General features: G+C 68.9%; 200 protein-coding genes and 2 pseudogenes (2 of these 202 only partly in view). 87 read left to right on the top strand and 115 right to left on the bottom strand.

All coding sequences use genetic code 11. The features are described from left to right. Window positions 1-604: the 5' portion of a TIM barrel protein gene (locus tag FB390_RS14525; protein WP_141809434.1), read on the bottom strand. 299 nt of this gene lie to the left of the window's left edge; 604 of the gene's 903 nt are visible here — the first part of the coding sequence; its start codon is at window positions 602-604; its stop codon lies beyond the left edge, outside the window. Between the two features lie 278 nt (window positions 605-882). Between FB390_RS14525 and FB390_RS14520 the strand changes: the two genes are divergently transcribed. Then, window positions 883-1,884, top strand: coding sequence for a LacI family DNA-binding transcriptional regulator (locus FB390_RS14520; protein WP_141809433.1), 1,002 nt, complete (start codon window positions 883-885; stop codon window positions 1,882-1,884). Window positions 1,885-1,926: 42 nt separating this feature from the next. Continuing rightward, complete coding sequence (locus tag FB390_RS14515; RefSeq protein WP_141809432.1) at window positions 1,927-2,940, top strand: Gfo/Idh/MocA family protein; 1,014 nt, start codon at window positions 1,927-1,929, stop codon at window positions 2,938-2,940. 74 nt (window positions 2,941-3,014) lie between these two features. Here FB390_RS14515 and FB390_RS14510 read toward each other — a convergent pair whose 3' ends face one another. Continuing rightward, complete coding sequence (locus FB390_RS14510; RefSeq protein WP_141809431.1) at window positions 3,015-3,602, bottom strand: dihydrofolate reductase family protein; 588 nt, start codon at window positions 3,600-3,602, stop codon at window positions 3,015-3,017. A gap of 429 nt (window positions 3,603-4,031) precedes the next feature. On the opposite strand from FB390_RS14510, the gene FB390_RS14505 reads away from it, so the two are divergent. The 6 genes from FB390_RS14505 to drmB all read left to right on the top strand — a co-directional run bounded on the left by FB390_RS14505 (window position 4,032) and on the right by drmB (window position 14,755). Beyond that, on the top strand, window positions 4,032-5,060 hold the full coding sequence (locus tag FB390_RS14505; RefSeq protein WP_141809430.1) for a DNA cytosine methyltransferase: 1,029 nt from the start codon (window positions 4,032-4,034) through the stop codon (window positions 5,058-5,060). A 126-nt stretch (window positions 5,061-5,186) separates the two neighbouring features. Further along, on the top strand, window positions 5,187-6,080 hold the full coding sequence (locus FB390_RS34250; protein ID WP_246124022.1) for a hypothetical protein: 894 nt from the start codon (window positions 5,187-5,189) through the stop codon (window positions 6,078-6,080). Next, entirely contained in the window at window positions 6,077-7,600 is a 1,524-nt protein-coding gene (locus FB390_RS14495; RefSeq protein WP_141809429.1) for a hypothetical protein, read from the top strand. Before FB390_RS34250 ends, FB390_RS14495 begins: the two co-directional genes overlap by 4 nt. Beyond that, the gene (locus FB390_RS14490) at window positions 7,597-9,297 is read left to right on the top strand and encodes a nuclease-related domain-containing DEAD/DEAH box helicase (RefSeq protein ID WP_141811767.1); all 1,701 of its coding nucleotides are present in this window, start codon (window positions 7,597-7,599) and stop codon (window positions 9,295-9,297) included. Before FB390_RS14495 ends, FB390_RS14490 begins: the two co-directional genes overlap by 4 nt. Before the next feature lie 278 nt (window positions 9,298-9,575). Then, window positions 9,576-12,788, top strand: a complete 3,213-nt coding sequence (locus FB390_RS14485) for a helicase-related protein (RefSeq protein ID WP_246124021.1) — start codon at window positions 9,576-9,578, stop codon at window positions 12,786-12,788. Next, window positions 12,719-14,755: a DrmB family protein gene (drmB, locus tag FB390_RS14480; RefSeq protein WP_342780405.1), complete on the top strand. Its 2,037-nt coding sequence runs from the start codon at window positions 12,719-12,721 to the stop codon at window positions 14,753-14,755. Before FB390_RS14485 ends, drmB begins: the two co-directional genes overlap by 70 nt. Here the strand turns inward: drmB and FB390_RS14475 are convergent. The 4 genes from FB390_RS14475 to FB390_RS14460 all read right to left on the bottom strand — a co-directional run bounded on the left by FB390_RS14475 (window position 14,670) and on the right by FB390_RS14460 (window position 19,362). Further along, entirely contained in the window at window positions 14,670-15,188 is a 519-nt protein-coding gene (locus FB390_RS14475) for a very short patch repair endonuclease (protein WP_141809426.1), read from the bottom strand. The genes drmB and FB390_RS14475 overlap by 86 nt on opposite strands. Window positions 15,189-15,444: 256 nt before the next feature. Continuing rightward, on the bottom strand, window positions 15,445-16,866 hold the full coding sequence (locus FB390_RS14470) for a vWA domain-containing protein (RefSeq protein ID WP_246124019.1): 1,422 nt from the start codon (window positions 16,864-16,866) through the stop codon (window positions 15,445-15,447). Window positions 16,867-17,011: 145 nt separating this feature from the next. Continuing rightward, entirely contained in the window at window positions 17,012-17,893 is an 882-nt protein-coding gene (locus FB390_RS14465) for an AAA family ATPase (RefSeq protein WP_141809425.1), read from the bottom strand. 104 nt (window positions 17,894-17,997) lie between these two features. After that, the gene (locus FB390_RS14460; protein WP_141809424.1) at window positions 17,998-19,362 is read right to left on the bottom strand and encodes a DUF2252 domain-containing protein; all 1,365 of its coding nucleotides are present in this window, start codon (window positions 19,360-19,362) and stop codon (window positions 17,998-18,000) included. A gap of 481 nt (window positions 19,363-19,843) precedes the next feature. Between FB390_RS14460 and FB390_RS14455 the strand changes: the two genes are divergently transcribed. Then, a complete protein-coding gene (locus FB390_RS14455; protein WP_141809423.1) occupies window positions 19,844-20,137 on the top strand; it encodes a hypothetical protein in 294 nt (97 codons plus the stop codon). 64 nt (window positions 20,138-20,201) lie between these two features. On the opposite strand, the gene ilvC is transcribed toward FB390_RS14455, so the two are convergent. The 3 genes from ilvC to FB390_RS14440 are packed head-to-tail and all read right to left on the bottom strand — an operon-like array spanning window position 20,202 to window position 23,689. Next, complete coding sequence (gene ilvC / locus FB390_RS14450) at window positions 20,202-21,203, bottom strand: ketol-acid reductoisomerase (protein ID WP_185757241.1); 1,002 nt, start codon at window positions 21,201-21,203, stop codon at window positions 20,202-20,204. Between the two features lie 51 nt (window positions 21,204-21,254). Beyond that, window positions 21,255-21,758: an acetolactate synthase small subunit gene (ilvN, locus tag FB390_RS14445; RefSeq protein WP_067781857.1), complete on the bottom strand. Its 504-nt coding sequence runs from the start codon at window positions 21,756-21,758 to the stop codon at window positions 21,255-21,257. Next, the gene (locus FB390_RS14440; RefSeq protein ID WP_141809421.1) at window positions 21,755-23,689 is read right to left on the bottom strand and encodes an acetolactate synthase large subunit; all 1,935 of its coding nucleotides are present in this window, start codon (window positions 23,687-23,689) and stop codon (window positions 21,755-21,757) included. The genes ilvN and FB390_RS14440 overlap by 4 nt, the downstream gene beginning before the upstream one ends. A gap of 348 nt (window positions 23,690-24,037) precedes the next feature. Here FB390_RS14440 and FB390_RS14435 point away from each other — a divergent pair, with 348 nt between their 5' ends. The 3 genes from FB390_RS14435 (at window position 24,038) to FB390_RS14425 (ending at window position 27,280) form a co-directional block, all read left to right on the top strand. Then, window positions 24,038-24,619 carry a PH domain-containing protein gene (locus FB390_RS14435; RefSeq protein ID WP_141809420.1) on the top strand — a complete coding sequence of 194 codons (582 nt, stop codon included), beginning with the start codon at window positions 24,038-24,040 and terminating at the stop codon, window positions 24,617-24,619. Between the two features lie 478 nt (window positions 24,620-25,097). Continuing rightward, window positions 25,098-26,939, top strand: coding sequence for a dihydroxy-acid dehydratase (ilvD, locus tag FB390_RS14430; RefSeq protein WP_141809419.1), 1,842 nt, complete (start codon window positions 25,098-25,100; stop codon window positions 26,937-26,939). A gap of 86 nt (window positions 26,940-27,025) precedes the next feature. Then, entirely contained in the window at window positions 27,026-27,280 is a 255-nt protein-coding gene (locus tag FB390_RS14425; protein WP_141809418.1) for a hypothetical protein, read from the top strand. A gap of 221 nt (window positions 27,281-27,501) precedes the next feature. Here the strand turns inward: FB390_RS14425 and FB390_RS14420 are convergent, their stop codons facing one another. Further along, complete coding sequence (locus FB390_RS14420; RefSeq protein WP_141809417.1) at window positions 27,502-28,344, bottom strand: DoxX family protein; 843 nt, start codon at window positions 28,342-28,344, stop codon at window positions 27,502-27,504. Between the two features lie 113 nt (window positions 28,345-28,457). Here FB390_RS14420 and FB390_RS14415 point away from each other — a divergent pair, with 113 nt between their 5' ends. Beyond that, window positions 28,458-29,561, top strand: coding sequence for a PQQ-dependent sugar dehydrogenase (locus FB390_RS14415; protein ID WP_141809416.1), 1,104 nt, complete (start codon window positions 28,458-28,460; stop codon window positions 29,559-29,561). 109 nt (window positions 29,562-29,670) lie between these two features. Here the strand turns inward: FB390_RS14415 and gatB are convergent, their stop codons facing one another. From gatB to FB390_RS14375, 8 genes are all read right to left on the bottom strand, one after another. Next, complete coding sequence (gatB, locus tag FB390_RS14410; protein WP_141809415.1) at window positions 29,671-31,176, bottom strand: Asp-tRNA(Asn)/Glu-tRNA(Gln) amidotransferase subunit GatB; 1,506 nt, start codon at window positions 31,174-31,176, stop codon at window positions 29,671-29,673. Window positions 31,177-31,241: 65 nt separating this feature from the next. Next, on the bottom strand, window positions 31,242-32,621 hold the full coding sequence (locus tag FB390_RS14405; protein ID WP_141809414.1) for an alpha/beta hydrolase family protein: 1,380 nt from the start codon (window positions 32,619-32,621) through the stop codon (window positions 31,242-31,244). Between the two features lie 103 nt (window positions 32,622-32,724). Next, complete coding sequence (locus FB390_RS14400; RefSeq protein WP_141809413.1) at window positions 32,725-33,153, bottom strand: hypothetical protein; 429 nt, start codon at window positions 33,151-33,153, stop codon at window positions 32,725-32,727. A gap of 32 nt (window positions 33,154-33,185) precedes the next feature. Next, on the bottom strand, window positions 33,186-34,220 hold the full coding sequence (locus FB390_RS14395) for an ATP-dependent 6-phosphofructokinase (RefSeq protein ID WP_141809412.1): 1,035 nt from the start codon (window positions 34,218-34,220) through the stop codon (window positions 33,186-33,188). 93 nt (window positions 34,221-34,313) lie between these two features. Beyond that, on the bottom strand, window positions 34,314-35,201 hold the full coding sequence (locus FB390_RS14390) for a serine hydrolase (protein WP_246124018.1): 888 nt from the start codon (window positions 35,199-35,201) through the stop codon (window positions 34,314-34,316). Next, entirely contained in the window at window positions 35,191-37,227 is a 2,037-nt protein-coding gene (locus tag FB390_RS34855) for a serine/threonine-protein kinase (RefSeq protein WP_425465864.1), read from the bottom strand. The genes FB390_RS14390 and FB390_RS34855 overlap by 11 nt, the downstream gene beginning before the upstream one ends. Window positions 37,228-37,278: 51 nt before the next feature. Continuing rightward, window positions 37,279-37,968, bottom strand: a complete 690-nt coding sequence (locus tag FB390_RS14380) for a response regulator (protein WP_141809411.1) — start codon at window positions 37,966-37,968, stop codon at window positions 37,279-37,281. Beyond that, complete coding sequence (locus FB390_RS14375) at window positions 37,965-39,371, bottom strand: sensor histidine kinase (protein WP_141809410.1); 1,407 nt, start codon at window positions 39,369-39,371, stop codon at window positions 37,965-37,967. The genes FB390_RS14380 and FB390_RS14375 overlap by 4 nt, the downstream gene beginning before the upstream one ends. A gap of 190 nt (window positions 39,372-39,561) precedes the next feature. On the opposite strand from FB390_RS14375, the gene FB390_RS14370 reads away from it, so the two are divergent. Genes FB390_RS14370 through FB390_RS14360 form a run of 3 tightly spaced genes read left to right on the top strand, consistent with a single transcriptional unit; the run spans window position 39,562 to window position 43,155 of the window. Next, on the top strand, window positions 39,562-39,882 hold the full coding sequence (locus FB390_RS14370; protein ID WP_141809409.1) for a hypothetical protein: 321 nt from the start codon (window positions 39,562-39,564) through the stop codon (window positions 39,880-39,882). A 34-nt stretch (window positions 39,883-39,916) separates the two neighbouring features. Then, window positions 39,917-40,666 carry an ABC transporter ATP-binding protein gene (locus FB390_RS14365; RefSeq protein WP_141809408.1) on the top strand — a complete coding sequence of 250 codons (750 nt, stop codon included), beginning with the start codon at window positions 39,917-39,919 and terminating at the stop codon, window positions 40,664-40,666. Further along, window positions 40,663-43,155, top strand: coding sequence for an ABC transporter permease (locus FB390_RS14360; protein WP_141809407.1), 2,493 nt, complete (start codon window positions 40,663-40,665; stop codon window positions 43,153-43,155). Before FB390_RS14365 ends, FB390_RS14360 begins: the two co-directional genes overlap by 4 nt. Before the next feature lie 21 nt (window positions 43,156-43,176). Here FB390_RS14360 and FB390_RS33950 read toward each other — a convergent pair whose 3' ends face one another. Next, window positions 43,177-43,845 (bottom strand): hypothetical protein, encoded by a 669-nt coding sequence (locus tag FB390_RS33950; RefSeq protein WP_221639420.1) that lies wholly within the window; start codon window positions 43,843-43,845, stop codon window positions 43,177-43,179. A gap of 1,824 nt (window positions 43,846-45,669) precedes the next feature. Then, window positions 45,670-46,329 (bottom strand): annotated as a pseudogene (locus FB390_RS33945) (serine/threonine-protein kinase); the annotation flags it as partial. 310 nt (window positions 46,330-46,639) lie between these two features. Between FB390_RS33945 and FB390_RS14350 the strand changes: the two are divergent. Further along, on the top strand, window positions 46,640-47,536 hold the full coding sequence (locus FB390_RS14350) for a serine hydrolase (protein WP_246124017.1): 897 nt from the start codon (window positions 46,640-46,642) through the stop codon (window positions 47,534-47,536). On the opposite strand, the gene FB390_RS14345 is transcribed toward FB390_RS14350, so the two are convergent. After that, window positions 47,537-48,202, bottom strand: a complete 666-nt coding sequence (locus FB390_RS14345; RefSeq protein ID WP_141809406.1) for a response regulator — start codon at window positions 48,200-48,202, stop codon at window positions 47,537-47,539. A 195-nt stretch (window positions 48,203-48,397) separates the two neighbouring features. Then, complete coding sequence (locus tag FB390_RS14340) at window positions 48,398-49,618, bottom strand: sensor histidine kinase (RefSeq protein WP_246124016.1); 1,221 nt, start codon at window positions 49,616-49,618, stop codon at window positions 48,398-48,400. 169 nt (window positions 49,619-49,787) lie between these two features. Between FB390_RS14340 and FB390_RS14335 the strand changes: the two genes are divergently transcribed. From FB390_RS14335 to FB390_RS34620, 4 genes are all read left to right on the top strand, one after another. Continuing rightward, window positions 49,788-50,561, top strand: a complete 774-nt coding sequence (locus tag FB390_RS14335; protein WP_141809405.1) for a hypothetical protein — start codon at window positions 49,788-49,790, stop codon at window positions 50,559-50,561. 131 nt (window positions 50,562-50,692) lie between these two features. Then, window positions 50,693-51,982 (top strand): alpha/beta-hydrolase family protein, encoded by a 1,290-nt coding sequence (locus FB390_RS14330; RefSeq protein WP_246124015.1) that lies wholly within the window; start codon window positions 50,693-50,695, stop codon window positions 51,980-51,982. 97 nt (window positions 51,983-52,079) lie between these two features. Then, window positions 52,080-52,526, top strand: coding sequence for an SRPBCC domain-containing protein (locus FB390_RS14325; protein WP_141809403.1), 447 nt, complete (start codon window positions 52,080-52,082; stop codon window positions 52,524-52,526). 91 nt (window positions 52,527-52,617) lie between these two features. Then, complete coding sequence (locus FB390_RS34620; RefSeq protein WP_141809402.1) at window positions 52,618-53,862, top strand: SGNH/GDSL hydrolase family protein; 1,245 nt, start codon at window positions 52,618-52,620, stop codon at window positions 53,860-53,862. Between the two features lie 85 nt (window positions 53,863-53,947). Here the strand turns inward: FB390_RS34620 and gatA are convergent, their stop codons facing one another. Together gatA and gatC are read right to left on the bottom strand one after the other, a co-directional pair. Next, window positions 53,948-55,420: an Asp-tRNA(Asn)/Glu-tRNA(Gln) amidotransferase subunit GatA gene (gatA, locus tag FB390_RS14315; protein ID WP_141809401.1), complete on the bottom strand. Its 1,473-nt coding sequence runs from the start codon at window positions 55,418-55,420 to the stop codon at window positions 53,948-53,950. Next, entirely contained in the window at window positions 55,417-55,716 is a 300-nt protein-coding gene (gatC, locus tag FB390_RS14310; RefSeq protein WP_067781792.1) for an Asp-tRNA(Asn)/Glu-tRNA(Gln) amidotransferase subunit GatC, read from the bottom strand. Before gatC ends, gatA begins: the two co-directional genes overlap by 4 nt. Before the next feature lie 364 nt (window positions 55,717-56,080). On the opposite strand from gatC, the gene FB390_RS14305 reads away from it, so the two are divergent. Then, window positions 56,081-56,731 (top strand): ACT domain-containing protein, encoded by a 651-nt coding sequence (locus tag FB390_RS14305; RefSeq protein WP_141809400.1) that lies wholly within the window; start codon window positions 56,081-56,083, stop codon window positions 56,729-56,731. Window positions 56,732-56,810: 79 nt separating this feature from the next. Here FB390_RS14305 and FB390_RS14300 read toward each other — a convergent pair whose 3' ends face one another. The 3 genes from FB390_RS14300 to FB390_RS14290 all read right to left on the bottom strand — a co-directional run bounded on the left by FB390_RS14300 (window position 56,811) and on the right by FB390_RS14290 (window position 59,224). Beyond that, window positions 56,811-57,320, bottom strand: a complete 510-nt coding sequence (locus tag FB390_RS14300) for a GNAT family N-acetyltransferase (RefSeq protein ID WP_141809399.1) — start codon at window positions 57,318-57,320, stop codon at window positions 56,811-56,813. 46 nt (window positions 57,321-57,366) lie between these two features. Continuing rightward, window positions 57,367-57,711, bottom strand: coding sequence for a hypothetical protein (locus FB390_RS14295; RefSeq protein ID WP_141809398.1), 345 nt, complete (start codon window positions 57,709-57,711; stop codon window positions 57,367-57,369). A gap of 268 nt (window positions 57,712-57,979) precedes the next feature. Continuing rightward, window positions 57,980-59,224, bottom strand: coding sequence for an AAA family ATPase (locus FB390_RS14290; RefSeq protein WP_141809397.1), 1,245 nt, complete (start codon window positions 59,222-59,224; stop codon window positions 57,980-57,982). A gap of 288 nt (window positions 59,225-59,512) precedes the next feature. On the opposite strand from FB390_RS14290, the gene FB390_RS14285 reads away from it, so the two are divergent. Next, entirely contained in the window at window positions 59,513-59,866 is a 354-nt protein-coding gene (locus FB390_RS14285; protein ID WP_141809396.1) for a hypothetical protein, read from the top strand. Window positions 59,867-60,091: 225 nt separating this feature from the next. Here the strand turns inward: FB390_RS14285 and FB390_RS14280 are convergent, their stop codons facing one another. The 7 genes from FB390_RS14280 to FB390_RS14250 all read right to left on the bottom strand — a co-directional run bounded on the left by FB390_RS14280 (window position 60,092) and on the right by FB390_RS14250 (window position 68,377). Beyond that, a complete protein-coding gene (locus FB390_RS14280) occupies window positions 60,092-61,153 on the bottom strand; it encodes an S-adenosylmethionine:tRNA ribosyltransferase-isomerase (RefSeq protein WP_141809395.1) in 1,062 nt (353 codons plus the stop codon). Continuing rightward, window positions 61,150-61,842: an SDR family NAD(P)-dependent oxidoreductase gene (locus FB390_RS14275; RefSeq protein ID WP_141809394.1), complete on the bottom strand. Its 693-nt coding sequence runs from the start codon at window positions 61,840-61,842 to the stop codon at window positions 61,150-61,152. Before FB390_RS14275 ends, FB390_RS14280 begins: the two co-directional genes overlap by 4 nt. Before the next feature lie 158 nt (window positions 61,843-62,000). Then, window positions 62,001-64,115, bottom strand: a complete 2,115-nt coding sequence (gene ligA, locus FB390_RS14270) for an NAD-dependent DNA ligase LigA (protein WP_141809393.1) — start codon at window positions 64,113-64,115, stop codon at window positions 62,001-62,003. A 70-nt stretch (window positions 64,116-64,185) separates the two neighbouring features. Further along, a complete protein-coding gene (locus FB390_RS14265; protein ID WP_141811762.1) occupies window positions 64,186-65,235 on the bottom strand; it encodes a methionine synthase in 1,050 nt (349 codons plus the stop codon). 227 nt (window positions 65,236-65,462) lie between these two features. After that, window positions 65,463-66,581, bottom strand: a complete 1,119-nt coding sequence (mnmA, locus tag FB390_RS14260) for a tRNA 2-thiouridine(34) synthase MnmA (RefSeq protein ID WP_141809392.1) — start codon at window positions 66,579-66,581, stop codon at window positions 65,463-65,465. Beyond that, window positions 66,581-67,810, bottom strand: a complete 1,230-nt coding sequence (locus FB390_RS14255; protein WP_141809391.1) for a cysteine desulfurase family protein — start codon at window positions 67,808-67,810, stop codon at window positions 66,581-66,583. Before FB390_RS14255 ends, mnmA begins: the two co-directional genes overlap by 1 nt. A gap of 99 nt (window positions 67,811-67,909) precedes the next feature. Continuing rightward, entirely contained in the window at window positions 67,910-68,377 is a 468-nt protein-coding gene (locus FB390_RS14250; protein WP_221639262.1) for a MarR family winged helix-turn-helix transcriptional regulator, read from the bottom strand. A 113-nt stretch (window positions 68,378-68,490) separates the two neighbouring features. On the opposite strand from FB390_RS14250, the gene FB390_RS14245 reads away from it, so the two are divergent. The 7 genes from FB390_RS14245 (at window position 68,491) to frdD (ending at window position 75,478) form a co-directional block, all read left to right on the top strand. Further along, window positions 68,491-69,618 (top strand): NADH:flavin oxidoreductase, encoded by a 1,128-nt coding sequence (locus tag FB390_RS14245; protein ID WP_141809390.1) that lies wholly within the window; start codon window positions 68,491-68,493, stop codon window positions 69,616-69,618. Window positions 69,619-69,699: 81 nt separating this feature from the next. Beyond that, a complete protein-coding gene (gene ligA, locus FB390_RS14240; protein ID WP_141809389.1) occupies window positions 69,700-71,691 on the top strand; it encodes an NAD-dependent DNA ligase LigA in 1,992 nt (663 codons plus the stop codon). A gap of 294 nt (window positions 71,692-71,985) precedes the next feature. Continuing rightward, on the top strand, window positions 71,986-72,219 hold the full coding sequence (locus tag FB390_RS14235) for a hypothetical protein (RefSeq protein ID WP_141809388.1): 234 nt from the start codon (window positions 71,986-71,988) through the stop codon (window positions 72,217-72,219). Between the two features lie 25 nt (window positions 72,220-72,244). Further along, the gene (frdA, locus tag FB390_RS14230; RefSeq protein WP_141809387.1) at window positions 72,245-73,987 is read left to right on the top strand and encodes a fumarate reductase (quinol) flavoprotein subunit; all 1,743 of its coding nucleotides are present in this window, start codon (window positions 72,245-72,247) and stop codon (window positions 73,985-73,987) included. A gap of 5 nt (window positions 73,988-73,992) precedes the next feature. Next, window positions 73,993-74,736, top strand: a complete 744-nt coding sequence (locus FB390_RS14225; protein WP_141809386.1) for a succinate dehydrogenase/fumarate reductase iron-sulfur subunit — start codon at window positions 73,993-73,995, stop codon at window positions 74,734-74,736. Then, window positions 74,733-75,128: a succinate dehydrogenase/fumarate reductase transmembrane subunit gene (locus FB390_RS14220; protein ID WP_141809385.1), complete on the top strand. Its 396-nt coding sequence runs from the start codon at window positions 74,733-74,735 to the stop codon at window positions 75,126-75,128. The genes FB390_RS14225 and FB390_RS14220 overlap by 4 nt, the downstream gene beginning before the upstream one ends. Beyond that, window positions 75,125-75,478: a fumarate reductase subunit FrdD gene (gene frdD / locus FB390_RS14215; protein WP_141809384.1), complete on the top strand. Its 354-nt coding sequence runs from the start codon at window positions 75,125-75,127 to the stop codon at window positions 75,476-75,478. The genes FB390_RS14220 and frdD overlap by 4 nt, the downstream gene beginning before the upstream one ends. 39 nt (window positions 75,479-75,517) lie before the next feature. Here frdD and FB390_RS14210 read toward each other — a convergent pair whose 3' ends face one another. The 6 genes from FB390_RS14210 to FB390_RS14185 all read right to left on the bottom strand — a co-directional run bounded on the left by FB390_RS14210 (window position 75,518) and on the right by FB390_RS14185 (window position 82,946). Further along, the gene (locus FB390_RS14210) at window positions 75,518-76,825 is read right to left on the bottom strand and encodes a UDP-glucose dehydrogenase family protein (RefSeq protein ID WP_141809383.1); all 1,308 of its coding nucleotides are present in this window, start codon (window positions 76,823-76,825) and stop codon (window positions 75,518-75,520) included. Beyond that, window positions 76,818-77,762, bottom strand: coding sequence for a glycosyltransferase family 9 protein (locus FB390_RS14205; RefSeq protein WP_246124013.1), 945 nt, complete (start codon window positions 77,760-77,762; stop codon window positions 76,818-76,820). Before FB390_RS14205 ends, FB390_RS14210 begins: the two co-directional genes overlap by 8 nt. 31 nt (window positions 77,763-77,793) lie before the next feature. Next, window positions 77,794-79,287, bottom strand: a complete 1,494-nt coding sequence (locus FB390_RS14200) for an HAD-IIIA family hydrolase (protein ID WP_141809381.1) — start codon at window positions 79,285-79,287, stop codon at window positions 77,794-77,796. After that, a complete protein-coding gene (locus FB390_RS14195) occupies window positions 79,284-80,906 on the bottom strand; it encodes a carbamoyltransferase family protein (protein ID WP_141809380.1) in 1,623 nt (540 codons plus the stop codon). Before FB390_RS14195 ends, FB390_RS14200 begins: the two co-directional genes overlap by 4 nt. A gap of 100 nt (window positions 80,907-81,006) precedes the next feature. Beyond that, complete coding sequence (locus tag FB390_RS14190) at window positions 81,007-81,972, bottom strand: NAD-dependent epimerase/dehydratase family protein (RefSeq protein WP_141809379.1); 966 nt, start codon at window positions 81,970-81,972, stop codon at window positions 81,007-81,009. Further along, window positions 81,969-82,946 carry a glycosyltransferase gene (locus FB390_RS14185; protein ID WP_141809378.1) on the bottom strand — a complete coding sequence of 326 codons (978 nt, stop codon included), beginning with the start codon at window positions 82,944-82,946 and terminating at the stop codon, window positions 81,969-81,971. Before FB390_RS14185 ends, FB390_RS14190 begins: the two co-directional genes overlap by 4 nt. Window positions 82,947-83,053: 107 nt before the next feature. Here FB390_RS14185 and FB390_RS14180 point away from each other — a divergent pair, with 107 nt between their 5' ends. Beyond that, window positions 83,054-84,439, top strand: coding sequence for an aldehyde dehydrogenase family protein (locus tag FB390_RS14180; protein ID WP_141809377.1), 1,386 nt, complete (start codon window positions 83,054-83,056; stop codon window positions 84,437-84,439). Further along, window positions 84,421-85,365, top strand: coding sequence for a glycosyltransferase family 2 protein (locus tag FB390_RS14175; protein ID WP_221639261.1), 945 nt, complete (start codon window positions 84,421-84,423; stop codon window positions 85,363-85,365). The genes FB390_RS14180 and FB390_RS14175 overlap by 19 nt, the downstream gene beginning before the upstream one ends. Before the next feature lie 27 nt (window positions 85,366-85,392). Here the strand turns inward: FB390_RS14175 and FB390_RS14170 are convergent, their stop codons facing one another. From FB390_RS14170 to FB390_RS14160, 3 genes are all read right to left on the bottom strand, one after another. After that, window positions 85,393-86,526, bottom strand: coding sequence for a lysophospholipid acyltransferase family protein (locus FB390_RS14170; RefSeq protein WP_246124012.1), 1,134 nt, complete (start codon window positions 86,524-86,526; stop codon window positions 85,393-85,395). Then, window positions 86,523-87,350, bottom strand: coding sequence for a GNAT family N-acetyltransferase (locus FB390_RS14165; protein WP_141809376.1), 828 nt, complete (start codon window positions 87,348-87,350; stop codon window positions 86,523-86,525). Before FB390_RS14165 ends, FB390_RS14170 begins: the two co-directional genes overlap by 4 nt. A gap of 229 nt (window positions 87,351-87,579) precedes the next feature. Next, window positions 87,580-88,851, bottom strand: coding sequence for an NAD(P)/FAD-dependent oxidoreductase (locus tag FB390_RS14160; protein WP_141809375.1), 1,272 nt, complete (start codon window positions 88,849-88,851; stop codon window positions 87,580-87,582). 112 nt (window positions 88,852-88,963) lie between these two features. Between FB390_RS14160 and FB390_RS14155 the strand changes: the two genes are divergently transcribed. After that, window positions 88,964-89,821 (top strand): LysR family transcriptional regulator, encoded by an 858-nt coding sequence (locus FB390_RS14155; protein WP_141809374.1) that lies wholly within the window; start codon window positions 88,964-88,966, stop codon window positions 89,819-89,821. A 36-nt stretch (window positions 89,822-89,857) separates the two neighbouring features. Here FB390_RS14155 and FB390_RS14150 read toward each other — a convergent pair whose 3' ends face one another. The 4 genes from FB390_RS14150 to FB390_RS14135 form a co-directional block, all read right to left on the bottom strand. Then, window positions 89,858-90,997: a hypothetical protein gene (locus FB390_RS14150; protein ID WP_221639260.1), complete on the bottom strand. Its 1,140-nt coding sequence runs from the start codon at window positions 90,995-90,997 to the stop codon at window positions 89,858-89,860. Continuing rightward, window positions 90,994-91,563 carry a DUF4365 domain-containing protein gene (locus FB390_RS14145; protein ID WP_221639254.1) on the bottom strand — a complete coding sequence of 190 codons (570 nt, stop codon included), beginning with the start codon at window positions 91,561-91,563 and terminating at the stop codon, window positions 90,994-90,996. Before FB390_RS14145 ends, FB390_RS14150 begins: the two co-directional genes overlap by 4 nt. 140 nt (window positions 91,564-91,703) lie before the next feature. Further along, complete coding sequence (locus FB390_RS14140) at window positions 91,704-92,660, bottom strand: electron transfer flavoprotein subunit alpha/FixB family protein (RefSeq protein WP_141809373.1); 957 nt, start codon at window positions 92,658-92,660, stop codon at window positions 91,704-91,706. A 38-nt stretch (window positions 92,661-92,698) separates the two neighbouring features. Then, on the bottom strand, window positions 92,699-93,484 hold the full coding sequence (locus FB390_RS14135) for an electron transfer flavoprotein subunit beta/FixA family protein (protein ID WP_141809372.1): 786 nt from the start codon (window positions 93,482-93,484) through the stop codon (window positions 92,699-92,701). 193 nt (window positions 93,485-93,677) lie between these two features. Between FB390_RS14135 and FB390_RS14130 the strand changes: the two genes are divergently transcribed. Genes FB390_RS14130 through FB390_RS14120 form a run of 3 tightly spaced genes read left to right on the top strand, consistent with a single transcriptional unit; the run spans window position 93,678 to window position 97,329 of the window. Beyond that, the gene (locus tag FB390_RS14130; RefSeq protein ID WP_246124011.1) at window positions 93,678-94,487 is read left to right on the top strand and encodes a class I SAM-dependent methyltransferase; all 810 of its coding nucleotides are present in this window, start codon (window positions 93,678-93,680) and stop codon (window positions 94,485-94,487) included. Then, window positions 94,484-96,070: a 1,4-alpha-glucan branching protein domain-containing protein gene (locus FB390_RS14125; protein ID WP_141809371.1), complete on the top strand. Its 1,587-nt coding sequence runs from the start codon at window positions 94,484-94,486 to the stop codon at window positions 96,068-96,070. Before FB390_RS14130 ends, FB390_RS14125 begins: the two co-directional genes overlap by 4 nt. Continuing rightward, on the top strand, window positions 96,067-97,329 hold the full coding sequence (locus tag FB390_RS14120; protein ID WP_141809370.1) for a glycosyltransferase family 4 protein: 1,263 nt from the start codon (window positions 96,067-96,069) through the stop codon (window positions 97,327-97,329). The genes FB390_RS14125 and FB390_RS14120 overlap by 4 nt, the downstream gene beginning before the upstream one ends. A 49-nt stretch (window positions 97,330-97,378) precedes the next feature. On the opposite strand, the gene FB390_RS14115 is transcribed toward FB390_RS14120, so the two are convergent. Further along, the gene (locus FB390_RS14115) at window positions 97,379-98,710 is read right to left on the bottom strand and encodes an outer membrane protein assembly factor BamB family protein (RefSeq protein WP_246124010.1); all 1,332 of its coding nucleotides are present in this window, start codon (window positions 98,708-98,710) and stop codon (window positions 97,379-97,381) included. Between the two features lie 210 nt (window positions 98,711-98,920). On the opposite strand from FB390_RS14115, the gene FB390_RS14110 reads away from it, so the two are divergent. Then, window positions 98,921-99,670 carry an acyltransferase gene (locus tag FB390_RS14110; RefSeq protein WP_141809369.1) on the top strand — a complete coding sequence of 250 codons (750 nt, stop codon included), beginning with the start codon at window positions 98,921-98,923 and terminating at the stop codon, window positions 99,668-99,670. A gap of 41 nt (window positions 99,671-99,711) precedes the next feature. Next, complete coding sequence (locus FB390_RS14105; protein WP_141809368.1) at window positions 99,712-100,251, top strand: DUF1697 domain-containing protein; 540 nt, start codon at window positions 99,712-99,714, stop codon at window positions 100,249-100,251. Here the strand turns inward: FB390_RS14105 and FB390_RS14100 are convergent. The 9 genes from FB390_RS14100 to ctaD all read right to left on the bottom strand — a co-directional run bounded on the left by FB390_RS14100 (window position 100,248) and on the right by ctaD (window position 110,147). Next, window positions 100,248-101,441, bottom strand: a complete 1,194-nt coding sequence (locus tag FB390_RS14100) for a THUMP-like domain-containing protein (protein ID WP_141809367.1) — start codon at window positions 101,439-101,441, stop codon at window positions 100,248-100,250. The genes FB390_RS14105 and FB390_RS14100 overlap by 4 nt on opposite strands. Then, entirely contained in the window at window positions 101,442-102,419 is a 978-nt protein-coding gene (locus FB390_RS14095; protein WP_067781591.1) for a class I SAM-dependent methyltransferase, read from the bottom strand. It abuts the gene before it with no gap. A 202-nt stretch (window positions 102,420-102,621) separates the two neighbouring features. Next, window positions 102,622-103,398: an enoyl-CoA hydratase-related protein gene (locus tag FB390_RS14090; RefSeq protein WP_141809366.1), complete on the bottom strand. Its 777-nt coding sequence runs from the start codon at window positions 103,396-103,398 to the stop codon at window positions 102,622-102,624. A gap of 208 nt (window positions 103,399-103,606) precedes the next feature. After that, window positions 103,607-104,377 (bottom strand): NUDIX hydrolase, encoded by a 771-nt coding sequence (locus FB390_RS14085; protein ID WP_185757240.1) that lies wholly within the window; start codon window positions 104,375-104,377, stop codon window positions 103,607-103,609. 280 nt (window positions 104,378-104,657) lie between these two features. Further along, window positions 104,658-105,491 (bottom strand): ABC transporter ATP-binding protein, encoded by an 834-nt coding sequence (locus FB390_RS14080; RefSeq protein WP_141811754.1) that lies wholly within the window; start codon window positions 105,489-105,491, stop codon window positions 104,658-104,660. Window positions 105,492-105,751: 260 nt separating this feature from the next. Then, window positions 105,752-106,528 (bottom strand): aminoacyl-tRNA hydrolase, encoded by a 777-nt coding sequence (locus tag FB390_RS14075; RefSeq protein ID WP_141809364.1) that lies wholly within the window; start codon window positions 106,526-106,528, stop codon window positions 105,752-105,754. Next, complete coding sequence (locus FB390_RS14070; protein WP_141809363.1) at window positions 106,529-106,978, bottom strand: protease inhibitor I42 family protein; 450 nt, start codon at window positions 106,976-106,978, stop codon at window positions 106,529-106,531. 103 nt (window positions 106,979-107,081) lie between these two features. Beyond that, on the bottom strand, window positions 107,082-108,308 hold the full coding sequence (gene serB / locus FB390_RS14065; RefSeq protein WP_141811753.1) for a phosphoserine phosphatase SerB: 1,227 nt from the start codon (window positions 108,306-108,308) through the stop codon (window positions 107,082-107,084). A gap of 96 nt (window positions 108,309-108,404) precedes the next feature. Next, complete coding sequence (gene ctaD, locus FB390_RS14060; RefSeq protein ID WP_084482625.1) at window positions 108,405-110,147, bottom strand: aa3-type cytochrome oxidase subunit I; 1,743 nt, start codon at window positions 110,145-110,147, stop codon at window positions 108,405-108,407. A gap of 263 nt (window positions 110,148-110,410) precedes the next feature. Here ctaD and FB390_RS14055 point away from each other — a divergent pair, with 263 nt between their 5' ends. The 3 genes from FB390_RS14055 to FB390_RS14045 all read left to right on the top strand — a co-directional run bounded on the left by FB390_RS14055 (window position 110,411) and on the right by FB390_RS14045 (window position 113,439). Beyond that, the gene (locus FB390_RS14055; RefSeq protein ID WP_141809362.1) at window positions 110,411-111,211 is read left to right on the top strand and encodes a VOC family protein; all 801 of its coding nucleotides are present in this window, start codon (window positions 110,411-110,413) and stop codon (window positions 111,209-111,211) included. A gap of 72 nt (window positions 111,212-111,283) precedes the next feature. Then, complete coding sequence (locus FB390_RS14050; RefSeq protein WP_141809361.1) at window positions 111,284-112,351, top strand: ABC transporter substrate-binding protein; 1,068 nt, start codon at window positions 111,284-111,286, stop codon at window positions 112,349-112,351. A 242-nt stretch (window positions 112,352-112,593) separates the two neighbouring features. Next, a complete protein-coding gene (locus tag FB390_RS14045) occupies window positions 112,594-113,439 on the top strand; it encodes a dioxygenase family protein (protein WP_141811752.1) in 846 nt (281 codons plus the stop codon). Between the two features lie 88 nt (window positions 113,440-113,527). Here the strand turns inward: FB390_RS14045 and nrdF are convergent, their stop codons facing one another. After that, window positions 113,528-114,490: a class 1b ribonucleoside-diphosphate reductase subunit beta gene (gene nrdF, locus FB390_RS14040; RefSeq protein WP_141809360.1), complete on the bottom strand. Its 963-nt coding sequence runs from the start codon at window positions 114,488-114,490 to the stop codon at window positions 113,528-113,530. Between the two features lie 480 nt (window positions 114,491-114,970). On the opposite strand from nrdF, the gene FB390_RS14035 reads away from it, so the two are divergent. Both FB390_RS14035 and FB390_RS14030 read left to right on the top strand, forming a co-directional pair. Beyond that, on the top strand, window positions 114,971-115,945 hold the full coding sequence (locus FB390_RS14035; RefSeq protein WP_141809359.1) for a hypothetical protein: 975 nt from the start codon (window positions 114,971-114,973) through the stop codon (window positions 115,943-115,945). Between the two features lie 284 nt (window positions 115,946-116,229). Continuing rightward, a complete protein-coding gene (locus FB390_RS14030; protein ID WP_141809358.1) occupies window positions 116,230-117,159 on the top strand; it encodes a peptidase in 930 nt (309 codons plus the stop codon). Between the two features lie 4 nt (window positions 117,160-117,163). Here the strand turns inward: FB390_RS14030 and mgtE are convergent, their stop codons facing one another. The 3 genes from mgtE to FB390_RS14015 form a co-directional block, all read right to left on the bottom strand. Beyond that, window positions 117,164-118,528, bottom strand: coding sequence for a magnesium transporter (gene mgtE, locus FB390_RS14025; protein WP_141809357.1), 1,365 nt, complete (start codon window positions 118,526-118,528; stop codon window positions 117,164-117,166). Window positions 118,529-118,804: 276 nt separating this feature from the next. Then, window positions 118,805-119,329, bottom strand: coding sequence for a hypothetical protein (locus tag FB390_RS14020; protein ID WP_141809356.1), 525 nt, complete (start codon window positions 119,327-119,329; stop codon window positions 118,805-118,807). A 76-nt stretch (window positions 119,330-119,405) separates the two neighbouring features. After that, window positions 119,406-119,618, bottom strand: coding sequence for a type II toxin-antitoxin system VapB family antitoxin (locus tag FB390_RS14015; RefSeq protein ID WP_141809355.1), 213 nt, complete (start codon window positions 119,616-119,618; stop codon window positions 119,406-119,408). Between the two features lie 171 nt (window positions 119,619-119,789). Between FB390_RS14015 and FB390_RS14010 the strand changes: the two genes are divergently transcribed. From FB390_RS14010 to FB390_RS14000, 3 genes are all read left to right on the top strand, one after another. Continuing rightward, the gene (locus FB390_RS14010) at window positions 119,790-120,566 is read left to right on the top strand and encodes a response regulator (protein ID WP_141809354.1); all 777 of its coding nucleotides are present in this window, start codon (window positions 119,790-119,792) and stop codon (window positions 120,564-120,566) included. A gap of 44 nt (window positions 120,567-120,610) precedes the next feature. Beyond that, window positions 120,611-121,069 carry a hypothetical protein gene (locus FB390_RS14005; protein ID WP_141809353.1) on the top strand — a complete coding sequence of 153 codons (459 nt, stop codon included), beginning with the start codon at window positions 120,611-120,613 and terminating at the stop codon, window positions 121,067-121,069. A gap of 341 nt (window positions 121,070-121,410) precedes the next feature. After that, entirely contained in the window at window positions 121,411-122,403 is a 993-nt protein-coding gene (locus FB390_RS14000; RefSeq protein ID WP_141809352.1) for an LLM class F420-dependent oxidoreductase, read from the top strand. Window positions 122,404-122,595: 192 nt separating this feature from the next. On the opposite strand, the gene nrdE is transcribed toward FB390_RS14000, so the two are convergent. The 4 genes from nrdE to FB390_RS13980 form a co-directional block, all read right to left on the bottom strand. Beyond that, the gene (gene nrdE, locus FB390_RS13995) at window positions 122,596-124,677 is read right to left on the bottom strand and encodes a class 1b ribonucleoside-diphosphate reductase subunit alpha (protein ID WP_246124287.1); all 2,082 of its coding nucleotides are present in this window, start codon (window positions 124,675-124,677) and stop codon (window positions 122,596-122,598) included. A gap of 65 nt (window positions 124,678-124,742) precedes the next feature. Further along, window positions 124,743-125,204, bottom strand: coding sequence for a class Ib ribonucleoside-diphosphate reductase assembly flavoprotein NrdI (gene nrdI, locus FB390_RS13990; RefSeq protein WP_141809350.1), 462 nt, complete (start codon window positions 125,202-125,204; stop codon window positions 124,743-124,745). A gap of 45 nt (window positions 125,205-125,249) precedes the next feature. Next, the gene (gene nrdH, locus FB390_RS13985) at window positions 125,250-125,483 is read right to left on the bottom strand and encodes a glutaredoxin-like protein NrdH (RefSeq protein WP_141809349.1); all 234 of its coding nucleotides are present in this window, start codon (window positions 125,481-125,483) and stop codon (window positions 125,250-125,252) included. A 530-nt stretch (window positions 125,484-126,013) separates the two neighbouring features. Continuing rightward, complete coding sequence (locus FB390_RS13980) at window positions 126,014-126,583, bottom strand: NAD(P)H-dependent oxidoreductase (RefSeq protein ID WP_141809348.1); 570 nt, start codon at window positions 126,581-126,583, stop codon at window positions 126,014-126,016. 96 nt (window positions 126,584-126,679) lie between these two features. Between FB390_RS13980 and FB390_RS13975 the strand changes: the two genes are divergently transcribed. Both FB390_RS13975 and nadE read left to right on the top strand, forming a co-directional pair. After that, window positions 126,680-127,348: a TetR/AcrR family transcriptional regulator gene (locus tag FB390_RS13975; protein ID WP_141809347.1), complete on the top strand. Its 669-nt coding sequence runs from the start codon at window positions 126,680-126,682 to the stop codon at window positions 127,346-127,348. A gap of 6 nt (window positions 127,349-127,354) precedes the next feature. Continuing rightward, window positions 127,355-128,179, top strand: coding sequence for an ammonia-dependent NAD(+) synthetase (gene nadE / locus FB390_RS13970; RefSeq protein ID WP_141809346.1), 825 nt, complete (start codon window positions 127,355-127,357; stop codon window positions 128,177-128,179). A gap of 2 nt (window positions 128,180-128,181) precedes the next feature. Here the strand turns inward: nadE and FB390_RS13965 are convergent, their stop codons facing one another. The 5 genes from FB390_RS13965 to moaA form a co-directional block, all read right to left on the bottom strand. Further along, window positions 128,182-129,405, bottom strand: a complete 1,224-nt coding sequence (locus FB390_RS13965; RefSeq protein ID WP_141809345.1) for an RNA polymerase sigma factor — start codon at window positions 129,403-129,405, stop codon at window positions 128,182-128,184. A gap of 2 nt (window positions 129,406-129,407) precedes the next feature. Further along, window positions 129,408-130,118 (bottom strand): YciI family protein, encoded by a 711-nt coding sequence (locus FB390_RS13960; RefSeq protein ID WP_141809344.1) that lies wholly within the window; start codon window positions 130,116-130,118, stop codon window positions 129,408-129,410. Window positions 130,119-130,224: 106 nt separating this feature from the next. Next, window positions 130,225-130,593 (bottom strand): iron chaperone, encoded by a 369-nt coding sequence (locus FB390_RS13955; RefSeq protein WP_141809343.1) that lies wholly within the window; start codon window positions 130,591-130,593, stop codon window positions 130,225-130,227. A gap of 155 nt (window positions 130,594-130,748) precedes the next feature. After that, entirely contained in the window at window positions 130,749-130,991 is a 243-nt protein-coding gene (locus tag FB390_RS13950) for a MoaD/ThiS family protein (protein WP_141809342.1), read from the bottom strand. Continuing rightward, window positions 130,984-132,042, bottom strand: coding sequence for a GTP 3',8-cyclase MoaA (gene moaA / locus FB390_RS13945; protein ID WP_141809341.1), 1,059 nt, complete (start codon window positions 132,040-132,042; stop codon window positions 130,984-130,986). The genes FB390_RS13950 and moaA overlap by 8 nt, the downstream gene beginning before the upstream one ends. A gap of 114 nt (window positions 132,043-132,156) precedes the next feature. Between moaA and FB390_RS13940 the strand changes: the two genes are divergently transcribed. From FB390_RS13940 to FB390_RS13925, 4 genes are all read left to right on the top strand, one after another. Beyond that, a complete protein-coding gene (locus tag FB390_RS13940; protein ID WP_141809340.1) occupies window positions 132,157-133,362 on the top strand; it encodes a molybdopterin molybdotransferase MoeA in 1,206 nt (401 codons plus the stop codon). Between the two features lie 43 nt (window positions 133,363-133,405). Then, window positions 133,406-134,422 carry a bifunctional molybdenum cofactor biosynthesis protein MoaC/MoaB gene (gene moaCB / locus FB390_RS13935; protein WP_141809339.1) on the top strand — a complete coding sequence of 339 codons (1,017 nt, stop codon included), beginning with the start codon at window positions 133,406-133,408 and terminating at the stop codon, window positions 134,420-134,422. Continuing rightward, window positions 134,409-134,843 carry a molybdenum cofactor biosynthesis protein MoaE gene (locus FB390_RS13930; RefSeq protein WP_141809338.1) on the top strand — a complete coding sequence of 145 codons (435 nt, stop codon included), beginning with the start codon at window positions 134,409-134,411 and terminating at the stop codon, window positions 134,841-134,843. The genes moaCB and FB390_RS13930 overlap by 14 nt, the downstream gene beginning before the upstream one ends. A gap of 94 nt (window positions 134,844-134,937) precedes the next feature. Further along, entirely contained in the window at window positions 134,938-135,942 is a 1,005-nt protein-coding gene (locus FB390_RS13925; protein ID WP_141809337.1) for an AraC family transcriptional regulator ligand-binding domain-containing protein, read from the top strand. A gap of 4 nt (window positions 135,943-135,946) precedes the next feature. Here the strand turns inward: FB390_RS13925 and FB390_RS13920 are convergent, their stop codons facing one another. The 5 genes from FB390_RS13920 to FB390_RS13900 all read right to left on the bottom strand — a co-directional run bounded on the left by FB390_RS13920 (window position 135,947) and on the right by FB390_RS13900 (window position 140,106). Continuing rightward, entirely contained in the window at window positions 135,947-136,138 is a 192-nt protein-coding gene (locus FB390_RS13920) for a hypothetical protein (protein ID WP_141809336.1), read from the bottom strand. 182 nt (window positions 136,139-136,320) lie between these two features. After that, a complete protein-coding gene (locus tag FB390_RS13915; protein ID WP_141809335.1) occupies window positions 136,321-137,373 on the bottom strand; it encodes a CobW family GTP-binding protein in 1,053 nt (350 codons plus the stop codon). A gap of 74 nt (window positions 137,374-137,447) precedes the next feature. Beyond that, window positions 137,448-138,914 carry an N-acetylmuramoyl-L-alanine amidase gene (locus FB390_RS34850; protein WP_141809334.1) on the bottom strand — a complete coding sequence of 489 codons (1,467 nt, stop codon included), beginning with the start codon at window positions 138,912-138,914 and terminating at the stop codon, window positions 137,448-137,450. Between the two features lie 211 nt (window positions 138,915-139,125). Then, window positions 139,126-139,536 (bottom strand): QcrA and Rieske domain-containing protein, encoded by a 411-nt coding sequence (locus FB390_RS13905; RefSeq protein WP_141809333.1) that lies wholly within the window; start codon window positions 139,534-139,536, stop codon window positions 139,126-139,128. 81 nt (window positions 139,537-139,617) lie between these two features. Further along, the gene (locus tag FB390_RS13900; RefSeq protein WP_246124009.1) at window positions 139,618-140,106 is read right to left on the bottom strand and encodes a sigma-70 family RNA polymerase sigma factor; all 489 of its coding nucleotides are present in this window, start codon (window positions 140,104-140,106) and stop codon (window positions 139,618-139,620) included. Between the two features lie 292 nt (window positions 140,107-140,398). On the opposite strand from FB390_RS13900, the gene FB390_RS13895 reads away from it, so the two are divergent. From FB390_RS13895 to FB390_RS13885, 3 genes and pseudogenes are all read left to right on the top strand, one after another. Then, complete coding sequence (locus FB390_RS13895; RefSeq protein WP_246124008.1) at window positions 140,399-140,761, top strand: Rv1352/Rv1906c domain-containing protein; 363 nt, start codon at window positions 140,399-140,401, stop codon at window positions 140,759-140,761. Between the two features lie 114 nt (window positions 140,762-140,875). Beyond that, window positions 140,876-141,277, top strand: a complete 402-nt coding sequence (locus FB390_RS13890) for a PaaI family thioesterase (protein ID WP_141809331.1) — start codon at window positions 140,876-140,878, stop codon at window positions 141,275-141,277. A gap of 608 nt (window positions 141,278-141,885) precedes the next feature. Then, a pseudogene (locus FB390_RS13885) lies at window positions 141,886-143,052 on the top strand (transcription termination factor Rho, short form); the annotation flags it as partial. A gap of 29 nt (window positions 143,053-143,081) precedes the next feature. On the opposite strand, the gene FB390_RS13880 reads toward FB390_RS13885, so the two are convergent. Together FB390_RS13880 and FB390_RS13875 are read right to left on the bottom strand one after the other, a co-directional pair. After that, on the bottom strand, window positions 143,082-144,152 hold the full coding sequence (locus FB390_RS13880) for an MAB_1171c family putative transporter (protein WP_141809329.1): 1,071 nt from the start codon (window positions 144,150-144,152) through the stop codon (window positions 143,082-143,084). A 230-nt stretch (window positions 144,153-144,382) separates the two neighbouring features. After that, complete coding sequence (locus FB390_RS13875) at window positions 144,383-144,820, bottom strand: DoxX family protein (protein WP_141809328.1); 438 nt, start codon at window positions 144,818-144,820, stop codon at window positions 144,383-144,385. A gap of 103 nt (window positions 144,821-144,923) precedes the next feature. Here FB390_RS13875 and FB390_RS13870 point away from each other — a divergent pair, with 103 nt between their 5' ends. Both FB390_RS13870 and FB390_RS13865 read left to right on the top strand, forming a co-directional pair. Then, a complete protein-coding gene (locus FB390_RS13870) occupies window positions 144,924-145,493 on the top strand; it encodes a TetR/AcrR family transcriptional regulator (protein ID WP_141809327.1) in 570 nt (189 codons plus the stop codon). A gap of 92 nt (window positions 145,494-145,585) precedes the next feature. Further along, window positions 145,586-145,954, top strand: a complete 369-nt coding sequence (locus FB390_RS13865) for a hypothetical protein (protein ID WP_141809326.1) — start codon at window positions 145,586-145,588, stop codon at window positions 145,952-145,954. A 114-nt stretch (window positions 145,955-146,068) separates the two neighbouring features. Here FB390_RS13865 and FB390_RS13860 read toward each other — a convergent pair whose 3' ends face one another. From FB390_RS13860 to FB390_RS13830, 7 genes are all read right to left on the bottom strand, one after another. Next, on the bottom strand, window positions 146,069-147,340 hold the full coding sequence (locus FB390_RS13860) for an MFS transporter (protein WP_141811750.1): 1,272 nt from the start codon (window positions 147,338-147,340) through the stop codon (window positions 146,069-146,071). Window positions 147,341-147,661: 321 nt separating this feature from the next. Further along, window positions 147,662-148,471, bottom strand: a complete 810-nt coding sequence (locus FB390_RS13855; protein ID WP_425465863.1) for a 3-oxoacyl-ACP reductase — start codon at window positions 148,469-148,471, stop codon at window positions 147,662-147,664. A 13-nt stretch (window positions 148,472-148,484) separates the two neighbouring features. Continuing rightward, entirely contained in the window at window positions 148,485-149,846 is a 1,362-nt protein-coding gene (locus FB390_RS13850) for an aldehyde dehydrogenase family protein (protein ID WP_141809324.1), read from the bottom strand. A 14-nt stretch (window positions 149,847-149,860) separates the two neighbouring features. Next, window positions 149,861-150,610 carry a gamma-glutamyl-gamma-aminobutyrate hydrolase family protein gene (locus FB390_RS13845; protein ID WP_141809323.1) on the bottom strand — a complete coding sequence of 250 codons (750 nt, stop codon included), beginning with the start codon at window positions 150,608-150,610 and terminating at the stop codon, window positions 149,861-149,863. Beyond that, complete coding sequence (locus tag FB390_RS13840; RefSeq protein ID WP_141809322.1) at window positions 150,591-151,955, bottom strand: glutamine synthetase family protein; 1,365 nt, start codon at window positions 151,953-151,955, stop codon at window positions 150,591-150,593. Before FB390_RS13840 ends, FB390_RS13845 begins: the two co-directional genes overlap by 20 nt. A 98-nt stretch (window positions 151,956-152,053) precedes the next feature. Continuing rightward, a complete protein-coding gene (locus tag FB390_RS13835; RefSeq protein ID WP_141809321.1) occupies window positions 152,054-153,550 on the bottom strand; it encodes a bifunctional phosphatase PAP2/diacylglycerol kinase family protein in 1,497 nt (498 codons plus the stop codon). Window positions 153,551-153,574: 24 nt separating this feature from the next. Continuing rightward, complete coding sequence (locus FB390_RS13830) at window positions 153,575-154,480, bottom strand: NADP-dependent oxidoreductase (protein ID WP_141809320.1); 906 nt, start codon at window positions 154,478-154,480, stop codon at window positions 153,575-153,577. A gap of 247 nt (window positions 154,481-154,727) precedes the next feature. Between FB390_RS13830 and FB390_RS13825 the strand changes: the two genes are divergently transcribed. Continuing rightward, window positions 154,728-157,442: a discoidin domain-containing protein gene (locus FB390_RS13825; RefSeq protein WP_141809319.1), complete on the top strand. Its 2,715-nt coding sequence runs from the start codon at window positions 154,728-154,730 to the stop codon at window positions 157,440-157,442. An 8-nt stretch (window positions 157,443-157,450) separates the two neighbouring features. Here FB390_RS13825 and FB390_RS13820 read toward each other — a convergent pair whose 3' ends face one another. Beyond that, window positions 157,451-158,347: a bile acid:sodium symporter family protein gene (locus FB390_RS13820; RefSeq protein ID WP_141809318.1), complete on the bottom strand. Its 897-nt coding sequence runs from the start codon at window positions 158,345-158,347 to the stop codon at window positions 157,451-157,453. A gap of 214 nt (window positions 158,348-158,561) precedes the next feature. Between FB390_RS13820 and FB390_RS13815 the strand changes: the two genes are divergently transcribed. The 9 genes from FB390_RS13815 (at window position 158,562) to FB390_RS13775 (ending at window position 165,233) form a co-directional block, all read left to right on the top strand. Next, entirely contained in the window at window positions 158,562-159,731 is a 1,170-nt protein-coding gene (locus FB390_RS13815) for a thiolase family protein (protein ID WP_141809317.1), read from the top strand. Then, on the top strand, window positions 159,728-160,510 hold the full coding sequence (locus FB390_RS13810; RefSeq protein ID WP_141809316.1) for an SDR family NAD(P)-dependent oxidoreductase: 783 nt from the start codon (window positions 159,728-159,730) through the stop codon (window positions 160,508-160,510). The genes FB390_RS13815 and FB390_RS13810 overlap by 4 nt, the downstream gene beginning before the upstream one ends. A 154-nt stretch (window positions 160,511-160,664) precedes the next feature. After that, complete coding sequence (locus tag FB390_RS13805) at window positions 160,665-161,189, top strand: YbaB/EbfC family nucleoid-associated protein (protein ID WP_141809315.1); 525 nt, start codon at window positions 160,665-160,667, stop codon at window positions 161,187-161,189. After that, a complete protein-coding gene (locus FB390_RS13800; RefSeq protein WP_141809314.1) occupies window positions 161,179-161,520 on the top strand; it encodes a WXG100 family type VII secretion target in 342 nt (113 codons plus the stop codon). The genes FB390_RS13805 and FB390_RS13800 overlap by 11 nt, the downstream gene beginning before the upstream one ends. 6 nt (window positions 161,521-161,526) lie before the next feature. Further along, entirely contained in the window at window positions 161,527-162,480 is a 954-nt protein-coding gene (locus FB390_RS13795; protein WP_141809313.1) for a WXG100-like domain-containing protein, read from the top strand. A 186-nt stretch (window positions 162,481-162,666) separates the two neighbouring features. Further along, window positions 162,667-162,912 (top strand): microaggregate-binding protein 1, encoded by a 246-nt coding sequence (mbp1, locus tag FB390_RS13790; protein WP_141809312.1) that lies wholly within the window; start codon window positions 162,667-162,669, stop codon window positions 162,910-162,912. Between the two features lie 139 nt (window positions 162,913-163,051). Then, entirely contained in the window at window positions 163,052-163,582 is a 531-nt protein-coding gene (locus FB390_RS13785) for a DoxX family protein (RefSeq protein WP_141809311.1), read from the top strand. Between the two features lie 163 nt (window positions 163,583-163,745). Further along, the gene (locus FB390_RS13780) at window positions 163,746-164,333 is read left to right on the top strand and encodes a TetR/AcrR family transcriptional regulator (protein ID WP_141809310.1); all 588 of its coding nucleotides are present in this window, start codon (window positions 163,746-163,748) and stop codon (window positions 164,331-164,333) included. A gap of 30 nt (window positions 164,334-164,363) precedes the next feature. Further along, window positions 164,364-165,233, top strand: a complete 870-nt coding sequence (locus tag FB390_RS13775) for an NAD-dependent protein deacetylase (RefSeq protein ID WP_141809309.1) — start codon at window positions 164,364-164,366, stop codon at window positions 165,231-165,233. 106 nt (window positions 165,234-165,339) lie between these two features. On the opposite strand, the gene FB390_RS13770 is transcribed toward FB390_RS13775, so the two are convergent. Beyond that, window positions 165,340-165,876 (bottom strand): SRPBCC family protein, encoded by a 537-nt coding sequence (locus tag FB390_RS13770; protein WP_141809308.1) that lies wholly within the window; start codon window positions 165,874-165,876, stop codon window positions 165,340-165,342. Between the two features lie 110 nt (window positions 165,877-165,986). Here FB390_RS13770 and FB390_RS13765 point away from each other — a divergent pair, with 110 nt between their 5' ends. Beyond that, window positions 165,987-166,574: a TetR/AcrR family transcriptional regulator gene (locus FB390_RS13765; protein ID WP_141809307.1), complete on the top strand. Its 588-nt coding sequence runs from the start codon at window positions 165,987-165,989 to the stop codon at window positions 166,572-166,574. On the opposite strand, the gene FB390_RS13760 is transcribed toward FB390_RS13765, so the two are convergent. Next, window positions 166,571-166,897 (bottom strand): plasmid stabilization protein, encoded by a 327-nt coding sequence (locus FB390_RS13760; protein WP_141809306.1) that lies wholly within the window; start codon window positions 166,895-166,897, stop codon window positions 166,571-166,573. The two genes, FB390_RS13765 and FB390_RS13760, sit on opposite strands and share 4 nt — an antisense overlap. A gap of 71 nt (window positions 166,898-166,968) precedes the next feature. Next, on the bottom strand, window positions 166,969-167,580 hold the full coding sequence (locus FB390_RS13755; protein WP_141809305.1) for a flavodoxin family protein: 612 nt from the start codon (window positions 167,578-167,580) through the stop codon (window positions 166,969-166,971). Between the two features lie 191 nt (window positions 167,581-167,771). On the opposite strand from FB390_RS13755, the gene FB390_RS13750 reads away from it, so the two are divergent. Both FB390_RS13750 and FB390_RS13745 read left to right on the top strand, forming a co-directional pair. Beyond that, a complete protein-coding gene (locus FB390_RS13750) occupies window positions 167,772-168,917 on the top strand; it encodes an AI-2E family transporter (protein ID WP_141811749.1) in 1,146 nt (381 codons plus the stop codon). A gap of 37 nt (window positions 168,918-168,954) precedes the next feature. Next, window positions 168,955-169,785, top strand: a complete 831-nt coding sequence (locus FB390_RS13745; RefSeq protein ID WP_141809304.1) for an SDR family oxidoreductase — start codon at window positions 168,955-168,957, stop codon at window positions 169,783-169,785. A gap of 37 nt (window positions 169,786-169,822) precedes the next feature. Here FB390_RS13745 and FB390_RS13740 read toward each other — a convergent pair whose 3' ends face one another. Beyond that, window positions 169,823-170,875, bottom strand: coding sequence for an alpha/beta fold hydrolase (locus FB390_RS13740; RefSeq protein WP_246124007.1), 1,053 nt, complete (start codon window positions 170,873-170,875; stop codon window positions 169,823-169,825). 105 nt (window positions 170,876-170,980) lie between these two features. Then, on the bottom strand, window positions 170,981-171,757 hold the full coding sequence (locus tag FB390_RS13735; protein WP_141809302.1) for an ABC transporter permease: 777 nt from the start codon (window positions 171,755-171,757) through the stop codon (window positions 170,981-170,983). Window positions 171,758-171,940: 183 nt separating this feature from the next. Between FB390_RS13735 and FB390_RS13730 the strand changes: the two genes are divergently transcribed. Further along, window positions 171,941-172,477, top strand: coding sequence for a hypothetical protein (locus FB390_RS13730; protein WP_141809301.1), 537 nt, complete (start codon window positions 171,941-171,943; stop codon window positions 172,475-172,477). 87 nt (window positions 172,478-172,564) lie between these two features. Here the strand turns inward: FB390_RS13730 and FB390_RS13725 are convergent, their stop codons facing one another. The 3 genes from FB390_RS13725 to FB390_RS13715 form a co-directional block, all read right to left on the bottom strand. After that, complete coding sequence (locus FB390_RS13725) at window positions 172,565-173,917, bottom strand: cytochrome P450 (protein ID WP_141809300.1); 1,353 nt, start codon at window positions 173,915-173,917, stop codon at window positions 172,565-172,567. 111 nt (window positions 173,918-174,028) lie between these two features. Continuing rightward, window positions 174,029-174,583: a type 1 glutamine amidotransferase domain-containing protein gene (locus tag FB390_RS13720; RefSeq protein WP_141809299.1), complete on the bottom strand. Its 555-nt coding sequence runs from the start codon at window positions 174,581-174,583 to the stop codon at window positions 174,029-174,031. 104 nt (window positions 174,584-174,687) lie between these two features. Beyond that, window positions 174,688-175,728 carry an Lrp/AsnC family transcriptional regulator gene (locus FB390_RS13715; RefSeq protein ID WP_141809298.1) on the bottom strand — a complete coding sequence of 347 codons (1,041 nt, stop codon included), beginning with the start codon at window positions 175,726-175,728 and terminating at the stop codon, window positions 174,688-174,690. A gap of 114 nt (window positions 175,729-175,842) precedes the next feature. Here FB390_RS13715 and FB390_RS13710 point away from each other — a divergent pair, with 114 nt between their 5' ends. The 3 genes from FB390_RS13710 (at window position 175,843) to FB390_RS13700 (ending at window position 178,121) form a co-directional block, all read left to right on the top strand. Continuing rightward, the gene (locus FB390_RS13710; RefSeq protein ID WP_141809297.1) at window positions 175,843-177,006 is read left to right on the top strand and encodes an alpha-hydroxy-acid oxidizing protein; all 1,164 of its coding nucleotides are present in this window, start codon (window positions 175,843-175,845) and stop codon (window positions 177,004-177,006) included. A gap of 66 nt (window positions 177,007-177,072) precedes the next feature. Continuing rightward, the gene (locus FB390_RS13705; protein WP_141809296.1) at window positions 177,073-177,627 is read left to right on the top strand and encodes a class I SAM-dependent methyltransferase; all 555 of its coding nucleotides are present in this window, start codon (window positions 177,073-177,075) and stop codon (window positions 177,625-177,627) included. 44 nt (window positions 177,628-177,671) lie between these two features. Beyond that, the gene (locus FB390_RS13700; protein ID WP_141809295.1) at window positions 177,672-178,121 is read left to right on the top strand and encodes a MerR family transcriptional regulator; all 450 of its coding nucleotides are present in this window, start codon (window positions 177,672-177,674) and stop codon (window positions 178,119-178,121) included. On the opposite strand, the gene FB390_RS13695 is transcribed toward FB390_RS13700, so the two are convergent. Then, entirely contained in the window at window positions 178,108-179,286 is a 1,179-nt protein-coding gene (locus FB390_RS13695; RefSeq protein ID WP_141809294.1) for a cytochrome P450, read from the bottom strand. The two genes, FB390_RS13700 and FB390_RS13695, sit on opposite strands and share 14 nt — an antisense overlap. A 97-nt stretch (window positions 179,287-179,383) precedes the next feature. On the opposite strand from FB390_RS13695, the gene FB390_RS13690 reads away from it, so the two are divergent. Further along, a complete protein-coding gene (locus FB390_RS13690; RefSeq protein ID WP_141809293.1) occupies window positions 179,384-180,196 on the top strand; it encodes an SAM-dependent methyltransferase in 813 nt (270 codons plus the stop codon). Between the two features lie 53 nt (window positions 180,197-180,249). Here FB390_RS13690 and FB390_RS13685 read toward each other — a convergent pair whose 3' ends face one another. Continuing rightward, the gene (locus FB390_RS13685; RefSeq protein ID WP_141809292.1) at window positions 180,250-181,203 is read right to left on the bottom strand and encodes a DNA polymerase domain-containing protein; all 954 of its coding nucleotides are present in this window, start codon (window positions 181,201-181,203) and stop codon (window positions 180,250-180,252) included. A gap of 310 nt (window positions 181,204-181,513) precedes the next feature. Beyond that, a complete protein-coding gene (locus tag FB390_RS13680) occupies window positions 181,514-181,795 on the bottom strand; it encodes a hypothetical protein (RefSeq protein WP_141809291.1) in 282 nt (93 codons plus the stop codon). A 531-nt stretch (window positions 181,796-182,326) separates the two neighbouring features. On the opposite strand from FB390_RS13680, the gene FB390_RS13675 reads away from it, so the two are divergent. Further along, entirely contained in the window at window positions 182,327-183,898 is a 1,572-nt protein-coding gene (locus tag FB390_RS13675; protein WP_185757238.1) for an AIM24 family protein, read from the top strand. A gap of 63 nt (window positions 183,899-183,961) precedes the next feature. On the opposite strand, the gene FB390_RS13670 is transcribed toward FB390_RS13675, so the two are convergent. Together FB390_RS13670 and FB390_RS13665 are read right to left on the bottom strand one after the other, a co-directional pair. Further along, window positions 183,962-184,303 (bottom strand): DUF6766 family protein, encoded by a 342-nt coding sequence (locus FB390_RS13670; RefSeq protein ID WP_141809290.1) that lies wholly within the window; start codon window positions 184,301-184,303, stop codon window positions 183,962-183,964. A 52-nt stretch (window positions 184,304-184,355) separates the two neighbouring features. Next, window positions 184,356-185,309: an alpha/beta hydrolase gene (locus FB390_RS13665; protein ID WP_141811747.1), complete on the bottom strand. Its 954-nt coding sequence runs from the start codon at window positions 185,307-185,309 to the stop codon at window positions 184,356-184,358. A gap of 299 nt (window positions 185,310-185,608) precedes the next feature. On the opposite strand from FB390_RS13665, the gene FB390_RS13660 reads away from it, so the two are divergent. After that, window positions 185,609-186,643, top strand: a complete 1,035-nt coding sequence (locus FB390_RS13660; protein WP_141809289.1) for an alpha/beta hydrolase — start codon at window positions 185,609-185,611, stop codon at window positions 186,641-186,643. A gap of 33 nt (window positions 186,644-186,676) precedes the next feature. Here FB390_RS13660 and FB390_RS13655 read toward each other — a convergent pair whose 3' ends face one another. The 3 genes from FB390_RS13655 to FB390_RS13645 all read right to left on the bottom strand — a co-directional run bounded on the left by FB390_RS13655 (window position 186,677) and on the right by FB390_RS13645 (window position 188,728). Beyond that, entirely contained in the window at window positions 186,677-187,435 is a 759-nt protein-coding gene (locus tag FB390_RS13655) for an ATP-binding protein (protein WP_141809288.1), read from the bottom strand. A 56-nt stretch (window positions 187,436-187,491) separates the two neighbouring features. Further along, window positions 187,492-187,971, bottom strand: a complete 480-nt coding sequence (locus tag FB390_RS13650) for a Dps family protein (protein ID WP_141809287.1) — start codon at window positions 187,969-187,971, stop codon at window positions 187,492-187,494. 79 nt (window positions 187,972-188,050) lie between these two features. Beyond that, on the bottom strand, window positions 188,051-188,728 hold the full coding sequence (locus FB390_RS13645) for a PAS and ANTAR domain-containing protein (RefSeq protein ID WP_141811746.1): 678 nt from the start codon (window positions 188,726-188,728) through the stop codon (window positions 188,051-188,053). Window positions 188,729-188,832: 104 nt separating this feature from the next. Here FB390_RS13645 and FB390_RS13640 point away from each other — a divergent pair, with 104 nt between their 5' ends. Together FB390_RS13640 and FB390_RS13635 are read left to right on the top strand one after the other, a co-directional pair. After that, complete coding sequence (locus FB390_RS13640; protein ID WP_141809286.1) at window positions 188,833-189,084, top strand: hypothetical protein; 252 nt, start codon at window positions 188,833-188,835, stop codon at window positions 189,082-189,084. Between the two features lie 74 nt (window positions 189,085-189,158). Beyond that, entirely contained in the window at window positions 189,159-190,808 is a 1,650-nt protein-coding gene (locus FB390_RS13635) for an alkaline phosphatase D family protein (protein ID WP_141809285.1), read from the top strand. Between the two features lie 38 nt (window positions 190,809-190,846). Here FB390_RS13635 and FB390_RS13630 read toward each other — a convergent pair whose 3' ends face one another. Together FB390_RS13630 and sigK are read right to left on the bottom strand one after the other, a co-directional pair. Further along, on the bottom strand, window positions 190,847-191,566 hold the full coding sequence (locus FB390_RS13630; protein WP_141809284.1) for an anti-sigma factor: 720 nt from the start codon (window positions 191,564-191,566) through the stop codon (window positions 190,847-190,849). After that, window positions 191,563-192,225: an ECF RNA polymerase sigma factor SigK gene (gene sigK, locus FB390_RS13625; RefSeq protein ID WP_141809283.1), complete on the bottom strand. Its 663-nt coding sequence runs from the start codon at window positions 192,223-192,225 to the stop codon at window positions 191,563-191,565. The genes FB390_RS13630 and sigK overlap by 4 nt, the downstream gene beginning before the upstream one ends. A 105-nt stretch (window positions 192,226-192,330) precedes the next feature. Between sigK and FB390_RS13620 the strand changes: the two genes are divergently transcribed. The 3 genes from FB390_RS13620 (at window position 192,331) to FB390_RS13610 (ending at window position 195,460) form a co-directional block, all read left to right on the top strand. Beyond that, window positions 192,331-192,918, top strand: coding sequence for a TetR/AcrR family transcriptional regulator (locus tag FB390_RS13620; RefSeq protein WP_141809282.1), 588 nt, complete (start codon window positions 192,331-192,333; stop codon window positions 192,916-192,918). Beyond that, entirely contained in the window at window positions 192,915-193,931 is a 1,017-nt protein-coding gene (locus FB390_RS13615; RefSeq protein WP_246124006.1) for a DMT family transporter, read from the top strand. Before FB390_RS13620 ends, FB390_RS13615 begins: the two co-directional genes overlap by 4 nt. Window positions 193,932-194,230: 299 nt before the next feature. Continuing rightward, window positions 194,231-195,460, top strand: a complete 1,230-nt coding sequence (locus FB390_RS13610) for a cytochrome P450 family protein (protein WP_141809281.1) — start codon at window positions 194,231-194,233, stop codon at window positions 195,458-195,460. Window positions 195,461-195,524: 64 nt separating this feature from the next. On the opposite strand, the gene FB390_RS13605 is transcribed toward FB390_RS13610, so the two are convergent. The 6 genes from FB390_RS13605 to FB390_RS13580 form a co-directional block, all read right to left on the bottom strand. Further along, window positions 195,525-196,937 (bottom strand): amidase, encoded by a 1,413-nt coding sequence (locus FB390_RS13605; RefSeq protein WP_141809280.1) that lies wholly within the window; start codon window positions 196,935-196,937, stop codon window positions 195,525-195,527. 172 nt (window positions 196,938-197,109) lie between these two features. Beyond that, the gene (locus FB390_RS13600) at window positions 197,110-202,398 is read right to left on the bottom strand and encodes a non-ribosomal peptide synthetase (RefSeq protein WP_141809279.1); all 5,289 of its coding nucleotides are present in this window, start codon (window positions 202,396-202,398) and stop codon (window positions 197,110-197,112) included. Continuing rightward, on the bottom strand, window positions 202,395-210,920 hold the full coding sequence (locus FB390_RS13595; protein ID WP_141809278.1) for a type I polyketide synthase: 8,526 nt from the start codon (window positions 210,918-210,920) through the stop codon (window positions 202,395-202,397). The genes FB390_RS13600 and FB390_RS13595 overlap by 4 nt, the downstream gene beginning before the upstream one ends. A gap of 114 nt (window positions 210,921-211,034) precedes the next feature. Then, the gene (locus FB390_RS13590; protein WP_246124286.1) at window positions 211,035-211,757 is read right to left on the bottom strand and encodes an SDR family NAD(P)-dependent oxidoreductase; all 723 of its coding nucleotides are present in this window, start codon (window positions 211,755-211,757) and stop codon (window positions 211,035-211,037) included. Window positions 211,758-211,888: 131 nt separating this feature from the next. Further along, a complete protein-coding gene (locus FB390_RS13585) occupies window positions 211,889-212,329 on the bottom strand; it encodes an SRPBCC family protein (RefSeq protein ID WP_141809276.1) in 441 nt (146 codons plus the stop codon). Between the two features lie 15 nt (window positions 212,330-212,344). Continuing rightward, complete coding sequence (locus FB390_RS13580; RefSeq protein WP_246124005.1) at window positions 212,345-214,189, bottom strand: MMPL family transporter; 1,845 nt, start codon at window positions 214,187-214,189, stop codon at window positions 212,345-212,347. A 12-nt stretch (window positions 214,190-214,201) separates the two neighbouring features. On the opposite strand from FB390_RS13580, the gene FB390_RS34230 reads away from it, so the two are divergent. The 3 genes from FB390_RS34230 (at window position 214,202) to FB390_RS13570 (ending at window position 216,885) form a co-directional block, all read left to right on the top strand. Continuing rightward, window positions 214,202-214,699 carry a hypothetical protein gene (locus tag FB390_RS34230; RefSeq protein ID WP_246124004.1) on the top strand — a complete coding sequence of 166 codons (498 nt, stop codon included), beginning with the start codon at window positions 214,202-214,204 and terminating at the stop codon, window positions 214,697-214,699. Window positions 214,700-215,327: 628 nt separating this feature from the next. Further along, window positions 215,328-215,633 (top strand): zinc metalloprotease, encoded by a 306-nt coding sequence (locus FB390_RS34225; RefSeq protein WP_246124003.1) that lies wholly within the window; start codon window positions 215,328-215,330, stop codon window positions 215,631-215,633. A gap of 1 nt (window position 215,634) precedes the next feature. Beyond that, window positions 215,635-216,885, top strand: coding sequence for an MAB_1171c family putative transporter (locus FB390_RS13570; protein WP_342780404.1), 1,251 nt, complete (start codon window positions 215,635-215,637; stop codon window positions 216,883-216,885). On the opposite strand, the gene pgfA is transcribed toward FB390_RS13570, so the two are convergent. From pgfA to FB390_RS33505, 4 genes are all read right to left on the bottom strand, one after another. Further along, window positions 216,882-217,922, bottom strand: a complete 1,041-nt coding sequence (pgfA, locus tag FB390_RS13565; protein ID WP_141809274.1) for a cell envelope lipid trafficking protein PgfA — start codon at window positions 217,920-217,922, stop codon at window positions 216,882-216,884. The two genes, FB390_RS13570 and pgfA, sit on opposite strands and share 4 nt — an antisense overlap. Beyond that, the gene (locus tag FB390_RS13560; RefSeq protein ID WP_141809273.1) at window positions 217,919-218,086 is read right to left on the bottom strand and encodes a DUF2613 family protein; all 168 of its coding nucleotides are present in this window, start codon (window positions 218,084-218,086) and stop codon (window positions 217,919-217,921) included. The genes pgfA and FB390_RS13560 overlap by 4 nt, the downstream gene beginning before the upstream one ends. Before the next feature lie 28 nt (window positions 218,087-218,114). Continuing rightward, complete coding sequence (locus FB390_RS13555) at window positions 218,115-218,900, bottom strand: Rv1157c family protein (protein WP_141809272.1); 786 nt, start codon at window positions 218,898-218,900, stop codon at window positions 218,115-218,117. Window positions 218,901-219,271: 371 nt separating this feature from the next. Further along, window positions 219,272-219,424, bottom strand: a complete 153-nt coding sequence (locus FB390_RS33505) for a hypothetical protein (protein ID WP_185757028.1) — start codon at window positions 219,422-219,424, stop codon at window positions 219,272-219,274. A 54-nt stretch (window positions 219,425-219,478) separates the two neighbouring features. On the opposite strand from FB390_RS33505, the gene FB390_RS13550 reads away from it, so the two are divergent. After that, window positions 219,479-220,348: a class I SAM-dependent methyltransferase gene (locus tag FB390_RS13550; RefSeq protein ID WP_141809271.1), complete on the top strand. Its 870-nt coding sequence runs from the start codon at window positions 219,479-219,481 to the stop codon at window positions 220,346-220,348. 88 nt (window positions 220,349-220,436) lie between these two features. Next, the gene (locus FB390_RS13545; RefSeq protein ID WP_141809270.1) at window positions 220,437-221,195 is read left to right on the top strand and encodes a thioesterase II family protein; all 759 of its coding nucleotides are present in this window, start codon (window positions 220,437-220,439) and stop codon (window positions 221,193-221,195) included. Between the two features lie 67 nt (window positions 221,196-221,262). On the opposite strand, the gene FB390_RS33940 is transcribed toward FB390_RS13545, so the two are convergent. Both FB390_RS33940 and FB390_RS34220 read right to left on the bottom strand, forming a co-directional pair. Beyond that, a complete protein-coding gene (locus tag FB390_RS33940; RefSeq protein WP_246124285.1) occupies window positions 221,263-222,309 on the bottom strand; it encodes an alpha/beta fold hydrolase in 1,047 nt (348 codons plus the stop codon). Beyond that, window positions 222,192-230,686: the final stretch of a type I polyketide synthase gene (locus tag FB390_RS34220; RefSeq protein ID WP_246124001.1), read on the bottom strand. Its footprint extends 16,939 nt past the window's final position; only the last 8,495 of its 25,434 coding nucleotides appear in the window; its start codon lies beyond the right edge, outside the window — the gene reads right to left on this strand; its stop codon occupies window positions 222,192-222,194. Before FB390_RS34220 ends, FB390_RS33940 begins: the two co-directional genes overlap by 118 nt.

The raw sequence follows: 230,686 nt of genomic DNA, 5'->3' as shown, positions 1-230,686 counted from the left end.
TGCGGTGCGGGTATCGGCGGGCCAGGTCGACCGGGTCGGTTCCCCCGAGCAGCAGATGGCCGGTGTCGAGGCAGAGATCGAGGTCGGAGTCCGCCAGGAACCGTTCGACCTCGGCCTCCGTCTCCACGTGCGTGCCGACGTGCGGGTGCAGCACGGTGCGCAGGCCGTGCTCCGCCGCGAGGTCGCGGACGGCCGCGGCGGTGTCCAGCAGGGTTCGCCACTCGGCGCTGTCGAGTTCGGGCCGCGCGTCGTAGCCGTCCAAGCCGGTGGCGGCGGCCAGCACCAGGATCTCCGCGCCGGTGGCGGCGAAGAGCGCGGCCGCCCGTTGCGCGGCGGCCAGCGCGTCCTCCGGCGCACGGTGCAGCGGCAGGGCGAGGAACCCGCCAACGGCGCGGATGCCGAAGCCATCGAGCAATGCGCGCAGCACCGCAGGGTCGTCCGGGAGGTAGCCGGGTGGGCCCAGTTCGGTCGCGGTGATGCCCAGCCGAGCCATCTCGGCCAGCACGGTCCCCGCCTCCAGCACGTGGCCCCAGCCGGGGACTTCGCACACGCCCCAGGAAATCGGCGCGGCCGCGATGCGTAGCGGGTAGAGAGGTTCGGTCATCGTCTCTCCGACCTTCGAGGTGAACAGGTGCCCTCGCTTTGGAGCGCTCCAACTATGTAACGCAGGCCACATGGTGTCAAGGGGTGCGAATCCCGCGCGTTTCCGCGTCTCGACCTCGTATTTCTTTGCCAGCCATGACAACAGGGCGCGGGGCGACCGCCTGGCAATGTCCGATTAGAGCGCTCTATTGATGGCGCGCCGCACCCCGTGTAACGTCCGATCCGGCAGCCGGCGGACGAGTTCGGCGAGCCGGCTCTGGAACGGCGAACGGAGGCGAGATGGCGCGACCGACGATGGAGGACGTCGCCGCCCGCGCGGGTGTTTCCCGTGCGCTGGTCTCCCTCGTCATGCGGGATTCGCCCAAGGTCAGCGCGCACCGGCGCCGCGCCGTGCTGGAGGCCGCGCGGGACCTGGGCTATCAGCCGCACATCATGGCCAGATCGCTGGCCAGCCGGACCTCCAATATCGTCGGCGTCCTCGTCTCGGATCTGCGCAACGCCTTCTTCGCCGACGTGGTGGAGGGCATGGACGCCGCCGCCCAGCGCTCCGGGCTGGAACTGATCCTGAACACCGGCCGCCGCAGCGCCGCCCGCGAGCGCACCGCGCTGGAGAGCCTGCTGTCGTTCCGGCCCGGCGGGATCATCCTGCTCTCCCCCGTACTGCCCGCGGCGGCGATTCGGCAAGCGGCGCAGCAGGTTCCGGTCGTGCTGGTCTCACGCGGCTCCACGATCGCCGGCGTAGACACCGTCAACGACGACGGTGAACTCGGCGGGGCACTGGCCGTCGATCATCTTGTCTCGTTGGGCCACAGCCGAATCGTGCACCTCGACGGCGGCGCCGCGTTCACGGCGGCCGCCCGTCGCCGCGGCTACCGCACCGCGATGGCGCGACACGGCCTGGAGCCGATGGTGATCTCCAGCGAGCACACCGACTCGGCGGGCATCGCCGGCGTGCGCAAGCTGCTGAAGATCTTCTCCCCCTGCGACTTTCCCACCGCGCTGGTCTGCGGCAACGACTTCAACGCGGTCGGCGCCATGTCGGCGCTCGAGGAAGCCGGATTGCGTGTGCCGGAAGACGTCTCGGTCGTCGGCTACGACAACACCTCGCTCGCCGCGCTGCGCCACATCGCGCTCACCACCATCGACCAGCCGCGCGTCCGGATGGGCGGGCTGGCCGTGGAAGCGCTCGCCGAACGGCTGCGCGGCGACCGCACCGACCCCGTCCGCCGCAGACTCGAACCCGAGCTCGTCGTCCGCGGCACCACCGCCGCGCCCAGCTGAAACACCAAGGCACGCAATCGCATTCCTACCACAGGAGGATCGATGAGCAGCACCGTCACGCTAGGCCTCGCGGGCGTCGGCCGCATCGGCACGGCGCACGCCGAAACCCTGCACGGACTCCCCGGCGTCGATCGCGTCGTGGTCGCCGACATCGACACCACCCGCGCGCACGCCACCGCCGCCAAACTCGGCGTCGAGGCCGTACCCGACATCGAGACCCTCCTTGCCGCCGACCTCACCGGACTCGTCGTCGCCACCGCGACCGATTCCCACCCCGCGCTGATCGCGGCCGCCGTCGACCGCGGCATCCCGGTCTTCTGCGAGAAACCGGTCGCCACCGACATCGACGGCACGCTTGCCGTGCTGGACCGTGTGCGCAGCAGCGCCGTTCCCGTACAGATCGGCTTCCAACGACGCTTCGACGCCGGTTACCGCGCCGCCCGCGCGGCCGTCGCCAGCGGCGAACTCGGCTGGCTGCACACCCTGCGGGCCACCACGCTGGACCCGGCGCCGCCGCCCGCCGACTACATCCCGCGCTCCGGCGGCCTGTTCCGCGATTGCGGCGTCCACGATTTCGACATCATCCGCTGGGTCAGCGGCCGCGAAATCACCGAGGTCTACGCCCGCGGCGCCAACCTCGGCGACGAATTCTTCACCGCCGCAGGCGATATCGATACCGCCGCCGTCGTGCTAACCCTCGACGACGGCACCCTCGCGACCGTCAACCTCGGCCGCTACAACGGCGCCGGCTACGACGTCCGCCTCGAGGTGCTCGGCTCCCGAGGCAACGCCATCGTCGGCCTGGACGACCGCGCCCCACTCCGCTCCGTCGAACCCGACCACCCCGCCTCCCCCTACCCCGCCTACCCCGGCTTCATGGAACGGTTCCGCCGCGCCTACACCGAGGAACTCACCACCTTCGTCTCCGTCGCCACCGGAACCGCACCCAGCCCCTGCACCGTCGCCGACGCCCTCGAAGCCTTCTACATCGCCGAAGCCTGCGAACTCTCCCGCGCCGAGCGTCGACCGGTCATGCTGGCCGAAGTCCGCCGCTGAACCCGCCACCCCTTCTCTCGAATGTGCACCGAGATCGTGGGTCGGGTTGAGCTGCCGACGGGGAATGGGTGGGCTCAGACGTGCAGGGTGGGCCGGTAGACGAGCTCTTGGATGTTGCCGTCGAGCGTCCGTAGCTCGATCAGCTCGAGGTCGAAGTCGGCCGCACCCTGGAAAATCGGTTCCACCCCGGTTCGGCCTGTGATCACCGGAAAGATCGTCACCTGGACGCGGTCCACCAGACCAGCGGCCATCAACGACCGGTTCATCGACAGGCTGCCGTGCGAGCGCAACGGCACGTCCGACTCGTCCTTGAGCCGGGCCACGACGTCGACGGCGTCGCCCTCGACGACGGTCGCGTCCGGCCAGTCGAGGGGTTCTTCCATTGTGGTGGTCGACACCACCGTTGCCGGCAGGTTCCGCATCCGGGTGACCCACGGGTCGTACATTTCGGAATACTCGGCGCTAGCGGCCGTCATTTGCACGAACTGCCGAAACGTCTCGGCCCCGAACACCATCCGCTGCGCCTCGCCGTACAGGGCGAGACGGTGGTCGAGCAGCTCGGGACCTTGTTTGCCCCAGTAGCCGCCCCAGTCACCATCGGCACCATACGAGGCGAAGCCGTCGAGGGTGGAAAAGACGTCGAAGGTGTAAGTGGCGGTCATGATGCTCCTCGGGTGCGGTTGATCGGGTGTATGAATACAGACGAGGAACCCCGGCAGAACTCATCGCCGTTCGACGCCCGCGATCCGGTCGTCCCGTATGTGGCCCAAAACCCGGCCACGGCCAAGGCACGTGGTCGCCGGGCGACATGGCTCTGCTCGACCGCCCCCACTCGCGACTGCCCTACCTGACCAGCGCAACCAGGAGGCAGCCGCTACTCTCAGCAACCACGAACGCTCACAAGCTGCACTCGGCACCAAAGACGGTCCCGGGGCCCAGCATTTGGCGCCTTGGTCAACAGAGTTCTCGTTGAGAGCATCTGCTTGCACAGGCGAGGCTAGAGTGATCATGATCCGCAACCTATGGGGTCATTTGGACCGTGAAGATGCGAACGCTGGACGAGGTTGTGCACTGCATGAGAGGGAGGCCACTTGTCACCGCCAAAGATCGTAAGCCTGTTCTCCGGGGCCGGCGGGCTGGACTTGGGCTATCACCAGACTGGCTTTCCGATCGTGTTCGCGGTCGACAGTTCGCCGGCCGCCATCAAGACGCATCAGCGCAACTTCCCGCAGACCACCTCCATCACAGCCGATCTCGTTAAGCTAGGGCCCGCGGGAGTACTTCACCACCTTGAAGGACTTCTAAGGCCGCACGAACCGATAGGCGTCATCGGAGGACCTCCGTGCCAGGGGTTCTCTCGTGCCAATAGCGGATCAGCCGCCAACGATCCACGTAATAGGCTGCCGCTGCTTTACTTAGAGATCGTTGAAGCGCTCCAGAAGAAGTATCGGGTCCAGTTCGTGCTCTTCGAAAATGTCCTAGGTATCCGTGACACAAAGCATTCCATTGCCTTTAGAGGCATCTTGGCGAAGTTCGATGATATCGGGCTGAAGCCGGGTGTCGACGAGTACTCGGCTCTCGACTTCGGGGTTGCCCAGACACGGAACCGCGTTATCATTTCGGGCTTCTCCAACCCGGCTGTCGCAGCTGGTTTTACGCCCACCAAAATCACTGGGAAAGATCTTACTGTGCGTGGCGCAATCGGATCACTACCTCAACCCGCTTACTTCTCCCGGGATCTGAAACCAGAGGATATTCCCCACCACCCGAACCACTGGACGATGCGCCCGTTATCAAAGCGGTTCGCCGATCCTGAGGGCGCGACAAACGCGGGGAGAAGCTTTCGCCGCTTGGCCTGGGACAGGCCCAGTCCGACAGTCGCTTACGGCCACCGCGAGATACACGTGCATCCTGACGGAAACCGACGCTTGAGTATCTTCGAGTCGATGTTACTTCAAGGATTTCCTCCGGATTTTGTACTTGAAGGGACGCTTTCTGCACAAGTCGAGCAGGTATCCAACGCTGTACCGCCCCCGCTGGCAAGGGCTCTCGCGGAGGCGACGGCGAGAGCCCTTGTAACGGCCGCAGATTCACCCTTTAGCGGTATGCTGACTGCTTGACCATCGACGGGATTCCTTGCCGCGCTGACTCCAAGCTCTGTCAGCACTGCTCTGATATGGTGTAGCAAGGTCGGGACTCGGAAGTAATACGAGTAGGGGGACACCTGTGCTTGGGAGCCCCATCGCATGAGCGGCGCACTCACTCTGTCCGAAGGCGTCGGTCCGCACGTTGCTGCACCCTGGGCGAGTCGACTCCTGATGCTTGGAAGTAGGGCTGCGCATTGGTCCAGATCTCACTCGGGGCAGCAACTGGTAATTGCTGTTTCCGTTCCGGCTCGAGATTTCGCGGCAGTGCTGATCGGTTGTGGTTGGATGATGGCCTCGCCTGCACCCAGGCTTCCCCCCGTCCGTGAGGTTGCTACTTCTATTCAACCGGGCGCGCCGGTTCGCATCGTTACTCGGACGAGGATCATCACCGACTTCTTCGACTGGATCGGCACGAACCGCGACCGGCTGCGTGTCGGCCGCCAGTGGCAGCTGGACAAGGTCCTTGCGATGACACCGTTACGGAGTCTGAAAGTGCCGCAAGAGCAGCCGCTCCCTGAACCGGGTGTGATCAGCAGGATGGCAGGGTTGGATAAGGAGTGGGCCGCCCGATTGTGCCAGCCGCCCGCCGACCTTGCATTTGCCGGAACCCTCAAGTGGCTAAGACAAGACGTCAGCACCTTCCTCGGCCGCGGAAACGAGCGTGAGCCGATCGCACAGATCTTGCTGCCTGAAGCCCCCCGCGTTGCCACGTGGTCGACACGTCTTTACGCCGCGTCGCGCCTCGACATGCAACTCCCGCCCGCCGACGTACGAGCGGTTGTTCTGGATGGTGCTTCTGCGACAAGCTATTTGGCGGCGATCGAGGCCTCCGTTGTCATTGTGGTGCTAGACCGCAGCGTTGCCGACGAGTCGGCCCCCGAGCGGGTCCTCAACTATCGCAATACGCGGGGGCAGCCGCTGTCCGTCGAGCGAGAGGTCCGGTGGGCGCCGCCGCCTGGCGTCGAAACTCTCGGCTTTGTGGTGCCGCTATGAGTCGCATCGCTGCACTCAACACTCGCTACGAGCGCACCACTCGGCTTATGTCAACTGGCGTCGGGATCGTGGCCGTCGGAGACCCCATCAGCGCCCGGGTCGACGCCGCGGTGCGCCATGTCTATGTCCTGGTGCGGGACAATATTCCCGGCATCTGGGACGACCTACTCGGAGCCGCCAAGGCGCTCCGATGGCGACTGATGACACAGCCGCAGCCGCGCCAGTTCAACGCCGCGCTCCTGCAGGCGGTGACTGCTGTTATCGACGAATCCGTAAGGCTTCGACAAGTAGCCGGTCCAGTTGTTCAGCAGGCGATCGATGAGCTGGCTACCGCAGCCGAAGAAGCTGCAACAGCAGACCCCGCGGCCGGAGGAGTCCTACTTGAGTCACTCAAGGACGCTGGCTCAGACGGCTGTGTCGTAATTGCTGCAAGCGGGTCTGCCATGGTAGGGCTGGCGAATTGGCTGGCCCCGCAGGGGTTCACTGTGCGCCTCGCTAGTCAGGTGGTCCGCGACCAGCTGTTTGTGGGACAGGGCTACGCGATCGGACCACCGCGTTTCTTCCCGTCATCACTAGTAACATCCCCGACGACCGAGGCGCTGAGCTATATCATGCCCGGATGGTTCGGGGACCAGGCGATCCCAAATTCCCTCCTGGCCGAGTATGCCGAAAGCGCAGTACTGGTGAAGGGGCGACTTTCCGCAGTGGGAGAAACCTGGGAGGCGGCGACAGCTTCCCGCGAAAGTGCCGAGGATGAGGGAGAACTGCTCCCGCAGGCGACATGGATCATTCCGGAAGCACCCGCCAGGGAACCTGACGCTGACGAGATCGCTGCTCGACAGGTTCTGCTGAGTGGCGGCTACGCCATTTGGCTGGACGACGGAGAGTGGATCCGCGCTGTCGATCCCTCGCAACGGGGTGGCGGACGTGTGACGACAGTCGATGTACCTGACGTCCGTCCAGGCACATACCTGCTTCTTCGGGACGGCCAGACTGAGCGGCGAGCGCTATACGATGCGGCGCTTGAATTGCTGGGCTCGCCGGCCCAGGCTGTTGAGGCATCGCAGGCACGCTGGAAGGCAACCTTGCAGGCCCGGCTCAACCAGCTGGGCCGGACGGCAGTGGCGCGTGAACTTGCCGAACTTGGTATTCGCTCCTCCGAGCGCGTATACGCGTGGACCGACCCCATGCTTGCCAGGCCGCAGAACAACCAAGACTTCGAGCTTCTCCTGCAGTGGCTTTGCCTCCCAGTACATCCGACATTCGAACTTGCGACGGCGTTGCGGCGCATACGTGCCCAAGCAAGCGCCAAAATTGCCGAGCAGCTCGAAGACGCCGTCGGCACCGCCGACATGTCTGTGCTAGAGCGCGATGGTCATCTTCGACTTGAGCTCGAGGTAAATGGTTTTCGCGGCGTGATTGCGACCAAAGTGCTCGCCATCGCACCGCACGTGGAGATCGTCGCGCGCCATGATGTGCGGATTCTCATGAAGAATCGAGGTTCCAAGTGGCTCGAATGATGCCGCCGTATTGCCCTGATGATGCGCCGCCCGGAGAGAAGGCTCTCTTCAGGGCATTGGCGTCCAGCGCGGAAACCGACGGCTGGATCGTATTGCACTCCCAGGCAATCGCTTCGCATGTGAGCCAGGTCGAGGGTGAGGCCGACTTCGTCGTGATCACGCCGAAGCACGGCATGTTGGTCATCGAGGTGAAGTCGCATTCCTCGGTGAAGCGGTCGCCCGATGGCCAATGGAAGCTCGGTTCACAGCCGCCGACCAGCCGCAGCCCTTTTCAGCAGGCGAATGAATCTATGCACAGCATTCGCAACTATCTACGATCACGCAACGTCGACCTGCATTCCGTCCCGGTGCTAAATGCGGTCTGGTTCACCTCTGTCCGCGCCCGCACTATGCTTCCGCGGAGTCCGGAGTGGCAGGAGTGGCAGCTACTAGACTCAGAAGATCTACACACTGGCGCCGTACCAGCAATCCTGCGGGTCATAGTCGCAGGGATCAAGCATTTGGAGAGCCGGGTACCTGGGTTCAGCCACGACGTAGGCGGACTAGATGACGCAGCAGCCCTCCGGATCGCAAACGTCCTACGGCCGAAGTTCGAGGCCGCAATCGTGCCGGGGGACATCCGACGAGCACGGGAGACCCAGCTCGCAACGTTCACTGACGAACAATACGATGCGCTCGACAACATGCAGCACAACCAAGCGGTTCTGTTCGCAGGCCCCGCAGGGACTGGGAAGACCTGGCTGGCAATGGAAGCCACCCGACGGGAAGTCGCGGTCGGGCGAACTGGACGGGTGCTGTGCTTCAATCGTCTACTCGGCCAGCGACTGAAGCAGCAGTTGATCGGGGTCGAGGGCGTTCGGATCGCGACGTTTCACGAGGAGGCGCTCAGGCTCAGCGGCGGGCGAGCGCCGTCTCAAGCTGAGCCTGACTTCTGGGAAAGCGATCTTCCAGATCGCGCCATTGAAGCGCTACTCGATCATGGGGAAGATGAAGCCGCCGACTTCCTCATTGTCGACGAGATCCAGGATCTCGCCCGTGAGCCGTTCATTGACGTGCTCGAGTTCCTGGTCGAGGGTGGCCTTGGAGGTGGCCGAGTGCTCCTTTTTGGCGATTTCGAGCGCCAGGCAATCTATGAACGAGGCGACGGAAGGGCTCTGCTGCGCGATAGGATACCAGGCCTGACAACATTCGCGCTGACTGTCAACTGCCGGAATTTGCCGCGAATTGGGACAGTCGTAAAGAAGCTCAGCCATATGGCGCCCGGTTACCGTCGCTTCCGCCGTCCGGATGATGGTGCCGATCCCGAGTTCATCCCAGTCCCCCGTGGCACTGATCAATCGAAGGCCTTGACCGACGCGGTGCATATGCTGCGAGCCGATGGTTACAACCTGGATGAGATCGTAGTGCTAAGCCCTCTCCGGCACGGGGCAACTGCCGAAACAACGACGGATCCATGGCTTCGACAGATTTTGCAACCTGCTGATGGCCAAGTGCCTAAGCGAGGCCGACTTCGCTACAGCACAATCCATGCCTTCAAAGGGCTGGATGCCCCGGCAATCATCGCCACCGACCTCGACGCGGCATCCGCACCCAACTTCGAAGCGCTGCTGTATGTCGGATTGACGCGCGCGACGGATCGCTTGATCACTTTGATCGAAGTACAGACGCTTCGCGCCACCTATGGAGGCAATGCATGACAGGGGTTGAGGCACGCGCCATCCTTGAGGCAGCCGTCCGGCGAGAGCTTTTCGGCCCACCTACCGACGAGCCAGCCCGCGGCAAACCACTAGACTGTTCATCCGGAGTGGTGCATTTCGAGAAGCGCGAGGACAGTTGGGGCCTCTGGCACGAGAAAGCCACCAGTCAAGAGATTCTTACGGAATCCGACCCACTACGCCGGTACGGCGTTGGGATCCTCTTTGGAGGAGCCGTCCCCGCCCCCAGCACATCGATAGCGCCCGAGCCTCGCGGTGCCATGGACGACGATAGCGACGAGATCGTCGGAGTCACTGGACTGAGTACCAGCGAGGGGTTGTTGACCGAGCCGGTGTTGGCGATCGAGGTGAAGAGTACGTCGGCGGCTCGCGGCGAAGCCGATAGCGACGACTTCGATTTGACGGACGCCAATTCCTTCAAACCCGCAGCGATGGCGATCTCGTTCCAATGCGAAGTGCCACCAGGAAGCAGTTTGGCTGTCACGGTGACAGGCGCCTATTACGACCGAGTCTCGGTTTTATGGCCGGGACTTCGTAGGCCACGCACATGGTGGGTACGCCGCCCCTTCCAACTGTCTGGGGCTATTTCCCACCAGATGCTTCTGGCCGAGAATAACCAACTGATAACCGTCCCGCTGAGCCCTGCGGAAAACCTTAAGATCACGCCCACACTGCAGGTGTTCAGCCGCCGCGCGCCGAGACAGCCTGCGGATTCAACGCTTCGTCTTGTCACCATCGCCGCGCTCAACACCGCGTCGGGTCGTGGCCCATCTTCGGCGCTTTTCCAGATGAGATTCCACGCGAACCCTCAGGACGGCGCCCGCATCACGCCGTATCCAGATGTCGAACTGCGCGAGCCGGACACGGAGGAACAGTCGATTGCCTTGCTATACCGGAAACAGCGGACCTACGCCATCGGGCATGGCTGCGCCGCCGAATGGAACCTCAGTGCCGAGGAGCTAGTCGACGCTGTATGCGCCGAGCCCCTACCCGCGCACGAGGTCGTGAGCCTGACACCAAACGTCTATGTCAACGGACGGGACGGCAAACGCCAAGTGGTGACTGTCAGCATGGAGGAGCTCGCCAAAGGGAGCGATGTTGGCCGTGGCCAGGTTGACACCGTGCTGCGCCTATACGAAGAGTGGATTCGGGAGCGTGAAGTAGAGATTGATGGACTGCTCCCGCAGTTTCAACCCGCAGCCCGCCGTCACATGCGACTCTGCTGGGAGGCGCTTGAGCGCATGCAGATTGGCTGGCAATTAGCGACAACAGATCCTACTGCTCGCCGGGCATTTCGTCTCGCAAACGAGGCCATGTTCTACCAGCAACTTCGCTCTAGTTTCGAACGGAGAGAGGTAGAACGCCAGCGCGACGGGCGGCTCGTTGTCACCAGCTCCCATCCAGTGCCCAAGCGACTGCCAGGCAAGGGCAACTGGCGACCCTTCCAGATTGCCTTTTTGCTCGCTAGCTTGCCCGAACTCGTTGATCGAACACGAGCGAGCCGATCAATTGTCGACTTGATCTTCTTTCCAACTGGAGGCGGAAAGACCGAGGCCTACCTTGGTGCGTCTGCCATAAGCCTGTTGGCGCGACGCCTGCGCAATAAGGACGACTCTGGGACCGACACCCTCATGCGGTATACGCTGCGCCTACTCACAGCCCAGCAGTTCCTCCGCGCGGCTGTTCTGATTTGCGTGCTGGAGGACATCCGGTCGAGGAACCAGAACGAGCTCGGGACGGCACCCTTCGGCATCGGCATCTGGTTGGGCGGTTCATCGACTCCCAACAATTGGGATCAGGCAGTGACAAACTGGCGCCGACTTGGTAGCGACCCCGCTGCACAAAACAAATTCCTCCTTCTGCGGTGCCCGTGGTGTGGCACCGAGATGGGACCCAAGCCGAAGCCTCGTCGCGGCCAGGACATAGTCGGCTACGAACTCGTTGGCAAGAAGGTCGAATTCCGGTGCATCGACAACGCCTGCCGTTTCGGCGGGCGTCGGAAACTGCCGATCCACGTTGTCGATCAAGACATTTACGACAGCAAGCCCTCGATTGTGATCGGCACCGTGGACAAGTTCGCCATGATGGCTTGGCGTCCGGAGGCACGCGCCCTCTTCGGGCTGGACGATGATGGCATCCGGAGGGTCTCACCGCCCGGCCTAATTGTCCAAGACGAGCTACACCTGATCTCGGGCCCGCTCGGCTCGATGGTTGGCCTATATGAGCCCGTAATCGATGACCTTTGTACCGATAAACGCGAGAGCAAACCCAGTCCGCCGAAGATTATCGCCTCGACGGCCACCATTCGGCGCTACAGCGACCAGATTCGCAGTCTTTTTGGACGCGAGCAGGTGGCTCTCTTCCCACCGCAGGGCCTGGACGACGGGCATTCCTTCTTCGCTGAACCAGCAACGCGGGAAGATGGTGAACCTGAGCCGGGGCGGCGGTATTTGGGTGTCATGAGCGCCTCGCTCGGGTCGACTCAGACTGTTCAGGTAAGGGTGGCCGCGGCCACCCTGCAAGGGGCAGTCGCACTCCGTGATTCTGACAGGGATGGCTACTGGACGAACCTTATTTTTCTGAACTCTCTCCGGGAGCTTGGTAACACGGTCTCGTTGGTCCAATCTGACATACCGGACTATCTGGCAGGGCTTCGGCGACGAGAGGATTTAGAGTCGCTCCGATGGCCACGTATACCGATGGAACTTACAAGCCGTCGGCGTAGTGATGACATCCCAAAGGCAATCGAGCAGCTTCAGCTTCACTATGGCGAGCCCGGATGCGTCGACCTCTGCCTCGCCTCGAACATCATCGAGGTCGGCGTCGACATCGACCGGCTGGGACTGATCACGATAGTTGGCCAACCCAAGACCACCGCGCAATACATCCAGGTCAGTGGCCGCATCGGCCGTAGGCCGGACCGCAATCCAGGCCTTGTCATCACAATCTATGGCGCTGCCAAGCCTCGGGATCGTAGCCACTACGAGCGCTTCCGTACATACCATCAGCAGCTATACGCCCAGGTCGAACCAACCTCGTTGACACCATTCGCGGCGCCCGTGCTCAACCGCGCGCTACACGCCGCCGTGATCTCGCATATTCGTCAAACATCCGAACTCGACTTGCCGGTCTACCCATTCCCCGCTACGCAGTACGAAACTGCCGTCGATCTTCTGGAAAAGCGTGCCAAGATAGCTGATCGAGGCGAGCTGGCAACGCTGAGACGAGAGCAACACAGACGGGCAAACGAATGGGAGAAATGGGAGCGCACTGATTGGAGCGCCAACGCTGTGGGTGGCGATCCCAAGCAAGGCTTGATGCGCTACGCCGGCACCCTGCCGGATCTCAAGGCATCTGCAACTATGTGGGACGTACCCACTAGCATGCGTAACGTCGACGCCGAGTGCCGACTGGAGATCTCGCTCGATTACAACCGGGACGCAGCCGCCGCAGCCGAGGCGGCGGACGAGTGACTACAGGCAGCATCCGGCGTGCACAGTTGGTGACGCCTTTTGGCGTCGGTGCCATGAGTGTCCTGGTAAATGGAACCTCGGTAATCACAGCCGGCCTCGACCACTGGTACTCAGTGGATGACCCGACCCAACTTGAGCTCGATGAGTACCAAGCGCAGGACTGGCGCTTGGAAGCTCGCTTGCGGGTTCGCGAATTCCGGCTCCCGCCCGACTATCGGCCTCGACAGCGTGGAAAAGACTTGCGCAATACCAACCTGAGTGTTCCTGTGCTGCGGTTCCCGCGTTGGTCGTTCTGCATGTACTGTAAGCGGTTGGAACTCAGTCCCCTTACGATGGCTCAGCCCGTCGAATGCCCGGACTCGAAGCACAAGCAAGACGCCGACGGTCGCAAGAAGAGGCCGCCTCGTATGTCACAGGTGCCCTTTATCGCCATCTGCGCTCACGGTCACCTCGACGACTTCCCATTCAGGGAATGGGTTCACCGCAGCCACAGCCCGGGTTGCAGAGGAACGTTGCGGCTGGAGTCGCGTGGCGGCGGTGGACTGGAGGGCCAGGTCGTAGTCTGTGATCCCAGCAGTATGCCGAAGGGGTGCAGCGCAGAGCGGTCGCTCGATGGGATCATGAACTCGCACTGGGAAAACCAGGTAGAGCGTACCCATCTCACCGACCAGTTGGCCGCCGACGAAAGACCGTTCTATTGCACCGGTTCGCGGCCTTGGTTGGCCGAGCTCGACGGTAGCTGCAGTCAGCCGATACGCGGTGCCCTGCGCGGCGCGGGGAACGTCTATTTCCCGAAGGTCGAATCTTCGATCTACCTGCCTCGCCAGGTCGGAGCGGTGAGCGCGGAGCTGCACAAGCTGATGAACCGGGCCGATGTACGGCCGATACTGCGAATTCTGAATAGAATCGACGGTGCCGGTGTGACTGCTGCCCAGATCCGCGCTGAGCTGCCGCACGAACTGTTCAAGCCGATGACGGACCATGAACTGCTGGCGGGCTATCGGGACATGTTCGGGCACGGCAGTTTTGGGGACTCGGGCTCCTTGGATGACTCTATGGCGGGAGGCAACGAGGATGCTGAAGACGCTGTTGAGACGCTTACCGGGAACGATGAATGGCGCTACCCCGAGTATCAACTGCTCCGTGAGATCCCCGTCGATGACCTACTCACTTCAACCGATCCGGGCGTACATGAAGAACTCTCAAGCTTTCTCGACCGGGTACGACGACTGGAGACACTGACCGAGACGCGTGCACTGCGCGGCTTCACTCGCGTGCGCGATGAGGGCTTGAAGCTGACACGAGGGAAGAGGCTGCTGCGTCGCCGTCAATTACCAATCGAGCACGACTGGCTCCCGGCATACGTTGTCAAGGGCGAAGGCATCTATTTAGAACTAGACCAACAGCGCCTCGAAGATTGGGAACAGCGGCCGAAAGTGATAGCGCGGTCACAAAAGATCATCGATCACCATAGCAACGTCGCCCGGCAGCGAGGGTTGCAGCAGCGCCAGATCAGCCCACGATTTGTCCTGCTCCACACGCTCGGACACCTGCTGATGAATGAACTCGTCTTCGCCTGCGGCTACAGTTCAGCATCGCTCCGTGAGCGTCTCTACGTTTCCGAGAGACCAAACCACCGGATGGCTGGGCTACTTATCTACACGGCGGCTGGAGACTCCGAGGGAACCATGGGCGGGCTCGTCCGGATGGCACGACCCGATGCACTTTGGTCGGTCGTGGCCAATGCGCTCAGCGGGGCTAGGTGGTGTTCAACCGACCCCGTTTGCATGGACATGGGGGAAAAGGGCCAGGGGCCTGACTCATGCAACTTGGCCGCCTGCCACGGCTGCGCGCTCGTCCCCGAAACCAGCTGTGAGGAGTTCAATCGCTTTCTAGATCGCGGTCTGGTTGTGGGTACATTCCGAGACCCCGGGTTAGGCTACTTCGCGGACCTTTTGTTGGCCTAAGTTGTGCCTGGCGCACAATCCGCACGATATCTCGGGCGACCAAGTCAGCGTCCTCGTGTTCCCAGTACCTCAACACCGTCCACCCTTCAGACTTTAACCTGCTGTTGGTTTCCCTATCGCGAGCAACATTCATTGCTATCTTGGTCCGCCAATAATCGACGTTGCGCTTGAACGACTGTCGACCGTGCGCTGGGCAGCCGTGCCAAAAGCATCCGTCTATAAAGACAGCAATGCGGGCCCTCGTAAAAACGATATCGGCTCTCCGGCGCAGGCCCGGTACAGGTGCTACAGCAATGCGGTACCGAAGCCCCTCGCCATGCAGTCGTCGCCGGACCGCCAGCTCAGGCTGCGTATCTTGCGATCGGTTCGCCTGCATGTTCCGTCGGCGGCCGGGCGATGACGCCCACGACCCCTCGTTAGGGCTACGTGCCATGCCTCAAGCCTAGGGGTTTTGCTGTCGTCGTGGTCTGGCGGCAGACCATTCAGTAGCTTCGACAACGCGGCCGCCCGGGGGTCAGTCTCTCGAATCTGTCGCCAACTGTTCTCCATCATCAAGTCGCACGCGAGGATCAGCTCATCTCTAGTCCAGGCGGGATCCGACCCCAAGTGAATCAGAATAGCTTCGAACTCACTTGTGTCTCAACATCTCCACATGTGTCAGCACGTCAAACGACGTCGCGCGACCCCGGTTACAGCACTACGCAGGAGAGGCGGGAGATTACCTCGGTCAGCTGGCGCACGTTGCGGCACTCGTGCATGGTGACGTGCTCGGCGTAGGTCGATGCCGCGGAGTCGCCGGTGGACCAGGAGCGGGCGGGTTCGGGGTTCAACCAGTGGGCGTGTTTGGCTCGGTCGGTCATTGCTTGCAGGGCAGCAAGATTCGGGTCGGTGCGGTTGGTGCGGGCGTCGCCGAGGATGAGGAGGGAGGTGCGGGGGCCGAGGATGTCGAGCTGGGTGTCGGCGAAGGTGCGGAAGGCTTCGCCGTAGTTGCTGCTGCCGAAGCGGGAGACGCTGGCCTCGCGGATGATTCGGGCGGAGAGGCCGGGCTGCGGTGGTTCGCCGGGGGTGAAGAAGCCGGTGATCTCGTCGCAAGTGTCGATGAAGCCGAAGCTGCGGACTTTGCTGAATTGGTCTTGCAGGGCTTGGACGAGTTGGAGGGTGAACTCGGCGAAGCCGGTGACGGAGCCGGAGAGGTCGGCGAGGACGACGAGGTCGGGGCGGCCGTGTTTGCGGGCGCGCAGCACCGGGTCGACGGGGACGCCGCCGGTGGCCATGGAGCGGCGCAGGGTGCGGCGCATGTCGATCTGGCCGCGGACGGCCTTGCGGCGGCGGGCTGCGAGGCGGGTCGCGAGTTTGCGGGCCAAAGGGTTGACGAGGCGGCGCATCTCGGCGAGGTCTTGTTCGCGGGCACCGAGGAAATCGATTCGGTCCGTTGCCGTTTCGACGCCGCGGCGGGCGATGTAGTCGGTGCCGCGTAGGTCGGCGGAGCGGAGGCGGGCCTGGGTTTGGACGGCGGTGCGGAACGAGCGCAGCCTGCGTTGGGCCTCGATGGTGTGGACGGCGGAATCGAGTTCGCCCGCGCCACCCATGCCGGCGACGACACGATCCAGAAGTTCTTCCGGGCGAAGGGCTTTCATGGTCTGGTACGAAGACCAACCGGCACCCGACGCGGTGGTGACGGGCCGCGACGATTGACCCGCGCCGCCCGCGCCGCCGTAACCGCCCAGCTCGGTGAGGGATTGGCTCGCGAGTTCGGCGAGCGCGGCCTGATCGTCGGCGGCCAGCGCCGCGGCGAGCCGTTCGCGCAGCGTCTCGACGGACTCGGGAACCGTTGCGGGCTCTGGCCGTTCGGCGGTCAGGAAATAGAGATCGAAGAGCTGGTCGAAGACGGCGCGTTGGCCGTTGCGGCGCAGCAGGCAGGCGGCCAGACCGGAGCGCAGGCGTTCGCGGTTCTCGACGCCGAGAGCGACGATCGCCGACGCGGCGTCGACGGTTTCGCTGGGGCCCGCGTGGATTCCGTGTTCACGGAGGAGGCCGACGAAGTCGACGAGACGATCGGTCAGCGTTTCGCTCGACCCGGGTCGAAAGTCGTGTCGAGGGGACGCACTCACCCTGCCCGCCCTTTCCGCTGCGGACCGCCCGCTAGCGTACGGAAGGTCCCGCCTCGCTTCGAAGCCACGAATCTCCGGCCGCTGACGGCGATTCGACCAACCGGCTCCACACGTTGTCGGACAACGGCTTCGGCGCCACAACCGTTCATCGCCGGTCGCTCTCCGGTTCGGACAACGCCAGCCGCTCGACCGCGATCCGGTGGTCGGCTTGGTATTTCAGCAGCACGCCGAGCGTCGAGCGCACCACCCCGTTGGTCAGGTTCCGCGCCCCCAACGCGACCAAAGTCTTCGCCCAATCGACGGTCTCGGCGATCGACGGCGCCTTGCGCAGCGGCAACTCGCGCAGCGCGCCGACCACCCGCACCACCGGCTCGCCGAGCGCCTCGTCCAGCTCCGGCACCTTCATCCGGACGATCGCGCGCTCGAGCTCGGCCGTCGGGTAGTCGATGTGCAGGTACAGGCAGCGCCGCTTCAGCGCCTCGGACAGGTCCCGGTTGGCGTTGGAGGTAACGATGACGAACGGCTTGCGGACCGCGGTGACGGTGCCGAGTTCGGGGATGCTGACCTGGAAGTCGCCGAGCACCTCGAGCAGCAGACCCTCCAGCTCGACATCGGCCTTGTCGAGTTCGTCGATGAGCAGCACGGTGGGGTCGGGGTTGCGGATGGCGGCCAGCAGCGGGCGGTCGAGCAGGAACTCCTCGGTGAAGACGTGATCGCGGGTTCGGTTCCAGTCCGCGCTGTCGGCGGCGGTGATGCGCAGCAGCTGCTTGGCGTGGTTCCACTCGTAGAGGGCGCGCGCCTCGTCGATGCCCTCGTAGCACTGCAGGCGGATCAGTTCCGCCTCGGTCGCCGCGGCCACGGCCTTGGCCAGCTCGGTCTTGCCGACGCCCGCCGGACCCTCGATCAGCAGCGGCTTGCCGAGGTGCCCGGCGAGGAACACGGCCGTGGCGATGTCCAGCGACGGCAGGTAGCCCGCGTCGGTGAGACGCCGGGCCACCTGGTCGACCGAATCGAAAAACCTACTCATCGGTAGCCAGTGTAGAAGGGCGTCACGGCGTCGCTCGCACGGACGGACCCGGTCCTCAGGCGCTCGGATCAGCAGCCGATTTCACGCGCCGGGCCAGGCGGCTCTCACGTCCCGGGCGCGGCGGCGCGCACGCGACCGGTCTCGATCGCCGCGAGCAACGCCTTGTGGTCGTGGAGTGTCTGATCCGCGTAGGCGAGGGCGAACTCCACCATCGCCCGGTCGAACGCGTCACCGGTGCCGAGGTAGGCGGCGATGGCGACGCGATCGCCGGAGCGGGCGTGGGCGCGCGCCAAGCTCTGCCCGCACAGCCTGGCGTAGTCGGCGAGCACCGGGCGGGACATGTTCTCGATCACCGCGGAGCCCTTCATGTCTCGCAGCTGGCGCCAGTAGTAGTGCCGCCCCTCGGGTCCGGTGGCCCAGCCGAGGAAGATGTCGCTGGCCGCCTGCGTGAGTCGTTGGCCGTGCACCACCCGGTGACCTTGGTGCCGGAACCGGCTCGGCGCGAGATGCGGGCTGAGCACGGACTCCTCGGCCTCCTTGACCTGGAGGAACAGCGGACCCGCCGTGTCGCGGTCGGCGAGCAGGACGATGAAGCAGCGGGTGCCGACGCTGCCGACGCCCACCACCTTCCGTGCGACGTCGACCAGCCGGTGCCGGTCCAGCAAGACGCGGCGCTCCTCCGGCAGGCTGCCGCGGTAGTCGGCGAACACCGCCGAGACAGCGTTCGCTTCCCGCTCCGCCAACGGCGTCACCAACGGCGGATGGTGCCGGATGCGCGGGATGCCGTCGGCGTCGGGCTCGGTGAGCTTGGCCAGCGCCTGCAAACTGGTGCGGGCGCGGGCCGCGTCGAGGGTCCGCTCGACGCTCTTGCGCCGCTTGGGTTTGCGAATCAACGCCGCGACTTCGTCGGCGTCGACCCGTTCGTACCAGACGGTCATCCCGTCGAGCCTGGCCAGCCTGCGCATCGACTCGCGATAGCCGCGGGCCGCGGCGAGTACGGCCTGTTCGGCGTCGGTGTCGGCACGCCCGTTCGCGCGCGCGGCCACCGCGACGCTGGCGACCAAGCGCTGCACATCCCACTCGAACGGACCGGGCAATGTTTCGTCGAAATCGTTCAGGTCGAACACCAGCGAGCGTTCCGGCGAGGCGAACAGGCCGAAGTTCGACAGGTGCGCGTCGCCGCACAGCTGCACGGTCAGTTCGGTGATCTCCGACGCGGCGAGGTCGGCGGCCATGATGGCGGGCGCGCCGCGCAGAAACGGGAACGGACCCGCGGCCATCCGCGCGTAGCGAATGGGCACGAGCTCCGGGACGCGGGTGGCGGCCTGGCGTTCCAGGACGGTAACCGGATCGATGCGGTCGGCCGGAGCCCGCCAGGCGCCGAGCGCGGAACGCGGGACCCGTTTGCGCGCCGCGCGTCCGAACGAGGCGCCGGCCGACCCTTGGGCAGCGGCGGACGAGATCGTCATTTGCCCAGTTTGATGCGCTGCAGACAGGGTGGCAAGGTTCGCAGGACCCGGCGGCGCGTCCGGAGCCCGGCACGGACCAGTCCGCAAGCGATCGCAGTTGCTCGAAAATTGCTTGGCCGACAAAGAACTTCGTCAGCGGCACAGCTCGCCGAACGCCGGACAAGCGATGGATGCCACTGCGGCCCAATGCCTGCGCGCATCCGGTCCGGGCGCAACCCCGGCCGCGCCCTCAGGGTATCCCCCGATCGGCGTAGTACTTCAGGCTGAAACTTTTCTCGAATGCCGATCGCCCAGTGACCTTTCGGCCCGAGTGGTGCAGAGTGTAGGCGTGCGGTCGCCGACGCGGCGGTATGTCCAGGGGGTCGCATTCCCGCGACGACGACGGCACGTCCTATCCCGACCCGTCCGCCCAGCTCAGGCGGACGGATCTCCGCGAGGGGATGGCGAGCGAGCGGTTCGCCGCAGAGTGAAAGGATTCACGTTGTCGACCACACGCAAGTCCGCGACCGGACGCATGCTGGCCCGAGTGGCCGTCGCAGGCGCGGTCGCCGCAATACCTCTGGCCGCCTTGGCCGTACCCGCATCGGCCGAGCCGGGCGCCCCCACCATCACCGAGGTCCGCCACCACCACCCCAAGGATTGCCACGGGAACTGGGGCTGGGATTTCTGGGACAACGACTGGAACCAGTGGGATCGCTGCGACGGCTGGCACAACAACGGCTGGCACGGCAACGGCCACTGGGGCTGGCCGCGCGGCTTCTTCGGTAGCAGCTAGTACCGGCTGACAACAGAACGGCCCGGCACCAACCAGGTGCCGGGCCGTCGTGTGCGTACGGCGATTACGCGGTCTCGGTGATCGGCCGGTCGACCCAGCTCATCAGGCCGCGCAGCTTGGCGCCGGTGACCTCGATCGGGTGCTCGGCGTTCTTCTTCCGCAGACCCTCGAGCTCCTTGTTACCGCCCTCGACGTTCGCGACGAGACGCTTGACGAAGGTGCCGTCCTGAATGTCCTTCAGGATCGCCTTCATCCGCTCCTTGGTGTCGGCGTCGATGACCCGCGGGCCCGACAGGTAGCCACCGAACTCCGCGGTGTCGGACACCGAGTAGTTCATCCGCGCGATGCCGCCCTCGTACATCAGGTCGACGATCAGCTTCAGCTCGTGCAGCACCTCGAAGTAGGCCATCTCCGGCGCGTAACCGGCCTCGACCATGACCTCGAAACCGGTCTTCACCAGTTCCTCGGTGCCACCGCACAGCACGGCCTGCTCACCGAACAGGTCGGTCTCGGTCTCTTCCTTGAAGGTGGTCTTGATGACGCCCGCGCGGGTGCCGCCGATGCCCTTGGCGTAGGACAGCGCCAGCGCCTGGCCCTCGCCCTTCGGGTCCTGGTCGATCGCGATGAGCGCGGGAACGCCCTTGCCGTCGACGAACTGGCGACGCACCAGGTGGCCGGGGCCCTTCGGCGCGACCATGCCGATGGTGACGTTCGCCGGGGGCTTGATCAGGCCGAAGTGGATGTTCAGGCCGTGGCCGAAGAACAGCGCGTCGCCGTCCTTCAGGTTCGGCTCGATGTCGTTGGTGAAGATGGACGCCTGCGCGGTGTCGGGCGCGAGCACCATGATCACGTCGGCCCACTCGGAGACCTCGGCCGGGGTGCCGACGGTCAGACCCGCCTCCTCGGCCTTGACCCGAGACTTGGAACCCTCAGCGAGACCGACGCGGACGTCCACGCCGGAGTCGCGCAGGCTCAGCGAGTGCGCGTGGCCCTGGCTGCCGTAGCCGATGACAGCGACCTTGCGGCCCTGGATGATCGACAGGTCGGCGTCGTCGTCGTAGAACATCTCGACTGCCACTTGGTTTCCCTTCTAGTGATTCTTGATAGGTCTGTTTGTCTAGCGCGTCGCGGTGATCGACTTGGGTCCGCGACCCACCGCCACGACACCCGACTGCACGATCTCGCGGATGCCGTACGGCTCGAGCATGCGCAGCAGCGCGTCCAGCTTGGACCGGGTTCCGGTCGCCTCGATGGTCAGCGCGTCCGGCGAAACGTCGATCACCTTGGCGCGGAACAACTGCACGGCCTCGATCACCTGGGTGCGCACGCTCGCGTCGGCGCGCACCTTGACCAGGATCAGCTCGCGCGCCACCGAGGCGTCGGCGTCCTGCTCGACGATCTTGATGACGTTCACCAGCTTGTTGAGCTGCTTGGTGACCTGCTCGAGCGGCAGGTCCTCGACCGTCACGACGATCGTCATGCGCGAGATCTCCGGGATCTCGGTGCCGCCGACCGCGAGCGACTCGATGTTGAACCCGCGGCGCGAGAACAGACTCGCCACCCGCGCCAACACGCCCGGCTTGTCCTCCACGAGGACACTCAGGGTGTGGGTGCTGCTCATGCGTCGGTCCCCTTGTTCTTGTCGTGCGCCATCGCCTCGTGGATCACCGCGGGCTCGGCGGCCTGCTCGTCCTCGTCGAACAGCGGGCGGATGCCGCGAGCGGCCATGATCTCGTCGTTGCTGGTGCCCGCGGCGACCATCGGCCACACCTGGGCGTCCTTGCCGACGATGAAATCGATCACCACCGGACGGTCGTTGATGGACTGCGCCTCGCGGATCGCGGCCTCGACGTCCTCTTCCTTCTCCACGCGGATGCCGTGGCAGCCCAGCGCCTCGGCCAGCTTGACGAAGTCGGGGATGCGCAGGGTGTGCGTGCCCAGGTCGGTGTTGGAGTAGCGCTCCTCGTAGAAGAGGGTCTGCCACTGCCGGACCATGCCCAGGTTGCCGTTGTTGATCAGCGCGACCTTGATCGGCACGCCCTCGACGGCGCAGGTGGCCAGCTCCTGGTTGGTCATCTGGAAGCAGCCGTCACCGTCGACCGCCCACACTTCCTTCTCCGGCGCGCCCATCTTGGCGCCCATGGCGGCCGGGACGGCGTAGCCCATGGTGCCGAGACCACCGGAATTCAGCCAGGTGCGCGGCTTCTCGTACTTGATGAACTGGGCGGCCCACATCTGGTGCTGGCCGACGCCCGCGCAGTAGATCGCCTCCGGCCCGGCCAGGCGGCCGAGCGCGTCGATGACGAACTCCGGCGACAGCGAACCGTCCTTCGGCGGGGTCCAGCCGAGCGGGTACTGCTTGCGCACGCCGTCCAGGTAGGACCACCACTCCGAGATGTCCAGCAGCGGAGCCTCGCCCGCGGCCGGGTCGGCCTTGAGGGTCTCGATCAGCTCGGTGATGACCTCACGGCAGTCGCCAACGATCGGGACGTCGGCGTGGCGGTTCTTGCCGATTTCGGCCGGGTCTATGTCGGCGTGGATCACCTTGGCGCCGGGCGCGAACGAGTCCAGCTGACCGGTGACGCGGTCGTCGAAGCGGGCGCCGAGGGTGATCAGCAGGTCCGACCTCTGCAGGGCCGCGACCGCGCCCACGGTGCCGTGCATGCCGGGCATGCCCATGTTCAGCTGGTGGCTGTCGGGGAACGCGCCGCGCGCCATCAGGGTGGTGACCACCGGGATGCCGGTCAGCTCCGCCAATTCCAGCAGCTCGGCCGAGGCGTCGGCCTTGATCACGCCGCCGCCCACGTACAGCACGGGGGCCTTGGCCTCCATGATCATCCGCGCGGCCTCGCGCACCTGCTTGCCGTGCGGCTTGGTGACGGGACGGTAGCCGGGCAGCCGCATCTCCGGCGGCCAGCTGAAGGTGGTCTGCGCCTGCAGCACGTCCTTCGGGATGTCGACGAGCACCGCGCCCGGACGGCCGGAGGCGGCCAGGTAGAACGCCTCGGCGATCATGCGCGGGATGTCGGCGCCGTCGGTGATCAGGAAGTTGTGCTTGGTGATCGGCATGGTGATGCCGGAGATGTCGGCTTCCTGGAAGGCGTCGGTGCCGATCAGGCCGCGGCCGACCTGACCGGTGATCGCGACGATCGGCACCGAGTCCATCTGGGCGTCGGCGATCGGCGTCACCAGGTTGGTCGCGCCGGGGCCGGATGTGGCCATACACACACCGACCTTGCCGGTCGCCTGCGCGTAACCGGTGGCCGCGTGACCGGCGCCCTGCTCGTGGCGCACCAGCACGTGGCGGACCTTGGTGGAGTCGAAGAGCGGGTCGTACACCGGGAGAATCGCGCCGCCGGGAATGCCGAATACGGTGTCGACGCCGAGCTCCTCGAGCGACCGGACGACAGACTGCGCGCCGGTGACCCGCTCGGGCGGGACCTGGCGGCGGTTCGCCGTGGTCGTCGGGTTGCCAGCGGGCGATGCCTGCTGAGTAGCCGAAGGCGCTGACCTGCGGGCCGAGGGCCCGGGCCGTGCGGTTGGTGCGCTCACCGTCTTCGTTTCCTAACTTGTCGTTCTTGACCCCGGACAACACTGCTGTGCTGGACACGGCCGGTCTTCGCGACCCACCGCGCCGGAAACTGCCCGAACACAAAAAAGCCCCCGACCAGCGCATGGCTGTTCGAGGGTGGCGCGTCGCAACGCGAGCTGACGTATTCGACCTAGGTAGTCAGGCTCAACGCTGGACGCGCCGGCCGATTACGAGCAACTCGTTTCGATTCACGCGCACGACGTTAAGCGGGCGTGAAGCGATGAGTCAAACAGATGACCCAGTGCGTCCCATTATGTGGGACTCCAGTGGTTGCTTGTGTCCGATTACCAGGATGCGAGGATGGTGGTGTGTCATCACCGCATCAGTCCGTGCCACCGGCTAAATCGTCCCATACCTCCGAGTCGGGATCGGATACGGGTCGGCCGGAGGCCAAGGTCATCCGCATTCAGCCGCTCGCCTACCTCGGCGTGGTCGTGCTCGCGCTGTGCGTGTTCTTGTTCTTCGTCGGCTGGCCCGCCGCCCTGTGGTGGCTGCTGGTGCTGCCCGTCGTAGTGGCCGCCTGGGTGGCGCGCACCCGGACCGTCGTCTCCGACGCCGGGTTGGACCTGCGCACGCTCTTCGGTTCGCGGCACATCGACTGGGACCAGATCAAGGGTGTGAGCATTCCCAAGCGCGGGTTCGTGCGCGCGCACCTGACCGACGAGTCGGAGGTGCGGCTGCCCGCGGTGAGCTACGACCAGCTGCGCACGCTGATCGCCGCGTCGAAGGGACGGCTGCCCGATCTGTTCGGCGCGGCCGCGGCGGCCGAGGCCGAGCGGGACGCGGAGGAGCGGGCGAGCGCGGAGTCGGCCGGAGACGCGAGCGAGGGGCCGACCGAAGGCGCGGAGTCGGCCGAGGCAGCGGAAAAGGATCGCAAGTCCGACGACTGAAAGCGCCGTAGGCCGGAGTCCGTCCGCGGCACGCTCGAGCCCAGAGCGAACGCGGAGGTGCGTACGGCCGGAGCGAATGCCGCGGTGGACGGTCGCTCAGACGACACGGCGTGCGCAGGCCTGGGAGTTCGCGGACGGTACGAGATCCGCTCGCGCACTGGGTGCTCCCGGCGCTTCGGAATATCGGCTGGACACGCGGCGCTAGTCTTGGCGTAGCCGCGCCGACGACGGACAACCGCCCGCGCGGCTGGACGGTTCGGGTACCGACACACACTCGATGACACCGTCCGCGCCGACGACCACCATCCGCGGCGACACGACGTACACGCGACGCGCGACACATCGACTACCGCGACCGGCGAGATCGGCCCGGCACCCCCGGGAGTACCGTGGAACAGCCGCCGAGCGAGTTCCGGGCACGCCGAGCGAACTCCGCGCAGTCGCACCACAGCCCCCGCGACCCCTTCGAGGACCACCCATGCCACCGCTTCGTTCACGCACCACCACCGCCGGACGCAACGCCGCAGGCGCACGCGCGCTGTGGCGGGCCACCGGCCTCACCGACTCCGACTTCGGCAAGCCGATCGTCGCCATCGCGAACTCCTACACCCAGTTCGTGCCTGGCCATGTGCATTTGAAGGACGTCGGCGAGATCGTGGCCGAGGCGGTCCGCGCCGCGGGCGGCGTGCCGCGCGAATTCCACACCATCGCGGTGGACGACGGCATCGCGATGGGCCACGGCGGCATGCTCTACTCGCTGCCCTCGCGCGAGATCATCGCCGACTCGGTCGAATACATGGCCAACGCGCACACCGCCGACGCGCTGGTGTGTATCTCCAACTGCGACAAGATCACTCCGGGCATGCTGAACGCCGCTATGCGGCTGAACATCCCGGCCGTGTTCGTCTCCGGCGGTCCGATGGAGGCCGGTAAGGCCGTCGTGGTCGGCGGTGTCGCCCAGGCGCCGACCGACCTGGTCACCGCGATCTCGGCCAGCGCCAACAGCAGTGTCACCGACGAGGGACTGGACGAGGTCGAGCGCAGCGCCTGCCCGACCTGCGGTTCCTGCTCCGGCATGTTCACCGCCAACTCGATGAACTGCCTCACCGAGGCGCTGGGTCTCGCGCTGCCCGGCAACGGGTCCACGCTGGCCACGCATGCCGCGCGCCGCGCGCTGTTCGAGAAGGCGGGCCGGGTGATCGTCGACATCGCCAACCGCTGGTACCGCGAGGACGACGCCTCGGTGCTGCCGCGAAACGTGGCCAACGCGAAGGCGTTCCGCAACGCGATGACGCTCGATGTGGCGATGGGCGGTTCCACCAACACGGTGCTGCACACCCTCGCCGCCGCGCAGGAGGGCGAGATCGATTTCGATCTGGGCACCATCGACGAGATCAGCCGCAAAGTGCCTTGCCTGTCCAAGGTTTCGCCCAACTCGGACTACCACATGGAGGACGTGCACCGGGCGGGCGGCATCCCCGCCATCCTCGGCGAGCTGCGCCGCGCCGGGCTGCTCGAAACCGACGTGACCACCGTGCACACCGCGAGCTTCGACGAGTGGCTCGATACCTGGGACATCCGCTCCGGCAAGGCATCCGACGAGGCCGTCGAGCTGTTCTACGCCGCGCCAGGCGGGGTCCGCACCACCGAGCCGTTCTCCACCGACAACCGGTGGTCCTCGCTGGACACCGACGCCGTGGGCGGCTGCATCCGCGACAAGGAGCACGCCTACACCGTCGAGGGCGGTCTGGTCGTGCTGCGCGGCAACATCGCGCCGGACGGCGCGATCCTCAAGACCGCGGGCATCGACGAGGACCTGTTCTCCTTCCAGGGCCCGGCCGTGGTCGTGGAATCGCAGGAGGAGGCCGTGTCGGTCATCCTCGGCAAGCAGATCAAGCCCGGAGACGTGATCGTCGTGCGGTACGAGGGGCCCGCCGGCGGGCCGGGCATGCAGGAAATGCTGCACCCCACCGCGTTTTTGAAGGGCTCCGGCCTCGGCAAGCAGTGCGCGCTGATCACCGACGGCCGCTTCTCCGGCGGCACCTCAGGCCTCTCGATCGGCCACATCTCCCCCGAGGCGGCCAGCGGCGGCGTGATCGCTCTCATCGAGAACGGCGACCAGATCCGCATCGACGTCGCCACCCGCGCCCTCGAAGTGCTCGTCGACGACGCCGTGCTCGCCGAGCGCCGCGCCAAGATGGAAGCCTCCGAGCGCCCCTGGCAGCCCGCCAACCGCGAGCGCCCCGTCACCACGGCCCTCCGCGCCTACGCCGCCCTCGCCACCTCCGCCGACAAGGGCGCCGTCCGCCGCGTCCCCTGACCGCCCACACGACGGTGGCCCCGGTTTCGCACCGGGGCCACCGTGAGTTCGGAACCCAGCCTGGCCGCCACACCTGGAGGAAGCTGATGTCGTTGGACCTGACGTTCTTCCGCTCGGAAAGCTCCCAGCGCCTGCGCGCCGAAGGGCGTGCCGAGGGGCATGCCGAGGGCCACGCCGAAGGTGTATGTGGGAGCATTCTCCGGGTGCTCGAGCGCCGCGGTGTCGAGGTTTCAGCAGAGGCTCACGACCGCATCGCGGCCTGCACCGATCGGGAGATGCTGCTCACCTGGCTGGATCGGGCGTTGGTGGTCACCGACGTCCGGGACCTGTTTCACGACTGACTTTCCAACCGCGACGGCGATTCGGTCTGCTCATACCGCCGCTCAGCGGATGGGTCGATCCGGTGGACCATGAAGGCGGAAGGTGCTGGCGCTCCGAAATAGGGCTCGCGACCAGTCCAGCCGCCACAACCTCTGACCAGACTCTTCTACGCATGAACTGAACGCGGAAGGCCCCCGGTTTCGCGCCGGGGGCCTTCCGCATGTCTGTGTCTTGGGCCGGTTCAGGCGAAGGGGCCGATGCCGGTGAGGGGGTTGCCGCCGTGGAGGTACCAGTAGGTGGCTGCGGCGGCGAGGAGGGCGGCCAGGAGGGCGGCGGAGGAGCCCCAGGCGGGGCGGGTGGACCAGCCGCGGTTGCGGTCGAGGGACCAGCGGCCGGGGCCGGTGAGGATGAGGGCGGCGGCGGTGCCCGCGAGGATCGTCTCGAGTTCGACGCCGGAGGGGACCGAGCCCTTGTACTGGAAGCCGGGGATCATGCCCTGCTTCCACGCCCACGCGGTGAGGATCACGGCGAGCACCGCACCCGCGGCGAGCGGGGTGGCGAGGCCGAGGATCAGCAAGATGCCGCCGCCGAGCTCGCCCGCGACGAGGAGGACGGTGGCGAGACTGGGGTGGTCCCAGCCGCCGTCGGCCATCATGTCGCGGGTGCCGTCCAGGCCGGGGCCGTGAAACCAGCCGGTGAGCTTCTGCAAGCCGTGATAGATGAAGGTGCCGCCGATCACCAGCCGGAGCAGGAACAAACCGAAATTCAAAGTGCCGCGCCGGTTTTCGGCCGTGCGGCGGCGCACCGCCTTGCTCGGCTCGTTCGGCGGATTGGCGGCGGGCGGGATGCTGGCGTAGGAGTACGCGGGCTCGCCGGCCTTGGTCTGCTCGACACTGGGCACGTCGGGATCGAGGCCGAGCTCGTCGTCGGTGCGCGGCACGTCGGCGGGACGCGGCTTGGTCACGTCCACCACGGGGAGCTGCTGGGTCGGCGAATCGTACGGGCTGGTCACCGGTTGACGGCCGGTGGCGGGCTGCTCGCCCGTGACCGGGCCGGTGGGAAGCTGATTCGGCTTGTCGCTCACGGGTTCACACCCTATGTCGCGCCGCGCGACATAGGGGAGTCGAAAGCCCGACGGCGTGTCAACACGCCCCCCGGGAGCGGCGCGGGCGACGGTATTTCCGTAACGTCTGGGGCATGAGGTTGGTTGTCGTGGGGCGTCTCGCCATGAGTGTGGCGCTCGGATCCGCTCTGCTGGCCGGATGCGCCAGGTTCGACGATTCCGCGTCGAGCCCGTTCACCCCCGAGCCGACGTTCGAACCCGCGGACCCCAAGTCCCCGAAGCAGGCGCCGCCGTCGACGACCCGCCCGAGCGGGCCCTGCATCGACCCCGACCCGGCGGTGGTCGCGACCTGCCTGGACACCACCGCGGGCATGGTCGGCGTTGCCGAGGGCGCGCTGGTCGCCGAGCGCCGCACCGGGCGCATCCTGAAGGTGGTCGATCCGGATCAGCCGCCGATCGAGATCGCGCGCCTGGACGTGGACGGCTCGGCCGACGGCGGACTCAGCGACATCGCCCTCTCCCCGACCTACCGCGAAGACGGGCTGATCTACGCGTACATCACCACGGGCAGCGACAACCGGGTCGTCCGGATCGCCGAAGGTGGGCCGCCCAAGGACATCCTCACCGGAATCCCCAAGGGCGCCAGCGGAAATCACGGCGCGATCGAATGGGCGAGCCCCGACCGGCTGCTGGTACTGACCGGCGACGCGGGCAATCCCGGCCTCGCCTCGACCCCCTCCTCGCTGGCCGGAAAGCTGCTGCGGGTGAACTCCCCCGCGCCGGGCGGTGCGGCGGCGCCGGAGGTCGCGGCCTCGGGCATCGGCGTCGCGGGCGATCTGTGCCGCGACGGCAAGGACAACGTCTGGTTCACCGACCGCACCCCCGTCGAGGACCGGCTGCAACGACTGGGCGCGGACGGCGCGATCAGCGTCGCGTGGACCTGGCCGGACCGGCCCGGCGTCGCGGGCTGTGCGGCGGCCGCCGACGGTGTGGCGGTCTCGCTGACCTACGCCAAGGCGCTCGCCATCGCCGCCACCGACGAGAACACCCACGCCGTGACCGCGGCCCCCAGCCTGCTCGCCCAGGACCGCTACGGCCAGCTCGGCGGCGCGACGGTCGGACCCGACGGCAACATCTGGGTCGGCACCGTCAACAAGACCGACGGCCAACCCGGCCCCAACGACGACCGCGTCGTCCGCATCCCGCCGCAGAGCGCCAGCGGCACCGGACCGGACTGACCGACGTACGGCGCGCCCCTGAGCACGAGCGTGCGCAGGCCGCGCCGCGGTGCTCGAAAACGACCATGCCGCCCGCTACCAACGGTTGCGGGCGGCGCGGTGTGTTCGATCAGGAGCAGGCGGCGAGAACGAGTTCGCGGACGCGCGCGGCGTCGGCTTGTCCCCGGGTCGCTTTCATGACGTCGCCGACGATCTTGCCCGCGGCCTGGACCTTACCGGAGCGGATCTTCTCGGCGATGTCGGGGTTGGCGGCGAGCGCCTTCTCGACCTCGGTCTGCAGCGCGCTGTCGTCGCTGACCATGCCGAGACCCTTGGCCTCGACGATCGCGGCGGGCTCGCCTTCACCCGCGAGGACGAAGTCGACGACCTGCTTGGCGACCTTGCTGTTGACGGTCTTGGCCTCGACCAGCTTGGTCACCTCGGCCACCTGCGCCGGGGTGATCGGCAGGTCCTCGAGGCCGACCTCGCGCTCCTTGGCCTTCTCGGTGAGGTAGTTGACCCACCAGGAGCGCGCCTCGTTCGGCGGCGCGCCCGCCTCGACGGTGGCGATGATGGCGTCCAGCGCGCCCGCGTTCACCACGTCGCGCATGACCTCGTCCGACCAGCCCCAGTCGGCCTGGATCCGCGCCCGGCGCAGCCACGGGTACTCGGGGATGGTGGCGCGCAGTCCCTCGACCCACTCCGCGTCCGGCGCGATGGGCTCGAGGTCCGGCTCCGGGAAGTAGCGGTAGTCCTCGGCGGTCTCCTTGCGGCGTCCCGGCGAGGTGGTTCCGTCGGTCTCGTGGAAGTGCCGGGTCTCCTGCACGATGCTGCCGCCGTCGGCGAGCACGGCGGCCTGGCGGCGCATCTCGAAGCGCACCGCGACCTCGACGCTCTTGAGCGAGTTGACGTTCTTGGTCTCGGTGCGGGTGCCGAATTCGGTGGCGCCGATGGGCATCAGCGAGACGTTGGCGTCGCAGCGCAGCGAACCCTGCTCCATCTTGACGTCCGAGACGTCGAGCGCCTTCAGCAGATCACGCAGCGCGGTCACGTACGCGCGGGCCACCTCGGGCGCGCGTTCCCCCGCGCCGGTGATCGGCTTGGTGACGATCTCGATGAGCGGCACGCCCGCACGGTTGTAGTCGAGCAGCGAGTGGCTCGCGCCGTGGATGCGGCCGGTGGCGCCGCCGACGTGCACCGACTTGCCGGTGTCCTCTTCCATGTGGGCGCGCTCGATGTCCACCCGGAAAGTGCTGCCGTCGTCGAGCACCACGTCCAGGTGGCCGTTGGTCGCGATCGGCTCGTCGTACTGGCTGATCTGGTAGTTCTTCGGCTGGTCGGGGTAGAAGTAGTTCTTCCGCGCGAACCGGCCCCACGGGGTGATCGAGCAGTTCAGCGCCAGGCCGATGCGGATCGCCGACTCCACCGCCTGCTGGTTCACCACCGGCAGCGATCCGGGCAGCCCGAGGCACACCGGGCACACCTGGGTGTTGGGCTGCGCGCCGAATTCCGTGGCGCAGCCGCAGAACATCTTTGTCGCCGTGGACAGCTCGACGTGGACCTCCATGCCGAGCACCGGCTCGAACCGGGCGATGACGTCGCTGTAGTCCATCAGCTCGACGGTGGTTGTGCTCATGCCGATCAGTTTAGGGAAGAGGTCGGTGGACACCGCGCCGACCTCCGCGGTTCGGTTCCGCCGAATCACTTCGGCGGGAACCGCTGGGTCAGCCAGTTCGTCACGTAGGTGAGGACCTGCGGATCGATGGTCGTCTCGATGGCGGTGTACTCGCTGGGCAGGCCGGTCTGGGTGGGCTGCAGCAGGTGGTTGAGCCCCGGGAAGACGTGCACGGTGGCGTCCGGGCCCGCGGCCAGCAAGGTACGGGCGGGCGGCTCGTTCTGGGTGGCGAGGACCTGAAGATCCTTCTCGCCGAAGAAGGCGAGCACCGGAATCCGCAGCGCGGACAGCGAGGGCGCGGGATCGTGGGCGATCAGCGCGGCGAAGTACGGGGTGATCTCGGCGCCGACCTGGTCGTCGGGCACCCGCTCGCTCTCGGGCAGCGCGGCGTTGTTGCGCTTGGCCAAGTCCTTGGCCCCGGCCAGATCACCGGCCTTGAGCAGCGCCACCATCTCGGTGGTGTCGCGCACCTGCTTGTCGATCTCCTCGGGCGGCACGCCATTGGCGGCCAGGATCGCCCTGGTCTGTTCGATGAGCACATCGCCGCCGGGCACCGTCGGTCCCGCCATGAGGATCGCGAAGGCGACGCCGCTGTCGGGCCGCGCGGCGACCATCGGCGCCAGGTAGCCGCCCTCGCTGTGGCCGAGCAGGCCGACGCGCGCCGGGTCGATGTCGGGGCGGCCGCGCAGGTAGTTCACGCCCGCCGCGACGTCGTCGGCCAGCTCGGTGTAGTTCGACTGCGCCAGATCGCCGCCGGTGCCTCCGACGCCGCGGTCGTCGGTGCGCAGCACCGCGTAGCCGGCGCGGGTGAGGGTGTCGGCGAGCAGCAGGAAGGGCTTGTGGCCCATCAGTTCTTCGTTCCGGTCCTGCGGTCCGCTGCCGGTGACCAGCAGCACCGCCGGAAACGCTCCGGCGCCTTCGGGTTTCGTGAGGGTGCCCGCGACGGTGATGTCGCCGCTGGCGTAACTCACGTCCTCCGAGCGGTACGGGAACGGCGGTTTCGGCTCCTGCGGCCGGTCCAGCCCAGCGACGGCGCCGCGCTCGAGCGTCAGCGGGTACGACTGGCCGAACTGAGTGAAATCCCCGCTGATCCGGTCGGAGCCCGCGTCGTAACCGCCCTTGAACACGGGATCGCCGGGGACGTCCGGAATGGCGAAGGAGACGCCGGTCCGATCGGACTTCACGTCTTTCAGCGGTTCGTCCCGCACGCCTTGCTGCGGGATGTCGATGGTGGCGGTGCCGTCGCCCGCGAAGGTCACCCCGATGTCCAGCGGCTGGCCGGGGATCTGGATCGCGCCGTGCCAGTCACCGGTGGTGGGTTCCGGCGGGTTGGACTCCTCGGTGCAGCTCGCCACCAGCGCGGCGACCACGAACAGGACCACGGCGAGCACTCGACCGGTACGCATGCAGCGACAGTACCCACGACGCCCGCGGATCGGGATCAACCGCGAGTCGCACGCACCGTACGCCGCGGGAATGATCTGGGCTCCAGGGAATCCCGGAAGACGATCACTCCCCGCGCGCGTACCGCACGGCGGCCGCGACCGCCGCCATGTCCAGCCCATGGTCCGCGACCTGGCCGAACTCGAGCATCGCGTCCTCGACCGTGCTACGCCGCGCCGAGGCGATCAGCTCTCGCCGCGCGTAGTCGCCGAGCGGGTATCCGGCGGCGCGGGCCCGTCTGCCGAGCACGGTCAGCGTCTCGGCGGGCAGGTCGTAGACCGTGACGAGCGCCGAAGCGTCCGCATCGATCTCGGGCGCGGTGTCGCGCCCTTCCGATTCGAGGAACTCGACGACGGCATCCTCCGGTGCGCGCGCACCGACCCGCGCGACGAGCTCCGCGCGCAGGTAGGCGGCGACGGGGAGTTCGGCGGCGCGGGCCCGGCGGCGCAGCACGGCGGCGGTGTCGGCGGGCAGATCGTCGATGGCAAGACCCATGGCGGCCAGGGTAATTGCCGCGCGGACGGGTGTCAGCCGAAGAACGCCTCGGCCTCGCGGTAGCGGTCGGCGGGCACCCGCTTGAGCTGCTTGGTCGCCTCCGCGAGCGGTACGAGGCCGATCGCGGTGCCGTGCAGGGCGACCATCTGACCGAACTGCCCGGCGTGCACCGCCTCGGCGGCGTGCAGCCCGAACCGGGTGGCCAGCACGCGGTCGTAGGGAGTCGGGCTGCCGCCGCGCTGGACGTGGCCGAGCACCGTGGTGCGCACCTCCTTGCCGATGCGACGTTCGATCTCGGCGCCGAGCTGCTGGGCGACACCGGTGAACCGCTCGTGCCCGAACTCGTCGATGCCGCCCTCGCGCAGCGCGAAGCCGGAGTCCGGCGCCGGATGCGAGCCCTCGGCCACCACGCAGATGAAGTGCTTGTCCCCGCGCTGGAAGCGGCGCTTGATCATGGCGCAGACCTCGTCCACGTCGAACGGGACCTCGGGCACCAGGGTAAGGTGCGCGCCCGCGGCCATGCCGGAGTTGATCGCGATCCAGCCCGCGTGCCTGCCCATCACCTCGACCAGCATCACGCGCTGGTGCGATTCGGCGGTGGTGTGCAGGCGGTCGATCGCCTCGGTGGCGATGCTCAGTGCGGTGTCGTGGCCGAACGTCACGTCGGTGCAGTCGATGTCGTTGTCGATGGTCTTGGGCACGCCGACCACGGGGACGCCCTCGTCGGCCAGCCAGCTGGCGGCGGTGAGGGTGCCCTCGCCGCCGATGGGGATGAGTGCTTCGATGCCGTTGTCGTCGAGCGTCTGTTTGATCTGGCCGAGCCCGGCGCGCAGTGTGTCGGGATTGGTGCGTGCGGTGCCGAGCATGGTGCCGCCCTTGGTGAGCAGCCGGTCGGTGCGGTCGTCGTTGAGGATGTTGATCTTGCGGTCTTCCAATAGGCCGCGCCAGCCGTCCTGGAAGCCCACGATCGCGTCTCCGTACCGTCCGTTCGCGGTGCGAACGACGGCGCGGATGACCGCGTTCAGTCCTGGACAGTCCCCGCCTCCGGTCAAGACTCCGATGCGCATGGCCGATATCTTGCCCCGCTCGGCGAGGCCTGGCAGCCCCGCCCCCGTGAACCCTGGGTTACGTCCCGCTCAGCGCCGCATTCACCGCGCGGGTCAGGACGGGCACTTGCCGCCGGTCAGTTCGTCGAGGTGTTCGGAGACGAGCGTGGCCATCTTGTCGAGCACATTCATGCCGTCCGAGAACGCGCCCGAATCGGGCTGGGCGGCAAAGGCGATCGCGATCTTTCCGGTCGGGCCGTCGATGATGCCGAACTGACGTACCAGGTAGTCGCCGGAGGCGTCCGGCCCCCAGCCGCCCTTGAACTCCGCGCCGCGGAAGGCGCCGAGACCCCAGCGGTGGTTCGGGACGATCTCGGCCATCAGTTCCAGCACCGTCTCCGATTCCGGCAGGCACGGCAGCCGCGAGGCGAACCGCGCCTGCTCGGTCAGCGACCACTCCGCCTGGCCGAACGCCGAGTGCTCGGCGCGGCTGCGCGTCGCGGGCACCGCGGTCGTGCTGTCGCCGCCCTCGCGCAGCACCGCCTCGACGGCCTTGGCCGCCTCCTGCGGGCTGCCGAGACCCTGCCAGAGCGTGTCGGCGGCGGCGTTGTCGGAGGAGGTGATCGCGGCCGTCATCGCGTAGGTCGAGGTGGACGGATTACGGCGCTGCGCGGCGATGACCAGCGGCACCTTCATGGTCGACCAGGCGGGCCCGGTGGTCCAGTCGCCGAAGGTCAGCATTCGTTCTTTACCGCCCACCGGCATGATCGCCATGCCGAAGCGGCCGCGCACACCGGCGCGCAACTCCTGGAATCCGGCCGCCAGCGTGCCGGGCAGCGTGAATTCCAGATTCATCTGATCGCTGCGCGATGCCGCTTCGGTGATGGTCGTCGCCTCGGCGGCGTCCCCACTGGAGTCGGCGCCGCACGAGGTCAGCAACGCCAGAGCGAGCGTGCAGGCACCCAGCGCCTTACCGAGGCGCCCGATTCGATCAGTAAACATAAACCACCGCGTTCTCACCGCCGGTACAGACCACGAGCTGGCCTTCGGCTGCGCAATTCATCGTGTAGGTCCGGCCGGTGACCGGGCTCGTCGCCACCACCGACCGGGATCCGCCCGCGCTTCCCGCCGCGGAGTAGGCCCTCCGCACTTCCTCCGCGAACGGGCAACTGGTGACCGCGTTGCCGATCGCGGCCCTGGCGAAGGCTCCGGACGGTTGTGTGGCGCCGCAAGGCGTCGCACCGTCGGGTAGCCGGACCGGGGTCGCGGACGTCGAGGTCGGGGCGGTCTTGGGCGCGGCGGGCGTCGCGGTCGCGCTCGGCGCGCGCGCCGAGGTCAGGGACACATCGGTCCTGCCGTCGGCGGCGTTGTCGATGCCGGAATCGCGCGAGCCGATCGCCTGCCAGGCGACCGCGCCCGAGACGGTGACCACCACGATCACCAGCACTGCGAACAGCAGGGGCAGCACGACGGACCCGCGCCGCTCCTGCGGCGCGTAGGGATCGGGTCCGGCGTATCGGGCGTCGTAGGCGTCGGCGCCGTACCCGTGCGGCGGATACGGTTCGCCCTGCGCGACGTGGTCGGCGTAGGTCGGCTGCGGGACCGGTTGCGCGCCGTGCCGCGGCTGGGGCGGCGGGGCGAACGGCGATTCCGGGTAGCGCTGGGTTTCCGGCGCTGCTTGCTGCGATTCGGGCGTCGACGGAAACGGGTAACGCTGGGTTTCCGGTGCGGATTGCTGCGTCTCCGGCACCGGATAGCGCTGGGTCTCCGGCGCGGGCCGCCGCTCCTCCGGCACCGGGTAGCGCTGCGTCTCCGGCGCGGTGTACTGCGGCGCCGGATACTGCGGCTCCGCGTATTGGGCCTGGTTGAACTGGGTTTCGGCGTACTGGCTCTCGCCGTACTGAGGTTCGGCGTACCGCTGGGATTCCGGGTAGAGATGCGCGTCGGGAAACGGGCGCACCTGCGGCAACGGTCCGGTCGCCTGCGGCGCCTGCGGCTGCTGCGGCGGGAGCGGGGTGAATTGGAAGTCGGCGGGACGGATCTCGGTCGGCGCCGTGGGGTGGATGACCGCCGGCACCGATAGCTCCCCGGTGGATTCCGGCGGAACCGCCCCGCGCACGGTCGGATCCGATTTCCCGAACCTCGACGGGTCGGGCGCGCGCACGACGAACGTCGGCCCGGTCGCGGCGGGCGACGCCGAGCCCACCACGGCGCGGGCCGCGCGGGCCAACTCGGTCGCGGTCGCGAAACGGTCGGCGGGATCCTTCGCCATGCCGCGGGCGATGACGTCGTCGAGAGCGGGCGCGATGCCCGGGCGCTCGGCGCTCGGGCGCGGCGGCGGATCGGAAAGATGGGACTTGATCAGCACACTCATGCTCGCCGCCGGGAAGGGTGTTGCCCCGGTGAGGCATTCGTGCAGCACACAGGCCAGCGAGTAGATATCCGCGCGGCCGGTCACGGGGCCGACGTCGAAACGCTCGGGCGCCATGTAGATATAGGAGCCGACCGCCATGCCCACCTGGGTCACGGCCGAGTCGCCCTCGGTGTGGGCGATGCCGAAATCGACGAGGTAGGCGAAATCGGCGTCGGTGACCAGGATGTTCGCGGGCTTGACGTCGCGGTGCACCAGGCCGTCGGCGTGCGCGGCGTCCAGCGCGGCGGCGATCTGTTCGATGAGGAAGACGGCGCGTTCCGGGCTCATCGGCCCCTGCCCGCGCAGGATGGTGCGCAGGTCGACACCGTTGACCAGCCGCATGTCGATGAACAGGACGCCGTCGATCACGCCCCAGTCGTGGATCGGGATGACGTGCGGCTCGGCGAGCCGGGCGGCGGCCTGCGATTCCCGGCGGAAACGCACCTGGTACACCGGGTCTTTGGCGAGTTCCTCGGACAGCAACTTGACCGCGACGACGCGGTCCTTGACCGTGTCGTAGGCCTCGTAGACCTCGCCCATTCCCCCCTTACCCAGCAGCGAGCGCAACTCGTACGGCCCGAACCGACTGCCGACCCGCCATCCAGGTCCGTCCACCCCGTGCAACCTCCACATCCCGGGCGGCGACCCACTGCTCCGGGTTGCCCGTTAGAGAGTGGATTCTCCGGGTGAGACCACCCCGTGGTCAAACGCAAAGACGATCGCGGCGGCGCGATCTCGCAGGTCCAGCTTGCCGAATATGTGTCCGACATGGCTTTTCACGGTGACTTCCGAGATGCCCAGCTGCCTGGCGATTTCCGCGTTCGCGCGACCGCGGCCGATCAATTCGAGCACTTCGTACTCGCGCGCGGTCAAATCCGCTAGTCTGCTGTCGGCCCGAGTGGATACCGGACGGACGGTTCGATAGGCGGACAGCACCCGGCCGGTCACCGACGGGTCCAGCCACGCACCGCCCGCGGCCACCATCCGCACCGCGCGGATCAGGTCCTCGGCGGGCGAATCCTTGAGGATGAAACCGGCGGCGCCCGCGCGCAGCGCGCCGGACAGCAGCTGGTCGTCGTCGAACGTGGTGAGCACCAGCACCGGTGGCGCACCCTCGGTGGCGCGCAGCAGGCGGGTGGCATCGATGCCGTCCACGCGTTTCATGCGCAGATCCATCAGCACCACGTCGGGTTTGCCGGCGGCCACCGCGGCGGGCACCTCGTCACCGTCGGCGCATTCGGTCACCAGGAAACCGTCGCGGCGGCGCAGGATCCGGCGCAGTCCGCCGCGCACCAGTTCCTGATCGTCGACGACGAGGACGGCGATGGCGTCCGTGTCGGGGGCGGCGGCCGTCACGCGCCCTCCCGCATGGTGCGCCACGCCGGAGCGCCGAGCGAGGGCGGCTGCTCGGGCGGCGTCACGCCCTCGCGCACGGCGGTCGTGGCGTCGAGGAACAGGCCGGGCAGCGGACAGTGCAGCCAGGCCTTGGACGCGACGAGCGGGAACTCGGCGCGCACCGACCAGCCGTCCTCGGCGGGTCCGGCGGTCAGCCGTCCGCCGAGCAGTTCGGCGCGCTGCCACATGCCGGACAGGCCCATCCCGTTGCCGCGCTGCGCGGGCAGTCCGGCGGGCAGCGTGTTGACCACCGTCAGCGCCGCCGTGGCGTCGTCCACCGTGAGCAGGACGGTCGCCGTCGCGCCCGGCGCGTGCTTGACCACGTTGGCCAGCGACTCCTGGCCGATGCGGTAGAGCGCGAGGCCCACCGCCGCCGTCACCGGGGACAGGTCGTCGGTGCACCGGTAGCGCACGTCGAGTCCGGCGCGCACGAAATCGCCGACGAGATCCTCGATATCGCCGACGCTCGGTTCCGGAGCCAGCTTGGCGGGTCGTTTGTCCAGCAGTCCCACGGTGCGCCGGATGTCGGCCATCGCCTGGCGGCCGAGTCGTTCGGCGTCGACCAGGGCCTCCACCGCCTCGTCCACATCGCGATCGGTCTCCAGCGCGTGCCGCGCGGCGGTGAGGTGCAGCAGCGTGATGCTCAGCGAATGCGCGATCACGTCGTGGACTTCGCGGGCGATCCTGCGCCGCTCTTCTTCAGCCGCCTGGGCCGCGCGCATGTCCTGGTAGTGCCTTTCCCGGTAGAGGAACCGCCGTTGGTACTGGAGCATCAGCCCGCACATGAAGCCGAGCACGATGCCCATGCCGTACATCGGCAGGCCCGAGAAGCGTTCGGTGTCGGCGCTCCACAGCACGTTGCCCGCGATGTCGAAGGCCACCAGCTCGGCGATCGCCCCCACCGCCACCGCGGCGCCGACCCGCACCGACGCGAGCGCCGCGACCTCGCCGACGACGATGACAAGAACGAACGGCGCGAAATCCGCCGCGACCGGTTGCAGCAGGAACAACGCCGCCGCGCCCATCCCGCACAGCCCGAGGGTGGCCGGGTTGGGCACCACGCCGAACAGGCAGAACGCCGGGACCGAGAGGAACAGCAACAGCATGGCGATCAGCGGCACCGCGGTCGGGAAGTAGGCGTGCCGCTGCACGGTGGCCGCGACGCCGATCACGAAGGTCGCGATGTCGGCGATGACGATCACCTTCGGCGGATAGTCGAACGGCAGCTCCGTCAGACTTCGCTGGAAGGTGCCGATCGGATCGCGCGCGAACGCGGCGAGCCGGTCCCGCACGCGCCCGCGCTCCCGGAACGGAACCGCCTGTCGGGCGCCAGCGGGCGGAGGGATGGCCTGCGTCACATCCATCTTGTCAGGCTAGTCGGCCGACGTGCGCCGACGCATCGTGCCCGGAACGGTCCGCGCCTCCTACCGCGGTAGGAGATCGATTCGCGTCCTCGGCACGACGACACCCGGCCGTCCCCGCCGTAGCGTTGGCTGCGATCTCGTCGTGCGGCCCGACGGCGGTGCGGCGGACGCCTCACGAAAGGCCGATGTCATGTCCTGGGAAGAACAACACGCTCGGACCGAAATCGTGCACACCGTGCTCGCCCGCGCCGCGGTCGATCCGGAAAGTCCCGACCTGTTCACGGGAATCCCGGGGCTGGATCGGCTGTTCGGCGGTCCGGAGGGGGTGCTGCTCGCCTTGAAATACCGGTGGCAGCTCCATTTGGACGTCAAAATGGAGCAGGCCATGACGCAGGGACAATCCGCCGTCGAGGCCTACCTCGAGCTCGCCGCGGAGCAGCCCGCGCTGCGCGCAGTGCTCGATTGCCAGTATCGTCGCCGCCACCTGGCCGTCGAAGCCCTGGCGAGATAGCACCTGAGAAACGAAAGCGATTGGGGGAAGCACTATGTCGGACCCGGCCATGCTGGAACTGTCGGACATCGTCAAGCAGTACCGGGTCGGCGAGCAGACCGTTCGCGCGCTGGACGGCGTCAGTTTGCGTATCGAGGGGGGCGAATTCACGTCCATCATCGGTCCGTCCGGCTCCGGCAAGAGCACGCTGCTGCATCTGCTCGGCGCGCTGGACAGCCCGGACGCGGGGTCGATCCGCTTCCAGGGCGAGGAGATCGGCGCGCTGAACGAGGAGCAGCAGTCCGAATTCCGCCGCCACCGAGTCGGTTTCGTCTTCCAGTTCTTCAATCTGCTGCCGACGCTGACCGCATGGGAGAACGTCGCGATCCCGAAGTTGCTGGACGGCACCGGGCTACGCAAGGCCAAGCCGAAGGCGCTGGAACTGCTGGACCGGGTCGGGCTCGCCAACCGGGCCGATCATCGCCCGGCCGAGCTGTCCGGCGGCCAGATGCAGCGGGTGGCGGTGGCCAGGGCGTTGACCATGGATCCGCCGCTCATCCTTGCCGACGAGCCGACCGGCAATCTGGATTCCAAGACCGGCGCGTCGATCCTGGAGCTGCTCGGTGACATCGCGGGCAACGGCAACTCGGTGGTCATGGTGACCCACGACATGGGTGCGGTGGAGTACTGCGACCGGGTGATCACGTTGCGCGACGGCAAGATCGGCTCCAACGACCGGGTCGAGCGCCCGAGCGCCGCCTCGGCCGAGGACGCGGCGCTAGACGAGGGTTCGGTGCGCGCATGATCCGGGCGGCGTGGGATCGGCTGCGGCTGTTCAACTTCGGTGAACTGCTCGCACACCGCGGCCGGACGGTCATGTCGATGACGGTGATGGCGGTGTCCGCCTCGCTGCTCGTCGCGGTGCTGAGCATCTCCGGTTCGGTCACCGGGTCGGTGGATCGGCTCACCAAGGCGCTCGGCGGCAAAGCGGCGCTGGAGATCACCGGCATCACCGACGCCGGCTTCGACCAGCAACTGCTGCCGCGCATCGCCGCGACGCCTGGCGTCGAGCAGGCCGTGCCGATGCTGCGCTCCCAGCTGGGTTCGGGCGCGGATCGGGCGCTGCTGCTCGGCGCGGAAGCGAACATCACCGCGCTCGACAGCGAACTGGCCGGGCCGATGGGCGCGCACACCACCAAGCTGATCACCACGCCGCGCGGTGTTCTCGTCGGCGCCGCGATGGGTTACGCCGAGGGCGAGGAGTTCCCGCTCGGCATCGGCACGGTCACCGTGGCGGGCGTGCTCGACGCCGAGACCTCGGACAAGCTCAACGGCGGTCATATCGTCGCCGCGCCATTGGGTTTGGCGCAGTTCCTGACCGACCGCGTCGGCAAGCTGGACTCGGTGCAGATCATCGCCGACGACGGCGCCGACATCGGCGAGCTGCGCGCCGCGCTGACCGCGGCGGTGGACGGACGCGCCGTCGTCGCCGATCCCGATCTGCGCACCGCGCAGGCCGGCGGGGCCATTCAGATCGTCCGCTACTCGACGCTGATGTCCTCCGCCGCGGCGCTGATCGTCTCGGCGTTCCTGATCTACAACGCGATGAGCATGGCGGTCGCCCAGCGCAGGCCCACGTTGTCGCTGCTGCGCGCGATCGGCGGCAAGCGCGGGCCCATGGTACGCGACCTACTCGCCGAGGCCGCGCTGCTCGGCCTGATCGGCAGCGTGATCGGCGCGGTACTCGGAATCTTCATGGGCCGCACCGCGATCGACCGGCTGCCCGCCGCCATGGTGCAGTCGGTGGAGGCGCGCACCGAGTACATGGTGCCCGGCCACGCCGTTCCCGCCGCGGTGGCGGCCTGCGTGCTGGCCAGTGTCACCGCCGCGGCGCTCGCCGCGCGGCAGGTCTACAAGGTGCAGCCGATCGAGGCGCTGGCCCCGGTCGGCGTCGGGCAGTCCGACACCGCCCGGCCGGTAGTACGTTGGGCCGCGGCGATATTCGGCGTCGGGCTCGCCGTGCTGGCCGTCCTGGTCGCCAGGGCCGACCTCGGCAGGCTCTCGCTCGCCTCCATCTCGCTGGCGTTCACGGCGACGCTGCTCGTCTGTTTCGCGGCCACCGGACCGATCGTGCGCACGGCCGCCACGATCGCCCGCGGCTTCGGCGCGCCCGGCGCGCTCGGTTCCACCACGCTGGAACGCGCGCCGCGCCGGGTGTGGGCGACGGCGATGACCGTGATGATCGGCGTGTCCGCCACCGTGGCGATGGGCGGCGCCTCGGCGAACATGGTGGATTCGGCGACCGCAACGTTCGAGGATCTCGGCACGGCCGACGTCTATGTCAGTCCGACGGCGATGGAGCAGTTTCCGACCGGGCCGCTGCTGCCAGACGATTTGAAGGACATCGTCGCCGAGGTCCCGGGTGTCGAGGAGGTCAACCCGGCGCAGATGGCCTTCGCGACCCTGGGGACCGGGCGGGTCATGCTGCAGGGTTATCCGACCGCGCTCGGCGATATCCGGTCGAACGCCGTCGATCGAAGTCTGTTGCCGCGCATGACGTCCGGTGAGGGCGTCGTGATCTCCCGCGACGTGGCCCGGTCGCTCGGGGTGAGCGCGGGCGCGGAGCTGACCCTGCAAACCCCGACCGGTCCGCACCGGGTGGAGGTGCTGCAGGTGATCCCGTACATGTCGGCGATCTCGGGCATCGTGATGATGGACTTGGAACACCTGCGGCAGTGGTACCAACGCCGCGGTGAGACCATCCTGTCCGTCGAGGTCACGCCCGGCGCGGACCCCGCCGCGGTGCAGGCCGCCATTCGCGCCGCGGTGCCGGAACAGTTCCACGTCAGCTCGGGGCAGGACGCCGTCACCGCGATCTCGTCGAGCATGCGGCAGGGTTCGGTGATGAGCAGGGCGATCCTGTGGATCGTGGTGCTCGTCGCGACCGTCGCGCTGCTGAACACTCTGATGCTCTCGGTGCTCGAACGCCGCCGCGAACTCGGCGTGCTGCGCGCCATGGGCACCAGCCGCAAGTTCCTGCTGCGCTCGGTGCTCGCCGAAGCGGCGGGTATCGGATTGATCGGCGCCGCAATAGGTCTCGTGGTCGGTGCGGCGATCCAGTATCTGGCCACCGTCGCCATCGGACACGCCATGACCATCGACATCGTCTACGAGCCGAGCCCGATGCTGCTGGTCTACGGCACCGCCGCGCTGGCGCTGGCGCTGCTCGGGTCCATTCCGCCCGCGTTGCGCGCGGCGCGGATGCCGATCGTGGAGGCGCTGGCGGTCGACTGAGCGGACTGGTGTGCGCCGTCCTCACAGCGGCGCGGTCGTCCACCAGTCCGCGAGCTCGGCCTCGGCGGGCGCCACGGGCGCCTGCGCGTCGCGGGCGGGGCCTCGGTGGCTCGCGTACACGAGGTAGTTCCCGTGGGTGGTCTCGCCGGAGAAGCTCACCACGAGTTTCGCCGTGTAGTAGTGCGACGGCACCGGGCCCGGCGGATCCGCGCGGATCCAAAGATGTTGGGTGAACGGCACACCCGACTTACGCCCGGGCGTCGCGGCGTTGGCCGGCAGCGTGTCCACCACCGACCGCGCCGCCGCGGCCGACTGGTATTCCAGGATGGTGTAGCTCATGCCGAACGGGTTGTCGACGTCGCGGCGACACTCCCACGCCAGGATCCACGGGCTCGACGTGAGCACGTCCTCGTCGATGTTCAAACGGTCGCCCCGCTTTTCGGCGTAACAGGTCGCGTCCTCGTACCCCTCGCCGATGGAGCCCGGTTCCTGCGGCAGCAGCCTCGGGAATGCTCGCCTGCTCGCGGCCAGCGGATCCGGCGCGGGGGCGGGGGAAGCCGCCCTGGGTGGAGCAGTCGCCGGAGCCGCCGCGGTGTCGCCCCCCGAATCCGACCGCGAGGCCAGCACGACGACCGCGCCGACCGCCACCGCGACGACCACCACCAGGCCGAGCGCCAGCGCACCGAACAATCCGGCGAGACTGCGGCGCGGCGGTACCGGCTGAGGCCCAACGGGATTCGGGCCGTGCGGCGGATATCCGGGAGGTGGACCCGATGGGCCGTTGATCGGCCCTGCCATCGGTGACGCGCCCGGGGGTGGACCGGCGGGTGGTGGCACAGCTCCGGCGCCTTGCCGCCGCCCACCGTCGTCAGCGCGCTGACCCGAGGGTGCGCCAGCCAGCCCGGGAGGGGCACCTGGCACCGGGGATGTCGAACTCGCCTCGCCCGCAGCGGCTTCCGACTCGCGCGCCGAACTTCCGGCCGAGCCCGGCGAGGCCAGAGGCACACCATCCCGGGCAGGCGCCGCCGGCGGGCCGGGCTGAGCACTTCCCGCCCAGGGCGACGACTCGACAACGCCCACAACATCTTCCGATCCGCGCGTCTGAGTGTCGGATGAATCCGCCGTGGCGGGAGGAGTGCCATCCGGACTCGATGCGGTCGCACCCGGGACCGATGGCCCCTGCCCGGGCTGCGGCAGTCGGTGTTCCGCTTCGGCGGCCGCACTCTTCGTCCCGGAATCTCGGTCGATGGCCGATGGCGTCGCGGCACCACCGTCGCTTGTCGATGGCGACTCTCCAGCGGTTTTCGTGGCCGCTACCGAATCCGGCTCGTGCGCCGCGCTTTTCGGCTCGGCATTCACGGCTGATTCGGCTGAAGCCGACTCTGCGGATGTCAGCGGCGGTCCGGCCTGCCGCGCCGCAACGGGCGCAGCCGACCCCACGGAAGACGACCCCGGCTGGGGCTTAGCCATTCCGGAGGGGGTGGACTGCATCGAGGAATCAGTCTCAGCGGGAACGGGCGGCGAAATCGACCCGACCGAGTCCTGCGATGGGTCCGGTGGGGCAACTCCCGAAGCGTTCGATGGCACCTCCGCAACAGCAGGCCGCTGCGGCATCGGCGCGCCGGACGGAGACGCGTTCGGGGGCAAGGGCTTCAGCGCGGCTTGCGGCGAGACGGTTGAGCTGGAGGCGGGATGCGCCACCCCAGGCAGATGCGGTATCGGCCGCGGACCGCCGGGTGCAGATATGCCTTGCGGCGGTGCCGGGACCGCTTGGGGCGGTATCCCGCCGGGCGGAGCTGCTGGCTGCGGCGCATTCGCCGACGCAGGGACCGCGTGGGGCAATGGCCCGGCAGGTGAGCCTGCCGGGTCCGCGGCCACAGACTGCGGCGTATTCGGTGGCACCGAGGCCACCTGGGGTGGCTGCGCGGCAGAAGCGCCTGCTGGCTGCGGCGCATTCGCCGACGCAGAGACCGCGTGGGGCGATGGCCCGGCAGGTGAGCCTGCAGGGTGCGGCACCGAGACCGCCTGGGGCGGTAACCCGGCGGACGAGCCTGCTGGCTGCGGTGCATTCGACGCCGGAACCACTCCGGGCGGGGGCGCAGCGGGCGGGGATACGGGCTGCGGCATGTTCGGCGGCACTGGGGCCACCTGGGGTGGCTGCCCGGCGGGCGGGAGAACGGGCTGCGGCGAAGGGGGCACCGGCGGCGCAGCAGGTGGCGGTGGCGGCGGAGGTGGCGGAGTGGGCCGCGGCGGGGCCTGCATCGGAACCGGTTGCGGCGGAACGGGTTGCGGCGGCATCGGGCGCATGGGTGCGGGCGGCACAGGTTGCGGGTAGCCCGGTGGCGCGGGGTACGGCTGGGGTGCGTAGGTGGGTGGCGGGAGGACGGGCAGCGGGGGCGGGCCCACCGCGGTCAGCGCCTTGCGGGCGGCGTCGGCGAACTCGGTACAAGTGCGGTAGCGGTGTTCCGGGCGTTTCGCCATGCCGGCGGCAAGCACCGCGTCCAGCGCGGGGTTCAGGTTCGGTCGGCGAAGGCGGACCGAGGGCAACGGCATTTGGAGGTGGCCGTTGATGATGTCGGCGGGGTTGGCGGAGTCGAACGGTCCGACCCCGGCCAGCAGCCAGTACAGCGCGCAGGCCAGCGAGTACTGGTCGGAGCGGTTGCCGAGCGGCGCGCCGGTCATCTGTTCCGGCGAGGCGTAGGCCAGGGTGGCGGTGAACATGCCGGTCTGAGTCAGATGGGTGGAGTCCTCGCGCAGCCGGGCGATGCCGAAGTCGGTCAGGAAGACCCGCTCTCCCTGCCCGCCGCTCGACCTGGCCAGCATGATGTTGGCGGGCTTGACATCCCGGTGCAGCACACCCATCCCGTGCGCGTAATCCAGTGCGTCCGCGACGCCTTCGATGATCTGCACGGCCCGCTCCGGCGGCAGCGTCATCGGGTTCACCGCGGCCGCGTCCACGCCGTCGACGTACTGCATGGATATCCACAGCTGACCGTCCTCGGAGCCGCGATCGTAGACCGCCACGATGCTCGGGTGATCGAGCTGCGCGGCCAGGTCGGCCTCGCGCTCGAAGCGGGCCCGCACCTCGTTGTCCAGGAACAGATCGCGGTTGAGCAGCTTGAGCGCGGTGAGCCGGGACAACCGGGGATGCCGGGCCAGGTAGACCGAGCCCATACCGCCCTGCCCGAGCAGCCGTTCCACGGTGAATCCCGCGAACACCTCACCGCTAGTGAGCAAGGCGACCCCCTTCCGGTCCAGGACAGCCAGCGTAATGGACCGCGGAGGGACGCCCGAGATCCACGCGGTTTCGAATTCTGCGCCGCTATCGGCAAAACTATGTACAGCACATCATCATCGCGTCACTTCCCACGAGCGAGCACGGTGGTGGGTTCTCGGCCGGTGAATCACCCGGGCGGGTTGGACGGGTAGATGGCACCGCCGAGGGCCGCGCGGCACGCGCGGGGCGGTGGGGAGGTTGACGGTGGTGAAGTCGGCTCGAATCGCTTCCGCGTGTCGTCCGGTGCTGCGCGGGGCCGTCGCGGCGACGATGCTGGCCATGGTCTCGTGCGGTCTGATTCCCGAGCGGGTGGAGAAGCCCGCCGCGGCGACGGTGACCGCGCAGACGGTGGGGACCTGGAAGGCGGGGCGCACGGTGAGCATGCCGGATTCGCTCGCGGCCGATTTCACGCAGTTGCAGCCCAGCCTGCGCGGGCAGGTCGGTCTGGCGATCATGCCGGTCGGCGGCAACCGGATCACCGTTTTCGGGGACTGGACCACCGGCATCGCATGGTCCACGATCAAGGTTCCGCTGGCGATCGCCGCGCTGCGCCACGATCCCGAAGGCGCTATGCCCGACGCGGAGGCGGCAATCACCGTCTCCGACAACGACGCCGCCGACGCGCTGTGGAATTCGCTGGGCGACGGGCTGGAGGCGGCGCAGGCCGTGCAGCAGGTGCTCGACGAGGCGGGCGACGCGGTCACCGGCGTCGCGGGCCCGCGCACCCGGCTGGACTACGAGGCGTTCGGCGCGACCGAGTGGTCGCTGACCGATCAGGTCCGCTTCGCCTCGCGGCTGCCGTGCCTCCCGCAGACCGAGACGGTGACCCGGCTGATGGGCGAGATCACCCCCGACCAGGGTTGGGGTCTCGGCATGTTGGAGGGCGCCGAGTTCAAGGGCGGCTGGGGCCCGGACGACGAGACCGGCATCTACACGGTGCGTCAATTCGGACTGCTGCCGTCGCGCTCCGGTCTGGTCGCGGTCGCCCTTGCGGCACAGGCGGATTCGGGCACTTTCGGGGACGCGACCGCGCTGCTGGACAGCTTGGCCGCGCTGCTCGGCCGCCATGTCGACGAGCTGCGCGGCGGCAAGTGCCCGGCCTGATCAGCCGGGCGTGACCAACCCGGATTCGTAGGCGAGCACGACGGCCTGCGCGCGGTCGCGCAGATTGAGCTTCGAGAAGACCTTGGAGACATGGGTTTTCACGGTCTGCTCGGCCACGAACAACGCCTCGGCGATCTCGGTGTTGGACATGCCCTTCGCGATCAGCTCCAGCACCTCCCGCTCCCGCGGTGTGAGGGCGGCCAGTTGCGGCGCTGGTTTGGCGCGGGCGGCGGCGCGGCGGCTGGTGACATCGGCGATGAGCCTGCGGGTGACGGTCGGCGCGAGCAGCGCCTGCCCCTCGGCGACCACCCGCACCGCGCGCACCAATTCCTCGGCGGGCGCGTCCTTGAGCAGGAACCCGCTGGCGCCGAGGCTGAGCGCCTCGTACACGTAGTCGTCGATGTCGAAGGTGGTCAGCATCAGCACCCGCACCGGCGGTTCGAAGCCCGCCGCGAGGATGGCGCGCGCCGCGTCGAGGCCGTTCATCTCGGGCATGCGCACATCCATCAGCACGACGTCCGGGCGTAGCCGCTTGGCCTCGGCCACCGCGACCTTGCCGTCGGGGGCGTCGCCGACGACGCTGATGTCGGGTTGGGCGGCGAGCAGCGCGCCGAAACCCTGGCGGACCATCGCCTGGTCGTCGGCGATCAAAACCGTTATTGCCACGCGCCCACCCTAATTGCCGCGCCTGCGCCGGTCCGATCGCGGAGGTCCGCCGCGAGCGCGGGCGGAGTTGTGCCCACTGAACGCCGCCGGACGACGCCCGTCCTCTGCTCCCGCATAGCCGGAGGTACGCCTCGTGAACGCCGCCGGACGCCTCGTCGGTCCACACATGACCGGAGCGAAGGCAGGAGGAGCGCCTTATTGCACCGTCGGCGTCGCGACCGATACGGCGTCGGGCGTCGCGAGCACGGCGCCCAGCGGAAGCCGGGCCTGCACCTCGAACCCGCCGTCATCGCTCGGACCGGCCGTCACCTCGCCGCCCGCGGCCAACGCCCTGGCCCGCATCCCCGCGATCCCGTGCCCGCCGTTGCCGACCGGCCGCGCCGGCGCCGCGCCCGGCCCGTTGACCACCCGCAGGTGCAATTCCAACCCGCAGACGATCGCCACCCGCACCGGCGCACCCGGCGCGTGCCGTGACGCGTTCGACAGCGACTCCTGGGCGATCCGGTAGAGCGCGAGCCCGGTCGTCTCCGGAATCGACCGCAGGTCGCCCTCGATGGTCCAGTCGATCGTGACGCCCGCGCGCCGGGCGCCGTCGAACAGCGCGAGCACGTCCTCGGCCTTCGGCTGGGGCGCGTGTTCGGGCAGCTGGCCGTCGCTGCGCAGCACGCCGAGCATGCCGCGGATCTCGTTGAGCGCCTCGCGGGCGGTGGCGCCGATCGATTCGAACTCGGCGCGGGCGGCCGGGGTCACGCCCTCGACCCGGTAGGGCGCGGTCTGTGCCTGCACCACCACCAGGGACATGTGGTGGGCCACCACGTCGTGCAGGTCGCGGGCGATGCGCGCCTTCTCCTCGAGGATCGCGCGGCGGGCCCGTTCGAGCTCGTTCTCCTCCTCCTGGCGCACCAGTTCCCGGCGCGAGAGCACCAGCCACCGGACGAGCAGGGCGAACAGCACCACCGCCGCCAGCGCGATGGGCCAGCCCCATACCGCGTTGGCGAACGCGTCGCCCTCACCGGGCATGGTCGTGCCGAACAGCAGCGAGGTCGCGCCCCACGCGATGGCGACGGTCTGCACGGGCGCGCGCAACCCGACCGCGAACAGCAGCGCGATCAGCGCGATGACCTGCACCACCTGGAACGGCAGATCGTTGTTCGGCTGGTGCGGGATGGCCAGCGCGATGAGCAGCGCCGAGCCCGCGGAGATGGACCAGCCCAGCGCCGGGTTGATCCGCACGAGCAGGATCGGGAACGCGGCGAACGCGGCGATGAACGGCTGCGCCCCCGGCGACACGGCGTGCGTCAGGTGCAGTGTCGGCCACGCGACCGCGTAGAGGATGAGCGCGGTCAGCACGACGGACGCGTCGAACCAGCTGCGCGCGTCCATCCGCTTCGCCAGGTCACGGGTCTTCTCCTTCATGGCTACGACCCTAGAAACCCCGGCCCGGCCCGTGCCTCATACCCACGGGTGAATTCCCACCTCATACCACGGGATGAGCAGACTCGCCCGCTCCCCCGACGGCACGGCGGCGCAAACCCCACCACGGCGGGAGGCCGGTGAGCGTGCGCCGTTCATAGCGTCGAGGCCCATGAGGACCGAGACCATCGCCGCCACCGAACGCCACCCGACCGCACCCCTCGGGCTGCGCCGGGTCGCGGCGCTGACGGCCGCGGCGCTGACCACGATGTCGGCCACCGTCGCCATGGCCCCCGCCGCGCAGGCGGCCACTGTCGCACCGCCCGTCGTCGAGAATGTCGCGGCCGCCACCGCGATCGCCGCGCTGATCGCGAACGAAACCGGCTCGGCCGCAGCGCTTCCCGGCGATTTCACCACCGTGCTCGGTTATCGACCGGTTGCGGTGCACGGCATGCTGACCAACCCGGGCGGCGACTGCTCCTCCCCCGTCCCGCTGCCGGCCGAGTTCGACACCGCATGCAAGGCACACGATCTCGGCTACGACCTGCTGCGCTACGCGGATCGGCGCGGCGAACCGCTCGGCCCGTGGGCACGCCAGGCCGTGGACGCGGCCCTGGACCGCCGGATGCGGGAGGCGTGCGACGCACGCACCGAGCCGTGGGGCCGGGCCAAGTGCTACGCGATGGCCGATATCGCCGATACCGTGGTGGATCTGAACTCGCGCCGCCAGCACTACGGCGCTCCGGTCGTGGAGACGATGCTCGGCGCGGGCGTCGCGGCGTCCGGATGGAGCGGCTGGCTGGTCGGTCTCGCCGGACTCGGCGCGCTCGGACTCGGTACGCTGCTCGCCCTCGTTCTCGGCGCGCTGCGTCGAGCGTCCGACGGTCGATTCGAGAATGCCGGCGACATCTCGAACAACGCTGTCGCCGCGGGAGTTTCGGCATGACCACGACGACGCGGCCAATCGCCGAAAGCCCTCGACTCGATCCCCCGGCACCGCTCCCGAAGCGCCGGGGCTCGGCAGCCATCGCCGCCGCCCGCACGGCACCGCGCATCGGAACGACACTGGCGGTCGGTGTGGGAACACTCCTCTCGCTCGCGCCGGGTCTCCTGCCCCGTACGCCCGGCGCGCAAGCCGTGCTCACCGCCCTGCTGATCTGCTGCGCGCTGGGACTCGCCGGTGCGCTGCGTTTCTTGCTCGGCCGCTGGGACTTCGACGTCGATCGGCGCTTCTCTCGCTACCGCCTGCCGCTGCCGGCGGTGCTCGGCTTGGCCGTGACGATCGCCGCGTGGCGCGCCGGGCACTGGCAGAACGATCTGCGCGCCGCCATGGGGACACCGCCGATCGGCCCCGGCTACTGGCTGCACTGCGCGCTCGCCACCGCACTGCTCACCGGCGTCGTCGTCGGGATCGCCAAGGCGCTCGGCTGGGCGCTGCGCAAACTCGGCATGCTCCGCGGACTCGTCCTGGGACTGGTCACCGCGGCGGTGGGCTACCTCGTGCTGACGCCCGCGGTGGTGGGGTGGCGCCAGCAGGTGTACGCGGCGGCCAACGTCGCGATGGATCCGGCTCTGACGCAACCGGTTTCGCACACCAGATCGGGCAGCGCCGGGTCGGCGGTCAGCTGGCCGTCGCTCGGCGCTCAAGGCCGCAAGTTCGTCAGCGGAACCCCCGAGGGACCGGTGCGGGTCTACGTCGGGGTGGATTCCGCGCCGGATCTGGATTCCCGTGTGGCGCTGGCCGTCCGGGAGCTGGAGCGCTCGGGCGGGCTGTACCGGTCCAATATCGTGGTCGCCCTGCCGACAGGGTCCGGCTGGATCGACGCCAACGCCGTGACCGGGTTCGCCGAACGCTTCGGCGGTGACGTCGCCGTGGTCGGTCTCCAGTACTCCTACGCACCGAGTTGGGTGACGTTCGTCTTCGGCCGGGCCGACGCGGTGCGGGCCGCCCGCGCCCTCTTCGACGCCGTCGAGCGACGCCTGGGCGCCATGGCCGAGCCGCCCCGGCTGTTCGTCTACGGCCAGAGCCTCGGCGCCCTCGGCGGCAGCGCGATCTTCGCCGACGGCGCCGAGCAGGACCGCCGTACCTGCGCCGCGCTCTGGGCCGGTCCGCCCGCGGGCGGCGTGCACCGCAAGGGCGCGACAGTGCTGGCGAACAGCTCGGATCCGGTCGTGCACTGGTCGCCCGCCCTGCTGTGGCGCGCGCCCGACCTGACCGGCGTGCGGGTGGACGCCCCCGTCCCGCGCTGGCTGCCGGTGGTGAGCTTCTTACAAACCACCGCGGACCTGCTCGCCGCACTCGACGCGCCGCCCGGTCACGGCCACCGCTACGGCACCGACCAGGGCACGGCGCTGGGTTCCTGCTGAGCGTGCGGCTCAGCGCCACAGCTCACCGTCCGGGGATGGTTCCGCCGAGCGGGCCCGTTCATTGACGCGACAGTAGAACTTGTTCTAATTTGCTCCCATGGGCTTTGTCATCGACGTGGCCGTGTACATCGACGCACCGGCCGACCTGGTGTGGCAAGTGATCACGGACCTCCCCCGCTACGGCGAGTGGAATCCCTTCGTCACCGAATGCGAGAGCACGCTCACCCCCGGCGACCCGATCGACATGCTCGTGCAGGTCTACGGCTCCACCCCGCGGCGGCAGCGCGAATGGATTCGCAGCCACACCCCGGGCCGTGAGCTCAGCTACTCGATGAAGCCGGTGCCGCTCGGCGCGCTGCACAGCCTGCGCTCGCACACCGTCACAGCGGTGAGTCCCGAACGCACGCGCTACGAATCGCATTTCGAACTCGGCGGCTGGTTCCACCCCGTGGTCGCGGCGGCGCTCGGCGCGAACCTGCGCCGCGGCTTCGAGGGCATGACCGCGGGCGTTCAGCGCCGCGCCGAACTGTTGCGCACCAGCTGAATCCGGGCCGGGAATCGACCCGGATCTTTCGTGGTTGTGCCGTCCTGTTCGGCGCTTCGCCGAGTTCGACCACGAGAGAACGGATTCCGTCGTGCGCATCGTCCGCGCCCTGCTGGCGCTCCTGCTGATCCTGCTACCGTTCACCGCCGCGGGCGCGGCGGCCCGTCCAGCGGACCCGCCGGGGTGGACCACGGCGTGGGCGACATCACCGCATCCGCCGAGTCGCGCGTTCGTGACCAACTGGGCTCAGCAGGGCTTCGCGAATCAGACTCTGCGCCAGGTGGTTCGGGTCAGCGAGGGCGGGCTCACCACCCGGGTGCGGCTGACCAACCGCTACGGCACCGCGCCGCTGACGATCACCGGCGCGACCATCGCGCGCACCGCGGGCGCGGGCGCGATCCGGCCCGAGACCCTGTCGCCGCTGACCGCCGGGCTGTCACCGACCTTCGAGATCGCGCCCGGCGCCGACCTCGTCACCGATCCGGTCGCGTTGCCGCTCAACGCCTTCGACTCGATCACCATCACGCTGTACTTCGCCGGGCCCACCGGCCCCGCCACCCAGCACGCGCAGGCCATCGCCACCACTTACCGCGCCGCGGGTGATCACCGCGCCGACCCGACCGCCGCCGCGTTCACCGAGAGCACCCCGACCTGGTACTACCTGGCGGGCGTCGAGGTGGCCGATCTCCTGCCGAACCCGCCCGCCATCGTGGCCTTCGGCGACTCCATCACCGACGGCGTCGGCTCGACCACCGACGCGGACAACCGCTTCCCCGACGAACTCGCCGAACGCCTCGCCGCGGCGGGCGCTCCGCGCGCGGTGCTGAACCAGGGCATCGGCGGCAACCGGGTGACCGTCGACTCCGACTGGCTCGGCGAGAGCGCGCTGCGCCGCTTCCAGCGCGACGTCCTCGACCAGCCGGGCGTCGGCACGGTGATCATCCTGGAGGGCGCCAACGACATCGGCCTCAGCGCGGGCGCGCCCGATCTCGGCGAACCGCCGGTGCCGGTCTCCGCGGACCAGCTGATCGCCGCGCACCGCGAGCTGATCGGCCGGGCCAGGGCCGCGGGGCTGCGCGTCATCGGCGCGACCATCCTGCCGTTCGGCGATTCACCGTACGACTCGCCGGAGGCCGAGGCCAAGCGTTCGGCCGTCAACGAGTGGATCCGCACCTCCGGCGAATACGACGCGGTCGTCGACACCGCCGCCGCGCTCGCCGATCCGGCGGACCCGAGCCGGTTGAACCCGGCCTTCGACAGCGGAGATCGCTTGCACCCCAACGACGCGGGCTTCCGCGCGATGGCGCAGGCCGTGAATCTCGCCGATCTGCGCTGAGCGCGGAGGAACCCGAGCACGGAAACGGCGAGCGGGCCGGGGCGCGATGCCCCGGCCCGCTCGCCGTTGTCTGTCCGTAGCTCCGTCAGGCGACGGGTCCGCGGGCGGCCTCGTAAGCCGCGCCCACCCGGTACAGGCGGTCGTCGGCCAGCGCGGGCGCCATGATCTGCAAGCCGACCGGCATGCCGTCGTCCTTGCTCAGCCCCGACGGCACCGACATGGCCGGGTGGCCCGCCAGGTTGGTCGGCAGCGTGCACAGGTCGGACAGGTACATCGCCAGCGGATCGTCGACCTTCTCGCCCAGCTTCCACGGGGTGAAGGGGCTGGTCGGCGAGACGAGCACGTCGACCTTCTCGTAGGCGGCGTCGAAATCGCGCGCGATCAGGGTGCGGACCTTGAGCGCCTGACCGTAGTACTCGTCGTAGTAACCCGCCGAGAGCGCGTAGGTGCCGATCATGATGCGGCGCTTGACCTCGGGACCGAAGCCCGCCGCACGGGTCAGCGCCATGACCTGCTCGGCGCTGTGCGTGCCGTCGTCGCCGACGCGCAGGCCGTAGCGCATGGCGTCGAAGCGCGCCAGGTTCGACGACACCTCCGACGGCATCACCAGGTAGTAGGACGGCAGGCCGTACTCGAAGTGCGGGCAGGACACCTCGACGACCTCCGCGCCGAGCTCCTTCAGCACGCCGACCGCGGCATCGAAGGAGGCGAGCACGCCCGGCTGGTAGCTGTCGGAGTGCAGCTCCTTGACCACGCCGATCTTCACGCCGCGCAGATCGCCCTCGGCGCCCGCGCGCGCGGCGGCGACCACCGGCGGCACCGGCACGTCGCGGGAGGTGGAGTCGCGCGGGTCGTACCCGGCGATCACCTCGTGCAGCAGCGCGGTGTCGAGCACCGTGCGGCCGCAGGGGCCGCCCTGATCCAGCGAGGACGCGCAGGCGACCAGGCCGAAGCGGGAGACGGTGCCGTAGGTCGGCTTGGTGCCGACGGTCGCGGTCACCGCCGCGGGCTGCCGGATCGAGCCGCCGGTGTCGGTGCCGATGGCCAGCGGCGCCTGGTACGAGGCCAGCGCGGCCGCCGAACCGCCGCCGGAGCCGCCCGGGATCCGGCTGGTGTCCCACGGGTTGCGGGTCGGGCCATAGGCGGAGTTCTCGGTGGACGAGCCCATGGCGAACTCGTCCATGTTGGTCTTGCCGAGGATCGGGATGCCCGCCGCGCGCAGCTTGGTGGTCAGCGTCGCGTCGTACGGCGACATCCAGCCCTCGAGGATCTTCGAGGCGCAGGTGGTCGGCATGTCCGTCGTGGTGAAGACGTCCTTGAGCGCCAACGGAACTCCGGCCAGCGGCGAGGCGGGCGCCTGCCCGTCGGCCAGCGCCGCGTCCACCGCGTTCGCGGCCGCGAGCGCCTGCTCGCCCGCGACGTGCAGGAACGCGTTGAGCTCGCCGTCCACCTCGGCGATCCGGTCCAGATGCGCCTGGGTGACCTCGGCCGAGGACACTTCCCGGGCGTGGATCTTCGTGGCCAGCTCGGCCGCGCTGAGGGTCGTCAGGTCGCTCATTCGCCCTCTCCCAGAATCTGCGGCACCATGAACCGCTGCTCCTCGACCGCCGGTGCGGCCGCCAGCGCCTCGTGCGGCGTCAGGCCGGGCACGAGCTCGTCGGGGCGCGTCACGTTGGTCGCCGGATTCGGCGAGGCCGTCGCCGGGACGTCGGCGGCGGCGACCTCGGAGATGGTCCGCACGTGGCTCAGGATCGAATCCAGCTGACCGGCGAACTGGTCCAGTTCGGCGTCGGTCAGCGCGAGCCGGGACAGCCGGGCGAGGTGTGCGACCTCGTCGCGGGAGATGGCGGGCACCGCGGGACCCCTTTCGGCATGGTTGTGCATGGGTGGCCGTGCACGACGACCGCGCTCGCGCTCGGCTCACATCGTGCACGGCAGATGTTAGTCCGCGACCGGGATCGCTCCGCCCACCCGGTCGCTGCCGGGGCTGCGGTGGACAGATAGACACTACGCCCCGCGGCCCACCACACCTCCGACAGCAAGAACCACGACGACACACCACCAGATCTAGAGCGACACGCCGCAGTGGCGCGAATTTGCCGCGTGGCGTTCGTCACTGGCAGCGCTTCGAGTCGATAACCGGCCGCAAGGGGTGTAAGTATTGCCAGACCCGGGTATCCGACCACCAGGCTCGGCCGGCCAGAGGAAAGGAACGCGCGTGTCATATCTGCTCCGCGTGCAACTTCCGGATCGCCCGGGAAGCCTCGGCGCACTCGCGCTCGCATTGGGTTCCGTCGGCGCCGACATCCTCTCGCTGGATGTGGTCGAACGAGGGGCAGGCTTCGCCGTGGACGATCTCGTCGTGGAAGTTCCACCCAACGCACTCCCGGACACGCTGATCACCGCGGCGGAGTCGATCGGCGACGTGCACGTGGACTCGATCCGCCCCTATTCGGGCGTGCTGGACACGCACCGCGAGCTCGAGCTCATCGACCAGGTGGCCAGTGCCCGCGACGACCGGCTGCAAGTGCTCGTCGACGGCGTCCCCCGGGTGCTGCGCGTCGGCTGGAGCACCGTGATCGATCTGGGCCCGCACGGCGCCTACCGGCTCGTCGGCAGCCAGAGCGCGCCGCAGACACAGGCCGGTTCGGCGCCGTGGATGCCGCTGGAGAAGCCCTCGGTGCTCGATTCGGAGGCCGAGTGGGTGCCGCAGATCTGGCGCGACATGGATACCAAGCTGGCGGCGGCGCCGCTGGGCAACACCGGCAAGGTGCTGCTGCTCGGCAGGCCGGGCGGCCCGGACTTCCGGCCGTCGGAGGTGGCGCGGCTCGGCTACCTGGCCGGGATCGTCGCGACCGTGCTCGGCTGAGCGTCGAACCGCGCCTGCGGGTTCGCGTACTGCGCAGACGAGTGCTTCCTTGGCGCGCTGGCGGATTCGCGCGATCGGGTCAGCGTGCGGGTAGCGGTAGCCGCAGCACGGTGAGCAGCTCGCCCGCCTGCGTCGTCCAATCCCGTTCCGGCACAGCGACGAAACCGAAGCGGTCGTAGATGCGGCGGGCGTCGGCCATCGCGGACATGGTGGTCAGCGCGACCGCCTCGCACCCTCGCTCGCTCGCCATCTCGATCACGGTGCGCACCAACGCCGTTCCCGCGCCGAGCCCGCGGGCCCGCTTGGCGACCGCTAGCATGCGGAACTCCAGTTCGCCGGGACGCGCGATCTCCGCGTATGGCGTGCCGTAGCTCGCGACGGTGAGCGAGCCGATCACGCGGTCGTCGTACACGGCGACCAACACCTCCGCCGCGGCGGCGGCCCTGCGTTCCGCGTCGGCCAGTTCGGCGACGTACGGACTGCCCGGCCGGACATAGCCCTCGCCCACGTACACGTCGACGGTCAGCTCACCGACCGCGGCGTATTCCTCCGGGGTCGCCGCCCGGATGATCAGTTCGCTCGCGCCCATACCGGCATCCTGCCACCGCCGAGCGCGACCTTGACATTTGACCAGTTCAGGAACCGAGGCCGGGACGGCTCCCCGGATGAGCGATCTGCCACCGCTCCGGCTTGCCGGGTGGGTAGACCACCGAGATGTAGTCGCCGATCGAGGGCCACTGGTTCACGTCCCAGGCGAAGCGGCCGTAGACCACGGTGCCCGGCACCGAGGGACCGGTCAGGTTGCCGGTGATCGTGACGTACTGCTCACCCTCGGCGTCCGGACGCGGGCTCACGCCCGTGACGTACAGCGAGCCGGACTCGGGTTCGGCAAGCTGGAAGCCCTGCCGACCCCGGCGGTACGACACCAGCAGCGCGACGAGCACGGTGACCATGATCACCAGCATTGCGAGTTCCAGCATGGGTCCATCGTATGGCGGGGTCCGCGGTCGCCGTCCCGGCGCGGTCGCACAACGCCGGGCCTACACGTCGGCGCGGGGTAGCCGATCGTGGGCACGGCACAGCCATCTATCGCGGTCCCACGACCCGCTTCACCGGTCCGGCGCGCGGGCCTATCCGCCCGGCGCAGTGCAGGCCCGTCACGGCGCGGTGCCATATCGTCGGACCGCGGCCCGCCCACCGTCGCGGTGCGGCCTGCCCACCGTCGCAGCGCGGCATGGCTCGCGATCGTCAGAGCGCGGCGAGTTCGCTCGTCCCGCGCTCCGTGCGGCGGACCTGCCAGACCGCGGTGCGGGTGCGTTGCGAGCGCCCGTTGCCCCGATCGATCAGCGAGCGGTTGTCGGTGGTGAAAACGAGTTGGGCGCCGAGAGCATTGGTCTCCGGGTTCTGGAACAGCTGGATCAGCCGGTCGGCCTGTTCGGCGGGCAGGTGCGCGCCGATGTCGTCGACCGCGAGCACCCGGCCGTTGTCGAGCGCGTCGAGCATGGTGGGCAGTAGGCGCAACAGCGAGAGGGTCGCGGCGGATTCGTCCGTGATGTCGAACGGGGCGTCGATACCCGCGTGCACGAGACTCAGGCCGACCCCGCGCCGGGCCACCATGCGGGTGTAGAGCGCGTCGCGGGCCGAGCGCAGGTTGGTCAGCTCCCTTTCCAGCAGCAGCGGTGTGAGTCCGGTGTCCTGTAGTAGCCGGTCGGCGTGCGCGGGCGAGGTGGCGCACAGCTCGACCTGTTTGGCGGCGCCCTCGATATCGGCGTCGAGTTCGCGCAGGTAGTCGGCGTAGAGCGGGTCGTCGTCGGCGATCAGCAGATCCGTGATGCCCAGTTCGGCGGCGCGCAGCAACAGCAGCAGCCGGGCCGCGTTGTCCGGGGAACGCGAGATGTGGCCGCCGAGCCGGTGCGCGATCTCGTTCGGCTCGGCGGCGCCGCGCTGCACCTCCAGCATCGAGGAGAACCAGCGGTAGGCGGGCACCAGCGCCTCGGCGTACATCTGCCCGGCGAGGCTGAGCAGCAACGCGTTCGGGCGCACCAGCGGCACCAGCGCGGCGATGCCGTAGCGGGCGGCCTCGAACATGGGCCCGATCTTGATCTGTTCGCCGTTGCGCTCGAACACGATTCGCTTGCGCGAGCGCGGATGACTGTACAGCCATTCGGCCGTCACCTCGGCGTTGTCCAATCGGAAGCCGTAGGTGAACGGGCAGCCCTCCGCGACGAACCCCGCGACGAACTCCGACGGCCGATCAGGAAAACCCAAGTGCGGCGAGCGAACCGGACCCGCGTACGGATCCCACCCCGTGACCGAGTGCAGCACCGCGTCGCGCATGTGTCCGAGCGCGTCCATCAGGCTCGTCTTCCCCGCCGCCGTCCCGCCGTGCACCGCGGTCACCGGCACCGCCACCGGCCCGCTCCCCTTGGTCAGCCGCAACTCCTGCCGTTCGGCCAGCGATCTGTGGTTGGTCACCTGAAAACTCCGCAGCATGCCGCCATACTTCCGTCCCGCCCACCCCTGCGCGACACCAACCCTCACCCCACCGATCCACGAACACACGGAACCGACGCCGAAGGGCTACGCGAACGTTCGTAATTCGGCCCTGGTCAACCCATTTCCCGCACTTCGCCGATACCGCGGTCGTGGTGGACGACATTCTGTTCCCGGGCATCGGCGGTCGGACGTGCGGACAGCGCGGGCGATCGGGGTTAGCATGCTGGCGCTAGCTCCTGTGCGGGGCGTGGCTGTCGGAACGTCTCCCAGGGATGAGGTCCAGCGATGACACGTATGCTTCGTCGGCTCGCGATCCGCAGTGCGGTGATCGGGGCGATCGCCGCGGGAGCGGTGGTCGCGGTGCCACAGACGGCGATCGCCGAGGCGCCGTGCCAGGACGGTACCGCGCGGGTGTTCCTGAACAACGCCACCAATCTGTGCCAGAGCGGCAGCGCGACGTACACCGCGCGCCCCGCGATCACCAAGGTGTGTTCGACCGGCGGCACCAAGGTCGTCATCGACACCGACGGCCCGCGCCGGGTCAACCGTCGCCACGTCGAACTCGATCCGGGCGGGCACTGCGCGCGCTTCGAGGTCGAGGGCCAGGAGAGCGCGACCGTACAGGTCACGGCGGCCTGATCGGCCTGAGAAGACGTTCGCGTTCGGCGGTTTCGCGACGCGGTGCGTGTCACCCCTGCCCATGGGCACAGCCGGACAGAGTCCCGCTGTAAGCCGTGCACGGCCGGAACGAAGGCGGACGTACCCCCAGCCGGACCGAGTCCCTCCGAGACGGCGCATAGCCGAAGGCGCGGCCGGACAGGGTTCTCCGTGTGCCGCGCAGGGCTGGGGCGAAGGCGGAGCGGCCTAGTCGCGGCCGTCGCCTCGGAAAAGCAGTGCGCTGTCGCCGAATTCGTGCCACAGGTACCCGGTGTCGAGCGCCTCGGTGTAGGCGCGGCGCACGGTGGTCTCCCCCGCGACCGCGACGAGCAGGTCCAGGTGGGAGGCGCCGGGGGCGTGCCAGCCGGTGATCAGGCCGTCGACCACGCGGGCGGGACGGTTCGCGGCGAGGACCAATTCGGTCCACCCGCCGGCCGGCCGGACCCGACCATCCGCGTCGGCGGCCGATTCGAGTGCCCTGGTGACCGTGGTGCCCACCGCGACGATCCGCCCGCCCGCGCTCTTGGTGTCGTTCACCAGTCGGGCCGTCGCGGCGGGCACCGCGAAACGCTCGGGGCTCGGCGGCTCCCCGGCTTCCGGTGACGAGACGCCGGTGTGCAGCGTGACGGGCGCGAGGGACACACCCGAGGTCACCAGATCGAGCACCACGTCGTGCGTGAACGGCCGTGCGGCGCTGGGCATTTCCGCGCTGCCCGGAATCCGCCCGAACACCGTCGTGTAGTACGACGGCGACCACCGCCGCGGCACGTACGAGTAGGTGATCGGTCGTCCGTGCTCGCCCATCAGAATCCGCGGATCGACGGTGACGTCGGCGATCCACAACCTGCGCGCCCCGGGCAGCCAGGGCTCACGCAGCGTCGCACGCGCTTCGCCCGCCAGCTCGAGCACGGCACCCGCGCGCAGTTCTCGGTCGGTCAGCGGGGTGCGCTCGCGGGTGCGCACCTCGACCACCCAACCGCCGTCGTCCAACCAGGTGGCGAAGTGCAGGGTGATCGGCAGATCGGCGAGGGTGGCGTCGACCGCCGCCGAGGTCGTCGCCGAATTGTTCACAACCACCAAGTCGCCCGAGCGCAGATATCGCGGCAGTTCGCGAAAACGCGCGTGCGTCGACCGGTCTCCCGCGACCAGCAGCCGCACATCGTCCCGTGCCAACCCGCGCGCCTCCGGCGGCGAATCGGCACTGTGTCGATCCGGCAGCTCGAAGGTCCGCGCCCACGCGGCGGAGGGCGTTGCCGCCCCGCCACTCATCGCACCACCGCGAAATCCGCCGCGGTGTAACGGCCGTTCTTCGGACGTTCGTCGAGGAGCCGCAGCAACGCGGGCACGACGCTCTCGGGTTCCGGCCGATCGGAGATGTCCTCGCCGGGGAACGCGGCCTGGTGCATCTCGGTGCGCATATCGCCCGGATCGAAGGAGTAGACGGCCAACTCCGGATGCTCGGCGGCGAGGATCGCGGTGAGCTGGTCCAGCGCCGCCTTGGCCGAACCGTACCCACCCCATCCCGGATAAGGTTCCACGGCGGCGTCGGAACTGATGTCGACCACGACGCCCCCGAGGTCGAGCATCGGCAGCACCGCTTGCAGGATCGCCAGGGGCGCAATGACATTCGTGCGATAGACGGCCTCGAGTTCGTCGAGCGGATAGTCCGCCAACCGGGGCTGCGGACTGGGTCCGAGTCTGCTGGCGTTGTTCACCACGAGGTCGATCGGCGCCGCGCCCGCGGCGATTTCGGCCAGCCGGGCCCGGTGCGCGGGATCCGTGACATCGCCGGGGACGGCGACGAACGCGGCGCCCAGCTCGGCGCGGACCTCGTCGAGCCGGTCACCACGGCGGGCGGTGCCGATCACCCGCCAGCCGCGCCCGGCCAGCACGCGGGAGAGCGCGCGGCCGAGCCCGGCCGAGGCGCCGGTGACGAGGGCGGTGGGACGGTGAGTCATGACGATCTCCTGCTAGTTGCCTAGTAGGCGCGCTGTCGGACTCGGTCCGTCCGAAGACCGACGGAGCGAATCCGGTACGCCTACGCAACCGATCGTCATACCTCGAGCAAGGTTCAGGTCAAGTGCCGTTCGCCATCACGCGAAATCACCGCCCGGTGCTATTCCTCGACGTCTCCTTCGGCGTTGGACGCCGCCGCGGTCACCGCCTCCGGCCCGCCCTCCAGCAACAACCGGAATCCGTCCTCGTCCAGAATCGGCACGCCCAGCTCCTCCGCCTTGGCCGCCTTGGAACCGGGCGACTCGCCGATCACCACGAACGCCGTCTTCTTGGAGACCGAGCCCGCTGCCTTGCCGCCGCGCATCAGGATGGCCTCTTTGGCGCCGTCGCGCGAGAAGCCTTGCAGCGAACCGGTGACGACGATCGACAGGCCCTCCAGCGTGCGCTCGATCGACTCGTCGCGCTCGTCCGCCATCCGCACACCGGCCGCGCGCCACTTGTCGACGATCGCACGGTGCCAGTCGACGGTGAACCACTCGGCCGCCGCCGCGGCGATGGTCGGGCCGACGCCGTCGGCGGCGCCGAGTTCCTCGGCGGTGGCCGACTCGATCCGCTCCATGCTGCCGAATTCGGCGGCCAGCGCCCTGGCCGCCGTGGGACCGACGTGCCGGATCGACAAGCCGACCAGCACCCGCCACAGCGGACGGTCCTTGGCGGAATCCAGGTTGTCCAGCAGCCGTTTGCCGTTCGCCGAGAGGGTTCCGCTCTTGTTGGCGAACAGCGAGGTGGTGAGCAGGCGCGACTCGTCGAGGTCGAACAGATCGCCCTCGTCGGCGATGGCGCCGGACTTCAGCAGGTCGATGGCGGCCTCGTAGCCGAGCGCCTCGATGTCGAAGGCGTTGCGGCTCGCGACGTGAAACACCCGTTCCCGCAGCTGCGCGGGGCAGGAACGCTGGTTCGGGCAGCGGATGTCGGCGTCGCCCTCCTTCTCCGGCGCCAGCTCGGTGCCGCATTCCGGACAGTGCGTCGGCATGACGAACTCGCGTTCCTCGCCGGTCCGCGCGTCCACCACCGGTCCGAGCACCTCGGGGATCACGTCGCCCGCCTTGCGGATGGTGACGGTGTCGCCGATGAGCACGCCCTTGCGCTTGACCTCCGAAGCGTTGTGCAACGTAGCCATCGAGACGGTCGAGCCCGCGACCGACACCGGCTCCATCACCGCGAACGGCGTGACCCGCCCGGTGCGGCCCACGTTGACCTGGATGTCGCGCAGCTTGGTCGTAGCCTCCTCGGGCGGGTACTTGTAGGCGATCGCCCAGCGCGGCGCGCGCGAGGTGGAACCGAGGCGACGCTGCAACGACATCTCGTCGATCTTGATGACCTGGCCGTCGATCTCGTGCTCGATGTCGTGGCGGTGCTCGCCCCAGTAGGCCACCCGCTCGATCACCGCCTCGATGCCCTGCACCCGCCTGGTGTGCTCGGAGACCGGCAGGCCCCAGGCGGCCAGCGCGCGGTACGCCTCGTACTGCGACGTGGGCGTGTAGCCGTCGATGCGGCCGAAACCGTGGCAGATCATCCGCAGCCGCCTGCGCGCGGTGACCGACGGGTCCTTCTGCCGCAGCGAACCGGCTGCGGTGTTGCGCGGATTGGCGTACGGCGGCTTGCCCTCGGCGACGATGGACGCGTTGAGGGTCTCGAAGTCCGCCAACCGCATGTACACCTCGCCGCGCACCTCGAGCAGGTCCGGGATCGGGAACTCGTCGGTGGCGGCCAGCTCGGCGGGGACGTCGTCGATGGTGCGCGCGTTGAGCGTGACGTCCTCGCCGGTGCGGCCGTCGCCGCGAGTCGCCGCGCGCACCAGCCTGCCCTTCTCGTAGACCAGGTTGAGCGCGACGCCGTCGATCTTCACCTCGCACAGGTAGTGCAGGTTCGGGCCGGTCTCGGCCGCGACCCGCGCGGCCCAAGCGCGTAGTTCGTCGTAGCTGAACACGTTGTCCAGCGAGAGCATGCGCTCCAGGTGGTCGACCGCGGTGAAGTCGGTCGCGAAGCCGCCGCCGACGAGCTGAGTCGGGGAATCGGGCGTCCGCAGATCCGGATGCTCGTCCTCCATGGCTTGCAGCCGCCGCAGCAGCTCGTCGAACTCCCCGTCGGAGATGATCGGCGCGTCGCGCACGTAATAGCGGAACTGGTGTTCGCGAACCTCGTCCGCGAGCCGCTGCCACTCCACCCGCTGCTCTGCCGTCGCCGGAACCGCCGCACTCTCGCTCTCGCTCACGAAAGGCACAGTAGTCGAGGACACCGACACATTCCCGCACGTCGGGGCCCTGTCGCGGGGCCCGGACCGGTCAGGAGAAGGTCAGCGACTCCGGGTCCTCGGCGAAGGCGCGGGCCACCTCGTTCGCCAGATTCAGCGCGCGCCGGGCCCAGGAGAGCGGCGCGCCCGCGAGCCCGCACGCCGGTGCGACGAGCACGCTGTCGGCGAGCGCGGCGCGCGGGAAGCCGAGGCGGTCGACGAGACGCACGCCCGGTTCCGCGATCTCGCGCCAGGTGACCGGCGCCTGCGGCATGGTCGCCTGCGCCGCGGTTCTGCTCGCCGGGTCGGTGGTCGGCACCAATCCGAGCACCAGCCGCTTCCCGGCGTCGAGCGTCTCGCCGATGCTGTCGAGATCGCGGGTGCGGATCGTCGCGACGTCGAAGCCGAGCGCGGCGGCCGCGCTGCGACGCAGAAAGTCCAGCGCGGGCGGCTCGGCGCAGCTGTGCACCAGCACCGGCGCGGCTTGCGCCTCGATGACGGCGTCGAGCACCGCGAGCGCCTCCGGGTCCGGCATCGCGCGCACGGTGTCCAGCACGCTGACCCCGCGCAGCGAACCGTTCAGCACGTCGGTCAGCGACGGCTCGTCGAGTTGCAGCACGACCCGCGCGCCGAGCCGTTTGCCCACTTCGGCGACGTGCTGGGCGAGGCCCTCCGCCAAAGACTCCGAAAGATCGCGCAGCGCACCGGAATCGGTGAGCGCGCGGTGCCCGCCGGGCAGCTCGACCTCGGCGGCCAGCGTGAGCGGACCGGCGGCCTGCACCTTGACGACCCGTCCGGTGCCCGCCGAACCCGATGTCTCCCATGCCTCTTCGAGCGCGTCCAGGTCGGCGCGCAGCAGATCGCGGGCGCGGCGGGAGACCGCGCCGGGCCGCGCGGCGAGCCGGTAGCCACGGGTGCTCGTGTCGAAGCGCATGTCCACCAGCAGGGCCGAGACGCGGCCGATCATGTCGGCACCGAGGCCGCGGCCCGGCAACTCGGGCAGGTGGGTCAGCTCGGCCAGCTCGCCGAGCACGGTGTTCGCCGCTTCGCGCGGATCGGCGCCCGGCCAGGAGCCGACGGCCGTCGCGATACCGCCGGGCAGCGGCTCGGACGCGCCGGGTTCGACGGAATCCGCAGCGTCAGTACCGGTTTCGCTCACCACGTCCTACCCATGTCGATGTGTGATGGATGCCGCCGCGTGCACCGGTGGCTCGACGCCTGATGCCGAGATCCGTGCTGTCCCGCCCGGCCGCGGCATCGTGACATTACCCCGCACCGAAGCCGGGGCGATCACGGCGTATGGCCACTCGGGACGGGCGATCGGCTTCGCTACCGCGCCTCGACCCGCGCCGCGTCGTCGGCCGCGTGCGGCTCGCGCGAGGTGTCGCTGATGGTGCCGCTGCCGATCACCTCGTCGCCCTGGGCGTCGGGCCGGTACAGCACGACGGCCTGTCCGCGGGCGACGCCGGTCAGCGGTTCGCGCAACCGCACCTCGAGACCGTCCCCGACCGCCTCGGCGACCGCGGGCGCGGTGCCGCCGTGCGCGCGAACCTGCGCGACGCACTCGATCGGTCCTTCCGGCGTCGTGCCGGAGGTCCAGATCGCGCGCTCGGCGCGCACCGTCCAGACCCGCAGGTCCTCGGCCGAGCCGACGCGCACGGTGCCGGAGTCGGGATCGATGTCGGTGACGTAGCGCGGCTTGCCGTCGGCCGCGGGACCCGCGAGTCCGAGGCCCTTGCGCTGGCCGATGGTGAAGCCGTGCACGCCCTCGTGCTTCGCGAGCACCTGGCCGTCGGCGTCCACGACCGCGCCCGGCCGGACGCCGATCTTCGCGCCGAGGAAGGCGCGGGTGTCGCCGGAGGGGATGAAGCAGATGTCGTGGCTGTCGGGCTTGTTCGCCACCGCGAGTCCACGCTCGGCGGCCTCGGCCCTGATCTGCGGCTTCGGGGTGTCGCCGACCGGGAACATGGCGCGCGAGAGCTGCTCGGCGGTGAGCACCGCGAGGACGTAGGACTGGTCCTTGTCCGCGTCCACCGCGCGGCGCAGCACGCCGTCCTCGAGCCGGGCGTAGTGGCCGGTGACGACGGCGTCGAAGCCGAGCGCCACCGCGCGGTCGGCCAGCGCCGAGAACTTGATCTTCTCGTTGCAGCGCAGGCACGGGTTGGGCGTCTCGCCCGCCGCGTAGGCCGCGACGAAGTCGTCGATCACGTCTTCCTTGAAGCGGTCCGCGAAATCCCAGACGTAGAAGGGGATTCCGAGTACGTCCGCCGCGCGGCGGGCATCACCCGCGTCCTCCTTCGAGCAGCAGCCGCGCGAACCGGTGCGCAGCGTGCCGGGTGTGGCCGAGAGCGCGAGGTGCACGCCGACCACCTCGTGCCCGGCGTCGACGGCGCGCGCCGCCGCCACGGCGGAGTCGACACCACCGCTCATCGCCGCGAGTACCCGCATCACACACCACCTTTCGCACCGGCAAGACCAGCGGCCCTGGCCCGCTCCACCACTTGGGGCAAGACATCGAGGAGGGCGTCCACGTCGGCGCGGGTCGACGTGTGCCCGAGGGAGAATCGCAGCGAGCCGCGCGCCACCCATGGCTCGACGCCCATGGCGATCAGCACGTGGCTCGGAGTGGCCACGCCCGCGTTGCAGGCGGAGCCGGTCGAGCATTCGATCCCCGCGGCGTCCAGCAGCATCAGCAGCGAATCACCTTCGCAGCCGGGGAACGTGAAGTGCGCGTTGCCCGGCAAGCGCTGCGCGCCGACCGGGCCGTTCAGCACGGCCTCCGGCACCGCCGCCGTCACGCCCGCGATGAGCGCGTCCCGCAGCGCGACCAATTCGGCCGTGCGCGTGGGCAATTCGGCGACCGTCGCGTCGAGCGCGGTGGCGAGGCCGACCGCGGCCGCGGTGTCCGACGTGCCGGAGCGCAGGTCGCGCTCGTGTCCGCCGCCGTGCAGCAGCGGCACGCACCCGACCTGCCTGCCGAGCAGCAGCACACCGACGCCGTGCGGTCCGCCGACCTTGTGACCTGCGAAACTCGCCGCGGACAGGCCGCTCGCCGCGAAATCGATGGGGAGCTGGGCCGCGGCCTGGATCGCGTCGCTGTGCATGGGCACACCGAATTCCTGTGCCACCGCGGCCAATTCGGCGATCGGCTGGATCGCGCCGACCTCGTTGTTCGCCCACATGACGGTGACGAGAGCGACCTCGTCGGGGTTCTCGGCCAGCGCCGCCCGCAGCGAGCGCGGCGACACCACGCCGTCGGCGTCCACTGGCAGCCAGGTGGCCTGCGCGCCCTCGTGCTGCTCGAGCCACTCCACCGTGTCGATGACCGCGTGGTGCTCGATCGAGCTGGCGATGATCCTGGTCCGGCGCGGCTCGGCGTCCCTGCGCGCCCAGTAGATGCCCTTGACCGCGAGATTGTCGCTCTCGGTTCCGCCGGAGGTGAAGATCACCTCGGACGGCCGGGCGCCCAGATTCGCGGCGATCGACTCGCGCGCCTCCTCGAGCAACCGGCGCGCGGCCCGCCCCGATCCGTGCACCGACGAGGCGTTCCCCGGCCGCGCCATGGCAGCCGTCATCGCCTCGATCGCGGCGGGCAGCATCGGTGTGGTCGCCGCATGATCGAGGTAGACCGTCTGGGGCGCAGCACCGGTGACCGGACCCGAAAAAGCCGACTTCATGACCAGTAAAGGATAGCCGCAGCGGGTCGGCACTTATTCCCGGCCGAGACGGGGCCGACAACACCCACTTTGAACTGCGTGGACCGGAGTCGTTGACGCCTATCGACCGGCGACCGACGTGGACGATTCGGACCGGGTGCCGAGCCGGGCGACGAAAACCTGTTCCAGCAGTGCGCACAGACGGTCCCGGTCCTGGTCGCTGAGCCTGTCAAGGCCGTCTCGGGTGGCGCACATTTTCGCCCGGATCGTGTTGGTTACCTGTTCACCCTCGGGCGTGATGACGAGATTGGTGACGCGCCGGTCGGATGCGCTGGCCTCCCGGCGCACGAGGCCACGCTTCTCCAGCCGGTTGATGATCCCGGTCACGTTGGAGGCGTCGCAGGCCAAGGTGTCGGCCAAGGCGCGCATCGCGACGGGCCCCCGGCGCAGCACGCTCAGCGTCCTGGCCTGGCTCGCGGTGAGGTTCTCACTCGCCGCCGCGGCTGTGAAGTCGCTGTAGTAGGTGCCGAGCGACAGCGACAGCAGCTCCATGAGCTGGGCCGTGTCGACGCGGGGAGCTTCTGCCATGACAACCACATTATCCGCGGAAACTTGACCATCTCAAATACTTACCTCTACCGTGTGCGCATTATTTGAAGTTCTCAACCATCGACAATGTCAAGTAACTACTAGGAGCAGCAGTGACCATCACCGCGTCCGAGACGTCCCGCACGGCCGAGATCCTGTCCCGGCCCGTCACGCTGAACGGCCTGACCGTCCCGAACCGCATCGTGATGGCGCCGATGACGCGCATGTTCTCCCCCGGCGGCATTCCGGGTGACGACGTGCGGTCGTACTACGCCCGGCGCGCCGCCGCCGGCGTTGGCCTGATCGTCACCGAGGGGACCTACATCGGCCACGAGTCGGCGGGGCAGAGCGATCGCGTGCCGCGGTTCCACGGCGAGGAGCAGTTGGCGGGGTGGGCGCAGGTCGCCGCGGACGTACACGCGGCGGGCGGCACGATCGTGCCGCAGCTGTGGCACATCGGCATGGTCCGCAACCAGGGCGACGCGCCCTACCCCGATGCGCCCGCCATCGGGCCCTCCGGTATTCGTGTCGACGGCACCGAGGGCATCGGTAAGGCGATGACCCAGAGCGACCTGGACGAGGTCATCGGCGCCTTCGCCGAGGCCGCAGCCGACGCCGAGCGCATCGGCTTCGACGGCGTCGAACTGCACGGTGCGCACGGCTATCTCCTCGACCAGTTCCTGTGGGGCCGGACGAACCGCCGTGACGACGTCTACGGCGGTGACCCCGTGGCCCGGACGAGGTTCGCGGCCGAGGTCGTCGCCGCGGTTCGTGCCGCCGTCTCGCCCGGCTTCCCGGTGATCTTCCGTTACTCGCAGTGGAAGCAGGAGGCCTACGACGCGCGACTCGCCGAGACCCCGCAGGAACTGGAGGCGATCCTGGCTCCGCTCGCCGCGGCGGGCGTGGACGCCTTCCACGCATCCACCCGTCGCTACTGGCTCCCGGAATTCGACGACTCGGACCTGAACCTCGCAGGCTGGACCAAGAAGCTCACCGGCAAGCCCACCATCACCGTCGGCTCGGTCGGCCTCGACGGCGACTTCCTCCGTGCGTTCACGGGCCAGGGCGCCGAGCTCGGCAGCCTCGACAATCTCCTCGATCGCTTGGAGCGCGACGAATTCGACTTGGTCGCCGTCGGTCGCGCCCTGCTTCAGGACCCGGAGTGGGCGTCGAAGGTCCTGGCGGGGCGGGTCGACGAGCTGAAGCCGTACGACGCGGCGGCACTGCGGACGCTCAGCTAGGCGGGGTGGGCGCTCGCCCCTCTCGACACCACCGGAAGCCCTCGAGGGGAGTGTCGGTGGGTATCGGTAGCGTCGGGTGCTGTGGAAACTGGGGAACGTATCCAAGAGCTCGCGGACCGCATCGTGGCGCTGCGCGACGCCTACTATCAGGGTTCGCCGCTGGTCGCGGACGCCGAGTACGACGCGCTCGAGGACGAGCTCCGTGACCTGATCGCGGCGCACCCCGACCTCGCGCCCGACCCGAATCCGCTGGAGCAGGTCGGCGCGCCCGCGGTGCTGCACGCGCCGGTCCGGCACTCGCGTCCGATGCTGTCACTCGAGAAGGCGACCAAGCCGGAGCAGGTCGCGGCGTTCTTCGACCGTTTCCCCGGCCAGCCGGTGGTGGTGATGCCGAAGCTCGACGGCTTGTCCCTGGCCCTGATCTTCGACGACGGGCGGTTGGTGCGTGCCGTGACCCGGGGTGATGGCACCACCGGCGACGACGTCACCGTCCTGGTCCGCGCGTTGGTCGATGGCGTCCCCGAACAGATCGGCCTCTCGGGACGGGTGGAGGTCCGCGGCGAGGCGGTGATGCTGCGTTCGACCTTCCTCGCCTACAACACCGCGCATCCGGACAAGCCGCTGATCAATCCGCGCAACGCCGCCGCGGGCACATTGCGCGCGAAGGACCCGGCCACGGTCGCCGAGCGGCGCTTGCAGTTCTTCGGCTTCGACCTGGACACCCCGGCCGACGCCGCCGCGGTCGACTTGGAGGAGGCGCTGGCGGCACTGGGGATCACGGGCGCGCAGATGCGGCACTGCGCCGACGCCGAGCAGGCGCAAGCCGCGATCACCGCGATCGAGCGAACCCGCAACGAACTCGACTACGACCTCGACGGCGCGGTGCTGCGACTGGCCGACCGTGATGCTTACGCGGCGGCCGGAACACGATCGAACTCCCCGCGCGGCGCGTTGGCGTTCAAGTTCGCCGCCGAGGAGAAGACCACCGTGCTGGCCGACGTGGTCTGGGACGTCGGCAAGACCGGCAAGATCGTCCCGGTCGCGTGGCTGGAGCCGGTGTTCGTGGGCGGCACGACAGTGACCAAAGCGACGCTGGCCAACCAAGAGGTGATCCGCGCCCGCGACATCAAAATCGGTGACACGGTCCTGGTGCGCCGCGCGGGCGACGTGATCCCGTTCGTGGCCGGCGTGCTCGACGCCTCCAAACGCACGGGCGAGGAACGGGAGATCGTGCCGCCCACCACCTGCCCCTCGTGCGCGCAGCCGGTGACCGAGCAGGGCAACAGCCGAGAACTGTTCTGCACCAACGCCTCCTGCCCCGCACAGACGGTGCGCAGGCTGATCCACTGGGCCTCGCGGGCGGCGGCCGACATCGACGCCATCGGACCGGTGTGGATCGAACGCCTGGCCGAGGCGGGCATCCTGGAGAGTCCCGCGGACTTCTACACGCTGACGAAGGAGCGCCTGCTCGAGTTCGACCGCATCGGCGAGGTCTCGGCCGGGCGCATGATCGACTCGATCGATGCCAGCCGCCGGGTCGGCCTGCGCCGCGCGCTGATCGGCCTGGCGATCCCGATGGCCTCCGACGGCACCGCCGCTCGCCTGGCCCGAGCGGGATTCGGCTCCCTGGAGGAGGTCGCCGACGCGGGCGAGGAACGGCTCGTGGCGGTGGAGGACATCGGACCGAAGGTCGCCGCCTCCTTGGTCGAGCATCTCACCCGCCTACGTCCGGAATTGGAGCGGCTGCGCGCCGCGGGTGTCAGTCTGGACGTGCGTGAGGAGGACCTGCCTCCGGTCGTCGCGGCGGGCGCACCCCTGGAAGGCAAGGCGGTGGTGATCACCGGCGCCATCAGCGACCCGCGCTCCGGCGAAAAGGTCGCCCGCCCGACATTCCAACGCCTGTGTGAAAAAGCGGGCGCTACTGTGGCGTCCTCTGTCTCGGCGAACACCGACCTGCTCGTCACCGGTGCGGGAGTCGGTGAGAGCAAGCTGGCCAAGGCGGAGAAGCTCGGCGTCGAAGTCGTCGGCCAGGGCGAGATCTGGAACTTACTGATCGCCGCCAACGTCGTCTAGACCTCGGTGAGCCCCGGCTGGGCTCCGAAGCGGCCAACCGGTTTCCAACTGGCCTGCTCCCGCTGCATACGGGGGCGCTGGCCGCTGGCAACTCTTGCGCAGCCCGCCGAACGTCCCGGTGCCGAAGTTGGGCCAGGTACTGGTGAAGTGGGATCGGTTCGCCGACAACGTATCAGTGCAGGTGGTCGCGTCCGCCCGCCCCGGATCACCTCCTGCGGCACCGGCGCAATGCGCGTACGCTTATGTGTCTACACCGATCAGTAGGGTGTGCCACCGGTTTGCCGGGAGGCGGAGATGCTTAGCACCACCGAGCAGTTCAGCACCGAACGCGCCCCGTGCGGGAAACAGCGGGGCGGGGCTCGCCACCGGGAAGACGACGAAGCGGGCCTGGTCATCGACGATCTGCGTTACGACTGCGGCTGCCGCAAGATTCGACACGAATTCCACGACGGCAGCGTCCGGATCAAAATCGTCCGCCACGACGGCAAGGTCCTGATGGACGAGCACAGCGCCGACTTCGAGGCCTGACCGACGACGCCCGGGTGGTGCCATCATGACCGCTTCGCACGATGTAGTGATCATTGGCGGTGGCGGCGCGGGCCTGCGTGCGGCCATCGCAATCGCGGAACACAACCCGCAGTTGAGTATCGCGATCGTTTCCAAGGTCTATCCGATGCGCAGCCACACCGTCTCCGCCGAGGGTGGCGCCGCCGCCGTCGCCGGTCCCGGCGACAGCCTCGACGAGCACGCGCACGACACGGTCTCCGGCAGCGATTGGCTCTGTGATCAGGACGCTGTCGAGGCCTTCGTCGAGGAAGCGCCGCGCGAGTTGCTCCAGCTCGAGCATTGGGGATGCCCATGGAGCCGCAGGCCGGACGGGCGCATCGCGGTGCGAGCGTTCGGAGGCATGACGAACAACCGCACCTGGTTCGCGGCCGACAAGACCGGTTTCCACATGCTGCACACGCTGTTCCAGACCGCGCTGTCGTATCGCGACATCGTCAGGTACGACGAGTGGTTCGCCACCACGCTGCTGGTCGACGACGGCAAGGTGGGCGGCATCGTAGCCATCGAACTGGCCACCGGACGCGTCGAAACCATCCTCGCCAGCGCTGTCATCGTGTGCACCGGCGGCTGCGGGCGGGTGTATCCGTTCACCACCAACGCCAATATCAACACCGGCGACGGTATGGCGTTGGCCTACCGGGCGGGCGCGCCGCTCAAGGACATGGAGTTCGTCCAGTACCACCCGACCGGCCTTCCGTTCACGGGCATCTTGATCACCGAGGCGGCGCGCGCGGAGGGCGGCTGGCTGCTCAACAAGGACGGTTATCGCTACCTGCAGGACTACGACCTCGGGACGCCATCACCGAAGCCGGTGATGCGCAGCATGGAACTCGGACCACGTGACCGGCTGTCGCAGGCCTTCGTGCACGAACTCGACAAAGGCCGGACCATCGCCACGCCGTACGGACACGTCGTCCACCTCGACCTACGCCACCTCGGTGCGGACCTCATCGACACGAAGCTGCCGTTCGTGCGCGAGCTGTGCTCGAAGTACCAGAACATCGACCCGGTCCGGGAGCTGATTCCGGTTCGCCCTGTCGTCCACTACATGATGGGCGGCATCCATACCGACATCCACGGCGCGACACCGCTCGGCGGCTTGTACGCGGTGGGTGAGGTCGCCTGCGTCAGCATCAACGGCGCCAACCGGCTCGGGTCGAACTCCCTGCCCGAGCTGCTGGTCTTCGGTGCGCGAGCCGGTCGTGCCGCCGCCGAGTACGCGAGCTCCGCCACAGTCCGCCAGACACCGGCGGTCTTGGCGCGCGGGCGCGCCGAACAGGACCGGCTGGAACGGGAATTGACCCGCCACGCCGAGGGCTCCGAACGCATCGCCTCCATCCGCACCGAGATGCAAGAGACGCTGGAGACCGGTGCCGGGATCTACCGGGACGGCGACTCCCTCACCGCGGCGGCCGAGAAGGTGCGCGAGCTTCGCGATCGGTTCGACAGCGCGCACCTCGATGATCGCAGCCGGGCGTTCAACACCGAACTGGTGGCCTTTCTGGAGCTGTCGTGCATGCTCGATGTGGCGGAATGCATCGTCGCCTGCGCGCTGGCACGAGAGGAATCCCGGGGCGCGCACCAACGGACCGATTTTCCCGCCAGGGACGACCAGCGGTTCCTGGCCCATTCGCTGATCCAACGGCAGCCGGACGGTTCGGGCCGCGTCTCGTACCTCCCGGTGACGATTACTCGGTGGCCTCCGGCCGAACGCGTATACGGGAGGTGATGGCGATGGCGGACCGGATAACCCTGCAGGTCGCGCGCTACCGACCTGATCGAGACGACGAACCTGTGGTGCAGTCGTACGAGGTGCCGCTGCGCAAGGAATGGACGGTGCTCGACGGTCTCAACTACATCAAGGACTACCTCGACGGAACGGTGTCCTATCGGTGGTCGTGCCGGATGGGTATCTGCGGTAGTTGCGGCATGACCGTCGACGGCGAGCCACAGCTGAGCTGCGCCACTTTCCTCACCGACTACGCGCCGGGGCCGGTGCGGGTCGAGCCCTTGCGCAACTTCCCCGTGATCCGGGATCTCGTCATCGAGATCAGCGACTTCATGCAGAAGCTGACCGCGGTCAAGCCTTGGCTGATCAGGGAGGAGCACCGGCCACCCGAGGACGGCGAGTACCTGCAAACACCGTCCGAGATGGACGACTACTCGAAATACAGCATGTGCATCAACTGCATGCTCTGCTACTCGGCCTGTCCCGTCTTCGCGCTCGAGCCCGAGTTCATCGGTCCGGCGGCGATCGCGCTGGCCCAGCGCTACAACCTCGACTCGCGTGACGAGGGAGCCGCGGATCGGCGGGACGTGCTCTCGTCCGCCGAGGGAGTATGGTCCTGCACCTTGGTCGGCGAGTGCTCCACCGCCTGCCCCAAGGGGGTCGACCCGGCCGGCGCGATCCAACGCTACAAACTGACCGCGGCCACACAATCGGTGCGCGATTTCCTCATGCCTTGGCGGGCACGATGACCACGACGACACCCCGGTTGTACCGGAAGCCGGTCCCCACGTTCTGGTGGCTCCAGCGCCGCTCGTACCTGCTCTTCGTGCTGCGCGAACTCAGCAGCGTGTTCGTCGCCTGGTTCGTGGTGTATCTGTTGCTTCTGGTCGACGCGGTCGGTTCGGGAAGCGCGGAGTACCAACGGTTTCTGAGCTGGAGCTCCGGCGGGTGGGTGGTCGCGCTCAACACGATCGCCCTGCTGTTCGTGCTGCTGCACACGGTCACCTGGTTCGGTCTCGCGCCGAAGGCGATGGTCGTGCGCGTACGGAACCGGCGCGTCGCACCGGCCGTGATCGTCGGGGCGCACTATCTGCTGTGGGGTCTGCTGACGGCGCTCGTGCTGTGGGTGGTGCTGCGATGACGAACAAGAGATCCCCGGAACCGTTGGCGTGGTTGCTGTTCAGCGCGGGCGGGATGGCCGCCGCGCTGCTCGTACCGGTGCTGCTGTTCCTGTTCGGCCTCGCCTTTCCCCTGGGCTGGCTGCCCGCGCCGGACCACGCGTATCTGCTCTCGGTGTTGCGTCACCCTCTCACCCGGCTGATCCTTTTCGGCCTCTGCGTCCTGGCCTTGTTTCATTGGGCGCACCGCTTCCGGTACACGCTGGCGCACGGCTTGCGGCTCGAGCGGTTCAGCGCGTTGATCGTCGCGATCTGCTACGGCGCCGCCGTCCTCGGCTCGGGAATCGCCGCGTACTTGCTGCTGCGCGTCTGAGGGACTACCGACCTTGGTGCGGATCGAGGGCTACGCGCACTACGCCTGAGGGCCAGGGGTGCCGGTGCCGAGCAAGGTGAAGCCGGTGCCGGTGAGCAGTCGCTCGTCGAGCAGGTTTCGGGTGTCCACGATGACGGCTCGGTCGACGTCGGCCGCGAGGCGGGTCCAGTCGAGCGAACGGAACTCGGGCCACTCGGTGAGGATGACGATCGCGCCCGCGCGCTTCGCCACCAGATAGGGGTCGTCCACGACGCGGATGCCGTCGAGGGCGGGTGCGCCCGCCTCCCGGACACACGGGTCGTACGCGGTGACCTCGGCGTCGTGATGGGACAGTTGCCGCGCGATCGCGACGGCGGGGGAATCGCGCAGGTCTCCCGTCCCGGCCTTGAACGCGAGGCCCAGCACGCCGATCCTGGTCCCCGACAGCGAGCCGTCGACGGTGCCGGTGACCGCGCGGCGGATCTTGCGCATCACCATCGCGTGCTGATGGTCGTTGGCGCGCAACGCGTCTCGGACCATGGCGAAGTCCACGCCCGAGGCCTCCGCGGCCCGCAGCAGCGCGCGCGTGTCCTTGGGCAGGCAGGAGCCGCCCCAGCCTGGGCCGGGCGCGAGGAAGGCCGGGCCGATCCGATCGTCCATGCCCATCGCGTCGGTGACCTTGGTGATGTCGGCGCCGACCTGCTCGCACAGTTCGGCGAGCGTGTTCACGAACGAGAGCTTGACCGCGAGGAACGCGTTGCTCGCGTACTTGGCGAGTTCCGCGCTGGCGGTATCCGATCGCAGCACCGGCGCGCCGGTTCCGGCGTACAACGCCGCGACGCGATCGGCCGCTTCGTGGTCCCGCTCATCCGCACCGATCAGGACGCGGTCTGGATGCAGGAAGTCGTGCACCGCGTGGCCCTCACGGAGGAATTCGGGATTGCTGACGACCGCCGGGAGACCGAACAGCGCCGGAATCCGCGCCGCCGTCCCCACCGGAACGGTGGACTTGGTGACGAGCACGCACTCCGGCGGCAGGACCCCGGTCAGGGTCTCGAGCGCGTCCTCGACGACACCGAGGTCGGCCGTACCGGCGGCGCCCATCGGAGTCGGCAGACACAGCAGAACCACTTCGCATTCGTGCAGCGCCCCCGGATCCGAGGTGAAGAAGAGCCGGTTCTCCGCGAGCCCTTCGCGAACCAGTTCGGGCAGATCGGGCTCGACGATCGGGACCGTCCCCGCGCGCAGCGCCGCGATCTTGGCCTCGTCGTTGTCGACGCAGACCACATGGTGTCCGAGGTGCGCCAGGCAAGCGGCACTGGTGAGTCCCACGTAACCGGCACCGACGACACCGACGCGATTACCCATGGCGCACCTTCTCTCCCAGCAGTCCGGCCGCGGCCGTCAGCACCTGTTCGGGTCGCAGCGTGAGCAGCCCGGGATCCGGCCGGTCGGCGTGCGGATCGCCGACGTCCCCGGCCCACAGCGCGACATGCTCTTTCGCGGCGGGCGGCGGCCCCCACCGGTGCGGCGGCGTCGGGCCGAACAGCAGGACCGACGGTGTGCCGAAGGCGGTGGCGAGATGACCGACTCCGGTGTCGCCGCACACGACGAGCGCCGCCTCGGCCACCAGTGCGGCGAGCTGCGCCAGATCGGTGCGTCCCGCGTACACCGCCGAGGGCGGCAGGCCCGCCTGCCGGGCGACCGAGTTCGCCAACGGTATTTCGTCCCGAGTCCCCGTGATCACCACGCGGTGGCCGTCGGCGGCGAGTTCCCGCGCGACGTGCGCGAAACGTTCGGCGGGCCAGCGGCGCGCCGGAAAGGCCGCGCCGGGATGGATCACGACGACGTTCGACTCGGGGGCGGGCTGTCGTGGTGCGGGCAGCCGCAGCGCGGCGGGATCGGCGTCTATCCGCGCGGACTCCAGCAGCCGGCACCAGCGATCCACCTCGTGCATGTCGTCGTGCCACTCGGGGCCGGGCAGGTCGGGAAACTCCGGATGACGATGGCTCAGCAGGATGTCCGGCCTCGTCGCGAGCAGATCGCGGATGCTTTCCGGCCCGCTGCCGTGCAGGTTGACCGCCAGCCTCGGCGGCGCACCCGGCCAGCGGAGCGCACCGAGTCCCTCGGTGGGCAGCAGTTCGTCGACCGCGTCGACGAGTTCGACCAGATCGCGCAGGGACTCCGGCGCGGCGAGCACCACGCGGTCGTCCGGGTACGCGTCGCGCAATCCACGCAGCGCGGGCACGACGGTCAACAGATCGCCGAGGCCCAGTGCGCGAAGCACGAGGATCGAGCCGGTCAAGGCCACGATCCCTCGGACAGCGCGCGGCCTGTCACGGCACACCCGCCAGTGCCAGCCGAACAGCCTCGGCCAGGTCTTGCGCCACGGTCGCTTCCTGCCGCGCGCGGTGCACTTCTTCGGGAAGGGTGCGCGCCGTCGGCACCAGGATCGCGCGCGCGCCCGCGGTCGTCGCGGCGGCGACATCCGCGCCGGTGTCGCCGATGACGACGCACCTGCCGATATCGACGCCGAGCTCCGCCGCGGCCCGCCGGATCAGGCCGGGCTCGGGTTTGCGGCACGCGCAGCCGTCGCCTTCGCCGTGCACACAGACCTGCCAGGTCGCGAACGGTCCGAGCAATTCCTCGACACGGGAGTTCACCGCGGCCAGCTGTTCGTGGCTGATCAATCCCCGCGCGACGCCGGACTGGTTGCTGACGATGCCGAGCGGGATGCCCGCCGCCCGCACCATCCGCAGCGCGTCGACGGCGCCGGGCACCGGGCGGACCTTGGTGGGGTCGCCGAGGTAGGGGACGTCGACGATGAGGGTGTCGTCCCTGTCGAACAGCAGCGCGAGCGGCGAGGCGTGGGTCACGTGCCGGTGGCGCAGCTCGCCGCGCAGCCGGTGCCAGCACGCGGCGGGTGGAATCAGCGCGCTGCTCAACAGCATTCGGCCGATCTCGTCGGGCGTGCGCGGCCCCGGTGCGATCCGGCGCGCGGCGAATTCGCCGGTCAGCGTCGCCCAGAGCGCCGCCGACGCCAGGGCGGCCCGTTTGCGTCCGGCGATGCCGAGCGCGACGGCGGCCACACCCGCGGCCGTGGTGAGCGCGTGGCGAGGCAGCAGACCCTTGTCCTCGCCGACGCGCTGCCGCCATCGGGGGCCGTACTTTCGCCGCATCAACGCGTTGTCGGCGTTGCCGCGTTGCGCTCGCACACTGGCCATGGGCCCCGACTGGCGGACCGGGTGGCGAGTGACCCGCTGTCCGTGCGCGACGACGTACCCGGCGAGGCAGACCCGCAGCGCCAGATCGGCGTCCTCCCGGAACGCCCTCGGGAACCGTTCGTCGAAGCCGCCGACCGCGACCAGCGCGGACCGGCGATAGGCCATGTCCGCCGTGATCCACCGCGCGGTGGCCAGACGGGCGACTCCCCGTTCCTCGTCGGTCGGTCGGCGGTGCTTCGGCAGCGGAACCTCGATGCGGGCCGTGGAAGCCGCCGTTCGCTCGTCGAGGTCGCGCAGGTCGTCGGCCAAGCGGGCTGGCCAGTCCGCCGCGGTGAGCACGTCGTCGTCCAGGAAGGCGATCCATTCACCCGTGGCGTGTTGCCATCCCGCGTTCCGCGCCGCGGCGGGTCCGTGGCCACCCGAGCGGATCACCCGCACCGGAGACAGGGTCTCGGGCAGCGGTAGTTCCCCGCCGTCGGGCCGATCGTCGACGACGACGATCTCCCGCGGCTTCGGGCCGGTCGCGGCGTCGAGCGACGCGAGAAGCGACCGAAGATTCGCCCGGCCCATGGTCGGAATCACGACGCTGTAGTCCACGGCGTTCATGCGCGCCGGACCAGGAACGAGCCGATGGCGAGCAGATCGATCGGCGCGGAACCGAAGCACTCGAGCGCGTCGCGTGGCGAATCGACCATCGGCCTGCCCGCGGTGTTCAGGCTCGTGTTGACCACCACGGGCAGACCCGTGAACCTGTCGAACTCCGCCAACATCCGCGCCACGACGGGGCTGTCCGCGGGATCGACGGTCTGCACCCGCGCGGTGCCGTCCACGTGCGTGACGGCGGGGATCCTGGCCCGCCACTCCGGCGCGACATCGTGGATGAACAGCATGTACGGGCTCGGCAACGGTCCGCGTCCGAAGATCTCAGCCGCCCGGTCGGCGAGGACCATCGGCGCGAGCGGGCGGAACTGCTCGCGCCCCTTCACATCGTTGAGGCGTTCGAGATTCTCGGCCCGGCCGGGATGCGCGAGCAGCGAACGATGCCCGAGGGCGCGCGGGCCGAATTCGGCGCGGCCCTGGAACCAGGCCACGACTTGGTCCGCCGCGAGTGCTCGGGCCACATCGGCCGCCACGTCGTCGGACCTCGTGTACGCGACCTTCGCCGTGCGGAGAATCGTCTCCAGCTCCTGGTCGGTCCACTCACGACCCAGTCCGGCCGCCCGCATCGGGGTGGCGCGCTCACCGAACTCGGCGGCCAATTGCAGCGCGGCGCCGAGCGCGGTGCCCGCGTCACCGGCCGCCGGCTGCACCCAGATCCGTTCGAAGGGGCCTTCGGCGTGCAGCCGGGTGTTGGCGACGCAGTTCAGCGCGATGCCACCGGCCAGCGTGAGGTCGCGCTTGCCGGTCTGACCGTGCAGCCAGGAGATCGACTCCAGCAACACGTCCTCGAGTCGCCGTTGGACGGTCGCGGCGAGGTCGGCGTGGTCGCGGCGGAACTCACCGCCGACCACGGCCGGTGCGAAGGAATCCCAGTCCACGGGTTCGGTCCGGAAACCGCCGTCACCGGTGGAATACACGAGTTCGCGGAACCGGTCGAGAAACCGGGGCGTGCCGTAGGACGCCAGGGCCATCACCTTGTATTCGTCACTGGAACGGGCGAATCCGAGGTGCTCGGTGAGGTCCTCGTACATCAGACCGAGCGAGTGCGGCAGCCGCTGCGAGGCCAGCTCGACGAACTTGCCGTCTCGGTACTCTCCGGCCAGATACGAATGGCTCTCGCCGCGGCCATCGGCCACCAGAACGGCCGAATCGCCGAACGGCGCGGCGAGCGCGGCGGACGCGGCGTGCGCCAGGTGATGTCGCACGAAACGCACTTTCGTGGGATCGAGGCCGGGCAACGCCGCCGCGAGGAACGCGGGCGCTCGGAAGGCGTAGTCCGTTCGGGTCTCTTCGCTTCCGGGGTCCAGGCCGTCGAGCGAGTGATCGACCAGCTTCGGGTCGTAGGAGTAGCCGACCGCGTCCAGCTCTTCGGGACGTATTCCCGCTCTGTCCAGACACCATCGGGCCGATTGCTCGGGCAGCTCCCACGCGGAGAACGGCACCGGCCGCTTACCGTGCTTGCGCCGGCTGAACCGCTCTTCCTCGGCGGCCGCGACGATTTCGCCGTCCACGATCACGGCGGCGGCGGGATCGTGGAAAATCGCGTTGATTCCAAGGATGCGCACGTGCCGCCTTTCTGTTCGAGACGGATGCGGGACCTGTCGGCCGACCGCTGGCGTTTATGGGGCGCTACCCTGCGCGGTCGCCACTAAACCGACGCGCCGCTCAGCGCACCGGCTCCTCGGCGGGCGCGGCGGCGCGCCCCGCGAACCACTCGATCGTGCGGCGCAGCCCATCGTCCCTGGTCACCGACGGCCACCAGCCCAGTTCGCGCCGGGCTAGCGAGATGTCCGGGCAGCGCCGCCGCGGATCATCGATGGCGCCGTCGACGTACCGCACGGCGGACCTGCTGCCGCTCAACGAGCGGATCTCCTCGGCAAGGTCGCGCACCGAGACTTCATCGGCGTTACCGATGTTCACCGGTCCCGGGTAATCGCTGGACGCCAACGCGAGCAGGCCGCGCACCGTGTCCTCGACATAGCACAGCGAGCGGGTCTGCTCGCCGGTTCCCGCGATGGTGAGCGGCGCGTCGGCCAACGCCTCGGCGATGAACGTGGGCACCATGCGGCCGTCGTCGGTGCGCATCCAGGGACCGTAAGTGTTGAAAATTCGGGCGATTCCGGTGTTCACGCGCCGTTCCCGGCGAAACGCCATGGTCAACGCCTCGGCGTAGCGTTTCGCCTCGTCGTAGACGCTGCGCGGACCGACCGGATTGACGTGGCCCCAGTAATCCTCGCGTTGCGGGTGCACCGCCGGGTCGCCGTAGACCTCGCTGGTCGACGCGAGGACGAAGCGAGCGCGATTCCGCTCGGCCAGCCCGAGTGCGTTGGCGGTCCCGGCCGAACCGGCGCGCAGCGTCTCGATCGGCAGCCGCAGATAGTCCGGGGGCGACGCGGCCGACGCGAGGTGGAAGACGACGTCGAAGGAGCCCACCGCGGGGAACGGCTCGGTGACGTCGTGCTGGACGAGGTCGAACCCGGGTCGGTCAAGCAGCCGGGCGGCATTCTCCGGTGTGGATGTGGCGAAGTTGTCCAGTGCGACCACCGCGGCGCCCGCGTCGAGCAACCGCTCGCACAGGTGCGATCCTACGAATCCGCAACCGCCGGTGACCAATACGCGTTCCGCCTTCATCCGGTGACCTCCGCGAGTAGGGAATTCCACCGACGCAGGAAGGCGTCGAGGCCGTAATGCTCCAGCGCGAACTGCCGTCCGGCCTTGCCCGCGAGTACCGCGAGATCGGGTTCGTGCAGGAATTCGTGGAATTTCGCGGTGAGCGACGCGATATCGCACGAGAGCGCGCCGGCTTCCGGCGGCACCGCGCACACGGCCTCGGTGGTGGCCAGTGCGACCACCGGCATCGCCAGGTGCATCGCCTCGAGCAGCGACAGGCCGAGCGAGGTCCACCGCGCGGTGTGCAGGTATATCCGTCGCCGCGCCATTTCCCGGTGCAATGCCGACTGTGCGAAATCGCCGATTCCGCGAATCGGATGCCGGGTGGGTCTGTCCGTCGTGAAGCCGTCCGCGCCGATGCCGTACAGATCGATGGGTCCCGCCATCGCCAGGTCGGGCAACAGATCGCTGCCCGTGATCCGGCCGCGCCGCATCGGTTCGTTGATCAGCGCTACGCCGTGCGGCAGCTCGCCGGTGTAGAGCGCGCCGGGGTCCACGATGCCGTGCGGCACGACCCGGGTCGGCGCGATTCCGTTGTCCCACATGAGCTCGTTGAAATGCGTGACGTGCACCAGCGGGATGTCGGCGCGATCCGCCAGCGGATGCCTGGTCGTGGCCGCGCTGGGGCGCGGAGTGTTGTGCTCGACGTAAACCGCGGGAATATCGGCGCCGGGACGGCGGCCCAGCCAGCGCTCGGTGAGCTCGATCTCCTCCGGGCGTTGCAGAACGACCACGTCCGGCTCGGTCTCGCGCAGTTCTCGCGCGAGCACCTCTTCGACGGACGGCCAGTCCCTGCCGCAGAGCCCACGCCCCCATGGCCCACCGCCTTGCACCACGGGGACCAGATAACGGTGCGGCCCTTGGACGAACGACGTCGTCCACGAGCCGTGCACATGCCACAGCAGCACGGTGCGCCGTTCGACAGTGTCGGCCACGTCGATAGCTGTTGCCTGTCGTGATCGGATCAAACCTGGCCCTCGCACCACCGGCACGGCTGTGGCCGCACGGGTTTGAATCGCGGGCCGCAGGCAACGCCCGCGGTATGAGCGGACCGAGAGCTGTCACGTTTCCCACCGAAGACGGGGCGACGATCGAGATCCTCGATCCCGCCACCGGCGCCACCGTCGGCACGGTGCCCATGACCGGGCTCGCCGAGATCGATCAGCGGGTGGAGCTGGCCAACCGTGTCCAGCCCGCGTGGGCGCGCACCCCGGCGGCCGAGCGGGCGGCGGCGCTTCGCACCTGCGCCGCCTCGCTCCGCGAGCGCGCCGACGATCTCGCCGAGCTCAACCACCGCGAAACCGGACGCCCTCGGCCGGAGGGCAAGGAGGGGGTGTCGGCCGCGGCCGCGACGTTGGAGCAATACGCCGAACTGGGACCGGTGCACCGGGGCAAGAGCCTGCAGGGCGATTTCGACGCGACCGACTTCATGGTGTGGGAACCGCGCGGCGTCGTCGTCGCGCTGACGCCGTGGAACGATCCCGTCGCGGTGTCCTGCGGTCTGCTCAGCGCGGCGCTGGTCACGGGAAACACGGTCGTGTACAAGCCGAGCGAACGCGCGCCGCATACCGGCGCTCTGCTCGGCGAGCTCTTCGCCGGTGCCCTGCCCGAGGGTGTTCTGCAGACGGTGCAGGGCGATGGGAGGGTCGGCGCGCTGCTCGCCGCACGCACCGACGTGGACGTCGTCGCGCACGTCGGCAGCACCGTCACGGGACGGTCGATCGCGAAAAGCGTTGCGGCCACGGGCGCCAAGGCCCTGCTGGAGAACGGCGGCAACGACGCGCTCGTCGTCGACACCGGTGTGGATCCCGTGTGGGCCGCCGGGCAGGCGGCGCTCGGCGCGTTCGCCAACGCCGGTCAGATCTGCGTGTCCGTCGAGCGGATCTTCGTGCACCAAGACGTCGCGGAGGCCTTTCTCGCGGCGCTGGTCGCCGAGGCCGAGTCCTGGCGTGCGGCGCCGTTGGTCGACCGGCGCCATCGTGATCAGGTGCACGCCCAGGTGCGCGAGGCGGTCGACGACGGCGCCGAACTGCTGACCGGCGGAACCATGCCGGACGGCGCGGGCGCGTGGTATCCGGCCACCGTGCTGGCACACTGCGATCCCGGCATGCGGATCATGCGCGAGGAAACGTTCGGTCCGGTCGCGCCGGTGCGCGTGGTGAACACCTTCGAACAGGGTCTCGGGGAGGCCGCGAACGACGATTACGGTCTCGCGGCGACCGTGCTCACCCCGTCGATGGCCAACGCGCAACGCGCCTGGCGGGAACTGCCGGTCGGCACGGTGAAGATCAACGCGGTGTTCGGCGGAGCGCCCGGCGGTGCGGCGCATCCCCGTCGGGCCAGCGGAACCGGCTTCGGTTACGGGCCCGAACTGCTGGACGAGATGACCCAGACGAAGGTGGTGCACCTGTGCCCGGCCCCGATGTAGGCCCCAGTACGCCGGTGTTGCCGGAGAGCGACTACCGAGACGCGTCGCGAGCTCCGAGCACGGCACGCACCACCGTCGTCATCGCCACCCGCAATCGCGCCGCCGAGCTGGCCCGCACCTTGACCGAGTTGCGGGCACTGCGCCCGAGTCCCGCGATCGTGGTGCTGGACAACGCATCCGACGACGACACCGCGGGCACGGCGGAGGCCTTTCCGGATGTGGAAGTCGTCCGGCTGCCCCGCAATCTCGCGGCGGCGGCGCGCAACCTCGGCGTCGCGATGGCACGGACCCCCTACGTCGCCTTCAGCGACGACGACTCCTGGTGGGCCGCCGACGCCATCCCGGAAGCCGAGCGGCTGCTGGACGAACATCCCCGGCTGGGCCTCGTCGCGGGACGCACGCTCGTCGGCGCGGACCAGCGCGAGGATCCCGTCAACGAACTGATGGCGCGCAGCCCGCTCGGTCACCTCCCCGGCCTGCCCGGCCCGTCGGTTCTCGGCTTCATCGCCTGCGCGGCGATCGTCCGCAAGGAGGCGTACCTGCAAGCGGGCGGATTCAATCCGCTGTTCGGCGTCGGTGGCGAGGAAACGTTGCTCTCGCTCGACATGGCCGCCCGCGGCTGGCACCTCTGCTATGTGCCGGACGTCCGCGCCCACCACCACCCCTCGGCGCAACGCCCACCCAACAGCCGGCGCAAGCGGACCGAACGGCGCAACAGCGCGTTGGTGGTCTGGATGCGGCGGCCGCTGCGGCGGTGTGCGGCCGAGACCGCAGACCTGCTGCGTCGAGCGACGCGCGAACCGGAGACGCTGCTGACGATCGCGGCGATCGTTCGCCGCCTGCCTCGGGCTCTGGCACAGCGGCGAACGCTGCCGCCGGACGTGGAACGTAGCGTCAGGACGCTAGAACTCGCCGAGGCGAGTTAGCGACGGGTCGCTCGCCGCGCGGCGGGCTCAGGCGGGTGCGCTGTCGGATGCGGTCTCGGCACGCGGCGCATGCTCCGGCACGCGCCCGCGACCGCGGAAGACCGCGACCGCGCGGCTGCGCAGTCCACGCCGATCCACGCCGCTGTGGGTGACCGCGGCAGGCGCCGTCGGTTCGGCGGCGGGCGCCGGGTCCTCCACCCGGGTCGCGGTGGCCTCGATCCACCGGGTGTCGTTCAGTCCGTGCCGAGAGCGTTCGTCGCCGCGCACGGCCAGCTCACAGCGGCGGGCCAGATCCTTGCGGTCCAGGCCCGGGTACTCCGGCGGCTCGAGGACGATCTCGGCGATCATGCCGCGGGAACGCAACACGCGCAGGGCCGAGTCACCGAAGGAATCCTCGCCGACGAAGCCGGGGACGGTGCAGCGGTCGCCGTGCCCGTCCAGGTAGCGCAGCCGCACGGGCTGTACGAAGGTTCCGGTGTCGATCGCGGCCTGGAACAGTGCGGGCCGCATGGTGCCGTACGCGCGGCCGCACCAGGTGGTGCCCTCCGGGAAGACGGCGACACGCTCGCCCGCGGCGAGGCGCGCGCCCAGCTGGCCGACGATGTCCGGCAGCTGGCGCAGCCGCTCGCGTTCGATCGGGATGACGCGCATCAGCTTCGCCAGCCCGCCGAGCAGCGGCCAGTCGATCAGATCGGCGCGCGCGACGAATCCGAGCGGCTGCACCGCGGCCAGCGCGACGACGTCGGTCCAACCGATGTGCCCGGTCACCACGAGCACGCCGGTGCCGCGATCGGCGTAACGGACGTCGGCGGTGGCGGCCGCGGACGCGGCGCGTTCGGCGCCGACGCGGGAGGCGATCGCGCGCTCGGCGGGCACCGGATCGGTGGGAATGCGCTTGTCCACCACGCGCAGTCGCATCCCGAGACAGCGCAGCAGCATCCGCGCGTATTCGCGCTGTAGGTTTTCGCGCCGTCCCGCAGGTGTCGCGAGGTGGCACATCGGATAGGTCAGCAGCAGCCCGGCGACGCCGAGCGCGCGGGCGACCACCCGCGCCGTGCCGATCTCACCGATCGGCTCGATGCAACCGGGCCCGCAGGGGCTCGACGGCATCCACGCGTGCACGGCCTGTGCGGGCGGCGCCTCGAAGACCACGGTCCTCACCGCCCCCCGTCGAGGGCCGCGGCAGCGCCCTGTAGTCGGTCCAGGTACCTCGTGTTGATGGTGTCCAGGCCGAGCAGAGCGACGAAGTCGGCGACCGCGAAGTCGGGATCGTGCGCGGGCTCGCCGCAGATCTCCGCGCCGAGGCGCAGGTAGCCGCGCAGCAGCGGCGGCAGCTTGGGCCGCGCGGGCGGGGTCAGCTCGTCGAGCGTCTTGCCGTCGACGACCACCGGACGGTGCGGGTGCACCCGCCGCTCCGGATCGGAGGCGTGTCGCCCGAGCAGCATGTCCCGCACACCGCGCACGTTGACGCCCGCCGGATCCGCCGGAGAGTCCTGCATCGGCACCGACACGCAGCCCATCACCCACTCGTATCCGGTGAGCTGGATGTAGTGCAGGATGCCCGCCCACATGAGAGTGAGCACCGAGCCGTTGCGGTGGTCCGGCACCACGCAGGCCCTGCCCATCTCGACGATCCGCTGACCCTCGGGATCCAGCTGGGCGAGGTCGAATTCGGTGGCCGTGTAGTACCCGCCCGCCGCGGCGACCTTGTCCGGCGGCAGCATCCGGTAGCAGCCGACGAACTGCTCGGTGGCGTCGTCGCGAACCAGCAGGTGGTCGCAGTGCTCGTCGAAGCGGTCGGCGTCCAGCCCGGTGCCGTTGTCGGGGATGCGGAAGCCCGGCTCGTTGGCGAACACGCCGTAGCGCAGCCGCTGCGCCGCCTCCCTGTGCTCGGCGTCGGACGAGACGACCAGCGAATAGCGCGACCGTTCCACCCCCGAGTCCGTCGGTCGAGCCGGGGCTGTCAGCACGGACGAAATAGTCATATCCGTGATGAAGCCAGTCCGACACTGCGCCGGGGCAACCTCGAAGTTGCGTGCCGATGCAGGCTAGGTTAACGAGACGCCGGTCACACCCAAGGTTCACCGACCCGACGCGCACCGTTAGCATCGACGCGTCGTGGAGTCGCCTTTCCCCTGCTTAGGCAACCTTTCAGCGCCCGGAAACGGCAATCGCACCGATGCGCGGGCATCGGTGCGATTCGTTCGGGTGCGCTCAGGCGGCGACGCGTTCGGGTGCGCGCGCCTGTGTCGGTGTCGATTCCACCTCGTCGAAACCGGGGCGGCCGCTGCCGATGAAGGCGACCAGCCACGAGGCCACCGCCGCGAAGCGGTTGCGGAAGCCCACCAGGTACAGCAGGTGCACCGCGAGCCACATGACCCAGGCGATCACGCCGCGGAAGGTGATCTTCTCGTTGAGCTTCACCACCGCGCTGAACCGGCTGATCACCGCCATGCTGCCCTTGTCCCAGTACTTGAACGGGGTACCGGGCTGCTTCTTGCGGCGGATGATGTCGGCGGCGTGCCTGCCCTCCTGCATGGCCACCGGCGACTGACCGGGGTAGCCGTTGAGCGAGGTCATGTCGCCGATCGCGTAGATGTCGGCGTAGCCGGCGACGGTGAGGTCGGGGTTGACCAGCAGCCGTCCGGCGCGGTCGGTCTCGACGCCGGTGGCCTCGGCCAGGATCTTCGCGAACCCGCCCGCCTGCACACCCGCCGACCAGACCACGGTCTCGGCGCCGATCTTGCGCTCCACGCCCGCCTTGTCCTTGACGGTCACCTTGCCCGGTTCGATGTCGGTGACGAACGTGTCGACGAGCACCTCGACGCCGCTTCCGGTCAACGACTTCTTCGCGTACTCCGAGAGCCCACCGCCGAAGGGCGGCAACACCTCTCCGGCGCCCTCCACCAGGCTGACCGAGACCTCTTGGTGGTAGTACCTTTTCGCGAGCTCTTTGAGCTGACCGGCGACTTCCACGCCGGTCGCGCCCGCGCCGACCACCACGAAGCTGAGCAGCCTGCTCTTGGTCTCGGGGTCCGCGGTCGCGGCCTCGGCGAAGACCCGTTCGATCTGGGCGCGAAGCAGTTTCGCGTCGTCGATGGTCTTGAGGGCGAAAGTCTTCTCGGCGAAATCGTCACGGCCGAAATAGGACTGCGACGCGCCGGTGGCCGCGATCAGCGAGCCGTACCGAATCTCGTGGCGCACACCGTCGGTGACGTAGGTCACGATCGCTTTGTCGGGATCGATGGCGACAACCTCGCCGAGGCGCACATCGGCTTCCTTGTGCCTGCGCAGCACCGACTTGATGGGCGGCGCGATCTCGTGCGACGCCAGCACACCCGTCGCGACCTGGTAGAGCAACGGCTGGAACAGGTGCTCCGGCGTGCTCGAAATGAGTACGAAGTCGATACCCGACTTGGCGAGTTGTTTGGCGGCGGCCAGCCCCCCGAATCCCGATCCGACGACGACCACATCTGCGTGTTCCATGACAGCCTCCTTCTCTCATTACCAACCGTCATCGGGAACGCAGATATTTCACCGGTTACGGCGCATAATGAAGATGACTCTTATCTGGATTGCTCATGAATAGGAGCTTGTCGTGGAGCTTCGGCAGCTGGCGTACTTCGTCGCGGTCTGCGAAGAACTGAGCTTCAGCAGGGCCGCGGCCCGATGTTTCATCTCGCAGTCGGCGATCAGTCATCAGATCGCGCGGCTCGAGCGCGACCTCGGCGTGCCGCTGTTCGAGCGTTCTACCAGGGCTGTCGTCCCTACCGACGCGACCACAAGGCTACTTCCCCTGGCTAAACAGATGTTGAGCTTGGAATCCGCCATCCGCGCGGCGGTTCGCGCCTCCGGGCCGCGAATCCGGTTGGCGGCCAACATGTCCTTCGCGAGCCGCTCGCTGTCCGCCATCGCGGCCGCGCGCGCCGCGCACCCGGACGCGGAGATCGAATTCGTGATCAAGCCCTTCCGCCAACGCATCACGGCCGTCGCGGACGGCGACTGCGATCTCGCGCTGATCCGCGGGCGTGTCGACCAGCCGGGCCTGATGGTGGAACAGCTCTGGGTCGAGGACCTCGTGATCGCCACCACGAGCGGTCATCCGCTGGCCACCCGCGACACCGTCACCCTCAACGACCTCAGCTCCTACCCCCTGCTGCTGCCGCCCGAACAGGAACAGGTGCTGCTGCACAACATCATTCGCAGCGCCTTCGCCGACCTGCCCGTCGGCCCCACCTTCGGCCCGCCCATCCCGCCCGACCACACCGCCACCATGGAGCTGATCAACCGCCCCGAAGCGTGGACCGTCCTCTACGCCCAGAGCCCCACCGAAGGACTCGTCGTCCTGCAACTCGCCGAACACCGCCTGCGCATCCCCGTCTGCGCCGTCCTCCGCGACGACGCCCGCCGCTCCCCCATCCTCACGACCCTCCTGACCACCCTCCACCGCACCTGAGCCACACGGACGCCGTCGGTGTCACGTCGATCGATCCTAGAGTCTCCGGTCGACGGTTATTTCGCCGGTCAGCCGCCAAGCTCCGCGTTCGAACGCCAAGTCCCCCGCCACGACGATCGGTCGCTTGGACTGGTGCGCAGCGATCGCCCATTCGTAGTCTGTCCCAGCCAGCGGGACGTGCACGTTCCGCAGGCGACCGTCCACATGCGTGGACAAGACGATGCTTGTGGCCTCCTCGTCCCCGTCGGCGAAATCGTCGCGGTTGAGCGTCCGCACGACACCGAGCAATGCTTCGTGCCGCGGTGGCTCCTCATTCCGAACCAAGCGCTCACGCACGCGCGACAACCCCGCCATCGCATCGCGATCTATGACGATTCGAGAACTTTCCAGCACCGGCGCCGGCTCGCCGGCTGCCCAATCGAACGACAGGTCCAATGCACGTAAGTCCTGCGGCTGCGTGAGCTCCAAGACCGATTCCACCAAATTGGCACTCAATCCCAGCTCACCGGCGCGCTCCAAGGCGCGATCGTCCCAGCGCAAGGCCAGGGTGCGCGTCGATTGCAAGCCCTTGGCGAGCGTCGCCATCGCCGCACGCGGAAACGGAACTTGCGGCAGTCCAGTTGTCTCGGTAGGCATTACATCGCCGAGGCGCGATACGACGGTGAACACGAAACTGCCCCGTTTGGTATGTCCCAGCCGGATATTCTCCTCGAGGAATTCCGTCACGGTGGCCGATCTACGACCTCGGTGGGAATGGGTCGGATCGTCCGCGGTCGTGGCGGCGGCCTTCATCATCCGGAACAGGGCTTCCAAAGTCGTTTCCGCCTGCCGGAACGGGATCGTGCCGTCGATCATTTCCTGGTCGAGTCGCACGAAGAACAGGTCGGCACGTGCGGCGGCGATGCGTTCGACAAGTTGCGCCGGATCCCAGTCGTAGATGGTCGCGAGCGCTTGCATCGTTTCCCGGAAGCGCCGAGGAAAGTCGACGTAGTCGGTTGCCAAGGGCAACATTATTCGGCCCAGCAGGCCGTCCTCACCCGGAAGCCGCCAGATCTCTTTCACGTCTTGGACCCGCGCCTCGAGTTCCCAATCGTGCGCGGCAAGGTACTGCGACACAGCCGGTGGCGACAAGGCGAGTGCTATGTCGTGAAGGTCGCCGACAGGGATGTCCTTCACCACTGGCCTCCTTCGCCGATTCTGTGCATGATCTCTTGGAGCCCGACTACATCGAACAGGTTACTTCTGGGTAGGTGAACTGTCGTGCTGGACTTGCCGTCCGCTATTCCGCCGAGCTTCGCGGCGTATTCCCAGTACATGCGGCTGGAGCTGGTCAGACCGTCCTCCGACAGATCGAGCAGCTGATCAGGCTCCTCCGGTATGAGCAGGACGCCGAGCAGGGCCGGAACGAACCGCTTCGGGCTCACCAGTTTCAGGAACGGCCCCTTGTCCAGAGGCCAAGCCAAATGATCCGCTTTGAGCCGACTGTGTTGCGTAGTGCACTTGAGCTGCAGCTCGAACTCGGGGCAATAGAATCTCGCGTACTCGCGCGAGGCCACGATCGTGATATCGACGCCGTCGTAGTCGGTTTCGTGACTCTTGATGGAACAACCCGCGGCAGCGGCGACCATACGCACGAATGCGAGACTGAACTGTTCCTGCCGAGCGGTGATCGGAAGTCCACCATCGTCGGGCATTTCGGACATGAATCCTGTTGGCAGACCACCATTGTCGTTGATTTCCATGCACCCCCTGCACCCGCCGAGCCGGACCGGCACACGGTAGCGCATCGCGGAACCCGGGCACCAGCACCGCACCTGAAACGCGAACGGCCCCGGCTGTTTCCAGCCGGGGCCGTTCGTAACGGCTACGCGCCGAGGGTTTCTCAGCCCTTGTGGGCCTTGACCGCCTCGGTGAGCTGCGGGGCGACGTTGAACAGGTCGCCGACGATGCCGTAGTCCGCGATCTCGAAGATCGGGGCCTCTTCGTCCTTGTTGACCGCGACGATGGTCTTCGAGGTCTGCATGCCGGCGCGGTGCTGGATGGCGCCGGAGATGCCGAGGGCGATGTACAGCTGCGGCGAGACCGTCTTACCGGTCTGACCGACCTGGAACTGGCCCGGGTAGTAGCCCGAGTCGACGGCGGCGCGCGAGGCGCCGACGGCCGCGCCGAGCGAGTCGGCCAGCGCCTCGACGACCGCGAAGTTGTCGGCCGAGCCGACACCGCGACCACCGGAGACGACGATGTTCGCCTCGGTGAGCTCCGGACGGTCACCGGCGACGACCGGCTCGCGCGAGGTCACCTTGACGACGCCCTCTTCCTGCGCGGGGACCTCGACGGTCACCTTCTCGCCCGCGCCGGCCTGCGCCACGGCCTCGACCGCACCCGGGCGGACCGAGATGACCGGCACGTCGCCGTTGGCCTTGGCGTCGACGGTGAAGGCGCCACCGAAGATGGAGTGCACGGCGGAGCCGTCGGCGTTCACGCCGATGACGTCCACCAGCAGGCCGGAGCCGATGCGGGCGGCGAGGCGGCCCGACACCTCCTTGCCTTCGGCGGAGGCGGCGACGATCACGGCGGCCGGGGACACCGACTCGACCAGACCGGCCAGCACGTCGACCTTCGGGGTCACCAGGAAGTTGTCCACATCGTCGGACTCGGCGATGTAGATCTTCTCGGCGCCCGCGGCGGCCAGCGCGTCGGCCAGCTTCTCGCCGGTGCCCGCGGCGCCGAGCACGACGGCGGCCGGGGTGCCCAGGGTGCGGGCGGCGGTGAGCAGTTCGGTGCTGACCTTCTTGATCGCACCGTCGGCGTGCTCGACGAGCACAAGTACTTCAGCCATTTGTGTTCTCTCCTAGGAAGTCTCGTCAGCCGGGCGGATCAGATGATCTTCTGACCGATGAGGTACTGGGCGATCTTGGTGCCGCCGTCGCCCTCGTCCGCGATCTTCTCGCCCGCGGTGCGCGGGGGCTTCGGGGTGGACGCGGTGACGGTGGTGCCCGCGTTGGCGACACCCACGGTCGACGGGTCGACGCCCAGATCGGCCAGCGTGAAGACCTGAACTTCCTTCTTCTTGGCCGCCATGATGCCCTTGAAGGACGGGAAGCGCGGCTCGTTGATCTTCTCGGTGACCGAGACGATGGCGGGGAGGGTCGCCTCCAGCTTGAAGACGCCTTCGTCGGTCTCGCGCTCGCCGGTGATCTTGTCGCCGTCGACGGACAGCTTGCGCAGGTGGGTCAGCTGCGGCAGACCCAGGTACTCGGCGATGATCGCCGGCACCGCACCGGCGCGGCCGTCGGTCGCCTCGTTACCGGCGATGACGAGCTCGACACCCTCGACCTGGCCGAGCGCGCTGGCCAGCACCCACGCGGTCTGCACGGCGTCGGAGCCGTGGATCGCCGGGTCGTTGATGTGGATGGCCTTGTCGGCGCCCATCGACAGCGCCTTGCGGATGGCCTCGGTGGCGCGGTCCGGACCGGCGGCCAGCACGGTGACCTCACCGCCCTGGGCTTCCTTGATCAGCAGCGCCTCTTCGACGGCGCGCTCGTTGATCTCGTCGAGGACGGCGTCCGCGGCCTCGCGGTCCAGGGTGTAGTCACCATCGGACAGCTTGCGCTCGGACCAGGTGTCGGGAACCTGCTTGATGAGTACGACGATGTTCGGCATCGGTCTTCGTCGACCTCCTGTTCTGGGGGCGTGTATCTGGCGGTCGCACGAGCTGGGCCGTACGTCCTGTTGAGGTAGCTCAGGGCGTGACACTACCCTACGTTAAGTTACTCATGGGTAACTTAGTGGCTTCTCTCTCAATACACCGGTCCGGGCGATATCGTGCGCGACCCTTACCAGTAACGTCGGTGTGATGAGCGAGGCTGTGATCCCTGCCGCAGTGGGCGACCCGAGGGTCATAACTGCGGAAAACGCCGGTGCCGTCGAACCATTGCCGCTGACCGGCGAGCGCACCGTCCCCGGCATCGCCGAGGAGAACTACTGGTTCCGCAGGCACGAGATCGTCTACGCCCGGCTGCTCGACCGGTGCGCCGGAAAGACCGTGCTGGAAGCGGGTTCCGGCGAAGGCTACGGCGCCGACATGATCGCCGGAGTGGCCACCAAGGTGATCGGTCTCGACTACGACGCGAGCGCGGTCGCGCACGTGCGCGCGCGCTACCCGCGCGTGGAGATGATCCAGGGCAACCTCGCCGCCCTGCCGCTCGACGACGCCTCCGTCGATGTCGTGGTGAATTTCCAAGTCATCGAACACCTTTGGGACCAGAGCCAGTTCCTGCGGGAATGCCTTCGGGTGCTGCGGCCCGGCGGCGAGCTGCTGATCAGCACGCCCAACCGGATCACCTTCTCGCCCGGCCGCGACACCCCGCTCAACCCGTTCCACACCCGCGAGCTGAACGCGGACGAACTCACCGAACTGCTCGTCGAGGCCGGTTTCGAGGTCGCGCTGATGACCGGCGTGCACCACGGCGCGACGCTGAAAGCGTTGGACGCCAAGCACGGTGGCTCGTTCATCGACGCGCAGATCGAGCGGGCGCTCGCGGGCGAGCCGTGGCCCGCCGAGCTGACCGCCGACGTCGCCGCGGTCTCCATCGACGACTTCGACCTGATCACCGAGGACATCGACGCCAGCCTCGACCTCGTGGCCATCGCGGTGAAACGTTGACCGACAACGCGGTACCCGGCCAGTTCACCCTGGTCCTGCACTCCCATCTGCCGTGGCTGGCCCATCACGGCCGCTGGCCGGTCGGCGAGGAATGGCTCTACCAGTCCTGGGCAGCGTCCTATCTTCCGGTCGTCGAGGTGCTGAGAACCCTTGCGGCGGAAGGGCGTTCACATCTGCTCAGCCTCGGCATCACGCCGGTGCTCGCGGCCCAGCTGGACGACCCGCACTGCCTGGCGGGCATGCACCACTGGCTCGGCAACTGGCAACTGCGCGCGGACGAGGCCGCCATGGCGGGCAATGTCGCACTCGGCAGGCACGAGCACCGGCTCGCCGCCGCGGCGCTCGCCGAGTTCGAGTTGCGCTGGCGACACGGCGCGGCGCCGGTCTGGCGCGAACTCGTCGACGCGCAGACGATCGAACTGCTCGGCGGGCCCCTGGCCCATCCGTTCCAGCCGCTGCTCGACCCGCGGCTGCGCGCCTTCCAGTTGCGCGAGGGCCTCGCCGACGCCCGCCAGCGCTGGGGCCACACCCCCACCGGCATCTGGGCGCCGGAGTGCGGATACTCGCCGGGCATGGAGGTCGGCTACGCCGCCGCCGGTGTGACGCATTTCATGGTCGACGGACCCGCGCTCCGCGGCGACAGCAGCCTCGGCCGCCCGGTGCGCGACTCCGACGTGGTGGCGTTCGGGCGCGATCTGCAGGTGAGCTACCGGGTGTGGTCACCGAAGTCCGGCTATCCCGGCCAGGCGGCCTACCGTGACTTTCATCACTACGACCACGCGACAGGTCTCAAACCCGCCCGCGTCACCGGCAAGACGGTCGCCGGGCCCGACAAGGCCCCGTACGACCCGGAGCTGGCGGCCGCGGCGGTGGTCCGCGACGTCGACGACTTCGTGCGCACCGTGCGCGATCGACTGGTCGCCGAATCCGAACGCATCGGTCGTCCCGCGCTCGTCGTCGCCGCCTTCGACACCGAGCTGTTCGGGCACTGGTGGCACGAGGGCCCGCAGTGGCTGGCCCAGGTCCTGCGCGCGCTGCCCGAGGCGGGCGTCACCGTCGGCACCCTGGCCGACGCGCGCGAACGCGGCTTCGTGGGTGAGCCCGTCCAGCTGACCGATTCGTCCTGGGGTTCCGGCAAGGACTGGCGGGTCTGGGCCGGTGATCAGGTGCGGGATCTGGTCGAGCTCAACGACGAGGTAGTGCGGCTGGCGCTGGACACCCTGGACAAGATGCGCGCGGGAACCACCTCCGCGCTGCGCGATCCGGTCGCGGATCAGTTGCTGCGCGAGGCGATCCTGACGGTGTCCAGCGACTGGGCGTTCATGGTCAGCAAGGACTCCGCGGCGGGCTACGCGCGGGAGCGGGCCCACCAGCACGCGCATGCCGTGCGGGAGATCGCGGCGGCGGTCGGCGCGGGTCAAGTCGCCAAAGCGCGGCAGTTGGCGGCAGGATGGTACGCGGCCGACGGATTCTTCCCCGGATTGGATGCGCGACGGCTCCCCAGTGCCGAGCCCGCCGGGAACCTGGGCCAGGCCCCGCAAGGCCCGACCGCAGACGGCCCTGCCTATGAAGGACATGCATGAAGATCTTGATGGTGTCGTGGGAATACCCACCGGTTGTGGTCGGTGGGTTGGGTCGGCACGTGCATCACCTCGCGACCGAGCTCGCCGCGGCGGGCCACGAAGTGGTCGTTCTGTCCCGCCGCCCGTCCGGCACCGATTCCGCCACCCACCCGACGCATTCGTTCATCGAGGACGGCGTGCTGGTGGTCGCGGTCGCCGAGGATCCGCCCTGCTTCGACTTCGGCGAGGACATGCTGGCCTGGACGCTGGCCATGGGCCACGCGATGGTGCGCGCGGGCGTCGCGCTCGGTAAGCCGGGCATCGGCGACGGCTGGACACCGGATGTCGTGCACGCGCACGACTGGCTGGTCGCCCATCCCGGCATCGCACTCGCCGAGTACTACGACGTGCCGCTGGTCTCGACCATCCATGCCACCGAGGCGGGTCGCCACAGCGGCTGGGTCGCGGGCAAGGTCAACAAGCAGGTCCACTCGGTCGAATGGTGGCTCGCCAACGAATCCGACGCGCTGATCACCTGCTCGACCTCGATGCAGGACGAGGTGCAGCGCCTCTACGGTCCCGAGCGCATCCCGATGACGGTCATTCGCAACGGCATCGACGTGGGCGCCTGGACCTTCCGGCCGCGCGCACCGCGTTCCGGCCCGCCGCGGCTGCTGTACGTCGGCAGACTGGAATACGAGAAGGGCGTGCAGGACGCCATCGCCGCCCTGCCGCGCATCCGCCGCGCCCACCCCGGCACCACGCTGACCGTCGCGGGCGTCGGAACCCAGTTCGAATGGCTGCGGGAACGGGCTCGGGTGCATCGCGTCGCGCGCGCGGTGACCTTCGCCGGTCAGCTCGGTCACCAGGAACTGCTCGGCTGGCTGCACGGCGCCGACGCCATCGTGCTGCCGAGCCGCTACGAGCCGTTCGGCATCGTCGCGCTGGAGGCGGCCGCGGCGGGCACCCCGCTGATCACCTCCACGGCGGGCGGGCTCGGCGAAGCGGTCATCGACGGCGTCACCGGCGCCTCGTTCGAACCCGCCGACGTGGACGGTCTGGTGGAGGCGGTGCGCGCCACGCTGGACGACCCCGCCGCCGCGCAGGACCGCGCCTACGCCGCGCGCGAGCGACTGACCGAGGACTTCGCGTGGGACGTGGTCGCCGCGGAGACCGCGCAGGTGTACTCGGAAGCCAAACGCCGGGTGCGCAATCCGCTCGGCAGGCCGGTCATCGTGGAACGTCCGCTGCCGGAACGGGATCCGAACAACCCGATCTGACGGGCGCAGTACGTCCGAAGACCGGCGGATCGCTCCGTGAAAGCGGCGCTTACTCCGGCTTGAAGACGAAGACCTCGCCGATCCGCGTGGCCAGCACCACCTCGCCCTCGGCGCCGACCGAGGTGCCGGTGGTGCTGCCCTTCGCGCCGGGCAGCACATCGGAGTCGATGGTGTCGCCGCTGGCGGTGTCGAAAGTGATCAGGCTCAGGCCCTCGCCGATCGCCGCTGCGGTGTAGCCGGTGCCGCCCGCGGTCTGCACCGGCACGCCGCGCAGCGCCAGATCCTTGCGCTCCCAGACGGTTTCGGCGGTCTCGCCGGTGTCGCGCAGGGCGAGCAGGTAACCCTCGTCGCCCGCCGGGATGATCAGACCCTCGGCGGAGACCGAGATCCCGCCGCTCGGGGTGAATCCCAGCGGCCGCACCCACTTGACGCGCCCGTCGGCGGTGTCGACGGCGATCAGCCGCTCGGTGTTGTCGCCGACGTAGACGGTGCCGCCGTCCGCGGACAGCGCGGGACCGGTGGCGCTGCCCTCGGTCAGTACCTCCGCGCGCCACTCCTGCTGAATCTTGTTGTCGGCGTAGCGCAGAGCGACCAGCGCCGCGTTCGCCGAACCGGGCTGCCACACGGTGACGTAGAAGCGGCCGGTGGACTGCTCGATCGCCGAGATGTTCGCGACCGGGCACTGCGGGCCGCCGGTGCCGCAGTCGTCGAGACCCTGGCCAGAGGCGGGGCGGATCAGGTCGGGGTGCTCCAGGAAGTCGGGCTCGCCGAGCAGCTGGACGGTCGGCACGGTCCGCAGGCCGGTCTGCCGGTCGAGCACGTCCACCTGGCCGGACTGGGTGATGGTGAGCAGTCGGCTGTCACCGGTGAACTGCACCGAAACCGGCACGCCGGCAACGGGAGTGCGCCAGCGCGGCTGACCGAGGTAGTTGTAGGAGTTCACCGCGCCGTCGTCGCCGACGTAGACGTTGCTCGCGCCGTCCACCGCGGCGGGCGAGGAGATCGCGTTGGGGCCGAGCACATCACAGAACCGCTTGCGGCCGGTCGGCATCTGCAACGACAGGATGGCGCAACCGTTGGGCGTGCGGGTGGTCAGGAACAGCTGGCCCTCGGCGCCGATGACGACCGGCTGCTCGATGGGACCTGCGGCGGGCCTGGACCAGCTCAACGTCAGCGAGCGGGCGCCGGTCACGGGGCTGACGCCGCTGTTGCGACCGTCGTGGTGCGCGGCGGGCCAACCCTTCCCGGGACCCACGGTGATGTCGTCGACGTCGGTGCCGCAGGCGGTCAGGGCGAGCGCGCCCATGGCGGCCAGCGCGGCCACCGCACGCACCCGGGATCGCGGCTGTGTGGCGACAGCCCGCACGCTACCGGTTCGCACCTGCTGTTCTCCCCTCTGGTCGGTGGCCGCTCGCAAGACTAGCCTGCGCCCGATCGGCCGCGCCTCCGGCACGGCAAGTTCGCCGGGCGAACCCCTCGCCGGGCGAACGTGAGGGTAGAGCCGGGGGCGTGAGCGCGCGAAAGTACGCTGTGTAGCCAAAGACAGCCCCTCGGGTCGCCGGTCCCGAGGAACACGACGGGAGAACGGTTCGTGACGAGCATGTGGGGCGCACCGTTGCGCTCGCGGTGGCGGGGTTCGCGCCGCCGGGATCCGCAGCAGGCGCGATTTCTGACCATGGCGTCGCTGCGCTGGGTGCTCGCCAACCGCGCCTACACGCCCTGGTATCTGGTCCGTTACTACCGGCTGTTCAAGTTCAAGCTGGCGAACCCGCACATCGTGCTGCGCGGCATGGTGTTCCTCGGCCGCCGTGTCGAGATCCACGCGACCCCCGAGCTGAGCCGGATGGAGATCGGTCGCTGGGTGCACATCGGCGACGGCAACGCCATCCGCTGCCACGAGGGCTCGCTGCGCATCGGCGACAAGGTGGTGTTCGGCAAGGACAACGTCGTCAACACCTACCTCGACATCGAGATCGGCGAATCGACCCTGGTCGCCGACTGGTGCTACATCTGCGACTTCGACCACAAGATGGACGACATCACGCTGCCCATCAAGGACCAGGGCATCGTGAAGAGCCCCGTCCGCATCGGCCCCGACACGTGGATCGCCGCCAAGGTGACCGTGCTGCGCGAGACCCGGGTCGGCCGCGGCTGCGTGCTCGGCGCGCACGCGGTGGTCAAGGGCGAGATCCCGGACTACAGCATCGCCGTCGGCGCGCCGGCCAAGGTGGTCAAGAACCGCAAGGCCACCTGGGAGGCGGGCGCCGAGGAGCGGGCGAAGTACATCGCCGCGCTGGAGGACATCGAACGCAAGAAGAACGGCGTCACCCAGCAGGCGTAGTTCGACGGAAGTCGTCGGTCCGCTCGAGTACGGTCGTCGGCATGAACAGGTACGCGGCGCTGCTGCGCGGGATCATGCCGTCCAACCCGAACATGCGCAACGAGAAGTTGCGCGCGGTGTTCGAAGGGCTCGGCTTCGAGAAGGTCGCGACCATCCTGTCCAGCGGCAACGTGGTGTTCCGCTGCGCCGACGACGACGCGGCGGCGCTGGAGGATCGAATCCAGGAGGCGCTGAACCGCGAACTGGGGATTCCGGGCGGGACCATCGTGCGCAGTTATGAGGAACTGCGCGAACTGCTCGATCGCGACCCGTTCGAGGGCCTCACCCACGAGCGGGGCTCGTACCTCACGGTCACCTTCTTCAAAGACCAGCGTCCGAAGGTCGAGCATCCGGACGCCGGTGACGAGCTGACCCGGATCATCGGCTACGACGCCGAGGCGCGCGCGTTTCTCACCGTCATCGACAACAGCACCCCGAAGACCCCGGACTTCATGGCCTGGCTGGACAAGACCTACGGCAAGGACATCACCACCCGCACCTGGCTGACGGTGCAGCGGATCGTGAAGAAGCTGGAGTCCTAGACGTGCGCCGTACACAGGAACACCGCGGCGGCGCGGCCGATTCGGGTGATCACCAATGTATAGGGGACGCTGCCCCTGAGCTTGAGGCGTTTGCGCAGCGCGTCCGGGTCGACGTCGACGCCGCGCACCAGGATCTCCAGCGCCCCGCAGTCGCGGCGGGCCAGCTCCTGGCGCAACGTCTTCTCGCGTAGCTCGAGCCGGTCCTCTATGCGGAAGCCGCGGACACCCTCGGGGACGGCGTCACCGGTGAGGTAGGCGATATGCGGATCCAGTTGCCACAGGCCGTGTCTCGCGGCGTAGTGCCGGACCAGACCGGCGCGGACGATCGCGCCGTCGGGATCGATGATCCAGTCGCCGGGCGGCCGCTCGAGCAGTTCGTCCGGCTCGGCGTCGGTGAGGACTTCCGGCGCGCCACGTGCGCTCAGCACCGTGGCGCGACGGGTCACGCCGGATTCGGCCAGGCCCGCCGACCACAGGCACGCCTCGCGCACCGCGCCGTCCAGCGAGACCACCTCGATCTCGCCGGACCAGCCGAGCCGGTCGAAATCCAGTCCGGGCGCGCACTTCACGGCGATGTCGCGACCCGCGTAGGCGTCGAGCAGGTCGGGCAGCGGAGGCTGCAACTTGGCCGGGTCGTGGGTGCGGCGACCGTCCGAGCGGCGTGCCGGATCGGCGATGATCACCGTGCCGGTACTGCTCGGCACGAGAGCATCGGCCTTGGCCAGCAAGACATTCCCGGTCGCGGTACCGGACAGCGGCCACCACCGCGCACCGAGGTTGTGCGCGGCGATCGCCAGCCGCACCTCGTCCAGGTCGCTGCCGACGACGGCCGGGCACACCTCGGCCAGCTCGGCGAGTTCGGCGCCGATGGAACAGGTGACGTCGTGCACGGCCCGTCCGGCGAGCCGGGCCGCCCGGTGCCGGGCGACCGTGGTCGGCGTCGCCTGCTGTAGCGCGTCGTCGGTGAACAGCCACTCCCCCGCGCCGTGCAGTTTGGCGGCGGCCTTCCTGCGCAGCCGCACGGTCTCCACGAGGGCGGCGGCGTGCTCCCCGTTGTCGCGACGCACCCGCTCCAAGTCGCGCAGGTGCGTCGCGGGGGACAGTTCCAGCCGGTCCACCTCGGCCAGCGCGGCACGCCCTGTCGCGGAGGCGAGGAAGGCGATGTCCGCGCGACCGAAGCGGTAGCCCACCTACTTGGCGGACGCGCCCGGCTTCACGCCGGTGATCATGGCGTTATAGAAGAACTGGCGCGGCACCACGCGGCGCATGATGTTCTCGTCCACCCAGCTCAGTCCGAGCCAGGCGCGGTACATCGCCATCCGGTAGCCCATGCCGAGCTTCTCGGCGGGCACGGCCGCCTCGAAGGTGCGCACCGGCCAGCCCCACAGCGCGGCGGCGAATTCCTCGGTGCTCGCCTTGACCTCGACCGCGCCCGCGGACCGCGCCATCGATTCGAGGTCGCGGGGATCGAAGGTGTGCAGGTCGACGACCGCCTCCAGCGCCGCGGCGCGCGAGGACTCGTCGAGCTCCTCCTGCGGGCGACGCCAGCCCGCCAGCGCGGGCAGCTTGGTGACCGAGGTGGTGGCCTTCCAGGTGATGCGGCCGAGCCAGCGGGCGTAGAAGTTGCCCACGGTGGTCGGCTCACCGGCGAAGACGAAGCGACCGCCGGGCTTGAGCACCCGCAGGCACTCCTTCAGCGCCAGCTCCACATCCGGGATGTGGTGCAGCACGGCGTGACCGACGACCAGATCGAAGGTGTCGTCGTCGTAGGGGATGGTCTCGGCGTCGGCGACTCGGCCGTCCACGTCCAGGCCCAGGTTCTCCGCGTTGCGCAGCGCCACCTTCACCATGCCAGGCGAGAGGTCGGTGACCGAGCCGGACTTGGCGACGCCGCCCTGCATCAGGTTCAGCAGGAAGAAGCCCGTGCCGCAGCCGAGCTCGAGCGCCTTCTCGTAGGGCAGCGGCGCGGGGCCCACCGCGGCGTCGAAGCGGCCGCGGGCGTATTCGATACAGCGCTCGTCATAGGAGATGGACCATTTGTCGTCATAGGTCTCCGCTTCCCAGTCGTGGTAGAGCACCTGGGCGAGCTTCGTATCCTTCAGCGCTGCTTCGACCTCGGCCTCGGTGGCATGCGGGTTCGGCGCGGGGTCGTCGGGACGTACCGTCATGGTCGCCTAGCCTACATAAATCCCCAGATGAAGCCCGCTGTCGGCCCGGGCTTCTCGCGGAGTGCTGGACCGACGGCCAAATGAGAACATGTTCCTATCAGGGCAATCTCCTGGCACACCCCTATCGAACCGATCGGTCTGTGTGCGGGCGGCCGCCTTCAGCCCTGTGCTACGACGCGTTCGGCACGGGTCGCGAAAGGGGTCAGCGACCGACGAAGGCCGCGGAACCCGGGCCGTCGGCTACATAGGATTCGGTGCCGATCCGGCGGTCCTCGGTGGCGAACAACCCTGCCCATTCGGTGCGGGCGCGGTCCAGACCGTGCGGGCCCGCCTCGAATACCGCCTTGGCCGCGGCCAGCGCGCGGGCGGGGCCGTCGGTGAAGCGTTCGGCCCAGCGCAGCGCGGCGGCGAAGACGTCGTCGGGGGCTACTACCTCGTCGACCAGGCCGAGTGCGCGCGCCTCGTCCGGCTCCACGAAACGTCCGGTGTAGACGAGATCCTTGGCGGGGCCGGGACCGATCAGCAGCGAGAGCCGCCGGATACCCGCGAGCGGGATGAGGCCGGCGTGGATCTGCGGCAGGCCGAGCTTGACGTTGTCGCCGATGACGCGGCGGTCGGCGCCGAGTGCGAGCTCCAGCCCGGCGCCGAGGCAGTACCCGCTGATCGCGGCGACGGTCGGCTGCGGAACCTTGGCCAGGCACCCCAGCGCGGACTGCACGTCGGCGGCCATGGCCTGGGCCTGGTCGGCGTTCAGGGCGGCCAGCTCGGCCACGTCGTCACCCGCGGAGAACACGCGCTCGTCGCCGTACACGACGAGGGCCGCGACCCGCGGATCCGCCGCCACCGCCGCCGCGGCTTCGGCCACCTCCCGCACCACCTGAACGTTGAGCGGGTTCATCGGCGGACGAGCGATCCGCAGGACGGCGACGCCCCGCGCGCCCTCACCTTCCGGCAGCTCCAAGGTCACGAATTCGGCCATGGCACGCACGCTACCTTCCGCCGCCGCGGCACCCCGCATTCCCGTGCGCGCCGCAGGGGTTGGATAAGCGCCCAGCTCTGCCGCCTCGCGCCCCGCAGCCCGGCGACGCTCGCAGAGGTTGGGGACGGCCCGCATGCCTGCGATCTCGCGAAGGTGTTGGGACGGCCCCGCAGCGCTGGTAGCCCACTGCTAGGTATCTGCAGAGCCACTACCGACGGGCGGAACCCTTGAGCTTGCCCGCTTCGGGCAGGTCCGCGAAGTAGCGGTCGTTGTCGGGGAAGCTCAGCATCTTGGTGCCGTCGACATCGGTGAACTCCGGCATGATCGCGTCGATGACCGGCTCGGCCGCGAAGATCTCCGCCGTGGAGGCGAAGCGGCCCAGCGCGTCCAGCTGGGACCAGGTCGGCGGGAGCAGGATGTCGGTGCCCGCGCGCCAGCGGTCCAGTGCCTCGGCCGGGGTGCGCCAGTGGACCTCGGCGGCCTCGGTGGTCGCGCCGTCGGCCAGCTGGCCCTGCGGCAGGACGGCGACGAAGAAGTGGGTGTCGTAGCGGCGCGGCTCGATGACCGGGGTGATCCAATTCGCCCACGGCCGCAACAGATCCGCGCGCAGCACCAGCTTCTCCTCGGCCAGGAAGGTGGCGAGGGAGAGTTCGCGGCGCTCGAGCTTGCCGCGCGCCTCGCGGTACGGGGCCGTGTCGCCGACAACGGTGTCGGCCGTCGGGCCCGCGAGCAGCACGCCGCATTCCTCGAAGGTCTCCCGGACCGCCGCGCACACCAACGCCTTCGCGCGCGGTTCGGTGGTCGCGAACCGCTCGGCCCACCAGGCCGGATCCGGACCCGCCCAGTCGATCTCGACGGTGCTGTCGGCGGGATCGACGCCACCGCCCGGGAACACCGTCATGCCCGCGGCGAAGGCCATCGCCCCGACTCGTCGCTGCAGGAACACCTCGGGACCGTCCGCCCCGTCGCGCACCAGCATCACCGTGGACGCGTCCTTCGGGGGCGAGGGTTCCTGCGGCTGAGCGTCAGCCGACGTCGTTGTCTCACTCACACCTGCACCATAACGGGCGCTTGGTTCGCGGCGTCCCCAGCCCGCGTCTCGCCCGCAGCGCAGGCAGACGAGCGACCTGACACGCCCGCTCGGTTCGCGCCTCTCGAACGCGATCACCGCGATCGGGCGCAGACGCCGAACGTGCGCTCGGTTCGCGTCTGTCGGCCGGCCCACGGCCAGGCCGGCTGCGGCGCGCGTGCTGTCCGAACTAGCGCGAGCGATGCTTCCCCGCGCGGCGGGCGCGGCGGGCGAAGTAGCGGCCGTCGACGCGGTCGAGGGCGATGGATTGGCGGAAGGCGTCGCTGAGGTTCTCCGAGGTGAGCACGTCGGTGAGCAGGCCCTGCGCGACGACCTCGCCCTCGTTGAGCAGCAGGCCGTGGGTGAAGCCGGGCGGGATCTCCTCCACGTGGTGGGTGACCAGTACCATGGCGGGCGCCTCGGGGTCCGCGGCGAGATCGCCGAGGCGCTCGACCAGTTCCTCGCGACCGCCCAGGTCGAGACCGGCCGCCGGTTCGTCGAGCAGCAGCAGTTCCGGGTCGGGCATCAGGGCGCGGGCGATGAGCACCCGCTTGCGCTCCCCTTCGGACAGGGTGCCGTAGGTGCGGTCGGAAAGATGTTCGGCGCCTAGGCTTTCCAGCATGTCGATGGCGCGGTCGGTGTCGACGTCGTCGTAGCGCTCGCGCCAGCGGCCGAGGACGGCGTACCCCGCGGACACCACGAGGTCGCTGACCTTCTCGTCCAGCGGCACGCGATTGGCCAGCGCCGCGGAGGAGAGGCCGATGCGCGGCTTCAGCTCGTTGACGTCGACCTTGCCGATCACCTCGCCGAGCAGGTGGGCGGTGCCCGAGGTCGGGTGCATCTCGGCGGCGGCCATGCGCAGCAGGGAGGTCTTGCCCGCGCCGTTCGGGCCGAGCACGACCCAGCGTTCGTCGAGCTCGACCTGCCAGGTGACCGGACCGACGAGGGTGTGCCCCGAGCGTCGGACGGTCACGTCGGTGAAATCGATGAGCAGATCGGGATCCGGTTGCGGCACGCGCTCCATCTTGGCCCACATGCGCCGGGTTTGTCCGACCGACCCACATCGCCCGCACGGAACCGGACATCGGATCGGTCACGCGGGCCGCGAAGGCGCGCCGCCTGGCTTGTGGGGACGCGGCCGATCCGAGTGGGGCCCACCGATCGGCCGGAATTCTGGCGACGATCGGCCGGAAAGGTCTGGCGATGATGAGGGTGGGCGGTGCGCAGAGCCGCGCCCATCCGGCGAGAATCCACCGCGGCCTCGTCACCGGTCCGGCGAGCGGATCACCAGGCCTCGGGCGGCACCGCGATCACCGTCAGCGAACCCGGAGCGATCTCGGTGAAGCCCGCGTCCCGTACGGCCACCGCGCCGCCCGCCCGCACCCGGTCGCTCAGCGCCTGCCACTGCGCGGGGTCGGCTTCGCGCACCGCGCAATGGAATTCGCGCCGAGACCACCGGTAGGCGTCCTCGGGACGCAGCGCGGCCGCGAGCAGCATACTGGCGTGGCCGACCTGCGCCGCGCTCTTGCCCAGCGTCATGCCGAGCGCCGAGCTCACCCACAACACAGGAAGATTCGGGTCCGCGGGCCCCGGGTCGTCGTGCTGGAGATCGGTGCCGCCGATCTGGAGCTTCTTGATCCGCGGGTCCACCTCGCCGACCGCGCTCGGCACGAAGGCCCGCGCCTGCGCGCCATCGATCTCCACGGTGACGCCGTCGACCTCGTTCGCCGCCAGCCACTGCGCACCCCGGGCGCGCCGCGCCACCTTGCGGATGCGGGAGTGCTTCCACGCGAGATACCGCTGCGCCCAAGGGCCGTCCGGCCCGACCCGTTCGTCCAGGCACAGCGCGACCGCCGAGGCCGCGGCGGCGGCGAGCAACGCGCTGCGCGCGGGCGGATCGGCCTTGGGCAGGTGCAGCACCATCTGCATCGCCTGCACCTGATCGGGGTCGTCGGGATCGCCCGCGCCGCCGTAGCCGAGCGCGAGTTCCGCGTGCCGGATGCGGAATCCCTCTTCCCCCGTGGACAACTCGTCCACGATGCCGCTCTCCGGACTGCTCATTCACTTCACCTCGACCCTCAACGTGAACTTCTGCGCGGGCTCGACACCGTGCTCCCACGGGCGCGCGTACTCCAGTGCAAGCTCGGTGACGCCCGCGGCATTCCCGACGAACGTCCACACCGCGCTGCCGCCGGAGCCCGGCGCGATCGGCCGGTCGGCATCCGGTCGGTAATCCGGCTCGCCTTCGGGCCGCAGCACGTTCTGGTCCAGCGCGGCGAGCCGCCAGCCGTACCCGGTCGACGGGTTGGCGGGCAATGTCACGATCAACTGCTGCCCGGTGCGCAGCGCGCGATTCTGCCCGCTGTCGGCCTCGGTCACGTCCATGGCATCTCCCGGAGGCTGGGTGGTCGCGGACACGGTGGACGTCGCGGGCGTGTGCCCTTCGTGATCGTCGGTGCCGCACGCGGCGAGCACGACGCCGAACAGCAGCACAACCAGGGACTTCCGCACCGCGTTCTCCGATCGCCGAATGATCACCGTCCGCGATCAGCGTAGTAGGCGCGGAGCTTCGCGGCCCCGGCCGCGCACGACCGGAGCGACAGCGGAGGTTCGCTTATCGAACCAGCGGCACCCGGCGCATCAACCCGTCGCGCGCGTCCGCGGCCTCCACCTCGTGGCGGGTGACGCCGAGGATGAACAGCACCGCGTCCAGGTACGGATGCGACAGCGCCGTATCGGCGACCTCGCGCAGCGCGGGCTTGGCGTTGAACGCGACACCGAGCCCGGCGGCGTTGAGCATGTCGATGTCGTTGGCGCCGTCGCCGACCGCGACAGTCTGTTCCATCGGCACCCCGGCCTCGGCGGCGAATTTGCGCAGCGCCGTCGCCTTCGCGGCGCGGTCGACGATGTCGCCGACGACCCGGCCGGTCAGCTTGCCGTCCTTGATCTCCAGCGTGTTCGCCTGCACGAAGTCGAGTTCGAGTTCGTGCGCGAGCGGCTCGATGACCTGGCGGAAGCCGCCCGATACCACGCCGCAGCGGAAGCCGATGCGGCGCAGGGTGCGGATGGTGGTGCGCGCGCCGGGGGTCAGCTCGATCCGGTCGGCGACCTCCTCGATGACCGATTCGTCCAGACCCTCCAGGGTCGCGACGCGCTGGCGCAGCGATTCGGCGAAGTCGATCTCGCCGCGCATGGCGGCCTCGGTGACCTGGCGGACCTGCTCCTCGACACCGGCGTGCGCGGCGAGCATCTCGATGACCTCGCCTTGGATCAGGGTCGAGTCGACATCGAACACGATGAGCCGCTTGGCCCGCCGCGCCAGCCCGGCCCGCTCCACCGCGACATCGACCTGTTCCGCGACCGCGACCTCGGCCAGCGCCGTGCGCAGCCTGGAGTCGGTGTCCGCGCCGGTATCGGTCGCGGTGACCAGCAGCTCCATCCCGGTGACGGGGTAGTCGGCGATGCCGCGGATGGTGTCGATGTTCGCGCCGAGCACGGCGAGCTGACGCGAGACCGCGCTGAACGCCCGCGCGGTGACCGGCGCGCCGAGGATGACCACCGCGTGCGTGGACATCGGCGCCCGCCCGATGGCGGCGCCCACCTCCACGTCGACGGTCATGCCGACGGTGTTCATCGCCTCCTCGAGCTCGTCCTGGAGCTCTTCCGGGTCGTTCGGGCAGGTGACCAGCACACCGAGGGTGAGCCGGCCGCGAATGACGACCTGCTCCACATCCAGCAGGCTCACCTGGTGCCGCGACATCGCCGCGAGCAGCACGGACGTCACACCGGGCCGGTCGGGTCCGGTGACGGTGACGAGAACGGTGGTGTCGGCCAAGTCGATGTGCTCCAAGTCTGTATGCCCGTCGGGGCGTTACTTCCTCATCAAACGAGTGTGCACCCGCTGAGACCAACGGGTGCACATTCGTTGTGTTGCATGCTAGTGCTTTGCCAGCTCGCCCTCGTGGACGGCGGTGGCGTGCTTGCCCGAGCCCCAGCCCACGTGCGCCTCGGCCCGCATGCGCTCCACCATGTGCGGGTAGTGCAGCTCGAACGCGGGACGCTCGGAGCGGATGCGCGGCAGCTCGTAGAAGTTGTGCCGCGGCGGCGGGCAGGTGGTGGCCCACTCCAGCGAGTTGCCGTAGCCCCACGGATCGTCCACCGTCACGACCTCGCCGTAGCGGTAGCTCTTGAAGACGTTCCAGATGAACGGCAGCATCGAGGCGCCGAGGACGAACGCGCCGATGGTCGAGATGGTGTTCAGCGTGGTGAAACCGTCCGTCGGCAGGTAGTCGGCGTAGCGACGCGGCATGCCCTCGTTACCGAGCCAGTGCTGCACCAGGAAGGTGGTGTGGAAGCCGACGAAGGTCGCCCAGAAGTGCCACTTGGCCAGGCGCTCGTCCACCATGCGGCCGGTCATCTTCGGGAACCAGAAGTAGATGCCCGCGAAGGTGGCGAACACGATGGTGCCGAAGAGCACGTAGTGGAAGTGCGCGACCACGAAGTAGGTGTCGGACACGTGGAAGTCCATGGGCGGCGAGGCCAGGATGACGCCCGACAGACCACCGAAGAGGAAGGTCACGAGGAAGCCGAGCGACCACAGCATCGGCGACTCGAAGGTCAGCTGACCGCGCCACATCGTGCCGATCCAGTTGAAGAACTTCACGCCGGTGGGCACCGCGATGAGGAAGGTCATGAACGAGAAGTACGGCAGCAGCACGGCGCCGGTCGCGTACATGTGGTGCGCCCACACCGCGATGGACAGCGCGGCGATGCCGAGGGTCGCGTAGACCAGCGTGGTGTAACCGAAGATCGGCTTGCGGGAGAAGACCGGGAAGATCTCCGAGACGATGCCGAAGAACGGCAGCGCGATGATGTACACCTCGGGGTGGCCGAAGAACCAGAACAGGTGCTGGTAGAGCAGGATGCCGCCGGTGGCCGGGTCGTAGATGTGGCCACCCAGGTGGCGGTCGTAGGCCAGGCCGAACAGCGCCGCGGTGAGCAGCGGGAAGGCGAGCAGCACCAGGACGCTGGTGACGGCGATGTTCCAGGTGAAGATCGGCATCCGGAACATGGTCATGCCGGGCGCGCGCAAGCAGACCACGGTGGTCAGCATGTTCACGCCGCCGAGGATGGTGCCGAGACCGGAGACGGCCAGGCCCAGGATCCACAGGTCGGTGCCGACGCCGGGCGAGTGCAGGATGTCGGTCAGCGGGACGTACGCGGTCCAGCCGAAGTCGGCGGCGCCGCCCGGGGTGACGAAGCCCGCGGTCGCCATCGAGCCGCCGAACAGGTACAGCCAGTAGCTGAACGCGTTCAGACGCGGGAAGGCGACGTCAGGGGCGCCGATCTGCAGCGGCAGGATGATGTTGGCGAAGCCGAACACGATCGCGGTCGCGTAGAACAGCAGCATGATCGTGCCGTGCATGGTGAACAGCTGGTTGAACTGTTCCGGCGAGAGGAACTGCAGGCCGGGACGCGCCAGCTCGGCACGCATCAGCAGGGCCATCAGACCGCCGACCATGAAGAAGCTGATCGCCGTCACCAGGTACATGGTGCCGAGCACCTTGGGGTCCGTGGTGGTGACCATCTTGTAGAGGAAAGAACCCTTGGGTCCGGTCCGAGCCGGATACGGTCGAGTCGCTTCCAACTGAGGGACTGGTCTGGGCTCTACCGCAGTCACTGATCCTCCTGAAGATGCCTTTAGGTCGCTCCGCGAGCTCCGCTGCTCGCCTTCATCCCGTTCCCGAGACAGCGGACAGTTCGCTTGCGCTCCTGAGATCGTAAACGGTGCCGTCACGGCCGCCAGGCACGGGTCCTACTCTGCGTCGTATTTCGTTGGCCCCGGTCATCCGCGGGATGTCCGACGACCTACTCCGATGAGTTCGCGACGCCGCGGTCGTCTCTATCCATGACAACCCTTCGTCACCTGCGAGGAGACCGCTCATGACCACCCCGAAGCCGGGCGACCCCGTCTGGGTCGACCTCTACACCGCCGATCCCGAGCGCAGCATCGCCTTCTACAGCGACTTGTTCGGCTGGACCGTCGACCGCGCGGGCGCGGAATTCGGCGGCTACCTCACCTTCCGCAAGGACGGCAAGGCCGTCGCGGGCGGGATGGGGAGGACGGACGACGACGGCGACACCGGACCGGATCGGTGGACCGTCTACCTGTCGGCGCCGGACGCCAGGGCCGTCGCCGAGGCCGCGACCGCGCACGGCGGGTCCGTGATCGTGGAGCCGATGGACGTCGGCGATCTCGGCACGATGGCGGTGATCGCCGATTCGGGCGGCGCGGGCGTCGGCGTCTGGCAGGCGGGTTCGTTCGGCGGGTTCGAGACCGCGGCCATCGTCGAGGGCGGCAAGTGGCGCGATCACGCGGGCGCGCCGTCCTGGTTCGAGCTGCATACCCGCTCGTACGAGAGCTCGCTGGCGTTCTACCGCGAGGTGTTCGGCTGGTCCGACACCTTCGAGATCCCCGGCGCGCCGGAGTTCCGCTACACGACCATCCACTCGACCAGTCCGATGCTCGGCGGCGTGATGGACGCTTCGGACATCCTGCCGCCCGGCGCGCCCGCGGGCTGGACCGTGTATTTCGGCGCCGACGATGTGGACAAGGCGGTCGCCCAGGTCGTCGCGCTCGGCGGCAAGGTCGTCTCGGCCGCGCAGGACTCCGCGTACGGGCGGATGGCGACCGTCGCGGATCCGACCGGCGCGATCTTCAATCTCGGCGGCGACGTCGCCTGAGAGTCCGCTCGCCGAGGCGCGGGCCCGCCCCGCGCCTCGGCGGCGCCGCCGGACGCCTGTACCCTCTCCGGCATGCCGGTGAGCGCACTCGTACGCACCCGAAACCGCACTGTCGCCACCCGTTACGGCACGGCCGCCGTCGCGGCCGTCTGTGCCGCCGTGCTGGTCGGCTGCGGTAGCCAGACCGACAACGCGAGTTCGATCATCCGCACCACCACGAACATCGCGGGCGCGGGCGTCATCGGACTGGAGCGCGACACGACGAGGGCGTGCGCTCTGCCGAGCGCGCCCGATCAGGCCTCGGGCACCCGCAGCGTCACGCATGCCGCCGGTGTGTCCGAGGTGCCCGCCGATCCGCAGCGCATCGTCGTGCTGACCACTGCCGCGCTGGACGCGACCTGCGCACTGGGCCTGTGGGAGCGCGTGGTCGGCGCGGTGACCGTGGACGGGGAACGTCCGCAGCCCGCATTCCTCGGCACCGGCGTGCTGAAGATCCCGAGCGTCGGCACCGCCGCGGAGCCCGACCTGGCCAAGATCGCGGAGCTGCGTCCCGACGTCATCATCGGCGAACAGCCCTCCGGCGCGGCCACTTTCGACGCGTTGCGGTCCATCGCCCCGACCGTGCTGGTCGGGGCGTCGAACAGCTGGCAGGCCGAATTCAGCGCCTTCGCAGCGGGTTTGGACCGGCGCGGCGCGGCCGAGACGGCGCTGGAGAACTACCGCACCGAAGCCGCCGAGGCCGGAAAGGTCATCGCCGCCAATCAGAGTCAGGCCTCGGTCGTCCGGTTCACCGGCGACGCCATCCAGGTTCAGGGCAGCGATAGTTTCGCGGGCCGGGTCTTGGCCGACGTGGGCGTCCAGCGCCCCACCGCCCAGCGCGGCGCGTCCTTCGACGTCGCCGCGGGCGATCTCGACACCAAGGTCGAAGGCGACATCATCTATGTCGTCCTGGCCGGTGAATCCGGTAAGCGACAGGGCGAGAAGGTCATGCGCGGCGACGAATGGAAGGAACTCGGCGCCGCCGGCGACCGCCGCGTCTTCGCCGTCGAGGACAGCGTCTGGCACGGCGACGGACTCACCGCCGCCCGTGCGCTGGTGACCGATCTGCAGAAGACGTTGAACGGATACGTCACCGACTGAGCGCTCAGCCGATTCCCGAAGTGGACGGCGAACGACGGTGAATCCACCCTCGCGCTGACTTTCCGCGTGTACCCGGGAGATCCACTCACCGCTCACAGCGAACTCCCAGCGATGTCCCAGTCCGGTCCGAGCGCGGCTCCATACCGTCACTGTCGACGCGGAACGAGCAGAGGAGGAACGCGGTGGGCAGGAATGGCGGGGCGCACGAGCACGATCTCGGTCTGGCGCACGACCTGCGGGTCATGTCGCGACGGCGAGCGCTGACCTTTCTCGGGATCGCCGGAGCGGCGACGGCCGCGACCGCCTGCGCGACGGCCACGCGGACGGGTACGTCGAGCGCGAGCACAGCCACCAGCACGGCGAGCGAGTCGAGTGCGGTGAGCGCTGCACCGCAGGAGACGGCGGGGCCCTACCCGGGCGACGGCTCCAACGGGCCCAACGTGCTCATCGAATCCGGCGTGGTCCGCTCCGACATCACCACCAGCTTCGGCTCGTATTCCGGTATCGCGGAGGGCGTTCCGATGACGCTGAAGCTCTCGCTACGCGATCTCGCGAAAAGCGGCGCCGCGGGAGCGGGCATGGCCGTCTACGTCTGGCACTGCGACCGGTCCGGCGCGTACTCGCTCTACAGCCCGGGCGTCACCGACCAGAACTATCTGCGCGGCGTGCAGGTCGCCGACGAGACCGGCGCGGTGACGTTCACCTCGATCTTCCCGGCCTGCTATTCGGGCCGCTGGCCGCACATCCACTTCGAGGTCTACGACTCGCTGGAGACCGCGGTCGCGGGCAGCAACGCCCGCCTCACCTCGCAGATCGCCCTCCCCCATGACGTGTGCGAGGCCGTCTTCGCGCACGACTCCGGGTACGCGCAGAGCATTCGCAACATGTCCGGCGTCTCGCTCGCCTCGGACAACGTGTTCGGCGACGGCTGGGATGCCGAGCTGGCCACCGTCACAGGAACACCCGCATCCGGCGTCACGGTCGCCCTCACCATCGGCGTCGCCGCGAAATCCGAGAACTCTTCCCCGGGAGGCGATTTCGGTCCGCCGCCGGGTGGACGCCCCGGCGGTCCGCCGCCCGGCCGCTGAGCACGCGCCAGGGAAACGGCTGAGCCCTGCGAACCCGGAAACGACGCGGGGCCCCGCATCGGCGGGGCCCCGGCTCAAGAACGGTGGATCAGAACTCCCAGTCCTCGTCCTCGGTGTTGACCGCCTTGCCGATCACGTACGACGATCCGGAACCGGAGAAGAAGTCGTGGTTCTCGTCGGCGTTCGGCGAAAGCGCCGAGAGGATGGCCGGATTCACCTCGGTCTCGTCCTTCGGGAACAGCCCCTCGTAGCCGAGGTTCATCAGCGCCTTGTTGGCGTTGTAGCGCAGGAACTTCTTGACGTCCTCGGTGAGGCCGACCTCGTCGTAGAGGTCCTGGGTGTATTCGACCTCGTTGTCGTAGAGCTCGAAGAGCAGCTCGAAGGTGTAGTTCTTCAGCTCCTCGCGCTCGGCCTCGGAGACCAGCTCGAGGCCCTTCTGGTACTTGTAGCCGATGTAGTACCCGTGCACGGCCTCGTCGCGGATGATCAGGCGGATCATGTCGGCGGTGTTGGTCAGCTTGGCCCGCGAGGACCAGTGCATCGGCAGGTAGAAGCCGGAGTAGAACAGGAAGCTCTCCAGCAGCGTGGACGCCACCTTGCGCTTGAGCGGATCGTCGCCGTTGTAGTAGGCAAGCACGATCTCGGCCTTGCGCTGCAGGTTCCGGTTCTCCTCGGACCAGCGGAACGCCTCGTCGATCTCCTTGGTGGAGCACAGCGTGGAGAAGATGGAGCTGTAGCTCTTGGCGTGCACCGACTCCATGAACGCGATGTTGGTGAGCACCGCCTCCTCGTGCGGGGTCAGCGCGTCCGGGATGAGGCTCACCGCGCCGACAGTGCCCTGGATGGTGTCGAGCAGGGTCAGGCCGGTGAAGACCCGCATGGTCAGCTGCTTCTCGTCGGCGGTCAGCGTGTTCCACGAGGGGATGTCGTTGGACACCGGAACCTTCTCCGGCAGCCAGAAGTTGCCGGTCAGCCGGTCCCAGACCTCGGCATCCTTCTCATCGGGCACCCGATTCCAGTTGATGGCGCTTACCCGATCGATCAGCTTCATCCTGCCTCCACACCTTTCCCGAGCACGCTGCCGTCACAGAGTTCCTCCCACCGAACACTACTCCTAGTGGCTCAGAACTCCATGCAGCACAACACCTTGTGTCGCTGCGGCGCACGTCACGGACGATCGTTTCGCCGTGAGACCACCGCGCGCGGCACCCATTGTGCGGTACCCGTCCGCGCGCGGCCGCAGCGGTCCTCGGGCACTGGCCATCGATCGCCAGCAGTTAGCTACCGCCAGCGGTCGACCGGAGGACCTCGCCCCGCGACGGGTCCGTGGTCCCCCCATCGGCGGTCGTTTGCCGGGACTCGAACCGACCCACGCGGAGTCGACCCTGCCGGGCGACGCGGCATGCATGCCCGGGACGCTCACCCATCACCTGGCGCCACCCATCCTGGCCGGTTGCGACGCGCGCCGACGAGCGGGCAGACTGCTGCCCGAGAACGCGCGCACTCGGCGCGCCGCACAAGGGGGGTAACTGTGCTACGCAGATTCGCGATGGTCGCCGCGGCCGTTGCTGTCCTGCTGGGTCTCACGTCCTGTCAAGACGACCTACCACCCACGCCCGCCGGTTCCAACGGATACTGGTCCACCGCCCCGCAGACCGACGAGCAGCGTTGGGAACTGCTGCGCAAGCTTCGCGCGATCGACCCGTGCGCGCTCGTCCCACGCAGCGAACTGGCGAAGATCGAGACCGTGAACTCGGTGGATGTCCGCAGGCCCAACTGGTGCGAAGCGCGGATGGGCCCGACCGACCCCGGGAAGGGAACCGTGCTGAGCTGGTCGCTCGGCGTCGCACTGAAGGGCATCGCACAGCCGGAGCGTGGTCGCACAACACACATCGGCGCCGTGACGATCGGCACGGTGAGCGACCTCGACACCAACCCGGATCTCCAGGGCAAGCTGGTCCAGCGCAATTGCACCGCGAGCGCGAGCTTCCCTTCGACCGCGGCCGTGATGATGTTCGTCACGACCCCGCTGGGCACCGAACCGTGCCCGGTCGCCGAAGCGGTCCTGCCGACGGTTCTGGCCCAGCTCGACGAGGAGCCCACGCACGGCACCTCACCGGACACCCCGCGGACCGTCCTGCTCGGCAGCGACCCCTGCGCGGTCGCGAACGACCTCGGGGTCCCTCTGGTGGTGACGGATCAGCGCGAATGGAAGTGCTCGTTCCCGTACCGCGGCGATGACATCGAAGTTCAGTACACCTATGACCAGGAGCGGCTGATCGCCGAGGGCGAACCGATCTTCACCGTCAACGGACATCCCGCGTACGGCGATCCGAGCAACGACGAGTTTCGTTCGTACAACTCGATAGTCGGCCCGCCGGTGCCGTCGTCCAAGCCCGAGTCCTTTCTGGGACCGAAGCTCCCGGTCGTCAACGTGTTCGGCCGCGACGGGGCGGTGGTGGAGGAGGTCTTGCGCCGGGCGACCGCACTGTTCCCGCCCGCCTGACGCGATGCCGTTCCCCGGTCGCGAGTACCGCGAGCCGCCGGGTAAAGCTTCCTCCGCGGATAAAGAAGTCTCGCGACAAGCACTTTCGCTCTTCGACTGAATCGGCCACGGCGGATCCCGTCCTCGACGTCCACGCGGACACCGACGAGGTCGCCCCGAAGGTGACGAGTCAAGCGTGTGCCCTGTTCCGGTGACGACGGTGGTGTTTGCGCGGGGGTTGCTCGAACGGCAGACTCGAGAGGCGAGCACTCGATCGGGCACGGCCATCGCGGACGGAGGATCCGATGCACCGCATACTCGTCCTGACCGCTGCCGCGCTGCTCGTCGCGGCGGGCTGCGGCGGCGAGTCGAGCGAGGAAGCCGCTACCGTCCCGCCCGCGCACCCGCCGGAATTCTGGTCGCAGCCCCCGCACACCGAAGAGCAACGGCAGGAGGTCGCCGCGGGCGCCCGTCAGATCGACGTGTGCGCTCTGCTCCCCCGCGACGTCCTCGCCGATCTGGGCAAGGTGCGCAAGGTGACGACCGACCTGTACTCCTGCACCGCCGAGGTCGAGCGCGACGGGGCGGACGTCGTCATCGCGTACTGGTCACCGACGCTCCTGGACGAGGTGACCGGCGCGACCAAGCAGATCGGCGACGTGAGCGCGCGCGTCGTCCCCGACCGCGAGACCGGTCCGGCGAAAGCGTGCGGGATAACCTCCCGATTCCCGGCGGGCGCCGCCCTCTATTTCGGCGTCACGGCGAACGATCCCTGCGCACTCGCCGAGCAGCTCACCCCGGGGATGCTGGACCGGTGGCGTGCGGGGCCGGTCCAGGGCACGTCACCCGACACCGTGCGCACCGTCCTGCTCGGCGCCGACCCCTGCGCGGTGCGCACCCGGCTGTCCGGCACCACCGATATCGGCGAACCGCGCCTGACCGCGTGCCGGTTCCGCTATCGGGACGAGAACGTCACCGTCGGCTACGAGTACCGGATTCCCGACTATCTCGCCACGCAGGGCACCGAGGTGCGCATCGATGGCCACCCCGTCCGTCGCTCGGTCTCGGTGTACGACAACACCATTCCGATCCTCACCGCCCAAGTCGGCCCCGCGCTGCCCCCTGGCAGGACCGCCCACGGTCCTCGTGTTCCCGTCGTCGAGGTCACCTCGGCTTCCGACGGCGTGGCCGGTGAGGTCATGGCTCAGGTGCTCGCCCTGTTCCCCGAGCGGTGACGGGTCAGATCCCGAGGACCAGCTTCGCCGTCGTGAAGTAGATGATCAGACCGGTGGCGTCCACCAGCGTCGTCACCATCGGCGCCGACACCACCGCGGGGTCGATGCGCAGTTTCTTGGCCAGCAACGGCATGGTGCCCCCTATGGTGGCGGCCCACGCGCAGATCAGCACCAGGGTGATCGCTACCACCACCGCGATGCGCGGACCGACGAACAGCCCGCCGATCACCAAACCCGCACTGGCCAAAAGGGATCCGAGCACCAGCCCGACCCGGCATTCGCGCCAGATCACCTTGAACAGGTCCGAGACCCGCACCTCGCCGACGGCGAGTGCGCGCACACACGCGGTGGCCGCCTGGGCGCCCGCGTTGCCGCCCGCGCCGATCAGCAGCGGAATGAACAGCGCGAGGTGCGCGGCCTGCTCCAGGGTGCCCTCGAAGAAATCGGTGACGCTCACCGTGAGCGTCGCCGCGAAGAGCAGCAGCATCAGCCACAGCGCGCGGTAGCGGGCCAGCTGGAAGACGCCCGCCGCCATGTAGTGGCCCTCCCACGGCGCGGAACCGGCCTGGCGGGCGACGTCCTCGCTGTCGGCGGCCTCGATGACCTCCACCGCGTCGTCGATGGTGAGCAGACCGACGAGGCGGTCCTCGCTGTCCACCACCGGCAGGTTGATGTCGTTGGTCTCGCGCATCAAGCGGGCGGCCTTCTCGGCGGAGTCGGTCGCGCGGGCGAACGCGGGTTCGGTGACGACGAGTTCGGACACCATGGTGTCGGGCCGGGCCAGCACCAGTTCGCGCAGCTCGACGATGCCGGTGAGCCGACGGCCTGCGTCGACGACGGGCAGCGTGTACACCGTTTCCGCGCCCGTGCCCTTGGCACGCACCACGGCCAGCGCCTCCGCGACGGTCAGGTTGCGCGGCAACGCGACCACCTCGGGCGTCATGTACTGACCTGCGGAGCCCTCGGGATAGCCGAGCAGGGCGGCGGTCATCCGCCGCTCGCGCGGGCTCAGACCGGCGAGGACCTTCTTGGCGACCTTGGCGGGCGCCTCGCGCAGCATGCGCGCACGGTCGTCCGGGGCCATGCCCTCGACCAGCTCGCGGAAGCTCTGATCGCGCAGGCCCTGCAGGATCTGCTGCTGGTCGACCGGATCGAGCTCCTCGAAGACGGCCAGCGCCAAGTCCTTGTCCAGCAGCCGGAAGGCCATGCCCGCCTGGACGGCGTCCATCCTGGCCAGCTGGTCGGCGATGAAGTGCGGTGGGTGGTTGTCGAGCCAGTCGAGGGCGGCGTCGACACCGTGCTCGGCGACGAAGTCCGGCAGGGATTCGGTCGGAACCGGGCGTGCTTCGATGAGATCGATCTGCGACATGGGAGGTCCTCAGCACAGCGTGGGGTGAAAAGTGCACGAAGTTTCACACCGCGAGGCGCCCACCCGGGCGACGCAGACCTACCAGGTATGCGAAGGGGCGGCGCCGCGCGGCCTTCGACTGGGAGGTTCACTGCGCATGGCAACCCACCTCCTGATCGTCCCCGCGGCGACCGACCGGTCGCGCGCCGTCTACCTGGTCAACAGAATTCGAACGCGATTGCGTCCTCGTGAAGGATACATGTTTCAACCCCATGTTTCACGGCGAGCGGCGTGTCGTCACCTTTCCGCGGGTCGCGGCGTGATCGAGGCCACCACAGCGGTTTCCGTTTCCGCCCAGGTCGGCACGTGTTCGACCCAGTCCGGGATCGGCTCGGTTTGCACGCCGAAAAGGTACAGATGCGGCACCAGACCGCGCAGCGCCCGGTGCACGTCGAGGCGGTCGTCGATCATGTGCGTGATGCCGAGTTCGGCGCAGTGAATCGCCTTGTCGGCGCGTTCCCGGCAGAAGCGGAGGTTGCCGCGCGGAATTCCGGTGCGCTCGTAGAAATCGTGATGGTCGAGCCACCGCTGGGTGCGCTGCTCCACGCGCGGACCGCATTTGGAGATGATCCAGGCGCGCCCCTCGAACAGCGCGACCAAGCGCGCGAGCACCTCGAAAGCGTTGGGGCTCGGTGGAGTTCGCATGGCGTCCGCGTCGTCGCCGCCGAGGAAGACGGTGTCGGCGTCACCGGAGGGCAGCGCGGCGCCCTGGATGACCCGGCCGAAGTCCACGCCGAGTCGATACTGTCGTTCGTTGTTCATCGCACCAAGCACGACCGCGGCCGCGCGGCCCGGCCACCGAATTTCGTTACAGCGCTGGGCTTTCGCACGTTATCGGCTACCAAGAGGCGGTCTTGCGCCACGGGTCCGGCGCCTGGTCGACCTTCTCGCGGGAACGGATCATCATCCGCTCCAGCATGGCCAGCCGCTTGCGTTGCGCGATCACCTCGTGCAGTGCCGCGTTCACCGTGTCCTCGGTGTTCGTCGTGCCGAGCAGCACACCGACCACCGCCAGGGCGGCATCATCCACATCGATCGATGTCTGCGACATGCGCACCTCCCACAAATCGGCCCCTCTTCGAATCGTAGGCCGAATTTCCGCGCGGTGGACAGTGGTATTCGCCCGTCGACCGGTTGTGGTGGATGCGGGGGCACCCTATAGTCGGGCGCGGTTCTGGCGAAAAACGTTGTGCTCGTTGGGGACACGCAACAAGGGGGAGCTGTGAACGAGACGATCGATGCTGTCGCGGCGCTGCTGTGGCCGTTGCTCGCGGCGGCCGCTCTGTGTATGTTTCGCGGTCCGTTGGCGCGGGTGATCAGTTCGGCGGCGCGCAGGCAGTTCACGTTGCGCATCGGCGGGCAAGAGCTGGACATGAAGCAGGTCAGCGAGCAGCAGGAGAACATGATCGAGGACCTGCAGGTCCAGGTCCGCAGGCTGCGCGAGCAGGTCGATCAGCTGACCGCCGACCGTGCGCTCGGTCCCGGCTCGGGCCGAGCCGGCGCTTCGGGCCACGACGACATCCGATCCGGCGCCGCTGCGGACGTCGACAACTCCGCGGACCTCGGCCCGGCCTTCGGCGCGGCCCCGCCACCGGGCCCCCTTCCGGAAACACCTGTGGCAAGCGCGATCCTGTGGGTGGACGACCACCCTTCGAACAACGCCTTCCTCATCGACCGCTTGGAACGCAACGGAATTCGCGTCGACACCGCCCGCACCACCGCGGCCGCGACCGACCTGCTGTCCACCCGCCGCTATGCCGCGATCCTCACCGACATGAACCGCACCGAGAACGGAACCGCCGTCCCCGACGCGGGCCTGCGCCTCACCGAAACCGTCCGCGCCCGCGGCCTCACCACCCCCATCCTCGTCTTCACCAGCGCCCACACCGTCTGCGGCGACACCAGCGACCGAGCCCGCACCGCAGGCGCCCGCACCGTAACCTCCTCCCCCACCGACCTCACCGGCGAACTAGCCACCCTCGGCCTCCTCCCCAGGTAGCCGTGCCACTTGCACAGACTTCTGAAAAAATTCAGAATAGTGCCATGGTTACCGAGGTGCAGTGGAGCGAGCTACAACGCGACCCCAAGCAGGTGGCGCAACTCGCCGATCAGGGAGCCGTTCGCGTCCGACGCCGCGACGGCGCTCCGCTGCTGCTGATCCGCGAGGATCGCGCGCAGTCGGAGTCGGAGGGGTCGATCACGGCCGCACGCGCCCTGCGCAACGTGCTGGTTCACCTCCCCTACGATGTCGCCGCCCGCGCCCTGATCGACGAGTTCCCTTGGGTAGACGTCCTGCCCGCGGACGCCCAGGCCCGGTTCGTCGCCGATTTCGCGCGCGCCTTCCAGGCTTCGGCCGAACTCGGCGAATGGTCGGTACTCGAGCGCACCGTGCACGAATGGCGAAGCACCGCGGCGATTTACGCCGACCCCACGCTCGCCCGCGAACTCTCCGGCCCACTCGACGACGATTTCGGACCGGTATCCGAACCGGTGGGGGAATGAATGGGCGCGAAACGAGGTGACCGAGTCGCACCACCCGCGTCATCGCCGGTCGAACACTGGAGCAGTGGCAGTACGAAGTGACCGCGAGCGGCCGCATCTGGTACTGCCCTGGAACGACGAATCGTGTGGGTGGTGCTGGCCCGCTCCGGCCATCCCAAGCAGACCGACTGAGCCGTTCGGGCGCGCGCCGAGATCACGCGCGTCTCCGGCTGGCCCGGTCGGGGAGTTCGGCGCGGGGTGCGTGGAATGGTTGATGTCGGGGTGGACGGTGGGCAGGGTGGGGTGGGTTCGCGGCAGGATGGGCGGGACGGGTTTCGCTCGGATATGCGAAGGAGAAGTCTGTGCGCTTCGGATTGTTCGTCCCGCAGGGGTGGCGGTTGGATCTGGTGGGGATCGAGCCCGCCGCGCAGTGGGAGGTGATGCGGGATCTGGCGCAGCGCGCCGACGCGAACGACGCGTGGGAGTCGATCTGGGTGTACGACCACTTCCACACGGTCCCGGTCCCCACCGAAGAGGCCACGCACGAGGCGTGGACGTTGATGTCGGCGTTCGCGGCGACCACTTCGCGGGTACGGCTCGGTCAGATGTGTACCGCGATCAGCTACCGCAATCCGGCCTACCTGGCGAAGGTCGCCGCGACGGTGGACGTGATCTCGGGCGGCCGGGTGGAGATGGGCATCGGCGGCGGCTGGTACGAGCACGAGTGGCGCGCCTACGGCTACGGCTTCCCCTCCGCGGGTGTGCGCCTGGGCCGCCTCGACGAGGGCGTGCAGATTTTCCGGCAGGCGTGGACGGAGGGCAAGGCCACCCTGGACGGCAAGCACTACCAGGTCGACGGCGCGATAGTCCGTCCGCTTCCGTTGCAGGAGGGCGGGATTCCGCTGTGGATCGCGGGCGGCGGCGAGCAGAAGACGCTGCGCATCGCGGCGAAGTACGCGAACTACACCAACTTCAGCGGCAACCCCGACGAGTTCGCGCGCAAATCGGAGATCCTGCGCGGACACTGCGCCGAGGTCGGCACCGATTTCGACGCCATCGTCCGCTCCTCGAACTTCAATGTCGCGATCGGCGCCACCGAGGCCGAGGTGGAAGACCGCCTCGCCGCCCTGAGTGATCGGCTGGCGCCGTTCGTGGGCGCCGAACAGGCCGCCAAGCAAGTCGACGACTTGTTCCGCGGCACCGCCGCCGTCGGCACCCCGGAACAGATAGTCGAAAACCTCTCCAAGGTCCGCGATCTCGGCTTGGGCTACGTGATCCTGAACTTCCCCGAAGCCGCCTACGACACCTCGGGCATCGAGCTCTTCGAGCGCGAGGTCATCCCGGCGCTGTCCTGACGCTGACAGGCGCCTGAACCGAGCCGCAACTCACGCGCCCGCTCTCCCACCACGGAGCGAGCCCGACGAGCGACCGTTCGCGGCCGTCTCGCGGACGAGCGATCGAAGCGCATGCGCCGAAGGCGCGAGTCTCGATCGCTCGTCCGAGACATAAAGGCCGCGAACACGCGGTGCCGCAGGCGCCGCCAAATGTCACAGCATGCAGCTCACGCAGCCCTCGACCTCGGTTCCCTCCAGCGCCATCTGCCGCAACCGGATGTAGTACAGCGTCTTGATCCCCTTGCGCCACGCGTAGATCTGCGCCTTGTTCAGGTCACGGGTGGTGGCCGTGTCCTTGAAGAAGAGGGTCAGCGACAGGCCCTGGTCCACGTGCTGGGTGGCCGCGGCATAGGTGTCGATGATCTTCTCGTAGCCGATCTCGTAGGCGTCCTCGTAGTACTCGAGGTTGTCGTTGTCCATGTAGGGCGCCGGGTAGTAGACGCGCCCGATCTTGCCTTCCTTGCGGATCTCGATCTTCGACGCCACCGGGTGGATGGAGCTGGTGGAGTGGTTGATGTAGGAGATCGAGCCGGTCGGCGGCACCGCCTGCAGGTTCTGGTTGTAGATGCCGTGCTTCATGACCGAGGCCTTCAGCTCGCGCCAGTCGTCCTGGGTCGGGATGTGGACGCCCGCGTCGTCGAACAGCTGACGCACCCGGTCGGTCTTCGGCTCCCACGCCTGGTCGGTGTACTTGTCGAAGTACTCGCCGCTGGCGTACTTGGACTCCGGGAAACCGCCGAACCAGGCGCCGCGCTCGATCGCGATCCGGTTCGACGCCCGGATCGCGTGGTAGACCACGGTGTAGAAGTAGATGTTGGTGAAGTCGATGCCCTCTTCGGATCCGTAGTGGATCCGCTCGCGGGCCAGGAACCCGTGCAGGTTCATCTGCCCGAGCCCGATCGCGTGGGATTCGTTGTTGCCCTGCTCGATCGACGGCACCGAGTAGATGTGCGTCTGGTCCGACACCGCGGTCAGCGCGCGGATGGCCACCTCGATGGTCTGCGCGAAGTCGGGCGAGTCCATCGCCTTGGCGATGTTCAGCGAACCCAGGTTGCAGGAGATGTCCTTGCCGACCTTCTTGTAGGACAGGTCGTCGTTGAACTCCGACGGGGTGGAGACCTGCAGGATCTCCGAGCACAGGTTGGAGTGGGTGATCTTGCCCGCGATCGGGTTGGCCCTGTTCACCGTGTCCTCGAACATGATGTACGGGTAGCCCGATTCGAACTGCAGCTCGGCGATGGTCTGGAAGAACTCGCGCGCCTTGATCTTCGACTTGCGGATCCGCTTGTCGTCGACCATCTCGTAGTACTTCTCGGTGACGTCGATGTCGGCGAACGGCTTGCCGTAGATGCGCTCCACGTCGTACGGCGAGAAGAGGTACATGTCCTCGTTCTTCTTCGCCAGTTCGAAGGTGATGTCGGGGATCACCACGCCGAGCGAGAGCGTCTTGATGCGGATCTTCTCGTCCGCGTTCTCCCGCTTGGTGTCCAGGAAGCGGTAGATGTCCGGGTGGTGCGCGTGCAGGTACACCGCGCCCGCGCCCTGCCGCGCGCCGAGCTGGTTGGCGTAGGAGAACGAGTCCTCCAGCAGCTTCATGATCGGGATGACGCCCGAGCTCTGGTTCTCGATCTTCTTGATCGGCGCGCCGTGCTCGCGAATGTTGCTGAGCAGCAGGGCGACACCGCCGCCGCGCTTGGACAGCTGCAGCGCCGAGTTGATGGAGCGCCCGATGGACTCCATGTTGTCCTCGATGCGCAGCAGGAAGCAGGACACCGGCTCGCCGCGCTGCTTCTTGCCCGAGTTGAGGAAGGTCGGGGTGGCCGGCTGGAAGCGGCCGTCGATGATCTCGTCGACCAGCTGACGCGCCAGGGTCTCGTCACCGGCGGCCAGGGTCAGCGCCACCATGCACACGCGGTCCTCGAAGCGCTCCAGGTAGCGCTTGCCGTCGAAGGTCTTGAGCGTGTACGAGGTGTAGTACTTGAACGCGCCGAGGAAGGTCGGGAACCGGAACTTGTGCGCGTACGCCTGCTTGAACAGGCTCTTGATGAACGCCCTGCTGTACTGCTCGAGAACCTCGGCCTCGTAGTAGTTCTCGTCGACCAGGTAGTCCAGCTTCTCGTCCAAGTTGTGGAAGAAGACGGTGTTCTGGTTGACGTGCTGCAGGAAGTACTGGTGGGCGGCCTCGCGGTCCTTGTCGAACTGGATCTTGCCGTCCGGTCCGTACAGGTTCAGCATCGCGTTGAGGGCGTGGTAGTCGAGTACCTCGCCCGCGGCGTCGGCGCCGCGCACCGGGGGCTGTTCTAAGCGAGCTGTCTTTCCGGCAGGCGCTGTCGTTGCTGTTGCCAAAACAATCCCAATCCCTCTCGGACGCGGTCGACGTCCTCAGCGGTTCCCATGAGTTCGAAGCGATACAGGTACGGCACCCCGCACTTGCGCGAGATCACCTCTCCCGCAAAGCAATAGGTATCGCCGAAGTTCGTGTTTCCCGCCGCGATGACGCCGCGCAGCAGGGCGCGGTTGTGCGGATCGTTGAGGAACTTGGCGACCTGCCGCGGCACGAAGTCCTTGTCGGACCTGTTACCCCCCAGAACGTGCCGACCGCCCCCGTAGGTGGGGACGATCAGCACGTAGGGTTCGTCGACGCGCAGCGAATCGGCGGTGTGCAGTGGTATGCGAGCGGCCGGGAGTCCCAGCTTCTCGACGAAACGATGTGTGTTCTCCGAGGCGCTGGAGAAGTAGACCAGCGCGGTCCCCGTGGACATCGCTTCTCCTCTCGCATCGGACGAACAGGAAAGATGTGGCGCCGATCAGGCCGCCGCGACCGCCAGGGCCTTGATGCGGTCGGGACGGAAGCCGGACCAGTGGTCCTCGCCCGCGATGACGACCGGAGCCTGCAGGTAACCGAGGGCCATGACGTAGTCACGCGCCTCGTCGTTCTCGGAGATGTCGATGACCTCGTAGTCCACCCCGGCCTTGTCGAGGGCCTTGTAGGTGGCATTGCACTGGACGCAAGCGGGCTTGGTGTACACGGTGACGGTCATTGATGTCCCTCTCTCCTGTGCCTAATCCGCGATGTCCGCGGCCTGGTTACGCAGGCTTCCGCCTCCGGGCCCGAGCTCACATCGCGAGCCTGATCCACAGCCGGTGATCCGTATGCAGTGCGTGATCCGACGTACGCTGCGCAAACTCCTGGATCCGGTCTCGAAACCCCTGCTAGCGCCGCTGCGGACGATAGCTCCTCGCGGTGGGTCTCGCACCGCCTTCCAGCACCGAAGACACTACACCTAGTGGCCGACAGAAAGAAACGACACGACATGTTGCGAGTCGCATAGATGTAATTCCACCGGGAGAAGTACCAGGACGCTCGATTCGCAACCCGACACGACCGTGGTGCAGATCACAATTCCGTACCGTAGCGCTCTCTCAGCAAACTCTTCTGTCACACCTGTCACCGCCGCATCGTCTACCCCTTGTGCAGCACTTCGACACATCGGAAACACAAGTCCGCCCCCGCCTCGAAAGAGAGCGGGGGCGGCACCGAGGGGTGGCGCTGCGTCGGACGCCGGACGACTCAGGCGGACACCAGCTGACCGCGCGCGGCGTCCACCAGCTCGTGCAGCGTCGCGCCGAGCTGGGTGAGCGCTTCGGCGTCCTGGCGCGGATGCGCGGCGCCGAAACGCTCGCCGATCACGCCGAAGTGGGCGTGCGCCGCCTCGACGACCTTGCCGCCCGCGACGCCGATGGCCTTGACCGCGTCGCCGTGCGCCCAGCGCGCCGCGTTCGGGCTGATCGAGGCGCTGATGACGGCGACGGACTTGTCCTTCAGCGCGCCGGCGCCGTAGGGCCGCGAGGCCCAGTCGATGGCGTTCTTCAGCACGGCGGAGAGGGTGCCGTTGTATTCCGGGGTCACCAGGAGAACGCCGTCGGCGGCGGCGACCGCGTCGCGCAACCGCTGCGCCGCGGCGGGCACGGCGCCGGGGACGTCGATGTCCTCGTTGTAGAACGGGATGTCGGCGAGGCCCTCGTAGATGGTCACCTCGACATCGTCCGGCGCGGTCTGCACGGCCGCTTCGGCGAGCTGGCGGTTGATCGAGGCGGCGCGCAGGCTTCCGACGAGAGCGAGGATGCGGGTCTGGCTCATGACAACTCCCTGGTGTACTGAAGATGGTGTCCGACTGACACCAGACACTAACCGGACTACGGTCCGATTACTTCCCCCCAAGACCGTGAGAGGGCTGTGAACTACCCCACACCGTCCGCAGCCGAGCCGCCGCGCGAGCGACCGCTGCTGCGCATCGGCGCCTCCCTGCCGGGCATAGCCGAGCCCACCGAGCGCGCCGACGCGGCGCGCAACCGACAGCTGCTGCTGGACGCGGCGCAGGATCTGGTCCGCGAACACGGCGTCGACAGCCTGACGATGGACGAGCTCGCCAAACGGGCCGGCGTCGGCAAAGGCACCGTGTTCCGCCGCTTCGGCAACCGCTCCGGCCTGATGCACGCGCTGCTCGACCACTCCGAGCAGAAGTATCAAGGGGCCTTCATGTTCGGGCCGCCGCCGCTCGGCCCCGGCGCGCCACCGGTGGACCGGCTCGTCGCGTTCGGCCGCGTCCGGATACTCGACATCGAGGTCGAGGGCGAGCTGTACCGGGCCGCCGAGGTCAGCGAGGCCGAGAATCGCTATACGGGCAGGCCGTACAACCTGCTCAAGACGCACGTGGCGATGTTGCTGCAGCAGGCGGGCACGCCTGGCGAGATCCCGTTGCTCGCCGACGGTCTGCTCGCCACGCTCGCCGCGCCCCTGGTGATGTACCAGTTGAACGTCCTCGGATACGACGGGAAGCGGATCGGGGACAACTGGGAAGCCTTCGTTCGCCGGGTGGTCCCGGCCGCCGCGCCAGTAGAGTGAGGAGCCATGGCTAGTCTGCGCGAACAGATCATCAACGAATTGGGTGTCCAGCCGACGATCGAGCCGAAGCTCGAGGTGCGCCGCCGGGTCGATTTCCTCAAGGAGTATCTGCGCGCAACGCCCGCAAAGGGTTTCGTGCTCGGCATCAGCGGCGGCCAGGACAGCGCGCTGGCGGGACGGTTGTGCCAGCTCGCCGCGGAGGAGCTGCGGGCGGAGGGCTTCGACGCGACCTTCGTCGCGGTGCGCCTCCCCTACGGCGTGCAGTCCGACGAGGCCGACGCCAGGATCGCGATGGCCTTCGTCGCACCGGACCGTTCCGTCGTGGTCAACGTCCGGCCCGGCGCCAACGCGGTGGCCGCCGAGACCGCGTCCGGGCTGAAGGTGAGCAAGCTGTCCGATTTCGTGCGCGGCAACATCAAGGCCCGCGAGCGCATGGTGATCCAGTACGCCATCGCCGGGCAGGAGAACCTGCTCGTGGTCGGCACGGACCACGCCGCCGAGGCGGTCACCGGGTTCTTCACCAAGTACGGCGACGGCGGCGTCGACATGACTCCGCTGACCGGTCTCACCAAGCGCCAAGGCGCGGCGCTGCTCCAAGAGCTCGGCGCGCCCGCCAGCGTCTGGGCGAAGGTGCCGACCGCGGATCTCGAGGACGACCGGCCCGCGCTGCCCGACGAGGAGGCGCTCGGCCTGCGCTACAGCGAGATCGACGACTACCTCGAGGGCAAGGACGTCACGCCGGAGGTGGCCGAGCGGGTGGAGACCATCTTCCGCAACACCCGGCACAAGCGCACCGTCCCGGTGACGCCGCTCGACACCTGGTGGCGCTGAACCTATTCCTCGACTTCGGCGAGCCGCCGCGCCAAGAACCGCCGGACCTGCTCGTTGGCCGCGAGGTCCAGCGCGGCGCGATAGCTCTCGGCGGCCTCGCGTCGCCGTCCGGCGCGGCGCAACAGATCGGCGCGGGTGGCCGGGACCAGATGGGTCCCGGCCAGGCGCGGATCATCGGCGACCTCGTCCAGCGCGGCGAGCCCGGCGCCGAAGCCGCGCGAAAAACCCACGGCCACCGCTCGATTCACCCGGACAGCGGGCGAGGCGGAGTAGCGCAGCAGTTGGTCGTAGCTCGCGACGATGGCGTGCCAATCCGTCTCGGCCCAGCTGGGGGCCGTCGCGTGCGCCGCGGCGATACGTGCCTGCGCCAGATACGGTCCCGCACCGTCGGCCGCCGCGGACTCCAGACACGCCAAACCGGCCCGGATGGCCGCGTGATTCCAGGCCGGCCGGTCCTGCTCCTCCAACGGAATCAAGTCGTCTTCGGCACGCCGTTGCCCGCGCCTGCTGTCCTGCAACAGCATCAACGCCAGCAGCGCCCGCGCCTCCGGCTCCCCCGGCAGCAACCCGCACAGCAGCCGACCGAGCCGAATCGCTTCGTCGCACAGCTCGTCCCGCACGGCCGACGGACCGGACGTCGCGAAATACCCTTCGGTGAACACGAGATACACGCATGCCAGCACGACGGGCAGCCGCTCGGGCAGCAGGTGCGCCGGGGGCACCCGCAACGGAATACCGGCCTGCCGGATCTTCGCCTTGGCGCGGGAGAGACGTTGCGCCACAGTGTGTTCCGGTTGCAGGAACGCCCTGGCGATCTCCGCCGTTCGCATACCGCACACCAGCCGCAGCGTCAGCGCGACCTGTGACGGCGGCGAGAGCGCGGGATGGCAGCAGGTGAAGATCATCCGCAGCTGGTCGTCCGCCACCGGCGACACCTCGGCCTCCTCGATCGGCGCCCGCGCCACGACGGCGTCGTATTCCTTTACCGCCCTGGCCGACTCGCGCCGCAGCCGGTCCAGGGCCCGATGCCGGGCCGCGGTGGTGATCCAGGCGCCCGGGTTCGCGGGCGCGCCGCGCTCGGGCCACGTGCGCAGCGCGTCCGCGAACGCCTCCTGCACCGCGTCCTCGGCGAGGGCGATGTCGCCGACCATCCCGGCCACGGTGGCGACGGCCCGGCCGAACTCGGCGCGATAGACGGCGTCGATTCCCGCCGGGCCGGTGGTCACCGTCAGTCGCCCAGGTCGACGACTCGACGCACCTCGGTGCGCCCATGCTCGCCGAGCGGAATCGCGGCCGCTATCTCCGCCGCCTCCGCCCGGCTCGCCGCGGCGAACAGGTAGAGGCCGTCGACCACCTCCGCGAATTCCGGGAAGGGCCCGTCGGTGAGCAGCAATTCGCCGTCGCGGACCCGAAGCGTGGTCGCCGACGACGGCGGTTGCAAAGCGCCGCCGCCCCGGACGGCGGCGGCGTACTTCGCGCCGAACCGTTCGTGCTCGGCCACCGCCGCGTCCCACTCGGGCGTGCCCGGCGCGATCACCGCGTCCGGCGCCTCCCACAGCAGCGCCAGCCACCAGTCTCCGCGTGGCGTCTCGTGCGGCGACCACATGACCATCGGCCGCAGCTCGATCGTGCCGTCCTCGGCGGCGGGCAGCCGGCGCGCGAGCTCGATCGCCGCGTCCAGATCGGGCGCGTCGAACACATAGAACCCGCCGACGACCTCGGCCTGCTCGGCGAACGGGCCGTCGGTGACCAGAGTCCGCCCGCCCGCACGCCGGACGTGCATCGCGTCGGCGGAGGGGAACAACGCGGCCCCGCCCGCCACCGCGTCGGCCGCGCGCTCCTCGAACGCCGCGTACTTCGCCACCTCGGCGTCGAACTCCGGTGTTCCCGGGTCGACGCCCGTATCCTCGCGTCCCGCCAATGTCGCCAGATAGTGCATCGCGTCATCCTTCCTCGTGTCGAGGGGCCCGATACCCCTTCTCTACTCGGACGACGAACGGCGCGCCGGTTTCTCTACATCGCCGCGGCGAAATATTTCGGCGCGTTCAGCGGACGAGCCCGCCCTCCGGGACCGCCGTCGCCCGCAGCAGGTCGCGGACCAGATCGAAGTCGATCAGCTCCGGCTTGCGGAAACGCAGGCAGCCCTTGCCCATGTCGTGGCCCGCCAGCCGCTCGGCGAACGCCGCGCGCACGTCGGTGCGCAGTAGATAGAAGGAGATGTACTGCTTCTGGTTGGCGAACGCGATCTCGCCTACGCCGTCGCGTTCGTAGCAGGGCATGCCGTAGGCCATGACCTCGGTGAAGCCGGTCAGTTCCGTACGGCACAGCTCGCGCAGGCGGGTCGCCGCCGCGCGGCGGGCCTCCGGCACTTCGGCCAGGTAGCCGTCCACATCGCTCGCCTTGCTCTGCACCACGGCTCGACTGTAGCGGGACACGGCCCCGGTCGGCGCTTGTCGGACGGAGTCCGTCCGCGGACTGCGCAGGGCCGCTGCGAAGTACGCCTCAGGAGCGCTGGCGGACGAGTCCGTCGACAGCCCCGCGCATGGCCGGAGCGAATGCGGAGGTTCGCTTATCCCCCCGCGAACGGCGGAAGCACGTCGACGCGGCCACTGAGCGCCACGGACGGGTCACGAGTGAGTTCGTCGCCGATCAGGTAGGCGCAGACCGCGAGCATCTTGTCCAGATCGGGACCGTACGCGGCGGCGAGGCTCGTGCGCAGATCCGCGACCGTGGCGTCGGGGGGCAGATCGAGGCGCTCGGAGTCCTTGCCGACGGCGTCCGCGATGGCGGCGAAATACCGGACCTCAACCACCGATGGCTCCCATCGTGCGTTCCGGCGGGACGAAGTCCTCGGCGTCGATGCCGTGTCCCGCCCATTTGTTCCACATCGCCCCGCGCCAGATGGTGGCCAGTTCGGCGTCGTCGGCGCCGGACCGGATGGCCTGGCGCAGATCGAACTCCTGATCGCTGAACAGGCAGGAGCGCAACATGCCGTCGGCGGTGAGCCGGGTGCGGTCGCAGGTGTCGCAGAACTTGCGCGTCACCGTGGCGATGATGCCGACCGTGGCAGGGCCGCCGTCGACGAGCCACTTCTCGGCGGGCGCGGACGGGTCCGAGCGACCGGCCTCGGTGAGGGTGAACCGGGCGCCGAGCACATCGAGCAGTTCGGCGGCGGTCACCATGTTCGCGCGCGCCCACTCGTGGTCGGCGTCCAGCGGCATCTCCTCGATGAACCGCAGCTCGCACTCCTCGGCAAGGCACCACTCGAGCAGATCCGCCGCACCGGAGAGTGTTTCGCGCATCAGCACGGCGTTCACCTTGAGCGGCGCCAGGCCTGCGGCGCGGGCGGCGCGGATACCGGCGAGCACCGAATCGAGGCGGTCACGGCGGGTGAGCTTGGCGAAACCGTTGCGGTCCACGGTGTCCAGCGAGACGTTCACCCGGCCCAGCCCGGCGGCGGCGAGCCCGCGAGCGCGATGCTCGAGACCGACGCCGTTGGTGGTCATGGCCAGCGGAATGCCGGGCAGTCGTTCGTGGCAGCCCCCGATGATCTGTTCCAGATCTCGGCGCATCAGCGGCTCACCGCCGGTGAACCGGACCTCGCGCACGCCGAGCTGTTCGACGGCGAGCACCACCAGCCGCACGATCTCGTCGACGGTCAGCAGCTCGTCCTTCGGTATCGGCGGCAGCCCCTCCTCCGGCATGCAGTACGTGCAGCGCAGCGAACACTTCTCGGTGATCGAGACCCGCAGATCGCGGGCGACCCGCCCGAAACGGTCGACCAACAGAGGCGTGTCGGGGCGTCCGTCGAGCGAGGGGCGCCCTGATCGCACGGCGGGTATGCCCATCTCGACCAACGTCACCCTTCCAGTATGACGCGTCGCCCACCCCGCATCACGGGCAGCGCCCGGTTCGGTCGATCTCACAAACGCGCATGTCAGGCCGTGAGATCGCGCTCGACCACTATGCTTTCCGCTATGAATTCTCGGCCAGCAGGCGCTACGGCCAGGACCGTCGACGACTATCGCGACAGCATCGAACAGCTGCTGCGCCCGCTCGCGGCACGCCCGGTCGAGTCCGTCGCGGTGCCCGCCGCGCTGGGCCGCAAGCTGGCGGCCGACGTCAGCTCGCCGATCGATCTGCCGGTGTTCCGCAACTCGGCGATGGACGGCTACGCCGTGCGCGCCGACGATGTCGCGGTCGCCCCGGTAACGCTGCCGCTGGCCGGTGTGGTCGCCGCGGGCCAGCCGGGCCGGGCCCCCTTGCCCGTCGGAGCGGCGCTGAAAGTGATGACCGGCGCGCCGATCCCGCCGGGCGCGGACTGCGTCGTCCCGGTGGAGGACACGCGCGCCGACGGCGCCGCGGTCACCGTCGAACGTGGCCGTGCCGCAGGCGAATTCGTCCGCGAGCCGGGCACCGACGTGCGCGCGGGCGCGTTGCTCGTGCCGGCAGGCGTCGCGCTGACGCCGCGGCACATCGCCGCGCTCGCGGCCGTCGGGGTGCCGACGGTGCCGGTCTTCCAGCCGGTCCGGGCGGCCGTGATCACCACCGGCGACGAACTGGTTCCCGCGGGCAGGCCGCTGCGCCCCGGACAGATCTACAACTCCAACGGCATCGCCCTCGCCGCCGCGCTCGCGGCCAACGGCGCGACGGTCGTCTCGGTCGAGCACAGCACCGACGATCCCGCGATGTTCCGCCGATTGCTTTCCTCCGCAACGCGTTCGGCCGATCTGGTGTTCACCTCCGGCGGCGTGTCCAAGGGCGATTTCGAGGTGGTCAAGGACGTGCTCGCCGCGCACGGCGGGGTGTTCGGCTCGGTCGCGGTGCAGCCGGGCGGGCCGCAGGGGCTGACGGTGCTGGACGGCGTCCCGGTGCTCAGCTTCCCCGGCAACCCGGTGAGCACCATGGTGTCGTTCGAGGTGTTCGCCAGGCCGATCCTGCGCCACCTGTCCGGCCTGCCGCCGGTGCGCACCAGCGAGGCGCCGTTGCGCGAGTCGGTGCGCTCCCCCGCCGGGCGGCGGCAGTTCCTGCGCGGACGGCTCACCGAGAACGGCGTCGAACCGTTCTCCGGTGCTGGTTCGCACCTGATCGCGGGCATGGCGTGGGCCGACGTGCTGATCGACATTCCCGCCGAGACGACCGAGCTGGCCGCGGGCACGCCGGTGCTCGTCCACGAACTGTGAGCGGATGCGCGCCGCGCCGCGGCACTGTGCCAGGCTGGTTCCCATGACCGAGTTGTCCCATGTCGACCAGGAAGGTCGCGCCCGCATGGTCGATGTGAGCGCGAAGGCCGACACCACCCGCGTCGCCGTGGCGGCCGGTGCGCTGCATACCACCGCGGAGGTCGTCGCGCTGGTTCGCGCCGACGACCTGCCCAAGGCCGATGTGCTGTCCACCGCGCGGATCGCCGGGATCGCGGGCGCCAAGAAGACCTCCGAGCTGATTCCGCTGTGCCATCAGCTGGCGCTGTCCTCGGTGAAGGTCGAATTCGGCTTCACCGAGGACGCCATCACCATCGAGGCGACCGCGAAGACCAAGGGACCGACGGGTGTGGAGATGGAGGCGCTGACCGCGGTCGCCGTCGCCGGACTGACCCTGCACGACATGGTCAAGGCGGTCGATCCGGCGGCCACGCTCGACGGTGTCCGGCTGCTCACCAAGGAGGGCGGCAAACGCGGTCACTGGCAGCGGCCCGGCGAAGCGGCGCCGGACGCCGAGGCCACCGTTCCCGCGGTGGAAAAGCACGAAAACCTTGACGGCACGGATCGATCCGCGGTCGTGCTCGTCGCCTCGACGGGCGTGGCGGCGGGCACCAGGGTGGACACCACCGGTCCCGTGCTCGTCGAATGGCTGACCGGACTCGGCTTCTCGGTGCGCGGCCCGATCGTCTACGCCGACGCCGAGATCGCTGTCGGCCTGGCCGACGCCTTGCGGTTCGCGCCCGCGCTGGTGATCAGCACCGGCGGCACCGGCGCGTCGCCCACCGATGCCACGCCCGAGGCGACGCTTGCCGTGCTGGACCGTGAACTGCCCGGCGTGGCCGAGGCGATCCGGCAGCGCGGCACCGCGAAGTTCCCGCTGGCCGCGCTCAGCCGCGGCGTAGCCGGACTCGCCGGTCGGTCGGTCATCGTGAACCTGCCCGGTTCGCCGGGTGGGGTGAAAGACGGTATCGCGGTGCTCGAACCGCTCCTCGATCATCTGCTCGCGCAAGTAGCCGGAGGCGGCGCTCATGACAACACCTGAGACCACGGTGCGGGTAGCCCGCATCAGCGACCAACCGCTCGACCCCGCCGAGGTGGAGGCCGCGGTCACCGGCCCCGAACACGGCGCGGTGGTGGTGTTCACCGGCAAGGTCCGCAATCACGACGGGGGCCAGGCCGTTTCCGCGCTGGAGTACTCGGCCCATCCGGAGGCCGAACGGTTCCTGCGCGAATGCTGCGCGGCCGCGACCGCGTCAACCGGTCTTCCGGTGGCGGCGGTGCACCGCGTCGGCGCGCTGACCGTCGGCGATCTCGCCATCGTGGTCGCGGTGGCCGCACCGCACCGGGCCGAAGCCTTCACTGCCTGCGCGGAATTGGTGGACCGGATCAAACACGAGGTGCCGATCTGGAAGCGGCAACTGTTCGCCGACGGCATGTCGGAATGGGTCAACGCCTGCGGTTGACCATCTCGTGATGTGAATCGGATGACGGATCAATCACCGCGCCGTTAGCGTTCTCGCCCAGAGTGTTCATCCGGATGTGGGGCAGGGAGGACGCGTGGGTACGGACCAGGTTTTGCTGCACCGTTTCGTCATCTCGCAGCTCACCGCTGCGGGAGCCGATCGGGACGAGCTGATTCGGGAGACCGGGTTACCGGAGTGGACGATGGCGGGCGACGACATGCACCTGCCGAGCCACACCTTCTCCCGGCTCTGGGAGATCGGCGCGCACGTGCTCGGCGATCCCGCCGTCGCGTTGCAGGTGGCAAGCCGCTACGAGCTGAAGAGTCTCGGGTTGTACGACTATCTGTTCGCGACCGCGCCGACCCTCGGCGCCGGTTTGGCGACCTGCGGACCCTACGTCGCCGCGGTCACCACCAACCATCGCTTCGATCTGATCGCCGACGAGCGGGAGGCAACGCTCTACCTCGAGATCATCGACGGCGAGGGCGTCGGACGGGACCTGACCCAGCTCTGGGGATTGAGCGCGGTGCTGAGCCGGGCCCGGCGCGTGGTCAGCGAACCACTGGTGCCGATCCGGGTCACGCTGCGCCAGCAGGCGCCCACGGATCACCGCGCCTACATCGAGGTATTCGGCACGGCCGCCATCGAATTCGGCGCGGAGGCCGACTCGATAACCTTCCACGCCGCCGACATGGATATTCCGCTGACCACCGCCGACCCCGTGCTGGCGAAGATCCTGCGACCCTTGGCCGACGCGCTCCCGCCGCCACCGCCGCTGCCCTCGGCGTGGCCGCAGCGCGTCGCCGAGGCGCTGGCCGAGGCGCTCGACGCGGGCGACGCCTCGCTGGACCGCGTCGCCCGACGGTTGGCGACCAGTCCGCGCACCTTGCAGCGCAGGCTGATGGAGGCGGGCACGACGTGGCGCAAGGAGCTGGACCGGGCGCGCGATGCCCGATTGCGACAGGCCAGCTCGGCGGGTTCGCTGACCCGGGCGCGGCAGGCGCAGTTGCTCGGGTACGCCGACCCCGGTTCGATGCGCCGTGCGGCGCGGCGCTGGAGCATCGCCGAACACGCGCACCGATGTGAGCGGTTCGACTGACACCTCACACCCGCAGGAAGCTGGCCGCGATGCGCCAGAAGGTGGCGTCCTCGATGGCCCGGAAGTCCCAGCCGTCGGCGATGTCTCTGGTGGCGGCGACGATCGCGGGCACGTCGAAATCGTCGCGGGTGGCTGTCCCCTTGGCCTCCAGAGCGGCGATCACATAAGCGGTGGCGCTCTCCCACGTCTCGGACACCGAACTCTCCCATCGGTCGCACAACAACGATATGGTCGATCACGGTCATTGACCGACGCCGCGCGCGGCGCAAAGCGCCGACCCCGACACGGCGGGCGTGCTGCCAGTGTCACTACAACTCGGCCGCGTGGGAAGCGCCGAACGCGCCAGCTCGCGGTAAAACGCGCCAATCCCTGGCGCGTTCAGTGCGGGGTGTAGCGCCACACGCCGAGCATCGCTTGCTCGTCGAGGAAATCGTCGGCGTTGTGCACCGTTTCGCGCAAGCGCGAGAGCGTGGGCTCGGACGGCATGCCCGCACCGATCAACACCAGCCGGCTGGTGCGCGGTTCGCCGCGCCGCCACGCGCCGGGCTCGAAGACGATGTGCCTGCCGACCATGTGCAGCAGGAACTTCCGGCGCTCGGCCGCGACGCCGAACGCCGCAAAGCCTTTGGCGCGGAACAGGCCAGGCGGCGGGTCCTCCAGGAAGTCGATGAGCCTGCGCGGATCGAGTTCCCGTTCGCTGGTGAAGGACACGCTGGTGTAGTCGTCGTGCAGGTGGCGGTGCTCGTCGTCGCCGTCGTGCTCGTGGTCGTGCTCGGCCAGCAGTTCGTCGAAGCTCAGCTGCTCGGCGACGCGCCGGGTCGCGCGCAGCGGCTCGTCGAACAGCAGGCCGGGATCGATACGGCCGCGGGTGGTCGCGTAGACCGGGACCGTGCCGACCAGGTCGGCGATCTCGCCGCGCAGCGTCTCCAGTTCGGCCGCGCCGACCCGGTCGGCCTTGTTGACCACCACCAGATCGGCCAGACGCAGGTGGGTCAGCAGTTCGGGGTGCCGCTCGCGGCTGGACGGGAACTGTTCGGCGTCGACCACTTCCACCAGACCGCCGTAGCGGATGCGCGGGTTGTCGCTGCCGACCACCATCCGGATGAGGTTGCGCGGCTCGGCGAGTCCGCTGGCCTCGACCACGATCACGTCGATGTTCGCCCTCGGCTGCGCCAACCGGGTGAACAAATCGTCCAGCTCGGTGACATCGACCGCGCAGCAGACGCAGCCGTTGCCGAGCGAGACCATCGCGTCCACCTGCCCGGCGACCAGCATCGAATCGATGTTGATCGCCCCGAAGTCGTTGACCACGACGCCGATTCGCGTCCCCCGATTGTTGCGTAGCAGGTGGTTGAGCAGGGTGGTCTTCCCCGAGCCGAGAAAGCCGGCGACGATCAGCACAGGAATCCGGTCAGCCACCCGGACCACCATAGTCGGCGCGCGAAGGACGCCGGAACGGCCGAACGCCACCCGGCGGATCGGGTGGCGTTCGGTGGGGTATGCGATTACTTCGCGGGTCCGAACAGGGTGCTGGCCAGCGTGTAGGCCAGGTTGATCAGCTCCGCGGTGATCATCGTGTCGTCCATGCCGAGCACCCGTGCCAATGGCATGAGCATCTCGAGCACGGTGTTCGCGAGGACGCCGAGCGTGCCGGACTCCGAGCCCGAACGGTAGTCCGGCCTCGACTGGTTGCCGGGGGTCGACTGGGTGCCGGGTGTCGACGGGCTACCCGGCAGTGCGTAGGTTCCGGGTGTCGACCGGCTGGGGTTCGCCTGCGTGCCCTGGTCGTTACTCGGGATCGACTGGCTGCCGGGTGCCGTGCCGAAGCTCGTGCCCGGCCCGGTCTGGGACTGCGACGGCGCTCCGTTCGGCACGCTCTGCGGCAGGGCTCCCGGCACGCTCTGCGGCAATGTTCCGTTCGGATCGCTCTGCGCCGACCCGTTCGGATCGCTCTGCTCCGAACCGTCCTGCGTCGATCCGTTGGCTTGTGTCGAGCCGTTCGGCACGGGCGGCGCGGGAACCGCCTGCGCTGGAACAACCTCCCCAGGAATCGGCTGCGCCGGAACGTCTTGCGCAGGAATCGCCTGCGCCGGGACGGATTGCGCCGGGGCCGCCTGCGCCGGAACGTCCTGCGCGGGCGCGGCGGCCGGTCGGTCGGTGGCCGATCCGGTCGTCGCGAGCGAAGTGCCGAGCAGGTAGCTCACCACTCCGGTGGTGACGGCGATGGCGTGTTTCAGCTGGCCGTCGGGGCTCTCCAGCAGCGCGGCGTCTTCCGCGTTGGCGCCGTTGCCCATTTCGAGGAACACGTTCGGCACCGTCGTCAGTGCTGGGCCCGCGATATCGGAGCGCGTCTGCAAACCGTCCTGCACCCCGGCGTACGTGGCGGCCGGGAATCCGGCTTGCAGGTACGCGTCACGCACCGCCTTCGTGACGGCCAGGCCCGGCCCGGACTGGACCTGGCCGACCTTGGCGTCGGGCACCGGCAGCGCCGGGACGATCAGGTGGAAGCCGCGGAGATTGGGCGGCGCGCTGTCGGCGTGGATGCTCACCGCCACGTCGGCGCCGGATTCGTTGGCCGCCCGCGCCCGGTCGTCGACGCAGCCGCCCCAGCCGCTGTCGTCCTGGCGACTGAGCACGACCCGCGCGCCGATGCTCTCCAGCGAGGTCTTGATCAGCTGGGCGACGTTCCAGTTGATGGTGTGTTCGGGTACGCCGTTGACGGAGGTCATGCCGGTGGTCTGGCAGTCCTTGGTGCCGCCGCGGCCGTTGTCCACCTGTCTGCCCAGGTTCTCGGAGTGGTTCGGCCCCTGGTGGCCGGGGTCGAGGAAAACCGTTTTGCCTGCGAGCTTGCCTGCCATCTCCGGCGCGACCGGGGTGGCCGTCGCGGCGACCGGGAACAACCCGGCGAGAGTGGCGGTCACCGCGGCCGTGACGGTGGTGGAGATACCGGCCTTGATGATGCTTGGCTTCATGTTCGGTCGGCGCCCCGGGACGGAGCACCCCTCCCTTCCCACTAGTAACACCAAACCCAGTGGTTCACTCTTGCAACGCGGCGGGCAGCGAAGCAAGTCCAGTTACCGAACTGTTACCAAGGTTTCGATCGGCATCATGGCTGGTCAGAGCCACTAAAACCATGGCAAAAAGGGGCGCGGAGCGGGAGTGGCTTATCTCGGGCAGCGCCCGTCAGGCGGTCACGATGCGGTCGCCGTCGACCCGGACGGCGCGCGGCGCGAGCGGTCGTTCGGCGGGTCCGGTGGCGACCGTGCCGTCGAACCGGAACGCGCTGCCGTGGCAGCGGCAGACGACCGTCGCGCGCTCGATCTTCGACACGGTGCACCCGAGGTGCGTGCAGGCGGCCGAAAAGCCTTGGAAGACACCGGCTTGCGGCTGAGTGACCACGGTTCCACCAGCGATCACGGCCCCGCCGACCGGCACGTCGGCGACCTTCGCGACCTCGGTGCCCGGCGCGATCTCGCGCGCGGACGGTTCGGCGGACGCGCAGGCGGCCACCGTCACGGCGGCTGCCACCGCACCAGCGCCGGCCAGCGCGCTCCGTCGGTCGATTCGCAGGTCACCGCGGTCTTCGGTCGGCATCGGTCAACTCCCGCCTGGTTTCGGACAATGCCGACCACCGTAGGGGGGCCGATCGCTCGATCGCGAACCGGATCGGCGGGATCAGGCTCCGCTCGGGAGTTGCCGCAGCGATCGCAACGCGTAGTGCACGCGAGTCTTCACCGTGCCGACCGGGACGCCGAAGTCCGCGGCCACCTCGCGGTAGGCGCGGTCGCGCAGGATCACCTCGACGACCGCCTCGCGCTGGGCCGAGGGCAGCCGGGACAGCAGTTCGGCGACCAGCAGGACGTCTATCAGCCCGTCGGCGAAGTCGGGGTGGGCGACCGGACTCTCCCCCGCGTCGCCGATCTCGTCCCATGCCGTGTCGAACGGCCGCGCCGCGCGGGCGCGCGCGATATCGATGATGACGTTGCGCTCGATGGCCAACAGCCAGGTGCGCACGCTGCCGCGGCGCGCGTCGAACAGTGAACAGGAGCGCCAGGCCCGTAGCAACGTCTCTTGCACGGCGTGCTCGGCCAAACCCGCGTCTCCGAGGCCGCGCCGCGCGCGCCAGTGCAGCAACCCCCGATCGGCGGCGAGTACTCGAGCCAAACCCTCTTCCGTGCACAAGCCCGCACAATGGGCGCCGCACGTACGCCGCCGCTCCGTGAGCGCACCCATTGCCCGAATACCTCTCACACCATCGATATCGTGGCGGCTCTGGCCGATGACACCACCGCCCCGCGATAACGGCGAATTCGTGCGAACGCGGCGTGTATTTGACAGAAATCTCTCGAACAACCCCATTCCCGCGGACGACTCTGGTAGATCTGGCCGCGGAGATGGGGGATCTCCGCAGGTCAGACGTCCAGTTGTGGACGCGAATATCGAGGAGAAACAGCGCATGCGCATGCTCGTGATCGCGGGGGCGATGGCGTCCGCCGCGACCTTGTTCGGAGCCGGAACCGCGGCCGCCGAGCCCGCGAATTTCATGGCGGGCGACGGCCTCTACATGGTCGGCGTCGACATTCTCCCCGGCGTTTGGGAAGCGCCGGGAACTCCCGACCCGCTCTACGGCTGCGACTGGCGCAGGCTGTGGAAAGTGGAGGGCGACAACACGAACATGCAGTACATCATCGGCAACAACTTCACCAGGCTCGGTCCGGTCCGCGTGGAGATCAAGCCGACCGACGTCGCCTTCAAGACCGTGAATTGCGGCGCGTGGCGGATGGTGCAGTCCCCGCCGCCCACCGGTTCGTTCGGCTGATCCCACGGCCCGCCGGGCGTGCGAATCGCGGATTCCCGCCAACCGCGCGCGGATCGACGCCGATTACCTCCGGGGTAATCGACCGGCGCGCCACCGGACGGCAGCATGGTCGGCATGATCGACGAGACCGGCACCAAGCTCTTCCACCAGTCCATGCCGTTCACCGAGCGACTCGGCATCGAGGTGCTCGAGCACGGGCCCGAACTGGTGCGCAGCCGGATCGCCTGGGACGAGTCGCTGTGCACGCTCGGCGGCATGCTGCACGGCGGTGTGCTGATGTCGCTCGCCGACGCGACCGGCGCGGTGTGCGCCTTCCTCAACCTGCCCGAGGGCAAGCAGGGCACCACGACGGTCGAGTCGAAGTCCAACTTCCTGCGCGCCGTGCGCTCCGGTCACGCCGTCGCCAGCGCGCGGCCGTTGCACGCGGGACGCTCGTTCATCGTCGTCGAGACCGAGATCCGCGACGACGCGGAGAAGCTCGTCGCGAAGGTCACCCAGACGCAGGCCGTGCTCTGAGACCGGCTTCACCCGCCACACACCGCATGACGTGCCCGTCTCGGAAGCGCTCCGCGCGGCCGGGCGGGCACTTCAGGTAGCGCGGGCGGGAATATTGCTCCGGCGCGGGTCGTTGAGGGAGGCGGACGATCGTCCGCGAGATGATCCGGCCCGCGTGGGCAGAATTCGGTAGGGCCGCGCGCAGGACGCCGCGTGCCGCTCTGCCCGACCAGTTTCATCCGGGGTAAGCCCGAATCGGTACCCGCGCAAAACTCGTCCACAGGCGCTCGAAGTGGGCGAAACGCCGAAGCAGCAGGGTCGTCGAGGGCCGAGTAGCCGGGACACGACGCACGCTCGACAGGTCCGCCCTTGCGCGAATCGATTCGCGGCGGGTAGCCTCGGCGCTGTCGGTGGTTGTAGACGATGTCTCCCACGGACGAACTCGGATCTCCCCTTTTTCCGCGATATCGAATTCGCGATGAACGGGACCCGCTCACCCGCACAGGCGACGTATCGCGCCAATTCCGGGTCGTGGTTGCGAGATCTCTACCGCACTCATGGCTTTCGCCATTCCTCTCCCTTTACCTCAGTAAGGAAACTCGATGAACGACAACAATTCTCAGCATCGGTTAGCGCACGACGACGCCGAACGGCCGGTCTCCGGCATCCTCGACATCGTCGGCAACACCGCGACGCTGCGCGTCGACGGGTACCTTCCCGGCGACGACGACCTGCACGTCGCGCCCCGCTTGATCCGCGAGAACCATTTGCGCCGGGGCGATTTCGTCACCGGTGTGGCACGGTCCGAGCAGCGCGACACGCAATCGGCCCGGCGCAACGCGCAATCACCGAAAGATGGCGCGAAACTCGACCGGCTCCTCCGCGTCGAGACCGTCAACGGCCGGCCCCCTGAGCACGCGGGCAAACGCCCCGTCTTCGAGAACCTGGTCCCCCTCTATCCCAACCAGCGCCTGCGCCTGGAAACCGAGCCGCACGAGCTGACCACCCGCGTCACCGACCTCGTCATGCCGATCGGCAAGGGCCAGCGCGCACTGGTGGTCGCACCACCCAAGGCGGGCAAAACCTCTGTGCTGCAAGCCATCTCGCACGGCATCGCCAAGAATCACCCCGAATGCGAGCTGATGCTCGTGCTCGTCGGCGAGCGCCCGGAAGAGGTCACCGACCTGGCTCGCAGCGTCCCCGCCGACGTCGCCGCCGCCACCTTCGATCGCTCGCCCCGCGATCAGATCGCGCTCGCCGAACTCGCCATCGAACGCGCCAAACGCCTGGCCGAAACCGGCCGCGACGTGGTGGTCCTGCTCGACTCGCTGACCCGCCTCGCCCGCGCCTACAACAATGCCGCGCCCAGCTCGGGCCGCGTCCTCTCTGGCGGTGTCGACGCCGCGGCACTCGCCTCGCCCAAGCGATTCCTCGGCGCCGCGCGCAACTTCGAGAACGGCGGCTCGCTCACCATCATCGCCACCACCCTGGTCGAAACCGGCTCGCTGGCCGACACGGTGATCTTCGAGGAGTATAAGAGCACCGGCAACGCCGAACTGAAACTCGACCGCGCCATCGCCGCCCGCCGCGTCTTCCCCGCCGTCGACATCGCCCAATCCAGCACCCGCAAGGACGAACTCCTGCTCACCCCCGCCGAACTCGCCGCGACCCACCACCTGCGCCGCACCCTCGCCGCCGTCGACGGCCACCACGCCACCGACCTCCTTCTGGAGGGCCTACGCCAAACCGCGACCAACGCCGAATTCCTCACCCAACTCCCCCAACCCCACGCCTGATCCCCCCTTAAGCCCTCCTTAAGCCCCTGTCAAGACCCCCAAGGCATTGTTTGTTTCAGCCCGGCCGGGCCTGTCCCAGGAGGGGGGGACAGGGTCGGCCGGGCGCTTTCATCGATGGACACTCCCGAGGAGCGCATCCTCCGCCACGCGCGAGCCAGCTCACGCAGCTGCCGTAGATCGGCATCGAAGTCCCCGGCGGGGAGCCCGGACAGCCTTGCGCCCGTCGGGTTCTCGGGCTGTACGCCCGCCTTGCGCGCGGCGGTCGCCAGCGCCAGCCGATGCGCGAATCGATCGAGTTCACCTGGGCCTCCACTCGGGTCCTCGCCGTGGACTGGAGGAAGATATGGCCCGAGGTGGAGAATGGCGTCGCGGATCTCCACGGTCATCCGGAACAATCGGCCGCGGCTGCCGGTACCGACACCCGGCGGCATCACGATTTCGGGAACCGCCTCGGTCAGGTCGCGCCACAGCACGCGCAGCCTCCGGCAGGAGCGACCCGCTGCGTCCAGCCCGGCCGCCTCGCCCAACGAGGCAGCCAATGGCAGCGCTAGCAGCGCACCGTTGGCGGCGATGCAGATGGTGAAGATCCATTCGACACGGGGCAAGTGCGGCCCCAGGTCGGGTCGCCCGAACACGATCTGCGACATCATCAGCAGCTGATTCGTCCAGGCGAAAAGGTTCACGACGAAGAGCACGAGCCCAGCCAGCTTCTCGACACCTTCATGGCTTCCGATCCACAGTTCCCGAATCCCGCGAATCGCGAACAGGACCGTATTGACGGCGATCGGCACGCTGATGGAGAGGATGAGAAGGAAGCCCTGCCAACCGATTCCGAGATCCAAGGGCAAACCCTCCGCGTCGGCCGACCACCCGGCGAAGAGAACCGTTGCGGTGGACGCCAGTGCGATCGCGCAGTAGCGTCGCTCGCGCTGCCGGACCTGGCTCATGTCCTCGTTCACCCCCTCGACAAGGGCGATGCCGACGAGATAACTGGTCGACAGCACTACACAGCCGATCGCGAGCCGCTCGACCACCCCGGCGAACGGCCCCGTCTCCGGCCAGCGGTACAGCAGCAGCGCGAGCAGACCCCACAGCAGCAACCGATTCACGAGGTAGTCGATCACGGTGTCGCGGACGAGGATCAATCTCCCGGCCAGCACCAGGATCACCCAGCCGATGATCGCCCAGGCGACAGTGTCGGTAACCGTAAAGGACATCACTCCATCGTTCCCGGTCTCGCCTCGGTCGGCGCAGCTGGGCGACACCTCTCGATCCCGGCGGACCTCGGCAATCTGCCGCCCAGTGCCATAGCGCGGCAGTCGGTTTCGCGCTAGCCGGCGATCACCAGGGCGGTCGCGCCGAGGAACACCACCTGCAACACGGTGCGCAAGGGCAGCGGCATCGTCTTGACGCCCACGCCTTTTCGCGCGGCCCACACGTTGGCGGGGAACATCACCACGAGCAGTGCCGCGAGGCCCGCCGCCGCGAGATCCGCGGTGGCGGGAATCAACAGGCCGATCGCGCCCGCGATTTCGAGGACGCCGGTCAGCGTGACCATCGCGGGTGCGGCGGGCAACCGCGGCGGCACCATCTCGATCAGCGCCGAGCGTCGCGGTTGCAGGAAGTGGGCGCTCGCGGTCAGCGCGAACATGGCGGCGAGGCCGAAACGGACTGCGTCCGACCACGAATCGAGCCAGGTGACATCGACGAACCAGCCGAGCAGGCGGGCGAGCGCGGTGACGGCGGCGAGGACGACGAAGGGGGCCATGAGTATCTCCCGAGATGCGGTACGAACCAATCTTGACACTGGCAAGATTAGAGACGACCTCGCGAACTTGTCAATGACAAGATTGTCGGCCAGTATCGAAGGCATGGCGAAGAGCGGCTACCACCACGGCGATCTCCGCACCGCGATGCTGACCGCGGCGGCCGAGCAGATCGCCGCCGACGGCGTCGACGCGATCTCCCTGCGCGGGCTCGCGCGGCGCGCGGGCGTCTCACACGCGGCGCCCGCCCACCATTTCGGCGATCGCGCCGGTCTGCTCACCGCGCTGGCCACCGAGGGCTACGACCTGCTCGGCGCGGAACTCGACGGCGCCGGACCGGACTTCCGCGACGTCGCCGTCGCGTATGTGCGTTTCGCGCTGAACCATCCCGGACACTTCGACGTGATGTTCCGCCGCGATCTGCTCCGCGCCGACGATGCCGAACTACGCGCCGCGCGGTCCCGCTCGGGCGCCGCGCTGCGCACGGGCGTCGCCGACCTGCGCCCCGAACGCACCGACCGACAGGAACGCGCCACCCAGCTGGCCGCTTGGTCGCTGGTGCACGGCTTCGCGGCCCTGTGGCGAGAGGGAGCGCTGACGGATTCGACGCTGGCCGACACGACGGACCCTGAAGAACTGGCCCGCGCCATGCTCGCCACGGTCCAGTTCGACTGAGACAGTCACCACACCACGGGCGGCGTATCTTCTTGCACAGCAACGACGAAAGGAGCAGGCGGTCGATCGCCGGTCGATCCCGCCACCGCACCATGGAAGTCCACGCCTACCCCACCTCGGCGACCACGCCGGTGGATCTCGCTGCGGCGCAACAGATCGCCGCGCGATACCTGTCCGTACCGGACCAGCTCGCCAGCGGAATCGCGCACCAGCTCACCGAATTCGACGGCGGCTTCGTCGTCGTCGCGATCCGCGGACCGGTTCCGGAAAGCACTTCCCCACTACCACCGCCGGTGATCGGCGGCTCGGTCAGCGTCATCGACAAGGCCACCGGCGCGGTCTCCTACTGGCCGACCTACCCGCCCGCACTGATCGCCGAACAGTACGACGAGATGCTGCGCACCGGCCGCCTGATCGTCGCCGACGACTGGCCGACCGAGAACGACCTGGAAGAGGAATAGCTCCCCGAATACGGTCCCGCCGTCGAGCCCACGCTCCCGTGCGCCCTGCCACCGCTCAGAATCGACGGGCGCTTCGACCGGCCCCGTGTCGGGCCGTGGAAGCCGTGAGCCGCGTCAGGTCGCGGGCTGCACCACCGCCGGTAGCGGTGTGCGGTCGGCGTCAGGGACCTTGGTGCCGCGGAGCGAGGTGCCCGCGGTCTCGCGCAGGAAGGCCCAGGCGACCAAGCCGATGAGGGAGGCGGCGACCATGTAGGCGGCGGGGAACAGCGCCCATCCGGTCGATTCGATGACGGCCTCGTTGACCAGCGGGGCGGTGCCGCCGAACGCCGCGGTGGAGACGTTGTAGGCGAAGGCGAAGCCGGCGTAGCGCACGTGGGTCGGGAAGATCGCCGGGAATGTGGAGCTGATGGTGGACAGCTGCGGCACGTACAGCAGGCCGAGCACGATGAAACCGATGATCGCCCACGCGGTGCCCTGCCCCATCAGCCAGTACATCGGCACCGCGAGCACCGCGAGACCGATCAGCGAGAACAGCCACATCGGCCGCCTGCCGACCCGATCGGAGAACATGCCGAACAGCGGCAGCACCAGCATCATCGCCAGCTGACCGGTCAGCATCATGGCGGTGGTGGCCGACTCCGTCATACCGATGGTCTTCTGCAGGTAGGTCGGCTGGTAGGTGAGCAGCGTGTAGTTCACCACGTTGAGCGCGATCACCAGGCCGCCGAGGGTGAGGATCTCGCGCCGGTAGCCGGTCAGCAGCTCGCGCAGCCCGGTCGGCGGGTGCGGGTTCTCGGCGACCTCCTGGAACACCGGCGACTCGTCGAGCCGGGCGCGCAGGTACCAGCCGGTCAGGCCGAGGGGGATGGCGAGCAGGAACGGGATGCGCCAGCCCCAGTCGTGCATGGCGTCCGAACCGAGCGCCAGCTGACAGGCGAGCACCACGGCCGAACCGCCGACGAAACCGGCCAGCGTGCCGAATTCCAGGAAGCTGCCCAGGTAACCGCGCCGCCGATCGGTCGCGCATTCCGCCAAATACGTTGCCGCGCCACCGTATTCGCCGCCGGTCGAGAAGCCTTGCAGGACACGGAGGGCGATGAGCAGCACCGGAGCGAGTACGCCGACCGAGGCGTGTGTCGGCAGCAGGCCGATCGCGCCGGTCGCGGCCGACATCAGCAGGATCGTGATGGCCAGCACCGTCTTCCGGCCGAGGCGGTCGCCGAGCGGACCCCACACCATGCCGCCGAGCGGGCGAAGCACGAACGAGATGGCGAAGCCGAGCATGGTGCCGAGGGTGCCCAGCTCGCCGGGGAAGAACGCGTCGGTGAGATAGGTCGCCGTCGCCGCGTAGACGCCGTAGTCGAACCACTCGGTGGCGTTGCCCATGGCCGACGCGGCCACCGAACGCCGTAGTCGCGTCGGGTCCTGTCCACGATCGGTCACGCCCGCCTCCTCACCGGCCCGCCCCCGCGGGCCTCGATTCGTCCGTCCGGCCCACCCCGGAAACGGGGGCCGGACACGGAACAAACCGATACCCAGGTTTCACGAGGACCAAACAGCGGCGGCCCTGCGGCACCGGTCAGCGCATACGCGGCTACCTGCACAGCGATCGGCGAATGTGATTGTGGTCACACGAGTTCGAAGGTGGGGTGTTCGACGGCGCGCCCGGACGGGCTCGAACGGCCCGTCCGGGCGCGCCGGAACGCCTCAGATCGGCGTGACGTAAGCCCCGGAGATGCCGCCGTCGACGAGGAACTGCGAGGCGGTGACGAACGAGGCGTCATCGCTGGCGAGGAAGGCGACTGCGGCCGCGATCTCCTCCGGCTGGGCGAAGCGACCGAGCGGGATGTGCACCAGGCGGCGCGCGGCCCGCTCCGGGTCCTTGGCGAACAATTCCTGAAGTAGCGGGGTGTTCACCGGACCGGGACACAGCGCGTTCACCCGGATGCCCTGCCTGGCGAACTGGACACCCAGCTCCCGGCTCATGGACAGCACGCCGCCTTTCGAGGCGGTGTAGGAGATCTGCGAGGTGGCCGCGCCGAGCACCGCGACGAAGGAGGCGGTGTTGATGATCGAGCCCTTGCCGCGCACCAGCATGTGCTCGATGGCGTACTTGCTGCACAGGTAGACCGAGGTCAGATTCACCTCCTGCACCCGGCGCCACGCCTCGATGCCGGTGGTCAGGATCGAATCGTCTTCCGGCGGTGAGATTCCCGCGTTGTTGAAGGCGATGTCCAGCCCGCCGTACGCCGCGACCGCCGCCTCGAACATGTCCCGGACCTGCGTCTCGTCGGTGACGTCCACCTTCACGAACAGGCCGTCGACCTCCGCCGCGGCGGCCTCGCCCGCGGTGGCGTCGATGTCGGCGACGACGACCTTGGCGCCCTCGGCCGCGAAGCGGCGCACCGTGGCGAGCCCGATCCCGCTGCCGCCGCCGGTGACGACGGCTACTCGATCCTGTAAGCGCTGCAACGCATCTCCTTCTCGGTGCGGTGGATCATCGGGTCCGAGGGGCACTCGCCCCGAGGGATCACTGGGTGGCGATGAAGACGTTCTTGGTCTCGGTGAACGCCAGCGCGGCGTCCGGTCCGAGTTCGCGGCCGAGGCCGGACTGTTTGAACCCGCCGAACGGTGTCCAGTACCGCACCGAGGAGTGCGAGTTCACCGACAGATTCCCGGCCTCGACGCCACGGGAGACCCGCAGCGCCCTGCCGAGGTCGTTGGTCCAGATGGAACCAGACAGGCCGTATTCGGTGTCGTTGGCGATGCGCACCGCCTCGTCCTCGTCGTCGAACGGAAGCACCGCGACCACCGGACCGAACACCTCCTCGGTGAGCACCCGATCGGTCGGCGCGGTGGGCAGCACGACCGTCGGCGGGTACCAGAACCCCGGTCCCTCCGGGCGATGGCCGGTGAAGGCCACCTTCGTCGACGGCTCGACGAACGCGGCGACCCGCTCGCGGTGCGCGGCCGAGATGAGCGGGCCCATCTCGGTGTCCTCCGCGCCGGGATCGCCGACCCGCACGCCATGCACCGCGGGTTCCAGCAGTTCGAGGAATCGATCGAACACGCTGCGCTGCACCAGGATTCGCGAGCGCGCGCAACAGTCCTGCCCCGCGTTGTCGAACACGCCGTACGGCGCGGTGGCGGCCGCCCGCTCCAGGTCGGCGTCGGCGAACACGATGTTCGCGCTCTTGCCGCCGAGCTCGAGTGTCACCCGCTTCACCTGCTCCGCGCAGCCCGCCATGATCTGCTTGCCGACCTCCGTCGACCCGGTGAACACCACCTTGCGTACCGCGGGATGGGTGACGAAGCGCTGCCCGACCACCGAACCCTTGCCCGGCAGCACCTGGAACACGTGCTCGGGCAGCCCGGCCTCCCTGGCCAGCTCACCCAGCCGCAGCGCGGTCAGCGGCGTCAGCTCGGCGGGCTTGAGCACCACCGCGTTCCCCGCGGCGAGCGCGGGCGCGAATCCCCATGCCGCGATGGGCATCGGGAAGTTCCACGGCACGATGACACCGACGACGCCGAGCGGCTCCTGGAACGTGACGTCCAGGCCGCCCGCCACCGGAATCTGCTTGCCGGACAAGCGCTCCGGCATCCCGGCCGCGAAATGCAGGACATCGCGGACGTTCCCGGCCTCCCAGCGGGCGTTGCCGATGGTGTGGCCGGCGTTGTCAACCTCCAGTCGCGCCAGCCGCTCCAGATCGGCGTCGACCGCTTCGGCGAAGCGGCGCAGCAGCCGGGCCCGGTCGCCGGGCGCGACCTCGCGCCACTCCGCCGCCGCCCGCCGCGCGCGCTCGATGGCGGCGTCGGTCGCCGCCGCGTCCGTCGGTTCCACCGTCGCCACGACCTGCTCGGTCGCGGGATTCACCACCTGGGTCGCCGCCATGTCCTGCGCTCCTCTCACCCGACTCGTTCCCGCCGATAGGCCGCGGCCGCGGCCACCAGCGCCCGCATCAGACGATCATCGGCCCGATTGGCCTCGGGATGCCACTGCACGCCGATCAGGAACGGTTCGCCGGGCATTTCCGCGGCCTCGATCGACCCGTCGCCCGAACGCGCGCCCACCACGAGTCCGGGCGCGAGGTCGTCGATCGCCTGGTGGTGATGGCAGTGCGCCTCCAGCCGCGGTCCGGCCAGCGCGGCCAGCTGGGTGCCCGGCTCGGTCAGCACCTCGTTGACGTCGAACGACCCGCTCCTGCCCGAGTGCCCCTCGTGGCCGACCACGTCGGGCAGGTGCTGGATCAAGGTGCCGCCGAGCGCCACGTTGACCAGTTGCAGCCCGCGGCACACCGCCAGGATCGGCACCCCTGCCGCGCGGGCCAGCGTGAACAGGCCGAACTCGGATTCGTCGCGGTCCGGCCTCGTGTAGCCGAGTGCGGCGTCGTTGAGGCGCGCGCCGTAGCGGGCCGGCTCGATATCCGCCCCGCCGGTGAGCACGAGGCCGTCGAGCCGGTCGATCAGTTCGGGGTGCGGGGTTCCGATGGGCGGCAGCAGCACGGGGATGCCGCCCGCCCGGTCGACCATGTGAATGTAATCGTGTTGCAGCACCGCGCTTCGGGTGTCCCAGGTGCTGAATCGCGCCTGCTCCACGTAGGTCGGCAGCCCGATGACGGGGCGCGGGGCGGCGGGGTCAGAGTCGTTCGAATCCACGGGTTCGCTCCCAATCGGTGACGGCGGCGTCGAAGGCGTCCAGCTCCACCCGCGCCGCGTTCCGATAGTGTTCCACCACCTCCGCGCCGAACGCGGCGCGGGCCACGGCGCTCTCACCGAACAGCCGCGCCGCCTCCCGCAAGGTCCCCGGCACCCTCGGACGCTGCGAGCGATAAGCGTTGCCGTGGAATTCCGGCTCCAAGGGCAACCGCCGCTCGATGCCGTGCAGCCCGGCCGCGATCGAAGCCGCCACGGCGAGATAGGGATTCACGTCGCCGCCGGGAATCCGGTTCTCCACCCGCAGCGAGGCGCCCGTGCCGACCACCCGCAGCGCGCAGGTGCGATTGTCCCTGCCCCAGGCCAGCGCGGTGGGCGCGAAGCTGCCCGAGACGAAACGCTTGTAGGAGTTGATGTTCGGGGCGAGGAAGTAGGTGAACTCGCGCAGGCAATCCAGCTGACCCGCCAGGAAGTGCCGCATCAGCGCGGAGGCTCCGCCCTCGCCGTCGCCCGCGAACACCGGCTCGCCCGCCTCGTTCCGCAGGCTCAGGTGGATGTGGCACGAGTTGCCCTCGCGCTCGTTGTATTTCGCCATGAAAGTGATGCTGCGGCCGTCCTGCGCGGCGATCTCCTTGGCGCCCGTCTTGTAGATGCTGTGGTTGTCGCAAGTCACCATGGCCTCGTCGAAGCGGAAGGCGATCTCGTGCTGGCCGGGGTTGCATTCGCCTTTGGCCGACTCGACATACATTCCGGCCCCGGCCATCTCGTTGCGGATACGGCGCAGCAGCGGTTCGATCCTGGAGGTGCCGAGCATCGAGTAGTCGACGTTGTACTGGTTGGCGGGGCGCAGGTCGCGGTAACCGCGCTCCCAGGCGGATTCGTAGCTGTCGTCGAAGACCAGGAATTCGAGTTCGGTGCCGACGTAGGCGCGCAGCCCGTGCTCGGCGAGCCGGTCCAACTGTTTGCGCAGCACCTGGCGCGGCGAGGCGGGCACGGGCGCGCCCTCCGGATGCACCTGCTCGACATCGCAGAGCACCAGCGCGGTGCCCGGCAGCCACGGCACCAACCGCAGCGTGCTCAGGTCCGGGCGCAACACGAAGTCCCCGTAACCGTTGTCCCAGGACGACATCGCGTACCCGTCCACGGTCGTCATCTCGACATCGACCGCCAGCAGGTAGTTGCACGCCTCGGTCGCGTGGTCGAGCACCTCGTCGACGAAATACCTTGCCGAGCAACGTTTTCCCTGCAACCGCCCCTGCATGTCGGTCATCGCGACCAGCACCGTGTCGAGCTCACCGGACTCGACGCGCTCCCGCAACTCCGCCAGCCCCAGCATCCCCGTTCGCATCCCACGGCCCCTCTCGGCGTCGACCCGTGCTCACGCTAGATCAAAAACCGACCGCGCGTGCGGGGACACGCAAACCCGGCGGGGCCGCGCGCCCGCGGCTACTCTTCCGGCGGCCGGAAGAGAGCCAGGGCGGCCGGACGGCTGGTGAAGACGAAATGTTTTCCGCGCGAATCCACTTCGCCGTCCGTGGCGAGGGAGACCGAGTCCTCGATGACGCGGACCTCGAGGCGGGGCACTTCCTTGCGGACGTAGGTGGCCGAGTTGCCGAGGGTGCCGGTGAGGGTGGCCCAGATCAGCCGGGCTCGGGAGAGGTGGACGTCGGCGCGCAAGTAGCGGACGTCGAGGGTGCCGCGGTGCAACTCGGGTCGCGACATCGGGACCTGGTCGGCCGGGTCGTAGCGGCCGTTGCCGACGAACAACATCCAGATGGCCATCGGTGCGCCGTCGATCACGGTGTGCAGCGGCTGCGCGCCGAGCAGGACCCGGATCATCGCGATGCCCGCCGCGGGCCATTTGCCCAGCCGTTGTTCCCACCGCTCCCGCAGCTGGACGAAGTCGGGGTAGCCGCCGAGGCTTGCGGTGTTGACGAAGACGCGCGATCCGTCCTCGTCGAACCGCACGTCTGCGGCGTCGACCCGGACGACCGTGCCGTGCTCGAGCGCGGCGAAGGTCTGCTCGGCCTGGTCGACGCCCGCGTCCCTGGCGAAGTGGTTGAGGGTGCCGTCGGCGAAGACGGCCAGCGGCACCCCGCGCCGGACCGCGATCTCGGCTACCGAGGAGACCGTGCCGTCGCCGCCGGAGACGCCGAGCGCGGTGATATCGGCGCGGTCGAGCCGTTCGCCGAGTTGGGCGTCGAGGTCGCGGTCGGGGTCGATCCGCACGATGTGCGCCGCGGGCAGCCCGGCGCGCAGCTGGGCCGAGGCGAGCGCACCGTTGCCGCTACCGGCGAGGGGGTTGGTGACCAGCAGCAGGCCGCGCCCGTGCGGCACCGGGTCGACCTGTTCGGCGTGGCCGAGCAGCGCGGGTTCGTCGGCGCGCACCGCCCACCACCGATGTGTGACCAGCGCGACGCCCGTTCCGAGCAGCGCGCCCGCGACCACGTCGGAGGGCCAGTGCACGCCGATGTGGACCCGGGAGTAGGCGACGGCCGCCGCGACCGGCGCGATTGCGGCGGCCGCCTTCGGGCTCTCCAGCGCGACGCCGGTGGCGAAGGCGGCCGCCGAGGCGGCGTGGCCGGAGGGGAACGACGAGGACACCGGCGGCCGGACCAGGCGACGGACGAACGGCACCGATTCGTCGGGCGGACGGCGGCGCGGAAACAGCGGCTTGGCGATGCCGTTGGCGATGCCGCTGGCCAGTCCCACCGCGAGCAGTCCGCGCGCGCCCGCGCGACGCAGCGGCCGGTTGCCGAGCAGGACCAGACCTGCGCCAACGCCGAGCCAGAGCCGGTTGTGGTTCGCGCTCGTGCTGAGATTGCGCAGCATCCGGTCGGCGGGCGTCGGGCGTACCCGCGCGCTCCGGCCGACCAGCCAGATATCGAGACTGCTGGCCAATCCTGGCGGTGGCGTCGGTTTGCGAATCCGAGGCAGTCGCATCGTCCCAGCTTAGTGACGACCGGCTCAGTCGACGATCAATACGACCTTGCCGGGTCCGCGGCCGTGCTCCATTTCCCGCTGCGCCGCGGCGGCCTCGGCCAGCGGAAAGGCGCGCGCCGCGCCGGGCAGGCGGAATTCGCCGCGCGCGAGGCGCTGCGCCACGTCGCCGAGCAGGGCGGTGGACCGCGGGCCGGGACCGGTGGGGAACGCGATGCCGAGGTCGGCGGCCGCGCCGTCGGCGATGGTGACGATGCGATCGGTGCCGCCGCGCAGTTCGATCGCGGCGGGCAGCACGCCGTGCCCCGCGGCGTCGAACACCGCGTCGACACCGTCCGGCGCGAGTGCCCGCACCCGCTCGACCAGCCCGTCGCCGTACGGTGTCGGCGTCGCACCGAGCGCGCGCACCAGATCCTGGTTGGCGGGCGCGGCCGTGCCGATGACGGTGGCGCCCTCGGCGCGGGCCAGTTGCACGGCGATCGAGCCGACCGCCCCCGACGCGCCGTTGACCAGCAGGGTCTCGCCCGACCGTGGTCGCAGCAAAGCAAGCACCTTCGCCGCGGTGCTCACCGCGACCGGGAGCGCGGCGGCGTCGGTCCAAGTGAGGCCCGCGGGCTTGGCCGCGACGTCGGCGCTCAGCGCGTACTCGGCGTAGCCGCCGCGCGTCCAGGCGATCACCTCGTCGCCGACGGCGACTCCGGCCGCCTCCGGCCCGACGGCGTCCACCACACCGGCGACCTCGGCGCCCGGGAACTGGGGGAAGGTCGGCTCACCGAAAACCAATGCGCCGGAACGGATTTTCCAGTCGGCCGGATTGACTCCGGCGGCCCGCACCGCGATTCGCACCTGCGCGCCGGCCGGCTCGGGGACCGGTACGTCCACGACCCGCAGCACCTCCGGTTCGCCGAACTCGTAGAACGCGATGGCGCGCATCCGCCCTGCCTTCCCCGGCCACCCGGCCGCGGTCGATGGAGAACAACAGGCGACAGGATATGCCCGCACCGAATCCGCGCGGCGGGCGGCGATTCGCGACACGGGGGCCGCGACGGGTGTCGATCGGCGGGAACGGGGAAATCCTGGTGCACAGGCTTCATCGCGAGACCAGGCCGAGCGAGGTTCGGCCGCCAACGAGTCGTCCGAGTCGAATCGAGCGTGCGCGCCGCGCACGACGGGAGGTGCGATGTCGTTCTCCGCCCGGCCCTTCCGGCGAATACTGCTCGTGATCGCCTTGGTGGCGGTGCTGGCGCTGGTGACGGCGGTGGCGCTGGTGGTGGTGCGCAACGAGGCCGAGCGCTCCTACTCGGCGTGCCCGGGCGTTGCGGAGACCGCCGGCTGGGCGCCGTCGAACACCGACGTGGACGCCCCGATCGACGGTCATCCTTTCGTCGGCAACGGCTACCTCGGACTGCGCGTGCCACCGCGCGGGGCGGGCTACCTCGGCACCGCCGAACCCACCGGCTGGCCGCTGTACACCCCGGCCTACGACGGCGCGTTCGTCGCCGGTCTGTACGGGCACAGCCCCGGCGTCGCCGACGACCGCGAAGTGGCGGCGGCCATCCCGAACTGGTCGGGCCTGCTGGTCGGCGTCGGAGACGAGACGTACTCCCCCACCACGCCCGCCGCGCGGATCACCGGCTTCGAACAGACCCTGCACCTGCGCTGCGGACTGGTCCGCACCCGGGCGACGTGGACGACAGCGGACGGGCGAACCACCGATCTGGTGTACGACGTGTTCGCCGCCCGCTCCGATCAGCACGTCGGCGCGGTGCGCCTCAGCCTGCGACCGCGCTGGTCCGGCGAGCTGGTGCTGACCGATCTGCTCGACGGCGCGGGCGCCCGCCGGGTCGTGCCGACCGGCGCGGGGCAGCGCGGCGAGGCCACCGTCGGCGTCGGATTCCGCACGGCGGGAACGGAAGTAGCCGGTTCGGTCGTGTCCGTCCTGGACGTCGGGTCCGGTGCGACGATCTCGCCGTCGCCGCCGCGCGACGACCTGTCCGCGAGCCAGCGGGCCCGGATCTCGGTGCGGGAGGGCGAGTCCTACACCGCCACCAAGTTCGTCGGCGTCGACACCGCGCGCACCTCCGCCGATCCCGCCGCCTCCGCGCTGGCCGCCGCGCGGCGCGCCGCGAGAGCGGGCTGGGACGCGCTGCTGGCCGACACCACCGAAGTGTGGACGGGTCTGTGGCGCGGCGAGGTCGAGATTCCGGGCGAACCCGATGTGCGATCCTGGGCGCGCGGCGCGCTGTATTCGCTGTATTCGGCGAGCAATCCCGCGCAGGACAACAGTCTCTCGCCGGTCGGGCTGAGCAGCGACAACTACGCGGGAGCGGTGTTCTGGGACGCCGACATCTGGATGTTCCCCGCCCTCTTGCATTTCGCGCCGGACCTGGCGAAAACCGTTGTGGAGTACCGGTACAAGACGCTGCCCGCCGCGAAGGCCAACGCCGAGCGCCTCGGTTTCCCCGGCGCGTTCTACCCGTGGACCAGCGCGACGGACGGCGATCTCGACGAATGCCACAGCTGGGATCCGCCGCACTGCCTGAATCAGATCCATTTGCAGGGCGACATCGCACTGGCGGCTTGGCAGTACTACCTGGCCACCGGCGACGCCGGATATCTGCGCGACCGGGTGTGGCCGATCATGAGCGCGCTCGCCGAATTCTGGGCCGCGCGCGTGACGCCGAATCCGGACGGCAGCTTCTCGCTGCGCGACGTCGCGGGCCCCGACGAGTACAGCAACGGCGTCGACGACGGCGTCTACACCAACGCGGTCGCCGCACTCGCGCTGCGCCACGCGGTGCGCGCCGCCGAGATCCTCGGCGCACCACATCCGGCCGAGTGGACCACCATCGCCGACGGTCTGCGCATGCCGTTCGACGCGGCGAACGGCGTCTTCGCCCAATTCGACGGCTACACCGGCACTCCCATCAAACAGGCCGACACCGTGCTGCTCATCTATCCGCTGGAGTGGCCGATGCCGACCGATGTCGCCGCCCGGGTGCTCGAATACTATTCCGCGCGAACCGATCCCGACGGCCCGGCGATGACCGACTCGGTGCACGCCATCGACGCCGCGCACCTCGGCGCACCCGGCTGCGCGACCAACACCTTCCTGGACCGCGCGGCCCGTCCGTTCGTGCGGCCGCCGTTCGCGCAGTTCGCCGAGGCGCGCGGCGCCAAGGCGGGTGCGCGCGATCCGCTGGCGGGCGCGCCCGCGTTCACGTTCGCCACCGCGGCGGGCGGCTTCCTGCAATCCCTCACCAACGGCCTGCTCGGGCTGCGTCTGCGCGGTGACGCCGTCGAGGTGGATCCGACGCTGCCGCCGCAATTCGAACGCGGCCTGACCCTTCGCGGGTTGCATTGGCAGGGACGCACTTTCGACGCGGAGATCGGCGCGGAACGCACGACGCTGACGCTGACCGGCGGTGCGCCGATGCCGCTGCGGACGCCGACCGGTACGCACACCGTCGCGCCCGGCGCGCCCGTGACGATCGAGACCCGCCGTCCCGATCTCGCACCCACCGGCAACCTCGCGCGTTGCCGTCCCGTCACGAGCAGTTCCACCGAGCCGGGCCGCTATCCGGACGCCGCGGTCGACGGCAGCGCCGCGACCGGATGGGCGCCCGACGGCGCGCACGGCAGCCTCACCGTCGATCTCGGCGCGGCCGCGCGCGTCGAGCGGGTGCTGCCCCGCTGGGGTGAGCCCGCGCCCGTCGCGTCGTCGGTCGCGGTGTCCGAGAACGGCCGGGAGTGGGCCACGGTCGCCGCCGATCCCGTGAGCGGAGCGCTCACCGAACCGGTCTCCGCGCGCTACGTCCGGCTGGAGGTGACCGGCACCGATCCGGCCGTGTCGCCGGGAGTCCGGGAATTGGAGGTCTCCGGCTCCCGCGACTGAGCCGCGACTCAGGCACCCGAGACCGCGGCGGCCTCGACGGTCTCCTCGCGCCGGATCCTGCGGCTGATCGCCGAACCCGCCACGTAGGCGATGGGCAGCATGACGATGCCGTAGACGCCCGCGGGCACCGCCATCCGGATGTCACCGAGCACGCTGATGGCGATGGTCATCGCCAGCGCGCTGTTGTGGATACCGACCTCCATCGAACACGCGATGGCCTGGCTGCGCGTGACGCCGAACGCCTTCGGCACGAAGTAGCCGACGCCCAGGCTGGTCACGCACAGCAGCGCGACCACGAGGCCGACGGCGGCCAGATAGCCGAGCACGTTCCCGCGTTCGGCCACCAGCGCCGCCAGCGTGACCACCGCGAGGAACGCCACCGAAACGATCCGCACCGGCCGGTCCATGCGGTCGGCGAAACCGGGCCGCAGCCGCCTGGTCACCATGCCCGCCGCGACCGGAATCAGCACCAACGCGAAGACCTGGGCGACCTTGCCGAATTGCAGGCCGATGCCGTCGGCGCCGGGCGGCGCGAAGTAGCCGAGCGCGAAGTTGGTCACCAACGGCAGCGTGACCACGGACAGCACCGAATTCACCGCCGTGAGCGTCACATTCAGCGCGACATCGCCGCGGAACAGGTGGCTGAGCAGGTTGGCCGTCGCACCGCCCGGCGAGGCCATCAGCAGCATCACCCCCACCGCCGGGGCCGGCCCGAGTCCCACCGCGATCACCAGCCCGAACGCTATCGCGGGCAGCACGACGAGCTGGCAGGTCAGCGCGACGACCACCGCGCGCGGATACCGCACGACTCTGGTGAAATCGTCCGCCGTCAGCGCGAGCCCGAGCCCGAACATGATGAGCGCCAAGACCATCGGCAACGCGACGGTGACCGGCCAGCTGTCCACGAACACCTCGTCATGTCGATGCGGCCCAACATCCCCGCCGGCCACCGAACCTGTGTAGCACGATGCTACGTGCCGGTCTCGTCGATCCGCGCACCACTGCGACCCGGGTTGGCGGCCGCGCTGCCCCCAATACCTGGGTCACCGTTACGGAGCGAGGTGAATCCGTGTTAACTTAGTCGAGAATGCGAGTTAACTTAGTTGATCGGAGACAGCTATGAGGTCCGCCGTCATCGTGGACGTCGTCCGCACCCCCTCGGGCAAGGGCAAGCCGGGCGGAGGTCTGTCGGAGGTGCATCCCGCGACCCTGCTCGCGGGCGTGCTCGCCGAGCTCGTCTCGCGCAACGATCTGGATCCGGCCCTGGTCGACGACGTGGTGGGGGGTTGCGTCACCCAGTCCGGCGAGCAGGCGTTCAACATCTCGCGCACCGCCGTGCTCGCCGCGGGCTTCCCCGAGTCGGTACCCGCGACCACCGTGGACCGCCAGTGCGGCTCCTCGCAACAGGCCGCGCACTTCGCCGCGCAGGGCGTCATCGCGGGCGCCTACGACATCGCCATCGCCTGCGGCGTGGAGTCGATGAGCAGGGCGCCGATGTTCTCCAACGCACAGGGCAAGGACGCCAACCGCGGCCCGATCGCCCATCGATACCCGGAAGGCCTTGTCCAGCAGGGTATTTCCGCCGAGGTGATCGCGGCGCGGTGGAAGTTCGACCGGGCCGCGCTGGACGAGTTCGCCGCGCGTTCGCACCGGCTGGCCGCCGAGACCGCCGCCGCGGGCGGATTCGACAACGAGCTCGTCGCGGCGGGCACGCTGACCGCCGACGAGACCATTCGCGCCACGACCACCGCCGAGGGCCTGGCCGGACTGCGTCCCGCCTTCGTCGACGAGCAGTACAAGGCGCGCTTCCCCGAGATCGAATGGTCGATCACACCGGGCAACTCGTCGCCGCTGACCGACGGCGCATCGGCCGCCTTGATCATGAGCGAGGAGACCGCGACGAAGCTCGGCCTGCGCCCGCGCGCCCGGTTCCACTCCTTCGCCGTGCTCGGCGACGATCCGCTGCTGATGCTCACCGCCGTCGTCCCGGCCACCCGCAAGGTGCTCGATCGGGCCGGGCTCGGCATCGACGACATCGACGCCTACGAGGTGAACGAGGCGTTCGCGCCGGTGCCGCTGGTCTGGCAGCACGAACTCGGCGCCGACGCCGCCAAGCTGAACCCGCGCGGTGGCGCGATCGCGCTCGGCCACCCCCTCGGCGCGTCGGGCACCCGGCTCCTGGCCACTCTGGTCAACCACCTCGAGCAGACTCGGGGACGCTACGGCCTGATGACCATGTGCGAGGCGGGCGGGCTGGCCAACGCGACCGTCATCGAGCGCCTCGGATGACGATCTCCGTCCAGGACTCGCCCACCGTCGAGCGGAGCGTGACCTACCGGAGTGCGCTGATCACCGGTGGTTCCCGCGGTATCGGCGCCGAGATCGCCCGGCGCCTGGCCGGCGAGGGTTGGCACCTGACCCTCGCCGCCAGGAATGCCGACGCGCTCGCCGAGACCGCGCGGCGCCTGCGCGACGAGTCCGGCGTCGAGGTGAATCCCGTTGTGGCGCAGATGAACGACCTGGATCAGGTGCGAAACCTGGTGCGCGAGCACGAGGATCGGTTCGGCGGGCTGAACGCACTGGTGCTCAGCGCGGGCACCGGAACAGCGGGCCGGGTGGCGGACATGCCCGCCAAGACCTACGAGCGGATGCTGGACGTCAACTTCCGCGCGCCGATCACGCTGATCCAGGCGGCGCTGCCGTTGCTGCGCAAGAGCGCCGCCGACGACCCGGCGCGCGGGGCGAAGATCGTGGCACTCGCCTCGATCACCGGGGTCGCGGGCGAGGCAGGCCTGGCCGCCTACGGCGCGACCAAGGCCGCGCTCATCTCGCTGTGCGAGACCGTCTCGCTCGAGGAATCCGCCAACGGTGTCAGCGCGACGGCCATCTCCCCCGGCTATGTCGACACCGATATGACGGCGTGGAAGCGCGACGAACTCGACCCCTCCGCCATGCTCCGCACCGGCGACATCGCCGAGCTGGTGCTGGCCGTGACCCGGCTCTCCCGCAACGCGGTGGTCCCCAACATCGTGCTGACCCGCGCGGGCGACAGCATCTGGCGGGCCTGATGCTTCGCGATTGAGGCCGCCGAGAGCGAGAGGAGTTCGCGCAGCCGGAGCCGTAGGTGAATCCGCAGTGGTCCCACCGGGATTCGATGGAACCGATCTCGCGCTTGTAGCGTCATACCAGTGACGCGACAACTTCGGATCTGAGGACTGCGGTGTGAGATCATTCGAGCAGGAGCAGCTCCGCGCGCGCACTGACGCGCTGCAGGGCCAGGTCGACAACGTGCTTGCCACCTACGAACAACAGCTGCGGGATATCGCGAAAGCGCGAGAGGTGCTTGCCGCCTCGACTTCCCAGGGCTGGTCCGACGACAACCTGGTCCGGGTAACCACCAACGCGGCCGGTGTTCCGGTAGACGTGTGGGTAGACCCGGCTGCCTTCAAGCGCTCGGCACCGGAGAAGCTGGCGGCCTCGTTCCTCCAGGCGGCCCAGTTCGCGGCGCGCTCGGCCAAATCCGAGATGGACGCACTGCTGGCGCCGATCACCGCGGCGGCCGCGGAATTCGCTCCGCAGGAACAGCTCTACGAGGAGCTGCCCTTCGTCGGTCGGCAGATCGGCGACCTTCTGCCCGCCCCGCCCGAACCCGAAGCATCGGAGCCTGCTCCGGAGTCGGTGCCGCCCGTCGATGACGAGGACGAAGGACCGCACTGGAAGGGATTCGGGGCCAAACATGGCTGGTAACAGCGACTTCAGCATCGATCCCGACGCTGTCAAGGCACAATCGCCGAAGCTCGCCGAGCTGGCAACCGAGCTGTCCAGCGGGCTGTCAACGCTGAAGTCCGGACTCGACAGCATCGGCAATGCATGGGGTGACGACGAATTCGGCGATCGGTTCGCACAGAACTACACCGGCAAGGCCGAGGAGGCGCTGACGGCCATCGATGGCGCCGTGCAGTTGCTTCAGTTTCTCGGCCGGGGCGTCGAGGCGACAGGGACAACGTTCCAGAATCTGGATCAGGACTTCAAGGACGCCCTGACCAAGGTCACCGAATACCTGGATGGCAAGGGCTGAGCGACCGTGGGACTGGAAATACCCGATGCTCTGAAACCTGTTGCCGCCGTTGTGGTCTACAAATGGCCTGAGACCGACGAGACCGGTCTCCGGGCGGCGGCTGATCGATGGGATCAGATCGCCGACCTCCTGGACCAGGTGAACGATCTCGGCGACGACGTCGTCAAGGTCGTGCTGGCGAACACCGAAGGCGAAACCCACGACGCCATCGACGCGTTCTGGAAGAACGTCGGCGGCGACGGCGGTACGTTGCAGAGCACTGCCGAGTTCTGCAGGGAACTGGCTTTCGTCCTGCGGGTGATGGCGATGCTGGTACTCGCGGTGAAGCTGTACATCATCTCGATGCTGGTGTTCCTAGCGATCCAGCTGGCGGCGGCAGCAGCGGCGGCGGCCCCGACTTTGGGAGCAAGCCTGGCCGAGGGCGCAGCGGTCCAAGTCGCGGTCCGCACGGCGATCACACAGGCGCTGAAGAAACTGATCCAGGAAATCGGCGTCCGCACGATCGTCCAGGGCGCTGTGCTGGGCGCGGGCGTCAAAGGGGGAATTGAGGTCGGATTCCAGTCGCTCGAGATCAAGCTCGGAGTCCGCGATGGTTACGACGGCTTCTCCATCGCCTCGAACAGCATCTACGGTGCGATCTCCGGCGCCGTCGCGGCCCCGGTCAGCAAGTTGCTGAACGACAAGGGCGTCAGTCTCACCGGTAATCCCGTGAGCGACTGGACGGTGAACTACCTGATCGGCAAGAAGGTCGGCAACACAGTTGCCGATATGACTTGGGGCGAGCAGGAGAGCATTACGGAGCGGGCAGCGAACGACGCGATCGACTACACCCGGAATGAGATCGTCGAGTCGCTGACGGCACCGTCGAACGATTCGCAGCCCGGCAACGGACAGAACCCGAGTTCCACCAAACCCTCGACCGCCGATCAGGGCTCGAGCCTCGATCTGCCGGTTCAGTAGGTCGCCGAGATTGTGGCCGTTCGAGACAGGTCGGCCGCAGGCTGAGTGCAGCAGGCGGTATGCGGTCGACATTCGGCGAGCTCGGGCGGGGCAGGCGAGGGCATCTGGCGGGCCCACGATTGGGGTCCTCGAGAGCGGGTATGCGGCCAATGTCAGCCGACAACCGATATTTCGGAGGTAGACATCGTGTCGAAGCACGAAAGCGGTCCCCGCGAAGGTGTCAAGGGCGTCGTCGAGGACGTCAAGGGCAAGGTGAAGGAGGCCGCGGGCATCGTCACCGGCAAGGAGGAGCTGGAGAAGGAGGGCCGCGTCCAGCAGGACAAGGCCGAATCCCAGCGTGAGGCCGCACAGAAGGAAGCCGCCGCCGAGAAGGCTCGGGCGGAAGCCAACGTCGACGAGGCGCGCCAGCAGGCGTACCAGCGCGGCGACTGATCGCTGACGCATCGCTCGGTGGGCGGGTCGCAAGACCCGCCCACCAGCGCGTTGTGGGCCGGATTCGGCACGGCGGGCAGTGCCCGGGCGTACCGTGGCCGTAAGGTCAGGCAGCTTGTGGACGAGAGAGGACCTCGCCATGACGACCACGACAGCACCGACCACCAACGCAACCGCGAGCACGCTCGGCATCGATCTGGGCCTGCTCGTCCTGCGCCTCGCGCTCGGCCTGACGATGGCCGCGCACGGCGCGCAGAAGCTCTTCGGCTGGTTCGACGGCGGCGGCTTGGACCGCACCGCCGCGTTCTTCACCTCGCAGGGCTATCCAGCGGGCAAGGCGTCCGCGATCCTCGCCGGCGCGTCCGAGGCCTTCGGCGGCTTGGCCCTGGCCATCGGCCTGCTCACACCGCTGGGCGCGGCGGCCATCCTCGGCGTCATGGTCAACGCGATCGCCGTCAAATGGGGTGCCGGGTTCTTCGGCAACAAGGGCGGCATCGAATACGAGATATTGCTCGCCTGCGCGGCCGCCGCGATAGCGCTGACCGGCCCCGGCCGCTTCGCCGTCGACAGTGCGCTGCCGTACCTGCGCACCTATCGCGTGACGTACGGGTTCGCCGCGATCGCCCTCGGTCTGATCACGGCGGCCATCGTGCTGCTGGTGCGCAACTGATCCCGCGCCGCCGCGACGAAAACGCCCCGCGCACAAGGCCGGACGCCGAACACGACGCCCACTACTGAGATACAGCTGTACCGGAACCGGTGCGGCGACCATGCCGATCAGCCGTGACCGTAGAATCGCCGCCACCGAAGCAGGCACGACGAGGCGAGGGCACATGGTTGATCCGCGGGCGACCAACGAGGATCTGACCGCGAAGGCGCGGATCAGGAACGCCGCCATGGACCTGTACGCCCAGTACGGCTCGGAACGGGTGTCGTTGCGCGCGGTGGCGGCCGAGGCGGGCGTCACGCTCGGCCTCGTCCAGCACCACTTCAAGACCAAGGCGGGCTTGGAGGCGGCGGTCGATCAGCTGATCGTCGACTATTTCGCGCACACCGTCGCGTCCGTGCCGGTGGCGGGCGATGCCGCACAGGTCGCCGCCGCCCGCGACGAGGCGGTGCATCGGATGCTCGCGGCCAACCCCGCGGTGGTGAACTACCTGCGGCGCGCCGTACTCGAACCTTCCGGTACCCGGATCGAGCTGCTCGAGTCGCTGGTCGAGCTGACCCGCCGCGAAGTGATCGGGCTGCGCGAGGCCGGTGTCGCCTCCACCGACCGCCGCGAGTCGACGCAGGTCGTCTCGGTGTTGATCAGGCAGCTCGGCGAGTTGCTGCTCGCGCCACTGGTCGAGGCGGTGTGGGAGCGGGTCGCCGCGCCGGACGAGACCGAGCGCCCCCGGTTGAGCATCACCGTGCACACCTGAACCCCGTCCCGCATCACCTACGATGCGACCATGTCGCGCAGCACGTCGACCGACGCGGAGCTGGAGCGGTTGGCCGAGGTGCTGGCCGATCGCCGGGTCGCGGTGCTGACGGGCGCGGGCGTCTCCACCGACAGCGGCATCCCGGATTATCGCGGCCCCGACTCGCCGCCCCGCAATCCCATGACCTACCAGCAGTTCGTCGGCGATGCCGCGTTCCGCCAACGCTATTGGGCGCGCAATCACGTCGGCTGGCGGCGGATGGACGCCGCCCGGCCCAATGCGGGCCACCGCGCGCTCGCCCTACTGGAACGGATCGGCGTCGTCACCGGGCTGATCACGCAGAACGTCGACATGCTGCACACCAAGGCGGGCCATCGCGCGGTGATCGACCTGCACGGCACCTACGCCCGCGTGCGTTGCCTCGGATGTTCCGCGCTGATCTCCAGGATGACGCTGGCCGATCGGCTGGAGGCGGCCAATCCGGGCTTCGCCGAGGCTGCCACCGCCACCGGCGTCGAGGTCGCGCCGGATGCCGATGCAGTGGTCGCCGACACCGACAGTTTCCGCATGGTCGACTGCGCCCACTGCGGCGGCATGCTCAAGCCGGACATCGTCTACTTCGGCGAGAACGTGCCGAAGGAGCGGGTCGCCGCTGCCTTCGACCTCGTCGACGCCGCCGACGCGCTGCTGGTCGCGGGCTCCTCCCTCACCGTGATGTCCGGTCTGCGCTTCGTCCGCCGCGCCGCGAAGAACGGCTGTCCGGTGGTGATCGTCAACCGCGGCCGGACCCGCGGCGACGAGTTCGCCTCCCTCGCCCTCGACACCGGCTGCTCCGAGGCCCTGCAAGCCCTCGCCCGCCACTACGCGACCGCTCCCGCGCGAACGGCCGCCTTCGAATGAAAGTTGTTGTGGCCCTGCCCGTTCGGCGAGGCATCTGGAACCAGGCGCGTCTCCCTGGCGAACGACTTCGCGCACTGGATGCCGGACTCGAGAAAGCTCGCGAAGGCTAACGGGCGGTCGAAAGTGTTGCCGAACGCGTATCGGATTCCGGCCCCACGGCACGCTCGGCCAGCCAGCGAAGGACGCGGACCGGCAGGCTCCACCGGGCAGGGCGGCGGACCGAGCCGGTGACAGCGCGTTCGGCACGGTCGAAGCAGTCCTCGAGGCAGGCGTCGTGCATCCAGCGGTAGGCCAGCGGCCAGGTGAGGCGGGCGGGCCCGCGGGCGTGCATGGCGAGCAAGTGGATCAGGTCGGTTCCGCCGTCGGCGGTCGGCTGGACGGTCAATTCGTGAAAGCCGTCGAAACCGCGGGGACCGGTGAATCGGAACCGCACCCAGCGCCCGGGTTCGTAGTGCTCCACCGTGTAGCGGACGGGGCCGTGCCCGCCGGCGGCGCCGACCCCGAGCGGGCGGTCGAAAAGCATCGGCGGCCAGGCCGGTGCGGGCCAGAGGCGGTCGTCCTCGCTCGCCAGCGAGTCGAGCAGCGCCCCGACCTCCGCGGGGGCGGCAGGTAGGCGCCGCACGTGAATATTGATGACGGCCATGATCTTTCGCTCCTTATTCAGCCGTGTGTGGAGAGGCGGCACCACCATCCGATCCACCTCCGTTTTAGAGAGCTACCTCTAAAACAGAATTAGAGCATATCCTCCAATTCATGGGAAGACCCCCGAAGCACGACGCCGATCGGCTGCTGGACGCCGCCGCCGAACTTCTCGCCGCGGGCGGGCCCGCCGCCGTCACCATGTCGGCAGTGGCCAAGGCGGTCGGCGCGCCGAGCGGGTCGGTCTACCACCGGTTTCCGGATCGGCCCGCGCTGCTCGCCGCGCTGTGGAATCGCACGTTGAGCCGATTTCGCGACGAACTGCTCGCCGTGCTGACCCTCGAGCCGCCCGAGGAGGCGATCCGTCGCGGCGCACGCGCGACCCTCGACTGGGCACGACAAAGCCCCCGCGAGGCGGCCGTGCTGCTCGCGGGGGCGAGGGAACTGGGCGAACGGGACTGGAGCGAAGCGGCGCGCGCGGACACCGCGCGGGCCAATGCCGCTATACAGGACGCGCTGACCGAGCTGATAGCGCGCACCGGCGACGCGGGCGCCCGAGCGACCGACCGCGTGCTGCTCGCCGTGGTCGACCTGCCCTACGCCTTGGTCCGGCGGTATCTACGTGGCGGACAAGAGATTCCGGCCCACGCCGCCGATCTCGCCGAGCAGGCCGCGGCGGCGCTGCTCGGCGCGCCGGACTAACGGCCGAGGGCGCTCTCCAGCTGCTGCTTGGTCATCTTGGAGCGGCCCTTGATGTTGCGCTTCTTGGCCTCGTTGTACAGCTGGTCCCTGGTCGGACCCTTCGGGCCGCTGCGTCCCGAACGCTGGCCGCCGCGCTGCTGCGGCGACTTGTCCTTGACCGAGGACCGGCTCGCGGTCTTGCTCTGGCCGGACTGCGCGCGGTTCTTGTTGACGGTGCGGGCCGCGATCTGCTTGGCGCGCTTGGTGCTCGCGCCGCGATCCTGCGCCGAATCCTTGATGTGTTCGTACTGCCGTTCCTGTTTGTCGGTCCATTCCTTCGGCATGTCACACACCTCCTCATCGATCGGGTACCCGGGATACGCCGGGGAAACCGGCTCTCGCGGAGAGAAAATCGTTACTGGTAAGCGGGATAGCGCTGGTCGGCGAGCAACCGGGCGAGGTGGGCGGCGTTGCGGGCCATGGCGGCGGTGGCGCTCGCGACCGGCTCGGGCACCTCGTCGAGGTCCGAGTAATCGACGGTCTCCATCGCGCGGCCGTTCCAGTAGGTGCAGCCCTGCGCCGGGATGGTGAAGCCGATGTCGTTGAGCGCCTGGAACATATCGGCCACGATCTTGTGCGCGCCGTCCTCGTTGCCGACGACCGCGGCCAGCCCGACCTTGCCGACCATCGCCGGCCGCCCCTGCTCGTCGGTGTTGGACAGCTCGGCGTCGAGGCGCTCCAGCATCCGCTGCGCCACCGAGGACATGTGCCCGAGCCAGGTCGGGGTGGCGACGAGCAGGATGTCGGCGGCCATGATCTGTTCGCGCACCCGCGGCCACTGATCGCCCGCGCCCTCGTCGTCGGTGACGCCGGGATGGATGTCGTAGTCGACGAGCCGAAGCACCTCGCCCTTCACGTCGTGCTCGGCCAGCCGCGACAGCACCTGCCTGGCGATGAGTTCGCTGCTGGATTCGCTCGGTGACTTCTTCAACGTGCACACCAGCGCCAGCGCGGTCGGTGCTGTCATGATCGAGCCTCCTCGGTTCGCGTTCGGCCAGCTCCTACTTCGTGGCACTACCCGGAGATCCGCGCGGCAATCCGGTCCGCCGCCAGCGCGACCCGCAGGTGACCGGCCGCGCGAGCGGCCTCGTGCGAGACTGGGCCGGTGAGGCGTCAGCGAGTGGAGGGCAAGTCGTGACCGAGCCGAGCAAGCCCAGGGTGGGGAACGACACCGGCAAGAACAAGGCGCTCGAGCCGCCCGAGCGCGGAGACGTGATCGGCACCGGGTTGTTCTGGCTGGCGAAATGGGCGCTGTGCGTCGTCGCGATCGCCGCGGGCGCGTGGGTGCTCGGCTGGATCATCGCGCGCCTGTGGGTGGTGATCCTGCCGATGGCGCTGGCCGTCGTCGTCGCGACCGTGCTGTGGCCGCCCACGCGCTGGCTCACCAAACACGGCCTGCGGCCCGCGCTCGCCGCGTCGCTGTCGCTGCTCGGCTTCCTCGGTCTGCTCGCGGGAGTCATCGCGCTGATCGTGCCCTCGGTGGTGGATCAAGCGCCGGAACTGGCCGACAAGGCGACCGAGGGCGTCAACCGGGTCCGCGACTGGTTGCAGGGCCCGCCGCTGAACATCCGCGACGAGCAGCTCGATTCCGCGGTGGACGCCATCGTCTCCCGGTTGCAGTCCAGCGCCGAGCAGATCGCGACCGGCGTCTTCAGCGGCGTCACCACGGCCACCTCGGCGCTGGTCACCTTGTTCCTGGTGCTGGTGCTGGCGTTCTTCTTCGTCAAGGACGGGCCGCGCTTCATGCCCTGGCTGCACAGCGTGACCGGGACCCGCGGCGGCAGGCACTTCGAGGAGGTGCTGAGCCGGATCTGGGTCACCCTCGGCGGTTTCATCCGCACCCAGGCCCTGGTCAGCCTGATCGACGCGGTGTTGATCGGCGCGGGCCTGGTGATCCTCGGCGTCCCGCTGGCCGCGGTGCTCGCCGTGCTGACCTTCCTCGGCGGCTTCATCCCCATCGTCGGAGCGTTCGTCGCGGGCGCGCTCGCGGTCCTGGTCGCGTTGGTCGCCAACGGCGTGACGACCGCGTTGATCGTGCTCGGCATCATCCTGGCCGTGCAGCAGCTGGAAGGCAATGTGCTGCAACCGGTGTTGCAGAGCCGCAGCATGCAGCTGCACGCGGTGGTGGTGCTGCTCGCCGTGACCGCGGGCGGCTCGCTGTACGGCATCGTAGGCGCGTTCCTCGCCGTTCCGGTCGCCGCCATGGTCGCCGTGGTGCTGCGTTACGTGGGCGAGCAGATCGACGCGGCGACCGCGCCGCCGCCGGAAACCGACGACGACGCGGAGGCCGAACCCGCGCGGTGACCCCTGCGGCGCTTGGCGCTGTGGCAGTGTGGGTTTCATGAAGACGATCCTGATCACGGGGGCGACGTCGGGTATCGGTCTGGAAGCCGCGCGGCAACTGGGCGAAGCAGGCGATCACCTGATACTCGTCGGACGCAATCCCGAGAAGCTCGACCATGCCGCACGACTCGTCCGAGAGGCGGGCGCGGGACAGGTGGACACGCTGGTGTGCGATTTCGCGAGCCAACCCGCCGTCCGCGAGCTCGCCGGAAAGGTGCTCGCGAACTACGACCGCCTCGACGTGCTCGCCAACAACGCGGGCGGCTTCTATCCGCAGCGCGTCGTCACCGACGACGAGGTCGAGGCCACCTTCGCGGTCAACCATCTCGGCGGCTACCTGCTCACCGAGTTGCTGCTCGACCTGCTGCGGCGCAGCGCGCCGTCGCGCATCCTGTTCACCTCGTCGGTCATGCACTACGGCGCCAACCTGGACCTGGACGACCTGAACCTGTCGCGCGGCTACTCCGGCGAGAAGGCCTACAGCCAGTCCAAGCTGGCCAACATCCTCTACGTGCGCGCGCTGGCGCGGCGGCTGGAAGGCACCGGGGTGACCGTCAACGCCTTCCATCCCGGCGCGGTGGCGACCGGGATCTGGGACGCGATGCCGTGGTGGGGCAGGCCGTTCGCGGCGATCGCCAAGCGTGTCTTCATGATTCCGGCCGCCGAGGGCGGGCGCAGGCTCGCCTATCTGGCCACCGCACCGGAGCCCGCCGAGCACAGCGGACGCTATTTCCAGAACAACGCGCTCAAGACCCCGTCGCGCCGCGCCCAGGACGACGAACTCGCCGAGCGATTGGACAAGGTGAGCGCGCGACTGGTCGGGCTCTGAAGCCCACGCCTATATAGACGGACCGCGCCACGCGACCTCAGCGATCGGCGAGCACGGCGCTGCCCAGGAATTTGTCGATGACCGCCCAGCTGGCCGCCTCGGGCCCGGCGACGAGCCCGAGGTGACTGGCGCGCGGCACTTCGACATAACGAGCCTCGGCCGCGCCGGTGAGCACCCGCACGCCCGGCGCGACCGTGGCGGCGGGCGCGATGTTGTCCGAGGGACTGCCGACGAGCAGCACGCGGCAGCTCACTTTGGCCATCTCGATCACCCGGTCCGCGCCGAGCGGGATGCTGCCCTTCGCCATGTGGTTGCCGACGATCATCAGCCGGTGGTTCTGCCGGTACAAGCGGCCGGGGTAGCCGGGCATCCGTCCGATGAACCGGTCGATCGCCTCCATCCGCGCCAGCGCCTCGCTGCGCCCCAGATTGCGGGCGATGAACCAGGGGCGCATGATCTCGCGCGGCAACGCCATGCCGCGGAACCCGAGCTGCACGGCGAACGCCGGAATGCCGCCGAACAGCGCGGTGGACCAAGCGACTTCGCGACCACCGGTCACGCGCGCGAGCAGCCGGGAGGGCGCGAGCATCGGGTGGTGCCGGTAATCGATCGGGGTGCCGAGCGCGGTGACCGAGGCGATCGGCAGATCCGCGTGCTCGGCGGCGGTGAGCAGGGCCAGGGTGCCGCCGAGCGACCAGGCGATGACGTCGACCTCGGCGCCGCCGTGCTCGGCGCTGACCCGGGCGATCGCGGTCGGGACGATGTCGTCGATCCACTCCTCGAAGCCCAGGTTCCGGTCGGCGTAGGTGATGCGGCCGTAGTCGACGAGGTAGGGCGTGCGCCCGGTGTCGAGCAGGAACTTGGCCAGGCTCTGACCCGGACGCAGATCGAAGCATGAGCTGTGCACCGCGAGCGGCGGCACCAGCAGGACTGGTCTCCCGGAGCCGTGCGCGCCCTCGTAGCGGCGCAGCTGCCGGTGCGGTTCGTCGTAGAGCATCGTCGAGGGGGTGGGGGCGGCGGGTTCGACGCCACCGCCGAAGGTGAGCGCCCAGCCGTTGTCGAGCGCACGCGCCAGCTCGGTGAAGATCACGCTTTTCCTCAGTGCACGGATGGATTCGAGTCGATCGCCGGATCGTGCCCAGCAGCACCGAGTGTAAGTAACTGTTACTCAACGTTACAATTTTGGTGTCCGATTTCACCGGCCGCTCCCCGACGCGGTGACGTGCTCGCCCGCCTGGCGCGTGACATGGCGGCGGGCGACGAGCTCGATGGTGACCGCGACGGCGCAGGTCTGCGCGAGCAACAGACCCGAGAGCACGAGGACCTGGACCGCACCCGCCTGGATGGCCGAGCCGCTGGCGATCAGCACGCCGACGAAAGCACCCGGCAGCGTGACCAATCCGACCGTGCGGGTCTGGTCGACGCCGGGCAGCAGCGCGTCGGTGGCGGTCGGGCGGATCACCTCCAGCCGCGCGTCCCGTTCGGTGAAGCCCAGACTCAGCGCGGCTTCGACCTCGCCGCGCCGCTGGTCGATCGAGTCGAGGGCGCGGCGCGCCGCCAGCGACGTCGCCGTCATGGCGCCGCCGAGGACGATCCCGCCGACCGGCACCACCGCGACGCCCGTCAACGGAACCACACCGCTGAGCAGCATGGGCGGGAGCGTCGCGCCGACGCCCGCGCCCAGCGCCAGCGCCAGCCACGGCCCGGACTTCCCCGCGCCCGAGCGCCGCGCCGAGGTCACCACCGCGGCGACGAACATGACGGCGAGCACCAGGATCGCCGACCACAGCCGCGCCAGCGCCGCCGCCAACACGAGCGCGACGACCGCCAATTGCACGGCGCCACGAAGGGCAGCGCGGGGCGCCACGAACGGCGAACCGAGCCGCGCCACCCGATACACCGCGGCCGCCCCGATCGCCAGCGCCGCGCACAACACCGCGAGACCCAGGTCGGGCCGTATCGCCGCGTTCATCCGTGCTCCGCGAGGGGACCAGCGCTCACCGTCCAACGATCACACACGACGAGGCCGCCGCGCAGCCGCCGAACGAACCGCCCGCGGGCCCTGCCACCGGCCGTCGCCGCGGATTACCATGCAGTGAGGGCTCGAAGAGCACACCCCTCGCCGATCGTTCGTCCCGCTTCCGGAGGAGGACACATGTCCTACCCGATTCCCGCGAAGGTCTGTCTCACCGGCCAGGATTGCCGCTGCCCCTCGGTCACCGTCTTCCTCGTCGCGGAACCGCTGATGCCGGGCGGCAGCATTCTGCATCTGCTGGAACAGGCGACCGTCGACGACCCCGACGCGCCGCCGCGGCCCGATGTCGCGCTGGTCGAGTCGGTCGAGACGCCGACCGTGCCCGGCCGCTCCGAACCGCCGATCCACGCCGAGTTGCGCCCCTGCACCACGCACCTGCCGGACCCCGACCGGCTGCACGCGATCCTGCACGACCACCTGATCATCGATCCCTTCGGCCTCGATGTCGGCGATCGCGCCGAGGTGACCAGGCTGGCGCTGCTACCCGAACGCCGCATCGGCTTCCGCCGCAGCGAGGACTTCCAGGCCGAATCCATCCGTCAGGCCATGCTCGCGGTCTACCGGCACTTCGAACTCGACCAGCGCGCGCCGCTCGTCTACCACGGCTTCGCGGACCCGACCACCGGCTGGTTCGCGCTGCGCACCGCGTCCGCCTGAGCCCGCCGCCCACCGCGGACCTGAACCACCCGCGCAACGGCCGTGGGCCATACGCGACGGCCCACGGCGCCCTCCTGCGCGGACCGGTCAGCGGGCGCGCGTCACCGCGGGCGTGATCTCGAAGTCGAGACCGAAGTTGTTCAGAGTCAACGGAAGTGGGCTGTCCGGTGACAGCGACGGGGTCGAGCGGAGCCGGTAGTCGGCGGCGTCGACCAAGTGGGCGAGCAGGGTGCTGGTGGTGAAGAGCACCAGGTTGCGGCCGGGGCACACCGCCGGACCCGCGCTGAACGGCACCAGCTGCGGGTACTGCTCCGCGAGTCCCTCCAACCAGAGGTCCGGCGCGAACCGGTCGGCGAAGGGCAGCAGCTCGGCGTCGCGATGGAACGCGGGGACCACGATCATCAGTGCCGCGCCGCCCTCGATGGTGAACCGGTCCGCGCCCGTCCGCCACTGGGTGTCCTCGGTGATGTCGCGCAGGATGACCGGCGTCGTCGGCCAGAGCCGCACCGATTCCAGGACGCAGGCGCGCAGGTAGTCGCGGGTCTGTGGGGTGTGCGGGTCGGCGGCGTCGGCGGTCGCGCGTGCGTGCTGATCCGGATGGGTGGCCAGCAGCGCGAGGGCCCGGCTCGTGGCGATGCCCGCCGCGTCGAAAGCGAAGAGCCAGTGCGGAATCTGGCCGACCGGATCCACCGCGCCGCCCGCCGCGGTCGCCGCCAGCGCGCCGACGAGACTGTCCGGATCGGCCGCTTCCACATAGCGGTAGAGCCGTTCGGTGAAACGGTCCCGCCGCCCGCGCTGCGGTAGCGCGAGGAACGACCAGTTGGCGGCCGAGCGCAGCTTCCACAGTTCGTCGGTGATCGCCTCGTCGTCGCGTCCGCGCCTGCCGAGCACCAGCCGCCGGACCAGCCGCCACCAGTCCGCGGTGAACTGGTAGGCGTTGAGGTGGCCGCGGCGCAGCGCGGACGCGGTGAGGTCGCGGGCCTCGTCGGCGATGATCTCGGCGAACGGTTCGGCGAGGCGATGCAGCGGCGCGGAGGTGTCCAGCGCCGCCTCGTTCACCGCCCGCCGCTGCGCGCGCACCGGGCCCTCCGAGAGCAGCACGCCGTGCGGCTGGAATTGGCGCAGCGCGGCGCGCTTCTCGCGATTGGCGGGATCGAACGGCCGCGGCGCGTCCGCCAGCACCCTGCCGACGTCGTCCGGGTCGAGGACGATCACGACTCGACGCCCCGGCAGCACCAATTCGACCGGGCCCGCACCGAATTCGGCACGCAGCTGGCGCATGCGCGCCACCGCGCGCCGATCTGCCTGCGTCCGTTCCAGCACCCCCATGACCGCGCGTCTGCGGGCGATCACCCCCGAGGCGATCGATGCGAAACCCAGGTCGGCCAGCGTCGCGAGCGCTCGCGCGCCCACCAGCCGGTTGCCGTGCTTGCCTGCCATACAGCCTCCTCCCGCTTCGCTGCCCTCGATGAGGGCTGACGTCGAGCGCGTACCCGAGGCCGTCCGGCCGAAACGGGCGCCGCCCGCGGCGAACCGCGCGCCACGCCGCCGTTACGCCCGCAACTCGCTGGAGATCGCGCCGACGAAATCACTCAGATCGCCGGGCGCGCGCGAGGTGATCAGCGTCCAGCCGTTCTCGGGCGAGCGCACCACCGGCTCGTCGACCCACGCTCCGCCCGCGTTGTCGACATCGGTGCGCAGCGAGTGGTACGAGGTCAGCGTCTTGCCGCGCAGCAAATCGGCCTCGACGAGCAGCCACGGCCCGTGGCAGATCGCGGCGACCGGCTTGCCCGCACCGGCGAACTCCTTGGCCAGCGCGACGGCGCGATCGTCGACGCGCAGCTTGTCCGCGTTCACGGTGCCGCCGGGCACCACGAGCGCGTCGAAGTCGTCGATGTCCACGGCGTCCAGCGCCGCATCGGGCGAGACCACCTCGTCCTTGTCCACGTCGTGCTGGAAGGTCTGCACCGGCTCCGATTTCGGCGCCGCGTGGGTAACCCGCGCGCCGCGTTTGCGCAATTCGTCGCGCGGCACCAGCAGTTCGTCGTGCTCGACACCGGTGTTCGAAGTCACGACGAGCACCCGTACACCGTCCAACTCAGCCATGAGCGACTCCTTTCCGATCGACCACCCCCTCGATCGGCATGCCGCGATTCGCTACCGCTAAACATTCGCGCGCGGCCGGAGCGAACGCGGAGATACGCCTCGCCTCACCCGGGCGACGCGGGCTCGCTCCAGATGTCGGGGCGCACCACGCGCCTGCTGCGCCCGCGCGGATCGAGGATGTGCCCGAAGAGCTTGTCGTGGCGCAGCGTGACGGTGCGCTCGGCGATGCGCAGCGCGGGATGGGCGGCGGCCAGCCCGGCTTCCAGGCGCGGGATGTCGGCCAGGCTGTGCAGGTTGGCCTGGATCAGCAGGTTGTGACCGCCGCTGATGGCGGCGCAGTTGCGGGTCTGTGGAAGCCGGACGATCGCGTCGCCGATCTCGGCGAGCCGCTCCGGCGGCACGTCCAGCCACAGGGTCACCGCGACCGGCCAGCCGCCGAGCGGGCGGGCGAAGTCGCAGCGGAACTGGAGCAGTCCGAGCCGGGTGAGCCGGTCCAGCCTGCGCTTGATCGTCGAGGCGCTCGTGCCGACGACCGTCGCCAGGTACTGGTGTGAGGCCCGGCCGTCCATGGCCAGCTGTGCGAGCATCGCGCGATCGGCGTCGTCGATGCTCACCGCGCGGACCGGCGCCGACGGTTGCGGCGGCGGGATGTCCAGTTCGGCGCGTTGGTCGGGTGCGAGCGCGTCGATGCGCCAGCGGCCGCCCTCGGTGAACATGTGCGTGACGATCCGCGCCCGCACCGCCGCGACGTGCGGGATGGCGGGAAGCACGTCCAGGGTGTAGTGCGACATGGTGGCCAGGTCACGGGCCCCGACTGTGGCCAGCAGGTTGTAGGTGCCCGCGCAGCGCTCCACGGTGACCATGTGCGGGTGTTCGCACAGGCTGCGGCTGACCGCGGCCGCGGCGTCGGCGGTGCAACCGATTTCGACGTAGGCGACGGTGATCTGGTCGAGCAGCCGCGGACCGGGCGAAGGACTCACCCACGCCACCCCGCGCCGGGTGAGCCGTTGCCAGCGACGGGCGACCGTCACCGGATCGACGCCGAGCGCGTGGCCCAGCTCCGACCAGGAACCGCGCGGCCGCAGTTGCAACGCGTTGATCAGGGCGAGCTCGTCCTCGCTCAGCAATGCGGCGTCATCCTGCATCAGCGGTTCCCATCGTGCCTGATTCCTGCATTCTAGTGGCGGCGAGCAGCCGGGCCCGCATGCTTCTCCCGGTGGCGCGATGCAGCGCCCGCAGACGAAAGGGCACCCGGATCCATGGCCTTCGCCGATTACCAGAACGAGATCTACCTGCGCGGGCTCGGCGGCGTGCAGCCCACGCTGCCGATGTCCTTCGCCGAGCTGGAGGCCAAGGCGCAGTCGGCGCTGCCGCCCTCGGTGTGGTCGTACGTGGCGGGCGGGGCGGGCGACGAACGCACGCAGCGCGCCAACGTGACCGCGTTCGATCAGTGGGGACTGGTGCCGCGCATGTTCGTCGGCGCGGCCGAGCGCGATCTCTCGGTGGAACTGTTCGGGACGACCTGGCCCGCACCGGTTTTCCTGGCCCCGATCGGTGTGATCGGCCTCTGCGCCCAGGACGGGCACGGCGATCTGGCCACCGCCCGCGCGGCGGCGCGCACCGGCGTCCCGATGGTGGCCTCCACCCTGTCGGTGGATCCGCTGGATCAGGTGGCGGCCGAAATGGGTGACACACCAGGCTTTTTCCAGCTGTACACGCCCACCGACCGGGATCTCGCCGCGAGTCTGGTGAAGCGGGCCGAGCAGGCGGGGTACAAGGGCATCGTCGTCACGCTCGACACCTGGATCACCGGCTGGCGCCCGCGCGATCTCGGCGTCTCGAATTTCCCCCAGCTGCGCGGGCACTGCCTGGCGAACTATTTCACCGATCCGGTGTTCCGCGCTGGTCTGCCCGGCCCGCCCGAAGAACACCTCCAGGCCGCGGTGCTGCGCTGGGCCCAGCTCTTCGGCAATCCGCTCACCTGGGCCGACCTGCCGTGGCTCCGTGAACTCACCACCCTGCCGTTGATCGTGAAGGGCATCTGCCATCCCGACGACGCGCGCCGCGCGAAAGACGGTGGCGTGGACGGCCTCTACTGCTCCAACCACGGCGGCCGCCAAGCCAACGGCGGCCTGCCCGCCCTCGACATGCTCGCCGAGGTGGTCGACGCGGCCGACGGCCTGCCGGTGCTGTTCGACTCCGGCGTCCGCGGCGGCGACCACATCGTCAAGGCGCTGGCGCTCGGCGCGACGGCGGTCGGCGTCGGCAGGCCCTACGCCTACGGCCTCGCGCTCGGCGGCGCCGACGGCATCGTGCACGTACTTCGCGCGCTGCTCGCCGAGGCCGATCTGATCATGGCCGTCGACGGCTACCGCGACCTCGGCGAACTGACCAGGGACGCGCTGCGCCGAGTCGCGGTCTGACCGAGCCCTTGACTTCAGGTCGACCTGAACTCGCACGCTGAGGGTCGACCTGAGGAAAGGGATGAGATGACCGGGTTCGGAGAACAGGAAAGCCGCGGCTACGACCGGCGGGCCACCAAACTGCTCGGCGGGCTGTACCGGCATATCGCCGACGAGGTGGCCGCGTCCACCGGGCCGGGCGAGGCGGTGCTCGATGTGGGGACCGGCCCCGGCCTGCTGCTGGCCCACCTCGCGGGCAGACGGCCCGATCTGCTGCTGCACGGAGTGGACCTCTCGCCGCACATGATCGCGCGCGCCCGGACCAATCTGGCCGGCCACGAGGTCGAACTGTCGGTGGGCGACGTCGGCGCACTTCCCTACCCCGACAACAGTTTCGACCTCGTCGTCTCCAGCCTGAGCATGCACGAGTGGCCGGATCCGGTCGCGGCTGCAGCCGAGCTCGAGCGGGTGCTCCGCCCGCGCGGAACGCTGGCGCTCTACGACTTCCGTTTCGTCCGCGACGCGTCGATGCGCACCGCATTGGGCGCGCGTTTCGCCGAGCCGACGGTGCGCAGGAAAGTCGTGCGTCCGCGCGGATATCCCTTCGGGCTGTACGCGCAGTGGACGGCGCGCGCGGCCTGAGGAGCAACGCGGTGCGACACCCCGGTCGAGCCTAGAGTGCTGGTATGTCCGCTTCCGGGTTGACGATCGGCGAGCTAGCCGCGCGATTCGGCCTGGCCACGCACGTGCTGCGGCACTGGGAGGATCTCGGCCTGCTGGCGCCGCGCCGCGATTCCGGCGGTCGCCGCGTCTATCGCGCCGACGACGCCGAGACGGTGGCCGTCATCCTGCTCGGCAAGCGGGTCGGGCTCAGCTTGGCCGAGATCGCCCGGCTTTTCGAGAGCGCCGCGGATCGCGACGCGCGCCGCGAGCTGCTGCGCGCGCACCGCGATCAGCTGGCCGCGCGGATCGCGGCCGCCACCGCGGCGCTGAACACGATCGAGCACGCGTTGGATTGCGGCGCACCGGATTTCCGCTCCTGCCCGCATTTCCGCGGCAAGGTGGACGAGGCGCTGCGGCTCGGCGTCGACGGGGTGGCCGACCACCCCGTCGACGTTCCGTTCAGCGGACGGTGACCGTGGTGGGCAGGCTGGCGAAGCCGCGGTTGTTGGAGGCGTGGATGCGGCGCAGGTTCGCGGCATCGATGTCGTAATCGGCGATCGTGCCGATGATCTCCTCCAGCGCGACGCGCAGTTCCAGCTGGGCGAGGTTCGCGCCGAGGCAGTGATGGCGGCCGCTGCCGAAGGACAGCGCGGCGCCCGTGTCGCGGTCCAGGTCGAAAGTGTCGGGCTCGGCGAAGACCTCGGGGTCTCGGTTGGCCGAGGCGGTCAGCAGCAGGATGCGCGCACCGGCCGGGATGTCCACGCCGTGCAGCGAGATCGGTTCGGTCGTGCTGCGCAGCTGGGTCTGGGTGGCGGGTTCGTAGCGCATGCCCTCGGCGATCCACTCGTCGATGCGTCCGCCGAAGGCCTCGCGGCGCCGGTCGGGGTGCTGCCACGCGACGTGCCAGAGGTTGCCGAGCGTGAGCATGGTGGTCTCGATGCCCGCGCCGACCAGCAGGATCAGCACGCCGACGATCTCCTCGGGCGTCAGCCGGTCGTCGCCGTCGGCGGCGTCGAGCAGGCCGGAGAGCAGGTCGTCGCGACGGGTCTTGCTGCGTTCGATGGCCAGCTCGGTGTAGTAGCCGACCAGGGTGCCGATGGCCTGCACCGCTTCCGGGCGCAGATCGGTGGACTCCTCGTCGGTGTACATGATCTCCATGCCCAGTTTGCGGATCATGTCGCGATCCGCCTCCGGGACGCCGACCAGTTCGGAGATCACATCGGTGGGGAACGGGCCCGCGAAATCGGCCATCAGATCGAAGCTTTCGCGCTCCAGCAGCGGTTCCCACAGCCCGCGCGCGATCTCCCGTAGTCGGGGCTGCAATTCCTGCACACGGCGGTTGGTGAACGCGCGAGCCACCAGGCCGCGCAGGCGGGTGTGCTTGGGCGGGTCCATCGCGACGAAGGAGAAGAACCGCTCGGCCTGCGGTCCCCAGAACGCCGGCTCCATCCGCAGTCCGTTGACGCTGGAGAATCGGTCCGAATCACGCAGTGCCGCAACGATATCGGCGTAGCGTGCGAAGGCGTAGAAGTCGTCGTCCGGGTTGTGGAAGACCGGCGCCTCCGCGCGTAGCCTTGCGTAGTACGGATAGGGATCGCGGTGGACGTCGAAGTCGTACGGGCTGTACTGCAACTGCATGACGGAGCCTTCCGGGGGCCGTGCGAGTTTCACCCTCGCTACCGGTTCGCAACTCGAGCTGACATGATGACCCTAGTCGAGATGAATTGAGGGCGTGGTGGACTCGGAATCGGCGGCAGCCAGGGTGGATGTCAGTAAACCGCACCCCGCGCGCCGGTACGACTACTGGCTCGGCGGGAAGGACAATTTTCCGGCGGACCGGGATTCGGCCGACGCGGTGGCCGAGGCGTTCCCGACGGTGCGGCTCGCGGCCGTGGAGAACCGCAACTTCCTGCGCCGCGCGGTGACGTACCTGGCCGCCGAGGCGGGTATCCGGCAGTTCCTCGACATCGGCACCGGCCTGCCCACCGCGGGCAACGTGCACGAGATCGCGCAGGGCATCGCGCCCGAATCGCGAATCGTCTACGTGGACAACGATCCGATCGTGCTCGTGCACGCCCGCACGCTGCTGAACAGCTCGCCCGAAGGCGCGACCGCCTACCTCGACGCCGATCTGCGCGACCCCGAACGGATCCTGACCCACCCGGACCTCACCGGCACTCTCGATCTCACCCAGCCGGTCGCGTTGATGCTGGTGGCCATCATGCACTTCATCACCGACGACGAGGCGCCCTACGGCTTGGTGCGCCAGCTCTGCGAGGCGCTGCCCTCCGGCAGCTACCTGGTGATGACCCACGCCACCAACGATCACCTCACCGACGAGGATCTCGCCGAGACGAAACTGGCCAACAAGCGCAGCGGCGTCCCCTTCCAATTGCGCTCGACCGCCGAATTCCGCCAATTCTTCACCGGTTTCGATCTGGTGCCGCCCGGCATCGGCTCGGTGATGACCTGGCGCCCAGAAGTCTGGCGGCCTCACCCCCGCCCCGAGGCCGTCTCCATGCTCGGCGCCGTCGCCCGCATCCCCTGACTTCGACAACCCCGGGCACGCTGTCGGCTCGGCGAGCCGTGCGGTGGGCACGGTCAGGTGGCGCGGCGGGCGCGGGCGCGGCGTTTGCCTTCGTGCATGGCTTGGACGCGGGCGACCGGGATGGTGTGGCCCTCGGCGACGAGATCGTCGGGAAGGGTTTGTGGCGCGGGCATTTCCTCGGTCCACGGATCGCGGTCGCCGAGGCGCTCGGGGGCGGTGTGGAGGGTGAAATCGGTCGGCTTCGCGTCGGCGAGGTCGGCCCAGCCGACCGGGAAGGAGACCGGGACGCCGGGGCGGATGCGGGGGCTGTAGGCCGCGACGACGGTCGCGCCGCCGGAACGGGTGGAATCGAGGAAGACCTTGCCCTCGCGGTCCTCGCGGATGAACGCGGTGGTGGCCAGCTCGGGGTCGAGACGCTCGGCGCGGGCCGCGATCGCCCGGGTGGCCGCGGCGGCGTCCTCGATGTCGGTGCCCGCGACCACGGGGACGAACACGTGAACCCCCTTGGCGCCGCTGGTTTTCACCGCGCCCGCCAGGCCGTCCGCGGCCAGGGCCGCGCGGATCAGTTCGGCGCCGAGCACCGCGTGCCGAAAGGTCTGCCCAGGTGACGGGTCGAGATCGAGGACCAGATGGGTGGGTCCGGCGGAGTGGTCGGCGAGCAGCAGCGTCGGGTGATATTCGACGGCGCGCTGATTGCCGAACCACAGCAGCGTGCGCACGTCGTCACCGAGGGCGTAGGTAACCTCGCGGCGCGCGCTCTCGGCCCACAGCGTCACCCGGGGCACCCACTCCGGCGTGTACTTGGGCAGGTTCTTCTGCATGAACGGTTCCTGCCCCGGCCGGATCCGCACCACCGAGAGCGGCCGGTCGCGCAGCTGGCGCACCAGCCGGTCGCCGACGAACTCCAGGTAGTCGATCAGATCCCGTTTGGTCGCCGCCGCACCGTCGAACAGCGGCTTGTCCAGATTCGTCAGCGTGACGCCCGCGCGCACCTCTTCGCTGCCCATCGGCCCACCTTGCCCCGCGGTCTCGGCGCGGTCAACCCCGCGCCACCGAGATCATCATTTCGCCGACGGGTTCACGAGACGGCACTCGAGCGATACTCCAGACGCCGAACACTCACTAGTTCGCGGGCCACTTTCTTTGGCAGCAAACGTAATTGAAAAGAGTTCATCCGCCGCCCCCATACGGGAACGGCGGATGACAAGATCAATTACGGCAAATTCACTGCAATGACTCCCCCGGGGGCCGGTGCGTTACGGCTCAGGAAAATCCGAACCCCGGGGGCCGACGTAGCAGTGATCGACCGAGATCGAATCAGGCAGGCTCGGCGGGCGCCGTCAGGTCACGGACGCCGGTGATCGCCTCGATGATGTTGACGATGGCCGAGGTGCCGCCGTCGAGGGCCGAGCTGCCGGAGTCGAGCATGCTCGAGCCGGCGGACGAGCCGGCCGAACCGGTGGACGAGCCGGCCGAGCCGGTGGCGAAGTCGGCGGAGCCGGTGGACTCCTCGGCGGAGGCGACCGCGACAGGGCCGAAGAACATGGTGGCAGCGACAGCGGCGGCACCGGCGGCGGCGAAGGTCTTGCGAGAGAACATGTGTGGGGCTTTCCTTTCACGGACTGGTTCGTCACGCCAGCGGCGCGCACCAGCAACGTTATGAAAAAGAAATCCACAAATCCACTTTTGTGATTGTGCGAATTATCACCGTTAATAATTGGCTAACGGAGTGTTTTACCAAGGTAACGCCGTTGCACATCGACTAGAAGTCGACTCCAGCGAAATCGGGGCGATCCGTCGATAAAAGCGATCTTGCTGTTTCCGACAATACCGACATCACGACCGATTCGGAAGCGGGCGCGAATATCGCCCCGGCGGCGTATCGGCCAGGGACACGGACGATCTCGCGGTGCGGCTGCGATCCGGCGCGGCGCGGCCACAGTGGGCCGCGTCCATCGAGCCGGTACCGGGACGGTGATCCACCCCGATCGACAGGGCACGGTGGCGAACGACGCGGATGCGCGACACACTCGTGACCATGAGTTCGATGTCCTGGCGACCCAGCGCGACGGCGGGCCCGGCGTGACCGCGCTGGCCCGCGGCGAGAACCGGCCCGCACCCGGCGACCGGATGACGGTCACCGTCACCTGCACCGCGCCCGTCGACGTGTCCGCCCTGTTGCTGAACGCGGCGGGCCGGGTGCGCTCCGACGGCGATTTCGTCTTCTTCAACCAACCCGTCGGGCCCGGCGTCAACTACCGGCACGGCCGCGGCGCGGGCGACATGGTCGACGTGCAGACCTCCGCGCTGCCCGCCGACGTGGACACGGTCGTCGTGACCGCCAGCCTGGACGGCAGCGGCCCGCCCACCTTCGCGAGCGCCGGGTCGCTCACCGCGACGATCGGATCCGATTCGGGCACTGTCACTTTCCCGATGACCGGCCTCAGCACCGAGACGGCCGTGGTGTGCGTGGAGATCTATCGCCGCGGCGGCGCGTGGAAGATCCGCGCCGTCGGCCAGGGCTACGACGACGGACTGGCCGGGATCGCCAGGGCCTTCGGCGTGAACGTCGACGACGAACCCGCACCGCCGCCCGCCGCGCCCCAGGCCGCGTACGGCGCACCCGCCGCGCCCCCGGCGTACGGCTCCCCGACCGCCCCGCAGGCCGCCCCGCCCGCATACGGCTCTCCCGCCGCACCGCCGCCCGCATACGGCTCTCCCGCCGCACCGCCGCCCGCATACGGCGCACCAGCGCCACCCCCGGCTTATCCGTCGGCACCTCAACCGTCCGGCGGCTACGGCGCCCCACCCGCGGGCCCCGCGTACGGCCCGCACTCGACCCCGCCTCCGGCGTACCCGAACGCCCCGGCGTACGGCTCACCGCAACAGGCGAGCCCCACCTACCCTCCGCCCGGCGCGGTACCTCCCCCGCCGATGTCGACACCCCAGCAAGGAGCGCTGCCGATGCAGAGCGATCTGTTCAACCCGAGCCACGCCGAGGTCGGCGGTGTCGGCATCCAGAAACAGGGCGGCAAGATGGTCAAGGTCGGCCTCGCGGGCGAGGTCATGGCTCGCGCCGGGTCGATGGTCGCCTACCAGGGCGAACTGCAGTTCCAGGCGCTGGGCTCCGGCGGCATCGGCCGCGCCATCCAGCAGCGGCTGACCGGAGAGGGCGTGCCGCTGATGAAGGTCTCCGGCCGCGGCGACCTGTTCCTGGCCAACGCCGCCGCCGACGTGCACATCATCGATCTGGACGGCAGCGACGGCCTGACCATCAACGGGGCCAACGTGCTCGCCTTCGACTCCACGCTGCGCTACGACATCAAGATGGTGCAGGGCGCGGCCGGGTTCGCCAGTAACGCCGGGCTTTTCAACTGCGTGTTCACCGGCCGAGGGCGGATCGCCATCACCACCCACGGCACACCGGTGGTGCTGAACGTCGACCAGCCGACCTATGCCGATCCCCAGGCGGCGGTGGCGTGGTCGTCGAGCTTGCAGACGGGTATCAAGCGCAACGACTCGTTCGGTCTCGGCAGGCTGATCGGCCGCAGCACGGGCGAAGGCCTGACGCTGGCGTTCTCGGGCCGCGGCTTCGTCATCGTGCAGCCCTCGGAGCTGCCGCCCGGCGGGCTGATCGGCGGCGCGGGCGGCGGACAGCAGGCCGGGCAGAGCAGCGGCGTACTCGGCGGTCTGTTCGGCTGACGCATACCTTCGCCTCCGCTCCGGCCATGCGCGGACGGCCTCCGGCAGCGGCGTCGAGAGCCCTCAGACCCGTCGGCTCTCCGCCTCGAGCTGGACGAGAGCCTGCCGCACCTGGTCGATCTTGGTCTCGATACGTTCCAGGTCCTCGGCGTCGGCACGGAAGATCCAGTGCTTGGCGCCGAGGAGCAGCACCGCCTGGAAGACGAGCTGCAACCACTCGCTCTGCCAGTTCTCGAACGTGCTGGACAGGAAGTCCGACCAGAACTCGCCCCACACGAAGGGCTGCTGATGCGCCGACTGCGCGTGGCGGAAGTCGGCGAGCTGGGTGAAGAACTGCCCGAGCCAGGACCCGAGGAACAGCAGTATCAGGACGTACACCGCGCCCCACCGTCTGAAGTGCGCCATAACCCCGCGGTACCCAGCGGACGCGCGAGTTAACGACGGGCAACGGTCGGCGTCAAGGGGTGAGCGCGGCCTCGAACAGCGGCCACGAGTTGTGCAGATCCTGCTGCCAGTAGCCCCAGGAGTGCGTGCCGGTGGGACGTAGATCGAATGTCGCGGGAATGTTCAACTCGCGCAACCGATCCCGCAACTGGCGCGTGCACATGTCGGTCACCGCCTCCAGCGGCGCGCCGAACAGCAGCTGATAGGTCAGCTGCAGCAGGTCGCCGCGGACGCCGTCGATGGTGTCGAGCGGACCGGGCACGCCGGTGCCGGTCGACACGTAGATCGCGGTGCCGCGCAGCTCGGCCGCGTGCAGGTAGGGGTCGTTGGCGCGCCACGTCGGATCGGTGGGCGGCCCCCACATGTTCACGGTGTTCCCGAGCCGCGCGTTCACCACCGCGTTGACCAGGACCTGGCCCTGCGGATCGCTGGTGCGCACGCAGCCGGAATAGGATCCGATGCCGCGATACAGCCCCGGCGCGGCGAGCGCGAGCTGGAACACCGAGGTGCCCGCCATCGAGATCCCGGCGATGGCGTTGGCGCCGGTGCCGTGGAATTCCGCGTCGACGAGCGGCGGCAGTTCTCTGGTGAGGAAGGTGGACCAGCGCTGCCTGCCGAGGACCGGATCGTCGGCTCGCCAGTCGGTGAAGTAGCTGCCCGCGCCGCCCATCGGGATCACCACGGTGACCTGCTTGCCTGCGAAGAAGGACGCGATGTCGGTGCGGTCGGTCCAGTTGCCGTCGCTGCCGCCGTTGGCCCCGTTGAGCAGATAGAACACCGGCGCAGGCGCGTCCGGGTCCGCGGCGCGCAGCACCCGGACCCGGGTCACGGCGTTCATCGCCGCGGAGTACACGTCGAGCTCGACCGCGCGGTCGGCGATGCCGCGCACGCCATCGATCCGCGCGGCGTCCGCGGTGGCGGTCGGTGACGCGGCGGCCCGGCCGGGCAGTCCGCACGCGGCCATCATCAGGACGATGGCGCCCAACAGGATTCGCGTCCGCCCGAAACCCGGCGGTGCGGTCCGAAAGCCGATACCGATCACAGGTGCCTCGATTCGCGCAGCCGGGAGACGCCCCGGGGGATCACACGCTCTCGTCGAGTGAACGACACAGCGGCGCTCGCGGGCCAGCGATGTCGGCGATGTTGTGCCGGTTACCAGCGTCGCGCCACCGCGGCTGCCTCCATATCCCAACGGTGCTCGCGAGGCCTTGTCCGTCGCACGGCGCGCGACTTAGGTTCCCCGTGGTCCTTACGCCGGGAGATGTCATGAGAGTTGGACGCGTCGCCGCACCGGTGCTCGTCGTGGTGCTCGCGCTGTCGTTCGGCGCCGCCGCGCGGGCCGAGCCGAGCGACTGGGCCGCGGCGCCCGCCCCGATCGACACGACCGGATCTGCCATGGACCCGGCGCGGCTGGTGAGTATCGCGCCGGGGCAAGGCCGAGCGCTCGAACTGGTCGTCCATTCACCGGCCATGGACCGAGACCTAGACCTCACCGTCCTCCCCGCCCGCGATCGCGCGTGGCCCGCGCCCGTTCTCTACCTGCTCAACGGCGTCGACGGCGGCGCGGGCGGCAGCTGGACCGGCAACACCGACATCGACCGGTTCTTCGCCGACCGGCAGGTCACCGTGGTCGTCCCGCGAGGCGGCGCGGGGACGTACTTCACCGATTGGCGAGCCGACGATCCGGTGCTCGGCAGACAGCGGTGGACCACTTTCCTCACGCGCGAGCTGCCGCCGCTGATCGACACCGCCTTCCTCGGCACCGGCGCGAACGCCATCGCGGGCGTCTCCATGGCGGGCACCTCGGTGTTCCAGCTCGCGCTCGCCGCGCCCGGCCGGTACCGCGCCATCGGCTCGTTCAGCGGGTGCGCGCGCACCAGCGATCCGCAGGGCCGCGCGGTCGTCAGCGCCATCGTCGCGGCCCACCGCGGCGACCCGGCCAACATGTGGGGTCCGCCCGGCGACGCCGCCTGGGCCGACAACGACCCGTACCTGCACGCCGACCGGCTGCGCGGCACGACCGTCTACGTGTCGACCGGCACCGGCCTGCCCGGCCCACTGGACACCCTCGACGGTCCTGGAATAGGCGCAAGTGCGGCGAAATTGACCGATCAGCTCGCCATCGGCGGTGTGCTAGAAGCCATTACCAGCCGGTGCACCGAGCAGCTGCGAGATCGCTTGCGAGACTTGGGCATTCCTGCCACCTTCGAGCACCGGGCGACCGGCACGCATTCCTGGGGTTACTGGCAGCGGGACCTGCACACCGCTTGGCCGGTCCTGGCCGCCGCGCTCAACGGATGAGAACGCGGCGGCCGGTGGCCTGCCTCGACACGCTCACAACAGCAGCGAACGCCGCTGATCCGCCAGCGTCGCCCACACGACCTTGCCGACCGGCCAGCGCGGTGCGCAACCCCAAGCCCGCGCCAGCGAGGCCACCACGTGCAGACCGAACCGGGCCGGATGCCCGGCGGCCGGTTCACGCAACATCGCCTCTTGCGGATCGGCGTCGGCCACCGCGATCGTGAGCGACCCGCCCTGGCATTCCAGGCGCAGGAGCAACTCGCCGAAAGCGTGCAGCAGCGCGTTCTCCACCAGTTCGGTGGCGACGAGCAGCGCGTCCGTGCGGACCGGGCCGACCTCCCAGCGATCGCACATGCGGGTCACGAACTGGCGGGCGTGCATCGACGAGACCGTGCTCGGCGCCAGTTCGATCGCCGCGTCGCGCCGCGGCGGCGCGGGCGGCAGGGCCCGCAGCGCGTCCTCGATGGACGGGAACGTCGGCACCCGGTGCCTGGCCGCGACGGTCGCCGTCGGGTTCGCCAGCCCGGCGGCCACCAGCACGATCGGCACGTGCGGCCAGTCGCTGACCCGCACCCGGGCGGACGCGCACGCGGTCGCCACCGCGTCCTCGACCAGATCGAGGTCGTCGACCACCACGATCACCGCGCGCGGGCGGTCGACGGCGTACCGCACCAGGTCGTCGCCGAATCGGCGATAGCCGTCCCAGTCCAGCACTCCGCTCGGCCGGAGCACCGTGCAACCGGCCAGTTCGGAAGGGCGCCAAAGCAGTGCGCCGCGACGGAACCCGGACATTTGCCCTCCATCCGCCCCACGCCGGTCGGCGGCGCGCGGGCGGTGGCCTATCCCGCTCACGCCGTCGCCAGCTGCGCCTGCCACATCCAGTGCAGCTGCTCGAGGCGCGCGGCGATCTCGATGAACAAGTCCTGGGTCACCGGATCGGCCTTCTCGGTGGCATCGATCCGCTCGCGCAGCCGGGAGATCACCGCGGCCAAGTTGCCGACCACCGCGTCGATGACCTCGGAGTCCTGCTGCCAGCCGTCGGGAAAGCCGATCGCGCCGGACTTCTCGGCAACGGTCGCGGCCCGGCCGTCCGGGCTCACGCCGATCGCGGTGGCGCGCTCGGCGGCCGAATCGGTGAACTCGCGTGCCGCGGTCACCAGTTCGTCCAGTGCCAGATGTACCGAGCGGAAGTTCCGGCCGATCACGTTCCAGTGCGCCTGCTTGGCGATCAACGAGAGGTCGATCAAATCGACCACGGTGCCGCGCAGGGCCTCGCCCGCGATGCGCTGCTGTTCCGGATCGAGGGTGCTCGTGATGGGCTGAGTCATCGCTCGTGCCTTTCTCGTCGTCGGTCCGTGTCAACGACGGGCTACCCAGCTTCGGAGCGTCGAATCGAACCGGCGATCCTCAGTCCGGCGCGATGCGTTGGTGCAACGTGAGCAACAGGTGATCGAAAGCGGTCTGCACACCGGGACGCACCGGCGGCAGCGTGCTCATTTCGGTGAGAAGCTGCGCGGCGAGGGTGCGCAGTTTGATGTTGGTTTCCTGCGACCGCCACCGCAACACGCGGAACGCCTGATCGGCGTTGATGCTGTACACGCTCATCAGGACGCCCTTGGCCTGCTCGATCACCGCGCGGGCCTCGAACAGCTCGGGCAGTGCCTCGTCCAGGGTCTCCCTGCGTTGCTCGTCGATGGCGTCGGTGAGATCGATGTAGTAGCCCGCGGTGCCGATGGGGTGGCCCGCGTCGTCGGTCATCATGTCGCCGAGCACGAGCACGGGATGGACGCGGCCGGTCGTGTCGACGATGCGGTGCCTGCTGCAGAACGGCGCGGCGTTGCGCTGCGCGTTGGCGATGGTGTCGGCGACGAGCTCGCGGTCGGCGGGATGCTTGTGCGAGAGCAACAGCTGGGTTGTCGGCGTGACGCTGCCGGGCGTGTACCCGTACATCAGGGCGACCTCGTCGGACCACTCCCAGCGCTGGTCGGCGAACCAGAAGCGGAAAGTTCCCGCGACCTGCGGACGGCCGACGCTCACCACGTGCGCGACCACACCCGCGGGCGTCTCGGGGGTCAGCTCACCCATGTCCGTCACGGAACAAGTATGCCCTTTGCCAGGCCGACCTCGGCCTCTACAGCAAACAGTTGGCATCCGGGTTTCCCACTCGGCGGGCCGGGCACCCGATAGGCATGGACGACAACGCGAAGCAGCCGCACACCACGGTCACCGAGAGCGATCTGCGCGAATTGCTGAGCGCGAGCGCCGACGCATGCCTGGTGCTGCTCGAGGGTCGCGTCGAGATTGCCGAGGGCTCCGCGGACGGTCTGACCATCGCGACGCGGGACGAGGTCGCCGGTCGCGCCGGAGCCGATCCGGACAGGACCAAGTTGAGCGAGCTGGCGGCGGAACTCTCCAGCGAGATCCGGCTCCAGGGGGCCTGAGACGCGCCGGTTTCCCGCCGAGCGCCCTGCGATCGGCGGCGGAGAGTCGCGCCCGATCCGATGTACCGTGATTTATGGGCGTGTCTCGGCGGCAGATGTTGCGGTTCGGCGCCGCGGGATCGGCCGCGGTGCTCGTCGGCGCGTCGGCGGCCAGCAGCGGGCGGTTCCGCACACCGCGCTGGTCGGCGGATCCGTTCACGCTCGGGGTGGCTTCCGGTGACCCGACTCCGGACGGCGTCGTCCTGTGGACGAGGCTGGCGCCGGACCCGTTCGCGCCGGACGGCCACGGCGGCATGATGAATCACCCGGTGACGGTCGACTACGAGGTCGCCGACGACGAGCTCTTCCACCGGGTGGTCGCCCGCGGTTCGGCCGTCGCCACCCGGGATCTCGCGCACAGCGTGCACCCGGAGGTCAACGGACTCGCGCCGGACCGCTGGTACTACTACCGGTTTCGCGCGGGCTCGGTGATCTCGCCGATCGGGCGCACCCGCACCGCGCCGCCGCACGGACAGCCGACCGCGCGCATGCGCTTCGCCTTCGCCTCCTGCCAGTCGTGGAGTTCCGGCTACTACACCGCCTACGAGCACCTCGCCCAGGAAGACCTCGACCTGGTCGTGCACCTCGGCGATTACATCTACGAGCGCGCGTGGGTGCAAGGCCGCCAAGGACTTTCGCTGGGTACGGAGTTCCAGGACGAGGCCGTCGACCTGCCGACCTATCGGCTGCGCTACGCGCTGTACAAGGCCGAGCAGCCGCTGCGCGACGCGCACGCGGCGTTCCCGTGGCTGGTCACCATGGACGATCACGAGGTCGACAACAACTGGGCGGCGGGCTCGCCCGGTCTCGGTATCGACGTTCACATGATTCCCGCGCTCTTCCGTCGCCGTCGCGCGGCCGCCTTCCAGGCGATGTACGAACACCAGCCGCTGCGGCTCGCGCAGCTGCCGCGCCGCTCCGGCATGCGCCTGCACCGCCGCTACCGGTTCGGCGACCTCGCGGAGATCACCATGCTGGACACCAGGCAGTACCGGACGCCGCAGGCCTGCGGCGGCAACGTCACCGCGGGCTGCGGCGACCGCTTCGATCCCGATCGCACCATTCTGGGTGCCGCACAACGTGATTGGTTGCTCGACGGCTTCGCGTCCTCGCCCGCACGCTGGCAGATCGTCGGCAATCAGGTGGGCATGAGCCAGACCGACAGCGATCCCGGTCCGGACCTGGCGGTGTCCACCGACTCGTGGGACGGATACGTGGCGGATCGGAATACCGTGCTCGGCGCGGCCTCGGACCGCGGCGTCCGCAACCTGGTGGTGATCACCGGCGACCGGCACCAGAACCACGCGGCCCACCTGCGCCGCGATTACGCCGATCCCGAATCACCGGTGGTCGCTTCGGAATTCACGGGCACCTCGATCACCAGCGGGGGCGACGGCGCGGACATGAACGACACCGGACGGCGCCTGCTCGCCGCCAATCCCGATCTCGAGTTCTTCAACGCGCAGCGCGGCTACGTCCGCGTCGAACTCGACCACGGACTGTGGCGCAACGACTTCCGTGTCGTGCCGTACATCCGCCGCACGGGCGCGCCCATCCACACCCGCGCGAGTTTCGTCGTGCAGGACGGGGTGCCCGGTGTCCGGGAAGCGTGGCGTCCGGAGGCCCCCGCCGAGCCGATGCCCGGTTCCGACATCGTCGCGGGACCTACCCGCGGAACGCGCTGAACCTCAGCGGTGCCATCGGAGATCGCGGCCGCCGCCGGTCAGCCGAGGGCGAGCGCGGTGATCGGTGTCGACGTCGGCAGCGGCGACCCGCCGGGCGGTTCGATCGTCATCGCCAGGGCGTCCGAGGGATGGAACCGGGTGACGAACGGCGCGTCCGGGGTCGGCGGCTGCGCGAGGACCCCGACCGAGCGCGGCGGACCCTCCGGCGGCACCAGCCAGAGCTGATAGGACCGCCCCTCTTGGAGTGCGGGCACCCCGTCGAAGATCACCGTCGCGGCGCCCAGTTCCGCGGAGGTGGTCACCAGCAGCCTCCCGCCGCCCTCGACCGCCGCGGGCCGGGTCCTGATGTCGGCTTGTTCCCGTACCAGCTGGGCCGTGATGTCGGGGCTTGGCTGGACCGTGTCGCGGCCGAGGAAGACCGCCGCGCCCACCCCCACGCCGACCGCGACGACGAGCGCGGCGGCCGCCGCCAGCCATCGCGGGCCGGTGCGGCGCCTGCCGCCGCCTGCGGGACCGTCGATCGCGGCCAGGATCACCGCCTCCAGTTCGGCGGGCGGCGCGACGCTGTCGACCACCGTCATCGCCGCCACCGTCTCGCGGACGCCGCGCACGGTGTCGTCGAAGGCGGCGGCCGTGGCCGCGTCCACGGCGTCGACGCGATCGTCGATGGTCGCGCGCTCGCCGTCGCTGACGGCGTCCATCGCATAGGGGAAAGCCAGGTCGAGCAGGTCCGGGTCGGGAGACTCCGCGTCGATCAACTGGATTCACCTCCGGTCAGGCAGGTCGCGAGTCGCCGCAGTCCGTCGCGGATGCGGCTTTTGACGGTGGGCAACGGGACGTCCAGCTGGTCGGCGACCTCGCGGTAGGTGCGCCCGCTGTAGTACGCCAGCGCGAGGGCTTCGCGCTGCATGCTCGTGAGCGTGCCCAGGCAATCGAGCACGGATTGCTCGTCGAGGCGCTGGCCGACCTCCTCGGCGACGATGTCGTGGTCTCGGCCCAGGTGGCTGTGGCCGTACACGATGTCCCGGTCGGCGGTCGACTGCTCGGCGCGGACACGGTCGACCGCGCGCCGGTGCGTGAGCATCATCAGCCAGCCGATCGGGCTGGCCCGGTTGCGGTCGTACGTCGCGGCCGTCGACCAGGCCTGGAGATACACCTCCTGGGTGATCTCCTCGGCCGCGGCCCTGCTGCGCGCGATGCGCATCGCGAGGCCGAACACGCGGTGGCTGGTCGCGCGGTAGAAGTCGGTGAACGCTTCCCGGTCGCCGTCGCCCACGGCGGCGAGCAGGTCCGCGAGCCAGCGGCTGCGTTCGGCGGCCGGGCCGTGGTCGGACGTGGAGCACGGCGGTGCCGCCCCGTTCGCCGCTGGGTGCCGGTGCAACCGGATGACGCCGCGTTCGTCCGGATCATCCGCCATGCTTCGCCATCTCCCGCATAAGAGGTGCTTCGCTGCGGATCGAAATTCGGATGGGTTTTCCGAGCATAACTGGGTAGACTGACCTACCTAATTTGGAGGTGTGACATGGACCCATCCGGTCAGCGGCGCCGACCGGCTCGGGAGCGCCTGCTGGAGGCGGCGGCGCGGCGCTTCTACGCCGACGGCGTGGCGGCGACCGGGATCGACACGATCACCGCCGATGCGGGCGTGGCGAAGATGAGCCTGTACAACAACTTCGCGTCGAAGGCCGAGCTGGTGCGGGCATATTTGGACGCGCGTCACGAGGAATGGCTCGGGCTGTACCGGGCGCGGCTGGAGCGTGCCGAGGGTCCGGCCGGGGCTGTGCTGGCGATCTTCGACTCCTACGCCGACCACGCGGCGTCGGCGTACGAGCACGGCTTCCGGGGGTGCGGGCTGCTGAACGCGGCGGCGGAATTGCCGGCCGGTGACGAAGGCCGCGCGGTGGTACGCCGCCACAAGGAAGAGGTGGAGTCCCTGCTGCGAGGTCACCTCGAGCACTTGCTTCCCGGGCGTGACGAGGAAGCGCGGGCGCTGGCCGAGCACCTGTCGTTTCTGTTGGAAGGCGCGATAGCGCGCGCCGGGCTGGAAGGCGAGGGCGCCCGCTTGGACCGTGCGCGCTCGATCGCCGCCGACCTGCTGGACAAGTTGTGAACCGCGTCGGGGCGCCGCATCCGGGCGTCGGCCGTGCCGTCGCTCGGGAGCGGGGATCGGTGCGGGTGGGTGCGGTGTGCGTGCTCGCGGCGTCGTTGCTGTGGGCCACGACCGGCACCGCGGCGAGCTTCGCTCCCGAGGTGGGACCGCTGGCCATCGGCGCGATGGCCATGGGTGTCGGCGGCCTGCTACAGGCGCTGCTCGCTGCTGGGCCGATCACCCGCCAGGCGCGGCAACTGCTCGACCGGCGTGGCACCGTGCTCGTGGGCGCGGTCTCGGTGGCTGTCTACCCTTTGGCGTTCTACAGCTCGATGCGACTGGCCGGGGTGGCGGTGGGCACCGCGGTCTCGGTCGGCATGGCGCCGCTGGCCTCGGCCGTGCTCGAGCGGGTTGCCGACCGGCGAAAGCTCACGCGCCGTTGGCGATTCGGCGCGGCACTGGGCCTGCTGGGGACGGTGTCGATCTGCGCGGCCGAAGCCACCGGCACCGGCCGCGCGGCGGGGCCGGAATCGGCCGGGGCCGCCGCACTCGGCGTCGGACTCGGTTTGCTCGCCGCTTCGACCTACGCGGTGTACTCCTGGGCGGCCCATCGCCTGATCACCGGCGGGATCGGCGCCCGCGCGGCAATGGGCGCCGTCTTCGGCCTCGGCGGGCTGGGTTTGGTTCCCGTCCTGATCACCACCGGCGGACCTCTCGTCGGCTCGTGGGGTAACGCCGCGGTGGGCGCGTACATGGCGGTGGTGCCGATGTTCGCCGGGTACGTGCTGTTCGGGTGGGGGCTCGCGCATGTCGCCGCGAGCACGGCGACCACCCTGTCGCTGCTGGAACCGGCGGGTGCGGCGGTGCTGGCGGTGCTGGTCGTCGGGGAACGCCTGCCTGTTCTCGGTTGGGTCGGCATCGCCCTCGTCTCGGGATGCTTGGCCGTCCTGACCGCGCCCACGCGGCGGAGGCGCACGACGGCGCGTCAGTCCGATACGTCCTCCGATCGCGCGCTCGCATCCGTCCGCCTGTGATGGGGCGGCGCGCGTCCCGCATGCATCGCGGAGCGTCCGCCGCACTGGTGCCGAGCGCACTCCGGGCGGGGCGTACGTCATGCCGCCTGCGGTGAAAGCCGTTCTCCCGCATCGCCGGTCGCGGTCCGTACCCCAGAATCGGGGGCGACAGCATTCAGGTGCAGTTCGGCGGCTCCGGCGGTAGCCTCTGTGGTGGGCACGAAAGCGTGTTCACGACAGTTCTTTTCGAAGTCCGGGGGATGCGCGGGGGCAGGTAGCTGTCTACATCGTCGCCTTCGGCCGCGCAGGGAGGCACCCCAGTGACCGACGAGAAACATCGCATCGCGGCGATATCCATCGATCCGCTGGTACGTGATCTCGCCGGTGAGACCGAACGACTGCGAGCCGCGGGCCCGCTCGCTCGGATCGAGCTGCTCGGCGTGCCCGCCTGGAGCGTCACGGAACACGCGGTGGCCCGCAAACTCCTCACCGACCCGCGCTTGGTCAAGGACATCGATGCGTGGTCGCTGTGGACCTCCGGAACGGTGACCAGGCAGTGGCCGCTCATCGGCATGATCGACACCGGTCGTTCGATGTTCACGGTGGACGGCGCCGAACACCGGCGCTTGCGGATCAAGACCACCCAGGCCTTGACCGCACGCCGCCTGGACGCGCTGCGCCCCGCCATCGAACGGCTCACCGACGAACTGCTCGACGATCTCGACGCGGCGGGCCGCGACGGGTCGGTCGTCGACCTGAAAGCGCTCTTCGCCTATCCGCTGCCGATGCGCGTCATCAGCGAACTGATGGGCGTCGATCGCGCCGATCACCCGATGCTGCTCGCCTGGTACAAGGCGTTCTTCTCCCTGCTCACTCCGCAGGACGAGCGGCTGCGCGTCATCGACGAATTGGACTCCTACTTCACCGATTTGGTGCGCGAGAAGACCGCCTCGCCCACCGACGACCTCACCAGCGCCTTCATCCTCGCCGACGACGGCGGCGAACCGCTCACCGAAGAAGAGGTCGTCGGCAACCTGAAGGCGCTCGTCGCCGCGGGCCACGAAACCACCGTCGGCCTGCTCCTGAATACCTTGCGCGCCTTGCTCACTCACCCCGAGCACCTACGCCGCCTCCGCGACGGCGACCTCGAATGGAAAGCGGCCATCGAGGAAACCCTCCGCTGGGACACCCCCGTCACCCACCTGCTGATGCGCTTCGCCACCGAGGACATCCCCGTCGCCGACACCGTCATCCCCGAGGGGGACGGCGTCGTCCTCTCCTACCGCGCCATCGGCCGCGACACCACCCTGCACGGCCCCGACGCCGACACTTTCGACCCCACCCGCCCAACCTCCCACCGCCACACGGCCTTCGGCCACGGCCCGCACATCTGCCCCGGCGCCGCCCTCGCCCGCCTCGAAGCCACCATCGCCCTCCCCGCCCTCCTCACCCGCTTCCCCACCCTCACCTTGGCGGTCCCCGCCGAGGAAATCCACAACCTCCCCGTCCTCACCCAAAACGACCTGGAATCCTTCCCAGTGCGCTGGTGAACCGTGATGCACCTGGGCGGAGCGCTTCAGCGAAGTCGCTCCACAGGAGGTTTCGCCGGCGAGCTCAGTCGCGCAGGTCCGCGGTTATTCGCGGGAAAGGGTGTTCCGCTTCGAGGAGGTAGCCGATCTCGAGGAGGGTGCGCTCGTCTCCGTACGCGGCGCTGCACATTACGCCGATGGGCAGTCCGTTGGGGCCGAGGCCAGTAGGTAGTGAGATAGCTGGTGATCCGGTGATGTTGTTGATCGGTGTGTAGCCCGCGTATCGGAACAAGCGATCGATGAGTTGGTCGGCGGGCACCGTCGGACTCAGGTAGCCGATCGGCGGGACGGTGTGGGTGGTCACCGGCGAGAGCACGAGGTCGTAGTCGGTGAAGACGCGGTCGTAACTCTGCCTCGCCCGGCGCAGCCGGTACAGCGCGCCCGCGCTGCCGACGAAACGTTCCCGGTGGTATCGGCCCAATCCCTTGGTCAGGTCGTCGAGCGCGGAACGGTCGAACGTGCGACCGTGCAGGATCTTGCCGGTCAGCGCCGCCATGTGCGCGAGCAACGCCCAGTACAGCAGGAAGTCGTCGGCGAGCCGCCGGGCGAACGGCACGCCCAATGCTTCCACGTGATGTCCGGCCTTCTCCAGCAAACGCGCCGCCTGCTCGACGGCGGCGCGGGTCTCGGCGTCCGGCTCGTCACCGGTTCCCGAACCGAGCAGCACACCGATGCGCAACTGCCGATCCGTCGGACCCTCGACAAACCCGATCGGAGTCAGCTTCGGGTTACGCCAATAGCGCTCGGCCGCAGCGGTATACGCCGCGGTATCGCGCACCGTCCTGGTCAGCACACCCTCGGAGATGAGCTTGATCGGTAGTTGGCGGGCTTGGACGTTGTCCAGATGCCGGAACCGGCTCGGCTTCAGCGCGACGAGGCCCGCGCACGCGGCCGGGATACGCAACGATCCCCCGCCGTCGTTCCCGTGCGCCACCGGCACCACCCCCGCGGCGACGAGCGCCGCACCGCCACCGGACGATCCACCCACCGAGTACTCCGGATTCCACGGGTTGACCGTCGGCTCCGCGTTCTGGAATTCGGTCGTCGGATTGAGCCCGAACTCCGGCAACCGCGTCTTGCCCAGCAGCGTCACCCCGGTACTCAGGAACTGCCGCGTGTACGCGTCGTCACGCGCGGCGGGCCGCGGCCGGAACGCGACACTGCCGTGGCGCGTCGGCATCCCCGCCACATCGGCATTGTCCTTCAGAAACGTCGGCACCCCGAACCACACGCCCGACCGCTCCCCCGTGAACCGCGGCCGCTCGTAACAATCCAGCTCGACGGCATGCAACACCGGCTCCACTCGCTCGGCCCGCGCAATCGCCGCCCGCGCCACCTCCTCGGGACTCACCTCACCGGACCGGACCAAAGCCGCCAGCGCGACGGCATCGTGCTCGGCGAGGACGTCATCGGTAAAGGCGTGTACACGGTCAGCCATAACGCGCTCACAAAGGTGATCGAGGTCCACGAATTCATGGACAGTCGTCCAGTTTTAGCCATGGTACGCCCACTCCACCACGCGCGAAGTGCTTCCGCGGGCAATCGTCACGACGCCCTGCGGCCATGGTGCGAATACCAGGCCGCAGGACGCCGCGCGATTCGGTTATGGATCAGAATCGGTAGATCGCACACCCCACGCGGATTCCCGCACCGACGGCGACGATCAGTCCGACGTCACCATCGACGGCGAACCCACTGTCCCGGCAGTGTCGCAACGCTGCCGGGATCGAGGAAGTGAACAGGTCGACGCCATCGACGGTGACATCGACGACACGGGAGCGCGGAACGTCTATGCGCTCAGCCAGGCGGTCGAGGAACTTCGTCGATATCTGCGGGCCACAAACGACTCCGATATCCGACAGCGACAATTCGAGCCCGGCCAGGAATTCCGCCACCGTCTCGCCGATACGCGCGAGGTAGACATCCTCGAGCGCCGGAACCCGCGAAACCTGGAGACCCTCGGCACCGTGCATTCGGTTATAAGAGGACAACGCACCGATGTCGGATGGATAGGTGGCGAAATGGAAATCGGTGAAGCCCGTGCCGTCCTCCGATCCGGTCAGCAGCAGCGCAGACCCGCCGTGCACGATCCCGCGAGTCGCCGCGAGCCTGCCGGGCACGTCCGGGTCCGCTTCGGCTGCGACAACCAGCGCCGCCGGGGTGTCTCCCGCGCCGATCGCCGTCGCCGCGATATGGCACGCCGCAAGAAATCCGGTGGCGCCGTCCATCACGTCGAAGGCGAGTGTGCCGCCGTCGAACGGTTCCGCCGGGTCGTCGTTGATGTGCAACTTGCTCGCGACGAAGGTCGCGGTGGCCGGCTCGATCATATGGCCGTCGCGCAGCATGCCCGCGTACAGGAGCAAACCGATATCGGACGACTCGACGGTCGATTGCGCGAGGCATGCCGAGCCGGCGTCGACCGCCAGATCGACAGCCGTGTCGCCGTCCCGTGCCGTCGCGATCGCGATCGCCTCGATTCGCACTCGTCGCGGCTTCGGGGCGACGTACTCGCTCGACGCGGGCGGCGCCGACACGTCGCCGCCGCGCATCCGGTTCGGAAGGTCGTCGAAGGTGTACAGGGCCGCCCCAACGGTCTGCCCGGAACCGGTGACCCCGAAGAGCATTCGATCACCGGCCCGGATGCTGCCCTTCCGCACCAGATCATGGATCGCGACGAAATGCGTTGTCGAAGCGGTGTTGCCACGTTCGGCGAGGTTGTACACGACCTTCTCCGGATGGGCGACGGGCCTGCCCGCGAGACGGTTGATCGTCGCGGACGCGTCATCGATGGACGCCTTGGAGGTCTGGTGCACCAGGATGTGGTCCACGGACTCGGCAGACCAGCCGTGCCTGCTCAGCATGCCTGCCGCGAACGGTATGGATTTCCGTACGGCGACCGCGGTCTGCTCCACCGCCTTCGTATGCATGATCGCGCCGCCGTGCGGCTGGTCGGTCCGTCTGCCGATGCACAAGTCGCTGTACTTGCTGAGGCTGCGCAGCCGAAGATCATGAAATCCCGTGTGCCCGTCGGTTCCCCGTTCCAGAATGAGCGCGGCCCCCGCATCGCCGACCGTCAGGCAGGCCAGACGGTCGTCGAGAAGGTCCACGATTTCTCGCTGGGCGGTGTCGATGATGTGCGAGATGTACTCACCGCTGACGACCATGGCCCTGCGGACGCGTCCGGTACGCAGGAAGCCGTCGGCCACCGAGATTCCGGTGAACATCCCGGCGCACGCGTTCGAGATGTCGAAGCTCAGCGCGTTGTCGAGCGCGAGCAGGGTCCGCAGCCGCATCGAACTGCTCGGCTCGTAGACGAACCGATGGTCGGGTCCCTCGATCTTCGAGATGTTGGTGCAGATCAACAGGTCGATGTCGGCTGCGGTGTGGCGGGACAGAGACAAGCACCGATGGGCGGCCCGTAACGCCAAGTCGATCGAGAATTCGCCCGGCCCGACCCGGCGGCGGGTTCGGATTCCGGTGAGCTGCGCCAGCGGAATCCCGACCGGCCGCGCGCATCCGGCCAGTATCTCCTCGGTCGAGACGACGTTGTCGGGGAGATAGACGCCAATGCTTTCGATCACGGTGTTGCCTGCCCTCGGCACGGGCCGATCGACGGCGGTCGCACCAGCGGGCGCGGTATAGGAGTCGACAAGTGCAGTGCCGCTACTGGTTTCGTGCAGACGCGGAGCCTCTCCATCCTCGACCGACCGAGCGATCGCGCTGATCGTCCGATGCCGGAACAGCGTCTCGGGACTCACGGTGATCCCGAGTTCGCCCGCCCCGGTGCAGATCTCCATGATCTGCGTCGACGAGCCGCCGAGTTCGAAGAAGTCGTCGTCGGCACCGATGCGGTCCACCCGCAGCGCCTTCTGCCACAGTCCCGCGAGAGCGATCTGAATCGGTCCTTCCGGCGGCTGGTACCGGTCGTCGATGCCGGGACGCTCGGTGGGAGGTTCTGGCAACGCGCGGTAGTCCCGCTTGCCGCTGGGCGTCGTCGGAATCCGATCCAGCGGCACGAAGTGGGCGGGAACCATCGCATCGGGAAGACGTTCGCGCAGCAGGGCACGCAGATCCCCGTCCGTCGGTAGCGCCGCCAGGTCCGCGGGCACCACGTACGCCACCAGACGCCGGGAGCTCGGATCGTCGCCGTCGGCGACGACCACCGCCTCGCGCACCGACGAACTCGCCGACAGAGCGGCCTCGACTTCGGCGGGCTCGATGCGAACACCACGGATCTTCACCTGCTGGTCCGCGCGCCCGAGGTACTCGATGGCGCCGTCCGGGCGGAACCGCGCGAGGTCGCCGGTCCTGTACAGCAGAACACCGGGCTCGGCGGCCCACGGGTCTTCGACGAAGCGCTCGGCGGTCAGTTCGGGTCTGCTCACATAGCCCTTGGCGACGCCGATTCCGCCGATGTACAGCTCACCGGTGACGCCGATCGGCACCGGGTTCCGGTGCCGATCCAGCAGATGGATGCGCGTGTTCGCGATGGGTCGCCCGATCGGCACGACCGGGTCCGGGTCGTCGCGGCGACAGTCGTAATACGTGACGTCGATGGCGGCTTCCGTCGGCCCGTACAGGTTGTGCAGGCTCGCCGGAAGCAGGCCGAAGAATTCGTCGCGCAGATCCGCTGTCAGCGCTTCACCGCTGGTGATCACCCGGCGCAATCCCGTGCACTGCCGCGCGCGCATGTCCGCAAGGAAGATGCGCAACATCGACGGCACGAAATGCACGACGGTGACTTCGTTTTCGACGATCGTCTCGGCGAGGTATCCGGCGTCCAGGTGACCGTCGGGTTCCGCGACCACCACACGCGCGCCCGCCACCAGCGGCCAGAACAGTTCCCATACCGAGACATCGAACGTGGCCGGAGTTTTGTGCAGTACCGAATCCTGTGCCGACAGTGGATATTCGCGTTGCATCCACAGCAGGCGATTGCAAATCCCCCGATGAGTGTTCACGACGCCCTTCGGTATCCCGGTGGAGCCCGAAGTGAACATCACGTAGGCGGCATCTCCGGGACGGGGCGACGCGGCGGCCGGATCGAAGCCGGTCGGTTCCTCCTGGGCGCCCTCGGCGTTCACCGTCCGCGCATCGCTGGGTAACCGGTCCCTGCTCGCGTCATCGGTGATCCACACCACGACCCGAGCCTCCGAAGCGATGGTGCGCAATCGCTGCGCCGGATGACGTGGATCGACCGGCAAGAACGCGCCGCCGGCGAGGAGCGCCGCGTAAGCGCCGATAACCGACATCTCCGAGCGTTGCAAAGCGATGCCGACCGCCTCCCCGGGTCGGACGCCCGCCGACTGAAGCAGACCGGCGAGATGCTCGGCTCTCCGCTGGAGATCGCGATAGCTGACGTGCTTGCCGCGGAAGGACACTGCGGTGGCATGCGGCGATCGCAGCACCTGATCGCGGATCAATCGTGGCAAGCAGTGGTCCTGGAACTCGTCGATTCGGGTTGCGTTCCAGCGCGCCATGTCCAACACCTCCGCTGGTGTCAAGATCGGAAGACTCCCGATCGCCCGGTGTGGCGTGGCGATCGCGGCGTCCAGGAGCACCGCGAAGTGGTCGGCGAGACGGCGGATCATCGACGCGTCGAACAAGTCGGTGTTGTATTGCAGCACCGCGGACAGTGTCCGCTCGCGCTCGGCGACCATGAGCATCAAATCCAGCGGCGCGCCGCCCTGGCGCAAGGTGGACGTCTCCAGCCGGAGCGAATCGTCGGGCAACTCGGCCAGCAGAGCGCCGGTCGACGCGCGGGAGGTCTCCCAGGCGAAGAAGACCTGGAAGATCGGCGAGTGCGCAGGATCACGCACCGGAACCAACTGTTCGGCAAGCACCGTGAACGGGTAGTCCTGATGCTCGACCGCTTCCAGCACTGTGCGGCGGACCTGCTGAAGCAACTCGCTGTAGCTGGGATCGCTCGCCAGATCCGATCGCAGAGCGACCGCGTTCACGAAGTATCCGATCATCCGCTCCGCACCCGGCATGCCGCGGCCCGCGATCGGCGATCCGACGACGATGTCGTCGCTTCCCGAGTAGCGATGCAGCAACGCCACGAAAGCCGCAAGGATCGAGATCTGGAGAGTGACACCCTCGGTCTTCGCCAGCTGACGCAGCGCCGCAGTCCGTTCTTCGTCTATCTCGAAGGCGTGCATGCGCCCGGCGAAGGTCTGTGTCGCGGGACGGGGCCGCCGTCCCGGAAGATCGAGTCGTGGTGGCGCGCCCGCCAGCCGATTCACCCAGTACTCCCGAAGAGCCTGGCCTCGAGGGCCATTCAGCAGGTTCTGCTGCCAGCGCACGTAGTCGCCGTAGCTTCGGTCCGCAGGTGCGACCGCGTTCGCTGGATCGATGTACAGCGCGGCGAGCTCGGCGATCAAGATGTCGAACGACCAGAAGTCCACAGCGATGTGGGCCATCGAAAGAACGAGCATGTGCTCCTCCGGGCCGAGCGACAGCACAGTCGCCTCCAACAGCGGCCCGTTCGCCAAATCGATCGGCCGCGCGAGCCGATCGTCGAGCCACCGGTCGAGTCGCTGGGAATGCCACGTCGACGCGTCCACGGTGTGCAGTGGAACGTTCGCGTCGGTCTTCTGGTACGCGACCGGTCCGTCGGGCGTCTCCCTGTAGACCGTCCGCAGCGGTTCGTGCCTGGTCGCGAGGGCGGTGAGCGCGGCCCCGAGTCTCTCGCGGTCCAGGCTGCCATGGATCCGACCCGCGTACAGCAGGTTGTAGGAGGAGCTGTCGGGAGCGATGCGCGAATGCAGCCAGAGGCCGCGCTCACCGTGCGACAGATCGCGTTCGGTGTCCTGTCGTGCTCGCCGCCGCAGAAGTTCTCTCAGCAGTTCGCGTTTCTCGTCGGCGCTGAGCCCGGTCGTATCCGGTCTGGCGTTCACGACGCAACGTCTCCTTCGGTGGCAAGAAATTCGGTCAACAGTTCTTCGACCGCGTCGTCGGACAGACTGTCCACACGGCCGAGCAGCTCTCCGGGAGTGAGCGATACCGGCGCGCTGTCGGAACGGTCCGCCGGTTCCGGCGGCGTTTCGACCTCGAGGCGCGCGACCAGCCAGGCGGTGAACTCGGTGATGCTCGGGCCTTCGAGGATCTTGACGAGCGGGACGGTCACCGGCAGCTCACGTTCGATCCGTGTGCGAAGCTCCATCGCAGCCAACGAGTCGAGCCCCATGAACCGCAACGGCTGGTCGCCGTCGATCGCGGCCGCGTCCATGCCGAGCCTGCGCGCGATTTCGGCGGTCAGATATTCCCCGATGATGCCGGTGCGATCCTCGGGCATCGCCTCGGCCAACCGGGCCGCGATGGCGCTGCGGGTTCCCTCGCCGACACCGGAGGTGAGCTCGGCGAATCGGGGTACCTCGAGCAGCGTGGCCAGGTCCGTCGACCACCCGGAAGGCCCAGCCGGAATCACCGTGGCGTGCACCGGGTTCGCGAGGATCAGCCGGTCCAGAATGCGGAGACCGTCCTGCGTACCGATCGCCCCGACACCCATCGCCCGTAGATGCGCGCTGCGGTCCGCTCGAGCGGCGAGACCGACCTCGCTCCACGGGCCCCACGCGATACTGATCGCCTGCATTCCGCGGCCCCGTCGGTATGCCGCCAGCCCATCCAAAAACGCGTTCGCCGCAGCGTAATTCGCTTGTCCAGGGGATCCCAGGACACCGGCCGCAGAGGCGAAGAACACGAGGAAGTCCAGCGCTGTGCCGGACGTGGCGTTATGCAGATGCCAGGCACCCGCGACCTTGGGCGCGAGCACGCGCATCAAGGCCTCCTCGTCGAGCCGGTCCACAAGCCGGTCGTCGAGCACGCCCGCGGCATGCACGATTCCCCGGAGCGGGAAGCTCGACTGCCCGATCACCCGGAACAGGTCGTCCACCTCCCGCCCGTCGCTGATGTCGGCTCGCAGCGTGATGATTTCCGCACCGCCATCGACGAGTTCGGCGATCGCCGACCTGGCGGAATCACCCGGGTCGCCGCGACCGACGAGGACGAGATGGCGGGCTCCGCGACGCATGAGCCAGCGAGCCACCTCGATCCCGATGCCGCCGAGACCTCCGGTGACCAGGTACGTGCCGTCGGCCGACAACCGCGGCGCCGCGACTCGAATTTCCGGAGCTTGCGCCTCTGGTCCGACAGTCAGCACGATCTTGCCGATATGGCGGGCCCGGGACATGTGCTCGAACGCCGCCGCGGCTTCACCGATGCCGAATTCCGTGACCGGGAGCGGCCGGAAATCGCCTGCGTCCACGCGGTCCAGCACCACTCCGAGGGTGGCTCCGAGCTCTTCTGGACGCTGTTCGGCCAGCGCGGCGAGGTCGACGGTGAAATGCGAGACGTTCTCGCGCAGCTGCCACATGTCGAGCGTTCGACGTTCCTGGATGTCCCGTTTGCCGATCTCGACGAACCGGCCGAACGGCCGAAGCAGGGCCAAGCTACGCGAGACGGCCGCGCCGGACAACGAATTCAGGACGACGTCGACCCCGGCACCGCTGGTCGCCGCGCGCACATCGTCGGCGAAGGACAGCGACCTGGAATCCATCACGTGGTCGACGCCGAGCGCCCGCAGATAGTCGCGCTTCTCGTCGCTTCCCGCGGTCGCGTAGATCTCGGCGCCGACCCACCGCGCTATTTGAATCGCCGCGAGGCCGACGCCGCCAGTCGCGGCATGTATCAGCACCCGCTCACCCCTCCGCAACCGCGCCAAGTCGCAGAGCGCTCGATACGCGGTCGCGAACGCGATGGGGATGGTCGCGGCGTCGGTCGCGGCGATCCCGGCCGGGATCGGCGCTGTCAGTACCGCCGGTGTGACGACGTAGGCCCCGAAAGCGGGAATCGCGACAGCTACCACCTCGTCGCCGGGTGCCAAGCCGCGCACTCCTTCACCTACCGCTACGATCCGGCCCGCGCATTCGGCGCCGAGCACGGGATCGACGCCGACGTCCGGTGGGATGATCCCGAGCGCCTCCACGACATCGTGGAAGTTCAGGCCGGCGGCATGCACCCGTATCTCCACTTCGCCGGGTCCTGGCGCGCGGCGAGGCCGCTCGCGCAGTTCCATGGTGTCGAGCAGACCGGACACCGGCTGGATCAAGGCATAGCCCTCGTCCTCTCGCGCCGTGCGCACCGTGGGAGGCGGACCCGGGACCCTGGACAGCCTTGCGACGTGGCGGCGACCACCGCGCAGAGCGAGTTCGGTCTCCGAGCTCGCGGCGATCAATTCGCGGCCCAAAGCATCGACCTCGCCCGCCGCCGCCTCGTGGTCCTGAGCCGCGGTCACATCGAGATCAATTCGAGTACAACGGAATTCCGGATGCTCGAACTCGATGGTGCGGGCCATCCCCCAGATCGGCGCGGTGATGGCGCCCGCTAATCCGGATCGCTCGGTATCGGACACCCGCTGGGCGCCCCTGGTGACAACGTAGAGCCGGGGCGGTGCGCCGTGCCAGTCGTGGCGAATCAGCGCCTGCACGAACCGGGTGAACCGCAGTGTCTGGGCGTGCACCTCGTCCACCGGTTCGGCAGTGATCGCTTCGGTGGCCGAGTACACCACCGCCGCGATGTGATCGTTCTCTTCCGCGAACTGCTCTGGCTTGGTATCCCAGCCGCGGACGGCCACCCGCTGTCCTGCGGCCAACAGCCGATCGCCCAGCTCTTGGACGAGCGGATCGTCGCCCAAGAGCACCGAGACTCCCCGCATCGCCTGCGCGGAGCCGTCTTTCAGGGGCTCGGCGTGCCAGCGCAGGGCGTGAAACCAGTCGTCCAGCGATCCGGACTCCGGGTGACCGGCGCTCGACTCCATGCGCCGCACTCGGAAGCCGAAGCCTTCGGCCAGCACCCGACCGTCCTCGGCCAGGATCTGGAAGTCGCCCTCGACTTCGTCCGCTTCGGTCGATGAGCGGCTGACCATGTAGCACTGCACCGCGTCCGGCAGGTCCGCGTATACCCGCAGCCGGTCCAGGCTCGTGGGCAGATAGGCGGCTCTCGAAGTCGGCCCCGAACCGCCCGAGAGTGCCGCGGCCAACAGCTGGAACGCCGTATCGATTCGAATCATATTGTCCGTCAAGGGAGTTCCGCTGGCCGGCGGCGTGCATCGGGCAATCGCCGCGCCGGCACGGCGGTCTATCCGCGAAATCCGTTGAAACGCTGGGCCATAGGTGAGACCGAGAGCAGCCAATCCACGATAGAAGTCTGGACCGGAAATCTGCTCGGGCCACTCGCCGGGCAGCGTGATCGATCGGGGCCCGGCATCGTCATCGAGCGCGCTCATCAGCCCGCCGGTCAGCTGCTGCCACCGTCGTTCCGATGCGAACTCCTTGCCGGAGCCGTACAGTCCGAACGAGGCGGACGCCGAACTGTCGCCGACCGATACCAGTTGAAGTCGGCGCACTACCCCCTCGCCAACGGTGAGCGGCGCGTCGAACCTCATGCCGCCGATCTCGTAGCCGCGCACGCCGAACCGCTCCTCGGCTACAGCGCACGCGACAGCCACATACATCGCGGCAGGTACGAGCGGAACCGACTGGACGACATGGTCGGCGAGTGCGGGCAAGGTCTCGACGGCGATGTCCGTCTGCCAGAGCGTGGTTCCCGCATGCACAGCGGAATCGATCCGCTCCAGCCGTCCCGGCCTGCGCTCGACAAGACCGGTCTGCTCGGCGACGCCGGTGACCCAGTGTCTTTCCCGCTGCCACGGATAGCGCGGCAGACGTACGAACTGCCCGCCCTCCGGGTACGACAGCCGCCATTCCACCGGGTATCCCGCACAATGGACCGCGGCGAGCGATGCCGACAAGGCGGCTCTCTCGTCGGTTCCACGGACAACGGATCCGAAGACAGACACCGGGGCGGTGCCCGCCGCTGCGCGGCTCGCCGCTTGGCGGGTTGCCCAGATCTCCGCGACGGAAGCCGTCAACACCGGGTGGGGGCTGATCTCGAGGAACACTTCGTAGCCGTCTTCGATCATCCGACCGACGGCCGCCTCGAATTGCACTGTCTCGCGCAGGTTTCGGCTCCAATACCAGGCCGACAGTTCTTCTTCGATCGGAGCTCCCGTCACCGTGGAATAGAGCGGCAGCGCGGCTTCGGCCGGGTCCAATCCGGACAGTTCCGCGACGAGCGCCGGGCAGAGTTCGTCCATCTGCGGCCCGTGCGAGGCGACGTCGACCTTGATCAACCGTGCGAACACATCCGCAGCAGCGAGCTCGTCGATCAACCGGCGGACCGCTTCCGGCGTCCCGGACACCACGGTCGAGCGCGGACCGTTCACCGCCGCGATGCCGACACCGTCGAATGCGGCGATCCTGGCGGCGACCTCGGCGGGCGACAGCTCGACCAACGCCATCGCGCCGCGTCCCGCGACCGAGCGCAACGCGGCGGCGCGATGACAGATCACCGTGGCGGCGTCGGCTAGATTCAGCGCCCCGGCCACGTGGGCCGCCGCGACTTCGCCCATGCTGTGGCCGACTACCGCGTCCGGTGTCACGCCGACCGACCGCCACCAAGCCGCGAGCGCCACCTGCACGGCGAAGAGCGTGGGTTGCACCACGCCGACGTCGTCCAAGCGGGCTCGTTCGGCGCTCGCATGGATCTCGTCGATCACCGACCATCCCGTGATCCGGCGGATCTCGCGGTCGGCGGCGGCCAACGCCTCACGGAAGGTCTGCTCCCGCGCGAACAGCTCGCGCCCCATCCCCAGCCACTGCGAGCCCTGACCCGAGAACACGAACGCGAGCTCGGGTGCGTGGTTACGACGACGCCCGGTGGCGACGGCCGGGCCGCTCTCGCCGCGGAGAAAGGCCGACAGGGACTCGGCGGCTTCGCTTTTCGAGTCGGCGACAACGGCGAGCCGATGGTCGAGGTGCGTCTGCCGTACGGCTGCGGAGTAGACCACGTCGGTCCAGTCGGGCGCGCCGGGAGCGTCGTCGGTCAGGACATCCCGGTACCGCTCGGCCAGCGTCCGAAGGGCATCGTCGCTTTGCGCGGAGATGGTCAGCACCGCGCGGTGTTCGAGCCTCTTGTTCGATGTCGCGGACGCCGAACCGGGAGCCGCGCACAGCACCGCGTGCGCGTTGGTGCCGCCGAATCCGAACGAGCTGACACCCGCCACCTCGCGACCGGTCGGCCATGCCTCGGTCTGCGTCGCAACGCGAAGTCCGGATACGGGGAAGTCGATCCCCGGATTCGGTTCCCGGTAGTGCAGACTGCGCGGAATAGTCCGATGGCGCAGCGCGAGAGCGACTTTGATGACCCCGGCTATTCCCGCGGCGGCCTCCGAATGTCCGATATTGGTCTTCACCGAACCGACGAGGCATTCGGCGCCGGGCGCGCGCCCTGCGGCGAGCACCGCCGAAAGGGCGCCCGCTTCGATCGCGTCACCGAGCAAGGTTCCGGTGCCGTGTGCCTCCACGTAGCCGACATCACGGGGTGCGATGCGGGCCTGCGCGTAGGCATTCCGAAGCACATCTTCTTGGGACCGTCGGCTCGGCGCGATGAGGCCGTTCGTCCGACCGTCCTGATCGACGGCGCTGCCACGAACCACCGCGTAGATCGAATGGCCGTTGGCGACCGCGTGCGAGAGCTTCTCCAGCACGACGATCCCCGCGCCCTCGCTGCGCACATAGCCGTCCGCGGCAGCATCGAATGCCTTGCAACGGCCGTCTGCCGACATGACGCCGGCGCGCGACATCGTTATCGCCAGCCCCGGCGACAGGATGACGTTGACACCACCCACCACGGCGAGGCTGCTTTCCTCCGATCGCAACGATTGGCAGGCCATGTGCAGCGCGACCAGCGACGATGAGCAGGCGGTGTCGACCGCGACACTAGGGCCGTGAAAATCGAAGAAGTAGGAAAGCCGGTTGGCGGCGATGCTGGCGGCATTGCCGGTTCCCGAATAGGCGTCGAGCCGGTCCTCCGAGGTGTAGAACATGCGACCGTAGTCGTTGGTGGAGATACCGATGAAGCTGCCGACCCGCCGGCCTCTGAGTCGCGCGACGTCCAGCCCGGCGTCGGACAGCGCCTCCCACGTCACCTCGAGCAGCAGCCGCTGCTGCGGGTCGATGTGCTCGGCTTCGCGCGGTGAGATGCCGAAGAACTCCGCGTCGAAACCGCGCACGTCTTCGAGGAACCCGCCCCATCTGGAACCGTCGTGATCCCAACGATCCTCCGGGACAGGGGTGACCGCGTCGGTACCGCGGGCCAGCATGTCCCAAAAGGCTTCCGGGCCGTCGGCGCCGGGAAACCGGCAACCGATGCCGACAATCGCTATCGGGTCGTCCGAAGGGCCCTCCGGCTCAGGCGTGGCCTGCGTAGCCGGGGCGGATGACTCCACAGCTGTAGGAGCGGCCAGGTGGCGCGCCAGTTCGGCGATCGTCGGGTACTCGTAGGCGATGGTCGCCGCCACGTCGGTGCCGAGATATTCGCCCAGTGCGGCGGCCAGCCGGACACCGCGCACGGAGTCCAAACCGTAGTAGGCGAAGAGCTGGTTCGGGTCGATCTGGTCCGCCGGTATCCGCAGCTCGTCCGACAGCTGGTCGATCATCCACCGCTCGAGTTCACGGACCGACACGGCCCGCGGCTTGTCGCCATCTCCCGTGGTGGGCGTTCCCCTATCGCCTCCCGCCTCGTTCGACGCGGGAATCACCGCAGGCGACCAGTCGCCCACGATCTTCAAGCCGCCGTCCGCCAGCCGGTCACGGCAGGCGAAGCGCTGCACCTTGCCGCTGGATGTGTTCGGCAGGCTGTAGCCCCGCACCAGCACCACGCGCGATACCGCGATCTCGTGGTCACGCGCTATCGCGCTCGCGATCGAGGCGGACATCGCCTCCGCGTCCAGATCCGCGAGATGATCACGGGCAACCTCCTGCACGATCACCAATTGATCGGAGTCCGCGCCCTCGACCGCGATGGCCGCGCCGCGCCCGCGCACCAGTCCGGGATGCGTATCCTGCACGGTGCTCTCGATATCGTCCGGGTAGAGGTTGCGGCCGCGGATGACGATCAGATCCTTCAGCCTGCCTGCGATGAACAGCTCTCCGTCACGGAGGAATCCCAAGTCGCCGGTGCGAAGGTACGGTCTCGAAGGACCTGCCGGACCGCTGAGCTCTGCCCCGAAAATCTCGGCCGTCGCCTCGGCCTGCCGCCAATACCCCTCCGCGACCGCTTCGCTGGCGACCCACACCTCGCCTACGACGTCGGGCGGGCACAGCTGCCGCGTCCGCGGGTCCGCGATCTCCACGTGTGTGCCGGGTTGCGGTCGACCGCAGCCGACCATGACCACGGAGTCGGCGTCCCCGTCCTGGGCGGGCACGATCCGCTTGTCACGCAACGCGCTGCGCCGGAGCCGCTCGTAGCGCGGCCCCTCGGGCCGTCGCGACCCGCTGACCAGGAGCGTGCCCTCGGCGAGACCGTAGACCGGCATCAACGCCGAACGCTGGAATCCCGCCGGTGCGAACGCCTCTGCGAAACGTTCCATCGACTCCTGCCGCACGGCCTCGGCGCCGCACATCGCCACCCGCCAGCCACGCAGATCCAGGTCCGCGCGTTCCTCCGGGGTCGTGGTACGCACGCATAGGTCGTAGGCGAAATTGGGCGCCGTGGTGACGATGTTGGACTTGCCCGATATCAACCGGAGCCATCGAATGGGCCGCTGCACGAAGGAGACCGGCGACATCAGGCTCGCGCCGAAACCCGAGTGGACGGTGCCGAGCACCCCGCCGACCAAACCCATGTCGTGGTGCAGTGGAAGCCAGAAGACGCCTTGCGCTTCCCGCACGGTATCGACCTCGCCCTGATCGTAGGCCGACCGAATACTGCCCAGGTTGTGCACGAAGTTGCGATGCGTCACCATGACGCCCTTGGGGTCGCCGGTGGACCCGGACGTGTACTGCAGGACAGCGAGATCGTCCGGTGCGGGAAAGGCAGTCGTGAGCAGCGTAGTTCCGATAGGTTCGGCAGCCGATACGTCCGTGGCGCACCACCGCAGCGGGCCGGCGACCTCGCTGGATTCGATTGCCGCTCGGTCACGTTCGAGCGATTTCGCCGAGTTCAGCGCGAAGCGCGCACCGGAATCGGTGACGATCTTCGCGATGCGGTGCGTCTGTCGTTTGCCGACCGGAGAATACGCGGGCACCGCTACCGCTCCGGCATACATGCAGCCGAAGAACGCCGCGATGAAGTGCAGCGGGTTCGCGTGCAGCAGCAGGACGCGCTCGCCCTGTGCGCCGGCGGTGCGCAGCCAGGTCGCGATGCTTTCGGCCCGGTCGTGCAGGTGGCGGTAAGTCCAGGCCTCGGCGACGGTCTCCCCGTCGGGCAGATGGGAGAAGACGATTCGGTCGGGATAAAGGTCTACCCGCGACCGTAGTAGATGAGCAACGGTCGGTGCGTACAGCGTTTCATTTTGCATTACATCAGCTCGATCAGTGTTGGTGAGCGCGGCCTACGGCAGGCGCGTGAAGTCGATGTGACCACCTCGGCACATCGGAGTACGAATGTCCGATTCCGCAAGTGAATACGGAAATTACCTTTTGTTCAGCTGCCCGGCCGCCAAATCGGCGACCAGTCGATCGGCGCCGAACCATCGCTGGACCGCCGCCGACAAACTCGGTGCGATCGGCGCGAAACGCGAGCCGACTCGCATCCCGAACGGCGCCACGTCGATCTCGCAGATGTTCTTCCGCACGGCACGGACGACGGCGTCTGCGACGTCTTCCGGGCTGGACGTTCCCACGAATCTCGGTAGTCGGATGGGTCCGGAGTCGGCGAACATACCGGCGTCCCGAATGAATCCGGGAAAGATTGTCGATACCCCGACGCCATCGGATCGGAGTTCCTCGCGCAGCGCCAGACCGAATCCCCGAAGGCCGAATTTCGTAGCGTTGTACACCGACGATCTCGGCGCTGCGGTCTTTCCGGACAGCGACGAAACGAAGACCAGGTGGCCACTTCGGCGCTCGCGCGACTGCTCGATCACCTGACGAGCGAGGACCATGTGCGATCGGAGATTCACCGCGATCGCACGGTCTATATCCGACACCGAAAGGTCGGTGAGCAGACCACTACCAGGAAGGCCGGCATTCGCGACGAGTATGTCGATTCGCCCGGCCGCTTCGGCGAGCTTCGCCGGGGCTTCCGGTTCCGCGAGGTCGGCTACGATGATTTCGCCCGAACACATTCGCGCGGTATCTTCCAGCGCGGTCTTGTTGCGGCCGGTGAGGATCAGATACGCACCTCGGCGAGACATCTCGCAGGCGATGGCACGTCCCAGCCCGCCGGAAGCCCCGGTGAGTAGTACTCGACGGTTTTCAATTCTCATTTCCCCTCCCTGAACGGCGGCTCCCCAGCCGGCGTCTTACTGTTCCGAAAACTACCTGCTCAACCCGATGATCCGATGATGCGCTCCGCGAGATTCCGTCCGGTTCTTTCGAGCAGCTTTGTCGCAATCAATTTGCCCATCTTGTTGACGGGACGATAGAATAGACCCTCCTCCACCGGATAACGCACTTCCGTCGTGACGTTGCACCCTCGCGGACCCGCGGATTCGAACGCGATGTCCACGCTCGCTTCGTACCGGCCGAGCGCGGTGAGCACGATCGAACGGTTCGGTATCGACGTCGCGGTCGTGAACGAAACGGAGTGCGTGACCGCGCCCACCGAGATGTCGACCGTGAAGTCTTGCGGCGCGCCGGGTTCCCGGCGGCAAGCCGAGATTCCGGCCACCCATTCCGGTATGTGGTCGTAATCGCTGACGTACTCGAAAACGAGCTCGACCGGGGCCGCCAATACCATCGAACCGCTGACGAAATCCGTCGCCATCGCTGCTCCTGACTGCTATCGGACGGGTTCCGGGGCCGGTTCGACGGCAGGGAGTCGCCAGGGAGACCACCAGTTCGCCTCGCCCATCAGCGCGACCAGCGCCGGAACCAGAACCATGCGCACGAGAGTGGCGTCGATGAGGACCGAAATCAGGATGCCGAGACCGACGAGCTTCACCAGCATCAGGCCGGAGAGCGCTGCCGCTCCGGAAACGATGATCAGCATGGCCGCCGCCGCCGTCACCACCCGCCCAGTTCCCGCGACCCCTTCCAGCACCGCGCCTCTCGTGTCGGAGCCCGCCGCGCGCGCCTCGACCATCCGCGATATCAAGAACACCTCGTAGTCGGTCGAGAGCCCGAACACCGTGGCCACTACGATCACCACTCCGGCCACCGGCAGTGGACCTGGCGTGACACCCAGCCACGCGGCGCCGTACCCGTCCTGGAATATCCAGGTGAGGATGCCGAGGCTGGCCGCGAGGCTCAATCCGGACATCAGCACGGCCTTGATCGGCAGCAACACGGATCGAAACGCGAGGAACATCATCACCAAGATGGCTGCCGCCATCGCCGCCGCCATTTTGGGGAAGCCGGCGATGATCGCGTCGTAGCTGTCCGCGCTGATCGCGTTCTCACCGCCCACCAACAGCGTGATACTCGGTGGCGTTTCGAGCGCGCGCAGTCTGCGCACCGTTTCCAATGCGGGCGTGGTGAAATCGGGATCCGCCAAGATCGCGTGGACCACGGCGAAGTCCGGACCGCGGTCCGTCACGAGCGCGAAGCGGACGCCCTCGGTGCGCCCGGTTGTCGTCATCAGCTCTTGGAGCGTCGCGGCGTCCGGCTGGCCGCCCCCGGCATCCCGCACGATCAGGTCGACGCCATTGGTGGCATTCGGAAAGTTCTGGACGATCGCTTCTTGCGCGACGCGCGTCGGGTTGCCTTCGGGGAGCCCCGAGCTGTCGATGTTCGAGAACCCGATGCCGAACACCGGGGCAGCGAACAGCAGCAGCACGGCGATGATCCCTGTGGACAGCAGGCCGGGACGGCGAATCACGCCCGCCCCGAAGCGCGCCCAGAATCGTATAGCACGTTCCTCGCCGCGATCCGCCCCCCGGAAACGCAAGGGCAAGGCATTGATCCGCTCGCCGAGTATGGCCAGGACAGCGGGGACGACCGTCACCGACAGCACAGCGGCGAGCCCGACCGCCGACATCGCACCGAAGCCCAGCGACCGCATCGCCGACAACGGGAAGACCAGCATGCCCAGGAATGCGGCGACGAGTACGAGTCCGGAGAACAACACCGTGCGGCAGGCCGTCTGCACGGTGCGGCGGACAGCGTCATCGGTGCTTCCGGTCGCCGCCATCTCCTCGCGGAACCTGCTGACCGTGAACAGGCCGTAGTCGATCGCCATGCCGAGACCGATCAGGGAGGCCGTGTTGACGGCGAACGAGCTCACTTCGGTGAATTCGGAGATGAAACGTAGCGCACCGAGGGAGGAGACGATCGCAAGCACCCCGATGACCACCGGAATGCTCGCCGCGACGAGACCGCCGAAGATGAAGACGAGAAACAGCAAGGTCACCGGAAGTGCTATCGACTCGGTGAGTATCAGGTCGCGCTCGGATTCCGAGTTGTACGCCTCCGTTACGGCGCTGTACCCCGAGAACTTCGTCTCGATCCCTGGCACGGAGAGTGCATCGCGAATCTGTTCGAAGTTCTTCAGGCGCTGGCTGTCGTCACCGGTCAGTGTGAGGACGGCCAACGCTTCGGTGCGGTCCTCCGAAATGAACGCGGAGCGACGGATGGGGTCCGATGTCCAGTAAGAATCGATCGGCTGCGCCAGCAGGCTCTGATCCAAAGCGTTCAGTCTGTGCAGAATTTCTTCCGAAACATCGGCGATTTTCCGCCCGTCCGCGACGGCGTAATGGACTACGACATCAGGGGTTCGGCGTCCGAGGTGTTCATCGATCAGTTCATCGGCGACACTCGACTGGCTTCCCGGCACCGTGTACCCGGCAAGATTGAGCCGATCGAACACTCCGATACCCCAGAGGCCGGAGAGAAGCGTGAACACTACGCCGGCCGCGACGATGGAATACCGTCGCGCAACCACGATTTCGGACCACCGATGGGAAATCGATCGTTTCCCGTATGTGTCCCGGATAGCGCGCTTCTGCAACTCGATTCCCCCGATCGATGCGTAAATTCCCTTCGCTGCGATATCAGCAATGACTCGCCGCGGGGGCCCGCCTCAATAATGAGGACCGTAGCACCGCCACCGCACGGCCGCAACGTGCTGAATCGCCGCGGCACCGGCGAAATAGTTTGCTGCACGGCGGATCACGACTCGTCGAGAGACTCGAAATGACAGCGGCGGCGGTACGCCAGGATTTTGCGAGCGGCGCTTGGGGCCGCAGGAGAACGTTACGGCACCATGAACGAGGACAGGCACGCCACCGAATACCGTCCGGTTACCTCTCGAACCATTTTCGCAAACGTGTCCACCCTGAGACACATGCCGGTTGGTAGCCACCGATCAGCCCGTCTACGGCGGGGCATCACTCACCCGCGAGCGCCAGACATGAAACTGCCGAACCGCCCGGGTGGCCGATACTTTGCCGACGCGTGGCGGATGGGCTGCCATCCCGCCTGCTCGATGCGGACAGGAACACCCTCGGCCGAGTCTGTCGAAGCTCGCCCGCGAATAGACTGTCCGGCAACCTGCCACGCAGGCGATTACGATCACCACGACATCGGCACAGGTCACACGAACAACGAGGGAAATGGTAATGGAGGATCTCACCGCGCGGTTCGAGGAGCTGAGTCGCCTGGTACCGATCCCCCACCCCTGGGACACAACGGAATACGTCGCGCGGGTGGCCGAGTACCGGGGACGGCCGATCACGTTGTGCCCGATCGACGTCGGCGCGCTCTCGGGGAACGGATGCGGCACCGGAAGTGGCCTGTGGATTGCCCGGGAAGCCGACGATGTGATCATGTACGGCGCCGACACCGAATGGCATGCCGATCACATCATCGCCCACGAGATCGGTCACATGCTGCTCGGTCACGGAGAGACTGCGAGCGGTCCCGGTGACACCGGGGTTGATCTGCTGTTGAGCGAGTTGATGCCCTCGCTGTCGCTGGAATCCATCCGCAGCGTACTTGGCCGCCGAGACTACGGCAGTGAGCGCGAGCGCGCCGCCGAAACCTTCGCCGACCTGCTGCTGGTCGAAGCGATGTTGCCGAAGCGATCGCCGAGCCGGTTCCGGTCGACGTTCTTCCGAAACCGGCATCGATGAGATGACCTCCCCGGTTCCGGGTCTGATCACCTGGCCCGTCCTAGCAGGTATCGCGTTGGTGCTCGCCGGTCGGTGCTGGCTGTTGCGGGACAGCATCGTCGACAGGCTCATCAACCGTGGGCTCGCCGCCACTCTCGCCGAACACCTGTTGCGGGAGGCATGGCTGCAGCAGTCACTGGCCAGGCTGCTGCCGGGCGACGACAGCGACGTGGTGAACGGCACGGGACAGCTCTCGTTGGGAGCAACCGTGTTGACCGTCTCCCATGTCTACGGTGTCGCCAAGCTGTGGGCAGGCGCCGATCCCGCACAGGCGTGGCACAGGCAGTGGCGTTACTACCTCGTCACGATCACCGTTACCACCGTCATTCTGATCGCGGGGACGCCTGCCCGCCGCGCCGACCAGTTGATCGACCAGACATTGGGCTGGCCCGCTGTCGTGGTCTGGGTCGCGTTCGCCCTGCCGCTCGGCGCTACGGCCCTGCTCCTCGGCTGGGTAAGTGTGCGCGAGATTCGCACCGCAGGCCACACGACTTGGCGGGAACGTGCACTTTACACGGCAAGCGTGTGCAGCACGCTTGGCCTGGGATTCGTAGCGGTCGTATACCCGCTCGAGACCGTCATCAGTGTCGTGACGGGCCGACCGTCATTCGCTCCCGAGATGCACTGGAAAGGATGGAGCGGCTTCCTTATCTCGGCCATCGCCGTTCCCGCTATGGTCGCCGTGCCGCTGATCAGCACCCTGCTCACCCACATGGGATGGGACCGCACCGGCCGATACTGCCGCCGCCTGCGGCCGATGTGGGCCGATCTCACGGCAGCTGTACCCGAAGTCGTCCTGGAGACGCGACGCGACCACAACGGCCGAACAGATCCGGCCATCCGTCTACACCGCATGACGGTCGAGATCCGCGACTGCTTGCTCCATCTGAAGCGCTACAGCGACAGCCCCGACGATCTGGCCGGCGCCAGCGGTGACCCACATATCCAGACCCGTCGCATCGCCGAGGCCGTTGCCACCAAAGCTGCCGGGCACCCCCCGAGCGCGCGCCGGTTGCCGCCCCGGTACCAAGTACAGCCGGGCGCAAGGGATCTCACCGCGGAGTTGCGCCAGTTACTCGCACTCGCGAAGGCCTGGCCGCACGCTCGCGGCCTGACCCGGACCGCCGGCCTGCCGACCGTCCGGAACGGCAAACACCTCGGCCTCCCGGTGCGGGACACGGGAGGCCGAGGAGTTGTTCACAGGGTTCGCTAGAACCTTTCGGCTCGGCGGCCTCGGGATCCACTGCTCAGGACACCGAGGACGATGCCTGCGATGAGGGCGATGCCGCCCAGGATGCCCAGGGCGATGGGGAGGGTTTGGCCGAAGAGGGTGAGCCTGTCGAGGCTCTCCTGGGTGACGGCCAGCTGGGACTCGATGGTCTTCTCGTCGAAGACGAGGTGGGACTTGAGGGCGGTGACGTCTACCTGCTGGGCGCTGCGACCGTAGAACAGGTGGATCTGCTCGCCGCCTTTGAGAACCGCGCCGGTCTTCGGCTCGACCCACACGTCGCGGGTATTGGTGTAGAAGCGGGTCATCGTGACCGGCTCCTCACCCTCGAGGCCCCACTTGACGGCGGGGAGGGTGAGCTTGTTGGTCGGCGCCTGCACGACTTCCCACATGTTCGTGACCGGGATGGTCTGCCGGAAGTGATAGACCGGCACGCCGTTGATCTCGGACTCCTCGACGAACTGGATGTCGTAGGTGGCGCGTGCGTTGAGATCGAAGTAGGGGTAGGACTTCTTCTCGGTGCCGATCGGGAAGCGGTACTGCAGACCGGCGCGCTGCGACGGGTCGGCCACCGAGGCGCCCGACTTGTCGACGGAGACGGCGATGGAACCGTTGGGGGACACCGGGATCGGCTCGCCCGTCTTGCGGTCGATGGTGACGCGGTCGATCGAGGCGGTGAGCAGACCGGTGTCGCCCTCGCGGTCGTCCCGACGCAGCGTCTGGCCCGCCTGCACCGTCATCTGGTCGGCGTCGGACGGCTCTTCGACGGTGAGGAAACGCTGCGAGACGATCGGCACATTGGTGTCGACCTTGGCCGAACCCTCGGGCGAGGTGAGCGACTTCGAGTCCAGCACAAGGCTTTCCTCGCCGGGTACGTTCTTGGCGATCGTGGTGATCCGCAAGTCGAGCGGCGTCTTGGCCACCTTGCCGACGGTGTAGCTGGGAATCATGACCGCTGCCACGAGCAGCAGCGCGCCGAGGCCGACCAGGAAGCAGGCGATGGTCCTGCGCCCGTTGCTCATCGGCTGCCGTACGGCGTGCCGGCCAGCGACGAACCGGGGTCAGCGGTCGTCTCGGGCGCCGGGATCGAATTCTGTTGCGCGCCAGTGGTGATGCCTAGGACGGCGATCACCCCCAGGGTCGCGCCGGCCAGCCCGCTGACCAAGCCGGGAGCGGCGAATCTCATAGATCTAACTCCAATACGTTGCGTCGACTCAGGCGACGGTGAAGAAGCCGAGGGTCGGCGCGAAGGTGCAAGTACGAGCGCCGGAGTCGGCGGTCGTCGTGGTGAGCGAGCCGGAGATGACCGCGGCGACGCGTCCCGAGCCGGTGTCGGCCAGGGCCGACAGCGTGGCGGGACCGTCGGCGTTGAGCTCCGACTCGTTGGTGAGCGGCTGGACACCCGAGCGACGGTTGTCGAGGTTGACCCACTGCACGGTCAGCGGCGGATTTTGCACGGCCGCAGGGGATTTGGTGCCAAGCGCGGTGAAGACGAAGCCGGTCTGGCCCGCCTTGGGTCCCGGCGGCGGCAGATCGGCCGGACCGGGAACGGCCAGCGCGGCGCCGACGGAATCGGAGGTCGGGCCGATGCAGCCCTTGCCGATGGTCGGGTAGAGGAACTGGGCGATCCGGGGACCGTCCGACGGCGGTAGCTCGGGGCCGCCGCCACCGCTGCCGTCGAGGAACGTGATGACCCGCTCCAGGGTCGCCTTGACCTGCGGGGGGATGCCGGGCGTCGCGAGCAGCGCCCGCGCCTGGGCCAGAATCGCGGCTTTTCCGCCGTCGGCGATGGGGGCGGGGGCGGAGATGGCGCTGACGATCGTCGGCGCCAGCGCGGCCAGCGCCTCGGACGGGACGTTCTCCGGGATCGCCGGAACGGCCTGCTGTGCCGGGGCAGGCTGTGGCGCGGCCATGGTCGGCGTCGGTGCGACGAGTGCAGCAGCACTCGCCGCCAATACGAGAGCAGACAGAGCGGTCCGCGATCCTCGGGTGGGCAGCATTGGTAGGCCGTCCTTCTTTCTGTGGGATAGGCGGAGCAACGCAGAAACGACTTCCTTCCCGCCGCTGCTCGAGCCCCAGCGCACCACGAATGAAACAGCATCAGACCCGTCTCGGGCCAGCGATTCGGGCGATCCAGAAAGCTGTCGGCAATACTTTGTGAATCATCACAGTCGGTTCCGATCTACTGGCGGGTACGAACCGGCACTGGTCGCGACGGGCGTCGACGACCCCGAACCGCGTGAAGAATCCCCAGGTCAACCCGCATCGCCGACCCCCGCAAGACCAACTGGAACCACACTGGGAACGTTCACAACGCCTTATCGCGTTCAGCCCGGCAGCCGGCAGATGGCCGGATCTCGGCTCGGTAGCCTCAGCGGCCCGCTGCCGGATCGCTGCCGGGCAGACGCGCACCGGCCGGTGTCGCGGCCGACACGGGCGCGAGCACGCCCGCGAACGCGAGCACGCCTGCGGGCGCCTGTGGATGACTGCGGTGTTTCGGGGAATTGGGAACGGCTGTCGGCACTTCCGGCGATCCGGCTATTGAGCAACGCTTCGTTCGCTGTGCAAGACTGCATTGGTGGCCGAGACCGCTGACCTAGTTACCAACGTTTCCGACACCGCCCGTTGGGTGGCCGCCTTCCGCGCTGCCGAATCCGCCCGCCCCGACGCGCTTTTCCGCGATCCACTCGCCGATCGGGTCGCCGGGGAACGAGGCCGCGCCATAGCCGGCCGCACTCCCCTCTTGATGCACAACGGCTGGAATCTGGTCACCCGCACCAAGCTCATCGACGACCTGATCATGAAGTCCATCGAGCAGGGCTGCGATCGGGTGCTCAATATGGCCGCAGGCATGGACACCCGCCCCTACCGGCTGGATCTGCCCGCCGAATTCCCTTGGATCGAAGCCGATCTGCCCGCCTTGGTCGAGGAGAAGAACGAGCTGCTCGCGGGAGAGTCGCCGCGCTGCGCGCTCACCCGCACGGCGGTGGACCTCGCCGATCCCGAGGCGCGCAGGGAGTTCCTGGACGAGGCGCTCGCGGGCGCGGAGCGGGCGCTGGTGCTCACCGAGGGTCTGATCTACTACCTCACCGCCGACAATGTCGCCAGCTTGGCCACCGCCCTGACTCGGCCGGAAATAGCCTGGTGGGCACTGGATGTCAACAATCAGGCGATCGTGCAGCGGATGAGCAAGGCCACCACCGAACTGCTCGCCAACGCGCCGTGGCACTTCGGTCCTGTCGATCCGCTGAGCTTCTTCGCCGACCTGGACTGGACCGCCGACGAGGTGGAATCCCTCGTCTCGGCGGCACACCGGTTCCACCGGCTGCCGTGGTTCATGAAGCCGATCACTTTCCTCCCGCAGCCGGATCCCCGCGAGCCGATCCGCAAGGCTTGGAAGCCTTGGAGTGCGGTGGTGCGGCTCACCCACACACCACCGAGCCGTTAGCTCGCGAGGCCGAGTCCCCCGAGGCGCACCGCCGCCGAGCTCCCGGCGGCGGTGCGTATCCGTGCCGTAACGAAAGGCTTTCCCGCCCATGGGTAACAGCTGGCTCCGTCGCCTGTCTCCGTCTCCCGGGAATAGCTCCCACAAGCTGTTCTGCTTTCCACACGCCGGTGGCTCCGCCATATCCTTCGGGCCGTTGGCCAAGTGCCTGGGATCCGAATTCGAGGTTCTCGCCGTCCAATATCCGGGGCGACAAGACCGCAGGCAGGAACCGCTCGTCGGCAGCATTTCCGGCCTCGTCGACGGCCTGCTTCCCGAGCTGAGAGCAGCGGCCGAGCAGGCCGGGAATTTCTCGATCTTCGGACACAGCATGGGCTCTGTCGTAGCGTTCGAGGCCTGCAGGCGGCTCGAACGCGAGGTGGGCGTGCGCCCGCGAGTCCTTTTCGCCTCCGGTCGGCGCGCCCCTGCGGCGGCGCAGCCCGCACTGCGTGTCCACCTGCTGAGCGATCGGGAACTCGTGCAGCATCTCCTGCAGTTCGGCGGTACACCGGCGGCGCTGCTCGAGGATCCGGAATTTCGTGAACTGATCCTGTCCGTCGTCAGGAACGACTACCGGGCCATCGAGACTTACGACTGCGGCACCGACGCGATGGTCAGCACTCCGATCGTCGCGATCGCCGGGGATCGCGACCCCGATGCGAGTCTCGCGCACATCGCGGAATGGGATTCGCACACCACCGGAACCTTCGTCGCGAAAACCTTTCCGGGCGGCCATTTCTTCATCGATGCGAATCGCGACCCGATAGCGCAGCTGATTCGCGAGCACTGCGCCCGAGCGCTGTCCCGCTGATCCGCGGCGGCCGTTGCGCGCCAAGGGAAGCGACCGGGTGGGCCAGGCGCCCACCCGGTCGTCGTTTCTAGCTCTCGAGCCAATCCTCGATCGCCGCCGCCACTTCCGCTGACCCGTCCTCCAGGATCGTGAAGTGGTCGGCCGGTACCGAGACCACGGTGTGCGCCGCATCCCACGGTTCGGCCTGCCAGTTCTCCTGCTCCGCCGAGCTCCCCAGGAAGTTCTCGGCGCACTGGACGAACAGCGTCGGCGTCGTGACGGTGCCGGGCGCCATCTCCTGGAGGAACTGCATGTACCGGCCCATGCCGGTCAGCCGGGCCTGGTCGAAGCGACCGAAGGTGGACTGCGCCGACACCATGTGTTCGGCCATCGACCGCAGCAGCCATTCACCATCGACGTTCACCTTGTAGGTGTCCAACAGGACCACCGCCGTGGGCACCGGGCCCCCGGTCGCTTCCAGGTGCTCGGTGACGCGGTAGGCCAACAGCCCGCCCGAGGAGTACCCGACCAGTACGAACGGATCTCCCTGTGCCGCCTCCAGAACGGAGCGCGCCATCGCCGCCACGGCCGCCGTCTCGGTCGTCGGCAGTGGCTCGCCCGTCCGGCAACCGATCGGCGACAGCGCCAGCACATCACGGGCCGTGCGCAAGTGCGATGCGATCCGCGCGTACTGGTGTGCGCCGCCGGTGGCCAGCGGCGGCGCCAGGCAGATGATGCGCGGCAGGGTGGTGCCCGCGGCGAGCCGCGTGGGCGCCGGCAGACGGTCCAGTTCGTCGGCCGACGAGAACTGCTCGCGCAGCTCCGCGACCGCCCGCAACAGAGCGAACCCCTTGGCGGCCTGGCCGGATGCCACCGCGCCACGGAACATCCCGTACAACGAGTCGTCCACACCGTCGGGTTCGTGGTCGGCCGGTGCCTCGGCGGTGAGCTCCTTCCGCAGGTAGCGGGCCAGCGCCGCCGGCGTCTTGTGATCGAAGATCGCGGCGGTCGGCAGCGTCAGGCCGGTGGAAGCGTTGAGCGCGGTGCGCAGCTCCATGGCGGCCAGCGAGTCGAATCCCGATTCGAGGAAGTCCCGCTCGGGGTCGAGCGCCTCGGCGCTGTCGTGCCCCAGCAGCCGCGCCACGTTCTCCAGAATGTGCGTTTGGAGCCTACGCCGCTGCGGCGCATCCGCTGCCGGTCGGCCTGGCCGAGCCCGTGCGTCAGTCCGGTGTCGGTGTCCCAGAGGCCATAGGCGAGCGAGGTTGCGGGCAGGCCCTCTGCGCGCCGGTGCGTCGCGAGCGCGTCGAGGAACAGGTTGGCGGCCGCATAGCCGCCCTGGCCCGGGGGCGGCACCAAGCCCGCCATCGAGGAGATCGTCACGAAGGCGGAGAGCCCCGCGTCCCTGGTGAGCTCGTGCAAATACCAGGCGGCGTCGGCTTTGGCGCCGAGGCAGTGGTCGATCTGCTCCGGCGTCAGGTTGCCGATCAGCCCGTTGTCGGTGACGCCCGCCGCGTGGACGACCGCACCCAACGGATGCTCGGCGGGTATCGAGGCGAGCAGGTCGCGCAGCGCCGCCCGGTCCGCGACGTCGCAGGCGACTACGCGCGCCTCGGCGCCGAGAGCGGCGAGTTCGGCGACGAGATCCGCGGCGGCGGCCGGGCCACGTCGGCCGACCAGCAGCAGGTGTCGCACACCGTGCTCGCGCACCAGGTGCTTGGCGAGGTAGCTGCCGACGCCGCCGGTACCACCGGTGATCAGCACGGTCCGCTCGGCATCCCAGGGTGTCGGCCGCGGCGATTCGGGTGCGGCGGCGCGGACGAGCCGCGGCACCCTTGTCCCCTCCGCATGGAGGCTCAGTTCCGGCTCGCCCGTCAGCGCTGCCGCGACCAGGTGCTCCGCCGTCGCCGCCGCAGGTGCCTCGATGAGCACGATCCGCCCCGAGTTCTCCGCTTGCGCCGCCCGCACCAGGCCCCACACCGCGGCCGCGGCCGGGTCGGCCGTGCTCTCGGTGATCACGGCGAGAGTGCTTGCGGCGTAACGTTCCTCGCTCGCAAACCGCTGGAGGACGCCGAGCGTGCGGTGCACCGCCGTGCGCAGCCGGACCGGCGCGTCACCGCCCTCGACCGGGGGCCGGAAGAGGAGGACCGAGGCCGGCTCCGCCGCGCCCCATTCGGCCCAGGTGATTTCCGCGACGGAGCGCGGCTCCGGACCGGGCCGCCACGTGACCTCGTACAGCGCATCGGGTGCGGTCTGCGACGAGGCGGCGAGCAGCTCGACGGACAGCGGGCGCAAGGTGAGCGACCGCACCGAAAGCATCGGCGCCCCAGCAGAATCGGCCATCGCCAGGGTGGCCGTCCCCGCTTGCGGAGGGGTCAACCGAACCCGCACCCGCCGCGCGCCGTCGGCGTGCAGACGCACCGAGGACCACGCGAACGGCACGAGGATCGGACGCTCGGCGTCCTCGTCCCCGCCCCGCGGATGGCTGAAGGCCAGTGCGTGCATCGCCGCGTCGAGCAACGCGGGATGGACGCCATAGCCTTGGGTAGCGGTCTGCTCGGGGAGGGAAACCTCGGCGAAGAGATCCTCGCCGCGCCGCCAGAGGGCTTCCAGACCTTGGAAGGCGGGCCCGTAGTTGTACCCGTTGTCGGCGAGTTCGTCGTAAGCGCCGCCCAGCGGCACCGGCGCGGCGCCGACCGGCGGCCACTGCGCGAACTCGGCCCAGCCTTCCGCTTCGTCGGTCTCCCGGCCCGGGCTCACCGTGCCTTCCGCATGGTGGCTCCACGGGAGCGACGGATCGTCATCGTCCTTGCGGGAGTAGATGTCGAGCCGCCGGCGACCGTCCTCGGCCGCCGCACCGGCGATCACCTGGATTTGCACACCGCCGTGCCCGTGGAGCACGAGTGGCGCCAGCAGAGCGAGCTCCTCCAGTTCCGGGCAGCCGACCTGGTCTCCGGCGTGCAGGGCCAGCTCGACGAATCCGGTGCCGGGCAGCAGCACGGTGCCGCGCACGTCGTGATCGGCCAGCCAGGGGTGGGTGGCCGTGGACAGGCGGCCGGTGAACCGGACACCCCCGCTCTCCGGCTGGGCCACCAACGCGCCGAGCATGGGATGGTCGGTGGACCGCAGACCGAGCGTGTGCGCCTCTCCGGCGTGCAGTTGGCCGGTGACCCAGAAGCGGCGGCGCTGGAAGCTGTACGTCGGCAGATCCGTCTTCGCCGCCCCGGTACCGGCGTGGTACGCCGCCCAGTCGACCGTCGTGCCCGCGACGTAGAGCCGGGCGAGTCCGGTCAGCAGAGTCACGGGATCGGCGTTGTCGCGCTTGGCCAGAGCGACCGTGATCGCGGTGTCGAGGGTTTGCGCGACCATCGGGGTCAGCACCGCATCGGGTCCGACCTCGGCGAACCGGGTCACGCCCATATCCGCCATCGTGGTGACGGCGTCGGCGAACCGCACCGAGTTGCGAACCTGCCCGACCCAGTACGAAGGGTCGGTCATCTCGTCCTCGATCCGAGCGCCGGTCACCGTGGACACCAACGCGATACTCGGGCGGCCGAACGTCAAACCCTTTACCACGGTGGCGAATTCGTCCAACATCGGCTCCATCAGCGCCGAATGGGAGGCATGCGATATCCGCAACCGATGCGTCCGCCAACCCCGCTCGGCGCACGCCTGGGCAACCGCGAGGACCGCGGCTTCGACACCGGAGAGCACCACCGAGGACGGACCGTTGATCGCGGCGATCGACACCCCCTCGGCCAGCAGCGGCAGCACCTCGGCTTCCGAAGCGCCGATGGCGACCATCGCGCCACCGGCGGGCAGCGCCTGCATCAACCGGCCGCGCGCGGCCACCAGCGCACACGCATCCGCCAGCGACAGCACTCCCGCGACATGCGCGGCGGCGACCTCGCCGTTCGAGTGACCGGCCACCACATCGGCGCGGAAGCCCCAGGTTTCGAGCAGCCGGTACAACGCCACCTCGAAGGCGAACAATCCCGCCTGGGTGAACACGATCCTGTCGATCAGGGCATCGTCGGTCAATGCGGTACTCAGTGAAACCGGCTGTTCCAGTAGCGGATCCAGGCGCGTGACGATCGCGTCGAAGTGCGCCGCGAACTCCGGATACACCCGGAGCTCGGCGGCCATGCCGGCCCACTGCGCACCGCCACCCGAGAACACCAGACCGGTCGAACCGGGCACCACGCGACCGGTCACCACACCGGGCGCCGGCACGTCCTCGGCCAGCGCCCGCACGCCCGCGAGGAGATCGTCGCGATCGCCGCCCAGGACAACGGCTCGATGGTCGAACTCGGCACGGGTACTGGCCAGCGAGAACCCGACATCGATCGGGTGCGGTTCGTCGTCGGCCACGTGAGCGGCCAGGCGGGCGGCCTGACCGGCGAGGGCCGCACCACTGCGTGCCGAAATCACCCACGGCAGCACGCCACCCGCCGGATCGGTCTTCACCACCGGCGCCGACTCCACGGCCGGGGGCTGCTCCAGGATGACGTGGGCGTTGGTGCCGCTGATACCGAACGAGGACACACCGGCCCGACGCGGCCGATCGGTTTCCGGCCACGCCACCTCTTCGGTCAGCAACCGGACATGGCCTTCCGACCAATCGACCTTCGTGGAGGGCTGATCGACGTGCAGCGTCTTGGGCAACACCCCATGGCGCATTGCCATGACCATCTTGATCACACCGCCCACACCGGCAGCGGCCTGGGAATGACCGATGTTGGACTTCAACGATCCCAGCCACAGCGGGCGATCCGCATCCCGGTCCTGCCCGTAGGTGGCCAGCAGCGCTTGGGCCTCGATCGGATCGCCCAACGTCGTTCCGGTGCCGTGGGCCTCCACCGCGTCGACCTCGACCGGCGAGACCCCAGCATTGGCCAACGCCTGCCGGATCACTCGCCGCTGCGACGGACCGTTCGGCGCGGTCAAACCATTCGACGCACCATCCTGATTCACCGCCGAACCAGCGATCACCGCCAACACTTCATGACCATTACGGCGGGCATCGGACAACCGCTCCAGCACCAGCACACCGGCGCCCTCGGCCCAGCCGACACCGTCGGCCGCGTCGGCGAAGGACTTGCACCGACCATCCGGCGACAACCCCCGCTGCCTGCTGAACTCCACGAACGTCTCCGGTGTCGCCATCACCGCGACACCACCGGCCAACGCCAGATCGGATTCACCCGACCGCAGCGACTGCGCGGCCAGATGCAGCGCCACCAGCGAGGACGAGCAGGCCGTATCCACGGAGACGGCGGGGCCTTCCAGCCCCAGCGTGTAGGCGATCCGGCCGGAGACCAAGCTGCCGGTCGCGTTGCCCCCGCTGCCCTGGGCGTAGTCGTGGTACATGACACCGGTGAACACGCCGGTCGAGCTGCCACGCAGCGCAGCCGGATCCACACCGGCCCGCTCCAGCGCCTCCCATGTCGTTTCCAGCAGTTGCCGCTGTTGCGGATCCATGATCGTGGCCTCGTTCGGGCCGATCCCGAAGAAGTCCGCGTCGAAATCGGCTGCGGCGTGCAGGAATCCGCCTTCCCGGGTGTAGGACTTGCCCGCCCGGCCGGGTTCCGGATCGTAGAGCCCCTCGATATCCCAGCCGCGGTCGACGGGGAGCATCGATATCGCATCCCCACCGCTGTGAACCAGTTCCCAGAGCTCCTCGGGAGAAGTGACCCCGCCGGGATAGCGGCAGGCCATTCCGACCACGACGATCGGGTCGTCGTCGACCGCCCTGCTGGCGGTGACCTCGACCTCCCGGCTGATGCCCGCGAACTCGTCGGCCAGATACTTCGCCAGCGCCTGCGGTGTCGGGTAGTCGAACACCAACGTCGCGGGCAATCGCAGACCCGTGACGTCGTTGAGAGAGTTGCGGAACTCGATCCCGCTGATCGAATCGAAACCCAGCTCGTTGAAGGCCTTGTCGGCAGCGACGGCGTTCACGTCCTGGTGACCCAGAATCGCCGCGACCTGACCGCGCACGATCTCCACCAGAACACCGAGACGTTCGCCCTCGGGCGTGGTCGCCAACCGAGCGCGGAGGGCGGTGGCCGCTCCGGAGGCCGCCTTCCTGCGTTGCGGGACCAGCCCGGAGAACAGTGCGGGAGCGGCGAATCCCGCGCTGCGCACGGCATCCAGGTCCAAGCGGGCCAGCACGGGGGCCGCCGCGTCGATCCCGGTAGCCGCGTCGAACAGCGCGAGGCCTTGCTCTTCCGAGAGCGGCAGCATGCCCGACCGAGACATGCGGTGCCGGTCCCGGTCGCTGAGTTCCGCGGCCATACCCCCGTCCATGCTCCACAGACCCCAGGCGTACGACTGGCCGGGCAGCCCGGAAGCCTTGCGGTGGGCCGCCAAAGCGTCCAAGCACGCGTTGGCCGCGGCATAGTTGCCCTGACCGGCATTACCGAACGCACCGGCCACCGAACTGAACAACACGAACGCCTTCAACGGCAGATCAGCGGTCAGCTCGTGCAAATGCAGGGCCGCATCGACCTTGGGACCCAACACCGCATCCAACCGCTCCGTGGTGAGTGAACCGATCGCACCATCGTCGAGCACACCGGCCAGATGGAACACACCCGCGAGCGGATGATCAGCGGGCACGTCGGCCAACACCTGCGCCAGCGCGCCACGATCGGCGACATCACAAGCGACGAACCCGACCTCGACACCCAAGCCCTCCAGCTCCGCACGCAATTGCGCAGCGCCGGAAGTGGATTCACCGCGCCTGCTCACCAGCAGCAAGCGCCGGACACCGCGCGTGGCAACCAGGTGGCGGGCGAACAATCCACCCAGGTAGCCGCTGGCACCGGTGATCAGAACGGTGTCGTCCGGATCGAAGGAGTCGGTCACCGGCTGGGTCGCGCCGGTGGAGACGACTCGGGCGAGTCGCGCACCGTATACCTGCCCATCGCGCACGGCCACCTGAGGTTCGTCCGAAGCCAGGATTCCGCCCAGCAGCGCACCGGATTCGGCATCGGCCGCCGTGGAATCGGTGTCGATCAACACGAACCGGCCGGGATTCTCCGCCTGTGCGGAGCGAACCAGACCACACACGGCCGCACCGGCCAAGTTCGTAATGTGCTCCCCGGCAACGGATACCGCACCACGGGTCCGAACCACCAGCACCGACTCACCGAACCGCCGATCGGCGATCCAGGACTGAAGCACCCGCAGTACCTCGTGGGTCGCGGCACGCACCGCGGTGGGATCGTTGCCCGCCGGGCACCCCAACACCACCACCTGCGGAACCTGCTCGCTCTCCTCACCCAGATCCGCCCACGACAGGACGGTGCGGTCGGCTTCGGACACCGCGATCGGTGTCCAGCCGATGTCGAACAGCGCCGTGCGTTCGATGGGTGTCCCGGCGGTGAGCTGCGCCGGATCGATGGGCCGGGAAGCCAAGTGCCGCACCACGGCTACCGGAGCACCCGTCATGTCCGCAAGATCCAAACCGACCGTGCGTTCACCGGTACGGGTGAGCCGAACTCGCAACGCGTCGGCCCCGGCCGCGTGCACCGTGACACCGGACCACTCGAACGGCAACGCCAGACCGGTTCCATCCGCCGAGGTGTCGTCGGCGAAACGCAGAGCGTGCAAGGCGGCGTCGAGCAGTGCGGGATGCAGTCCGAACCGTTCCGCCTCGGATCGAGCCTGCTCGGGCAAGACGACCTCGGCATACAGCGACCCGTCGGATCCCCGCCACACCGACCGCAACGCCTGGAACACCGGACCGTAGTGATAGCCCTGCGCATCGAGGGACTCGTAAACCCCTTCGACATCGACCGCGACCGCACCGGCGGGCGGCCACTGCACCAGATCCACGGCCGAGCCGTCGACTCCGGACGCGAGCATGCCCGCGGCATGCAATGTCCACGACCGCGCCGACACCGTGTCGACGTCGTCATCGGGGCGGGAGAAGATCCGCACCGCGCGACGGCCGGTCTCGTCCTCGGCGTCGACGACAACGCGCACCGCGACCCCGGTCGACTCCGACAGTGTCAGCGGGGCTCGGAGGATCAACTCCTCGAGGGTCGAGTAGCCGACCTGTTCGCCGGCGTGCAGGGCGAGCTCGACCAGACCGGTGCCGGGGAGCACCACGGTGTCCATGACCCGGTGATCGGCCAGCCACGGCTGCGTCCGCATCGACAACCTGCCACTGACGGCGACCACATCGGAGTCCGGTTGGGTGACGACCACCGAGGCCAGGGGGTGTCCGGTGGCCACGAAACCCATGGCTCGCGCGTCACCGCTACCGGCGGACCCTTCGGCCCAGTAGCGGCGATGTTGGAAGGCGTAGGTGGGCAAGTCGATTCGTTGTGCCGCGGTGCCGGTGTAGTAACGGGCCCAGTCCACCTCGGCGCCGGAGACGAACAACTCGGCGACCCCGGCCACCACCGTGGACACATCGGTCTGGTCGCGGCGCGCCAGCGCCACCACCGTGCAAGCCGTGCCCTCCGTCGTGTGGTCCACGACCTGGGCGGTCATCGGGGTGAGCACGGCGTCGGGTCCGACCTCGGCGAACCGGGTCACACCCATGGCCGCCATCGCGGTGACCGCGTCGGCGAAGCGGACGGTGTCGCGCACTTGACCGACCCAATACGACGGATCCGACATCTCGTCGCCGATCCGGGCACCGGTCACCGTGGAGATCAGCGGGATGCTCGGGCGAGTGAACGTCAAACCCTTGATCGCCGAGGCGAATTCGGCGAGCATCGGCTCCATCGCCGCGGAGTGGAAAGCGTGCGAGACCCGCAATCGATGCGTCCGCCAACCACGCTCGGCGCATGCCTCGACGACCGGCAGGACCGACTCCTCGACACCGGAGAGCACCACCGACGACGGACCGTTCACCGCCGCGATCGACACCCCGCCCTCGAGTAGCGGCAGGACATCGGTCTCCGACGCACCGACCGCGACCATCGCCCCACCGGCTGGCAACGCCTGCATCAACCGGCCACGCGCCGCCACCAGCACACACGCATCCGCCAGCGACATCACTCCGGCCACATGTGCGGCGGCGATTTCGCCGATCGAGTGACCGGCCACCACAGCGGCTCGGACACCCCAGGATTCGAGCAGCCGGAACAACGCCACCTCGAAGGCGAACAACCCGGCCTGCGCGAACACCGTCTGGTCGACCAAGTCATCGCTCGCCAAGGCTTCACTCAGCGAAGTCGACTGCCCCAGGGCGGGTTCCAACTCGGTGACGATCGCATCGAAATGCTCGGCGAACACCGGATACGCCGCACGCAGCTGGTCGGCCATACCCGCCCACTGCGCACCCTGACCGGAAAACACCAGACCTGTCGAACCCGATACCACACGACCGGACACCACATGTGGCGACTGCACTCCAGCAGCCAATGCCCGCATACCCGCCAGCAGATCGGCACGACCCTCGGCCACCACCACGGCCCGATGCTCGAAAACACTGCGCGTCGAGGCCAACGAGAAGCCGACATCGAGCGGATCATGCTCGCGCACATGCGATATCA

This window comes from Nocardia bhagyanarayanae, assembly GCF_006716565.1.
Classification (GTDB): domain Bacteria; phylum Actinomycetota; class Actinomycetes; order Mycobacteriales; family Mycobacteriaceae; genus Nocardia; species Nocardia bhagyanarayanae.
This window is presented reverse-complemented; position numbering and strand designations above follow the sequence as displayed.

Excerpts from the sequence above, each read along its gene's own strand:
- FB390_RS13640 (WP_141809286.1), top strand. The coding sequence starts at position 188,833 with ATGGACGACAACGCGAAGCAGCCGCACACCACGGTCACCGAGAGCGAT.
- FB390_RS13870 (WP_141809327.1), top strand. The coding sequence starts at position 144,924 with ATGGCGAAGAGCGGCTACCACCACGGCGATCTCCGCACCGCGATGCTG.
- FB390_RS13695 (WP_141809294.1), bottom strand. The coding sequence starts at position 179,286 with ATGCAGTTGCAGTACAGCCCGTACGACTTCGACGTCCACCGCGATCCC.
- FB390_RS14020 (WP_141809356.1), bottom strand. The coding sequence starts at position 119,329 with ATGAACAACGAACGACAGTATCGACTCGGCGTGGACTTCGGCCGGGTC.
- FB390_RS13930 (WP_141809338.1), top strand. The coding sequence starts at position 134,409 with ATGACAACACCTGAGACCACGGTGCGGGTAGCCCGCATCAGCGACCAA.
- gatA (WP_141809401.1), bottom strand. The coding sequence starts at position 55,420 with ATGAGCGACCTGACGACCCTCAGCGCGGCCGAGCTGGCCACGAAGATC.
- frdD (WP_141809384.1), top strand. The coding sequence starts at position 75,125 with ATGACGAACAAGAGATCCCCGGAACCGTTGGCGTGGTTGCTGTTCAGC.
- FB390_RS13810 (WP_141809316.1), top strand. The coding sequence starts at position 159,728 with ATGACGATCTCCGTCCAGGACTCGCCCACCGTCGAGCGGAGCGTGACC.
- FB390_RS13555 (WP_141809272.1), bottom strand. The coding sequence starts at position 218,900 with ATGCTGCCCACCCGAGGATCGCGGACCGCTCTGTCTGCTCTCGTATTG.
- FB390_RS13655 (WP_141809288.1), bottom strand. The coding sequence starts at position 187,435 with ATGTCCGGGTTCCGTCGCGGCGCACTGCTTTGGCGCCCTTCCGAACTG.
- FB390_RS13660 (WP_141809289.1), top strand. The coding sequence starts at position 185,609 with ATGAGAGTTGGACGCGTCGCCGCACCGGTGCTCGTCGTGGTGCTCGCG.
- FB390_RS13545 (WP_141809270.1), top strand. The coding sequence starts at position 220,437 with ATGGGTAACAGCTGGCTCCGTCGCCTGTCTCCGTCTCCCGGGAATAGC.
- FB390_RS13755 (WP_141809305.1), bottom strand. The coding sequence starts at position 167,580 with ATGACAGCACCGACCGCGCTGGCGCTGGTGTGCACGTTGAAGAAGTCA.
- FB390_RS14365 (WP_141809408.1), top strand. The coding sequence starts at position 39,917 with ATGTCGGACCCGGCCATGCTGGAACTGTCGGACATCGTCAAGCAGTAC.
- FB390_RS13865 (WP_141809326.1), top strand. The coding sequence starts at position 145,586 with ATGGAAGTCCACGCCTACCCCACCTCGGCGACCACGCCGGTGGATCTC.
- FB390_RS13700 (WP_141809295.1), top strand. The coding sequence starts at position 177,672 with ATGTCCGCTTCCGGGTTGACGATCGGCGAGCTAGCCGCGCGATTCGGC.
- FB390_RS14085 (WP_185757240.1), bottom strand. The coding sequence starts at position 104,377 with ATGCTGGTGCGCGACGGGGCGGACGGTCCCGAGGTGTTCCTGCAGCGA.
- ilvD (WP_141809419.1), top strand. The coding sequence starts at position 25,098 with ATGCCACCGCTTCGTTCACGCACCACCACCGCCGGACGCAACGCCGCA.
- gatB (WP_141809415.1), bottom strand. The coding sequence starts at position 31,176 with ATGAGCACAACCACCGTCGAGCTGATGGACTACAGCGACGTCATCGCC.
- FB390_RS13590 (WP_246124286.1), bottom strand. The coding sequence starts at position 211,757 with ATGTCTCGCCGAGGTGCGTATCTGATCCTCACCGGCCGCAACAAGACC.
- FB390_RS14520 (WP_141809433.1), top strand. The coding sequence starts at position 883 with ATGGCGCGACCGACGATGGAGGACGTCGCCGCCCGCGCGGGTGTTTCC.
- FB390_RS13835 (WP_141809321.1), bottom strand. The coding sequence starts at position 153,550 with ATGCGACTGCCTCGGATTCGCAAACCGACGCCACCGCCAGGATTGGCC.
- FB390_RS13720 (WP_141809299.1), bottom strand. The coding sequence starts at position 174,583 with ATGGCTGAGTTGGACGGTGTACGGGTGCTCGTCGTGACTTCGAACACC.
- mnmA (WP_141809392.1), bottom strand. The coding sequence starts at position 66,581 with ATGCGGGTACTCGCGGCGATGAGCGGTGGTGTCGACTCCGCCGTGGCG.
- sigK (WP_141809283.1), bottom strand. The coding sequence starts at position 192,225 with ATGGCGGATGATCCGGACGAACGCGGCGTCATCCGGTTGCACCGGCAC.
- FB390_RS13680 (WP_141809291.1), bottom strand. The coding sequence starts at position 181,795 with ATGTTCTCTCGCAAGACCTTCGCCGCCGCCGGTGCCGCCGCTGTCGCT.
- FB390_RS13705 (WP_141809296.1), top strand. The coding sequence starts at position 177,073 with ATGACCGGGTTCGGAGAACAGGAAAGCCGCGGCTACGACCGGCGGGCC.
- FB390_RS13620 (WP_141809282.1), top strand. The coding sequence starts at position 192,331 with ATGGACCCATCCGGTCAGCGGCGCCGACCGGCTCGGGAGCGCCTGCTG.
- FB390_RS14095 (WP_067781591.1), bottom strand. The coding sequence starts at position 102,419 with ATGACGGTACGTCCCGACGACCCCGCGCCGAACCCGCATGCCACCGAG.
- FB390_RS14395 (WP_141809412.1), bottom strand. The coding sequence starts at position 34,220 with ATGCGCATCGGAGTCTTGACCGGAGGCGGGGACTGTCCAGGACTGAAC.
- nrdH (WP_141809349.1), bottom strand. The coding sequence starts at position 125,483 with ATGACCGTCACCGTGTACACCAAGCCCGCTTGCGTCCAGTGCAATGCC.
- ilvN (WP_067781857.1), bottom strand. The coding sequence starts at position 21,758 with ATGAGCAGCACCCACACCCTGAGTGTCCTCGTGGAGGACAAGCCGGGC.
- FB390_RS14510 (WP_141809431.1), bottom strand. The coding sequence starts at position 3,602 with ATGACCGCCACTTACACCTTCGACGTCTTTTCCACCCTCGACGGCTTC.
- FB390_RS13815 (WP_141809317.1), top strand. The coding sequence starts at position 158,562 with ATGAGGTCCGCCGTCATCGTGGACGTCGTCCGCACCCCCTCGGGCAAG.
- FB390_RS13960 (WP_141809344.1), bottom strand. The coding sequence starts at position 130,118 with ATGCACTATCTGGCGACATTGGCGGGACGCGAGGATACGGGCGTCGAC.
- FB390_RS13715 (WP_141809298.1), bottom strand. The coding sequence starts at position 175,728 with ATGCAGGATGACGCCGCATTGCTGAGCGAGGACGAGCTCGCCCTGATC.
- FB390_RS14140 (WP_141809373.1), bottom strand. The coding sequence starts at position 92,660 with ATGGCTGAAGTACTTGTGCTCGTCGAGCACGCCGACGGTGCGATCAAG.
- FB390_RS13745 (WP_141809304.1), top strand. The coding sequence starts at position 168,955 with ATGAAGACGATCCTGATCACGGGGGCGACGTCGGGTATCGGTCTGGAA.
- FB390_RS13685 (WP_141809292.1), bottom strand. The coding sequence starts at position 181,203 with ATGGGCAGCGAAGAGGTGCGCGCGGGCGTCACGCTGACGAATCTGGAC.
- FB390_RS13895 (WP_246124008.1), top strand. The coding sequence starts at position 140,399 with ATGCGCATGCTCGTGATCGCGGGGGCGATGGCGTCCGCCGCGACCTTG.
- FB390_RS14275 (WP_141809394.1), bottom strand. The coding sequence starts at position 61,842 with ATGACTCACCGTCCCACCGCCCTCGTCACCGGCGCCTCGGCCGGGCTC.
- FB390_RS14200 (WP_141809381.1), bottom strand. The coding sequence starts at position 79,287 with ATGAACGCCGTGGACTACAGCGTCGTGATTCCGACCATGGGCCGGGCG.
- FB390_RS14225 (WP_141809386.1), top strand. The coding sequence starts at position 73,993 with ATGGCGGACCGGATAACCCTGCAGGTCGCGCGCTACCGACCTGATCGA.
- FB390_RS14300 (WP_141809399.1), bottom strand. The coding sequence starts at position 57,320 with ATGGGCGCGAGCGAACTGATCATCCGGGCGGCGACCCCGGAGGAATAC.
- FB390_RS14285 (WP_141809396.1), top strand. The coding sequence starts at position 59,513 with ATGACACGTATGCTTCGTCGGCTCGCGATCCGCAGTGCGGTGATCGGG.
- FB390_RS13675 (WP_185757238.1), top strand. The coding sequence starts at position 182,327 with ATGACGGTCACCGTCACCTGCACCGCGCCCGTCGACGTGTCCGCCCTG.
- FB390_RS14050 (WP_141809361.1), top strand. The coding sequence starts at position 111,284 with ATGCCGGTGAGCGCACTCGTACGCACCCGAAACCGCACTGTCGCCACC.
- FB390_RS13800 (WP_141809314.1), top strand. The coding sequence starts at position 161,179 with ATGGCTGGTAACAGCGACTTCAGCATCGATCCCGACGCTGTCAAGGCA.
- moaCB (WP_141809339.1), top strand. The coding sequence starts at position 133,406 with ATGACCGAGTTGTCCCATGTCGACCAGGAAGGTCGCGCCCGCATGGTC.
- FB390_RS14030 (WP_141809358.1), top strand. The coding sequence starts at position 116,230 with ATGCACCGCATACTCGTCCTGACCGCTGCCGCGCTGCTCGTCGCGGCG.
- FB390_RS14515 (WP_141809432.1), top strand. The coding sequence starts at position 1,927 with ATGAGCAGCACCGTCACGCTAGGCCTCGCGGGCGTCGGCCGCATCGGC.
- FB390_RS14220 (WP_141809385.1), top strand. The coding sequence starts at position 74,733 with ATGACCACGACGACACCCCGGTTGTACCGGAAGCCGGTCCCCACGTTC.
- FB390_RS13890 (WP_141809331.1), top strand. The coding sequence starts at position 140,876 with ATGATCGACGAGACCGGCACCAAGCTCTTCCACCAGTCCATGCCGTTC.
- FB390_RS13770 (WP_141809308.1), bottom strand. The coding sequence starts at position 165,876 with ATGGCCGTCATCAATATTCACGTGCGGCGCCTACCTGCCGCCCCCGCG.
- FB390_RS13635 (WP_141809285.1), top strand. The coding sequence starts at position 189,159 with ATGGGCGTGTCTCGGCGGCAGATGTTGCGGTTCGGCGCCGCGGGATCG.
- FB390_RS13605 (WP_141809280.1), bottom strand. The coding sequence starts at position 196,937 with ATGGCTGACCGTGTACACGCCTTTACCGATGACGTCCTCGCCGAGCAC.
- FB390_RS14080 (WP_141811754.1), bottom strand. The coding sequence starts at position 105,491 with ATGGAGCGCGTGCCGCAACCGGATCCCGATCTGCTCATCGATTTCACC.
- FB390_RS13840 (WP_141809322.1), bottom strand. The coding sequence starts at position 151,955 with ATGCGAACGGGGATGCTGGGGCTGGCGGAGTTGCGGGAGCGCGTCGAG.
- FB390_RS13585 (WP_141809276.1), bottom strand. The coding sequence starts at position 212,329 with ATGGCGACGGATTTCGTCAGCGGTTCGATGGTATTGGCGGCCCCGGTC.
- FB390_RS34225 (WP_246124003.1), top strand. The coding sequence starts at position 215,328 with ATGTACGGCGCCGACACCGAATGGCATGCCGATCACATCATCGCCCAC.
- FB390_RS13570 (WP_342780404.1), top strand. The coding sequence starts at position 215,635 with ATGACCTCCCCGGTTCCGGGTCTGATCACCTGGCCCGTCCTAGCAGGT.
- FB390_RS13645 (WP_141811746.1), bottom strand. The coding sequence starts at position 188,728 with ATGGGTGAGCTGACCCCCGAGACGCCCGCGGGTGTGGTCGCGCACGTG.
- FB390_RS13780 (WP_141809310.1), top strand. The coding sequence starts at position 163,746 with ATGGTTGATCCGCGGGCGACCAACGAGGATCTGACCGCGAAGGCGCGG.
- FB390_RS14390 (WP_246124018.1), bottom strand. The coding sequence starts at position 35,201 with ATGTTTACTGATCGAATCGGGCGCCTCGGTAAGGCGCTGGGTGCCTGC.
- FB390_RS13905 (WP_141809333.1), bottom strand. The coding sequence starts at position 139,536 with ATGCCGACCGAAGACCGCGGTGACCTGCGAATCGACCGACGGAGCGCG.
- FB390_RS14465 (WP_141809425.1), bottom strand. The coding sequence starts at position 17,893 with ATGAGTAGGTTTTTCGATTCGGTCGACCAGGTGGCCCGGCGTCTCACC.
- FB390_RS13765 (WP_141809307.1), top strand. The coding sequence starts at position 165,987 with ATGGGAAGACCCCCGAAGCACGACGCCGATCGGCTGCTGGACGCCGCC.
- FB390_RS13710 (WP_141809297.1), top strand. The coding sequence starts at position 175,843 with ATGGCCTTCGCCGATTACCAGAACGAGATCTACCTGCGCGGGCTCGGC.
- FB390_RS13735 (WP_141809302.1), bottom strand. The coding sequence starts at position 171,757 with ATGAACGCGGCGATACGGCCCGACCTGGGTCTCGCGGTGTTGTGCGCG.
- FB390_RS14460 (WP_141809424.1), bottom strand. The coding sequence starts at position 19,362 with ATGACGATCTCGTCCGCCGCTGCCCAAGGGTCGGCCGGCGCCTCGTTC.
- FB390_RS13595 (WP_141809278.1), bottom strand. The coding sequence starts at position 210,920 with ATGCAAAATGAAACGCTGTACGCACCGACCGTTGCTCATCTACTACGG.
- FB390_RS14105 (WP_141809368.1), top strand. The coding sequence starts at position 99,712 with ATGAACAGGTACGCGGCGCTGCTGCGCGGGATCATGCCGTCCAACCCG.
- FB390_RS13670 (WP_141809290.1), bottom strand. The coding sequence starts at position 184,303 with ATGGCGCACTTCAGACGGTGGGGCGCGGTGTACGTCCTGATACTGCTG.
- FB390_RS14090 (WP_141809366.1), bottom strand. The coding sequence starts at position 103,398 with ATGGCCGAATTCGTGACCTTGGAGCTGCCGGAAGGTGAGGGCGCGCGG.
- FB390_RS14425 (WP_141809418.1), top strand. The coding sequence starts at position 27,026 with ATGTCGTTGGACCTGACGTTCTTCCGCTCGGAAAGCTCCCAGCGCCTG.
- FB390_RS34250 (WP_246124022.1), top strand. The coding sequence starts at position 5,187 with ATGAGCGGCGCACTCACTCTGTCCGAAGGCGTCGGTCCGCACGTTGCT.
- FB390_RS14405 (WP_141809414.1), bottom strand. The coding sequence starts at position 32,621 with ATGCGTACCGGTCGAGTGCTCGCCGTGGTCCTGTTCGTGGTCGCCGCG.
- FB390_RS14235 (WP_141809388.1), top strand. The coding sequence starts at position 71,986 with ATGCTTAGCACCACCGAGCAGTTCAGCACCGAACGCGCCCCGTGCGGG.
- FB390_RS14160 (WP_141809375.1), bottom strand. The coding sequence starts at position 88,851 with ATGGAACACGCAGATGTGGTCGTCGTCGGATCGGGATTCGGGGGGCTG.
- FB390_RS13940 (WP_141809340.1), top strand. The coding sequence starts at position 132,157 with ATGAATTCTCGGCCAGCAGGCGCTACGGCCAGGACCGTCGACGACTAT.
- FB390_RS14375 (WP_141809410.1), bottom strand. The coding sequence starts at position 39,371 with ATGGATGTGACGCAGGCCATCCCTCCGCCCGCTGGCGCCCGACAGGCG.
- FB390_RS14280 (WP_141809395.1), bottom strand. The coding sequence starts at position 61,153 with ATGAGTGGCGGGGCGGCAACGCCCTCCGCCGCGTGGGCGCGGACCTTC.
- FB390_RS14145 (WP_221639254.1), bottom strand. The coding sequence starts at position 91,563 with ATGGAAATCAACGACAATGGTGGTCTGCCAACAGGATTCATGTCCGAA.
- FB390_RS14190 (WP_141809379.1), bottom strand. The coding sequence starts at position 81,972 with ATGAAGGCGGAACGCGTATTGGTCACCGGCGGTTGCGGATTCGTAGGA.
- FB390_RS14360 (WP_141809407.1), top strand. The coding sequence starts at position 40,663 with ATGATCCGGGCGGCGTGGGATCGGCTGCGGCTGTTCAACTTCGGTGAA.
- FB390_RS14015 (WP_141809355.1), bottom strand. The coding sequence starts at position 119,618 with ATGTCGCAGACATCGATCGATGTGGATGATGCCGCCCTGGCGGTGGTC.
- FB390_RS13665 (WP_141811747.1), bottom strand. The coding sequence starts at position 185,309 with ATGATGGCCGCGTGCGGACTGCCCGGCCGGGCCGCCGCGTCACCGACC.
- FB390_RS14250 (WP_221639262.1), bottom strand. The coding sequence starts at position 68,377 with ATGGCAGAAGCTCCCCGCGTCGACACGGCCCAGCTCATGGAGCTGCTG.
- FB390_RS14340 (WP_246124016.1), bottom strand. The coding sequence starts at position 49,618 with ATGAAGGAGAAGACCCGTGACCTGGCGAAGCGGATGGACGCGCGCAGC.
- FB390_RS13915 (WP_141809335.1), bottom strand. The coding sequence starts at position 137,373 with ATGGTGGTCCGGGTGGCTGACCGGATTCCTGTGCTGATCGTCGCCGGC.
- FB390_RS14120 (WP_141809370.1), top strand. The coding sequence starts at position 96,067 with ATGAAGATCTTGATGGTGTCGTGGGAATACCCACCGGTTGTGGTCGGT.
- FB390_RS14165 (WP_141809376.1), bottom strand. The coding sequence starts at position 87,350 with ATGACTATTTCGTCCGTGCTGACAGCCCCGGCTCGACCGACGGACTCG.
- ilvC (WP_185757241.1), bottom strand. The coding sequence starts at position 21,203 with ATGTTCTACGACGACGACGCCGACCTGTCGATCATCCAGGGCCGCAAG.
- FB390_RS13825 (WP_141809319.1), top strand. The coding sequence starts at position 154,728 with ATGTCGTTCTCCGCCCGGCCCTTCCGGCGAATACTGCTCGTGATCGCC.
- FB390_RS14045 (WP_141811752.1), top strand. The coding sequence starts at position 112,594 with ATGTCGCGACGGCGAGCGCTGACCTTTCTCGGGATCGCCGGAGCGGCG.
- nrdI (WP_141809350.1), bottom strand. The coding sequence starts at position 125,204 with ATGTCCACGGGGACCGCGCTGGTCTACTTCTCCAGCGCCTCGGAGAAC.
- FB390_RS14180 (WP_141809377.1), top strand. The coding sequence starts at position 83,054 with ATGAGCGGACCGAGAGCTGTCACGTTTCCCACCGAAGACGGGGCGACG.
- FB390_RS14055 (WP_141809362.1), top strand. The coding sequence starts at position 110,411 with ATGACCACCCCGAAGCCGGGCGACCCCGTCTGGGTCGACCTCTACACC.
- FB390_RS13760 (WP_141809306.1), bottom strand. The coding sequence starts at position 166,897 with ATGCCGAAGGAATGGACCGACAAACAGGAACGGCAGTACGAACACATC.
- FB390_RS13785 (WP_141809311.1), top strand. The coding sequence starts at position 163,052 with ATGACGACCACGACAGCACCGACCACCAACGCAACCGCGAGCACGCTC.
- FB390_RS14370 (WP_141809409.1), top strand. The coding sequence starts at position 39,562 with ATGTCCTGGGAAGAACAACACGCTCGGACCGAAATCGTGCACACCGTG.
- FB390_RS13560 (WP_141809273.1), bottom strand. The coding sequence starts at position 218,086 with ATGAGATTCGCCGCTCCCGGCTTGGTCAGCGGGCTGGCCGGCGCGACC.
- FB390_RS14490 (WP_141811767.1), top strand. The coding sequence starts at position 7,597 with ATGATGCCGCCGTATTGCCCTGATGATGCGCCGCCCGGAGAGAAGGCT.
- mgtE (WP_141809357.1), bottom strand. The coding sequence starts at position 118,528 with ATGTCGCAGATCGATCTCATCGAAGCACGCCCGGTTCCGACCGAATCC.
- FB390_RS34850 (WP_141809334.1), bottom strand. The coding sequence starts at position 138,914 with ATGAAGCCAAGCATCATCAAGGCCGGTATCTCCACCACCGTCACGGCC.
- FB390_RS13875 (WP_141809328.1), bottom strand. The coding sequence starts at position 144,820 with ATGGCCCCCTTCGTCGTCCTCGCCGCCGTCACCGCGCTCGCCCGCCTG.
- FB390_RS14400 (WP_141809413.1), bottom strand. The coding sequence starts at position 33,153 with ATGGGTCTTGCCATCGACGATCTGCCCGCCGACACCGCCGCCGTGCTG.
- nrdF (WP_141809360.1), bottom strand. The coding sequence starts at position 114,490 with ATGAAGCTGATCGATCGGGTAAGCGCCATCAACTGGAATCGGGTGCCC.
- FB390_RS14495 (WP_141809429.1), top strand. The coding sequence starts at position 6,077 with ATGAGTCGCATCGCTGCACTCAACACTCGCTACGAGCGCACCACTCGG.
- FB390_RS14005 (WP_141809353.1), top strand. The coding sequence starts at position 120,611 with ATGGTTACCGAGGTGCAGTGGAGCGAGCTACAACGCGACCCCAAGCAG.
- frdA (WP_141809387.1), top strand. The coding sequence starts at position 72,245 with ATGACCGCTTCGCACGATGTAGTGATCATTGGCGGTGGCGGCGCGGGC.
- FB390_RS13725 (WP_141809300.1), bottom strand. The coding sequence starts at position 173,917 with ATGGCAGGCAAGCACGGCAACCGGCTGGTGGGCGCGCGAGCGCTCGCG.
- FB390_RS14075 (WP_141809364.1), bottom strand. The coding sequence starts at position 106,528 with ATGAGCAGTCCGGAGAGCGGCATCGTGGACGAGTTGTCCACGGGGGAA.
- FB390_RS14335 (WP_141809405.1), top strand. The coding sequence starts at position 49,788 with ATGAGGACCGAGACCATCGCCGCCACCGAACGCCACCCGACCGCACCC.
- FB390_RS14255 (WP_141809391.1), bottom strand. The coding sequence starts at position 67,810 with ATGAAGTCGGCTTTTTCGGGTCCGGTCACCGGTGCTGCGCCCCAGACG.
- nadE (WP_141809346.1), top strand. The coding sequence starts at position 127,355 with ATGGCTAGTCTGCGCGAACAGATCATCAACGAATTGGGTGTCCAGCCG.
- FB390_RS13650 (WP_141809287.1), bottom strand. The coding sequence starts at position 187,971 with ATGACTCAGCCCATCACGAGCACCCTCGATCCGGAACAGCAGCGCATC.
- FB390_RS13775 (WP_141809309.1), top strand. The coding sequence starts at position 164,364 with ATGTCGCGCAGCACGTCGACCGACGCGGAGCTGGAGCGGTTGGCCGAG.
- FB390_RS13850 (WP_141809324.1), bottom strand. The coding sequence starts at position 149,846 with ATGGCGGCGACCCAGGTGGTGAATCCCGCGACCGAGCAGGTCGTGGCG.
- FB390_RS14325 (WP_141809403.1), top strand. The coding sequence starts at position 52,080 with ATGGGCTTTGTCATCGACGTGGCCGTGTACATCGACGCACCGGCCGAC.
- FB390_RS14290 (WP_141809397.1), bottom strand. The coding sequence starts at position 59,224 with ATGCTGCGGAGTTTTCAGGTGACCAACCACAGATCGCTGGCCGAACGG.
- nrdE (WP_246124287.1), bottom strand. The coding sequence starts at position 124,677 with ATGCTGAACCTGTACGGACCGGACGGCAAGATCCAGTTCGACAAGGAC.
- FB390_RS13860 (WP_141811750.1), bottom strand. The coding sequence starts at position 147,340 with ATGGGCAACGCCACCGAGTGGTTCGACTACGGCGTCTACGCGGCGACG.
- FB390_RS14415 (WP_141809416.1), top strand. The coding sequence starts at position 28,458 with ATGAGGTTGGTTGTCGTGGGGCGTCTCGCCATGAGTGTGGCGCTCGGA.
- FB390_RS13730 (WP_141809301.1), top strand. The coding sequence starts at position 171,941 with ATGTCCTACCCGATTCCCGCGAAGGTCTGTCTCACCGGCCAGGATTGC.
- FB390_RS14130 (WP_246124011.1), top strand. The coding sequence starts at position 93,678 with ATGAGCGAGGCTGTGATCCCTGCCGCAGTGGGCGACCCGAGGGTCATA.
- FB390_RS13980 (WP_141809348.1), bottom strand. The coding sequence starts at position 126,583 with ATGAGCCAGACCCGCATCCTCGCTCTCGTCGGAAGCCTGCGCGCCGCC.
- FB390_RS13830 (WP_141809320.1), bottom strand. The coding sequence starts at position 154,480 with ATGCGCGCCATCGCGTTCTACGAGTTCGGCGAACCGGAGGTGCTGCGG.
- FB390_RS14135 (WP_141809372.1), bottom strand. The coding sequence starts at position 93,484 with ATGCCGAACATCGTCGTACTCATCAAGCAGGTTCCCGACACCTGGTCC.
- FB390_RS14210 (WP_141809383.1), bottom strand. The coding sequence starts at position 76,825 with ATGGGTAATCGCGTCGGTGTCGTCGGTGCCGGTTACGTGGGACTCACC.
- pgfA (WP_141809274.1), bottom strand. The coding sequence starts at position 217,922 with ATGAGCAACGGGCGCAGGACCATCGCCTGCTTCCTGGTCGGCCTCGGC.
- FB390_RS14485 (WP_246124021.1), top strand. The coding sequence starts at position 9,576 with ATGGACGACGATAGCGACGAGATCGTCGGAGTCACTGGACTGAGTACC.
- FB390_RS14295 (WP_141809398.1), bottom strand. The coding sequence starts at position 57,711 with ATGCTGGAACTCGCAATGCTGGTGATCATGGTCACCGTGCTCGTCGCG.
- FB390_RS14475 (WP_141809426.1), bottom strand. The coding sequence starts at position 15,188 with ATGGCACGTAGCCCTAACGAGGGGTCGTGGGCGTCATCGCCCGGCCGC.